Origin of the sequence: Leuconostoc aquikimchii, assembly GCF_040838325.1 — a bacterium.
Lineage (GTDB): Bacteria > Bacillota > Bacilli > Lactobacillales > Lactobacillaceae > Leuconostoc > Leuconostoc aquikimchii.
The window spans coordinates 1,153,429-1,384,114 of sequence record NZ_JBFPER010000001.1; the positions used below are offsets into that span (position 1 = coordinate 1,153,429).

The 230,686-nt window shown below is 37.6% G+C and carries 223 protein-coding genes, 3 tRNA genes, 2 pseudogenes, 2 riboswitches and 1 other annotated feature (2 of these 231 running past the window's edge); of the genes and pseudogenes, 39 read left to right on the forward strand and 189 right to left on the reverse strand.

Annotated elements, in window-relative coordinates; translation table 11 throughout:
• Both AB3K24_RS05675 and AB3K24_RS05680 read right to left on the reverse strand, forming a co-directional pair.
• Positions 1-118, reverse strand: partial view of a glycerophosphodiester phosphodiesterase family protein gene (locus AB3K24_RS05675; protein WP_367974226.1) — the start only. Its footprint begins 599 nt before the window's first position; only the first 118 of its 717 coding nucleotides appear in the window; its start codon is at positions 116-118; the stop codon falls past the left edge of the window.
• Between the two features lie 35 nt (positions 119-153).
• The gene (locus tag AB3K24_RS05680; protein ID WP_367974227.1) at positions 154-1,095 is read right to left on the reverse strand and encodes an NAD(P)-dependent oxidoreductase; all 942 of its coding nucleotides are present in this window, start codon (positions 1,093-1,095) and stop codon (positions 154-156) included.
• A gap of 449 nt (positions 1,096-1,544) precedes the next feature.
• Between AB3K24_RS05680 and AB3K24_RS05685 the strand changes: the two genes are divergently transcribed.
• The 3 genes from AB3K24_RS05685 to AB3K24_RS05695 all read left to right on the forward strand — a co-directional run bounded on the left by AB3K24_RS05685 (position 1,545) and on the right by AB3K24_RS05695 (position 3,905).
• Positions 1,545-2,633, forward strand: coding sequence for a PTS transporter subunit IIC (locus AB3K24_RS05685; protein ID WP_409201756.1), 1,089 nt, complete (start codon positions 1,545-1,547; stop codon positions 2,631-2,633).
• 57 nt (positions 2,634-2,690) lie between these two features.
• Complete coding sequence (locus tag AB3K24_RS05690; RefSeq protein ID WP_367974229.1) at positions 2,691-3,731, forward strand: branched-chain amino acid aminotransferase; 1,041 nt, start codon at positions 2,691-2,693, stop codon at positions 3,729-3,731.
• A 102-nt stretch (positions 3,732-3,833) separates the two neighbouring features.
• A tRNA-Glu gene (locus tag AB3K24_RS05695) sits at positions 3,834-3,905 on the forward strand.
• A 124-nt stretch (positions 3,906-4,029) separates the two neighbouring features.
• On the opposite strand, the gene AB3K24_RS05700 is transcribed toward AB3K24_RS05695, so the two are convergent.
• The 8 genes from AB3K24_RS05700 to AB3K24_RS05735 form a co-directional block, all read right to left on the reverse strand.
• Positions 4,030-4,560, reverse strand: a complete 531-nt coding sequence (locus AB3K24_RS05700; protein WP_367974230.1) for a YutD family protein — start codon at positions 4,558-4,560, stop codon at positions 4,030-4,032.
• A gap of 26 nt (positions 4,561-4,586) precedes the next feature.
• Positions 4,587-5,939 (reverse strand): bifunctional metallophosphatase/5'-nucleotidase, encoded by a 1,353-nt coding sequence (locus tag AB3K24_RS05705; RefSeq protein WP_367974231.1) that lies wholly within the window; start codon positions 5,937-5,939, stop codon positions 4,587-4,589.
• Positions 5,940-6,079: 140 nt separating this feature from the next.
• Entirely contained in the window at positions 6,080-6,526 is a 447-nt protein-coding gene (locus tag AB3K24_RS05710; RefSeq protein WP_367974232.1) for a hypothetical protein, read from the reverse strand.
• Between the two features lies 1 nt (position 6,527).
• On the reverse strand, positions 6,528-7,622 hold the full coding sequence (locus AB3K24_RS05715) for an aminopeptidase P family protein (protein ID WP_367974233.1): 1,095 nt from the start codon (positions 7,620-7,622) through the stop codon (positions 6,528-6,530).
• A 152-nt stretch (positions 7,623-7,774) separates the two neighbouring features.
• Positions 7,775-8,092 (reverse strand): 50S ribosomal protein L27, encoded by a 318-nt coding sequence (rpmA, locus tag AB3K24_RS05720; protein ID WP_010391368.1) that lies wholly within the window; start codon positions 8,090-8,092, stop codon positions 7,775-7,777.
• A gap of 28 nt (positions 8,093-8,120) precedes the next feature.
• A complete protein-coding gene (gene rplU / locus AB3K24_RS05725) occupies positions 8,121-8,420 on the reverse strand; it encodes a 50S ribosomal protein L21 (RefSeq protein WP_367974234.1) in 300 nt (99 codons plus the stop codon).
• Positions 8,421-8,431: 11 nt separating this feature from the next.
• Positions 8,432-8,515 (reverse strand) — a sequence feature (ribosomal protein L21 leader region).
• A gap of 51 nt (positions 8,516-8,566) precedes the next feature.
• The gene (locus AB3K24_RS05730; protein WP_367974235.1) at positions 8,567-9,142 is read right to left on the reverse strand and encodes a TetR/AcrR family transcriptional regulator; all 576 of its coding nucleotides are present in this window, start codon (positions 9,140-9,142) and stop codon (positions 8,567-8,569) included.
• Between the two features lie 31 nt (positions 9,143-9,173).
• The gene (locus AB3K24_RS05735; RefSeq protein WP_367974236.1) at positions 9,174-9,692 is read right to left on the reverse strand and encodes a molecular chaperone; all 519 of its coding nucleotides are present in this window, start codon (positions 9,690-9,692) and stop codon (positions 9,174-9,176) included.
• A 117-nt stretch (positions 9,693-9,809) separates the two neighbouring features.
• Here AB3K24_RS05735 and AB3K24_RS05740 point away from each other — a divergent pair.
• Positions 9,810-9,883: transfer RNA gene (locus tag AB3K24_RS05740), tRNA-Arg, on the forward strand.
• 495 nt (positions 9,884-10,378) lie between these two features.
• Here AB3K24_RS05740 and AB3K24_RS05745 read toward each other — a convergent pair.
• The 5 genes from AB3K24_RS05745 to AB3K24_RS05765 form a co-directional block, all read right to left on the reverse strand.
• The gene (locus AB3K24_RS05745; protein WP_367974237.1) at positions 10,379-10,699 is read right to left on the reverse strand and encodes a DMT family transporter; all 321 of its coding nucleotides are present in this window, start codon (positions 10,697-10,699) and stop codon (positions 10,379-10,381) included.
• Positions 10,700-10,796: 97 nt separating this feature from the next.
• Positions 10,797-11,288 carry a MepB family protein gene (locus AB3K24_RS05750; RefSeq protein WP_367974238.1) on the reverse strand — a complete coding sequence of 164 codons (492 nt, stop codon included), beginning with the start codon at positions 11,286-11,288 and terminating at the stop codon, positions 10,797-10,799.
• Between the two features lie 45 nt (positions 11,289-11,333).
• Complete coding sequence (trmB, locus tag AB3K24_RS05755; RefSeq protein ID WP_367975583.1) at positions 11,334-11,993, reverse strand: tRNA (guanosine(46)-N7)-methyltransferase TrmB; 660 nt, start codon at positions 11,991-11,993, stop codon at positions 11,334-11,336.
• 51 nt (positions 11,994-12,044) lie between these two features.
• Complete coding sequence (locus AB3K24_RS05760) at positions 12,045-13,304, reverse strand: ABC transporter permease (protein WP_367974240.1); 1,260 nt, start codon at positions 13,302-13,304, stop codon at positions 12,045-12,047.
• Positions 13,294-14,031 (reverse strand): ABC transporter ATP-binding protein, encoded by a 738-nt coding sequence (locus AB3K24_RS05765; RefSeq protein WP_367974241.1) that lies wholly within the window; start codon positions 14,029-14,031, stop codon positions 13,294-13,296. Before AB3K24_RS05765 ends, AB3K24_RS05760 begins: the two co-directional genes overlap by 11 nt.
• 71 nt (positions 14,032-14,102) lie before the next feature.
• On the opposite strand from AB3K24_RS05765, the gene AB3K24_RS05770 reads away from it, so the two are divergent.
• Genes AB3K24_RS05770 through AB3K24_RS05780 form a run of 3 tightly spaced genes read left to right on the forward strand, consistent with a single transcriptional unit; the run spans position 14,103 to position 15,738 of the window.
• Positions 14,103-14,534 carry an HIT family protein gene (locus AB3K24_RS05770; protein ID WP_367974243.1) on the forward strand — a complete coding sequence of 144 codons (432 nt, stop codon included), beginning with the start codon at positions 14,103-14,105 and terminating at the stop codon, positions 14,532-14,534.
• 1 nt (position 14,535) lies between these two features.
• Entirely contained in the window at positions 14,536-14,775 is a 240-nt protein-coding gene (locus AB3K24_RS05775; RefSeq protein ID WP_367974245.1) for a hypothetical protein, read from the forward strand.
• A gap of 54 nt (positions 14,776-14,829) precedes the next feature.
• On the forward strand, positions 14,830-15,738 hold the full coding sequence (locus AB3K24_RS05780) for a peptidyl-prolyl cis-trans isomerase (RefSeq protein ID WP_367974247.1): 909 nt from the start codon (positions 14,830-14,832) through the stop codon (positions 15,736-15,738).
• 50 nt (positions 15,739-15,788) lie between these two features.
• Here AB3K24_RS05780 and AB3K24_RS05785 read toward each other — a convergent pair whose 3' ends face one another.
• Genes AB3K24_RS05785 through AB3K24_RS05795 form a run of 3 tightly spaced genes read right to left on the reverse strand, consistent with a single transcriptional unit; the run spans position 15,789 to position 20,284 of the window.
• Positions 15,789-16,733: a 3'-5' exoribonuclease YhaM family protein gene (locus AB3K24_RS05785; RefSeq protein ID WP_367974248.1), complete on the reverse strand. Its 945-nt coding sequence runs from the start codon at positions 16,731-16,733 to the stop codon at positions 15,789-15,791.
• Between the two features lie 14 nt (positions 16,734-16,747).
• Positions 16,748-19,114 (reverse strand): ATP-binding protein, encoded by a 2,367-nt coding sequence (locus AB3K24_RS05790; RefSeq protein WP_367974250.1) that lies wholly within the window; start codon positions 19,112-19,114, stop codon positions 16,748-16,750.
• 6 nt (positions 19,115-19,120) lie between these two features.
• A complete protein-coding gene (locus AB3K24_RS05795; protein ID WP_367974251.1) occupies positions 19,121-20,284 on the reverse strand; it encodes a metallophosphoesterase family protein in 1,164 nt (387 codons plus the stop codon).
• 122 nt (positions 20,285-20,406) lie between these two features.
• Between AB3K24_RS05795 and AB3K24_RS05800 the strand changes: the two genes are divergently transcribed.
• The gene (locus AB3K24_RS05800; protein WP_367974253.1) at positions 20,407-21,438 is read left to right on the forward strand and encodes a lactonase family protein; all 1,032 of its coding nucleotides are present in this window, start codon (positions 20,407-20,409) and stop codon (positions 21,436-21,438) included.
• 62 nt (positions 21,439-21,500) lie between these two features.
• Here AB3K24_RS05800 and AB3K24_RS05805 read toward each other — a convergent pair whose 3' ends face one another.
• The 3 genes from AB3K24_RS05805 to AB3K24_RS05815 all read right to left on the reverse strand — a co-directional run bounded on the left by AB3K24_RS05805 (position 21,501) and on the right by AB3K24_RS05815 (position 23,757).
• Positions 21,501-22,214, reverse strand: a complete 714-nt coding sequence (locus AB3K24_RS05805) for an SGNH/GDSL hydrolase family protein (RefSeq protein WP_367974255.1) — start codon at positions 22,212-22,214, stop codon at positions 21,501-21,503.
• Between the two features lie 279 nt (positions 22,215-22,493).
• Positions 22,494-23,072 carry a hypothetical protein gene (locus AB3K24_RS05810; RefSeq protein ID WP_367974256.1) on the reverse strand — a complete coding sequence of 193 codons (579 nt, stop codon included), beginning with the start codon at positions 23,070-23,072 and terminating at the stop codon, positions 22,494-22,496.
• 436 nt (positions 23,073-23,508) lie between these two features.
• Entirely contained in the window at positions 23,509-23,757 is a 249-nt protein-coding gene (locus AB3K24_RS05815; protein ID WP_367974257.1) for a hypothetical protein, read from the reverse strand.
• 889 nt (positions 23,758-24,646) lie between these two features.
• Here AB3K24_RS05815 and AB3K24_RS05820 point away from each other — a divergent pair.
• The 3 genes from AB3K24_RS05820 to AB3K24_RS05830 all read left to right on the forward strand — a co-directional run bounded on the left by AB3K24_RS05820 (position 24,647) and on the right by AB3K24_RS05830 (position 27,598).
• Positions 24,647-25,762, forward strand: coding sequence for a DNA/RNA non-specific endonuclease (locus tag AB3K24_RS05820; protein ID WP_367974259.1), 1,116 nt, complete (start codon positions 24,647-24,649; stop codon positions 25,760-25,762).
• Between the two features lie 81 nt (positions 25,763-25,843).
• Positions 25,844-26,545 (forward strand): ion transporter, encoded by a 702-nt coding sequence (locus AB3K24_RS05825; RefSeq protein WP_367974260.1) that lies wholly within the window; start codon positions 25,844-25,846, stop codon positions 26,543-26,545.
• A gap of 33 nt (positions 26,546-26,578) precedes the next feature.
• Positions 26,579-27,598, forward strand: coding sequence for a site-specific integrase (locus tag AB3K24_RS05830; protein WP_367975585.1), 1,020 nt, complete (start codon positions 26,579-26,581; stop codon positions 27,596-27,598).
• 222 nt (positions 27,599-27,820) lie between these two features.
• Here AB3K24_RS05830 and AB3K24_RS05835 read toward each other — a convergent pair whose 3' ends face one another.
• The 11 genes from AB3K24_RS05835 to AB3K24_RS05885 all read right to left on the reverse strand — a co-directional run bounded on the left by AB3K24_RS05835 (position 27,821) and on the right by AB3K24_RS05885 (position 34,056).
• A complete protein-coding gene (locus AB3K24_RS05835; protein WP_367974262.1) occupies positions 27,821-28,942 on the reverse strand; it encodes a tyrosine-type recombinase/integrase in 1,122 nt (373 codons plus the stop codon).
• Between the two features lie 142 nt (positions 28,943-29,084).
• Positions 29,085-29,285 carry a MerR family transcriptional regulator gene (locus AB3K24_RS05840; RefSeq protein ID WP_294976741.1) on the reverse strand — a complete coding sequence of 67 codons (201 nt, stop codon included), beginning with the start codon at positions 29,283-29,285 and terminating at the stop codon, positions 29,085-29,087.
• 43 nt (positions 29,286-29,328) lie between these two features.
• On the reverse strand, positions 29,329-29,652 hold the full coding sequence (locus AB3K24_RS05845; protein WP_367974263.1) for a hypothetical protein: 324 nt from the start codon (positions 29,650-29,652) through the stop codon (positions 29,329-29,331).
• A 290-nt stretch (positions 29,653-29,942) separates the two neighbouring features.
• A complete protein-coding gene (locus AB3K24_RS05850) occupies positions 29,943-31,364 on the reverse strand; it encodes a phage/plasmid primase, P4 family (protein WP_367974264.1) in 1,422 nt (473 codons plus the stop codon).
• On the reverse strand, positions 31,354-32,175 hold the full coding sequence (locus AB3K24_RS05855) for a bifunctional DNA primase/polymerase (protein WP_367974266.1): 822 nt from the start codon (positions 32,173-32,175) through the stop codon (positions 31,354-31,356). The genes AB3K24_RS05850 and AB3K24_RS05855 overlap by 11 nt, the downstream gene beginning before the upstream one ends.
• Positions 32,175-32,492, reverse strand: a complete 318-nt coding sequence (locus AB3K24_RS05860; protein WP_367974268.1) for a MarR family transcriptional regulator — start codon at positions 32,490-32,492, stop codon at positions 32,175-32,177. The genes AB3K24_RS05855 and AB3K24_RS05860 overlap by 1 nt, the downstream gene beginning before the upstream one ends.
• Positions 32,489-32,761: a hypothetical protein gene (locus tag AB3K24_RS05865; protein ID WP_367974270.1), complete on the reverse strand. Its 273-nt coding sequence runs from the start codon at positions 32,759-32,761 to the stop codon at positions 32,489-32,491. The genes AB3K24_RS05860 and AB3K24_RS05865 overlap by 4 nt, the downstream gene beginning before the upstream one ends.
• Before the next feature lie 16 nt (positions 32,762-32,777).
• Complete coding sequence (locus AB3K24_RS05870; protein WP_367974272.1) at positions 32,778-33,011, reverse strand: hypothetical protein; 234 nt, start codon at positions 33,009-33,011, stop codon at positions 32,778-32,780.
• Positions 33,008-33,214 (reverse strand): hypothetical protein, encoded by a 207-nt coding sequence (locus AB3K24_RS05875; protein WP_367974274.1) that lies wholly within the window; start codon positions 33,212-33,214, stop codon positions 33,008-33,010. The genes AB3K24_RS05870 and AB3K24_RS05875 overlap by 4 nt, the downstream gene beginning before the upstream one ends.
• Entirely contained in the window at positions 33,214-33,375 is a 162-nt protein-coding gene (locus AB3K24_RS05880) for a serine/threonine protein kinase (RefSeq protein WP_367974276.1), read from the reverse strand. The genes AB3K24_RS05875 and AB3K24_RS05880 overlap by 1 nt, the downstream gene beginning before the upstream one ends.
• Before the next feature lie 135 nt (positions 33,376-33,510).
• A complete protein-coding gene (locus AB3K24_RS05885; protein ID WP_367974277.1) occupies positions 33,511-34,056 on the reverse strand; it encodes a BRO-N domain-containing protein in 546 nt (181 codons plus the stop codon).
• Positions 34,057-34,320: 264 nt separating this feature from the next.
• Here AB3K24_RS05885 and AB3K24_RS05890 point away from each other — a divergent pair.
• A pseudogene (locus AB3K24_RS05890) lies at positions 34,321-34,524 on the forward strand (helix-turn-helix domain-containing protein); the annotation flags it as partial.
• A 316-nt stretch (positions 34,525-34,840) separates the two neighbouring features.
• Here the strand turns inward: AB3K24_RS05890 and AB3K24_RS05895 are convergent.
• On the reverse strand, positions 34,841-35,461 hold the full coding sequence (locus tag AB3K24_RS05895; protein ID WP_367974279.1) for a Rha family transcriptional regulator: 621 nt from the start codon (positions 35,459-35,461) through the stop codon (positions 34,841-34,843).
• Between the two features lie 195 nt (positions 35,462-35,656).
• On the opposite strand from AB3K24_RS05895, the gene AB3K24_RS05900 reads away from it, so the two are divergent.
• The 5 genes from AB3K24_RS05900 to AB3K24_RS05920 all read left to right on the forward strand — a co-directional run bounded on the left by AB3K24_RS05900 (position 35,657) and on the right by AB3K24_RS05920 (position 38,216).
• Positions 35,657-36,028: a helix-turn-helix domain-containing protein gene (locus tag AB3K24_RS05900; RefSeq protein WP_367974281.1), complete on the forward strand. Its 372-nt coding sequence runs from the start codon at positions 35,657-35,659 to the stop codon at positions 36,026-36,028.
• Positions 36,029-36,460 (forward strand): M78 family metallopeptidase domain-containing protein, encoded by a 432-nt coding sequence (locus AB3K24_RS05905; RefSeq protein WP_367974282.1) that lies wholly within the window; start codon positions 36,029-36,031, stop codon positions 36,458-36,460. It abuts the gene before it with no gap.
• A gap of 84 nt (positions 36,461-36,544) precedes the next feature.
• Entirely contained in the window at positions 36,545-36,952 is a 408-nt protein-coding gene (locus AB3K24_RS05910; RefSeq protein ID WP_367974283.1) for a hypothetical protein, read from the forward strand.
• On the forward strand, positions 36,945-37,328 hold the full coding sequence (locus AB3K24_RS05915) for a hypothetical protein (protein ID WP_367974285.1): 384 nt from the start codon (positions 36,945-36,947) through the stop codon (positions 37,326-37,328). Before AB3K24_RS05910 ends, AB3K24_RS05915 begins: the two co-directional genes overlap by 8 nt.
• Positions 37,329-37,643: 315 nt before the next feature.
• Positions 37,644-38,216, forward strand: coding sequence for a hypothetical protein (locus tag AB3K24_RS05920; RefSeq protein WP_367974287.1), 573 nt, complete (start codon positions 37,644-37,646; stop codon positions 38,214-38,216).
• Between the two features lie 111 nt (positions 38,217-38,327).
• On the opposite strand, the gene AB3K24_RS05925 is transcribed toward AB3K24_RS05920, so the two are convergent.
• The 8 genes from AB3K24_RS05925 to AB3K24_RS05960 all read right to left on the reverse strand — a co-directional run bounded on the left by AB3K24_RS05925 (position 38,328) and on the right by AB3K24_RS05960 (position 43,553).
• A complete protein-coding gene (locus tag AB3K24_RS05925) occupies positions 38,328-38,615 on the reverse strand; it encodes a hypothetical protein (protein ID WP_367974289.1) in 288 nt (95 codons plus the stop codon).
• Positions 38,616-38,617: 2 nt separating this feature from the next.
• Positions 38,618-39,028 (reverse strand): hypothetical protein, encoded by a 411-nt coding sequence (locus AB3K24_RS05930; protein WP_367974290.1) that lies wholly within the window; start codon positions 39,026-39,028, stop codon positions 38,618-38,620.
• A 306-nt stretch (positions 39,029-39,334) separates the two neighbouring features.
• Complete coding sequence (locus AB3K24_RS05935) at positions 39,335-39,652, reverse strand: hypothetical protein (protein ID WP_367974291.1); 318 nt, start codon at positions 39,650-39,652, stop codon at positions 39,335-39,337.
• Between the two features lie 150 nt (positions 39,653-39,802).
• Positions 39,803-40,198: an RNA polymerase sigma factor gene (locus AB3K24_RS05940; RefSeq protein ID WP_367974292.1), complete on the reverse strand. Its 396-nt coding sequence runs from the start codon at positions 40,196-40,198 to the stop codon at positions 39,803-39,805.
• A 267-nt stretch (positions 40,199-40,465) separates the two neighbouring features.
• A tRNA-Ser gene (locus AB3K24_RS05945) sits at positions 40,466-40,554 on the reverse strand.
• Positions 40,555-40,592: 38 nt separating this feature from the next.
• Entirely contained in the window at positions 40,593-42,434 is a 1,842-nt protein-coding gene (gene typA, locus AB3K24_RS05950) for a translational GTPase TypA (protein ID WP_367974293.1), read from the reverse strand.
• Between the two features lie 64 nt (positions 42,435-42,498).
• Entirely contained in the window at positions 42,499-43,284 is a 786-nt protein-coding gene (locus AB3K24_RS05955) for an inositol monophosphatase family protein (RefSeq protein WP_367974294.1), read from the reverse strand.
• Positions 43,281-43,553 carry a UPF0223 family protein gene (locus tag AB3K24_RS05960; RefSeq protein ID WP_367974296.1) on the reverse strand — a complete coding sequence of 91 codons (273 nt, stop codon included), beginning with the start codon at positions 43,551-43,553 and terminating at the stop codon, positions 43,281-43,283. The genes AB3K24_RS05955 and AB3K24_RS05960 overlap by 4 nt, the downstream gene beginning before the upstream one ends.
• A 54-nt stretch (positions 43,554-43,607) precedes the next feature.
• Here AB3K24_RS05960 and def point away from each other — a divergent pair, with 54 nt between their 5' ends.
• Positions 43,608-44,186 (forward strand): peptide deformylase, encoded by a 579-nt coding sequence (def, locus tag AB3K24_RS05965; RefSeq protein WP_367974298.1) that lies wholly within the window; start codon positions 43,608-43,610, stop codon positions 44,184-44,186.
• 197 nt (positions 44,187-44,383) lie between these two features.
• Here def and AB3K24_RS05970 read toward each other — a convergent pair whose 3' ends face one another.
• The 19 genes from AB3K24_RS05970 to parE all read right to left on the reverse strand — a co-directional run bounded on the left by AB3K24_RS05970 (position 44,384) and on the right by parE (position 64,537).
• The gene (locus tag AB3K24_RS05970; RefSeq protein WP_367974300.1) at positions 44,384-45,286 is read right to left on the reverse strand and encodes a DnaJ C-terminal domain-containing protein; all 903 of its coding nucleotides are present in this window, start codon (positions 45,284-45,286) and stop codon (positions 44,384-44,386) included.
• Between the two features lie 82 nt (positions 45,287-45,368).
• Positions 45,369-47,213 carry a molecular chaperone DnaK gene (dnaK, locus tag AB3K24_RS05975; RefSeq protein WP_367974302.1) on the reverse strand — a complete coding sequence of 615 codons (1,845 nt, stop codon included), beginning with the start codon at positions 47,211-47,213 and terminating at the stop codon, positions 45,369-45,371.
• A 102-nt stretch (positions 47,214-47,315) separates the two neighbouring features.
• Positions 47,316-47,876, reverse strand: a complete 561-nt coding sequence (gene grpE, locus AB3K24_RS05980) for a nucleotide exchange factor GrpE (RefSeq protein ID WP_367974304.1) — start codon at positions 47,874-47,876, stop codon at positions 47,316-47,318.
• A gap of 17 nt (positions 47,877-47,893) precedes the next feature.
• The gene (hrcA, locus tag AB3K24_RS05985; RefSeq protein ID WP_367974306.1) at positions 47,894-48,922 is read right to left on the reverse strand and encodes a heat-inducible transcriptional repressor HrcA; all 1,029 of its coding nucleotides are present in this window, start codon (positions 48,920-48,922) and stop codon (positions 47,894-47,896) included.
• Positions 48,923-49,052: 130 nt separating this feature from the next.
• Positions 49,053-50,003, reverse strand: a complete 951-nt coding sequence (ribF, locus tag AB3K24_RS05990; protein WP_367974308.1) for a riboflavin biosynthesis protein RibF — start codon at positions 50,001-50,003, stop codon at positions 49,053-49,055.
• A gap of 2 nt (positions 50,004-50,005) precedes the next feature.
• Complete coding sequence (gene truB, locus AB3K24_RS05995; protein WP_367974310.1) at positions 50,006-50,917, reverse strand: tRNA pseudouridine(55) synthase TruB; 912 nt, start codon at positions 50,915-50,917, stop codon at positions 50,006-50,008.
• Complete coding sequence (locus AB3K24_RS06000; RefSeq protein ID WP_367974312.1) at positions 50,904-51,425, reverse strand: PTS sugar transporter subunit IIA; 522 nt, start codon at positions 51,423-51,425, stop codon at positions 50,904-50,906. The genes truB and AB3K24_RS06000 overlap by 14 nt, the downstream gene beginning before the upstream one ends.
• Before the next feature lie 14 nt (positions 51,426-51,439).
• Positions 51,440-52,618: an aminotransferase class I/II-fold pyridoxal phosphate-dependent enzyme gene (locus tag AB3K24_RS06005; protein WP_367974314.1), complete on the reverse strand. Its 1,179-nt coding sequence runs from the start codon at positions 52,616-52,618 to the stop codon at positions 51,440-51,442.
• Between the two features lie 97 nt (positions 52,619-52,715).
• Positions 52,716-53,069 (reverse strand): 30S ribosome-binding factor RbfA, encoded by a 354-nt coding sequence (gene rbfA, locus AB3K24_RS06010; RefSeq protein WP_367974315.1) that lies wholly within the window; start codon positions 53,067-53,069, stop codon positions 52,716-52,718.
• Between the two features lie 69 nt (positions 53,070-53,138).
• Positions 53,139-55,643 carry a translation initiation factor IF-2 gene (gene infB / locus AB3K24_RS06015; RefSeq protein WP_367974316.1) on the reverse strand — a complete coding sequence of 835 codons (2,505 nt, stop codon included), beginning with the start codon at positions 55,641-55,643 and terminating at the stop codon, positions 53,139-53,141.
• Positions 55,644-55,967 carry a L7Ae/L30e/S12e/Gadd45 family ribosomal protein gene (locus tag AB3K24_RS06020; protein WP_367974318.1) on the reverse strand — a complete coding sequence of 108 codons (324 nt, stop codon included), beginning with the start codon at positions 55,965-55,967 and terminating at the stop codon, positions 55,644-55,646.
• Entirely contained in the window at positions 55,954-56,256 is a 303-nt protein-coding gene (gene rnpM / locus AB3K24_RS06025; protein WP_367974320.1) for an RNase P modulator RnpM, read from the reverse strand. The genes AB3K24_RS06020 and rnpM overlap by 14 nt, the downstream gene beginning before the upstream one ends.
• Before the next feature lie 72 nt (positions 56,257-56,328).
• A complete protein-coding gene (gene nusA, locus AB3K24_RS06030; protein ID WP_367974322.1) occupies positions 56,329-57,420 on the reverse strand; it encodes a transcription termination factor NusA in 1,092 nt (363 codons plus the stop codon).
• Between the two features lie 120 nt (positions 57,421-57,540).
• A complete protein-coding gene (locus tag AB3K24_RS06035) occupies positions 57,541-58,017 on the reverse strand; it encodes a ribosome maturation factor RimP (RefSeq protein ID WP_367974324.1) in 477 nt (158 codons plus the stop codon).
• 343 nt (positions 58,018-58,360) lie between these two features.
• Positions 58,361-58,630 carry a 30S ribosomal protein S14 gene (rpsN, locus tag AB3K24_RS06040; protein ID WP_010384563.1) on the reverse strand — a complete coding sequence of 90 codons (270 nt, stop codon included), beginning with the start codon at positions 58,628-58,630 and terminating at the stop codon, positions 58,361-58,363.
• Between the two features lies 1 nt (position 58,631).
• The gene (gene rpmG, locus AB3K24_RS06045) at positions 58,632-58,781 is read right to left on the reverse strand and encodes a 50S ribosomal protein L33 (RefSeq protein WP_367974327.1); all 150 of its coding nucleotides are present in this window, start codon (positions 58,779-58,781) and stop codon (positions 58,632-58,634) included.
• A gap of 172 nt (positions 58,782-58,953) precedes the next feature.
• A complete protein-coding gene (locus AB3K24_RS06050; RefSeq protein ID WP_367974329.1) occupies positions 58,954-59,859 on the reverse strand; it encodes a manganese-dependent inorganic pyrophosphatase in 906 nt (301 codons plus the stop codon).
• A gap of 48 nt (positions 59,860-59,907) precedes the next feature.
• Positions 59,908-62,346, reverse strand: coding sequence for a DNA topoisomerase IV subunit A (parC, locus tag AB3K24_RS06055; protein WP_367974331.1), 2,439 nt, complete (start codon positions 62,344-62,346; stop codon positions 59,908-59,910).
• A 118-nt stretch (positions 62,347-62,464) separates the two neighbouring features.
• The gene (parE, locus tag AB3K24_RS06060; protein ID WP_367974333.1) at positions 62,465-64,537 is read right to left on the reverse strand and encodes a DNA topoisomerase IV subunit B; all 2,073 of its coding nucleotides are present in this window, start codon (positions 64,535-64,537) and stop codon (positions 62,465-62,467) included.
• A 203-nt stretch (positions 64,538-64,740) separates the two neighbouring features.
• Here parE and plsY point away from each other — a divergent pair, with 203 nt between their 5' ends.
• Positions 64,741-65,358, forward strand: a complete 618-nt coding sequence (plsY, locus tag AB3K24_RS06065) for a glycerol-3-phosphate 1-O-acyltransferase PlsY (protein WP_367974335.1) — start codon at positions 64,741-64,743, stop codon at positions 65,356-65,358.
• A 31-nt stretch (positions 65,359-65,389) separates the two neighbouring features.
• On the opposite strand, the gene dtd is transcribed toward plsY, so the two are convergent.
• Complete coding sequence (dtd, locus tag AB3K24_RS06070; RefSeq protein WP_367974337.1) at positions 65,390-65,836, reverse strand: D-aminoacyl-tRNA deacylase; 447 nt, start codon at positions 65,834-65,836, stop codon at positions 65,390-65,392.
• A 101-nt stretch (positions 65,837-65,937) separates the two neighbouring features.
• Positions 65,938-68,175 carry a RelA/SpoT family protein gene (locus tag AB3K24_RS06075; protein ID WP_367974339.1) on the reverse strand — a complete coding sequence of 746 codons (2,238 nt, stop codon included), beginning with the start codon at positions 68,173-68,175 and terminating at the stop codon, positions 65,938-65,940.
• A 236-nt stretch (positions 68,176-68,411) separates the two neighbouring features.
• Between AB3K24_RS06075 and AB3K24_RS06080 the strand changes: the two genes are divergently transcribed.
• The gene (locus tag AB3K24_RS06080; RefSeq protein ID WP_367974340.1) at positions 68,412-69,656 is read left to right on the forward strand and encodes an MFS transporter; all 1,245 of its coding nucleotides are present in this window, start codon (positions 68,412-68,414) and stop codon (positions 69,654-69,656) included.
• Between the two features lie 78 nt (positions 69,657-69,734).
• On the opposite strand, the gene AB3K24_RS06085 is transcribed toward AB3K24_RS06080, so the two are convergent.
• Genes AB3K24_RS06085 through AB3K24_RS06110 form a run of 6 tightly spaced genes read right to left on the reverse strand, consistent with a single transcriptional unit; the run spans position 69,735 to position 75,539 of the window.
• On the reverse strand, positions 69,735-70,028 hold the full coding sequence (locus AB3K24_RS06085; RefSeq protein ID WP_367974342.1) for a DUF7671 family protein: 294 nt from the start codon (positions 70,026-70,028) through the stop codon (positions 69,735-69,737).
• Positions 70,021-72,534 (reverse strand): carbamoyl phosphate synthase preATP-grasp domain-containing protein, encoded by a 2,514-nt coding sequence (locus tag AB3K24_RS06090; RefSeq protein WP_367974344.1) that lies wholly within the window; start codon positions 72,532-72,534, stop codon positions 70,021-70,023. The genes AB3K24_RS06085 and AB3K24_RS06090 overlap by 8 nt, the downstream gene beginning before the upstream one ends.
• Positions 72,512-73,594 carry a carbamoyl phosphate synthase small subunit gene (locus AB3K24_RS06095; protein WP_367975587.1) on the reverse strand — a complete coding sequence of 361 codons (1,083 nt, stop codon included), beginning with the start codon at positions 73,592-73,594 and terminating at the stop codon, positions 72,512-72,514. Before AB3K24_RS06095 ends, AB3K24_RS06090 begins: the two co-directional genes overlap by 23 nt.
• 59 nt (positions 73,595-73,653) lie before the next feature.
• Complete coding sequence (pyrR, locus tag AB3K24_RS06100) at positions 73,654-74,181, reverse strand: bifunctional pyr operon transcriptional regulator/uracil phosphoribosyltransferase PyrR (RefSeq protein ID WP_367974346.1); 528 nt, start codon at positions 74,179-74,181, stop codon at positions 73,654-73,656.
• 52 nt (positions 74,182-74,233) lie between these two features.
• Positions 74,234-75,160, reverse strand: a complete 927-nt coding sequence (locus AB3K24_RS06105; RefSeq protein ID WP_367974348.1) for an RluA family pseudouridine synthase — start codon at positions 75,158-75,160, stop codon at positions 74,234-74,236.
• Complete coding sequence (locus AB3K24_RS06110; protein ID WP_367974350.1) at positions 75,138-75,539, reverse strand: EbsA family protein; 402 nt, start codon at positions 75,537-75,539, stop codon at positions 75,138-75,140. The genes AB3K24_RS06105 and AB3K24_RS06110 overlap by 23 nt, the downstream gene beginning before the upstream one ends.
• Positions 75,540-75,744: 205 nt before the next feature.
• On the opposite strand from AB3K24_RS06110, the gene AB3K24_RS06115 reads away from it, so the two are divergent.
• Complete coding sequence (locus AB3K24_RS06115; RefSeq protein WP_367975589.1) at positions 75,745-76,137, forward strand: ribonuclease HI family protein; 393 nt, start codon at positions 75,745-75,747, stop codon at positions 76,135-76,137.
• Positions 76,138-76,170: 33 nt separating this feature from the next.
• Here the strand turns inward: AB3K24_RS06115 and AB3K24_RS06120 are convergent, their stop codons facing one another.
• Both AB3K24_RS06120 and AB3K24_RS06125 read right to left on the reverse strand, forming a co-directional pair.
• A complete protein-coding gene (locus AB3K24_RS06120; RefSeq protein WP_367974351.1) occupies positions 76,171-77,436 on the reverse strand; it encodes a glycoside hydrolase family 32 protein in 1,266 nt (421 codons plus the stop codon).
• A 17-nt stretch (positions 77,437-77,453) separates the two neighbouring features.
• A complete protein-coding gene (locus tag AB3K24_RS06125; RefSeq protein WP_367974353.1) occupies positions 77,454-79,397 on the reverse strand; it encodes a sucrose-specific PTS transporter subunit IIBC in 1,944 nt (647 codons plus the stop codon).
• A 172-nt stretch (positions 79,398-79,569) separates the two neighbouring features.
• Between AB3K24_RS06125 and AB3K24_RS06130 the strand changes: the two genes are divergently transcribed.
• Positions 79,570-80,538 carry a LacI family DNA-binding transcriptional regulator gene (locus AB3K24_RS06130; RefSeq protein ID WP_367974355.1) on the forward strand — a complete coding sequence of 323 codons (969 nt, stop codon included), beginning with the start codon at positions 79,570-79,572 and terminating at the stop codon, positions 80,536-80,538.
• A 112-nt stretch (positions 80,539-80,650) separates the two neighbouring features.
• On the opposite strand, the gene AB3K24_RS06135 is transcribed toward AB3K24_RS06130, so the two are convergent.
• The 39 genes from AB3K24_RS06135 to AB3K24_RS06325 form a co-directional block, all read right to left on the reverse strand.
• Positions 80,651-80,857 carry a 2-hydroxymuconate tautomerase gene (locus AB3K24_RS06135; protein WP_367975591.1) on the reverse strand — a complete coding sequence of 69 codons (207 nt, stop codon included), beginning with the start codon at positions 80,855-80,857 and terminating at the stop codon, positions 80,651-80,653.
• 2 nt (positions 80,858-80,859) lie between these two features.
• Positions 80,860-81,843, reverse strand: a complete 984-nt coding sequence (locus tag AB3K24_RS06140; RefSeq protein ID WP_367974357.1) for a YitT family protein — start codon at positions 81,841-81,843, stop codon at positions 80,860-80,862.
• Between the two features lie 98 nt (positions 81,844-81,941).
• Complete coding sequence (glnA, locus tag AB3K24_RS06145) at positions 81,942-83,288, reverse strand: type I glutamate--ammonia ligase (RefSeq protein WP_367974359.1); 1,347 nt, start codon at positions 83,286-83,288, stop codon at positions 81,942-81,944.
• Positions 83,289-83,336: 48 nt separating this feature from the next.
• Entirely contained in the window at positions 83,337-83,672 is a 336-nt protein-coding gene (locus tag AB3K24_RS06150; protein ID WP_367974361.1) for a MerR family transcriptional regulator, read from the reverse strand.
• A gap of 94 nt (positions 83,673-83,766) precedes the next feature.
• Positions 83,767-86,448, reverse strand: a complete 2,682-nt coding sequence (gene polA / locus AB3K24_RS06155; RefSeq protein ID WP_367974362.1) for a DNA polymerase I — start codon at positions 86,446-86,448, stop codon at positions 83,767-83,769.
• A gap of 87 nt (positions 86,449-86,535) precedes the next feature.
• Positions 86,536-87,255, reverse strand: coding sequence for a Bax inhibitor-1/YccA family protein (locus tag AB3K24_RS06160; protein WP_367974364.1), 720 nt, complete (start codon positions 87,253-87,255; stop codon positions 86,536-86,538).
• A 142-nt stretch (positions 87,256-87,397) separates the two neighbouring features.
• The gene (murC, locus tag AB3K24_RS06165; protein ID WP_367974366.1) at positions 87,398-88,732 is read right to left on the reverse strand and encodes a UDP-N-acetylmuramate--L-alanine ligase; all 1,335 of its coding nucleotides are present in this window, start codon (positions 88,730-88,732) and stop codon (positions 87,398-87,400) included.
• Positions 88,732-88,875: a UDP-N-acetylmuramate--alanine ligase gene (locus AB3K24_RS06170; protein ID WP_367974368.1), complete on the reverse strand. Its 144-nt coding sequence runs from the start codon at positions 88,873-88,875 to the stop codon at positions 88,732-88,734. The genes murC and AB3K24_RS06170 overlap by 1 nt, the downstream gene beginning before the upstream one ends.
• A 1-nt stretch (position 88,876) precedes the next feature.
• Positions 88,877-89,533 (reverse strand): YtpR family tRNA-binding protein, encoded by a 657-nt coding sequence (ytpR, locus tag AB3K24_RS06175; protein WP_367974370.1) that lies wholly within the window; start codon positions 89,531-89,533, stop codon positions 88,877-88,879.
• 80 nt (positions 89,534-89,613) lie between these two features.
• Positions 89,614-90,288 carry a 5'-methylthioadenosine/adenosylhomocysteine nucleosidase gene (locus tag AB3K24_RS06180; RefSeq protein WP_367974372.1) on the reverse strand — a complete coding sequence of 225 codons (675 nt, stop codon included), beginning with the start codon at positions 90,286-90,288 and terminating at the stop codon, positions 89,614-89,616.
• A 129-nt stretch (positions 90,289-90,417) separates the two neighbouring features.
• Positions 90,418-90,714, reverse strand: coding sequence for a hypothetical protein (locus tag AB3K24_RS06185; RefSeq protein WP_367974374.1), 297 nt, complete (start codon positions 90,712-90,714; stop codon positions 90,418-90,420).
• Between the two features lies 1 nt (position 90,715).
• Positions 90,716-91,267 carry an NUDIX hydrolase gene (locus AB3K24_RS06190; RefSeq protein WP_367974375.1) on the reverse strand — a complete coding sequence of 184 codons (552 nt, stop codon included), beginning with the start codon at positions 91,265-91,267 and terminating at the stop codon, positions 90,716-90,718.
• Positions 91,267-91,491 (reverse strand): cold-shock protein, encoded by a 225-nt coding sequence (locus AB3K24_RS06195; protein ID WP_367974377.1) that lies wholly within the window; start codon positions 91,489-91,491, stop codon positions 91,267-91,269. The genes AB3K24_RS06190 and AB3K24_RS06195 overlap by 1 nt, the downstream gene beginning before the upstream one ends.
• Before the next feature lie 118 nt (positions 91,492-91,609).
• Positions 91,610-92,521: a glycosyltransferase family 2 protein gene (locus tag AB3K24_RS06200; RefSeq protein WP_367975593.1), complete on the reverse strand. Its 912-nt coding sequence runs from the start codon at positions 92,519-92,521 to the stop codon at positions 91,610-91,612.
• 82 nt (positions 92,522-92,603) lie between these two features.
• A complete protein-coding gene (tagD, locus tag AB3K24_RS06205) occupies positions 92,604-93,035 on the reverse strand; it encodes a glycerol-3-phosphate cytidylyltransferase (RefSeq protein ID WP_367974378.1) in 432 nt (143 codons plus the stop codon).
• A 19-nt stretch (positions 93,036-93,054) separates the two neighbouring features.
• Positions 93,055-94,014 (reverse strand): glycosyltransferase family 2 protein, encoded by a 960-nt coding sequence (locus AB3K24_RS06210; protein ID WP_367974380.1) that lies wholly within the window; start codon positions 94,012-94,014, stop codon positions 93,055-93,057.
• A gap of 39 nt (positions 94,015-94,053) precedes the next feature.
• Positions 94,054-95,247, reverse strand: a complete 1,194-nt coding sequence (gene glf / locus AB3K24_RS06215) for a UDP-galactopyranose mutase (protein ID WP_367974381.1) — start codon at positions 95,245-95,247, stop codon at positions 94,054-94,056.
• 225 nt (positions 95,248-95,472) lie between these two features.
• Positions 95,473-96,249: a DUF4422 domain-containing protein gene (locus tag AB3K24_RS06220; RefSeq protein WP_367974383.1), complete on the reverse strand. Its 777-nt coding sequence runs from the start codon at positions 96,247-96,249 to the stop codon at positions 95,473-95,475.
• A gap of 52 nt (positions 96,250-96,301) precedes the next feature.
• Positions 96,302-96,937, reverse strand: coding sequence for a sugar transferase (locus AB3K24_RS06225; protein ID WP_367974384.1), 636 nt, complete (start codon positions 96,935-96,937; stop codon positions 96,302-96,304).
• A gap of 15 nt (positions 96,938-96,952) precedes the next feature.
• Positions 96,953-97,741, reverse strand: a complete 789-nt coding sequence (gene map / locus AB3K24_RS06230) for a type I methionyl aminopeptidase (RefSeq protein ID WP_367974386.1) — start codon at positions 97,739-97,741, stop codon at positions 96,953-96,955.
• Between the two features lie 150 nt (positions 97,742-97,891).
• The gene (locus tag AB3K24_RS06235) at positions 97,892-98,860 is read right to left on the reverse strand and encodes an ROK family glucokinase (protein WP_367974388.1); all 969 of its coding nucleotides are present in this window, start codon (positions 98,858-98,860) and stop codon (positions 97,892-97,894) included.
• Between the two features lie 162 nt (positions 98,861-99,022).
• Complete coding sequence (locus AB3K24_RS06240; protein WP_367974389.1) at positions 99,023-99,229, reverse strand: YqgQ family protein; 207 nt, start codon at positions 99,227-99,229, stop codon at positions 99,023-99,025.
• Positions 99,226-99,915 carry a rhomboid family intramembrane serine protease gene (locus AB3K24_RS06245; RefSeq protein WP_367974391.1) on the reverse strand — a complete coding sequence of 230 codons (690 nt, stop codon included), beginning with the start codon at positions 99,913-99,915 and terminating at the stop codon, positions 99,226-99,228. Before AB3K24_RS06245 ends, AB3K24_RS06240 begins: the two co-directional genes overlap by 4 nt.
• Positions 99,916-99,972: 57 nt before the next feature.
• Positions 99,973-103,701 (reverse strand): helicase-exonuclease AddAB subunit AddA, encoded by a 3,729-nt coding sequence (addA, locus tag AB3K24_RS06250; protein WP_367974393.1) that lies wholly within the window; start codon positions 103,699-103,701, stop codon positions 99,973-99,975.
• On the reverse strand, positions 103,679-107,215 hold the full coding sequence (locus tag AB3K24_RS06255) for a PD-(D/E)XK nuclease family protein (RefSeq protein WP_367974394.1): 3,537 nt from the start codon (positions 107,213-107,215) through the stop codon (positions 103,679-103,681). The genes addA and AB3K24_RS06255 overlap by 23 nt, the downstream gene beginning before the upstream one ends.
• A gap of 112 nt (positions 107,216-107,327) precedes the next feature.
• Positions 107,328-107,897 carry a nucleoside tri-diphosphate phosphatase gene (gene ntdP / locus AB3K24_RS06260; RefSeq protein WP_010016797.1) on the reverse strand — a complete coding sequence of 190 codons (570 nt, stop codon included), beginning with the start codon at positions 107,895-107,897 and terminating at the stop codon, positions 107,328-107,330.
• 68 nt (positions 107,898-107,965) lie between these two features.
• On the reverse strand, positions 107,966-108,238 hold the full coding sequence (locus tag AB3K24_RS06265) for a hypothetical protein (RefSeq protein WP_367974396.1): 273 nt from the start codon (positions 108,236-108,238) through the stop codon (positions 107,966-107,968).
• Positions 108,239-108,240: 2 nt separating this feature from the next.
• Positions 108,241-109,038: a recombination regulator RecX gene (recX, locus tag AB3K24_RS06270; RefSeq protein WP_367974398.1), complete on the reverse strand. Its 798-nt coding sequence runs from the start codon at positions 109,036-109,038 to the stop codon at positions 108,241-108,243.
• A gap of 99 nt (positions 109,039-109,137) precedes the next feature.
• The gene (locus tag AB3K24_RS06275) at positions 109,138-109,713 is read right to left on the reverse strand and encodes an NADPH-dependent F420 reductase (RefSeq protein WP_367974399.1); all 576 of its coding nucleotides are present in this window, start codon (positions 109,711-109,713) and stop codon (positions 109,138-109,140) included.
• 259 nt (positions 109,714-109,972) lie between these two features.
• Positions 109,973-118,333 (reverse strand): MucBP domain-containing protein, encoded by an 8,361-nt coding sequence (locus AB3K24_RS06280; RefSeq protein WP_367974401.1) that lies wholly within the window; start codon positions 118,331-118,333, stop codon positions 109,973-109,975.
• Between the two features lie 265 nt (positions 118,334-118,598).
• Positions 118,599-119,324: a 4-hydroxy-tetrahydrodipicolinate reductase gene (dapB, locus tag AB3K24_RS06285; protein WP_367974402.1), complete on the reverse strand. Its 726-nt coding sequence runs from the start codon at positions 119,322-119,324 to the stop codon at positions 118,599-118,601.
• On the reverse strand, positions 119,321-120,199 hold the full coding sequence (gene dapA, locus AB3K24_RS06290; RefSeq protein ID WP_367974404.1) for a 4-hydroxy-tetrahydrodipicolinate synthase: 879 nt from the start codon (positions 120,197-120,199) through the stop codon (positions 119,321-119,323). Before dapA ends, dapB begins: the two co-directional genes overlap by 4 nt.
• A gap of 55 nt (positions 120,200-120,254) precedes the next feature.
• Entirely contained in the window at positions 120,255-121,406 is a 1,152-nt protein-coding gene (locus AB3K24_RS06295; protein ID WP_367974406.1) for an N-acetyldiaminopimelate deacetylase, read from the reverse strand.
• Positions 121,406-122,113 (reverse strand): 2,3,4,5-tetrahydropyridine-2,6-dicarboxylate N-acetyltransferase, encoded by a 708-nt coding sequence (dapD, locus tag AB3K24_RS06300; RefSeq protein ID WP_367974408.1) that lies wholly within the window; start codon positions 122,111-122,113, stop codon positions 121,406-121,408. Before dapD ends, AB3K24_RS06295 begins: the two co-directional genes overlap by 1 nt.
• Before the next feature lie 55 nt (positions 122,114-122,168).
• Entirely contained in the window at positions 122,169-123,470 is a 1,302-nt protein-coding gene (gene lysA / locus AB3K24_RS06305) for a diaminopimelate decarboxylase (protein WP_367974410.1), read from the reverse strand.
• Positions 123,471-123,601: 131 nt separating this feature from the next.
• Positions 123,602-123,775: riboswitch (Lysine riboswitch) on the reverse strand.
• 58 nt (positions 123,776-123,833) lie between these two features.
• Entirely contained in the window at positions 123,834-124,169 is a 336-nt protein-coding gene (locus AB3K24_RS06310; protein WP_367974412.1) for a hypothetical protein, read from the reverse strand.
• Positions 124,170-124,178: 9 nt separating this feature from the next.
• Positions 124,179-125,555: a nicotinate phosphoribosyltransferase gene (locus AB3K24_RS06315; protein WP_367974414.1), complete on the reverse strand. Its 1,377-nt coding sequence runs from the start codon at positions 125,553-125,555 to the stop codon at positions 124,179-124,181.
• Entirely contained in the window at positions 125,555-126,100 is a 546-nt protein-coding gene (locus AB3K24_RS06320) for a helix-turn-helix domain-containing protein (protein ID WP_367974415.1), read from the reverse strand. The genes AB3K24_RS06315 and AB3K24_RS06320 overlap by 1 nt, the downstream gene beginning before the upstream one ends.
• A 38-nt stretch (positions 126,101-126,138) precedes the next feature.
• The gene (locus AB3K24_RS06325) at positions 126,139-126,816 is read right to left on the reverse strand and encodes a VTT domain-containing protein (RefSeq protein ID WP_367974417.1); all 678 of its coding nucleotides are present in this window, start codon (positions 126,814-126,816) and stop codon (positions 126,139-126,141) included.
• A gap of 244 nt (positions 126,817-127,060) precedes the next feature.
• Here AB3K24_RS06325 and AB3K24_RS06330 point away from each other — a divergent pair, with 244 nt between their 5' ends.
• From AB3K24_RS06330 to AB3K24_RS06350, 5 genes are all read left to right on the forward strand, one after another.
• Positions 127,061-127,597, forward strand: a complete 537-nt coding sequence (locus AB3K24_RS06330; RefSeq protein ID WP_367974419.1) for a nucleoside 2-deoxyribosyltransferase — start codon at positions 127,061-127,063, stop codon at positions 127,595-127,597.
• Between the two features lie 105 nt (positions 127,598-127,702).
• Positions 127,703-128,518 carry a nicotinamide riboside transporter PnuC gene (gene pnuC / locus AB3K24_RS06335; protein WP_367974420.1) on the forward strand — a complete coding sequence of 272 codons (816 nt, stop codon included), beginning with the start codon at positions 127,703-127,705 and terminating at the stop codon, positions 128,516-128,518.
• Positions 128,519-128,616: 98 nt separating this feature from the next.
• A complete protein-coding gene (rpmF, locus tag AB3K24_RS06340; protein WP_367974422.1) occupies positions 128,617-128,790 on the forward strand; it encodes a 50S ribosomal protein L32 in 174 nt (57 codons plus the stop codon).
• 68 nt (positions 128,791-128,858) lie between these two features.
• On the forward strand, positions 128,859-129,494 hold the full coding sequence (locus tag AB3K24_RS06345; protein ID WP_367974424.1) for a copper homeostasis protein CutC: 636 nt from the start codon (positions 128,859-128,861) through the stop codon (positions 129,492-129,494).
• A gap of 114 nt (positions 129,495-129,608) precedes the next feature.
• Positions 129,609-131,309 (forward strand): NFACT RNA binding domain-containing protein, encoded by a 1,701-nt coding sequence (locus tag AB3K24_RS06350; protein ID WP_367974426.1) that lies wholly within the window; start codon positions 129,609-129,611, stop codon positions 131,307-131,309.
• 47 nt (positions 131,310-131,356) lie between these two features.
• Here the strand turns inward: AB3K24_RS06350 and AB3K24_RS06355 are convergent, their stop codons facing one another.
• Genes AB3K24_RS06355 through AB3K24_RS06365 form a run of 3 tightly spaced genes read right to left on the reverse strand, consistent with a single transcriptional unit; the run spans position 131,357 to position 133,562 of the window.
• Positions 131,357-132,109 (reverse strand): class I SAM-dependent methyltransferase, encoded by a 753-nt coding sequence (locus AB3K24_RS06355; protein ID WP_367974427.1) that lies wholly within the window; start codon positions 132,107-132,109, stop codon positions 131,357-131,359.
• Entirely contained in the window at positions 132,102-133,100 is a 999-nt protein-coding gene (locus AB3K24_RS06360) for a thymidylate synthase (RefSeq protein WP_367974429.1), read from the reverse strand. Before AB3K24_RS06360 ends, AB3K24_RS06355 begins: the two co-directional genes overlap by 8 nt.
• 3 nt (positions 133,101-133,103) lie before the next feature.
• Positions 133,104-133,562: a nucleoside 2-deoxyribosyltransferase gene (locus AB3K24_RS06365; RefSeq protein ID WP_367974431.1), complete on the reverse strand. Its 459-nt coding sequence runs from the start codon at positions 133,560-133,562 to the stop codon at positions 133,104-133,106.
• Positions 133,563-133,669: 107 nt separating this feature from the next.
• Positions 133,670-133,777, reverse strand: a riboswitch (TPP riboswitch).
• A gap of 373 nt (positions 133,778-134,150) precedes the next feature.
• Between AB3K24_RS06365 and AB3K24_RS06370 the strand changes: the two genes are divergently transcribed.
• Both AB3K24_RS06370 and AB3K24_RS06375 read left to right on the forward strand, forming a co-directional pair.
• Positions 134,151-136,517: a phosphoketolase family protein gene (locus AB3K24_RS06370; protein ID WP_367974432.1), complete on the forward strand. Its 2,367-nt coding sequence runs from the start codon at positions 134,151-134,153 to the stop codon at positions 136,515-136,517.
• Positions 136,518-136,689: 172 nt separating this feature from the next.
• Positions 136,690-138,027 (forward strand): DHA2 family efflux MFS transporter permease subunit, encoded by a 1,338-nt coding sequence (locus AB3K24_RS06375; protein ID WP_367974434.1) that lies wholly within the window; start codon positions 136,690-136,692, stop codon positions 138,025-138,027.
• 44 nt (positions 138,028-138,071) lie between these two features.
• On the opposite strand, the gene argF is transcribed toward AB3K24_RS06375, so the two are convergent.
• The 8 genes from argF to AB3K24_RS06415 all read right to left on the reverse strand — a co-directional run bounded on the left by argF (position 138,072) and on the right by AB3K24_RS06415 (position 146,753).
• On the reverse strand, positions 138,072-139,085 hold the full coding sequence (argF, locus tag AB3K24_RS06380; RefSeq protein ID WP_367974435.1) for an ornithine carbamoyltransferase: 1,014 nt from the start codon (positions 139,083-139,085) through the stop codon (positions 138,072-138,074).
• Positions 139,082-140,470, reverse strand: coding sequence for an argininosuccinate lyase (gene argH / locus AB3K24_RS06385; protein WP_367974436.1), 1,389 nt, complete (start codon positions 140,468-140,470; stop codon positions 139,082-139,084). Before argH ends, argF begins: the two co-directional genes overlap by 4 nt.
• Positions 140,471-140,508: 38 nt before the next feature.
• Entirely contained in the window at positions 140,509-141,735 is a 1,227-nt protein-coding gene (locus AB3K24_RS06390; protein WP_367974438.1) for an argininosuccinate synthase, read from the reverse strand.
• Between the two features lie 157 nt (positions 141,736-141,892).
• Positions 141,893-142,882: an LCP family protein gene (locus tag AB3K24_RS06395; protein WP_367974439.1), complete on the reverse strand. Its 990-nt coding sequence runs from the start codon at positions 142,880-142,882 to the stop codon at positions 141,893-141,895.
• Positions 142,883-142,951: 69 nt separating this feature from the next.
• The gene (gene mgtE / locus AB3K24_RS06400) at positions 142,952-144,316 is read right to left on the reverse strand and encodes a magnesium transporter (protein WP_367974441.1); all 1,365 of its coding nucleotides are present in this window, start codon (positions 144,314-144,316) and stop codon (positions 142,952-142,954) included.
• 81 nt (positions 144,317-144,397) lie between these two features.
• Positions 144,398-145,300, reverse strand: a complete 903-nt coding sequence (locus AB3K24_RS06405; protein WP_367974443.1) for an RluA family pseudouridine synthase — start codon at positions 145,298-145,300, stop codon at positions 144,398-144,400.
• A gap of 83 nt (positions 145,301-145,383) precedes the next feature.
• Entirely contained in the window at positions 145,384-146,178 is a 795-nt protein-coding gene (locus tag AB3K24_RS06410) for an NAD kinase (RefSeq protein ID WP_367974445.1), read from the reverse strand.
• Positions 146,175-146,753 (reverse strand): GTP pyrophosphokinase, encoded by a 579-nt coding sequence (locus AB3K24_RS06415; protein ID WP_367974447.1) that lies wholly within the window; start codon positions 146,751-146,753, stop codon positions 146,175-146,177. Before AB3K24_RS06415 ends, AB3K24_RS06410 begins: the two co-directional genes overlap by 4 nt.
• A 227-nt stretch (positions 146,754-146,980) precedes the next feature.
• Between AB3K24_RS06415 and AB3K24_RS06420 the strand changes: the two genes are divergently transcribed.
• Together AB3K24_RS06420 and AB3K24_RS06425 are read left to right on the forward strand one after the other, a co-directional pair.
• Positions 146,981-147,589 (forward strand): DsbA family protein, encoded by a 609-nt coding sequence (locus AB3K24_RS06420; protein ID WP_367974449.1) that lies wholly within the window; start codon positions 146,981-146,983, stop codon positions 147,587-147,589.
• A gap of 41 nt (positions 147,590-147,630) precedes the next feature.
• Positions 147,631-148,332, forward strand: a complete 702-nt coding sequence (locus tag AB3K24_RS06425) for an SAM-dependent methyltransferase (RefSeq protein ID WP_367975595.1) — start codon at positions 147,631-147,633, stop codon at positions 148,330-148,332.
• Between the two features lie 82 nt (positions 148,333-148,414).
• Here the strand turns inward: AB3K24_RS06425 and AB3K24_RS06430 are convergent, their stop codons facing one another.
• From AB3K24_RS06430 to AB3K24_RS06450, 5 genes are all read right to left on the reverse strand, one after another.
• Positions 148,415-148,945: an adenine phosphoribosyltransferase gene (locus AB3K24_RS06430; RefSeq protein WP_367974451.1), complete on the reverse strand. Its 531-nt coding sequence runs from the start codon at positions 148,943-148,945 to the stop codon at positions 148,415-148,417.
• A 74-nt stretch (positions 148,946-149,019) separates the two neighbouring features.
• Positions 149,020-150,984: a single-stranded-DNA-specific exonuclease RecJ gene (gene recJ / locus AB3K24_RS06435; RefSeq protein ID WP_367974453.1), complete on the reverse strand. Its 1,965-nt coding sequence runs from the start codon at positions 150,982-150,984 to the stop codon at positions 149,020-149,022.
• A 30-nt stretch (positions 150,985-151,014) separates the two neighbouring features.
• On the reverse strand, positions 151,015-151,959 hold the full coding sequence (gene rnz / locus AB3K24_RS06440) for a ribonuclease Z (protein WP_367974455.1): 945 nt from the start codon (positions 151,957-151,959) through the stop codon (positions 151,015-151,017).
• A 165-nt stretch (positions 151,960-152,124) separates the two neighbouring features.
• Positions 152,125-152,652, reverse strand: coding sequence for a peptide-methionine (S)-S-oxide reductase MsrA (msrA, locus tag AB3K24_RS06445; protein WP_367974457.1), 528 nt, complete (start codon positions 152,650-152,652; stop codon positions 152,125-152,127).
• 75 nt (positions 152,653-152,727) lie between these two features.
• The gene (locus AB3K24_RS06450) at positions 152,728-153,681 is read right to left on the reverse strand and encodes a ketopantoate reductase family protein (protein WP_367974458.1); all 954 of its coding nucleotides are present in this window, start codon (positions 153,679-153,681) and stop codon (positions 152,728-152,730) included.
• 306 nt (positions 153,682-153,987) lie between these two features.
• Here AB3K24_RS06450 and AB3K24_RS06455 point away from each other — a divergent pair, with 306 nt between their 5' ends.
• Entirely contained in the window at positions 153,988-154,116 is a 129-nt protein-coding gene (locus tag AB3K24_RS06455) for a hypothetical protein (protein ID WP_367974460.1), read from the forward strand.
• Positions 154,117-154,173: 57 nt separating this feature from the next.
• Positions 154,174-155,868 (forward strand): oleate hydratase, encoded by a 1,695-nt coding sequence (locus AB3K24_RS06460; RefSeq protein WP_367974462.1) that lies wholly within the window; start codon positions 154,174-154,176, stop codon positions 155,866-155,868.
• An 87-nt stretch (positions 155,869-155,955) separates the two neighbouring features.
• On the opposite strand, the gene AB3K24_RS06465 is transcribed toward AB3K24_RS06460, so the two are convergent.
• The 5 genes from AB3K24_RS06465 to AB3K24_RS06485 all read right to left on the reverse strand — a co-directional run bounded on the left by AB3K24_RS06465 (position 155,956) and on the right by AB3K24_RS06485 (position 161,106).
• Entirely contained in the window at positions 155,956-156,999 is a 1,044-nt protein-coding gene (locus AB3K24_RS06465) for a DUF916 and DUF3324 domain-containing protein (RefSeq protein WP_367974464.1), read from the reverse strand.
• A 13-nt stretch (positions 157,000-157,012) separates the two neighbouring features.
• Positions 157,013-158,713: a hypothetical protein gene (locus tag AB3K24_RS06470; protein ID WP_367974466.1), complete on the reverse strand. Its 1,701-nt coding sequence runs from the start codon at positions 158,711-158,713 to the stop codon at positions 157,013-157,015.
• Positions 158,714-158,909: 196 nt separating this feature from the next.
• Positions 158,910-159,998, reverse strand: coding sequence for a DUF916 and DUF3324 domain-containing protein (locus tag AB3K24_RS06475; protein WP_367974468.1), 1,089 nt, complete (start codon positions 159,996-159,998; stop codon positions 158,910-158,912).
• A gap of 8 nt (positions 159,999-160,006) precedes the next feature.
• On the reverse strand, positions 160,007-160,795 hold the full coding sequence (locus AB3K24_RS06480; protein ID WP_367974470.1) for a WxL domain-containing protein: 789 nt from the start codon (positions 160,793-160,795) through the stop codon (positions 160,007-160,009).
• A gap of 8 nt (positions 160,796-160,803) precedes the next feature.
• Positions 160,804-161,106 (reverse strand): hypothetical protein, encoded by a 303-nt coding sequence (locus tag AB3K24_RS06485; RefSeq protein WP_367974472.1) that lies wholly within the window; start codon positions 161,104-161,106, stop codon positions 160,804-160,806.
• Between the two features lie 346 nt (positions 161,107-161,452).
• Here AB3K24_RS06485 and AB3K24_RS06490 point away from each other — a divergent pair, with 346 nt between their 5' ends.
• Positions 161,453-162,796: a threonine/serine exporter family protein gene (locus AB3K24_RS06490; protein WP_367974473.1), complete on the forward strand. Its 1,344-nt coding sequence runs from the start codon at positions 161,453-161,455 to the stop codon at positions 162,794-162,796.
• A 72-nt stretch (positions 162,797-162,868) separates the two neighbouring features.
• On the opposite strand, the gene AB3K24_RS06495 is transcribed toward AB3K24_RS06490, so the two are convergent.
• From AB3K24_RS06495 to AB3K24_RS06530, 9 genes are all read right to left on the reverse strand, one after another.
• Positions 162,869-163,054, reverse strand: coding sequence for a Panacea domain-containing protein (locus AB3K24_RS06495; RefSeq protein ID WP_367974475.1), 186 nt, complete (start codon positions 163,052-163,054; stop codon positions 162,869-162,871).
• Positions 163,055-163,421: 367 nt separating this feature from the next.
• The gene (locus AB3K24_RS06500) at positions 163,422-164,339 is read right to left on the reverse strand and encodes an IS3 family transposase (RefSeq protein WP_409339990.1); all 918 of its coding nucleotides are present in this window, start codon (positions 164,337-164,339) and stop codon (positions 163,422-163,424) included.
• Positions 164,282-164,542 (reverse strand): transposase, encoded by a 261-nt coding sequence (locus tag AB3K24_RS10350; protein WP_409201746.1) that lies wholly within the window; start codon positions 164,540-164,542, stop codon positions 164,282-164,284. The genes AB3K24_RS06500 and AB3K24_RS10350 overlap by 58 nt, the downstream gene beginning before the upstream one ends.
• The gene (locus AB3K24_RS06505; RefSeq protein ID WP_367974478.1) at positions 164,499-164,993 is read right to left on the reverse strand and encodes an N-6 DNA methylase; all 495 of its coding nucleotides are present in this window, start codon (positions 164,991-164,993) and stop codon (positions 164,499-164,501) included. The genes AB3K24_RS10350 and AB3K24_RS06505 overlap by 44 nt, the downstream gene beginning before the upstream one ends.
• Positions 164,983-166,173 (reverse strand): AAA family ATPase, encoded by a 1,191-nt coding sequence (locus AB3K24_RS06510; RefSeq protein WP_367974480.1) that lies wholly within the window; start codon positions 166,171-166,173, stop codon positions 164,983-164,985. Before AB3K24_RS06510 ends, AB3K24_RS06505 begins: the two co-directional genes overlap by 11 nt.
• A 501-nt stretch (positions 166,174-166,674) precedes the next feature.
• Entirely contained in the window at positions 166,675-167,043 is a 369-nt protein-coding gene (locus tag AB3K24_RS06515) for a type II toxin-antitoxin system death-on-curing family toxin (RefSeq protein ID WP_367975596.1), read from the reverse strand.
• A 440-nt stretch (positions 167,044-167,483) separates the two neighbouring features.
• Positions 167,484-168,368 (reverse strand): phytoene/squalene synthase family protein, encoded by an 885-nt coding sequence (locus AB3K24_RS06520; protein ID WP_367974481.1) that lies wholly within the window; start codon positions 168,366-168,368, stop codon positions 167,484-167,486.
• Positions 168,368-169,852, reverse strand: a complete 1,485-nt coding sequence (locus AB3K24_RS06525) for a phytoene desaturase family protein (RefSeq protein ID WP_367974483.1) — start codon at positions 169,850-169,852, stop codon at positions 168,368-168,370. The genes AB3K24_RS06520 and AB3K24_RS06525 overlap by 1 nt, the downstream gene beginning before the upstream one ends.
• A gap of 235 nt (positions 169,853-170,087) precedes the next feature.
• The gene (locus tag AB3K24_RS06530; RefSeq protein WP_367974484.1) at positions 170,088-177,578 is read right to left on the reverse strand and encodes a bacterial Ig-like domain-containing protein; all 7,491 of its coding nucleotides are present in this window, start codon (positions 177,576-177,578) and stop codon (positions 170,088-170,090) included.
• Between the two features lie 201 nt (positions 177,579-177,779).
• Here AB3K24_RS06530 and AB3K24_RS06535 point away from each other — a divergent pair, with 201 nt between their 5' ends.
• Entirely contained in the window at positions 177,780-178,877 is a 1,098-nt protein-coding gene (locus AB3K24_RS06535; RefSeq protein ID WP_367974486.1) for a helix-turn-helix transcriptional regulator, read from the forward strand.
• A gap of 47 nt (positions 178,878-178,924) precedes the next feature.
• On the opposite strand, the gene AB3K24_RS06540 is transcribed toward AB3K24_RS06535, so the two are convergent.
• The 22 genes and pseudogenes from AB3K24_RS06540 to AB3K24_RS06645 all read right to left on the reverse strand — a co-directional run bounded on the left by AB3K24_RS06540 (position 178,925) and on the right by AB3K24_RS06645 (position 201,185).
• Positions 178,925-179,596, reverse strand: coding sequence for a hypothetical protein (locus AB3K24_RS06540; protein WP_367974487.1), 672 nt, complete (start codon positions 179,594-179,596; stop codon positions 178,925-178,927).
• 729 nt (positions 179,597-180,325) lie between these two features.
• Positions 180,326-180,500 (reverse strand): annotated as a pseudogene (locus AB3K24_RS06545) (Txe/YoeB family addiction module toxin).
• Positions 180,501-180,596: 96 nt separating this feature from the next.
• A complete protein-coding gene (locus tag AB3K24_RS06550) occupies positions 180,597-180,722 on the reverse strand; it encodes a type II toxin-antitoxin system Phd/YefM family antitoxin (RefSeq protein WP_367974489.1) in 126 nt (41 codons plus the stop codon).
• Complete coding sequence (locus AB3K24_RS06555; RefSeq protein WP_367974491.1) at positions 180,722-180,889, reverse strand: AbrB family transcriptional regulator; 168 nt, start codon at positions 180,887-180,889, stop codon at positions 180,722-180,724. Before AB3K24_RS06555 ends, AB3K24_RS06550 begins: the two co-directional genes overlap by 1 nt.
• A 108-nt stretch (positions 180,890-180,997) precedes the next feature.
• Positions 180,998-181,189, reverse strand: a complete 192-nt coding sequence (locus AB3K24_RS06560; protein WP_367974492.1) for a hypothetical protein — start codon at positions 181,187-181,189, stop codon at positions 180,998-181,000.
• A gap of 6 nt (positions 181,190-181,195) precedes the next feature.
• Positions 181,196-182,044 (reverse strand): dTDP-4-dehydrorhamnose reductase, encoded by an 849-nt coding sequence (gene rfbD, locus AB3K24_RS06565; RefSeq protein ID WP_367974493.1) that lies wholly within the window; start codon positions 182,042-182,044, stop codon positions 181,196-181,198.
• A gap of 56 nt (positions 182,045-182,100) precedes the next feature.
• Entirely contained in the window at positions 182,101-183,138 is a 1,038-nt protein-coding gene (gene rfbB, locus AB3K24_RS06570; RefSeq protein WP_367974495.1) for a dTDP-glucose 4,6-dehydratase, read from the reverse strand.
• A gap of 10 nt (positions 183,139-183,148) precedes the next feature.
• Positions 183,149-183,745 (reverse strand): dTDP-4-dehydrorhamnose 3,5-epimerase family protein, encoded by a 597-nt coding sequence (locus AB3K24_RS06575; protein ID WP_367974497.1) that lies wholly within the window; start codon positions 183,743-183,745, stop codon positions 183,149-183,151.
• Between the two features lies 1 nt (position 183,746).
• Positions 183,747-184,622, reverse strand: a complete 876-nt coding sequence (rfbA, locus tag AB3K24_RS06580) for a glucose-1-phosphate thymidylyltransferase RfbA (protein WP_367974499.1) — start codon at positions 184,620-184,622, stop codon at positions 183,747-183,749.
• Positions 184,623-184,700: 78 nt separating this feature from the next.
• Complete coding sequence (locus AB3K24_RS06585; protein ID WP_367974501.1) at positions 184,701-185,828, reverse strand: EpsG family protein; 1,128 nt, start codon at positions 185,826-185,828, stop codon at positions 184,701-184,703.
• Positions 185,829-185,833: 5 nt separating this feature from the next.
• Positions 185,834-187,405 carry a lipopolysaccharide biosynthesis protein gene (locus tag AB3K24_RS06590; protein WP_367974503.1) on the reverse strand — a complete coding sequence of 524 codons (1,572 nt, stop codon included), beginning with the start codon at positions 187,403-187,405 and terminating at the stop codon, positions 185,834-185,836.
• Entirely contained in the window at positions 187,377-188,318 is a 942-nt protein-coding gene (locus AB3K24_RS06595; protein WP_367974505.1) for a glycosyltransferase, read from the reverse strand. Before AB3K24_RS06595 ends, AB3K24_RS06590 begins: the two co-directional genes overlap by 29 nt.
• Before the next feature lie 38 nt (positions 188,319-188,356).
• Positions 188,357-189,304 (reverse strand): glycosyltransferase, encoded by a 948-nt coding sequence (locus AB3K24_RS06600; RefSeq protein WP_367974507.1) that lies wholly within the window; start codon positions 189,302-189,304, stop codon positions 188,357-188,359.
• 33 nt (positions 189,305-189,337) lie between these two features.
• The gene (locus tag AB3K24_RS06605) at positions 189,338-190,390 is read right to left on the reverse strand and encodes a glycosyltransferase family 4 protein (protein ID WP_367974508.1); all 1,053 of its coding nucleotides are present in this window, start codon (positions 190,388-190,390) and stop codon (positions 189,338-189,340) included.
• Between the two features lie 50 nt (positions 190,391-190,440).
• Positions 190,441-191,046 carry a hypothetical protein gene (locus AB3K24_RS06610; protein WP_367974510.1) on the reverse strand — a complete coding sequence of 202 codons (606 nt, stop codon included), beginning with the start codon at positions 191,044-191,046 and terminating at the stop codon, positions 190,441-190,443.
• On the reverse strand, positions 191,046-191,912 hold the full coding sequence (locus AB3K24_RS06615) for a glycosyltransferase (RefSeq protein WP_367974512.1): 867 nt from the start codon (positions 191,910-191,912) through the stop codon (positions 191,046-191,048). The genes AB3K24_RS06610 and AB3K24_RS06615 overlap by 1 nt, the downstream gene beginning before the upstream one ends.
• Positions 191,909-193,063, reverse strand: a complete 1,155-nt coding sequence (locus AB3K24_RS06620; RefSeq protein ID WP_367974513.1) for a glycosyltransferase — start codon at positions 193,061-193,063, stop codon at positions 191,909-191,911. Before AB3K24_RS06620 ends, AB3K24_RS06615 begins: the two co-directional genes overlap by 4 nt.
• A complete protein-coding gene (locus AB3K24_RS06625; protein ID WP_367974515.1) occupies positions 193,056-193,682 on the reverse strand; it encodes a sugar transferase in 627 nt (208 codons plus the stop codon). Before AB3K24_RS06625 ends, AB3K24_RS06620 begins: the two co-directional genes overlap by 8 nt.
• 31 nt (positions 193,683-193,713) lie before the next feature.
• Positions 193,714-194,478: a CpsD/CapB family tyrosine-protein kinase gene (locus AB3K24_RS06630; RefSeq protein ID WP_367974517.1), complete on the reverse strand. Its 765-nt coding sequence runs from the start codon at positions 194,476-194,478 to the stop codon at positions 193,714-193,716.
• A gap of 5 nt (positions 194,479-194,483) precedes the next feature.
• Entirely contained in the window at positions 194,484-195,368 is an 885-nt protein-coding gene (locus tag AB3K24_RS06635; protein ID WP_367974519.1) for a YveK family protein, read from the reverse strand.
• A 30-nt stretch (positions 195,369-195,398) separates the two neighbouring features.
• Positions 195,399-196,166 (reverse strand): tyrosine-protein phosphatase, encoded by a 768-nt coding sequence (locus AB3K24_RS06640; RefSeq protein ID WP_367974521.1) that lies wholly within the window; start codon positions 196,164-196,166, stop codon positions 195,399-195,401.
• Positions 196,167-196,667: 501 nt separating this feature from the next.
• Positions 196,668-201,185 carry a glycoside hydrolase family 70 protein gene (locus tag AB3K24_RS06645; RefSeq protein WP_367974522.1) on the reverse strand — a complete coding sequence of 1,506 codons (4,518 nt, stop codon included), beginning with the start codon at positions 201,183-201,185 and terminating at the stop codon, positions 196,668-196,670.
• Positions 201,186-201,411: 226 nt separating this feature from the next.
• Here AB3K24_RS06645 and AB3K24_RS06650 point away from each other — a divergent pair, with 226 nt between their 5' ends.
• Positions 201,412-202,239 carry a helix-turn-helix domain-containing protein gene (locus tag AB3K24_RS06650; protein ID WP_367974524.1) on the forward strand — a complete coding sequence of 276 codons (828 nt, stop codon included), beginning with the start codon at positions 201,412-201,414 and terminating at the stop codon, positions 202,237-202,239.
• A gap of 322 nt (positions 202,240-202,561) precedes the next feature.
• Here the strand turns inward: AB3K24_RS06650 and trmD are convergent, their stop codons facing one another.
• The 18 genes from trmD to AB3K24_RS06740 form a co-directional block, all read right to left on the reverse strand.
• Positions 202,562-203,287 (reverse strand): tRNA (guanosine(37)-N1)-methyltransferase TrmD, encoded by a 726-nt coding sequence (trmD, locus tag AB3K24_RS06655; protein WP_367974526.1) that lies wholly within the window; start codon positions 203,285-203,287, stop codon positions 202,562-202,564.
• Positions 203,287-203,808 carry a ribosome maturation factor RimM gene (gene rimM, locus AB3K24_RS06660; protein WP_367974528.1) on the reverse strand — a complete coding sequence of 174 codons (522 nt, stop codon included), beginning with the start codon at positions 203,806-203,808 and terminating at the stop codon, positions 203,287-203,289. The genes trmD and rimM overlap by 1 nt, the downstream gene beginning before the upstream one ends.
• A gap of 26 nt (positions 203,809-203,834) precedes the next feature.
• Positions 203,835-204,329 (reverse strand): methylated-DNA--[protein]-cysteine S-methyltransferase, encoded by a 495-nt coding sequence (locus tag AB3K24_RS06665; protein ID WP_367974530.1) that lies wholly within the window; start codon positions 204,327-204,329, stop codon positions 203,835-203,837.
• A 20-nt stretch (positions 204,330-204,349) separates the two neighbouring features.
• Positions 204,350-205,417 carry an ATP-binding protein gene (locus AB3K24_RS06670; RefSeq protein ID WP_367974532.1) on the reverse strand — a complete coding sequence of 356 codons (1,068 nt, stop codon included), beginning with the start codon at positions 205,415-205,417 and terminating at the stop codon, positions 204,350-204,352.
• Positions 205,418-205,551: 134 nt separating this feature from the next.
• Positions 205,552-207,330, reverse strand: a complete 1,779-nt coding sequence (locus tag AB3K24_RS06675) for a DNA-binding protein (RefSeq protein ID WP_367974533.1) — start codon at positions 207,328-207,330, stop codon at positions 205,552-205,554.
• A 179-nt stretch (positions 207,331-207,509) separates the two neighbouring features.
• A complete protein-coding gene (locus AB3K24_RS06680; protein ID WP_367974534.1) occupies positions 207,510-207,797 on the reverse strand; it encodes a PTS sugar transporter subunit IIB in 288 nt (95 codons plus the stop codon).
• Positions 207,798-207,810: 13 nt separating this feature from the next.
• Entirely contained in the window at positions 207,811-209,136 is a 1,326-nt protein-coding gene (locus AB3K24_RS06685; RefSeq protein WP_367974536.1) for a PTS galactitol transporter subunit IIC, read from the reverse strand.
• A 14-nt stretch (positions 209,137-209,150) separates the two neighbouring features.
• Complete coding sequence (locus AB3K24_RS06690; protein WP_367974538.1) at positions 209,151-209,600, reverse strand: PTS sugar transporter subunit IIA; 450 nt, start codon at positions 209,598-209,600, stop codon at positions 209,151-209,153.
• Positions 209,593-209,967, reverse strand: coding sequence for a hypothetical protein (locus AB3K24_RS06695; protein ID WP_367974540.1), 375 nt, complete (start codon positions 209,965-209,967; stop codon positions 209,593-209,595). The genes AB3K24_RS06690 and AB3K24_RS06695 overlap by 8 nt, the downstream gene beginning before the upstream one ends.
• The gene (locus tag AB3K24_RS06700; RefSeq protein ID WP_367974541.1) at positions 209,960-211,348 is read right to left on the reverse strand and encodes a BglG family transcription antiterminator; all 1,389 of its coding nucleotides are present in this window, start codon (positions 211,346-211,348) and stop codon (positions 209,960-209,962) included. The genes AB3K24_RS06695 and AB3K24_RS06700 overlap by 8 nt, the downstream gene beginning before the upstream one ends.
• Before the next feature lie 147 nt (positions 211,349-211,495).
• Positions 211,496-213,415: a PTS fructose transporter subunit IIABC gene (locus tag AB3K24_RS06705; RefSeq protein WP_367974542.1), complete on the reverse strand. Its 1,920-nt coding sequence runs from the start codon at positions 213,413-213,415 to the stop codon at positions 211,496-211,498.
• A gap of 18 nt (positions 213,416-213,433) precedes the next feature.
• Positions 213,434-214,345: a 1-phosphofructokinase gene (gene pfkB, locus AB3K24_RS06710; RefSeq protein ID WP_367974543.1), complete on the reverse strand. Its 912-nt coding sequence runs from the start codon at positions 214,343-214,345 to the stop codon at positions 213,434-213,436.
• A 12-nt stretch (positions 214,346-214,357) separates the two neighbouring features.
• Positions 214,358-215,110 carry a DeoR/GlpR family DNA-binding transcription regulator gene (locus AB3K24_RS06715; protein ID WP_367974544.1) on the reverse strand — a complete coding sequence of 251 codons (753 nt, stop codon included), beginning with the start codon at positions 215,108-215,110 and terminating at the stop codon, positions 214,358-214,360.
• 140 nt (positions 215,111-215,250) lie between these two features.
• Complete coding sequence (locus tag AB3K24_RS06720) at positions 215,251-215,847, reverse strand: 5' nucleotidase, NT5C type (RefSeq protein WP_367974545.1); 597 nt, start codon at positions 215,845-215,847, stop codon at positions 215,251-215,253.
• A 184-nt stretch (positions 215,848-216,031) separates the two neighbouring features.
• On the reverse strand, positions 216,032-216,445 hold the full coding sequence (gene rpsP, locus AB3K24_RS06725) for a 30S ribosomal protein S16 (RefSeq protein WP_367974546.1): 414 nt from the start codon (positions 216,443-216,445) through the stop codon (positions 216,032-216,034).
• 87 nt (positions 216,446-216,532) lie between these two features.
• A complete protein-coding gene (locus AB3K24_RS06730; protein ID WP_367974548.1) occupies positions 216,533-217,999 on the reverse strand; it encodes a PH domain-containing protein in 1,467 nt (488 codons plus the stop codon).
• The gene (locus tag AB3K24_RS06735; protein ID WP_367974549.1) at positions 217,992-218,483 is read right to left on the reverse strand and encodes a PH domain-containing protein; all 492 of its coding nucleotides are present in this window, start codon (positions 218,481-218,483) and stop codon (positions 217,992-217,994) included. Before AB3K24_RS06735 ends, AB3K24_RS06730 begins: the two co-directional genes overlap by 8 nt.
• A gap of 13 nt (positions 218,484-218,496) precedes the next feature.
• A complete protein-coding gene (locus AB3K24_RS06740; protein ID WP_367974551.1) occupies positions 218,497-218,688 on the reverse strand; it encodes a hypothetical protein in 192 nt (63 codons plus the stop codon).
• A gap of 260 nt (positions 218,689-218,948) precedes the next feature.
• On the opposite strand from AB3K24_RS06740, the gene mscL reads away from it, so the two are divergent.
• Both mscL and AB3K24_RS06750 read left to right on the forward strand, forming a co-directional pair.
• Complete coding sequence (gene mscL / locus AB3K24_RS06745; protein ID WP_367974553.1) at positions 218,949-219,329, forward strand: large-conductance mechanosensitive channel protein MscL; 381 nt, start codon at positions 218,949-218,951, stop codon at positions 219,327-219,329.
• Positions 219,330-219,426: 97 nt separating this feature from the next.
• Positions 219,427-220,059, forward strand: coding sequence for a deoxynucleoside kinase (locus AB3K24_RS06750; protein WP_367974555.1), 633 nt, complete (start codon positions 219,427-219,429; stop codon positions 220,057-220,059).
• Between the two features lie 35 nt (positions 220,060-220,094).
• On the opposite strand, the gene ruvA is transcribed toward AB3K24_RS06750, so the two are convergent.
• The 6 genes from ruvA to murI all read right to left on the reverse strand — a co-directional run bounded on the left by ruvA (position 220,095) and on the right by murI (position 225,859).
• Positions 220,095-220,685 (reverse strand): Holliday junction branch migration protein RuvA, encoded by a 591-nt coding sequence (gene ruvA / locus AB3K24_RS06755; protein WP_367974557.1) that lies wholly within the window; start codon positions 220,683-220,685, stop codon positions 220,095-220,097.
• 114 nt (positions 220,686-220,799) lie between these two features.
• Positions 220,800-221,861, reverse strand: a complete 1,062-nt coding sequence (gene queA, locus AB3K24_RS06760; protein ID WP_367974558.1) for a tRNA preQ1(34) S-adenosylmethionine ribosyltransferase-isomerase QueA — start codon at positions 221,859-221,861, stop codon at positions 220,800-220,802.
• On the reverse strand, positions 221,854-222,714 hold the full coding sequence (locus AB3K24_RS06765; protein WP_367974560.1) for a phosphoesterase: 861 nt from the start codon (positions 222,712-222,714) through the stop codon (positions 221,854-221,856). Before AB3K24_RS06765 ends, queA begins: the two co-directional genes overlap by 8 nt.
• On the reverse strand, positions 222,714-223,772 hold the full coding sequence (ruvB, locus tag AB3K24_RS06770; RefSeq protein ID WP_367974562.1) for a Holliday junction branch migration DNA helicase RuvB: 1,059 nt from the start codon (positions 223,770-223,772) through the stop codon (positions 222,714-222,716). Before ruvB ends, AB3K24_RS06765 begins: the two co-directional genes overlap by 1 nt.
• A 55-nt stretch (positions 223,773-223,827) precedes the next feature.
• A complete protein-coding gene (locus AB3K24_RS06775) occupies positions 223,828-224,364 on the reverse strand; it encodes a YfcE family phosphodiesterase (protein WP_367974564.1) in 537 nt (178 codons plus the stop codon).
• A gap of 37 nt (positions 224,365-224,401) precedes the next feature.
• On the reverse strand, positions 224,402-225,859 hold the full coding sequence (gene murI / locus AB3K24_RS06780) for a glutamate racemase (RefSeq protein ID WP_367974566.1): 1,458 nt from the start codon (positions 225,857-225,859) through the stop codon (positions 224,402-224,404).
• Between the two features lie 90 nt (positions 225,860-225,949).
• On the opposite strand from murI, the gene AB3K24_RS06785 reads away from it, so the two are divergent.
• Positions 225,950-226,669 (forward strand): DUF2507 domain-containing protein, encoded by a 720-nt coding sequence (locus tag AB3K24_RS06785; protein ID WP_367974568.1) that lies wholly within the window; start codon positions 225,950-225,952, stop codon positions 226,667-226,669.
• 27 nt (positions 226,670-226,696) lie between these two features.
• Here AB3K24_RS06785 and dltD read toward each other — a convergent pair whose 3' ends face one another.
• The 4 genes in view from dltD to dltA are tightly spaced (at most 28 nt apart) and all read right to left on the reverse strand, a layout consistent with a single transcriptional unit that may run on beyond the window.
• Positions 226,697-227,980 carry a D-alanyl-lipoteichoic acid biosynthesis protein DltD gene (gene dltD / locus AB3K24_RS06790; RefSeq protein WP_367974570.1) on the reverse strand — a complete coding sequence of 428 codons (1,284 nt, stop codon included), beginning with the start codon at positions 227,978-227,980 and terminating at the stop codon, positions 226,697-226,699.
• A gap of 5 nt (positions 227,981-227,985) precedes the next feature.
• Positions 227,986-228,222, reverse strand: a complete 237-nt coding sequence (dltC, locus tag AB3K24_RS06795) for a D-alanine--poly(phosphoribitol) ligase subunit DltC (RefSeq protein WP_367974572.1) — start codon at positions 228,220-228,222, stop codon at positions 227,986-227,988.
• A gap of 28 nt (positions 228,223-228,250) precedes the next feature.
• A complete protein-coding gene (dltB, locus tag AB3K24_RS06800) occupies positions 228,251-229,456 on the reverse strand; it encodes a D-alanyl-lipoteichoic acid biosynthesis protein DltB (RefSeq protein WP_367974574.1) in 1,206 nt (401 codons plus the stop codon).
• Positions 229,449-230,686, reverse strand: the 3' portion of a protein-coding gene (gene dltA / locus AB3K24_RS06805; RefSeq protein ID WP_367974576.1) for a D-alanine--poly(phosphoribitol) ligase subunit DltA. Its footprint extends 295 nt past the window's final position; 1,238 of the gene's 1,533 nt are visible here — the last part of the coding sequence; its start codon lies off the right edge, out of view — the gene reads right to left on this strand; the stop codon is at positions 229,449-229,451. Before dltA ends, dltB begins: the two co-directional genes overlap by 8 nt.

Genomic DNA, 230,686 nt, shown 5'->3' on the forward strand with positions numbered 1-230,686 from the left:
ACGTTATATCAATATCCGTTTCTAACCAATCGACACTCAAGGTAATCATTTTTTCAAATGCCGAACGCGTATTTTCCGGTGCTTGGGCGGAAATACCGCGATGTGCTATTTTTTTCATAAAACCGCTCATGCCTTCCTTTTTTATAGCTACAATTAGTATCCTTTATCGAGGTTTACCACATTTTGTTTAACCGTGCCATCTGTCACAAAAGTAGGAATATTTTTTTCTAGTAGTCGAAATAAGCCACCAGTTCGCCCAGCATTAACAGACTCTCCCCAACTTGTATGCTGGGTTAATAGTACCTGTGGTCGTTCAAATAACGGATGATTCCTGGGCAACGGTTCAGGTGTTGTCACATCGAGTGCCGCGTATTTAACGCGCGAATCATCAATGGCCGCCAGTAAGTCGTCTTGATTTAGGGTCGTACCACGACCAATATTAATAAATAAAAACAACTGATTAACCTGTTCAAAAAAGCGACTATCAAAAAAATTATCAGTCTCAACAGTACCGGGTAAGCCATCAACAATAACACGAGATTTGGCCAACGCTTCTTGATAATTATACATACTATAGACTTCATCAAAACCGGCAACTGCATGACCAGTTGTATTCACACCATAAACGGTCCCACCAAATGTCTTAATGTGACTTGCAATTTGCTGTCCAATACGTCCCGTTCCAAATACCAGCACCGGCAATTCCGTAATTAAGTATTGATTTGTATACGGTTCCCAATGCGTTCGTGACGCATAAATATTTAAGCCACGAGCAAAATATAAAATATAACTTAGCACCGTTTGTGCAATCGGAATAGCCTTCAATCCGCTGGCATTAGTAACCACAACGCCAAAATCTTTCAGCTCTTTTAATGGCAAATAATCTACACCAGCTGATTGTGTTTGGATCCATTTCAATTTTGCGTTTGGATTAGCTAATATTTTTTTACCAATCACACTATCCCATGCATAACTAATGACAACTTCTGGGACCTGGTCCTCAGTAATTGTATCAGGTGTCACCACATCAATACCATATTGGCTCAAAAATGCATGATTTTCTTCATTAATGCCTTTCACTGCCAAAAGTAACATAATTGCTCTCCAATCTATTTTCTATCATTATAACAAACCTCAATACTATTGGCACAAAACGGATTTTAAATTAACTTATTGACATTTACTCATTTTTTTGCCATAATAAGCTATATTAACTTAAAGGAAATTATTACAATGCAAAAGAAGTCTTCAAACAATTTCACAAATAGCATTAAGGTCAACGTGGTGGTCATTATTATCTGATTTCTCGGTGGTCTGTTTTGTTTACCAGTCGAGAAATAATTTCTTGACTGGCGTGAACATGTTGACTCTTTCAGCATTTTCAAGAGGCGCTAGTATAAACTAGTGCCTCTTTTTCTTTTTAGTTTTTAATGCCTGTTTTACCTCACAGATGCGTTCATTATCCTGCTACCACATTAATAACGCATACCGACAGAAAGGATCACTACATGACGCAACCCACGCATAACACAACTGACGGTAACATGATGCTGTCAAATAAAAAAATGCCCCCACGGACAATTCGTGAAATTGTTTTTGATGTTTCAACTGGCATTTCTAATGCCATTCTCGCTGTACTTGGTATAGGCCTGCTAATCTCCTCAATAGGCACGTTATTAGACTATACGCCGCTCATTCAGGCTGGTCTTATCGGACAAAAAATGTTAGCCCCAGCACTAGGTGTTGGTATCGCTATCATGATGCGTTCAAATATTTTAACGACTGGTGCAGCACTAATTGCCTCAACCGTCGGTTCAAACGCAGTCTATTTCACAGCCACAATTTCACCAGCTGCTCAAACACCTACCGGTTGGGTCTCTGATCAAGCAGCCGGATCACTTGTGCTAACCTCTGGTCAACCAATATCTGCAGTTTTTGCAGCAATTGTGGCCGTACTAGTTGGTAACTGGTTAACTGGCAAAACACCCTTAGACATGATACTTGTTCCGCTTGGCGCAACACTTGCCGGTACATTTTTTGGATTAGGTGCAGCTGCAGTGACAACCCCATTTTTGAATTGGGTATCCGAGGCACTTGCTTCTACAATGTCTGTCAATCCTTATCTTGGCGCTTTTGTTGTTTCCTTTTTCTGGTTTTTCTTTCTGATGACGCCTGCTTCTTCTGCCGCACTTGCCATTGCTGTCATGTTGGATCCTTTATCAAGTGGTGCCGCCTTAATTGGCACAACTGCAGGATTTGTAGTTTATACAGCTATGGGTTGGCAACAAAATGACCTTGGCACTAACATTGCTCAAACAATTGTCACGCCTAAAATACAATTTCCCAACTTACTTAAAAGCCCCTTATTACTGATCGGCCCTGCAATAATTGCTGGGTTGTCAGCAACTATTGCAGTCGGTGTCTTCGGCTTAAAAGTGCCATTTGCTATTGCTGGACTTGGTTTAAACGGCTTTATTGCGCCAATTATGCTCGCTTCAACCAACCCCCGTGCCTTATTACTAGTCATCATATTTGGTATTGTTGTGCCCGTAATCAGTACGCTAATCATGTATTACATTTTGAAAAAATCAGGTAAAACAAAAGTAAACGATTTACATTTAGACGTTGTTTAATTTTACGTTAAGCGTTATAGTAGAATTATTATATTTTTATTAGAAAGCAGGATAAATATGTCACAGAAAAAAGCAGAATCCTCAGATTTCAATTGGTCAGAATTAGGTTTTGAATATTACGATCTACCCTACCGTTTTCGCGCCTACTATAAAAATGGCCAATGGAGCACAGGTGGACTTGAAACCGATTCAAATATACCAGTAAATGAAGCAGCAACCGGTCTTCACTATGGCCAAAATATTTTTGAAGGGTTGAAAGTTTATCGCCGCAAAGACAACGGTGCTAACCTTTTCAGACCTGATCGTAATGCAAAACGTTTACAAAATTCTGCTGAGCGCTTAATGATGGCACCCGTGCCTGAAGAACTGTTCTTGCGCGCCTTAAAAGAAGTGACTAAAGCCAATCAGGACTTCATCCCACCATATGGTACTGGTGCAACATTGTATCTTCGCCCCTTTGAATTTGGTGGCGGCCCAGTTGTCGGTGTGCATCCTGCTGACAATTATGTCTTTGAAGTTTATGCCACGCCCGTTGGTGCTTATTATAAAGGCGGCCTGACACCAACAGCCTATGTTACCAATCAATATGATCGTGCAGCGCACGGTGGTACTGGTGCTGCCAAGGCGGGTGGTAATTACGGTGCGTCAATGCTTGCTGGCGATGAAGCACACAGAGCAGGGTACTCTGATGTTGTTTACTTGGATCCTCGTCTTCATGAAAATATTGAAGAACTCGGTTCAGCCAACTTTTTTGGCATCACCAAGGATGGGCGCTTCTTAACACCAAAATCTCCTTCCATTTTGCCGTCAGTCACAAAGTACTCATTGCTTGAAGTAGCAAAAGAGTTAGGACTTGAAGCTGAGGAAACTACCATTTCAATCAATGATTTGGACCAGTTTGCTGAAGCAGGTGCCATGGGAACTGCAGCGGTAATTTCTCCTGTAGGTTCGATCACACATCATGGTAATAAACATGTCTTTTATTCAGAAACTGCAGTTGGTCCTTGGACGCAAAAGCTGTACGATCGCTTAATAGCTATTCAATATGGTGACGAAAAAGGTCCTGAAGGTTGGGCAGTTGATGTCCCACTAAATTAAACACACATAAATTGTACAATTCTCACGATAAGTGTTGACGCCTATACTATTTCTTGCTATACTAGTATAGTTGTCTGGTAGATATCAGACATCACTGACCATGGCTCGTTGGTCAAGCGGCTAAGACGCTGCCCTTTCACGGCGGAATCGAGAGTTCGATTCTCTCACGAGCTATAAAAAGTCGCAACTTCGGTTGCGGCTTTTTATGTTATAGCATGAAATAAAAAATAACAACTTTATTTTGACATCAATCCGATAATTTATACGTAAAATTATCAAGCTAATGCCACTTAAGTTGTTATTTTTGTTTAATTGTAAATGCCCGTTTATTCGGCTTTTTTTTATTTATCTGTTCTTTTTGATGCGGTGTCGTACTCGTGTTGCCCTTATTTTGGTCTTTTTCAGGCGTACGCTTATGATTATTTCTGTGTGATCGTTTATTATTTTTAGGACGATCTTCTTGTTCTAATTGGCGTGGCGTTGTATTTTCTAAGACAAAATAGGGTGCACCAAAATTAACATATTCATACAAATAGTCCTGCAATGTCTCTATTTTGTCTTGATTTGGTACATGCTTGTCATTGTGATAAAAACCTTTTAACCTTAGTTGTTCAGCCGAAATGTCCCCAACGATATAATCATACTGTGCTAATAGCGGTGTATAACGTATGGCCAATTTTTCAGTGGTAAAGGCATCTTTAAAGTCTTCGACTAGCTCTAACGTTAACTTATCAATGTCTATTTTGTTACCTTGCCGCATAACACGATACGCCATTTTACGTTCTTCTTGTTGCAATAATGTTTGTGTTTTTAACGATTCTCGATCCATCAAATTACCTCTCTTTTAACAGTAAATTAAGTGTTACTGTATTTTTTCTTGTAGTATTGCGCCATCAATTCTCTTAATAGTATATGCAATTGAATTGTCACTGGTGCTTTTTGTATCACAGGGAAAAATGGTACCCATTTATAATGATCAAGTGTCGCAATTTGATAATCTTGATGACGTTGAATCATTTTACCTTGATAAAAAATTTGGCCATTTTGATGTCGATCAATACCATCAAAACGCATATATCCAAAAATCTTACCACGGAAACCACTACCTTTCATAGCTAACGTAGACAACCATTCTTGTTGTCTATCAAGTTCTTCAAATAAATCAACAATATCCTGGCCTTTAAGCGTCATGACCATCGGATTAATCGCATGCGGCATACTTTCAAGTAATTCATACTGATTTAACTCGCCTTTTGGTAACTCCTCAACAAACATGCCAGTTGACAGCATAGCTGCAGGGACATCGAAATATTGTTTTAATGCTCGCAATGCATCATAACTTTGTTCATCGCTTGTTATATCTCGTGGTAATCGCGTAACAAGTCGTGATTCTAACAATGTCTGTCCACTTTTTAACAGACCATGAATTAAATTATAATCCTCGTCATTTTCTGCCATTTCATATGTTGGTGTTGTTATGGCTTCTTTACTAAGTACGCGACCGTCATCTGAAATTACTAATGAAATGTCACCGACATGTTCACCATAACGCCCTGCAGCAGCCAACAATGTCCCCTCAACCATTTTACCATGCTCTAGCAAATGATGCGTATGTGCACCAATAATAATGTCAATATCATACTTTTTTCCCAGATGCTCATCTGTTGGTAATCCTAAATGTGATAGCAGGACAACAACATCTGCCTTTTGACGCAGCACTGGCAATAATTTATCAAGCGTGTCATCCACATCATATGGTTCCCACCCAAGTGCTGGATAGGTTAATTTATAGGGTGCAGTTAGTCCCAGAACAGCAATTTTATGCCCTAAATGAGTTGTTATAATTTTATATTTTTTAGCCCAATTCGGCTGCGTTTTATCAGGAAATTCTTTTAAATTACTCAACAAAACATCAAAATTAGCCGCATCATACAAATGATTCATGGCTTCATGAGACAACACTAATCCTTCATTATTCCCAATTGTAACACCATCATAGTGCCCTTCATTCATCAATTGTACGTTACCCTGCCCCATTGTTGCATCGGTGTACGGGTTCAAACGATCAATCGCATCCCCAATATCAAATGTATAACTTTGTGTATATGTTTTTTGCTTTTCCAATAAAAATCGTCGTATGCGTGGCCAATTTTCAAAATGTGAGTGCATATCATTCGTATGCAGCAAATGTATGGTCTCAGTTCCCATCTAATCTCTTTCCAATATCATAATACAGCATGGTACGTTAAACTGCTATATCATTTACTTTTTTCATTTTTTGACATCTATTTGTTACCTACTACTATTCTACACCAACTATACAAAAAAGCGCTGCGAGATGCAGCGCTTTATTGACCGAATTTGTACAAAAATTCTGTGAAATCCTGTAAATTAGCCGGATAGGCATTCAGACCCCAAATCATGCGCTCGCGCTCACCAGGCGCCTTAAAACGTACGCCCCATTCGTCATTCAAGCTTGGTTCAGTTTGAGAAGGACCGGGATATTCCGTCATCCAAGTATTAATATAAGTCATGGCTTTACTGGTAAATTCATTCCATGATGTCGTCATGTCAGTCCACTGTTCACGATAACGCCAATTGAAAGGTTCCCCCGTTTGATTAAAATGAGGATTGTAAAAATCAAAGTCTACATCTGCAATGTTTTTTGCCTCTTGATGCTTATCTTTACTTTGCCAAAAAGCATGCCCCTCATGTCGTTTGATATAAACATAATCAAAACCAGTCACTAAATTACCACGATAAAACACTAAAAAATCTAATCGTGTCTGTGCCATATTAACCCGCGATCACAATTAATTCTTTAGTCAGGTCATTTGTCAGATTTTCATACCCGCCGGTAGTAACAATGATATCATCTTCAATACGGACGCCGCCTTTTCCAGCTAAATAGACACCAGGTTCAATAGTCAAAAGGTGTCCAGCCTGCAATTCATCACTTGATTGCGCGCTTAGCGCCGGACCTTCATGAATAGCCAGTCCAACACCATGGCCTGTCGCATGGTTATATTCTTGACCGTAACCATGAGCAGTGATGTAATCACGGGCAACACGATCAACTTCACTCCCAGAAATGCCTGGCTTTACAATCGCAATGGCGTTTTCATTTGCTTGTTTAACAATGGCATAAATTTCTTTTAGCTCATCACTTATGTTGCCAATTGCAATTGTTCGGGTGATATCAGAAGTATAGCCATTGACATAATAACCAAAATCAATTGTAACAAGCTCACCATTTTCAATGACTTTATCTGTTGCCTCACCGTGAGGCAATGCTGCACGGTAACCCGAAGCGACAATTGTATCAAAAGATGCCTTTTCAGCCCCATATTTTTTTTGTAAACGATCCAACTCATTTGCAACTTGTCTTTCAGTCATTCCCTGCTTAATTGATGGAATTAAGTCATTAAATGCTTTTATAGATGCAACTGCTGCTTGACGTAAGGCAGTGAGTTCAGCTTCATCTTTCACTTCACGTAATGTTTCAATAGCAAACGGCAATGCATCAAACGACATATCAGCTGGAAGCAATTCATCAATATAGTCATAAATATTATATGGTAAATCTGCTTCAAAAGCCAAATTTTTAATATTAAATGCAACTGCTATTTCTACTGCCTCTTCATAATAAGCCCGGGTTATTTTCAAATCAACGCCTTTTGGTAAGCGCGTTTTATAGTCTGCCTCATAGCGCGCATCAGTTATCAAACTTGCTGTATCAGGACCGATAACGACTACACCATCACCTGTACCACCAGAAAATCCTGTCAAATATTTCAAGTTATCACCTTGGTACACAATCATACCATCAAGGTTTAGTTTTTTAAGTAATTTTTGCAATTTGGCAATACGCACTTCAAAATATTTTGTCATGTATGACACTTTCCTTTTCATTTAATCATTACTTTTAATTATATCACAAGCTTATATTGCTAATTCGTACTTCAATCATCTTTTAGTATGAATAATTCTAGCACCTGTAGCGTACAAAAAAAAGAACAGCAAGCTGTCCTTTTTAATTTTGCTTACTTTGCAGCAGCCAAAATTTCGTTGTATTGTTCACGTGAGTAAACAGATACTTGGCGCTTTTCGCGACCCTTACGTTCGAATCTAACAACACCATTTGTTAATGCAAATAATGTGTCATCTCCGCCCTTTTTAACGTTAACACCTGGATAAATGTGTGTACCACGTTGGCGATAAATAATTGAACCAGCTGTCAAATCTTGTCCATCAGCAACCTTAGTTCCTAAACGACGACCAGCTGAGTCACGCCCGTTGGCTGAAGATCCGCCACCTTTGTGGTGAGCGAACATTTGTAAGTTTTCTTGATTCATCAACATAAGTCTATTTCTCCTTTACAAGTAATAATTACGCGATTGAATCAATCTTCACGCGTGTATATGGTTGGCGGTGGCCTTGCTTAGAATGCATGTTCTTCTTGGCCTTGTACTTGAAAGTAATAACTTTCTTTTGCTTACCCTGCTTTTCAACAGTACCAGCAACTTTAGCACCTTCAACAAAAGGTGTACCAACCTTGCCATCAATCAAAACAACTTGGTCAAAAGTTACCTTTTCACCTTCAGTTGCATCCAACTTTTCGACGAAGATTGTGTCGCCTTCAGCGACTTTATATTGTTTGCCGCCTGTTACAATAACTGCATATGCCATTATTGAATTCTCCTTATACTTAGACTCACCATTCCAGGCGGGTCAGCTCTAGTCTGACACGTACTTCAACCTGTTCCGAGTGGTTGTAGCTCTGCTAACAACCTATCAATTATAACAAAAACCAACAAGGCCGTCAATATATTTTTTTATTTAATACTGTCAAAATCAAATAAACTCAATCCTGTTTGTGTCCAACCAGTTGTATCGATACGTAATACTTCTACAAATTCTTGTAACAATTTAGTTTGTGCCACGTTCATATTTTCCGACAACCATTTTGAAATCAATGCCCAATAACCGCCCACGATAATCTCCCATTGAAACATTTGACGACGATATAAATCATCATCTTCAATAATTCCTAATTGCGCCTGCATCTGCATTCTCATTCGGGAAATGAGTGTTTTAATGTAACGCGAATCACGACGTAAATTAAGTTCCACGTTATAAAAGGCTGCCTGATCACTGACAGCTTGAATCATTTTAGCAACATGAAATTTGCCTTGTGTGTGTTGGATAAAATCCATTATTAATGTATGATGTACTTCGGAAATAAGGTGTTCTTTATTTTGATAATACTTATAAAAAGTACCCCGAGTCACATTTGCACGATGCAATAATAAGGTAATTGAAAAATTGGGTTGCGTCGTCAATAACATAATTGCCGTTTCTTCAATATTTTTTTTCGTCCGTAAAACACGTGCATCTTCTTTCTTAACCATAACACCTTCCCAAAAAGTATACTAATAGGCTTTATTCCTCGTTTTTTGCACCTATTCTATACGTTGCCGCTTCAATGTTTAGATCTACTTTCATTTGTGTGACAATCTCAGCACGCTGCGCAGAACTTTTGTTCATTGCATTTACTGCCATCGTGATAATCGTGTCAAATTTATCATGAAAACGCGAAGCCACACTACTATCAATATTATAATGGCCTTTTTTGGCGGCTTGAACAATTGTGATAATACCAGTTTTCCCATAAAGTGCATCACGTAAAGCCTGAGAATCGGTATTACTCAAGTTACTACTATTGTGCTTAATGATTTGATTTCCTGACTTTTCAACAACAGTCATTGTTTTAGCATCTTTATAATCAAACTTATCTAATGCCGAAATAAATGTTTTAATACTGTGCCGAGATTGCTCTAAATGCCGATAATCTGTCCTTGGCATTGAAACACCCGCATATTTTGGTTGTTGATTAACTGTTGTAAACGCCACTATCAGCGCTACAAAGACCACGCCTAAGGCGATAAATGCTTTTCTCATATGTTAAATCCCTCGTGTTTTAATTAACTATAGTATACTATAATTCATTAAATTAAAAAAATAGATAAATTAAATCTTTGATAATGACTGTTTATATGCTAATATATATAATGTACTGCGCTGGTAGCTCAGCTGGATAGAGCAGCCGGTTTCTACCCGGCAGGTCGTGGGTTCGACTCCCTCCCAGCGCATTTTAACCGTTTTATCAGGATGACTGGTAAAACGGTTTTTTTATTTAAAATCTTTGGTACGACTGAGTTTTTGTCGTGTTTAAAACATGTATGAACAGGTACTAACAATGATGAATAAGTACAAAAAATAGCACTGAGTGCTACAAAAGTGCTACATATTTATTCCTAATATATACTAGGTAAAATTACTACAAATAAAAAACCAAGCAGGTATGATAAAAAGAATTCACATTGGGAGAATGTGAGTTCTAGGAGGAGAACCTGCTAAAGTTCTATGCTTAATTATGCCTTATTTAGATTATTTAAATGTTAAAATGCACCTTGATTTTCATTTTATATTTTTCTGTCATACTGTGTAGACACGCCACCTCTCATCAGGTGGTTTGTCTATGTCAGGTGGTTTGTCTATGTCAATCAAAAAAACGCTCCCAACAAAGCATGATCTAACGTGGTACATTTTTTGAGTTGTGATCAATCTTTAAAAAGTAACTGCCATTACTCTCCAGCAGTTACTTTAATACCAATAATTGCAACGACTAATAAAATAATAAAAAACCAAGTAATTGGTGGGAATTTATCGTGAAATAGCATGACACCAATGACCACTGAACCAACCGCACCAATACCTGTCCAAATTGGATAGGCCAAACTAAATGGTAAATATTTAACTGCTTGTAACAAAAATACCATACTCGCAACCAAGCCAATAACAGTTAAGGTTGCCCAACCAACTTTTGTAAAACCGTTACTTAACTTCATAGTTGTTGACCAAAGTACTTCTGAAAAACCTGCAAGTAACAAATAAATCCAAGGCATATAATAATTCTCCTATCACACGTTTTTTACTTCAAAATATACACATCATACAATAAACAGCATGTGGTGATGCACAATTTGAACGGACATTTTTTATTCAACTTGTATACAATTGTTGTATTTTAGCGTAATCAATCAAATCCTTTGATAAATCAATAAAATAAGGCTTTTGCCATTGTTGCGTTTTTAAAGCTGTTTTGTTTAGCTCTTTAATCCAATCAGGATAAATTCTTAATGCCATTTTTCCTTTTGAGTTCGTAGATACTAATATTTTTTCTTGCGCCAATATCGCTTTGGGAAATACAAACTGCCCTTTATTGTCGGAATCAATCATATTAATGATTAAAAAATTCGGACTACTGTCATAATCAAACGGTTTATTTTTGCCCTGACTATCTTTTTCCCAAAAAGCAACAAAATAACCTTTTTTTGTCGGCGTCTTTTTTGCTAAACGACTGCGATACGTTTTACTTTTAAGACGAAACCTGAACCCTTCATATACGCTATTTTGCGATTCTTCACTGATTTGCTCAATATTATCAGTTAGTTTATCTGTGGCACTATTTATTAGCTGAATTGACTGATTCATAATGGCTACCAATTTCCTTTTAATCTTACTGACATAAAAATATTTCTAAAAGTGCGCCTTAATCTTATAAATAGGTTGACCTTTAGCCATAAACTTCTGTTCGTACTCAGTTTCTATATTGCCTAAAACTTTTACATCATCTTGATGTAAATCTAGCGTATAGTCATCCTTTGTCCAACGCATACCATAATTCATGAAGCTCACCATTGAATACTCAAATAAATGACGATTGTCTGTTTTAAATTCTACTTCGCCATGTTCAGGTAAAATAGCTTCATATGATTTCAAAAAAGATTGATAGGTTAAGCGGCGCGATTCATGGCGTGTTTTGGGCCATGGATCGGAAAAATTAAGATACAATTTAGCAACTTCATTTTTTTCAAAGTAAGTTTCTACACCATTACCATTGCCGTATATATAGCGTAAGTTAGGTAGTTTGCCACCTTGCTCAAAACTTTTACGCGCAGCAATAGCGATTGCTGTTTCTTGAATTTCCATGCCAATATAATTTATTTCGGGATGCGCGAGTGCCATACCAAGAATAAACTGTCCTTTTCCAGAACCAATTTCAATATGAATAGGCTGATTTTCGTCAAATAGCATTTGCCATTTGCCAATTTGTTCCGTCGCTTGTTTTTGACTAATAACGATATCAGAGTGCGCTGTTAACCAAGCAGACGCCCACGGTTTTGCTCGAAGATGCATATTATTTCTCGGCGTGCTTGAACTCATGCAAACACGCTTACTTTCTTTTATTTATTTTATCTTTTTTGGTACATAAACACGGTCCAATAAAAATCCGATAATAAACATGACAACTGCTACAGCAATTGCTGTTAGCCAACCATGTCGCCAGCTAACAACTACAAACAAAATTGTTGTCATATACATCATCTGCTTAGTCAATTGCCTAAAAGCTTTTTGTTTCGTTTTTTCATCTGTTGGTAATAAACGTGTCCACAAATTTTGTTTGGTGTTTGCATAAATTGGCACCATCTGAAAAATTATGAGATACATTGTTAATGCTGCAATGGTTGCAATCAGCCAAGTTGGCACGCCCACTAACGCATATATGACAATAGCGCCAACTACTTCTAATCTCAGCAATAGTGGTAACATTTCAGCATCACGCACCAATCGTACCAGATATAAACGATACATGATTGGTTGGTGGTTTGTCAAAGCTTTAATCATAAAATCTAGATATCGCCGCCGTTTAATTGTCCTAGGTTGGTTAGGTACTTCAGCAAATGTTGCATAGAAATGTAACACGCGCTGTTCATGTGATATGGCTTGCGGTATGATTTTCAGCCAATTAAGTGATAATTTTTCAGCCTGTTTGTCATTAATATAAAAAAAATAACCAATTAGCAGCATCAAAATGCCACATAAAAAAGTAGCTATCCAAGTAAGATTTGATGGCAGCTGCAAAATAAGTGCTAATATTATGCCAGGCACAACGCCATTCAACATGGCATACTTAATCTGGCTATGATTTGCAAACATTGTCATACGTGGCTTTATAAATAAGCTATCGCGTATTAACAGTAACAATAACCACTTATAACTTAACGTAAACAATAATAATGTCCCTATACGCCAGAATGAGAAAATATGTGTTTGCCACAATACAGGAACCAATATAGCAGCAAAAGCAATCTGCCACAACGACGCATACAACGTACTAAGCACGATACTGCGCTTCATATAATTTTTGGCAATTGCTAGATCGTTACTTAATAAATAAAGGCGATCAGCAGGTTTAAAGTAAGTTACTAATGTACCCATTTGTAGCCCGATAAGTAACCATAAAACGTCAAAAAATTGCCACCATGGTGACTGCCACATTGCTATAAACTGTGGTGAAACAACTAATTGTCGATAACCCAGAACACTAGCGCCAAAAGTAATCAGAAGAAATACGACAAAATGATCGTTAAAGAGTAATTTTAAATACTTAATATTGGTATTTTGTGCACGAGCAAAGCGTTGCCTAAATAAATCGTTAAGTTTCATCAGTGGCCTCTTGCATTAAATCAAAAAAATCATCCAAGCTATCTAATGTCAAACCATGTGCATCTGCCAACGCTGTCGGTGTGCCAGAAAATGATACTTTCCCGTCACGTAATACAACGAATCTATCAACAAATTTTGCAGCAGATGCCAATAGATGCGTTGTCATCAGCACACTATTACCTTTTTCTGACTGCTCTCGAATCAGACGGACAACATCTTTTTGTGCTAATGTATCTAACCCTAAAAAAGGCTCATCAACAATTAATAGCGGCGCATTTAACATGAATGCAGAGACTAACATCACTTTTTGACGCATACCCTTTGAAAAATGGGTAGGTAACCACTGTAATTTATCTTCTAAACGAAATATTTTCAATAGTTCAAGTACCCGTGACCAGGTTAAGGTGTTATCTATCATATGCGCTGACAACATCAAATGTAAATGCTCGCCCAACGTCAACTCGTCGTACAAAATTGGTTGTTCCGGAATGTAAGCAATTTGCGACTTAAAAGCAGTGGGTTGCTGTGATAAAGAGACATCATTTAACACCAGTGTCCCCTGTTGCGGCTGTAACTCACCAATGATATGATTAATAGTCGTTGACTTGCCAGCACCATTTAAACCAATCAAAGCGACAATTTCACCATTAGCAACTTCAAATGACACATCTTTCAAAACTGTATTACCGACATAACCGCCGGATATTTTTTTTATTTTTAATCCCATACAATCTATTATAACAGGCATAATGTGTTATTTGGTATAATGAAAGTATCAAAACGAAATGAGGTTAACACATGACTATTTTTGATAAGATTGTTGCTGGCGACATACCAAGCTACAAAGTTTATGAAGATGCTGACGTACTAGCATTTTTGGATATTTCACAGGTCACACCGGGCCACACCCTTGTTGTACCAAAAAAACATGTTGCTGACATTTTTGACTACGACGACGTTCTTGCTCAAAAGGTTTTATTAAAACTGCCTATGATTGCTCGGGCCATTAAAGCCAGTAATGATCAAATCACTGGTATCAATATCCAATCTAATAACGGTCTCTCAGCGGGACAAACAGTATTGTACTCTCATTGGCACCTTATACCGCGTTACGATGATGATGGGCTCACTTCTAAGTTGGCACCAACAATTGATCATAGTGCTGATTTTTCTGCAGATAAATATCAGGCAATTGCTCATGCCATCTCGGCACAATTCAGGAAGGATTGATATGAAATTATTTGATAACATCAAGCACTTAGCAGCACAGCTTAAAACAATTGCTGCCTTAATAAAAAAACTACAATCACAACAACAAATTTTGTCTGATCAACTCGTAAAAGCTCAGCATGTTCGCGATGATATTCAAATCGACATCGAGAAGATGAATTTGAAAAACGAGCCACACTTGAAACACATTCAAGAAACAACTGATCATCTCAATGCTGAACTAGCAAAGTTTAAAGCGTAATAGTTGTTTTTATGGTAAACTATTCAAATACTAATCAGAAAAGGGAAACAGAACATGCGTAAATTTATTTGGGGGCTGCTAGTTATTATATTTATCGGTGGCCTTGTCTTTTTGAGTTTAAATTCATCAAAAACATTGATGACATCGAATTCAGGAAAAATTACAGAAAAACAATTTATTAACGACATCAAAAAATCTTCAGCTGGTCAACAAGAATTTGCTAACATGACTATTAACAAGGTACTTGATGATCAATACGGTAGCAACATATCAAAGACAGACGTTCAAGATGCTTTTGATACACAAAAAGCGCAATATGGTGCCTCATTTAAAAGTGTACTAGCCTCAAACAATGCGACCGAAGAGCAATTCAAAACGAATATCAAAAATAATTTGGTTATGAATGCCGCTGTTAAAGCTAATTACAAGGTAACAGACAAGCAAATTGATCAAGCCTATAAAGATTATCATCAAGACACAACCATCTCAATGATCACTGCGAAAGATGAAAATGCTGCGAAAGAAGCCATTGAGGCGTTGAAGTCAGGTGATAGCTGGAACACTGTTTATAAAAAGTATACAACTGAAAAGACATATACTAGTAAAAATGGGCAACTACCAGCATTTGACTCAACAAGTACAAGTATCGATGCAGCTGTTCAAAATGCTGCCTTTAAACTAAGTAAAACAGGCGACTATTCAAGTTCTCCTGTAACCGGTTCAAATGGTGGTTTCTATGTCATTCAATTAGACAAGACAACTAGCAAACCAAGTTTAAACAGTGTCCGTAGTAAACTATCAGACAGAGTTGTATCAACTTTCTTGAATGATCAAAAAAATACAACAAAGATTCAAACAATCATTGGTAAAATTTTACGTAAAGAAAACGTGAATGTTAAAGATTCTCAATTAAAAAATGCTTTAAATGCTTACATGACAGCAGGTATTTCATCATCTAAGTAACCAAAAAAGATACGCCTATAAAAAGGCGCATCTTTTTTTATAACCATAATTTATTCTGACGTTTTATAAAACCTTCTATTATCAAGACCAAAAATACGATCTGAAAATGTATTTTTATCTGTTTTATCAAGCGCTGCCGTCATCATTTGAATACCTGCATCTATTTCGTCTAACTGATGTAAGACTTCTGCCTCCATAACAGCAGGTCGCACTGGCGAGCCATATTCTAATAGACCGTGATGTGCTAAGACAACATGACGTATTAAAACCATTTCTTCTGATTGCAAATCAAAGTGCAACTCATGAGCTGCTAAAACAATTTGCTCATCGATTAATGTGATGTGTCCTATTAAATTACCGGAAATAGTATATTGTGTCGCTATTGGACCAGATAGTTCAATCGTTTTACCTAAATCATGTAATAAAGCCCCTGCTATCAATAATTCAGAATTTAATTGGGGATATTGATTTGCAAGATTTCTGCTTAACTTGGCAATGGACAATGAGTGAAACGCTAGCCCACCTGCAAAGGCGTGATGATTTGACTTTGCTGCAGGATAACGTAAAAATTGATCATGATATATTGAAAAGAGCTTCCGTACTAGCCGATTCCAAGTTGGATTTGTTATCATCAGAATGAAATCACTCAATTCATCATTCATTTCCTCTTCTTTAATGGGGGCATGAATCATAAAATCAGCTGGATTATCTGGTTCACCAGCTTCTGATAAACGCACATTTGTAATTTGAACCTGTGGTTTATCCTGATAGGCGCCACGTACACCTTGTAATTTGACAATTTTTCCTGGTACTAACGACTTTGTCTGCTCGTCTGTTGCATCCCACAAATTACCAGGCAAATCACCTGAGCGATCAGAAAAAATTAAGTTCAAATATGTTTTTCCAGTTTTTGTTAAACGAATATCAGCACTTTTGATCAATGAAAAGGAATCAATATGCTCTGTATCCTTATATTCCGTCAATAATTTAGCCATTAGGTTCCCTCTTTTTACAAGTTTATCACATTAATTTTCGCCAAATGTGAAAATGACGTTGTAAAATAAAAAATTTGTTGTTGCCCAGCAATTTCTTGTAATATATCAATCATTGTTTGTCGTCGTGTTGCATCAAAATTAACAAAACCATCATCGATCAACATCGGCACAGCTATAATATCTGCTACAACAAGGCTTAAAGCCAAACGTAGCGCTATATATAATTGTTCTTGTGTCCCTGTTGATAATTCAATCACACGATATTTTTGACCTGTTTCACTAATAAGACTCAGATCGTCTTTAACAAATTGAATAGCAACATACTTACCACCAGTAAGACGCTTAAAATAATTCGTTGCTGTGCTTTTCATTTTTGGAAAACGATTCTGCGTTGCCAATTGCAATGCGTGATCAATCCACTTGACCACCATTTTTTCTGCTATATAATCGCCAAATTGGTCAATTAAAATTGTTTGTTCATCAGCTAAATTTTGTTGTAAAGTTAAAAATTGATCATCACTTGTTCGTTGATGTTGTTGCGCCTGCATATCGGATAATTGTGCTTGCAATATTAAGCTCTGTTGTTGTGTTTGTTCTAATTTTTTTTGTAACAATACTAATTGCTGATTTAACGCTGTTTCATTATCTACCTCATGCAATTTTTTAATCGCTTCAGGATTGAATTGTTGCATGATATCAGCATGCCGCTGTTTTTTTTGACTTTGATCAACATATTTCTGCTTTAAATCTAACAATTCTTGTTCCGTCAATACATGATATTTTTTTAGAATCTCTTGCTGGTTAGAAACTTGCTGTACTAAGTTATCTTGGTGTTGTTTGATCTCTGTTAAAATCTGTTGTTGTTTTTGCGCGACTAGTAACGCATTGTTTTGTGTCTGCATATGTTGCTGATCATTATTGTGTATCAGTGCAACAATCACAGTTTCAAATTCATCATCGTTTAATTGCACTTTAAAATGGTCAGCAATGGGTTGTAGTTGGCGCATGATTTGATATTTTTGATCAAAAATATCTGCCTCAATCACTACAAGTTGACGCTGCCACTCGGATAATTGCTTCATATCTGATTGAACCAACTGTATCTCTGAAAAAGACATCATATGATAACGGTTTTGTAGCTTATTGAGAATTTTATGGTGTGCCTGAAAAATATAATAACCATATATAATTATTAACAACGCTACGACAACAAGTGGTTTAAACGTGAAAAAAGCTACGATACCAATAATAATGCCAACTAATATTACCGGTATACTGTTATTTTTATTGGTTACTGTTTTTTGTTCTGTGTCAGTTAGTAATTCTGGTACTTTTTTATTTGGAAACCGTTCACGAAGGCGATTTTCATTGGCTTTAATAGCCGATTTTTGGTGAACTAATTCCTGTAAATGATGTTCCGCAACTTGAATTTTTGCTAACGTTGCTGTTGCATCGTATTCTGCAACGGAATCCGCAGTTAATCGTGAATCAGCGGCTAGTTCATTCAGTTCACTTACCTTTTTTTGATGCATCTCAATCACAACTTTTAAACGCTGTAATGATAATATATCTTCATCTGCGACAGGCAGCACCGATGACATAATTTTGGTTTGTAATACTTGTGCTGATTGATAAAGTTGGTATTGCTGAACCATATTTTTTAGTTCTTGAACATCACGTGTTAGCTTTCGGACTTCTTCGTGATTTTGAGATAAAGTTTGCTGCAGTGTTGCAATATTTTCTTCAGCAGAGATATATGTCGTCACCTCAGCATCCTTAGATAACAATATATCAGTATGTTCTTGGTATTGTTTAGCAGCAATATTTAGCGGACGCTTCCCCGTTGCTCGCTGTGCAAATTGTTTATTCGCATCTTTTTCAAGGTCATTGATAACTTCAAGCCACCCAGTACTGCCAACAGCACCAATATTTAACAATAGTTTTTGTAAATCAACTGCTTTCAACTGTGACATCTTTGCTAAATCTTGCTGACTAAAATTAAAAATGTTATCAAATATGTCTCTATTTAATGGTGCCAATTGATCAGCTAACCACTTTTCTGGATCCGCAACAGTCAATTGATTAGATAAATACGTTATCGTTAGTTCTGATTTTGTTCGCCCAAGACGTGTGATTTTAACAACAGTGTTATCAAAATCAGCGATGAGACTGCCACCATAATGACTGCCATCTTTTGGGTCATAAACATTTGTATTACCTTTTTTTGACGGAAAACCAAATAGTATACCGACAATAAATGCACGTAAAGTCGATTTACCAGATTCATTTTTACCAGCGATCACCTGTAGGTCATCGGAAAAATTAATTTTTTTTTGTGACCAGCGTCCGAAACCACTAATTTCTACTTGCTTTATTCTCATTATTTATCAGGCCTTTCTGGACTGTATCAGTTGTTGCATTTTATCTCGCAACACACTTTTCCCTTCGTCACCCATAAAATATTCTCGAACAAAGGTTGGCGCTTCATTAGACACGTAGTCTGAGATAACAAAGTCAGAAAAAACTGTTTCCAACGATTCAGACCAATATTTTTGATCAATGTTATCCGCAGCCAGTAATGTAGACATGTCATGAGTCGTTGTTAAATTTATTAGCCATAAATTTTCTGGCGATTTTTCTCGTACTTTCTCCAACGTTGTCCCACTCGCTAACTGCTGACTCAGTATTTCATCTATTTTTGAGGTGATTTTAATCGATAAAAAAGTTGTTTTCTTAGGAATATCGTGCAATATTTGGTTCGTTAAATCAAGTTCATCTTTAACTGCTGGCAAAATTAATTCTTCCCAGATAATCGGCGAAACTTCATGAAATGTTGGTATTAATAGGTGATTACTGCTTTTTACCAAGTAATACCCTTTCGCTCCAGTTTCCTTACGATTAAGGCCTTGTAAAACACCCGAATAACCAATAAATGGCTGATTATTCAAAGTTTGGCGTATATGAATATGTCCCAAAGCCCAATAGTCATAATTTTTTTTCAACATGTCACTGACACTAAATGGTGCATATGGCTCACCATCAATACCCGGTGACCCATGGTATAAACCAATGTGATAATCTGCTAACTGAGATTTTATCGGAAAATCGTCAATTACTTTTTTTGGCTGACGTTGCGTTTGATAGCTAAACCCAGTCAGAGCAATTTTTTCACCTGTGTCAAGCGTCAAATATTTTGTTTCAACCTTTTGGCCAAAAACATGCACATTTTTTGGCCAAGGTAAATGACTTTGCTTATCAGCTTCAAAATCATGATTCCCAAAGCTTAAATATACTGGTATACCAACAACATTCAAACGTTCAAATTGATGACTAACAATATTTTGAATTTGAGGGCTATTTTTAGTGGCACTATATAAATCACCAGGAAGTACCAAAAAATCAACTTCTTCGGTAATTGCTGAGCTAATAAGATCTGTAAACGCCGTTATTGTTGACTGATGAACGATTTTTTTTAGTCGATTAGGCAATGTTTGATCTAATCCAATAAATGGATTTCCTAAATGAATATCTGCTGCATGGATAAATTTCATAACAACCTCTCTTGAACATATGTTCGTTTATTATATTATACTTAATTTAAGCTTGATTCTCAACTTGTGAAAACCCTTACATTTATGGTATGATATAATGAGTTAATTGAGGAGACAAAAAAATGGCGATATATAAAATTTTATTTGGTACATACACAAAACGTATTTCACAAGGACTGTATGAGGCTGAGTTAGATACAGACGCTCAGCAACTACAAAACGCTACCTTCATTGGTGAGTTGACAAATCCAACTTATCTAGCAATCTCTAAAGCTAATAAAGTCTATGCTGTTGAAAATCGGGATGGTCAAGGTGGCATTGTCACATTAGATAATTCAGTACGCCCCCTCGCTGAAATTGATTCACAGTTAAGTGAAGGATCTGCACCAGCCTATATCGGTGTTGATGAAGCCCGACAATTAATTTTTGCCGGCTACTATCACCGTGGCACCGTTGAATCATATAGCATTCAGCCTGATGGTAATTTAACACTCGTTGACACTTGGCAAAATACCGGTTCAGGTCCTCGCCCTGAACAGAGTACATCACATATTCATTTTGCTAACCTCACACCTGACAATCGCCTCGTTGCTATTGATCTTGGAACAGATGAAGTTATTACCTTTGATATTCAGGATAATGGTACCTTCAGTGAAACTTCTCGCTTCCGTACAGAGGCAGGTTTTGGTCCACGTCACATAAGATTCTCACCAGATGGGCAATATGCTTACTTGCTCGGTGAATTATCTAGCTTACTCAGCGTTTTAAAATATAATACCGAAGATGGTTCATTTGAACACGTTATGACTGCGTCGACTATTCCAAACGATTGGACAGAACATAATGGTTCAGCTGCCTTACGGTTAAGTGATGATGGCCAATTTGTTTATGCTTCAAATCGCGGTCATAATTCAATTGCTGTCTTTAAGATCAGTAATGAAGGATCTGAAATTGAACGTATTCAATTAATCAGTACTGAGGGCGAATTTCCCCGTGATATGAATTGGGATATTAATCAAAAATTCTTGGTTGTAGCTAACCAAGATACTGATAATGTATCATTATACGCACGTGATAATGTATCTGGTGAATTGTCACTACTACAAAAAGATTTCACAATTCCCGAAGGCGTTCGCGTTGTATTTGAATACTAAACAAAATAAACACTTAGTTTAATTAAGAGATGAACTTTTTCTCCATTAATCTAAGTGTTTTTTTATTGTTTAAAATTATTTTTATACACTATGGCAATTTCACGAGCAATAATTTGGTGCCCTTTTTCATTTGGATGCAAGCCATCTGGCATATATTTTTCGCGAAATAATTGTTTATTAGGGTCAAATAATACCCGACGCATCAAGTTAACATACGGTAATTTTAAATCTTCACATGCTTTCACTTGTGCCGTCATATAGTCATGTAAAGAATGTCCTAAGGTATTTTTTGTGCTATCTGTACGCCTCACAATACTACCCCACATAGGTGTTTGGTAAGTTGTTGTGACAATAATGATTTTGGCCATTGGATTGCGTTGTTGTAACTGAAATACCGTTTGATAAAAAGCCCCGATATAGGACTTTTTTTCATTATCCTCTTTATTGCCTATTGGTACATTAGCCAACCAATCATCATCCGTGCCTTGTAAAATATATAAATCAGATTGATTCAAACGCTGTGATTGTTGAAAAATACTTTTCTGACCATTATCAGATAAATGGGCACCCGACCGGGCTAAATTTTGAACTGTGCCCCCCGTTGCCTTCTGCAAATATTGGCCGTAATTAACTTTTGCTTTCAAACCAAAAGAGACACTATCGCCAATAATACCTATTGTTTGTACTTTTTCTAGCCCGCTATTCTGAAAATAATAGTTGTTCTTTACTTTCAATGGTGACTTTTTTATAAAATCAAAAAATTTCTTTATAAACATTTTTATGTGCTTCCATTTAAAATTTATTTATCACTAACTTTTGACTATTTTTTGTTGCAAAAAAAAGAGTCTTGTCATGTGACCAACCAAAATTGGCATATGAACACCGAAGCTAAGCACATCCCTAATCCTAATTGATCCTATCAATACAATAATTACAACACGTTTATTTATACCTGTCAATGAATGAAGTGAATTTTATGTACAAAAAAAACGAGCACTTTTTGGGGGTTCACTTCATGGCTCGGTTTTAAATTATGCTAAATATTAGCTTCTTAATTATTGATGTTGATTTAGAACATTTTGTGCATGTGATTCTGTATTTTTAGCATCTTGCAATGCATTATCTAATTGCTTTTGCAGATCAGAATTCTTGTTTGCTGAATCATTTGATTGCTTTTGCAAATCATTTAATTGTTGCTGCAAATTTGAAGCTTTTGAATTAGCAGCAAGTAATTGTGATTGCACGCCATCTAATTCTTTTTGCTTATCCGCAACCTTTTGATTACCTTCAGCTATTTTTTGATTAATTTCATCAATCTTCTGTTGCAATTGTGTCTGGAAAGAGGCATTGGCGTTCGTTAATTGATTCTGCAAATCAGCTACTTGATTCTGCAATGACATCAAATTACCTTTTGCGTCTGTCAACTGGCTCTGATAAGTGCTGCTTTGCTGGCTCAATGTAGAAATCGTATGAGATTGCGACGTCAGCTTGTCGCCTAATTGGTCGATAATACTGCGTGTATGGGCTAGGTTGGGCGTGCCAATCCATGCACCACTATCAGCAAGGACTGCACCTGCGCCAAATGATATGGTAGCTGCTGCCGCAATTGTAATGATTGTCTTTTTGTACTTCATAATATCCTTCTGTTTTCACTTACTTTTTGTAAGCTTTTTATATAACTATAAAATTATATAATTTATATATACACTTGTCAACACATTTCATACAATTATGTTGTATAGACAGGACAACTAAAATAACAACAATTAGTTATGGCTTGACTAATAATATGTCCGTTGTTTGTTCTAATGTGTACATCACATTAAGTATGTCTGTTCACTTGCTTAAAAAAACGTCATATTGAAACATCGACAAGGACTTCTTCATGTCATTTATGACACCTTCTTTCAGTATTTGCTAAGCAATTTTACATCTATTGTACCCACACGTCTCATGTCTGGTAGCTTGTATCTTGGATGTCCCTGCTGCATATCATTCTCCTTAAACATTAGATATACAAAAAGCCCAACCGTTTTTAATAGGCTGAGCTTGTTAGTCCCGTATTTATTTTTAATTAGCTTTACGCAAAAATGCAAAATACTCATAGAGAGCCAATGCAACTAACATGGCCACTCCGATATAAATCGAACTAGATATTGCTATAACGGCAATTACCGTCAACCCAATAGCTGATGTTGTGAACACCAAAGAAAACTTTTGCAAGTTTGTCAACTTGTCAGTGTCACCTTGAAAAGATACTGCAGTCATAATGACACCAATTAATATCATTATGCCAAAGAAAACATGTAATGCAATCATAATATATTACCTCCGAACTACATTATACGATAAAGACATTATAAATGCACAATTGTTTGCTGATTGCTTATAGTCTGCTTCTGAATTTTAGTACAATATAAAAACCATAACTGAAAATAATAGGCTATTTTTTTAATTGATACTGTATTTTTCAGTGTACATTTTCTTGGTAAATAGGGTCAACAACATCAAACGGTGCGCTGAATGTTTTCACATTCCTGTCAACTTCATATCGGCTAAATCTGTTAACCCAGATAAACATAATTATAGTTGTACTTTCTGATTGGATTACCCACGATTTTTGGCACAACGATTGCCACATTGTCTTAAAAAATAGTACTTTACAATATGATAGTTTCATACTAAAATTACATAGTAAAGAAGCATAAATAAAGTAAGTTCCTCTTAATCAATCCGCTCAAAATGATAGTGTACAACTGCCTTTTGCTTGTTTAAAATATATAACTAACTTACAAGAATTAATCTGTATGAAAGTTTCGTACTTGTTAAATACATGTTAGCTTTCGATGGTAGACCAATATCTGACAAATACCAACGCATCATACTTGAATTATTGAGCGCATAAGATTAATCGTATTCAAAACTATCCATCATTCACGTATCCTAATAAAAACATTTTAGAATCAATGCGGCCTCTGGCTAAGCAGGTAGAAGAGCAGAATGTGCACTTATTTGCTATACGTTTATTCTTTGAAAGTATTGACGAAGACTATATACCAAATTACATAGCCGTTACGTTCACGCTAGGCTGGTCACTGTCTATGGCCCATTTAGTGCGGCAAGTTTGGTTAGACTATTCAAAATCTATCTCCTTTTAGTCAATCACGTGCCAAACGTTCACGTTAAAAAGTTTGGGAGAATAAAATATATGTTCAAATTATTGAAAAAAGTGTTGTTAGTATCTATTGTATCAGGTGCCGTCGGCATTTTAAGTACTGATAGTATTTCTGCAGCTAAAAGCTATCGTGATACTAGCCTAACAAATATAGCACAGCATCCAATTGATTTTAGTAAATCTAAACAATTGCTATTGAAAGACAATGATGAACATCATCGTGCAACTGATGTTCATATTCAACTTTCATACGCTGAAAAACCAACTGCAAAACGTGCACAGCGTTTAGACTATGACCCTGCCGGTTGGCATAACTATCGCTTCAAATACGAAAAAAGTAACGGTAAAATTAGTAAAGAATGGTTGTTCAATCGTGGTCATCTTGTAGGTTATCAATTTAGCGGCTTGAACGATGAAGCAAAAAACTTAGTGCCTGAAACAGCCTATTTAAACGCTGGTGCGCTAAAAAGTACGAATGCTTCAAATAAGAAAAGCATGCTTTATTATGAAAACCATCTTGCAAGTTGGTTGAAGAAAAACAAAAGCTATCGGCTCGATTACCAAGTAACACCAATGTATCGCAATAATGAACTGTTACCTCGACAAGTTCGTTTAGCCTATGTTGGGTACAAAGACAATGGCGAAAAGGTCAAAATCAATCTAAACTCATACCGTGAAGAAAAAGGAAACGGCGATGCGACAGTTGTTTATATAAATAACGATAGTCCTAATGCAATTATTGATTATTCAAACGGTACAGCCAGAAATACATTAAACAAAGCAAAGACACTGCAAGAAGATAAGGCAGCAGCTAAACAAGCAAGTTCAGAGGCAATAGTAAAAGCCTCATCTGAAAGTGCCGCTCGTGAATCAAGCGAATCGGCTGCCAGTGAATCATCGCTTTCCGAATCATCACTTGCTGAATCACGCGCAAAAGATGTTGCTAATGCAACCGCGCAACAGCAGCAAAACCAATCCAATGTGGTGCCAAATCCCACGCTATCAGCTCCAGATGGCAGTGTTAATAGTACAGGTGCATACAAGTGGGCTATTCAAGATGGCTTTGACTGGCAAACGAGAAAAGGTCATTCAACACGAATTGCTTCAGGCGGTTCACTACCTGCTGGTTACCATTGGCAAGTTCAATAAATACTAAAGGCCCTTTTTGAGGGGCGTACATATACGTGCTAGTATCCACGCTTAAACTACTTCAGCGAAATAATAATAATAATGAACAAATTATACTATGCGTCAATTCTGATTTTATCTGTTTCATCCATCATTTTAGCACTGCTTGATATATCTAATGTCATCAGTATTAACAGCTCGCCATACAATTATGCAGATAAAGGAATATTAGCATTTTTCTGGATAGATTACATTGTGCGACTTGTTAGAACTAAAAATAAAAAACGTTTTTTCAAAGAAAATATATTCGATCTGTTGGCAATTATTCCATTCGACTCTATATTTTATTTTTTCAGAGCGTTCAGAGTACTACGCATGATAAAATTGTTACGTTTAATTAGAATCGTTGGTTTCACCGGAAAAATACAAAAAAGTATCAAGCGTTTCTTTGAGACAAACGGATTCATTTATTTAATCATAACAACCGTCGTTCTGATATTAATAGCCGCTGAAATATATTCAGTTGCTGAAAGCGTTAACTATATGAACTCGTTATGGTGGGCTATCTCTACTACCACAACCGTTGGATATGGGGATATTTCACCACACACAGAAGTTGGCAGGCTCATAGCGGTTGTGTTAATGATATTAGGTATTGGATTAATTGGTAGCGTGACAAGCACCGTAACGGCGTTCTTTGTTGACGAAAAGTCGAATAAAGAAAATAACGAGTTACAACATGAATTAAAAGATATTAAATTAGAGTTGAAATTGTTGCATGAAGAAATAAAGAAAAGTCGTTGAAATGTTTTTAATAGGCATTGGTGGCAGTTTTCTATTCCCTATCAAGGCGAATACAGAAAGAAAACAAAATCCGGTTTCAAAACAAAAACAGAGGCTAATATTTGGGCTACCGAAGCAGAAAGCAAAAAGATAAGTAATACACTATCACAAAGTAATGGATTAATTATCGATATGTTTGAAGAATGGTACTTAATATTTAAAGAGCCACATTTAGAAACCAGAAGTAAAACATGGTACATCACTACCCTAACTGTCATGCGCCATTATTGGCCAAATGTAAAACTAGCAGAAATAACATCCATGATGTTTCAACAGCTCATTAACGACTATGGAAAAGATCATGTTCTTTCTTCCGTATCACATGTCAAAAACATGATTAGTGCCTTCGTTAAATATGCTGTAGATGAAGATTACATAGTTAAAGATTTTTCAAGAAATATTAAAACCCATTCCGCCAAAGCAAGCAAAGATAAAAGCTTGAAATTTTTAGAAAACAATGAATTAGAATACCTGATAAAAACGTTGGCAGATAATGAAGCGACAACAAGCCACATGATTCTAACAGCTATTTATTCTGGTGCAAGATATTCAGAAGTGGCTGGATTAACTAAAGATGACTTTGATTTCATCAATAACACCATCTCAATTAATAAGGCTTGGCAAGCTGATGATCGTGCGTTTAAAGTCACAAAAACTAAATCATCAAATCGTGTGGTTGATATGCCCCTAGAATTTATGAATAAGGCTGTTACTTGGTCATTTGGGTCACGATATGCGTTTGAGGGCAATAATGACATACCACCAACCAACGAGGGCGCAAACAAGCAACTAGCGCGCTATTTAGACAAAGGTGACTGTAAAATAATTACCTTTCATGGACTTCGCCACACTCACGCAAGTTACCTACTTGCTAATGATATTGCCATTCAATATGTTAGTGAACGCTTGGGGCATTCTGATGTCAATATTACATTAAGCGTGTACGCTCACTTGCTTCAAAAGAAGCGTCATATTGAAACAAATAAAACGATTAAACTGTTGAGCAATTTGTAGCAAATTTGTAGCACTGAGTGCTATTTTTTTTACCTATTCATCATGGTTAGTACCTGTTCATACTTGTTTTAAACACGACAAAAACCCAGTCATACCAGCGATTGCAAACAAAAAGGCTGTCCCACCAACATTGTTGATAGAACAGCCAATAAGGAGCTAGCGGGACTCGCAACAGCTCACTTATATCAAGGTTCACAGCGTTTTGTACTATATTTAGTACCATTAATCAATTAAATTAGATAATACACTACCAGTTTCATCACTGGCACGTTTGGTTATATCACTATAAATATTAAGTGTCATAGATACATCTGCATGGCCTAAGTAAGTTTGTACTTGTTTAATATTTGCGCCTTGGTCAATCGCTAAAGTTGCCCATGTGTGACGTAATTTGTGCATAGATAGCCCAACCGCGACACCATATTTTTCACTCACGCCACGTAACCATTTATTAGGTCTGATCGTTTGTAAAGTATGCCCCTCGTTTTGAAAGACATAATCACTTGTTTTGTTGTACGTTGTGACCTGATACCATTCAGACAATACTGCCAACATCTTGTTATCTATTTTAAGCGTACGCCTGCTTGTACGGCTTTTAGGCGCTTTGATGTAGGTACTGCCATTTAAACCACGTCCCAATGCCTGAACAATATTAATATACCCATTATCAAAGTCCACATGTTGCCATTCCAACGCTAGCAGTTCTTCAGTTCGCATCCCCGTGAATGCACCTAATCTAAGCAACGTATACGCTTGCTGGTTGATGTATTTATACTGACTATCCAAAACATCAACAAAGGCTTTAAACTCGTCAACATCCATGAATTGCTTAAGTTTATTGAGCTGTCTGCGTTCCTTTGGCATTTCTATTTTAGTAAATGGATCTATTGGTATCATGTCCATCCGCACTGCAAGATTTAACAAGCGCCTAAAATATCCCGCTACTTTTCTGTATCGTAATAACTTACCCTGCAATGTGTTAAGATATCTTTGTAATTTAATTGGCGTAATATCAGTTACCAGTGTGTCGCCCCATTGAGAGATAATGTGTGTTTTGAACACAATCATTGTCCTGTTCAATGTGCTTTCTTCCACAGTATGCTGATACGTTTCAAGCCACATATCATACAACTCTTTAACGGTCATCACGTTTGGGGTTGTTTTTTTGTTGTATCTACTTTCGCCATTGTCAAATAACACACTCTCGTTATTAAACCATTGTTGCGCACTACGTTTACTCTCAAAACCACGCTTTTTAACTCTTACTTTCTGATCATGATTAATCAAGTACCCGTTTATTTCCCAAAATTTACCTTTGGCTGTATTTACTTGTTGCAAGTTCATGATGTCATACCCCTTTGTATTTAAGCGAGTAGGCTATGTACAGGGATAAATAAAAAAGCATGGTCTTTTACAAGTTCACACGCTTTCATTATTTCACACTGTTATAGCTAACTTGCTATGCTTAACGCTTTCTTAAACTCTCCTAGTCATAATAATGCCTCACGGCTTCATCTATTTCATCACGATCATATCGTAGGCCGTGCTCGGTTGGATAAGCTTTTACCTTGCCCGTCTCAACATATCTTTTAATAAACGTATTGTCTGCCACACTGACATATTGATGTGCTTGGCTACGCTTTAGCCACTTTGGCCATAACTGGGGATGCGTATTATTTGCTGTCATGTATTGCTCCTTTCTATGTAAATGTGTCTGCTGCACCTCTCAATTAATTAATCGTATTGTCACTCCAATCAAGCATGACGATTATGCCATTTTCTGATTTATCCAATCGTCTGCGTGTATCTTCCGTGGCCATACTGTTATTGATATTAGTGTAGTGATGCTTAACTTGAAAACCATGGCTTTTAAGTAACTGTTCGGCAAATTCTTGACTGATATACGCTGGTTCATTATTCATTCTTAGTAATGCTTCAAAATCGTGTTTGATATTGTAAGCGTGTCTTGCATTATTCGTTATCTTGCGTTGTGGTTTTAAGCCACTAACAAAACCGTCAATAAGTCCACGTTGATAATCTGTTAATTCGGTCATAAATTGCTCCTTTTTTGTTGTTTTTGATAACTGTACCAAAAAGTGCCCCTTGAATGTGCCACTATTTTTACGCTTTCATCGTCTGTAACCCTTGATATGACTGACTTTTATTTTTTGTGCCAAATGTGCCAACTTTTTTTCACACTACATACCTTATATAGCTCTTTTACTTTTTTTTATGAAAAGTATTGGAACAAATGGAACAAGGGGTTAAAGCCTTGCGCCCCAACGGTTACAAGATTTATTTATTGGCACATTCAAGGCACATTCTTGGTACATTATTTTTTGTATTATTCAAAGTAAGTCTGTAAATCTAAACCATCCCAACTCCATACAGGGTTATCTGTCATCTTGGCTGATTGGTGGCTTCGTGTCTTAATCTTGGTATATCCTAGTTGCTCAATTTTGCTATTAAACTGCTTACGTTGTAACTTACTGTGTATGCCATTATCGGTTAACCATAATTGAAAGACATCCCATGTTTGCGCAAGACTAGCGCCACCACTATATACATCATCCACATCACGGCTGACGTCTTTCAAAAATGTCGTTACTAAGTCTTGGCGCTCTAACCATTCTCTAGTTGCTTCTTCAACTTCTTCATTGATTGAAAACATCCCCCGTTGCTTGGCTTGTTGATAGGCGTCTAATACCTTATAAGCAAACGCCCCAATTTCCTTAACAGCTTCTTTTTCATCCCATAGCATAGCGCGTTTGGCTTGCTCCTGTGGCCGTTCACGTACTCTGGGTGCTGTGACTGGAATAATCTTAATCCGCTGTGACAACGCCACATTAACCGCAATATTAGGTGTTTGATTTGCACCAAATAACAGTAGGGCATAAAACGTTAAGCTCATACTATCTGCATTCTTAGCTTCAACGTCTATCTTGTCGCCACCTGATAAACTTCGTAATGTGTCTGGTACTTCAATACGCGTATCTGGTAAATCAAGATGGATATTACTCAACTTTTCAAACAAACCAGACAGGCCAAATCTCGCACTCTTACCGTTACTGCCTGCTATGGTATCCATGTCTTTTGAAACAATATTTTTGGCGCCTAATAACACATTAACTATCGTGGCAAAAAAGTAACTTTTACCTGTCCCACCCATCTCATCAACAATCACAGCAATGGTATTGAATGTCTTGTATTCGGGGATGAAAGCATAACCTAACAGCTCTTTAACAAATTGCCATGAATTTTCAAACAAATAACTACCCCATGCTTCAATATTTGGTGCTTTACCATCGGTATCTAGTGAAATGTGATGACCATTTACCAGGTAATTATTCGGTTGATTAGGCATGATATGGCCTGTGTCAATGTCATACGTCCCATTTCCAAAAGCTAGAATGCCTGTGTGCTGATTTTCAAATGGGTTGCGGTCACTGATTGTTTGAATAAGCGTTGTTTTACTCACATCCTGCATCCGTTTAACGTTATATGCGCCATAACGCTTGAGCTTTTCCAATGCTTCACGCTCAATATAAGCTCTTGCTGACTTTTCAGTCACGTTTTCCCATGCAACTTTGTTGTATTTGTAGTATCTAATCGCACTGTTAAAGGGCACGCCAACCACTGGCGTATCTTTAATAATCACTTCACTTAATTTCAAAACATCAATGCCCTTAACGTTGCCATTTTCATCAATATTTAGCCAATCAGGTGTACTTTGTCGTGGTGGTAGTTGTTTCATATCATCTGCCATACTGGTTCATCCTCACTCTTTTGTTATATTCTCGTTTATAGGCACTCTTATACGTGCGGTGTAATTCTTCATGGCTCAAAGGCACGATACTTTTATCATTAGCCATTTCTAAGATGTCTAGTGTACTTTGTGGGTCCATATCGATTGTTAACAAGTAACCCGCCAAACTCATAGCCTGATCATTACGTTGTCCCTCATCAAAGCCATTTTTAACCATTAACCAGCGCGCTACATTGCTGTATCTGCTCGTACGTTGGTTACTTGGTGTGCTTTTATTTTGATACTCAGATAGCTTGTACACCCACTCTGGGGCTTGCTGTATCGTTTCAAATGCTGTCACTGCTCGGTAGGCTTCATTATCAATCACAGTCGGTGCTACCGTGATTGCTGTTTCTGATAACACATCCACACCATTGATCACATTAATGACATTCTTAGGCTTACTTTGGCCATTGGGAATGAGATAAAAGGCGTGTAGCCCTCCTGTGGCTGTCCGTTCAACATAAGTATCTTGGATAGTCTCTGGGTTAATGTCATGCGCCTTAAACCATGCCCCAATACTTTTCAAGCCATTGTGTTTGTGCTTATCAATATCAACAATCACAAGATTACTTTTTGATAAATCAATACCCACATTGCCATTTCGATACTCTGGATGTTGTGTGAGCCATGCTTGTAGCTCATCCCCGTTGTTAAAACTGTTGTGATAGCCACCCGCCACGCCATTATGCTTCTGATTGGGTAACGCCATGAAAACATAGGCGCCTGCTTGTTGGTATTGTATGATATGGTTCCACTTATTCACTATCATCACATCCTCGCAAACCGTTCTTCATGCTGTAACAAGGCATTAATAATTTCTTGCTGACTATTCACACTCTTTTGTAACGTGTTGACTGTTTCCCAAAACTCATTACTGGTCACAATGAGATACATGCCACCGTGTGTTTGTCGATTACTACCAATCAAATACCCACGTTTACGCAAGTTGGCCACAATCGTGCTCACGCGCTTTTTATTGATACGCAATAAGTAAGCTAACTTTTCCAATGTAATGGCTTGTGCGCGTCCTGCTGGCAATGTGTTAAGTATTTGTTGCTCAATGCTTGATAATACTTCCTCAGTCATTTTTTTGCCTCACGTTCATTAAGAAAATCTCTGAATATTGGTGTAATTTGTGCTGTGTTGGTCTGCCTATCTAAAATTAAAAATGGTTTATCTGGTGTTGATAACGAATTAATATAAGCTATGTTTTCGTTATTGATCATAAATTCTGCATGATGTTGGTTGTTCATGGTAAAATGTGTATAGCAAAAGCCATAATATGGGTGTTTGTGGTCGGTTATCACTGTTTCCTTGGTCGGGGATGTGATAGCTTTTTTTATGCCCTTTTTCATGCTTTGCTGTCCTTTCTTAGTTTTGTACTTGAAATACATCTCGTTCAATGGCTGTTAGGTCATAAATAACCGTATTCTGATGCTTGTATGGTGTGATTAGTCCTTGCTGCTTCCAACTTTTGACTGTGCCTAAACTCACATCAAAATGTTTGGCCACGTGTTCCGCTCGTTTCCAGACATGATGTTGATTGCTTAACTGAGTTTTAACGGCTTGTACTTCTGCCATGAGTTCATCATTAGTAACTGTCATTTTTTGCCTTCTCTCTGTATTACTTGTGCCTTACCTAAAATGCGCCGTCGTTCGTTTGCCTTATCGACAATATCAATCACAAGATGTTCACTTGTTCGTATGCCATTGTGATACTGCCACGCTCTCAATAGATAAATACCAACACCTGTATAGCCTGACTTCTCAATACGATAGGTCCGCCCTGTTTGCGTTGTAATGACCATTAGGCACGCTCAACAACTAAACGGGTTACTGCTCTGTCTAAATGCTCATAGGCTGTCATAATATCCGCCTGTGCTTGCTGATGTTGTAACATCCCCTCACTGTCTGCAATGGCTGGCAGTGTTTCAAAAAGTTGTTGTAATGTTTTGATATAAATATTCATCTTACTTTCCTCTCATGTTTGCATTTACTGTTATCTTGGCCAAACGCTAGCCCTGTGATGAATGCGCCACCTAGCAATAACATAAGCGTTATAACTTCGCCTATCCACATCATTAAATTCATCTCATTTCTCCTCTTACTGCCAACCATTAATTTGTTGAAATGCTTTAAATTCTTCAAATTGTTTTAACTGTTCTGATAATGACGGTTGTTCGTTGTTTGGACTGCGTTTGAATGTTTTAGCTTGATATTTCATAATGCTAGCTGTCTCATCATTTGCACTAAAAGCGTTATTTAACAAGTCTTGTACATTGCTTTTACTTGTTTCATATTGTCCTGTCCGCATGATTGCTGGTAATACCTCACTAGTAACCCAATTTTTAAATAGTCGTGCATTAGGTTTGTGACTGCCAATAATTAACTCATACAAACCAGCTTCATTAACAGCCAACATGTCACGTTTGAATTGATTTCTTCCTGTATTTTTGACAGATAGGAACGTGAATGTATTGATATTACGGCTTTCAACATGCATGTCCAACGCTTGCGCTGTATTATAATAATTCAATGCTCCTGTAACATCTTTTGCGTTTAACCATAGTTCACCACTCTCAATCAACGTTCGCACTGGATATCTTTTATTGGTACTTGGTTCAAATGTCCATACATTTTGATTATTCATCTTATTTCTCCTGTATCGTTGCTTTTAACGTGACTCACTCTTGCACGCATTAACTCTGTTTGCCTTTCATTACCTTGTATTGTCTGATATGATATGTGTATATACTAATCATCAATGTTTCTATTTGTTTACTTAATAAACATTCAATATTTAAACTATAAACAATGATTAGTTAATAAACAATATGATTTAGACTTTCTTAACGTAGTTTTATTTTTAATTAAGGTCTTTAAAAAATATTAATATTTAAGCGAGGTATTTATTATGTCCATAACCGCAGACCGTATAAAAGAGTTACGCAAACAAAAACAACTAACACAAAGTGATTTAGCTAAAATAATAAATGCTTCCCGCATGGCAATCGCTAACTATGAGACTGATAGAAATAAGCCGTCTTTTGCCATGCTCTCATTGATTGCTGATGTTTTAGATACCACCGTAGACTATTTAGAAGGTAAAACAGATGAAGAGCCTGCATATTTAGCGATTGATAACAAAATAACCTATATAAATAATAAAAAAGATTTGGGCTTTAATTCGAAATATTTGAGTGAAAGTGAATTTCAATTTATTACTGATCTTTCTGAAGACATAATACTTAATGGTCCGAAAGAACCAAAACTATTCAATACTAATATGATTATTTATGGCGTAACCCCTGATGAATTTACAGAAATTAAAAAATTTGTATCTTATATCAAATCACAACGTAAGAACACCGACACATCCTCTAACTAGGGGATGTGTTTTATTGTATTAAGGGTGTCATTTTTAGTGACACCCTTTAAATATCAGCAAATAGCTTAGTTTTAATGTCCTCATAGTCATAGCCGTCTTGAATGAACAATGATATTTGTTGTTTAGCACGTTCTAACCTTGCGCTCTCGTCTGATGTGAGCGCACTCTGCGGGTCCTCTGTGTGCCGTTGGTCTTTAATCTGCTTAGGTGTGACACCCAGAGCGTATTTATAAGCCAATCTGTGAAAGTTGCTGTAGGCGTGTTTGCTGTCTGGATAATGCGCTTTGATCACATCCCCAAAACCAATGTTCATGACCTTGTTCACTTGTCGGTGTATCTTGCGTTCGTCAAGTTCTGATTTAATTTGATAAAAACTCTTAACTAACAACTTCTTAAATTCTTTAACCTTTAACGTGTTATCAAGCAACGTGATTAAAAATGTCGCTTGCTGTTCGTTTAAGTGATATATCTTTTTAGGTCGTCCACCATTGCTCCCTTGACTAGGTTTCGTCATTTCAAATGACAAAACCCCTAAATCTGATAAGTCCTTTTTGTAACGATTAATCAAAACCATAACCGCGTGTCTTGTAACATCTGTAAAATCACAGATAACATCTACTGTTGTGTATGGCTCATCTTGCAAACCTTTGTAATATACTAATTCCATGTTTTAATGCCCTTTCTTGTCTTTAAATGTCTTTGCTTGTCTGGTATGATATGTATATATAAGGAACTTATTTTTATATTTGTTCCTTAAATGAACATTCAATATCTAAAGTATATCTATTGTTCCTTTAGTGAACAACTGCATTTAGATTTCCTTAACTATTTTTAAAGTTCCTTAATATCTCGGAGAAAAATTATGTCCCTAACATCTGAAAGAATTAAATCAGCTAGACAACAAAAAAAGCTAACCCAAAGTGGATTAGCTGACTTAATTAATTCTTCCCGTGGAAGCATAGCTAAAATTGAAACAGACGTCTTTACGCCTTCTTTTGCTATGCTTTCTCTGATTGCTGACGCTTTGGATACCACAGTGGACTATTTACAGGGTAAAACAGACAACGCGCTGAAAACGGCTCACAATGTGTCTGATAGCGGGGATGAAAGTAAGAAACAAGTTGACTTGTCAGATGATGAGCTAATCATGTCTTTTGAGGGTAAAGAGTTGTCAGACGACTACAAACAAGCTATTATCGCCATGCTTCGAACTATGCGTGAGGATAAACAATAAATGTATGAGTACCTAGACTATAGTTCCCCACTCGAATATTTTGATGACGTTGTCGCTAAATATAACACCACGCGAACACCTGACAAGCAAATACAAGTTATTGAGGTTTCTGGCCACGACCATGATCCAGACGTCGCATCCCCGTTTGACAACATTATAATCATCAACCCAAACTTTAAAACCAAGTTCTCACTGCCTTTGCGCAAGTTTCATGAGCTACAGCATGTTTTAAATGGCGAACAACACAAAACTTATGCGTTCTCGCCTTTGGCCAAAAGTGATGCAGAGATAAGCGCCAATGCTTACGCATTTAAAATGCTGGCAGACTTTTACTTTGACGAGAACACAGACAGATACAGCAAGCTCTATGACTTCATGGCGTACTTTGGTATCCCCATGTCGCTTGAGAGTGGTGTGTTGAAGAATATATAACAAATCAAGAGTAGACATAATTTTTAATTTTTGAAAACCATTTAAAAAACAATTATTCGTCGTGAAAGGTATCATTTTAATACTATGCTAAAATATATTAGAGAATTAAGCATATGGATTCTAAGCTGGATTGTAGGTAAATTTTTCAAACTATCTTCGGTCGATGCGCTGTCTTTGGCTACTGTAATAACTGCTGTTGTCTATTTGGCTTTCATGGTAGCACAATACATTAATAATTTAGAATCATGGCAAAATTCAGTAAATCAACATATCAATTCTCAGGGTGATAAAATTACGCCGACTGCTCGTACTCAACTTAATAACACAAATAGTAATAACAGTAATATCAACATTTCTGTTGCTCCAAGTGTTTTTACCGGAAACAAAACAGTGACTCCCGATGACGAAACAAGTATTGATCCAAAAGTAAAAGATAACGCCTATACGGGTAACCACCCTAATAAAATAGAAAAGGAAACAAATAATGATTGATACCGTTGAAATAAACTATTTTTACGCCTCAATGCCTAATACAGCTACTCCTATTCAAAATATAAATTTTGACACAAATTCAACCACATCCGTTAACATACAATTAAACGCCGGAATAGTTTATGAAAAGGATAAAAAACTTACTATTCAATTTTTACTTAACGGTGTAATAAATGTTGCTGGTAACGTCCCTACGCAAGATTCATATATTGTGGAAAATGAGGACTATCGTGGTGTCTCAGTAAGTGCTGGTCTAAATATAGCAACTCCACAAAATGGAAGTACAAAAACACCTCTAAAAGTAATCGTTATTGATTTAGATACTGGACATCAACTCGCTACATCAGAAAGTAATTTACACTTCACATCAGCTTAGTATTTAATTTTTTTAATTGTTGTGTCGTAATTTATTTGTTATAAATACATAATCTGTGATGTTTTTTCATGTAGTATTTTGTAGTAATTCTCCACTTATGGCGAAAATAAAAAGCTGCAACAAAACGCAACGTTTTTGCAACGCTAAATGTGATTTTTTTGTAACTTTGTGACCATTAAAATGTAACTTTTTTTGTAACGAAAGTTACACGCTGTTACAACGTTTGTAACGCTCGCCATATCAAGTATAATAAACATATACAATCAATTAAGGTTGCAAAAGGTCACAAAATTTGCTTAATGATTTAGACAGTATATGCGTACAATTAAAGATTATAAACAACTGAATATAAAAGATTTTGTATTTCTTATTAGCAGTGCTAAGGATATTATTAGGTACAATGGCCATAAAATACAATTCACCACAACATCCCCTAATTATGGCGGTGTACGTTATTGGTTTGTGTGCCCTGTCTGTGATAAGCGCAAAGGCACACTATATGTTGTGAGGTCGGTTATGGCTTGCCGTGAGTGTGCAAAGTTACAGTACTCATTACAAGACAACAAAGTTAATCGTGACCCTTTTTATAAGCTGATGCACTATGATAGGATAGTGATGAAAGCAAAGCGAGAATTAAATCCACAACAAGAATTATTAGTATGCAGTGTACTGCTTTGTGGCGAACTCGGTGGTTTCATGCCTGACAAACCTAAGGGGATGCACTGGAACACCTATGTTCATAAAGCAGCATATATCGATAGCTTAACGAATAAGATGTATAACCTCGTTAAAGTAATGATCATTGGCAGACAAAAACAAGCTTACGAGATGGACCAACATTATGCCACTGTTCTCAGTGAGCAAGGAAATAAAAAATTTATAGGATAAAAAACCACGCTCTATTTAAAGGACGTGGTTTTTATTGTGGTTATTGAGCGTCATTAATAACATTTTAATTTTTATATATGCAATAAAAAACATCACTTAATTCTAAAAAAATTAATGGTGGTTTAAGATATTAATAGCCAACGCAACAATCGCTATAATCGTTGTAATAGACCATTTACCAAGATCTTGAACCGCAGCTAATTTTTGCTTTAAAGTTTTATTGTCATTCTCTAACTGACTCGTTTTTAAATTGTTTTCTAATTTTTGAACAGTCATCTCCAAATTATGAAAGTCATCTTTAGAAATAAATTTTTCGTCAACTAATTCTCTTGGATATCCCTGACCAATCTGATTGCCTTGACCTATATTTGTGAAACCATTACTCGGACCAGCAGCCATGATTATTCAGACTCCTGACTGAGGTTTATAGGGAGAGAATTATTAAAGAAAACACCCTCTTTTACTTCAATGAACCCCTCAGGACTATTTTTTATATCTTTTGTGTTAGATGCTTCGAAAGATAAATTTTTTAATTTGAGAACTTGCTCATCAACAACAACTTCAAATTCATAATCTGCTTGACCTGAAAGATTGGGATCTTGCGGTTTTCCTAATGTATAAGTAACGTGATATTCTTCTCTTCTCGTTAAATTAACACCCGACACAACCAAAAAGTGGACTATTGAATTGAAAGTAGATACTGGGAAGTTAATAGATAATTTAACGTTAAATTTATATTGCTGATTTTCAATCCTTTCATTTTCAAAACTTGATTTTAAAACTGATGGACGTTCGCCTATAATTGTACCCATTTTTTATTCCTCACTATGTATCAATATTAACACACAAAAATAAACATTCAGCTTGACAACAGCTTGCTTAAACTTTTTATAACAATAATCTTCACATGTATAATTCTTGTTGATTAATAACACATTTTTTAACTCTCTGAAATCTCTTTTAAGCTTTGTTAGCTATTCATGGTATAAATACACTACTTTGCATTTAACACGCAAATTCAACCACATTACAGGCTATTCTTGCTGTATGCTTGCCCTTCTTATGTATTGTCTAATTCTTGATGTTAGAGAGTATTTATTATGACAAACAAAAGAGCACTACACTTGTAATGCTTCATGTCTCAATCTGATAAACTCATCCCCGTGTTGTGAGAGCATGACTAGTAGCTTTTTAAAGTCGTTACGCCATGTTCTTAAAGATGTGTTACTCATCCCCACTTCATTGCATAGTTCATCCCATGTCAAGAACTTATCACTATAATAACGTTTGATCACTTGCTGATGTTCTGGTTTAAGCACTGACAAACAAAATGTAATATCAGCAATATCTCGCTTGTATCGTGTATCAATCTCAGCCATGAGTTTCAACCTACCTGAAAAATAATTTCTTAACAATTTATCTGTACTATCTGCCACGCTATAACCTCATTTTTTCATCATCATAATAAGTATTGTTCTGGTCTTTTTGGCCACAATTATTGACCTGGGACCGCACAACCACGTTTTTATTTAAATCATGGGGGTATGTGATTTTAATCCACTACCTTTATGATTTAAATCATGTCCCTATTCGAACATGCCATAGGCAAGCGCAAACTCGTTTAATGCGTTAATTTTGATCCTTTTACGTATGCCTGATTCAGAAAGTGCCAACCGTTCACTTATTTCTTTGTAGGTTAGGCAAAATAAATATTTAAGCTTAATAATGTCACGATTGATGGTGTCATTCATAAAGTTCAAGGCCTGATAAACTTTGGCCACAATTTCGCGTGCCTCCATAACCCTATCCACTGCATCAAGCGCGCTATTTTTATTTGATTGGTTCATTGGCATATCTGATAAAGCACGACCGGATAATTGTTGATTGGCTAGATTGACATGCGCAACCGTTGCAATATTTTGTAGTTGCGTTAAAAACGTTTTTACTTGTTGTTCATCTATGTTGTAAGTCACAATTTCCATATCACACCTCATTATTTTGATATCATTATTATATCAAAAGATAAAACAATATGTACCACGTTGTTACTTATGTGCTATTTTGTACCTTTTATGCAAATAAAAAACGGCTTAAACGCCGTTACACTGCCTACTCGCTTGGTTGTAAAAAGTACCTAAAAAAGTACCATTTTGTGTGAAATGCTATGAAACACAGTGCAACGTTTTTCATAAGAAAAGGCGCTACATCAAGGTTTTTGCAACCTTATGCAACGCCATGAAACATGATAAAGGAGCTAGCGGGATTCGAACCCGCACACCGCCAAAAGCGGCTCGACGGATTTCGAGTCCGTTGCAGTACCGGATTGTGCCATAGCTCCGTAATAGAAAATCTTGTAAGATTTTCTGTCACTATTAATTAATTTGTTGATGCCTTACGACGTTTAGCAGACTTTTCACGTTCTGCTGTATTCAATACCGCTTTACGAATACGAACATTTTCAGGTGTTACTTCAACATATTCATCATCATTCAAGAATTCCAAAGATGCTTCAAGGTTCATAAGACGTGGTGTCTTAATAGATGAAGTCTGATCTTTGTTTGATGAACGAACGTTTGATTGTGGCTTTAACTTTGTAACGTTAACAGAAATATCATTGTCACGTGCATTCATACCAACAATCATACCCTCATAAACTTCAACACCAGCACCAATGAACATTTGTCCACGGTCTTCAACACCCATGATAGCATAGTTAGTTGTTGTTCCTTGAGTAATTGAAACTAAGGCACCATTACGACGTCCCGGTTCCCAATTACGTACTACTGGACGATATTCAGCATATGTGTGGTTAAAGATACCGTAACCACGTGTTGCTGACATAAATTCAGTTGAGTAACCAATTAATCCACGAGAAGGTGCCATATAAGTCAAACGTGTTTGACCATTTCCGACAGATTCCATGTTAATCATCTCACCCTTACGTTGGTTCAAAGAATCAATAACAGTTGATGAATATTCATCTGGCGTATCAATTTGAACTGATTCGTATGGTTCTGATTGTGCACCATCTACTTCACGATAGATAACTTGAGGACGAGAGGCTTGTAATTCAAATCCTTCACGACGCATTGTTTCGATCAAAATAGACAAATGTAATTCACCACGTCCAGATACTAACCAAGCACCAGCTTGGCCTGTATCTTCAACACGCAACGATACATCAGTATGCAATTCACGGCGCAAACGATCTTCAATTTGACGTGCAGTAACAAATTTACCTTCTTGACCAGCAAATGGACTGTCATTTTGACGGAAAGTCATTTGCAAAGTTGGTTCATCGATACGCAAAATTGGTAAAGGATCCGGATGAGCAGGATCAGCGACTGTTTCACCAACAGAAATATCTTCCATACCAGAAACAGCAATCAAGTCACCAGCTTTGGCTTCTTGAATATCAACCTGGTCCAAACCAATGAACCCTGCCAACTTTGTCACACGGAAAGTTTGTGTAGCACCATCAAGCTTTAACACTTCAACAGTATCACCAATCTTGATTGTACCACGCTTCACACGGCCAATACCAATACGACCAACGAAGTCATTATAGTCTAACATCGCTACTTGGAATTGCAAAGGTTCATCTGAATTGTCAACTGGTGCTGGAATTGTATCGAAAACAGCATCGAAAATTGGCTTCATCGAATGCGCTTGATCAGCAATAACAGGTGATAACGATGCTGTACCATTCATAGCTGAAGCAAAAATAACTGGGAAATCTAGTCCCTCATCATCAGCGCCTAATTCAATAAACAAATCCAAAACTTCATCAACAACTTCTTCAGGACGTGCGCCCGGACGATCAACTTTGTTAACAATAACGATTGGTGTCAAATGTTGTTCAAACGCCTTTTTCAACACGAAACGTGTTTGAGGCATTGTGCCTTCGAAAGCATCAACCACTAATAATACGCCATCAACCATACCCATGATACGTTCAACTTCACCACCGAAGTCAGCGTGTCCAGGTGTATCTAGTATGTTAATTTGCTTGTCTCCAACCTTAACAGCTGTGTTTTTTGACAAGATAGTGATACCACGTTCTTTTTCAATATCATTTGTATCCATTGCACGATCACCCAATTCCTTGCGTGAGTCCAATGTATCTGATTGCTTCAGTAGTTCATTAACCAACGTCGTCTTTCCGTGATCGACGTGGGCAATGATAGCGATGTTACGAATATCTTCGCGATTTGCCAATTTCCTAGTGCTCCTTTAATTTAATGCTACTTATCTCACAGCAAAAGCTAGGGTCTGTTGTGCCCTAGCTTTGATGCAACGTTAAAATATCACGATGCGCGCGATTTGTAGCCACTAATACTATGTTAGATGATAACATATCTAGTGGTCTGCCGTCAATATCTGAAACAGATAAACCTAAAGTTTTTGCTAAAACCTGTCCCGCCGCAAAATCCCACGGCATCATTTTAGAGGAATAACCCACAGCTTGACCAGAAATCACACGTAAAAATGATGGTCCTGCAGCACCAATAACGCGATAACCTAAAGCAGCTTTCGCAATTTTATCATAGCCAAACATGCCATATAGTAATCGTGCCCCACTTAACAATACAATCCCATCACTTAATGCATCATTGTTTGGCTGTTCTAATCGTAATTGATTAGCAAAGACACCAATTTGTGGGCCGCCATGATAAACCACGTTATTAACAATATCTAAAATCCATCCCAAAATCGGCTCGTTATCAATATACAGTGCGACCATTACTGCAAAATCTGCCTGTTCTTTAACAAAATTCATTGTGCCATCGATGGGATCTACAAACCACACATTGCCTATCATATCACTTTGGTGATCACCAAAACCTTCTTCGCTAACAATACTTGCCGTTGAATCATACGATCTAATTTTAGCATTCAGAAATTTTTCGTTATCTCGATCAACATTTGTCACTAAATCTCTTGCATCGTGTTTTATCGCAACATCCACATGTTGTTGCATGGCAATTAACGTCCTTTTTCGGACGTCATCTAACCACAATAAAACGGTTTGATTAATATCTTGTATTTCAAATTGACTTAAAGTCATCCCCGCACCTTATCTTTTGTTGTGCTCTGTGCCAATTTCAAAGTTTTATAAATGCTACGCCCAGTTTGACGTTCAAAATCTTTGTCAAATCTTTTTTGCTCGCTTTTAGCTGGTAACACGTCACGAAACTCATTGTATCTTGCTAATAACTTTGATTTTGGCACACCTGCTTCATAAACTTCTAAAACACTATCTACAAGGTTGGATATTTTCACAATATCATCTACTGTCCAATTGCCATCAATTGGTAATATGTAATTTTCACTCATAATTCTATTTTAACATGTTGTACAGTTTGATATACTAATAAAGAGGTAAAAAACATGACAATTCGATTTACAATGGATAAAATTACACGAGATGGTGCACCCGTTTTACGAAAAACTGCTGCCACTGTTCCTTTTCCTTTAAGTGACGAACACGCACAATTGGCTAAAGATATGATGACCTACTTGGTTGTCTCACAGGATGAAACACAAAATGAAACATATGGCCTGCGACCAGGCGTAGGTCTAGCTGCACCACAAGTTGATCAGTCATTGCGTATGGCTGCCATACTCGTGCCTTCACTAGATCCGCACGAGTCTGATGATACGCCTTATTTCAAGGGCACAATATTTAATCCTCTCATTATTTCTGAATCAGTTAAACGTGGCGCATTAGATGTCGGTGAGGGTTGCTTATCAGTTGATGAGGATGTTCCTGGATTCGTTCCTCGCGCTGATCGTATCACAGTGCGATATCAAAATGAAAATGGTGACACAAAGGTTATTAAACTGCGAGATTATCCAGCGATTGTCTTTCAGCACGAAATTGATCATTTACATGGCCACTTATACTATGATCATATTGATTTAAATGCACCTTGGGAAGTTGATGACGAAACAAAATATATTGACTAAATATCAGTCTTTCGTAACAATAATTCATGAGTTAAAAAGATCCCGTACTAATAATTGAACTTTTAAAGATCGCTTTACGCCAACTCTAAAAGTCCAATTACATCATATGGGGTCTTTTAATTTACAAAAAAAATCTGAAAGTTAAAAACAGCCAACTTTCAGATTTTTGTCATACACATTAAGCATACGAGTATTTCTTATAATTTATCAAAAAAACTTTTCTTCTTTGTACCGTCAGTTGCTTCTTGATATGCTTCCAACGCCTTCTTTTGCTCTCTATTCAGCTTTGTTGGTACAGCCAATTTAACAATAACGTATTGATCACCATGACCCGTTCCTTGCAATCGTGGTGCCCCTTTGCCGCGTAGACGGAAACGTGTACCAGTCTGTGTACCAGCTGGAATTTTAAGATTAACATCGCCATGAACTGATTTCACTTGCATTTCAGTACCTAAAGCAGCTTGAACAAAATCAATCGCCTGTTCAAGGTAAATATCTGCGCCTTCACGCTCAAAACCGTCCTTAGATGGTGCAACTTGGAATACAACAAACAAATCGCCTCGTGGTCCACCATTGGCGCCTGACTCACCTTGTTCAGACAAACGCATCTGCTGCCCAGTTTCAACACCAGCTGGCACCGTCACTTTAATTTCATGTGGTCCATCGCCACGATTAAACTTGATAGTTTCTTCCTTACCAAACACGGCCTCTTCAAAGCTCAAACGCATACGGTACTGTAAATCTTGCCCTTTTCGTGGCCGATTTGGATCAAAACCACCACCAAACATTTGGCTGAAAATATCACCCAAATCAGAAAAATCACCAAACCCACCTTGTTGCTGGTAGCCACCAGGCCCACCTTGACCACCAAAGCCACCATTAGCTCCTGCTGGTCCAAATTGATCATACTGTGCCCGTTTTTGTTCAGTACCCAAAGTTTCAAAAGCTTCTTGTACTTCTTTGTACTTCTCTTCAGCACCAGCATCATGATTTAAATCTGGATGGTATTTTTTTGATAGTTTACGGTATGCTTTTTTAATATCATCTTGACTGGCACCTTTATCCACACCAAGACGGTCGTAGAATTCTGTATTATTCACTTACCCGCTCCTTTTAATATTATGTACACGAACCGCACTCAATTGAATGCGGTTCGCTTGATATTTATTAGTAAAGATCAAATTAGTCTTTTTTGTTATCTGGATCAACTTCTTCGAAATCACCATCTACAGTGTTATCATCGGCTGGCTTTGCTTCCCCTTCAGCACCTTCTTGTGGCGCTGCTTGTTGATACAATTTCATAGCCAATTCTTGTGCTGCTTTACCTAATTCTTCAGACTTAGCCTTCAACTCTGTCAAGTCAGCATCATCAGCTGCTGCATCTTCTTTAGACTTTTTCAAAGCTTCTAATGCCTCTTGTGTGGCTTTCTTATCGTCATCACCCAACTTATCGCCAACTTCTTCCAAAGTCTTTTCTGTTGAGAAAATCAATTGATCAGCTTCGTTACGTGTATCAACTGATTCTTTCTTTTTTGCATCAGCTTCTTCGTTAGCCTTAGCATCATTCATCATTTGCTCAATTTCATCATCCGACAAACCGCCTGCGGCCTGGATAGTGATTTTTTGTTCTTTTTGTGTCCCTAAATCTTTAGCAGAAACAGATACAATACCATTACGGTCAATATCAAATGTTACTTCAATTTGTGGTACGCCACGTTGTGCCGCAGGAATGTCTGACAATTGGAAACGACCAAGTGTCTTATTATCCGTAGCCATTGAACGTTCACCTTGTAACACGTGAATATCCACAGCTGGCTGATTATCAGCAGCTGTTGAGAATACTTGAGACTTTGATGTTGGAATTGTTGTGTTACGGTCGATTAACTTTGTGAACACACCACCCATTGTTTCGATACCAAGTGACAATGGTGTCACATCTAACAAGACAACATCCTTAACATCACCAGTAATCACACCACCTTGAACAGCAGCACCTAAAGCAACTGCCTCATCGGGGTTAATTGAATGGTTAGGTTCTTTACCAGTTAACTTTTTAACAGAATCTTGAACAGCTGGAATACGTGTTGACCCACCATTTAAAATAACTTCATCGATATCTGAAAATGACAAACCTGCATCTTTTAATGCGTTCAAAACTGGTTGTTCAGCCTTCTTTACCAAACTAGCTGTAATTTCATTAAACTTAGCACGTGACAATGACGTTTGCAAGTGCAAAGGACCTTGATCACCTGATGCGATAAATGGCAAATCAATTTGTGCTTCAGTCGCTGAAGATAATGTCTTCTTGGCTGATTCAGCAGCATCCTTCAAACGTTGCAATGCTAACTTATCTGACTTCAAATCAACACCATTATCAGATTTGAACTGTGCTGCAAGATAATCAATAACTGCATTATCAAAGTCATCACCACCAAGATGAGTATCACCATTGGTTGACAAAACTTCAAACACACCGTCACCTAATTCAAGGATAGACACATCAAATGTACCACCACCTAAATCATAAACCAAAATCTTTTCATTCTTGTCCAACTTGTCTAAGCCGTATGCCAAAGCTGCTGCAGTTGGTTCGTTAATAATACGTTCAACTTCCAATCCAGCGATCTTACCAGCGTCTTTTGTTGCTTGACGTTGTGCATCATTAAAGTAGGCCGGTACGGTGATAACAGCTTTGTCAACTTTTTCACCTAAATAATCTTCAGCATAACCTTTAATGTATTGCAAAATCATTGCTGAAATTTCTTGTGGTGTATAGTCTTTACCGTCAGCACTAACTTTGTAACCAGCTTCTCCCATATGCGACTTAATTGAGATAACTGTGTCTGGATTTGTAATAGCCTGTCGCTTAGCAACATCTCCAACTTGGCTCTCGCCATTCTTAAATGAAACAACTGATGGTGTTGTACGACCACCGTCTGGGTTTGTGATGATTTTTGGTTCGCCACCCTCAAGGACAGCAACTGCTGAGTTTGTCGTACCTAAATCAATACCGATTATCTTTGACATGAATTTATTCTTCCTTTGCTTTTTAAGTTAAATTTGTCTTTTTTAGGTGTAGTGCGCGTTTCGCTGAATCACCGTAACATCTTTAATTTCGTACTAATAAAATCATTTTGCCACTGCGACCATTGCTGGACGTAGTACGCGATCTTGCAGTATATAGCCTTTTTGCAAAACAGATGCAATTTGATCTGAATCAACTTTATCTGAAGAAACACTTTGAATCGCTTGATGTTTTGTTGGATCAAAATTTTCACCAACTTCACCTGTTGCGGAAATACCATTGTCAGTTAAAGCTTGTACCAACGTTTTTAATGTCATTTCAACACCAGTTTTGATTTGTTGCGCGACCGCATCTTTCGATTCAACCAGTAACGCGCGTTCTAAATTATCAACTGCCGGTAACACTGCACTAGCCAACTTTTGGCCATCATACTTACGTACATTTTGAATTTCACGTGCTTGACGTTGTTGCATGTTTCGAATTTCAGCTTGTGATCGCAGTAATTGATCTTCTAAATCTGATACGCGTTTCAAGGCTTCATCAAGCGCTACTTGCTGAGAATCGGCCGCTTCTTCTACGACAGCATCAACTTTTTCAGTTGCTAAGCCATCATCATTTTCTACTATCTCTTCATTATTTAATTCGTTTTTAGTTTCATCTGTCACGTGAGTGACCTCCTCGTTTATGTATACTCAATCATTTTCTGACTTAATGCCTCACCAAATGCATCCATTAATAATACATTGCGTGCATATGTCATGCGAATTGGTCCTAGTAAGGCAATTACGCCTTCTCCTTGGTTTGGTACGGTAAATGCTCTTGTAATTAAGCTAAAAGGCTTCAACAAGGGTTCGTCAATTTCTTTAGCAATCTTAATAGTCACATGATGCGCCGTGGTCGTTGCAACGCGACGCACATCAGAAGCAGAAATCAAAAACTCTAAGAGACGTTTAACTTCTTTTGTGTCTTGATCATTATCACTAAAGCCTAACACATTTAAACGACCACCAATATGAACTGTATCGCCAATAGACCTGGCTAGCACATCACCAAATAGTTGTAAAAATGCCGCTGGTGTTTTAATCATACGACTCATTTGTGTTGGCAATTCATCAGACTGCATCATCTTCAAAACTTCTAACACCGGTCGGCCATTCATCCGATCATTGATATATTTAATCATACTATCTAATGATGAAACTGCTAATTCACGTGGTAACTTAAAAGTTTGACTCGTTACCTTACCGTCATTAGTTACTAGAACAGCAATTAATAGCTGGTTTTCTAATGGCACTAAACGAAAACCTGATACAACAATATTCAAACGTTCAGGTTTTAAAATAAGTGCCGTTGCACCAGTGAGTTCGGATAACGTCCGTGCCGATTCATCTAACAAATCATCCATTTCATGAAAGTTGCCACGAAACGACTGCATAACCAAAGCGATGTCTTGTTGCGTTGCTGCACGTGCCAACATTAAATTATCAAGATAATACCGGTAACCTGCACGAGATGGGATGCGACCAGCAGATGTGTGCAACTTTTTTATCAATGCTTCTGATTCCAAAGTTGCCATTTCATTACGTATCGTAGCAGAACTCACTTTAATATCAAGTTGCTGTTGAAGACTCTTTGATCCAACTGCACGAGCCGTCTGTGTGTATTCATAAATGATGGCGCTTAGAATTAATTTTTGTCTTTCTGTCAGCATGCCATCACCTCCGTTTTAGCACTCAACGTTTCTTACTGCTAACATTTATAATGATACACTATTTTCAAAAAAACGCAAGCTTTTTAGCACTCTTTTATTTGAGTGCTAAAATAAAAAAATACACATAACGTTAGTCAAGTGCATCAAAGTATTGTCTTGTAGCAATTTCATCTTTTTTTAGTTGACTTATTAATGCTGTCACAGTCTTAAACTTGACCTCGCCTCGAAGATAATTATGCCAATTTATTGTCACATTTTCACCGTATATTTCTTGACTAAAATCTAATATATTGATTTCGACCGTAATTGGACGCGCATCACCAAATGTGACATTACGCCCAATACTTGCCATGCCCAAATACCAGTAATCACCTACCATTATTTTAACAGCATAAATGCCAATAGTCGGCAGCCACTCTAATTCTGGTGTTTTAATATTGACTGTTGGGAATCCCAGTTCACGGCCACGTGCCTCACCATGCATGACTAAACCAGTCGTCTGATGAACACGTCCAAGTTGACGATTAACAATATCCATATCACCTATTTCTAACGCCTTACGAATCAATGACGAACCAATTTTTTGGTTATTATCATCAAGTTCTGGCACCGAAACAACATCAAAACGATTTTTAGCATACTGAGGTAAATGAATCATATCTGCAGTTGTGACATTGCCGCCATATATATGATCAAATCCACCCACAACTGTTATTGGATTTAAACGCATAATAACTTGATCTACAAATTCCTGTGGTTGTAGTTTCGCCAGCTGCGATGTGAATTGCATGACATATATTGTATTGACACCAAGATCAGCCAATAATGCTGCTTTTTGATCAGTTGGTGTTAGGTAACGTAACGGATTGACTAACGTCTTAAATACAACAATAGGATGTGGATCATATGTCAACACAGCCAGTGGGACACCAAGTTTATCCGCTTCGTATTTAGCTTGTTTGATCACTTTTTGATGTCCTAAGTGTACGCCATCAAAAAAACCCATGGCAACGACTTGTTGCGTTGGTGCAGGTTGTATTTTTTTTAAAATTGGATAATGCAATTTAATTATATCAGTCATTATTATTCATTCGTAAACACATAACGTGATTGCCAGACATTGTCTTCCTTATTATAGGCATACACTGCCTTTAAGTCATCATGATAAGTAAGTTGTAAATAGGTATCACTCGCAGGCCATAGGGTCATTTTTTGCCCATTTTTAACCGCAAACCATTCACTATCTGAAAGCACTTTTGTCGGCCACGTCAGTATATCCTTTATCGGTATGATTAGTTTTAGTAATTCTGCTCGCTCACTCGTCACAATTTTATCTAGATCTGTCGCCTGCGCAATTGTTATCCCACTACCCATTGTACGCGTTAAACTTGTCATTGTAGCCGGCACACCAAGCTGGCGCCCAGTATCCACTGCTAAAGTACGAATGTAAGTTCCCTTCGATACCGTTGCTTCAAAATTAAATTTCTGCTGTTGATTGTCATAAATAACATCAGAAGTACGTTTGTAGTTATAAATCACAGCATCTCGAACGGGTCGTTCGACTATTTCTCCTGCTCTAGCATATTCATACAAGCGTTTACCACCAACTTTGACTGCCGAAAACATGGGCGGTACTTGTTTTATAGCACCATTTAAATGAGCAATTGCAGCATCAATTGCAGCGTCATCAAATGGCTCATCAATGTTGATTTTTGATATCACAGCACCATCTAAATCTTCTGTTTCAGTTGCAAATCCAAAAGTAATACTACCTATGTACCGTTTAGGACGAGCTTGTAGTTCATCGACCAATTTTGTTGCTTTTCCAAGTGCGATGACTAGCACCCCATCAACATTTGGATCTAAAGTACCAGCATGCCCCACTCGCTTTTGACCAATTGCACGACGAACCTTAGCCACAACATCAAAAGAAGTCATACCACGTGGTTTATTAACGACTATCAGACCATCAACACTATCATTATTCTGTTGCATTTGCGTTCTCTTGGTATTGCCAAATACTTTGACCAGCGTACACAGCACCATAATTTACACGCGGCATCACGTTGCCTTCAAATAACACATAGACGCGGATATTGTGATCCACTGCGTGTGTATTCCCAATTAAATCACCAGCGTGTAATTGTTGCCCTTTACCATACATCGCCAACCGTGCGCCCTTAATGTCCTCACTACGCATTTGTAACTGAACCTTCACTACGCCATGCTGTACACTTTGAATCGTAACAGCATATTCATCAGAAGTTATAACAATGCCTGCTACTGGTGACATAATGCTATTACCATCAGGCAACATCACAAAGCCATTTTTACTATGAATTTGCTCACTATCACCATCAATTTTTTGCAGTTGTCCTGTCACAGGCGCAACAACGACAGGAAACTCTGACTGACGTGCAACGTGAATTGCATTCAGTTGTCCTGTTGTCCTAACACGATTATACTTATTTCTTTGATTAAATAAATTTTGCCACCAACTCATAAATTGCCTCTTAATTATTTTCCGCGCAGTTGATTGACATACGCTGTCAATCGTCGCATGCCTTCATCTAAATCAGCATCAGATGCCGCATACGAGATCCGAATATATGCCTTTGCCACTTCACTAAATCCTGATCCTGGGATAACTGCTACTTTCCCCTCCTGAGCCAATTTCAATGCAAATTCATCACCATCATCACCTATATCAGCAGGTAATTTGGCAAATAAATAAAATGCACCTTCAGGTGATACGACATCGAATCCCAACGACTGTAATTGTGGTAACATACGATCACGACGTGCCTTGTATGCATCACGCATGATAATCGGTGTGTCACTCACATCGCGCAAAGCAACGAGAGCAGCGTCTTGAATAAAAGTAGGAATAGCAAATGTTAATGCACCATGCACTTTTTGCATTTCAGCTATCACATCAGCAGCGCCTAAAATAAACCCAACACGATATCCTGTCATAGCATGAGACTTGGATAAACCGTTAATGTAAACTGTTTGTTCCGGAATGATTTCTGCAAAAGATACATGCGCTTGATCATATGTTAATAACGAATAAATTTCATCAGAGATGACCCAAATTTTATGCTTTTTAAATGTTTCTGCCAGTGCAATTACTTCTTGACGTGAATATGTCACACCAGTTGGATTTGCTGGATAATTCATTAAAATAGCACGTACTGGAACCGTTGCGCGAGCTATCGCTTCGTCAACCATTTCTGGTGTCAATTTAAACCGATTAGGCGTTGTATCAATTGCTATTTTTGTGCCATGTGCCAAATCTAGTGATGTGAAATAAGGCCCATAAGTTGGTTCAGGCATTAATAACCCTTCATTTGTGCCAATTAGTGTATTTAAAACAACATTAATTGCCTCACTTACGCCTAGTGTCGCAATGACATTTTCTTCACCTTGATAGTTTAAATGGTAAAGTTTATTAAAATATTTAACTGCTTCTAACCGTAGTTTTTGTTCACCTTGACTCTCAGCGTAATGAGAGCGATCATTGGTAATTGCTTCAATAGCGGCTTTTTTGATGCGTTCATCTACTGCAAAACCTGGTTCACCCAGCGTTAGTTTTAAGATGCCTGGAATATCGCGCACAGTCTTTTGAAATCCCAGTAACTTATCCGGTGCCATTTCAGTAATTATTGGATTTAACGATTGTATAAAGTTGGTCATTTTTTTAAGTTCCTTATTTTAATCAAATTATTGTAATTCTATTTTAACACAAAAAACGCTACCCTTTAGAGGTAGCGTTAAAATTGTGAATAATTTATTAATTTTCAGAATGCAACTTGCGAATTAAATCTTCAATATGATTGCCATATTGAACCGATTGATCACGAACAAACTTTAATTCCGGTGTCTTGTAAACGGTTAAGCGCGCGCCGAGTTCTTTACGAATCAACCCACTTGCCGCTTCTAAACCAGCTTGGGCTTTTTGCCCATCACTTGCTAAGTCAGACAAAATCGAATAATAAATTGTTGCAATTTGCAAATCACCAGATAGTTCAACGCTAGTTACTGTAAGATCTTGCACACGTGGATCATTAATACGCTTAAGCAATAAATCTGTTACATCGCGTTGTACTTCTTGTGCGAGGCGACCTGCACGTTGTGGATTAGCCATAACTTGTGCCTCTTTTCTATATAGAACATTAAAACGTCGTAGTCACTCATCAGCAACCTATGCGCAACGTTATTTTGCTTTAACTTCTGCCATCACGTAAGCTTCAACAATATCGCCAACTCTGACATCATTATACTTAGCAACTGTAAATCCGAATTCAAATCCCATTTTAACTTCATTAACTGAGTCTTTACCGCGCTGTAATGAAGCAATTTGACCATCAAAGACAACAACGCCATCACGAATAACACGGACTTTAGCTTCTTTGGTAATTTTTCCTTCTTCAACCATCGCACCGGCAATAATACCGACCTTAGAGAATTTGAACAATTCTTTAACAGTCACGGTTCCGATAACTTGTTCTTCATAAACTGGTTCGAGTTGACCCTTCATAGCTGCTTCAACGTCATCAATCGCATTATAAATCACGTTATAATAACGAATATCAACTTTCTCAGAATCAGCTTGAGATTTTGCCAAAGGTGTTGGGCGAACATTAAAGCCAATAATAATTGCCCCTGAAGCTGATGCCAAAGTAACATCCGATTCATTAATCGCGCCAGCTGCCGTATGAATAATATCGACACGTACACCATCTACTTCAATCTTCTTCAAAGAACCTGACAGCGCCTCAACAGAACCTTGAACATCAGCCTTAACAATAACTGGTACAGTCTTCATTGCTTTTTCAGACATTGTACTAAACAAGGTGTCCAAAGTCACAACTGATCCTGAGTTACGAATAACTTCTTGTGCCCGTTTAGCTCGTTCTTCACCGGCTGCACGTGCTGTCTTTTCATCTGCCATAACAATGAAACGGTCACCCGCCTGTGGCACATCATTTAAGCCAGTAACTTGTACAGGTGTTGCTGGTGAAGCTTCTTCAAGTTCTACACCACGTTCGTTAGTCATTGTACGTACACGACCATAAGTATTCCCCACAACAATTGGGTCTCCCACACGCATTGTACCCTGTTGTACTAATACAGTCGCTACTGGGCCACGTCCTCTATCCAAGCGTGCTTCAACAACTGAACCACGCGCTGGCATATTAGGGTTAGCCTTTAATTCAAGCACTTCTGCTTGCAATAATATCATTTCAAGCAATTCGTCAACGTTTTGTCCGAATTTGGCTGATATTTTAACGAATATTGTGTCGCCACCATATTCTTCCGGTATCAAGTCATAAGCCATCAATTGGTTCATCACATCATCCGGCTTTGCACCTGGCTTATCAATTTTGTTAACCGCCACGATAATAGGTGTTTTAGCAGCCTTCGCATGATTAATCGCTTCAATTGTTTGTGGCATCACACCATCGTCTGCCGCCACAACCAATATTGTCAAATCTGTAACATTGGCCCCACGAGCACGCATTTCTGTAAAGGCAGCGTGTCCAGGTGTGTCTAAGAAGGTAATTGTTTTGCCATTTAACTGTGTTTGATAAGCGCCAATATGCTGTGTAATACCACCAGCTTCGCCTTCAGTCACATGTGAGTTACGCAAGTAATCCAACAAAGTTGTCTTACCATGATCAACGTGCCCCATGATTGTAACGACTGGTGGGCGTGATACTAGCGTCCCTTCATCGATGTTTTCATCATCAAAGAACCGATCAATATCAGCAACGTCTTCAGCTGCTTTGACTTGTGCTTCAATACCATAATCCGCAGCTAAAATTTCAATAGTATCTGTATCAAGCGATTGATTTTGGTTTGTCATAATACCAAGTAAGAACAACTTCTTGATAATTTCAGCTGTATCACGATGCAGTAACTTAGACAAATCCTGAACGTTCATACCAACACGGTATTCCAGAATTTCAGGTAATGGTTGCTTTTTACGTTCCGTAACTGGTACAACAGGACCTCTTTTAGCTGCAATGCGTCGAGACTTCTTTGAACCTCGTGGCTTATCATTACGTCGTGGTGTCTGTTGACCTGTTCCAGCTGTATTACGTTTACGAGAGTTATTACGTGCAGAATTGTTTCCAGAAGCTAATGCGCCACCAAATTTACCAGCACCAGTTGTGGTTGCTGCAGTTGCCGGTTTTGCTACCTTAGTTTCTGGCTTTTTGTTTTCAACAGGTTTTGCCGTTGGCGCTGATTTTTTAGGCTCTTTTGCAGCAGCTACAGCTTGCTTGCGCTTTTCATTCTCGCTCACATATTGCTTTAAACTGTTATCTTTTTGCTTTGAATAGTCTACTTGACCTTCACGTGGTTTTGTTGACCAATTCTTTGTTTCACGCATTGCCGGACGGCCTTCTGCGGCTTTAACACGAGAGCCAGGTCGACCATTACGATTTTGACCGCCAGTACTTGAACGGTTACCAGTACCTACAGATGCACCATTTGTACGACTTTGAGTTGATGATGCGCGGTTCTGTTGTCCTTGAGTATTTCCTGAACGTGCGGGTTTACTTGGACGAGATGCTGTGTTGTTAGGTGTTGCCGCGGTCCCATCTGTCAATTTCGCCGCATGGCGACGTTGTGAGGCGGGTAATTCTTTACGTTCTGGAACTGCCTGTTTTCTTGCAGGACGGTTTGACCCTGAGAATTTCTTTTCTTCTGTCATTTAGTTCCGCTCCTTTTCTGAAATTAATTGTTTAATTTTCCGACTAAATCCACGATCAGCAATTGCAAATACACTGCGGTTGACACCGATGGCATCAGTTAATTGTGTCTTGGTAAAGTCTTGAATCAATGTTACACTGTAAAATTTAGATTTATCAGCAAATTTTTTACTTTGGCTTTGGCCCCCATCACTGGGGAAAAAGGCCATTTGAACTTTATTGCCACGGATAGCTGTTAGTGTTGGATCGGAACCTAAAACCAATTTACCAGCACGCATTGCTAGCCCGATCAAATTTAAAATTTGCTCATCTTTACTTATCGTCATCAGCAAACAACTCCTTACGCGCTTGCTGATGGTCAATATACGCAATGAGTTCATCATAGAATTCAGCTGGTATTTTCATCTCAAACGCTTGATCAAAAATATGCCTTTTTTTAGCCTCAGCTGCAATATCACGATTCAGACCAACGTATGCACCACGACCATTAGCTTTCGAAGTCGGATCTAAGCTAACATTTCCTTCTTTATCACGAACAACACGAACAAGTTCTTTTTTAGGAAACATCTCACCTGTAACAATATCTTTTCGCATTGGTATTTTTCTAGGTTTCATTATAATTTAAAGTGTCCTAGTAGCCATAAATAACGAAAATATACAGCCACATGCACGTTTCCTTTCTAAAGTTTAATTGCTCTGCTCATCCTTTACGGATGATTGGTTCGATAAATTATTCGCTGCTTCACTTTCAGACTTAATATCAATCTTAAATCCTGTTAAGCGTGCTGCCAAACGTGCATTTTGTCCCTTTTTACCAATTGCCAATGACAGTTGATTATCAGGTACAATGACGGTTACCGCACGTTCATTTTCAGGATTAAATATGACATCCGCTACTTCAGATGGATTCAACGCATTTGCAATATACTGCGCCTCATCTTCTACCCACTCAACAATATCCATATTTTCACCGCCAAGCTCGTTAACAACAGCTTGCACACGTGCACCTCGTTGTCCAACCATAGCACCAACAGGATCTAAATCTGTATCATGTGTGTAGACAGCAATCTTTGAGCGATCACCTGCTTCACGTGAAATGTTCATAATTTCAACCGTACCATCATAAACTTCAGGGACTTCTTGTTCAAATAAACGCTTCACCAAATCTGGTGCAGTCCGTGACACAAATATTTGTGGTCCCTTAGCGTTATTCTCAACTTTATTCACCAGAACTTTAATACGGTCACCCATACGATAGCGTTCATTTGGCATTTGATCATTTGGTGCCATGGCAGCCTCTTGGTTACCTGGCAACGTCATATACAAAAATCGGGCATCTTGACGGTCAACTTCACCAGTAATGACCTCATCTTGATAGTCAGCGAATTTATTATAAATCGCCTCACGACCTGCTTCACGCATTTTTTGCACAATAACTTGTTTAGCTGCTTGAGCCGCCATACGTCCAAAATCTTTTGGTGTCACATCGAAACGGATTTCATCACCCGCTTCATATGCCCGATTAATAGTTAGCGCATCTTTCAAAGCAATTTCTGTGTCTTCGTTTTCAAAATCGTCATCCAAAACAACATTTTTGACTTGCTTTATCGCGACATTACCTTTTTTTGTATCAAATACTGCCTCAACGTTCTGTTCAGCGTTATATTGTTTCTTGTAAGCCGCTCTTAAAGCGTCTTCAAGTGCTTCGACAACAATTGCGCGTTCTATACCACGCTCAGCTTCAAGGGCATCGAGCGCATCGACTAGTTCTTTACTCATTCGCCTATCCTCATTCAATTAGTAGAGTATGTACTGATACTTATTGCATTGTCATAGTAACACTGTTATCACAGCCTCTATCAAAATACATGTTTAAGATTATCAATGCACACGTTTATGTTAAAACTGGATGTCCAACACTGCTTTTGCAATTTCATCAAAATTAAGCATTAATTCACCATTTTCAGTTAACAAAACTAAACCTGTATCATCTAATGACTTGATCTTTCCTTGCCATTTTTTTTGGCCATTTTTTGCTACGAAAAGCGATACTAAAATATTTTCGTTGCTTTCCTGTGCCCATTGAAAGTGCCAAGGTCGCTTTAACGGTCGATCAGCACCCGGTGATGAAATGTCTAATAAGTACGCCTCCGGAATAGGGTCAGGGTCAGATGTGTCCAAGAATTCGTTAACTTCCTGAGTAAAAGCCGTTAAATCAGCCATTGTTATAAATTCATGGTTCGGCTTATCTAATAGAATGCGTAAAATCTTTTGTCCACCTTCTTTAGTGTACGTCAAATCCCATAACAATTCATTTCGTCTTTCAACAATCGGTGTAATCAGTTCTGCAATTCTTTGTTCAACTTTATTCGCCATTTATCTGCCCTTCCTTGATGGATTTTATTATATATTGCAAGCAAGTGCCAATCCCATAAAAAATGAGCCGGCCGCATCAGATGTGACCCGCTCATTTACAATATCTATGTAAATTAACAATTTTAATTATAACGCGGATTTTAACAAATTGCAAATAAGTATTTCTATGCAAACAACAAAAAAATCACATCACTGTGATTTTTGCTAGTTTGTGAACCTTTATGACCCCATTCGCTTTGCTCATTGAGGCAGTCACTGTATTTAGCTGATGCTATAATAATTGACTTTTAACGTGCCCACGTAATGCTTACGGTGTAAGTTACGCTAATAACGAAACTTTAGTTTACCAAGAAGCTTTACGAACACCAGGAATTTGACCCTTGTGTGCCAATTGGCGGAAGTTCAAACGTGACATACCAAACTCACGCATATAAGCATGAGGACGACCATCAATCCAGTCGCGGTTGTGTACACGGACAGGAGATGAATCTTTTGGCAAAGCAGCCAAACCGATAAAATCACCTGCTGCCTTTAATTCGGCACGCTTGTCAGCATATTTTGCAACCAAAGCTTCGCGCTTTTGCGCCTTAGCGATCTTTGACTTTTTTGCCATTTTACTTAATCTCCTTAAATGTTATAACTTTGCGAAGTTTTGGTGAGTACTTCTTTAACTCAAGACGATCTGGTGTATTACGACGGTTTTTAGACGTCAAGTAAATACGTTCGCCAGTTTCATCATTTCCTAGAACAACGTGAATACGCATATTCTTACTCCTTAGTGTGTGGTTTGTTAAAATTATTTGCTTGTCAATACAAATAATTATTATACATGAACATGGGGGCAGTGTAAAGCAATTTCAAGAATTCAAGCGAAAACTTGTTCGGTAGCTATTGTGTAAATTGCAGCTGAACCGAAATAACGCTTCAATATATCGTTTAAAATTGTTTTTCCAACGGTGGCACAACTTGCTTTTTACGTGACACAACCCCAGGTAAATCAATCACATTATGGTTTAACTTTGCATCAAAAGCTTTTTCGATCGCTGCAGTTGCATCCCCAAGATAAAGTGCTTTTGAATTTGAGTTCAAAATATCAGTAATTACAAACAAAAAATCTTCATATTCTTCGGCAAGCATGGCTGCCTCGATACCTGATTGACGTGCCAATACATCCGCGATGTCAACTGTATTCACTTGACCAATACGGAACTTGTGTCCACCCATTTCAAAGGACTTTGCATCCCCATCTATGAGTTCTTTGTCAGTACGTGATGATAAATCTGTGCCAGCTTTCAAAAGTGACAAACCATACTTTTCATAATCAGCGATGTCCGCAATAACAGCCAATGCTTCTAGTGCAGGCTGATCGTATGACGTTGTTGTTGGACTTTTCAATAATAATGTATCCGATATGATTGCTGAAGCCATCAAGCCAGCAATTTTTGAAGGAATTTCAATGTCTGCTTGTTTAAATTCATAATACAAAATTGTCGCAACAGAGCCCCATGGTTTAGCATTAATATACAATGGCGTACTATTTGTGAACGAAAATTTATGATGATCGTAAATGCCTTCAACAACAACCTCTGATAAATTATCAATAGATTGTGCCGCCTCATTGTGGTCAACTAAGACAACAGTTTCAGTATCAGCTGATGAAATAATTCTTGGTGCAGTGATTGCAAAAAAATCTAATGCAAACTGCGTTTCAGCATTTGGTGTACCTTGTGCGACTGCCTCTGTATCACCACCAAGTTTATTTAATAAATAACTTGCAGCAATTGCTGAAGCGATTGTGTCGGTGTCTGGGTTCTTGTGCCCGAAAACTAATGTCTTAGCCATTCGCTCGTATCTCCTAAAAGTTTATAACTCTATTTTAGCAAAGAAAACTTACTTTGTCGCATGGATTGCCATTGGCTTAATCAACCAAGGCGTACCATTTTTCTTAACATCGACAACATATTGTCCATTCCCGACGCGTTGTGATGGATGATAATCGCTTAATTGCAACTCTTGGGTTTGCCAACGTGTCGTCAAAATTTCAAGTGCCGTCTCATCTGTGTCAAAAATAGTCGCCGTAGCAACATGGTAAGCAACTGTCTTTTTTTGTGTGAAAATTAATAGCCCTTTATTTGCCCGTTTTGAACGACTAATTGCTGAAATCGGCATATATTTAAATGCCCCATTATCAGCTACAATCGCTACTTGTTGTGACTCATTTGTCACAAATAATGCTGACATAACGGTGTCGTCACCACGTAAATCCATTGCTTTAACACCCGCTGTACGCGGTCCAATTTCTGGTACATCTGTGACTTTAAAGCGTAAGCCTACCCCGTTATGTGACAACAACAAAACTTCTTGTTGTTTGACCTGGTTGAAGTAGTTGACATTAACGACATAACTAGTATCATTCTTGAGTTTAACTGCCATAGTTGTTTTTTTCTTGTAAGCCTTTGGCAACATGTCAATTAACACCGTCTGCTTAATGAAACCATCATTAGTTACAACGGTAAAAGCACCACCTTGCTCAAGATTATCAACAGCAATCGCTTTAATTACAAACTCATCTGCATGCCAATTTAATAGTTGTTGTGAAAAATGTTCGCCAGTATCTTTCCACTTTGAATCTGGTAATTCATGGACCGGTCGATAAATCATATTGCCTTTGTTAGTAAACATAAATAAATGCTGGGTTGTATTGAGTTGGCCTTCAAAGATAGCTAAATCATCCTCAGCCAATCCATTATCAGAATCTGATGCTTTGTAGGACCGTAATGATGCACGCTTGTAGTAACCATTGCGAGAGACCAATACTTGTACATCTTCTTCAGCAATAGTAACCGCTGTATCAATGACAAGATTTTCGACCTCAGCTTCAATTTCTGATCGGCGCGGTGAACGATATTTTGTTGTAATGTCAGCAATTTCATCGCGTATCACATCATTTAAAGCCGTTGATTCATTAATAATCAAATTCAAACGCGTAATTTTAGCCGCTAGCGTCGCAAATTCTTCCTCTAGCTGTGTCACATCTGTGTTTGTCAAACGATAGAGTTGCAGTGTGACAATTGCCTCTGCTTGTGGCTGTGTAAACTGATAACTAGACATCAAATTCTGCGTGGCATCTTTGCGATTTTTTGATGCGCGAATGGTTGCCACAACTTCATCCAATATGGATAACATCCGAATTAAGCCTTCAACAATATGTTGGCGCGTCTGAGCCTTAGCTAATTCATATGATGACCGTTTCAAAACAACTTCTTTACGAAAGTTCAAAAAGGCTTCAAGGCCCTGTTTCAAACTCACATGAACTGGTCTTTGATTATGAATAGCCACCATATTAAAATTGTAGGCAATTTGTAAATCCGTTTTTTTGAGCAAATAAGTCAATATACCGGCAGCATTTGCATCCTTATTTAGCTCAATAACAATGGACATGCCTTCTCGATCAGATTCATCACGCACTTCAGAGATACCAGCAACCTCTTTGTTTAATCGAATGCCGTCAATTTTTGATACTAAATTCGATTTCACGACTTCATAAGGTAATTCAGTGACTTCAATTTTTTTCTTGCCACCCTTAATTTCTGAAATGACTGTTTTAGCACGAACCACAATTTTACCACGACCTGTCTTATAGGCTTTTTTAATACCATCGAGGCCTTGTATAATGCCACCCGTTGGAAAATCCGGTCCTTTAACATAACGCATCAAGGCAGACAGAGGCGCTTCTGGGTGATCGAGCAAATAGATTAAAGCCCCATTTATTTCTTTTAAATTATGTGGGGGGATTTCTGTGGCATAACCTGCCGAAATACCAGTGGCACCATTAACAAAAAGACTCAAAATACGTGATGGCAATACAGTTGGCTCGTATGTGGTGTCATCGAAATTCAAAACCATATCGACCGTTTCTTGGCCTAAGTCTGTCATCATTTCACCAGCAATTTTTGACAATCTTGCCTCAGTATAACGCATGGCTGCTGCCGGATCATTATCAACGGAGCCATTGTTACCGTTCATATCAATTAATGGTTCACGTACTTTCCAGTTCTGTGACAATCGTACCATTGCCTCATAAATCGATGAATCGCCATGTGGATGAAAATTACCCATGACATTACCGACTGATTTTGCAGATTTACGATAAGGATGATCATAGGTGTTCCCATCTTGATCCATTGCAAATAAAATGCGTCGTTGCACCGGTTTTAAACCATCACGAATATCTGGTAACGCACGTTCTTGAATAATATATTTTGAATAGCGCCCAAAGCGCTCGCCCATCACTGCTTCGAGTGAAAGCTCAGTTATACGATCTGCCATATATAAGATTGCCTACTATCATTGCTAATAGACACATTTCCTTTCAAATAAAATTACTATGTAAATACCGTGTACAATTGTACACGGTATTTCAACGTCTAGTCACACTGCGAACTGATTATTCATCGCCATTCTGCCACGTTGTAATCACTGGTCCACTTGTTTTTGTGTCACTTTTTACAACTGAATCTGTTTTTTCATGGTTACGTACTTTTTCGAAAACATCGCTTGCACTACTATCATAACCGTCAACTGTGTCCAATATTGAACCTGCTTCATCTAACGTGAAATGAACATTTGCTTCAATCCACTCACGACGGGGTTCAACTTTATCTCCCATTAATGTTGTCACACGCTTTTCAGCAAGCACAGCATCATCAATTTTCACACGAATTAACGTACGTGATTCAGGATCCATTGTTGTTTCCCACAATAACGGTGCATTCATTTCACCTAACCCTTTAAAACGGGTTAATTCATAGCGGGCATCGTTTTGATTTGTAATAGCTTCTAGTTCGTCATTTGTCCAAGCAAACTTATCATCAAACTTCTTAGAGGCATATTTAACCCGATACAATGGTGGTAAGGCAATATACACCCGACCTGCTTCAATTAGTGGTCGCATATATTTATAAAAGAAAGTTAAAAGCAATGTTTGTATGTGCGCCCCATCATCATCAGCATCAGTCATAATAATGACCTTACTAAATGCTGTATCAGCCACTTTAAAATCCGCTCCAACACCACCACCTATAGCATAAATCAACGTTGAAATTTCTTCGTTTTTCAAAATATCTGCAAGCTTTGCCTTTTCTGTGTTTAAAACTTTACCACGTAAAGGCAATATTGCTTGGAACTTGCGATCACGCCCCTGCTTTGCTGAGCCACCGGCAGAATCACCCTCCACCAAAAACAACTCATTATGCTCAGCATTTTTTGACTGTGCTGGCGCTAATTTGCCTGAGAGTAGACGATCTTTTTGACCTTTTGTCTTGCCGACACGACTTTCATCACGCGCTTTACGTGCGGCTTCACGTGCCTCGCGTGCCCGAATTGCTTTTCGAATAAGATTTTGACCAAAATCACCATTTTCCATTAAGAAGCGACCTAATGTCTCACTCACAACAGTGTCAACAACGCCACGTGCTTCTGGTGTGCCTAACTTTCCTTTTGTCTGCCCTTCAAATTGCAAGAATTGTTCTGGTACTCGCAATGAAATAACAGCTGCCAAGCCCTCACGAACATCCGTGCCTTCAAGATTTCGATCTTTTTCTTTTAACAAATTAACTTTTCGAGCATATTCGTTAAACGCTTTAGTCCATGCTGTACGGAAGCCAACCTCATGTGTGCCACCGTCTTGCGTACGCACATTGTTAACAAATGATAACAATGTCTCTGAATAGCCGTCATTATATTGCGCAGCTACCTCAACAGCAATGCCATCTTGTTGGCCCTCAAACGTCATAATTGACCCAATGGTCTCTTTTTCATCATTCAAAAAACCAACAAAAGCCTCTAGACCTTTGTCATAATGATACGTTTCAACTCTTTTTGGCTTCACACGTTCATCAGTCAAGCTAAATTTCACACCCGACATTAAAAAGGCTGATTCACGTAAGCTTTCAGACAATGTATCATATTTATAAACCGTTGCACTAAAAATAGTTGGATCTGGTTTGAATGTTACTTTTGTACCAGTAGATTCCTTAGTCACGCCTAAATCACGTAAAGTACCAACCGGTTGGCCACCATTAACGAAGTCTTCTTGCCATTTATGACCATCGCGAACGATTGTCACTTGTAAGCTTTCAGACAAAGCGTTAACTACTGAAGAGCCAACACCGTGTAAGCCGCCAGAGGTGGCATAACCACCCTGGCCAAATTTACCACCAGCATGCAACACTGTCAAGATTACTTCAGGTGTTGGTTTACCAGACTCGTGCATCCCTACGGGCATACCACGACCAAAATCTTGCACCGTGATGGCATTGTTTGCGTGGATGGTTACCCGAATATCATCGCCATAACCACCTAATGCTTCATCAACTGCATTATCAACAATTTCATAAACGAGGTGATGCAAACCACGGCCATCTGTCGAGCCAATGTACATTCCTGGACGCTTACGAACAGCCTCAAGTCCTTCTAAAATTTTTATTGAATCTGAATCATAATGGTTTTTTTCTGCCATGAATACTCATATCTTTCTTAATTTCAAAAACATAGACAACGACACAATCGTTCATCATCATGCGTCAATCTATATTATCATAGATGAAAAAACACATTCTGACAAGTATAAATATTTTAATTTGATTAAGTTACCCCCTCTACTATCTATTTTTATGCTAAAATAAACTTTGTGTTAACGCATCATTATGAGGAGTTCAAAACATGTTTCCAACAATATTAATGTTCGTTTTTTCTTATTTACTCGGCTCTTTAATGCCTGGATTTTGGATTGGTAAATTATTTTATCATAAAGATATCCGAGATGAAGGGTCTGGTAATGTCGGTACAACCAACTCGTTTCGTGTTCTCGGCACCACAGCTGGCATTGTCACGTTACTACTTGATTTATTAAAAGGTACTGCAGCCGGCCTGTTACCACTATTATTCAACAGCAACATTAATCCAATGTTAGTTGGTGTTGCCGCCATTATTGGGCACACATTTTCAATCTGGATCAAATTTAAGGGTGGTAAAGCCGTTGCGACGTCAGCTGGTATCCTGTTAGCTTATAATCCCTATTTCTTCACTTTAGCGATCGCTGTATTTATTTTGGTACTACTGTTAACATCAATGGTTTCGATGAGCGCTATGGTTAGCTTCAGTTTCGCAGTTGTTGCTTCGCTGTTTTATCACGACCCCATATTAACCATAGTCACTATGATATTGACTATCTTTGTTTTTTATCGACACCGCACAAATATTTCTCGCATTAAAAACGGCACAGAAAGTACAGTCCCTTTTGGTTTATATCATCATGTCCGTAAAAATCGTTACAAATAAAAATGGTATTTGCTCACGCAAATCCATTTTTTTATTTGTGTGCTGTATCAAACAATATTGTAACTGGCCCATCATTCACCAAAGCGACCTGCATATTAGCACCAAACTCACCTGTTATGACCGATAAGCCAGTTGCACGTAGTGCGTCATTAAAGTGATCATACATAAGCGATGCCACTGCGGGTGACCCAGCATCCGTAAAACTGGGTCGATTACCTTTTTTGGTATTAGCAAACAACGTGAACTGCGAGATAGACAAAACGGCGCCACTTATGTCTTGTATACTTAAATTCATACGCGCGTTATCATCTTCAAAAACACGTAGTTGACTAATTTTTCGAACAAGATAATCAATTTCTAATTGGCTATCGTCATCTGCTATGCCAACAAATAAGACATAGCCACGACCAATTTCACCAATCTTACTGTCATCAATAGCCACACTTGCTAGTTTAACGCGTTGTAATACAATTCTCATTTTTTAATTTCCTTACATCGGAGCTTATGACATTAACTCAAACTCTGTCATCGCCAGAACATCTCAAATAACTGCTTTTAAAATATCAGACAATCACAAAGTCAATGGAACGCCCGCTCGACATCATAAACCGCAGGTAATGTGTTTAACGCATCCATAATATTGCTGAGTTGTATACTATTTTTGACACCAAGCGACAATGAAACCTGCGCCATGCCATTTTTAGTCACATGTCCGTTAACTGAATTAACAAACTTTGTGCGACCATTGACAGCGCGTAAAACATCATTGAGTAAGCCATTACGATTTTCACCGTGAACTGTCAAATCAGCGTCATAATTAGGTTTTAAACCTTCTTCATTTTCCCATTGTACCTCAACCAAACGTTGTCCCTGCGTTTCGGCAGCACGAATATTTGGACAACCAACGCGGTGAACAGAAATACCACGTCCTTTTGTAATATAGCCTATGACTTGATCCCCAGGAACTGGTGTACAACAACGTCCCAATCGAATTAAAAGATTATCAACACCAGCAATCACTATATCATCTGCTGTACCTTTTTGACGTTGCGTTAATGCTGTTTCACTACGCTTAATTTCATGTCCTTCTTCAAGTAACTCGCGCTGTAACTCAGCTGTTTCCGCTTCTTGTTTTGCTTCACGGATGCCCTCAGTCAATTTATTTGCCACACCAGGACCCGCAACATCCCCGTAGCCAACCGCTGCAAACATATCATCATACGAATGATAATGTAGCGCCTCAGCTGTCTTTACTATGTTCTCTGTCGATAAAAGATCTGCTGGATTAAAGCCAGTATCACGCAAGTTACGGGTTACCAATTCTCGACCAGCTTCAATATTATCATCACGGTCTAATTGCTTAAAATATTGTTTGATTTTATTACGTGCACGACGTGTAGAAACTAAATCTAACCAGTCTCGACTCGGTTTTGCAGTTGCACTTGTTATAATTTCAATAATGTCGCCAGTTTTAATTTTATAATCAAGCGGTACAATGCGGCCATTAATTTTCGCACCTGTGGTCTTAATGCCCACATTCGTATGAATTGAAAAAGCCATATCAAGCGGTCCAGCACCCTTAGACAACTCAAAAACATCACCCCGAGGTGTAAACGCATATACACGGTCACTAAATAAATCACCTTGGACACCATCCATGAAATCTTCCGCATTTTTCGCATCTTCTTGCAACTCTAAGATACCTTGGATTACGTTCAGTGCTTGTTGACTATGATCGTTAATTTTAGCTTCTTTATTGGCACCTTTATTTTGCTTATAAGCCCAATGCGCCGCCACACCAAATTCAGCCACTTCATGCATGGTATGTGTTCTAATTTGTACCTCTAGTGGTCGGCCACCAGGGCCAATCACTGTGGTATGTAAGCTTTGATAACCATTGGCTTTTGGTAAAGCGATATAATCTTTAAAACGCCCTGGTAATGGCATCCATTTTGAATGAATTGCACCAAGTACGGCATAAGTATCTGGTATTGTATCAGTCAATACACGTACAGCTGATAAATCATAAATTTCTTCAAAAGCCTTATGCTTGTCTGTCATTTTTCGGTAAATTGAATAAATATGTTTTGGCCGACCATAAACATCAACATGCTGTAATTCAAGATCTTGGATTGCTGACTCAATTTCAGCAACAGCCTCTTGTACATACCGGATACGTTCTTCACGTTTCATATTCATTCGTGAGGCAATACTATGATAATTTTCCTGATTCAAATAACTCAAAGATAAATCTTCAAGTTCCCACTTAATCGTACTAATGCCTAATCGATCAGCTAACGGTGCATAAATATCTAGTGTCTCACTCGCAATGCGACGTTGCTTATCTTCACGTAGTGCACCGAGTGTTCGCATATTATGCAACCGGTCAGCCAGCTTAACAATAATCACGCGAATATCTTTGGACATAGCTAATAGTAGTTTACGATGATTTTCTGCAAGCTGCTCTTGAGAATTCTTATACTGAATTTTACTAATTTTTGTCACACCGTCAATAATTTGACTGATTATCGGCCCAAATTTTGTTTCAACATCTATCAAAGTTGCTGGTGTGTCCTCAACAACATCGTGTAAATAGCCAGAAATCACAGTCGCTGTGTCCATCTTTAATTCAGCTAAAATACCAGCTACTTGAATGGGATGAATAATATAAGGCTCGCCAGATTTACGTAATTGCGCCTTATGTAAATCAGACGCCCATTCGTAAGCTGCCTTAACCTTTGCTGTATCTGCGTCAGACATGTACTGGCCGACTAAGGTGAGTACTTCTTCACCTGTATATTTTTTTGTTTTTGCCATATTTTCAAGCATACTACTCATACACTAACCGTCGTGTAAAAAGAAGTATATTTCCCTTCATATATTCCGGAAGACACGTCACTATTTAAAAAACCGCAATGTGCCTTGTTGCGCTTTTATGCGTAATTTAATTATAATAAAATTTTAATATATTCACAAGGCTATTCTTAGAGCGTGCATATTTTTATAAATAGGCATAGACTAGTAATATCATTTTTTAAAGAAGGGACATACCTATGTCTGAAAATTATAAGAACACATTAACTCAAAAGGAGCCATTGTGGCAACAAAATGTTTTTGTCCTTTGGTTCGGCGTGTTTATGACTGGTGTTGCACTAAGTGAAGTCATGCCGTTTTTGTCACTTTACATTGACACACTGGGCTCTTTTAGCAAAAATCAATTAAGTTTTTATTCAGGTGCTGTCTTTGCCATCTCATTTCTCGTGACGGCAATTGTGTCACCATTCTGGGGTAAACTTGCTGACAGAAAAGGCCGCAAATTAATGCTCTTACGTGCCGCACTTGGCATGTCAATTGTGCTATTTTTAATGGGTAATGTGACAAATGTTTGGCAACTACTTATTTTACGTGCATTACAAGGTGCCATGGGCGGTTTTATATCAAATGCTAATGCCCTTGTCGCTACACAAACCCCGAAACAACATGCTGGTAAAGCACTTGGTATCTTGGTAACGGGCATGACTGCAGGTAATTTGATTGGTCCGCTATTCGGAGGTATTCTGGCTACTTTTTTTAGTTATCGCATGTCATTTCATATTACTGGTGTTATCTTGTTTTTAGTGTTTTTACTGACATTATTTTTAGTCAAAGAAACACCTCATATCATTGCACCTAAAATTACCAATACTTCGACCAAAGATCTCTGGGCCCGCGTACCAAATAAGCAATTAATTGTTGGTTTGTTTGTAACAACCATGTTAGTTCAAACAGTCAATACGTCAATTAATCCTATTATTAGTTTATTTGTTCGTGAGCTGATGCATAATGCTTCAAACACAACCTTTATCGCAGGCATGGTTGCTGCCATGCCTGGCATTGCGACAGTTATAGCAGCACCAACATTTGGTCGCATTGGCGATCATTTAGGCACTGATCGGATGATTAAAATTGGCTTTATGATCGCTGTTATTGCCTTTCTGCCAACAGCATTTGTAACCAGTATCGGCTTGCTCATGTTTTTTCGTTTTTTGGTTGGTATTAGTGATGCCACAATGTTACCAGCAATTCAAACTTTATTAGCCAAAAACTCCCCCACTGAAATGACAAGTCGCATGTTTAGCTACAACCAAAGTTTCCAATCATTAGGATCTGTCATGGGACCAATGTCTGGTGCATTAGTGGCTAGTATTTTTGATTATCGCGGCATATTTGTATTCAGTACCATCATTATTGTCATCAATGCGATATTATTTAACTTAACAACACGTCATTTAGACCATAATTCAGCCGGCGTGAATTAAAAAGAAACACAAATAAACGTGTATACAGAAAGTTACATCGGGTTTTCTGTATACACGTTTATTATGACCAAAAAATTTTCATAACCACGTTTTTAGTAAGGCAAGATCAACTTGTTCATTAGTCCAACGCTGTAAAGCTGAATAATTATGTCGTTGACTAAAAGATAATTTTTCAATATGCAGTACAGCTACAGCCTGTCCTTTTTCCGTCAAAAATATCTGCCCTATTTGCTTAAATTGGCCCTTGGTATGCTTCCCTGTTCGCCAGACATTAGGCTGCACATCAGCTTTCGGTTGATATCGACCTGACGCATTTTGCTCAGCCATCACCCCTGTAAACAAGTGCGTATCATATTTTTTACTATCACCCATAATAGTTCACCCCGACACCCATTTCAAATCTTGTGCCATCAATTACTTCACTGGGTTGGAGATGTAACCGATAATTGACATCAGCCGCGACCATACTTAATGGCTGTCTATTTGGCCTCTGATTAACGGTTGCCAATATCTCACTATCTTGCGGTGTTAATTCATGCAATGCTGCTCTTATTGTTAACCGAATCCATTGTATCTGCATCACCTTCGTCATATAAGCAATTTGACCAAATGGCATTGGTCGCAACCAAGAATCACGACTGCTATCAGATAAATCAATATTATTTGTCCATTTTACCGTGTTTTGATACCAAATAATTTGATAAACACCTGGATTATCTAGTTTTTTTTGAGATATTTCAGGTGATAAATGCGCAATTTGAGGAATGACACGCACCTCGCCTGCCATATGTTGTGTAATATTAATAGGATACATATTTTGACCATCGTAAAATATATTTAATGCAAATTCTGATTGATTTTCATTAGGGCCACTTGGTGTATGCTTTTCTTTTGGCAAAATAATAACATGTTGCCCCAAATCTCGTAAAGCTGTAATTAATTTGCGTCGATTACCTGGAATCACAATTAACTTTGGTTTTTCTAGCTCGACTACACGCATCACATCAGAAATTTCAAGTGGTTCAAGATACTGTTTATCAGCTAAATGTGGCAACAAAGTCGCATCACTTGGATTATTATTCATAATAATAGTTGGATATTGTAATCGACGTAGCTCAGACATTGTAATTGTCGTGGCATACCCTCCTGACGCTGCGTCTCCCATTCGGAAAGCACCAGAACCGATAACCAACACTGAATTTTGATTAGTTTGTACAGATTCATTTTCTGCTTCATATGTCGCATAATACTGGCGCGCATTTTCAGGAAACTCACCGGCAGAAGGCTCGACTGCCTTATAAGTGACATCAATATGGTTTTCTTTTGCTAATGTCCGAATAATGTTAAAGTCGGTATGCCAAAAGCGCGCAATCAAACCATCTGACAAACCATATTTTTTACCACGTCGCAAAGATACAATGCTATCTATATCCGCTTCAACCGCTTCTTCCAACTTATGCAAGTGTTTCAACTGATAAAAATAAAATTCATCAATCGCCGTTAACTCTGCTAATTCATCAATTTCATACCCTCGTTTAATGGCCTCAATCAGTAGCAACACGCGATTATCTTGTGGATGAATAAGCTGCTGAATTAATTCATCATCATTAATATGTGCCATATTCGTTGGCGAAAAACTGGCGTTATTGAAATGCGCTGATCGAATCGCTTTTTCTAAAGCTTCAATAAATGTACGACCAAAACCAAGCGTTGTCCCAATAGATTTTTGCACACTATTCAGATTTCGCTTAACATGCACGCCCGCTTGCGCTAATTCACCAAAGGGAAACACAGGCAACTTTACCACCACATGATCCATCATAGGTTCCATCACAGCTGTATTTGTACCAAAGTTATGCGGCAAAATAATATCTTCTAACGCAACACCTAGTGCCAAATTAATAGTCACAAGCATTGTTGGATAACCTGTCGCCAATGACATCCGTGTAGCCATTTGATCTATATAAGGTGACACTTTGATAATATAAATTTTATTGGTATCATCATCAACAGCAAACTGCACATGCATAACACCTTGGAGTTGCAACATATCTGCTACTCTAAAGGCATAATCGCGCATTTTACTAATCAACTGGTCCTGAATTGTTAAAATTGGCGAAACACTCAGCGAATCCGCTGTATGAATACCAATAGGATCCATATCTTCACTCGCGCCAATTTGCATTTTATTGCCACGAAAATCTCGTAGTACCTCTAGACTAACTTCCTTTAATCCGTTAATTGCGCGAGAAATAATCACTTCTTGTGTGACAGATTGTAATTTTGCAAGATTAATAGCATCTTCAAAGTCATCTAAACGATCTACTACATGACGTGTGTTGGTTTGATTAGGATGTAATGCTCGGACCATCAACGGTAATTGTAACTCACGTAACAACTCATTAGCCTCATCTTGGGCCTTCAGGACATAGTTATTAATAACTGGTAGCCCATTTTCTGCCATATATGCCGTCAAAGCTGGAATATTATTCACCTTGAGTAGCATCTCGATACTCAGACCCAATGTGTTCGGTACTGGGCCATTCCCATGTCCCCAACTTTGGACAACTTCAGCCCATAAACGCAATGATGCTTCGCCACCAAACAAAGGTGCAACCGTATCAATATTATTTTCTTGCACGATTTTTTTGACATTTTCACCTGTTAGCGGTTGCCAAAAAGCCGTCGCTGCCAAACTTTCTAGCGACAGCGCGTAGGGATTTTCATCAATTACAAAGACTTCAATACCATGTCCTCGCAATTCAGGCATCACTTGATATATTGCCGCATCATGCTCTGATTCACGACCAAAATCATTGGCACCAGCGCCGATAAACAATATTTTTTTAATTTTATTATTGGTTGTAATGTTCGACATAATCTTCTACCGTTTCAAAGAAATCTGCAAATACAGTCGTTGCTTCCAGTGGACCTGGTGCAGCATCTGGGAAAAATTGGACACTAAAAGCTGGAAATTCACGATGCCTCAACCCTTGAACCGCACCGTCGACGAGATCTCGATATGTCACAAACAATTTTTTGCGATTAATGGATGCCGCATCTACTGCATAACCTTGACCCTGCATCGCATAAAATATTTGGCGTGAAATAATTTCTTGAATTGGGTGATTCATCCCATGATGTTCTGAGGGTAATGGCATGAGCTCCGCCCCATTGGCCAATGCGAATAATTCATGACCTAAACCGATGCCTAACATAGGCGCTTTGGATTGTAAAACACGAATCAAGGTCAAAACACTATCTGGCAACGCCCTAGGATCACCTGGTCCAGTTGACAGAATAATACCATCAGGGTCCAATGTCAAAACTTCTTCCACACTAACTGTGTAGGGTAAGACTGATACATTGGCGTCGTAATCACCCAACATACGCAAAATACCATGCTTTAATCCAAAATCAATCACAACAATATGCCGGCCACGCCCTGGGTTAGCATAAGGTTTTGGCGCCGCAGTATTTTGCACCTGTTTATTTGTCAAAACCGTTGCAACCAACTGATCAATTGCATGCTCATCTGCGTAGTCGACGATGCTTGCTTTTTGTGGCCCAGTTTCCCGTAGATGCCTCACCAATTGACGTGTATCAACTTGATATAATCCAGGAATATTGTGTTGCTTTAAAAAACGGTCTAAATTCATACGCCGTTGTCGATTCACAGATACTTCAGCTAAATCATGAACAATCATGCCACTAATAGTTGGCTTAACGGACTCATAGGCTTCAGCATGAATGCCCGCTGCCCCAACAACAGGCATCGCAAAAACAATCATTTGCCCATCGTATATTGGGTCAGTGATGATTTCTTGATAGCCTGTCATGGCTGTATGAAAAATAATTTCTCCAAAAGTGGTAGCCGGTGCCCCAAAGCCAAGACCTTGAAATATCGTGCCATCCTCGAGAATCAAATGACGTTGCATCATATATTTACTCTTATAGCTTCACATCATCAGTTAACTCTGTGTCGCTATAGCTCCTCTTAATGTACGATTTCGACGGCATCGCGCCCATCAATTTCTTGGACTAATACTTTAATTTTCTCATTTTGCGCCGTTGGAATATTTTTACCAACAAAATCTGCACGTATCGGTAATTCACGATGCCCACGATCCACCAAAACAGCCAGAGAAATACTATTTGGCCGTCCGATGTGAATCAACGCATCTAATGCAGCACGTATTGTACGCCCAGTAAACAAAACATCATCAATTAAAACAATGTTTTTATCAGCGATATTCGTTTTCTCTTCATCATTCAAACCTAAACTATCTTCGCGATTTAATACATCATCACGAAAATTAGTAATATCAATGGCCATGACTGGGATTTTGACACCTTCAAGTTGTTCTAAGCGACTTGCAATTCGATGTGCTAAAAATTCTCCGCGTGTTTTAATACCAACAAGGATTAAATCTTGACCACCTTTGTTACGTTCAATAATTTCATATGTAATACGTGTCAAGGCGCGTTGTAATGAGGCATTGTCAAGTACTTCTTTATTTGCCATAGTGCTGCTTAGGTATGTTGACTAGACAACATACTTCTCCTTTCAAAATAGGTTAATTATCGTTTTGAATAATTGGTGTTAGCGTCGCCAAAGCTGCTTCAAAATAAGCAGGTAGGTCACTGTTAAACACCAGCTCTTTACCAGTCGTTGGTTGTGTTAGTGATAATGTTTTGGCATGCAACATTTGGCCTTTAAGTGTCACCCCAGGTAAACTTTTCGCTGAGCCATAAACCGGATCACCTATCACTGGATGGCCAATATAAGTCATATGCACACGAATTTGATGTGTCCTGCCTGTTTCTAAACTTACTTTTAGCAATGTATAACCGACATATCGCGAAAGTACTTCAAAATGTGTTATCGCTTCACGCCCACCTTCTTGCACAGCTTGTTTTTTGCGATCAACTTTATGGCGACTAATCGGCGCATTAATGGTGCCGGAATTTTCAACAAATTCGCCACGTACCAACGCATAATAAATGCGATCATTTTTATGCGCTTTAAGTTGTGCAGAAAGCGCTTGATGCGCTTGATCATTTTTGGCTACCATCAATAACCCACTCGTATCGCGATCAATACGGTGAACAATACCTGGTCTGAATTCACCATTAATTGTTGACAGTGGTGCATGGAACAGCAAGGCATTAACAAGTGTCCCTGAACTGTGTCCTGCTGCTGGATGAACAACCATGCCTTGCGGTTTATTAACAATTAAAATATCGTCATCTTCATAAACAATGTCAAGTGGTATATCTTCTGCAACGATTTCAGTTGTCGCTATTTCAGGTGGTACAATGTTGATTGTATCACCTGTCGTGACTTTATAGGCTCTTTTCACCTGAACGCCATTTACTAGAATGTGCCCTGTTTGTAACCAGTCTGCTAGTGTTGTACGCGAATATGGTAAATTTTCTTTTGCTAAAATTGCATCAATGCGACCTGTTTGGTCCACAATGTTAATTGTTGTTGTTTTCGTCATGAGTCGTCATATATTCCTTAATTTGCTTGGTAATGTTTTGGCTTAACCAGTATTTACGTGACCGACCAGCCCGCGTAAACGATAAGACGCGGCCATTTAATTGCCAGTTGTTCATCGTTGTGAGAGAAATTTTTTCATAGTCTGATACAAAAATGCGGCCCAAAAATAATTGTGCCCCAGCGACATAAACACGTCGCCTTAAAATAATTGTGATGCCAAGTACTAACATGATTAAAAGATAAGTGATTGGTATTATTTCTAATTTAAACGCCGTTTCACTCCAAAAAATTATACCGGCCATGAGTAGTATACCCCACCAAAGCCAGCCTATTTGTCCTGTTGTATCTAATGGTTGAAAGAATCCTCTTTTAGGTATCATGTTTTTGCCTCAGTTTCACTACGTTAAAATACGGCTGATTCAATGACTGATTGTTTGTCTATTAAATCATGCCTCTATCTATTTTACCATGGATTTTGATTGTAATTTAATAACTTTTTTGCATAAACACGGTATAATTTACGCAAGAGAGCAACTCACGAATTTGAACACTGGCTTTAAATACTATGAAATTAAGGTAAACATGATGATCACAATTTACGTTGATGCAGCACGTGATATAAAAACTGGGCAGAGTGCCGCTGGCGCCGTCATTGTTATCAACAAACAGCAACGACAACTCAAAAGTTTGTTACCAGACACTAAAGATAACCAAGAGGCCGAGTTTCGTGCATTAATTTGGGTACTAAAAATGTGCGCCACATCAACTGATATGATACAACTGTACAGTGATTCACAACTATTGATTGACGCCATCAATAAAAATTACGCAAAACACTATCAAATTTATGTTGATGAAATCAGTGCACTACTCGAATCACATGCACTTTTATTAAGCCAATGGCTACCTGAAAAAGAAAATCTAGGTGCCCATAAACTGGCATTACAAGCATTGAAACAAAAAACAACTACCAAATAGAATTTCCATTCTATTTAATAGTTGTTTTATTATTCAAAACCATCGTGCAGTCATCACACTCAAACCATCATCAGTATAAACTTCTATCACATCAACATCTACGATTAGCAGCAAATTATTTAAATCACCTGATAGTTGACGGGTCTCAACTTGACCTGATTCCCATTGCTGTCGTTCAAATGTTAATGTCCTATTGTGTCGTTTCAGAGTTGCATGATGACTAAATTTTATTAGCCAATCATCTGTTGTCGGTATACGGTACTGACCAACACCCACTTGATCAAACGCTGTCAAAACAGTTGTATCCATAATTTCAGCAATTGGTTTTTGAACCAATTGTTGCTTGTCATTCACATGTAGCTCACGCGGTAAGCTGAGAACATGTACCCATTGCTTGGTCTGAATGGTGGGCGTAGCCGCCTCACGTTCAGGTGTCATCATACCTGCCCATCCCCACATAATACGACGGCCATTTGGTGCAACCATAGTTTGAGGTGCATAAAATTCAAACCCATGATCAACTTCTTTAAAATCAGTTGTTACATTAAAACGTGCATTTTTTTCATCAAAATGACCGATAACATAACCTGTATTATGAATATTTTCATAGCGCTTATTCACTGGATCCGGCGTTAAACCTTGCGGTGAAAACATTAAAATTTGTTTGCCATCAACTTCAATAAAACTTGGACATTCTAACATGTAACCACGCACATCTAAGAGTTGCTTCTCAATTAATGAGCCACGGTATACCCATTTTTTGAAATCATTTGATTCGTAGACAATAATGTCACCAACTTGATCATTATGTTGCGCACCTAGTATCAAAAAATAGTGCCCATTTTTTCCCTGCCAGACCATAGGATCACGCACGTCTTTTGTAAAGCCATTTGGATGCGGAAACAATTCTCCAAGCTTTTCAAAATGAATACCATCGTCACTAACCGCCCACATCTGTGATGATTTAACGCTATGACCCGAAGTATCCCGTACATTCCCTGTATAAAAAACGTATAATCGCTTATCGTGCACAAAAGCTGCCCCTGAATAGATACCTGCACTATCCAAGTTTTCAAGCGATGGCTTCAATGCTGTTTCAACACGTTGCCAATTTTTTAAATCATCGGAAATGAAATGCCCCCACTCCTTGTACGTATGATTACAGGCATGTGGGTTCCATTGATAAAACACATGATACTTTCCCTTAAAGAATACTAAACCATTGGGATCATTTAGCAATCCCTTGGTTGGATATAAATGAAATTTTTCAAAACTCACTTGATCGTTTGTAACTAACATTAATCGCCCCTTTATACTTAAATCGTGTTATTGCTTTGTGTTACATGTGGTACAGCCGTCATAATGACATCATTAGACTGTACTGTGTCACCATAAGCTGTGTCTAAAGCAACATTTGAAAAATCAGTCGTATTAGTCACAATAACCATTGTTGTCACTGGATAACCAGCTTTTGCAATAACCTGTTTATCAAAAGTTCCCAGTAAGTCCCCTCTACGAACTTGTTGTCCTTGTGTGACTTGACTCGTAAATCCTTTGCCATCCAGGTTCACGGTGTCAATACCAATATGAATAAGGACCTCAACACCATCAGTTGATTTCAAACCATAAGCATGTTTTGTTGCATAAGCGACCGTAATTTCACCATCAACTGGTGCAAATATTTTATCATCTTCTGGTTCAATTGCAACACCTTTCCCCATCATACCACTTGAGAAAACCGCATCTTTGACAGTCGCAATATCAACAAGTTCACCGGCAATTGGGGCATTAATTTCAAAACCATCAACCTGATCTGGATGCACATTTGTTACTGTTGCCGTATTTAATTCAGGCATGTGTGAACGCCCATAAATCAATGTCACGATGAACGATAGTCCAAAGCTAACAATAATTGCTAAGAAGAAACCAATCCATTTGTTTGTTGGGATTGCAATGAAACCGATAACGCCGGCAGGTCCCAATGATGAAGACATCACATGAAACAATCCCATAACCAAACTCGCCACACCTGATGAACCTAATGCAATAAAGAATGGAAAACGATACTTTAAGTTAACACCGAATAAAGCAGGTTCAGTAATACCTAACATAGCAGAAGCGCCTGCTGACGATGATAAAGCCCGTAATTTCGTGTTACCTTTAGCTAAGAAGTATATCGCAAATGTTGCGGCACCTTGCGCAACGTTTGCTGCTGTAGCGATTGGGAAAATAAAGTCACCACCTGTTTTAGCAATATTTGCCAGCAATTGTGTTTCAATAGCTGGGAAACTTTGATGTAATCCAGTAATAACAATTGCTGAATAAAATGAACCAAACACGCCATAACCGACGAAGCCAAATGTTGTTACCAACCAAACTAAGCCATCTGTAATACCATTTGACACCACACGTAATACCGGACCAACAACAATAAATGTGACGAATCCAGTAATCAAAAGTGCCAACATGGGCGTAAATGTGAAATCAATTGCGCCTTTTAAATGCTTATGGAAAAACTTTTCAAGTGTTGCCAATATAAACGCAACACCAATGATTGGCAATACTTGCCCTTGATACCCCGCTTGTGCAACTGATAGACCAAACAAGTCCCATGATGGCATCTTGCCAGTAGCAACTGCTTCAGCAACGCCATAGCCGTTAATCAAGCTTGGCATAACAAGCATCATACCAGCTGCGGCACCAAGAATTTCATTCCCACCAAATCGACGCGTTGCTGTGATACCAATTAAAATTGGTAAGAATGCAAATGGTGCCGATGCCATGAGATTGACCATTTCTGCTAATCCCTGAATATTGGGATACATCTCTACTAACGATTTAGTGCCAAAGGGCTGCGTTAAAATATTGTTTAACGCCATCAGCAGACCACCAGCAACTAAGGCCGGAATCAAGGGTACAAAGATATCTGATAACACTTTAATCAAATCCATTAATGGATTTTTCTTACCAGATTTTGCAGCAATCTCTTTTAAATCATCCGTTGATGCTTGTTTGACATCACTTAATTTGACAAATTCATCGTAGACACCGTTAACATCTCCAGGGCCAACAATAATTTGATATTGCCCACCAGCATTAAATGTTCCCTTAAGATCTGGATCATCATCTAATGCTGCTTGATCAATTTTTTTGACGTCCTTAACGACCAAACGTAATCGCGTGGCACAGTGAGCTGCAGCAACAATATTATCTTTTCCCACCGCATTCATAACGCGGCGCGCAACTTCATTATACTTCATAGTCTTTCCCTGCTCTCTATAAAAAATGAGTATATTCCGTTTGACAACCAATCAACGGAACCGGTTCTTTATTACACTTTTATTGTAACCGCTTACATTAATATTTGCAAGTACTTTATTTATTAAGTTTATATCATGACTTGTGCGCTCTTTTTCTGCTATTATTAGAGGTATGAATAAAAAAGTTACAATAAACGATATCGCTTTGATTGCTAACGTCGCAAAAAGTACCGTGTCCCGCTATCTAAATGGTGGCTCTGTTAGTGCGCACACACGCAACAAACTTGATGGTATTGTCAAAAAATACAATTATACACCAAATACTTTTGCACAAAGCCTAAAACAACAGACAAACCACACGATTGGGGTCATCGTTCCGCGACTAGATTCGATTGCGCAATCTGACATGTTGCGCGGTTTGGACGAGTTAAATATCGATGATACTTTTTTAATTATCAACGTTTATCAAGATGCTGCGCGTGAACTTGCTGCCATTGAAAAGTTACAATCACAAAATGTCAGTGGTCTGATTATCTTGACTGCTAACTTAACAGAAGAAATCCGCACCGTTCTACAAGCATCTAAATTACCCACTGTCATTCAAGGTCAAGATGAACAAGGTTTTAATCGTGTTATTATGAACGATATTCAAGCAGGAAACATTGTAGGTGATTATCTCAAAAAGTTAGCACCCAAAAACGTTTTGCTTTTGACTGTTGATCCAACCCTAGACTACGCTGTTGGTCACGACCGTTTTGTCGGTATTAAATCTGCACTTAATGACATTCCCTACAAGGAAGTCATTACTGATTTTAAACTCGATATCGCTAAGGCATCTGCTTATCAAGCCATGGCTGCTGAAAATTTTGATCTCGTCATAGGTGCGTCTGACCGTATTGTCGTTGGTGCCATGCAATCTGCTTTTTCATTGCATCAAAACCCACGTTATATAGGCTTTGGCCAATCGTATTTCAGCGAAACAGTTACGCCAAATCTGACCAGTTTTGAGTTTAGCTTTTTTGAAGCTGGCAAAGCACTTTACCGCTTATTTCGAAAAGTTAGAGACAACGAGTCACTACCCATTCAGCGTGTTGTGATTGCAGGAGAATTGACCATTCGTGATTCAACATCCATGCGATAAGTTCCTAAAAAATTAAAATACATCAAAAAACGACAAGTGCTTAACATGTCGTTTACAAGTCATACTGAATATTAAGTTAAAGATAGGTTAGTTCACTTCGCTGCCTATCTTTTTATTGATCGCTTTTCAAAACGCCGCCAACTGAGTAGTGATCTTTCGGCATTTCTCGCAATATAATATGCACAGCTTCACGTGATGCACCAATGTCTGTTACGATGACATCAGTCATATCTTTTACCATTTTGGCAAGTTGTTCATGGGTACGACCTTCTAATAATTCTACTTGTACAATTGGCATTTTATCTTCTCTTTTCTTAATGACTACTTAATATCATCATCTTCTAATTTATCAAGTTGTGATTCTAATTGTTGCTCAGCTTCTAATTGTGCAGTCATTGTTTCAAGCTTGGGCACGGCCACTGCATGTCGCATTTGTAATTGCCGATCAGCATCAAAGAATTCACCTGAAACACTTACCGTGCTCAACAAATTAATAAAGGCTTTGGGATCTGCTCGATGAACAATTTCTTGCATTTCAACCAATTCATAACGGGATAAAACCATCATCAAAGTCATTGAATCGCGTTTCGTATAGGCACCTTTGGAGGGGAGAATGGTAATACCTCTTATCAAATCACGGTGTAGTGCCTCGACGACTTCATCACCATTAGATGTGACAATCAATGCTGTCAGCTTTTGATATCCGGTATAAAGCGCATCAACAGCCCGACCAGTTGCATAAATGCCAATTAGAGTAAATAGGGCATTTTGCCAACCAATAAACGCGCCCGCAACAATAACAACCACAAAATTAATGCCGTTCATCAACACGCCGATTGATTTTCCTGTACGTTTTTGAACGACCATGGCTATGATATCCATACCACCTGTAGAAAAACCATATCGTAGCGCTAAACCAATCGACACACCAAGCAACAAACCACCAAATAACGAAGCCAACAACGGTTCTGTCGTTAAAGCTTGTGTCGGTGACACAATTTGTGCAACCGACACAACGATTGAATTCATAAAGCTCAAAGCGGTAAAACGACCACCAATTAATTTCCAACCAATAATCCCTACTGGAATGTTGAAAATCATGATAAAGGTTCCAGTTTGCATATTAATATGAAATACCTGTGCAAAAAAGATTGATAACAACTGGGCGATACCATTAAATCCACCAGAAAAAACTTTATTTGGAATTAAAAAGGCATTTAAGGCCAGCACTTGAATCGCAGCACTTGCTATAAAAACAATTGCAATCAATAATGCTTTACGCCAGTTAATTGTGAATTTTTTCATGTTGACGATACACTCCTAAAAACTAATAAAATACTTCTCTTCATCATAACAAAAAAGCTACAAAATGTCGTGGCTTTTAGATGATACATCTTATTTTATTAATAGTTTTCAAAGTAAGCGTCAATTTCCCATTGTGATACAAATTGACGATATGATGTGTATTCAATCTTTTTTGCTTCAATAAATTTGTCTGCAATGTGACTACCAATTGCTGTAGTGATGACACTATCACTCGTTAATTCACGAATTGCTGCAAGTAACGTATCTGGTAAGTCTGTAATACCAGCCTTTGTCCGTTCTGTTTCATCCATAAGATAAATATTCTTATCAACAGAGGCTAATGGTTCCAATTCATTTTTAATACCATCTAATCCAGCTGCCAACACCGCTGCCAATGTCGTATAGGGGTTAGCAGTTGGATCAACTGACCGTAGTTCTAAACGTGTTGATTTGCCACGTGAAGCCGGAACACGAACCATTGGTGAACGATTAGAAGCTGACCAAGCAACGTACACCGGTGCTTCAAAGCCAGGTGTCAGACGCTTATACGAGTTAACCGTTGGATTCGCTAAAGCTGTAAATGCTGTCGCATGTGCTAGTAAACCACCTAGGAAGTTGTAAGCTGTTTTTGACAAGCCCATGTCATCAGATGTATCCTCAAAAGCGTTTTCAGAACCGCGAAACAATGACATATTTGTATGCATACCAGAGCCATTAATACCAGCTACTGGTTTGGGCATAAACGTAGCGTAATAGCCATTTTTACGTGCGATTGTTTTAACAACTAATTTAAACGTTTGAATGTTGTCAGCAGCTTCCAAAGCAGATGCATATTTAAAGTCCACTTCATGTTGCCCTTCAGCAACTTCATGATGCGCTGCTTCAATTTCAAAGCCCATTTTTTCCAAAGTCAAAACAATTTCACGACGGACATTTTCGCCCATATCATGCGGTGCAAGATCGAAATAGCCACCTTTATCATTGAGTTCAGTTGTTGGTTTACCATTTGCATCTAATTTAAACAAGAAAAATTCAGGTTCAGTTCCCACATTGAAAGCTGAAAAGCCAGCTGCTTTGGCTTGCGTTAGTACCTGACGTAATGCCTGACGTGGATCACCAGCAAATGGCTCACGATCTGACGTATAAATATCAGCGATTAAACGGGCAACTTTACCACCATGGCTATCTGTTGCCCAAGGGAAAATCATAAAGGTTGATAGATCAGGATATAAGTACATATCTGATTCGTTAATACGCACAAAACCTTCAATTGACGAACCATCAAACATTAAATTGTTGTTTAACAGCTTGTCCAACTGTGACGTTGGGACTTCAACATTTTTAATTGCGCCAAGAACGTCTGTAAATGTCACGCGAATAAATTCGACGTTTTCATCTATAACAATTTGGTTGATTTCTTCTTTTGTAAATGACTTTCGTGCCATGAGTTCCCTTTCTACTAATAAAAAATTGTGAGACAGTTACTTGCATAATTAACGATCAAATCGCCCAATTTGCGCAAACTCTTTTTGCAAAGAACGCCGTAGCGCTGACTCTGAATCTTGTTGTCCAACTGCTTTCCGACGTTGTTTTGCGAAAATTTCCTGGATATCCTTTATTGAATCCCCTGCGTCTAAAAAGTCCTTAATTTCAAGTAAGCGATCAACATCATTTAATGAAAATCGGCGTTGACCACCTTTGCCACGTGTTGGACTAATGAGTTCGTTCTGCTCATAATAACGAATCTGACGATCTGTTAATAACGTGAGTTCACGCACTGTACCAATGGGTAAAATCGCTAAATTTCTTCTCAGTTCACGTTCGCTCATTTGACAACCTCCGGTAACATACTTTTATTCTAATGGATATTTAGCAGTTGTGCGAATATGTGTCAGGTTTTATAACATGTCATGTTTATGCATTTTATTTGGCATCATACCAAGTATTGCCAGAGTGACTTTCAACGCGCATAGGAACATCCAAGACAACAGCTGAATCCATAACACTTGTGACCAGCTCCGTTAATTCTGGCACCTCATCTACTGGTGCTTCAAAGATGAGTTCATCATGTACTTGTAATAACATCCGTGCCTGCATATTATTATCTCGCAAAGCGTCAGCTACTTTAATCATCGCAATTTTAATAATGTCAGCCGCTGACCCTTGAATTGGTGAGTTCATCGCTGTGCGTTCTGCAAAACTACGCAAATTAAAATTCTTTGAACTAATCTCTGGTAAATAACGACGGCGTTTAGCAATTGTTTCAACAAATCCTTGTTCGTGAGCTGTCTCTTTTATTTGTGACATCCACGCATGAATTTGGGGAAATTCTTTAAAATAAGTATCTATAAAACGTTTCGCTTCGTCGCGTGAAATACCTAAGTTATTAGCTAATCCAAAATCAGAAATACCATAGACAATCCCAAAATTGACTGCTTTTGCTGTACGCCGCATGAGCGCATCAACTGGTGCATCACTTGCCAAACCAAAAACAGCTCGTGCCGTTTCTGCATGAATATCCTCACCATTCAAAAACGCTTTTTGCATATTTTTATCGCCTGTCATATGCGCCAGCACACGTAATTCAATTTGCGAATAATCTGCACCAAAAATTTGCCAATTTGGGTGACTTGGTACAAACGCTGTTCGAATTTGTCTGCCTTCAGCCGTACGCATAGGAATATTTTGTAAATTAGGATCGACTGATGACAGTCTGCCAGTTTGCGTGAGTGTTTGTAAAAATCGCGTATGAATTTTACTATCTTGTTCATGAACAACCGCCAGTAATCCTGCAACATAAGTAGAATTTAATTTAGCCAGTTGACGATATTGTAAAATGTGCGCAACAATTGGTGCCTGTGGTGCTAATTTTTCTAACACGTCCACAGCCGTTGAATAGCCAGTTTTTGTTCGCTTAATTACTGGCAGGCCCATTTTTTCAAAAAGGAGTACACCGAGTTGCTTTGGTGAATTAATATTGAATTTTTCACCAGCCTCAAGATAGACAGCATCTTCTATGGCATGGATCCGGCTTTCAAGGTCATCGCCTATATCATGCAATCTCTCCTGATCAATTTTAATGCCCTGATACTCCATATCTGCCAGCACATGCGCTAATGGTAACTCTATTTCTGTATATAAATGTGTCTGCTCATGTGCTTGTAAGGCGTCAAATGCTAATTGTTCAACTTGCATTAAGACATCTGCTTTATGCGCTAAATGTGCTAAAACACGCGCATCATCTGCTGGCACTTCGAATTTAGCCCCCTTGCCATAAATATCTTCATCGGGTGCTACATACAAATCAAAGCGTTGTGCAAGTGTTGACAATTCATTATCGTTATCGGTTGTATCGAGCAAATAAGATATCAATAAGAAATCAAATTTGGCCCCTTTTAGTGCAACGCCGAGTCTTTTCAGCAGTATCAATTGCGCCTTAACATTAAAAACATTTTTGACAATAGCGGCGTTCTCAATCACTGACTTTAATTCTGGTTTTTGCAATAAAGTCACATCTCGACTACCATAATAACCTGTGCCTGGGCTGCCAATCACAAAGCCAATCATATCATCCGTATGATAATTTGGTCCCGCCATTTCGATATGCAACGCTAACTTGTCACCTAGCATAGCAACAGCCTGTAAGTTATCATCTTGAAGTGTCACAACATTAACATTTTTTTCAATCAGTGTTTGACTACCAGAAATTTGACCAGATTTTTGCAACGCTTTAATTTTACTAAGTTGCTTTTTAAAATCTAACACTTCGTACAATGTCACCAAGTTATCGTAATCAATGCCACGATATTCAATTTCTTCAAGTGGTAGCGCTAAAATGCTGTCTGTCATAATCGTTGCTAATTCTCTTGCACGAAAAGCTGACTCACGATCGTTAATTAAATTTTCTTTTAATTTAGATTGTTTCATATCATCGACATGTGTATACAAATTGTCAATATCATGAAACTCAGCTAATAATTTTAAAGCTGTTTTTTCACCAACTTTGGTTACACCTGGATAATTATCCGATGTATCTCCAGTCAGTGCTTTCTTATCGATAATTTGTAACGGTGTCAAATTAAATTTTTCCATGATATATTCTGGCGTGTAACGCTCAATTTCTGTTACGCCTTTTTTTGTCACATTAACGGTAATTTTATCTGTGGCTAATTGTATTAAATCCTGGTCCCCGGTCACAATAGTCACCGAATAGCCAGCCTGCTCACCCAAACGTGAAAAAGTGCCGATAATATCGTCTGCTTCGAGACCTGCTTGCTCATAATTTCGCAAACCATGTAACGCAACCATTTCACGTAAATATGGGAATTGTTCTTTGAATTCAGACGGTGTTTTTGATCGGCCATCTTTGTACTCTGGAAATAATTCACCGCGAAAAGTCTCTTTACCAGATGCTGCATCCCATGCGACAACCGCTAAATCTGGTTGCATCGGATCCACAATCTGATCCAAAAAATTATTGAAGGCGACCAATGCATTAGTGTGCAGGCCCTTATGCGAGATCATGCGATCAAGTTGGTTGTACATGGCATAAAAAGCGCGAAAAGCGAGTGAATTGCCATCAATTAAAAGTAGTTTTTTTGTCATTTTACATTCCTTTATCTATCTTCTAGTGTAACAAAAAAACAGCCCTAAGGCTGTTGAATTTAATCTTTAAACTGACTGATATTTTTACTAATCTCTTGATCCACCGGTAACACCGAAAATTCGGATAAGCGCAAAGAACAAGTTAACAAAATCAAGATACAGACGTAATGCCCCATTAACTGCTAATCCTGTTGTATCGGTCTGCCCAGCGAACTGACTATACATAACCTTTAAATTTTGGTTATCATAAGCTGTATAAAGCGAAAATACAATCACACTAACACCTGAAATTAATAATGACACAATGCCATTGTAAAATATTATATTAACAACTGATGCAACGACCAAACCAATCAACAAGCCGAATAGGACTGAACCCATACCAGTGAGATCACGTTTTGTGAATACACCATATGCTGCCATACCACCAAAAACTGCGGCAGCAGATACAAATGCCATAGTAACCGAAGCCCCTGTATAAATTGCTAGTAACAAGCCTAACGTCAAGCCTTCAACAACAGCAAATGCCATGAGTAAACCAAATGCACGTGCTGGATTTTTGAATGTCGCACGGCCAATCATCGTCATAATTAAAATTTGAATACCAAAGAGCGCTAAAGTGCCAACGATATTTCCCGCAATCAAAGCAACGACTTGTGCCAAGAAAAACTTCTGTACAATAAATCCTGTAACCGCCGTTACCATAACAGCAATTGCCATGAAACTATACGTTTGCTTGAAAAACGCACGCATACCTTCATCCATCCCTGTCACGTCACGACGTGTATTAATATTAAAATTATCCATTTGAGTCTCCTCACATTAATTACTTCGAGTAAAACAACACTAATTATCATATCTAGCTATATTAATTATAACAGAGAAGAGATTAAATTTATATTAAACGTCTCACATTAATACTTGACATCACTGTTTCCTAATTTTACTATCATTGTAAATCAGTCCGTGATTGTCCCAACAGTTTTTCGTAGGCAAATTCATATTTTTCAATATCGCCTGCGCCCATAAATACCATGACAGCATTTTCATAAGGCATCAAGAGACTCATATTATCTTCCGCGATAATGCCACCAAATTTACTAATTTCAGCGCCAATCTCAGCAGAAGTAACAGCGCCTACTTTTTCACGAGCCGAGCCAAATATATTAGCTAGATAAACTTTATCGGCCGCTTCCAAGCTTTTAGCAAATTCATCTTTATAGGCGATAACACGTGAATATGTATGCGGTTGGAAAATTGCAATAATTTGTTTATTAGGATACTTTTGACGTGCTGCATCTAGTGTCGCATCAATTTCTGTTGGATGATGCGCATAATCATCAATTACTGTAATATCAGCAATTTGCTTTTCACTAAAACGTCGCTTAACCCCTTGATAGGTCATCAAATAATCACGAATTAGATCTAAATCAACTTTTTCCATATAAGCAACTGCAATCACTGCCAAGGCGTTTAAAATACTATGTTGTCCATACAATGGTACCGAAAATTCACCCAAGTTTTCACCACGAAATGTCACATTAAAATGTGACCCTTGTGTTGACTTATGAATATTTTCAGCCACAAAATCATCGTTCTCAGGACTTGTGCCATAGTAATAAACCGTCGCTTTAGGCCGAAGTGCACGTAAATGTGCATCGTCCCCCCAAGCAAAAATAGCTTTTCTAACATGATCAGAAAAATCAGAAAAAGCATTTGTTACATCATCAATGTCTTTGTAATAATCAGGATGATCAAAGTCAATATTGGTTAAAATAGCATAATCTGGCGCATAATCCTTAAAATGCCGGCGATATTCATCAGCCTCCACGACAAAAAATTGCGAGTTTGGCACGCCGCGACCTGTTCCATCCCCAATCAAATAAGATGTTGGCGCGATATTTTTTAAAACATGCGCTAGTAATCCAGTCGTTGACGTTTTACCATGTGCACCAGCAACTGCGATCGAAGTTGTTTGCATGATTTGTTCTTGTACAGCATCAGGATAAGTCATCATCTTAACACCTAATGCTAAGGCTCTGGCTACTTCAACTTGTTCATCAGAAAACGCATTGCCACGCACAAAAATGGCTTCACGATATTTGTCAACATTTTCTGATTGAAATGGCAAAATTTTAATTCCAGCAGCTTCTAATGGTGCTTGTGTATAAGTATAGGCATCAATATCAGAACCGATCACAACATTTCCTTGATCATGCAAAATCTGAGCCAAAGGTCCCATTCCAGTCCCTTTAACGCCAATAAAATAATATGTCTTAGTCATTATTTCCCCTTATTTGGTAAAAATGTAAAGTACTGCAGTTCACCTTTACGTAACTCAAATATCAATTTTTTATACTGCGCATTTTCATCATTTAACGTACGATAAGTGCGCGGTGCATTTTGTAGTTTCGCTTGTGTCGTCATGTTAATACGCAGTATCCACTAATTCATCTGTGTATAATGATTTTGCTTTGTCGAAATCAAACGGTTCCCCGATTTCACCAAAATTTTCTGGTAAAACGAGTGCCCCTGGTTTGTCAGGTGCCCCAATTAAATGTAGTTCCCGCCCTGAGACAATCATACCACTGGAATTAACGCCTCGTAAGGCCCCATCCCAAATCAATGCGCCCGATGGCATCATTGTTCCTGGTTGCGCGACAACAACTTTGATACCACTCTGCATATTTGGTGAACCAGAGACAATCTGTAGCATTTTGCCGTCACCAACTTCGGTTGACGTGACAGATAAATGGTCAGAATCCGGATGTTGCGATAGACTTTTAACACGGCCAATAACTAACTTTGATGCTGTAGCTATCAAGGTATCACTGAATCCTGCTCCCAAAATAACCTGATTCACTAATTCAATTTGATCATGGTTTAGAAAAATTTGCCCATTTTGTGCCCCAATATGTAATTGTTGACCAAGACCCGCAATATTAAATCCTGTCGTTTCATTTGTATCAGTATTTTGAATGCGTGTCACTTGACCGTTTGTCTTAATTTGTTGATTATCAGCATTCGGTGCCAAAATAATCATCAAGATATCTCCACAGGCTTTTAAATTATAAGTTGTTATCATTTTTTCATTCCTTAAATCAGTCATTTTTTAGGTTGTCATACTTAGTTTAAAAACACAAAAAGCCGCTATTGCGGCCTGAATTATGCTTTGCTATCCAGATATGACAAGAGCAGTTTAGCTGACACTTTTCCAGCCTCTACAACATAATCATCAAAAACAATACCTGAGTCGCCATCAGCTAAATCGGATACGCCTCGTAAAACAATGAAAGGTGTATTAAATTGATAAGCCACTTGTGCCACAGCTGCAGCTTCCATTTCAGCAAGAATTGCCTCTGGGAAATGTGTCAAAATACGTTGTTTCGCATCATCTTGAACAAATTGATCACCTGAAACAATTAGGCCTTCTTTGACCGTAGCCAATTGTTCAAACGCTTCAACCACTTGTTTATCTGCTTCATAATATAGTGGCCGATTTGGTACTTGCCCAAATTCATACCCGAAGACAGTCACATCAACATCAGAATACGCAACACGTGTACCGATAACTTCATCGCCTATTTTCAATTCTGAATCTAGCGCACCAGCAGATCCAGTATTAACGATTAAATCAGGTTGAAAATTGTCAATCATCACAGTGGTTGCAGACGCTGCGGCAACTTTACCAATACCTGATTCAGTTAGCACAACCTCATGACCATTATACTGTCCAGTAGTAATTTCTGTCCCACCATGACGTTTCGTTTTTGTATTTTTTAATGCAGCAATTAAAGCAATTTTTTCTTCCGCCATCGGCGTAATAATTCCAATTTTCATAATTCAAATCACCAACAGTTTTATTTAGTGCCCATACTTGTTGTTTAACACTATAAAGTCGTCAGTAAATCCCCTTTCGTTTGTTAACATTTATCTCTATTTGATTACTCTGTCTTTTGTGAACTCAAACTAATTGACCAAGAAGAAAAACGCATACGTAGCCACGATTAAAAGTAATAGCATAATAATGGTCACATTATAGCGATGTGTCAACCGTTTTGACTTACCTACTGCTGTGAGTTTACCATCAGACCCGAGTTCATAACGCCCTTTTCTTGTCAGGCGCATTTCTTCTCGTGTTTCTGGTGACACAACCGTTATTTTTGTAGGATGTGCTTTAGCATAATTTTTTTCAACTTGGTTACGTTCTTTTTCACGTTCTTTTTGCGCCTTTTTGGCTGCCCTTCGTGATAATTCTTCAGACATTTTAACCTCTCAAATATGACCAGTACAAGAATGCTAATATTGTTTTTTGATCGTTCAATTTGCCTGATTCAAATAACGCCTTCATCTCATCAAATGATACTATGATTAAGTCTAATGATTCACCCAAGTCTCGTGGCAATTGTTTTTCTTCATTAACCGCGTGGAGATCTTGGGCAACATAAACATGCATATAGGCATCTGAAAAACCAACAGTTTCAAAAAATCCTGTGACACGCTTAATCACACCAGCTGTCATACGTAGTTCTTCATTAAGTTCACGTTCAACCGCATGTTCAGGTTGATCAAAATCACGATCATCAAGTTTGCCAGCAGGTATTTCTAAAATAAAATCACCAATAGCCGCACGATACTGTTTTTCTAATATCATATGATCTGCATCAGTAAAAGGTAAAATTGCTATTGCTGGCACATGTCTTACAATATCACGCTTAGATTGACGACCATTATATAAATCAACTAACTGAGTCTCTATGTTGAAAATAGGCCCTTTGTAGATGATTTCTGAGCTAATGACATGTTCACGTTCTGCCATTAGACATCAGCCGCATTTTTCATCATTGGGCTCACTTGAGCAGCCTGATAATTTTTATATCCTTGAACGAGCACATAAGTCACTTTTTCATCTTGAATAAGCGACTTAAAGCCCACCATATCAATCCCATTAAAATGGACAAAGACATCTTCGCCACCGTCATCGGGCGTAATGTAGCCATAGCCACGTTCTTTTTGCCATATTTTTACTATTCCTGTTTTCATATTATTATTATATCAAAAAAACACCTATCATGTCACGTAATACAAAACTTAAACAGATTTGTATTACGTAATATAATAGGCGCTTATTAGCATCAAAATATTATTTTTTATACTTGTATCATCGCAACTTTTCGATATTTGGGTTAAACTTAAAGCCATTAATTGTCCCTTGAACAATAATTTTTAGTTTTTGTCCGCGATATTGCACTCTAGGAAAAAATAATGTTTTCAGAAAATCAAGCATACTATGCCCTAGTGTTTTCATAAACTTCAAACTAGAATGCCGACGTCTAGCTGTTAATAGGCGATTACGATACTCAAATAAATAACGTGGTAAGCGTGATATCATGCCTTCTCCAACGATATCACCAGGATCCGAATTAAATTGACTGGCATGTATCACAATCGACTGACGCACAAGGTACCCGGACATTGCACGGGAAGCACGCTCTGTGTACTCAATATCATCGCCCCAAATAAAGTATTCTTTTTGAGGTAGCCCAATTTTTTTAATGAGTTCACGCTTAAAAATAGTAGACACAAAAGTTGCATGCCTGATTGGTAACCATTTTTCATCACCTTGATATAGCGCTAGCTTACTGCCATTTAACAAACCTGGTATATTCATTTTGGACCAATTGCCATCAGTCCATTCAACTTTACTTGCGGCCCAACCGGCCAATTGATTATTGTCAAACATATCTAATAATTGAGCCAACGCATTCACTGTTGGCATAGAATCATCATCCATTAACCATACTAAATCATCATGGGTTTGTTCAAAAAAATGACGAATACCGCTATTAAAGCCACCAGCACCACCAATGTTTTCAGCTAAGTGAACAACCATTACCCGTTGGTCCGACAAACCATCTAAATATTCACGTGTGCCATCAGTACTTGCACCGTCAATAATGATCAAATGTTGCAATGTATCGGTATCTTGATTTAAGATTTTTTGAATCGATTCTTTCAGTAAATTCAGCCGATTATACGTTACAAGTACTGCTGACACGGACAATTTTTTCATCATAATTCCTTATTTTTTATTTGACATCACAACCTATTATCTGTCCGAATAAAAAAGGCTTCTCGCCCTTTTTAAAAACGAATTAATCTGTTTTAGATTCATGATCAGTCGTCAAGTCTTTTGTATTTAAATCTTTTTTAATTTGGGTCGTTGATATCTCAGGTGTGCGCGCTAAATAGACAACCTCCGCATTTGTTTCATCTTGCAAAAAATCAAATTGGCCAGCCCAATCATCGCCCATCACAAACGTATCTACCTTATACAACTTAACATCCGATGTCTTTTGATCCCATGCTGTCTCTGGAATAACTAAATCAACATAGCGAATAGCCTCTAGTAACTGTTTGCGTTTTTCATACGAAAAATAAGTTTTCTTTTGTTTTGAACGCCAATTAAATTCATCAGTTGACAGTGCAACAATTAAATAGTCGCCCATTTCTTTTGCACGTTTTAATAAATTGATATGTCCATAATGTAACATATCAAAGGTACCGTATGTGATTACTCGTTTCATAGTCGCTAATCCTTTAAAATTATTTTTCTTCTCGTGTAATATAAATTGGCCGATGTTTTGATTCTAAAAAGATAGCGGCCACATACCGACCAATAACACCTAAACTTAAAAGTTGTATCCCGCCAATAAACAAAATAATTGTAACTAATGATGGCCAACCGGCCGCACTGTTATGATATGCTAAGGCACGAATAACAATAAAAACAGCACTTAACAATGAAATGCCAAAAGAGACAAAACCAAGACCAGTGATGACAGTTAGTGGGAACGTTGAAAATGAGACAATGCCTTCAATAGCATACTTTGATAACGACCAAAATGACCATGATGTATTCCCAGCAACACGTGCACGATTTTCGAATGGGATGTACTTTGTTTTGAAACCAACCCAACTAAAGATTCCCTTACTAAAGCGCTGATTTTCACTCATTGATAAAATTGCATTGACCATCTGCCGTGTCATCACGCGATAATCTCGTGCACCATCTACAAGATGTGTTTCACTAATTTTATTCATGCTAACATAAAACTGTGATGAAAACCATGACCGTATTTTGGCTTCACCTGCCCGATCAGCCCTTCTCGTGCCCACAGCATCATATTCACCACTCTGAACATCATGTAACATTTCTGGTAATAACTCTGGTGGATCCTGTAAGTCAACATCCATCACAGCAACATACTGCCCTGTTGTTTGTTGCAAGCCAGCATAGAGTCCGGCCTCCTTACCAAAGTTACGTGAAAAACTAATATAATGGACATTTTTATCATTATTAGATAATTCACGTAATATGCTAAGTGTGTTATCCGTCGACCCATCATCGATAAAATGATAGTGGATTGTGGCTGTCAATTTGTCCTTTAAGGCCGACAGTGTATCGTAAAAAATCTGAATTGTCTCTTCTTCGTTGTGCACAGGCACCACAAGGGATAATATTTCTGATTTTTCAATTGGATAATTGCGAATGTGTTCTGTCATTTTTACATCCTAATTCTTATGTACGCCCCATTGGGCATATTACTTTGTAACATCATCATGTGCAAAATTAAAATCTGCTGCAATGTCAAATTCTTCTTTTACTGTCTGGAAGGCATCATTAAACACCTGATCCATATCAAAATAACGATACTTACCTAGTCGACCACCAAAAATAATTTCTGTGTGTTTTTGGCGTGCTTCTTTCGCATATTGCTTGTAGATTTGCGTATTTTTGTCATTATTAACTGGATAATAAGCTTCTTTTGATCGATCCCATTCTTGTGGATATTCCTTGGTCACAATGGTCTTACCCGCATCGGCCAAGCCATCAAGATGTCGCCATTCCATCACACGCGTATAGGGTGTTTTGGCATCTGTATAATTAATCACTGCATTACCCTGATAATTATCAGAATCAATCACTTCATGTTCAAATCGTAATGATCGATACTCCAACTCACCAAATTTATAATCAAAGAATTGATCAATCATTCCTGTATACAAAACACGCGGAAATTCTGACAATAATGTTTCTTTATGATCGAAGAAGTCTGTATCAGTTAAGACGTCTACTAAACCTTCCGATTGCGCTAACATACGCTCAAATATTTGCGTATAGCCACCAACTGGGATACCTTGATAACGATGATTGAAATAGTTATTATCATAAATAAAACGAACCGGTAATCGCTTTATAATGAAAGCTGGCAACTCAGTTGCTGGACGTCCCCATTGCTTTTCAGTATAGCCTTTGATGAGCTTTTCATAAATATCAGTACCAATTAAGGAAATCGCTTGTTCTTCTAAATTACGTGGCTGCCGATCACCTAAATCTTTCAACGCCAATTCACGTTGTTCAGCGATTTTAGCCTGTGCTTCATCCGGTGTTTTAGTGCCCCACATTTGATAAAATGTGTTCATATTAAATGGCAAGTTATATAACGTTCCCTGATAATTGGCGACAACTTGGTTTTGATAACCATTAAAATCGGCAAATTGGCGGATATAATCCCACACTTCTTTATTATCCGTGTGAAAAATGTGCGCACCAAAATCATGAACTGTAATACCATGTTCAACATGTGTATGCGTATTACCAGCGATATAGGGCCGCTTTTCAACAATTAACGACTTTTTACCACGTTTAGCTGCTTCGTAAGCAAAAATCATGCCAAAGGGACCTGCCCCAACAATTAAATAATCATAATTTTTTGTATTAAATTTATTTACCATAATATCTCCATTATACCTGACTAACCGCAATGATAGTTTTTTATTGGCAACATTCACTTGCAAACTGATAATTTTACTGCAATTTAAAAAGTGCTTTTAATACTAAAAGCACTTTTTAAATTATATCATATAATCAAATTGTTCCCACAATTCATGAAGCTTTGGTTATTTTAAAAAAATAGTCAATTCACTTTTCTCGAGAAATAATGCTGCAATACATTTTTGTTAAACGCGTCCAAAACCAATTTTACGCGCTAAAAATCTACCACCCTTGCGTAACCAGTTTTGTTTATCCATAAATGTTACCGGCACTTCAGTATAGCTGACATGATTTTTTGCCAGCCACACATCAAGTAGACGTTCACTTAAAAATCCATATACTCTTTTTTCATACGTATTCCATTGTTCCACGTCATCTTGTAGTTTGACTTCAACTGCAAATAAAATTTCAAATAGCCAATCAATATAAGCATCATATTCAGCACGCCGCATGATAAACATATTAAACATATGTGCCCATGTGCGTGCCATATTACGATCATAGACTGCTAGATACGTAGGTTGTTTATCCGAAATTACCTCACGTAAAACATCCAACGCTAGACCATGATGTGCATGACGGTAGTGAGACTGACTACTTTCGATCCAATACCGTCTTTTTTTCGGCACAAGAACAGTTGTTTTTTTCAGCAAATCTCGTATATCTGTTTCAGATAAGATGGCATTTAAATCTTTTTTCTTTGAAAACGAAAAAAACCTGCGATAATGGACAAGTCCAATAATATCGGCATCTGAATTATATCTTGCCCAATATAGTGCCGTCAACTCATTAAAATAAGGATTTTTAGCCGAAATATTGGTACCAGTATCATCAGGTATATACCCAGGAAGTTTCATCGGCGCTATTGCTGAACCAACTTGAATTGGTATATAAATATTTTCATTTCTAGGCATAGCTGCTTTTTTATGCGCTGCGACTAAAATTTGGATTTTTGCTACCATGATTTTACTAACCCGGCATAGTTAGCATTACGTTGTCTACTAATTATCATGACTAATAGGCTCCTTTTGATTTAAAAATTGCAATGACATTTCTAAATACAATGCTAATATCATAAAAAAAGCCGGCATTTGCAACATATTCTAATTCTATTTGTGTTCGTTCTGGATACTCTATCAATGATCGGCCACTTGCTTGCCATAAGCCTAAAGCACCCGGCCTAACTGACAAGAAAACATCTTTTTGATTACCATACTCTTTTAACTCTTCAGCAACAATTGGGCGTGGTCCTACTAAACTCATATCACCAATCAACATATTCCAAAACTGCGGAATCTCATCAATTGTCGAACGCCGCAAAAAAGAGCCTAATTTTGTAATACGCGGGTCTTCTTTCGTTGGTAGTTTATAACCACTGGTTACGTACTTTTCGTATAACACCTGATCTGCTTTTAAAATTTCTTCAGCATTTGGTACCATTGAGCGGAATTTATAAATATTAAATGGTTTACCTTTTTTACCAATTCGTTGTTGTTCAAATAACGCTGGTGATTTTGGACTATCTATTTTTAAGATAACAAACACAATCAAAAATATTGGCGATAGTACAATTAATCCAAGTAACGCAAAAACCACATCAATGAGCCGTTTAGTAATTAAATATGATTTGTGTTTTGGCTTAATTTTCAAATTTCTAACCCACTTTTACAAATATTTTGCGTCAAATTCAGAATCTTGACTTGTTAATATTTTTGGTCCTTCTTTTGTAATTGCTAGCGTGTGCTCATACTGCGCTGACCATGAACCATCATGCGTTGAAACCGTCCACCCATCTTCATCGGTTTCGTCAGTGTCAACTTCCCAACCACCAATATTAATCATCGGTTCAATGGTAATAACCATACCTTCACGTAAACGAATACCATGCCCTGGTTTACCATAATGCGGTACTTGTGGTTCTTCATGCATCGTTGGCCCAACACCGTGACCAATATATTGGCGTACATCACCATAACTATTTTCAACTTCAGTGTATTGTTGAATTGCGTTACCAATGTCTCCAATGCGGTTACCAATAACAGCTTGGTCAATACCTAAATACATTGCTTTTTTAGTGACGGCCATTAGTTTTTCAATTTCAGGGGATACATCTCCCACGGCATACGACCATGCTGAATCTGATACAGCGCCTTTAAGTCCGACAACCGTATCGACCTTAACTAAATCACCGTTCTTCAAGTGCAAGCCTTTGCGCGGCAAACCATGGGCAACTTCATTATTAACACTAATTGTTGTTGCATATTTAAAGCCTTCAAAACCTACTTGTAAAGCCACAGCACCGTGGCTTTCAATGTAGTCACGTGATTTTGTTTCAATTTCCCATGTGTCAATACCTGGTTTGATTAAATCGCGTAACATATGGTGCATACCAGCAATAATTGCGCCAGATTGACGCATTGCTTCTATTTCTCTCGGTGATTTTAAAGTAATCATTTTGTATCTTCTTTCTGTAAAACAAGTCGCTTTTAGCTTATTAATTAATTAACAATACCATATATTATACCTTTTTTAGCCTATCAAGTGTTATTTATTAAAAAATGTGTTAAAAAAACAACCATCTGGTTGTTAGATAATCATACTTATTTAGTCCTTGTTACCACGTGCTAATGATGCAGCGCCTATCACACCAGCATCATTACCTAACTCGGCTAATTTCACTCGCGTTGTATCTCTGACCGTTGGAAATGCAAATGTCTGCCAGTTTTTTTCGACACGCGCCCGTAAGAACTCGCCCGCAGCTGCTACACCGCCACCAATAACGACGGCTGATGGATTTAATATATTTGACATAATTGCTGTCGCATAACCTAAGTAATACGCCACCTTATCAATAACTTTATTAGCCAAAAAATCGCCGTCTTTTGCTAAATCAAATACAATTTTTGAGGTCACTTCATCACCATTAGAAATCAATTGTTTCAACTTTGAAGACCCAACATACTCTTCAGCAAAATCTTGTGCCAAGTGTACAACGCCAGTTGCCGAAGTATACTGTTCCAGACACCCTTTGTTTCCACAAGTGCACAAGTAACCATTTGGCTCGACGACAACATGCCCAATCTCACCACCAGCACCAGCTGTGCCATGAATAAGTTGACCATTTGAGACTAAGCCCCCACCAACACCGGTACCCAGTGTTATAAACGATACTTCACCATCGTTATTACCGGCACCCCTCCACGCCTCACCTAATGCCGCAGCATTAGCATCATTGTCCAATGTTAATGGGAACCCAGTGCCAGATTCAATATCTGCTTTAACATTTTGTTCTGTCTTCCAATTTAAGTTATAAGCCCCTGTCACAGTACCAGTTGTTCGATTTACCGTTCCAGGTGTTCCCATGCCAATACCAATCACCCGTTTTGCATCCAATTGATATAAGTCAAGGTGGTGGTTAATTGATTCAATAATATCTGGCACAATATGCGCCCCATCGTCAAAAACATTGGTTTTAATTGACCATTTTTGTTGAATTTCGCCATTTTCAGTCAAAATAGCAAACTTAATTGTTGTGCCACCAAGGTCAACACCGATTAATTTATCTTTAGTCATGATTTTAAAGTGTCACATACCGCTAACAATTAGATTGAACCGCAAGCGCGCGATACAGTACACGTTTCCTCCTAATAAATTTATTACCCACTAATTCTAACAGAAAACGCTTGCAAATTGCAAGCGTTTTCATAGTTTTCAGTAAACAATTTGATACCAGAATTAATCACTGGGATTTTCTTCTTCTAACCGATGTTCATGCGCTAATATCAGCTTCATTGTGGCATATTTCTTGTTGTCAATAACATCTGCTTTTTTTAAATTATCAATCTCTAATGCAGCCATCTCAATATCCCACATCCGTTTACCAACATGAATATAAATACCAAACGTTTTTAAATAAGTTAATATATCATAAAAATTTTTCATGAAACGCCCCCTGTTGCGGTTAAAGTCAGTACGATAATCAAAACCGTTACCGCAGCCATTGTCAATCGCCAGGCCATTGGATATTTTCCAGAACGACCATAGAAACCAAACATAACAGCAAACATCATGCCACCGATTAGACCACCAATATGCCCCCACATGTCAATACCTGTTGAAAAAAACCCAGACATGAGATTGAGAGCAACAAAAAGTCCCATCATCGTGCCTTGCGATCGGATACGTGGATCATGCTTAAATTGAACAGCATATAATATCAATCCACCAAACATGCCAAAAAGTGCAGAAGACGCACCAACCGAAACAGTCAGTGGTGCAAATAGATATGACATGATATTGCCAACAATACCGCCAAACAAATACAAACCTAAAAACTTGCGACTACCAAATGTTTCTTCAGCAATTGGACCAATAAACCACAAAGTCAGCATATTAGTTAATATATGCATAAAACCAGCATGTAAAAATAAAGGCATTACCAAGCGCCAATACTGATCATACATTTTAATGTATGGTCCCCATTTTGCGCCAAAAGCTACCAATAAACTGCCATTATCTGTTTGTCCGCGTCCAATAATAAATTCGACGACAAACACCAGGACCGTTAAGACAAAAATACTAACTGTCACTGGTGTGTTTTTAAATTGTTGTTTTAAAGTTAATAACATAGTCCTTATTTTACACTATTATTAACAAGAAAGATAAGCCGAACGGTCTGTTTGCAACTAATCGTTCCCATGAGGTGATGTCACGCTGATCACTTGACCAACGCTTAAAACTATAATTTGTGGCTCATAAAAAGTATAAGTTGGAAATTCTTGCTGTAAAGCTTGCTGATACAGTCTTAATTGCCCTTGATAGCGTGTTTTAATTTTTTGTAAATCTTCTGTGACGCGGTCGTGTCTAACAAAATCTGTTTTATAATCGAAAATAGTCAGCGATCGTGTTGTTTCGTCAATAAAGTAACCATCAATAATCCCATGCACGAGTACTGGCGCATCATCAGTTAATGTTGGATAAATACGATTAGCTGGCATAATCATTGCAAAAGTTGCTTCTCGTTGCAGTGTATCGGCATGTTGCATCAATCGTTTGGCGAATGGTGTTTCCAAAAAATCTGTTAATTGGCTGATATTAATCAAAGCTGCAACTTGCGGTAAAATACGTTTACTAGCCACTAAATGATCACGTAATTTTTCTAATGTTTGCTGTGTTTGTATTTGCCCAAAATCAATCAGTTGTAATAATAAGTGTGTCGCTGTACCAACTGCCGCATGAGATGGTTTATGCGAGCCATCAGTCATAAATTCTGGTAGCGCTAAGCTTTGCTTAACTAACTCATTAGCAGGTTTGAAAGCGCCGTCTTCACTGATATCTAATGTTTTTAAATTAAGACGATCTGGGTCTTCAAACAAACGTTTCATCTCACTAACAGACTGATAAGCAGCCGTATTGCTAGCTGCTTTATTGGCATAATCATAAGCCAAAATTTTTTGGGCCTGCATATAATCTTTGGCATCATATGAACCGTCTATTGTTTTGTCATCAGTACTGTTTGTATCTGACGGTTGTGTTAAGACAATGTCATTTTCAGCCATAAAATGCACAGTTAATTGGGCATCCAATAACGTTTCTGGCCCGATTAAACGTGGTGCATCGCCATCACCTAACCAATTCTCAAGTGCCTCATTTTTAGCACGCGCTAAACTCATGATTAACCATGCTAAATAAGATTTAGCAGTCAACCGTAAATCTTCAGCCAAAAATTGTCCGGTCGTATTTTTAGCCCGTTGCCACAGTTCAGATAATTGTTTATTTTGACCGTCTTCATCAACTTTGACCGTCCCAATCACATACAATTGTTGTTCTGCACGTGTCAATGCCACATAAAGTAACCGCATCTCTTCCGACCAGCTTTGGCGTTTAATGGCTTGTTGCACCGTTAATTTTTGTAAGGTCGGCATGGACACCAACGCATCAGGCTGCAAATAATCAATACCAATGCCGGCATCTTTTTGAACTAATACCTTGCCTGTCAGATCTTTTGTATTAAATGCTTTATCAAATTCTGGTAAAAATACGATCGGAAATTCTAAGCCCTTCGAAGCATGAATCGTCATAATACGAACCGCCTGTACATCAGATTCCTGTGGCGCCTCACCTAGTTGCCCGTCGTTTTCTTGTAACTGTTCAATATAACGTACAAATCGAAATAACCCAGCATTCGTATTATTTTGATACGTGCGGGCATATTCGTACAAAGCGTGCAAATTAGCCTGCCGTTGTGTCCCACCAGGCATACCTGCAACATAATCTAACCAAGCTGTATCATCAAATATTGTCCAAATCAACGCCACTAAATCATTTTGGATAGCTAATAAATGCCACTTATCAAACAAATTTATAATTTTTTTGCTGCGTTCATCATGCTCAGAAAACTTCTGCAAGGCAGACCAATAATCGTGTTTTTGGTCTGCTAGTCGCACAGCTGCAAGGTCATTTTCTGTCAAATCAAACAGCGGTGAACGTAATATAGCAGCCAAAGGTATATCTTGATGCGGATTGTCAATCACACGCAAAACATCAAGGATCAAATAAACTTCCATGGTTTGAAAATAGTTACCCACAGTCTCTACTTGAACAGGAATACCTGCTTGTCTTAAAGTTGCCACTAAGTCTATATAACCCGCTTTTGATCGCGTTAAAATTGCAATATCTGCATAAGTAACTGGGCGCATCCCCGCTGGCGTAATTTTGCGATCAAATAGCGTTGTTTCTCGTAATTTTAAAATTTTATCAGCTAAATGTGCATACTGTGCTTGTCGCTTTTCAAATACTGCCGTGCTCTCTTCATCAGTCACTTCTTGATTTGAATCCTGTTTTGTTATGATATCAATATCAAACACTGCTGGTACTGCTGTTGGATATGATGCTTTCGGTACTAACTTTGCTTCACCTGTATAGGCAATGCCACCTAATTTTTCATCCATTAGTTGAGTAAATATCAAATTAGTCATCCGTGTCACGTTATTTTGTGATCGGAAATTATCAGCCAATTCAATGCGACTGTCATCAGTATTTGTCAAGGCAAACTGCTTATATTTATGTGTAAATAAGGTAGGATCTGCTTGACGAAAACCATAAATACTCTGTTTGACATCACCAACCATGTACATATTTTTCCCATTCGATACTTGAGATAACAATGTTTCTTGTAACTGGTTGATATCTTGATACTCATCAACTAATATTTCAATAAATTGGCCACTAACTGTTTTTTGTGTTGCCTCATCAGCTAATATTTGCAACGCCAACGCACCCAGATCTGGAAAATCAACTAATTTAGCCTCCCGCTTGGCTTGATTAAAAGCCACACGAAAACTTTGTGTCACGCCAATGAGTGTCCGTACTAACTCGTCCGTCGCACCTTGTATTTTTTGCCAATTCGTTTGATCAAATCTAAAAAATGAGTCTATTAACTGGTTTAAATCAGATTTAGAGCCAACAATTTTATTTTTAACCGCTGTCACTTCAGTTAAAATAGACAACATGTCTGGTTCGCCTTTTATCCCCTTACTTGCGCGAGTTTCAATACTCACCTTAGGCATTTGAATAACTTTATCACGTAAATTATCCCATGTCACACCCACCAAATCTGACTGAATGCGTTGCAAATAGTCAATAATAGTTATGAATCCTGCTTGTGCTTTTTTAAACTCAGGTATGCCCGCAACTAAAGATTGCGCTGCCGTTGCTGAATCTAAAAGGTGTTTAATCATATCAGACACGATGGGAAATATGTCCTGTTGATACATAGTTGACTGCGTGATATCAACATTTTTCGACAGGTCATTATCATTTAAATGTTGCAACCACGCGTCACCGTCTGGTCGTGCTTCTGCAAAATCTGCTAGTTTTAAAACAATGTTTTGCAATTGCGTATCATCACTTGGACTGCTAAAATTAGTGACCAATGCTAAAAATTCTGCATGATTTTCGTATGATTCTTCGTAAAATGACGCAAATAATTCGCCTAACACGTCTTGGCGCAATAGATCACGTTCCGCAGTATCTGACAGTAATCGAAATTGCGGATCTAAGCCAATCACATGATAATAATTTTCAATTAACCGTAATGCGTAAGCATCTATTGTTGAAATATTAGCCGCTGGCAGTAGCAGCAGTTGTTCTTGTAAAAAACGTTTCATCTGGCTATCAGCTGTTTGCAGGCGTTTTTCAAGCGCTGTTTCCAAACGTTCCCGCATTTCCTTAGCAGCTGCATGAGTAAAGGTCACAATTAAAAAATTTTCAACACTCGTCCCAGTTAATATTTTTTGAATGAGACGTTCAATTAAAACGGTTGTTTTACCAGAACCAGCTGAAGCTGCAACCAAAATATTATGTCCTGTCTCTTCAACTGCACGTTGCTGATTAACTGTAAATGTCGTCGCCATTATCATCTGCCTCCTGTAAAATTTTTAAAATATTAGCCTTGCCTTTAGGTGTCTCTGGTCGGTAATTATCACCTAATGACCGATCAAACCGTAAAATATCGACATACGGTGTGTACTGTAAGCTTGCTGCTGTTGGTTCCAAAGGAAAAAGCCCTGCCAAAATTTCCTCTCCCGCAAATATAATATTATCAGTATTACGTTTTAATAGTAATGCAAAATCTTGCGCAGCTACAAAATCACTATTGGCGTAAAGTTCCCCATCATTTTTCTTCTTGAGTTGATAAAATTGTGAGATATTACTATCAGATAAATAGTCTAAACTATCAATATAATCTTCTTCTGAAACAAATAGACCACGGTATTTAAAAATATCTGGTCTTATTTGCCCAGCTAAAAGTGCATTAACATCCCCTTTAAAATCCGATATTAATCGTTTTTGTGGGGCTATTTGTGCAAAAAAAGCACCACCAATGGCTTCGACTCCAAGTGCTTCAGCATTCATTTGTGCTGCCTGCCAATATGTTAATAATTGCATTTGTAGTCCATCAAATGCTTGACCCCAATCAAATTGCTTGCCACTAGATTTATAATCAACAATTGTACCAAACACTTGTGCGTTATCTTGAATATCAAAACGATCAATTTTACCACGTACTTGCATATTAACTTGTCCCCGAGAAAATTTTAAAGCTGGTAGTGCATTTTTATCCGGAAAGCCAAATAGTTTTTCGACGGCACCAGGTCGCGCAATATTAACACGAGCAGCACGCTGCAAATTGGTTAGCAATGTTTCACTCACTTTTTGCAAATAATCTCGTATCGCACGCATTTTACCATTTTCTTGTAACAAGTTGTATTCTGGTAACGTTAATTGTGATGCCATTTCTTGTTGCAACAAGGTCATCAAATCGTCGGTTTTTATATCTCGCAAACTCATATTTTCTTGAATTAATCGCTGCAACACACCTTCTAGCATTGCATGATAAAGTGTGCCTGTTTGAGCCACGTTCAACTCATTGGTCGCACGTTCCTTTAATTTCAACCCATATTGCAAAAAATAACCTAATGGATTATTATAATAACTTTCGAGCTGAGATATGGAAACATTTAATTTTTCACCAAATAGTGCCTGTACAAATGCCGGTTTTAAAGTCTGACTCGTATTACGATAGTTTGGCGCCTTTAAAACATGTGTCAAACGCGCATTTTGTTGCTGACTAATCGCATTTTGAACTGCTTTAAAAGCTGCTGTTGTTTGTTGTGTGGGTATAATTTTAACTAATTCGGACAACGTCGCTCGGGGTGTCCCAATATAATGCTTTAACAAATCAACACTGCTACGTGGCACATTGCTAATTTTTTCAATCGTAATATCAAAAGCATCGATTAATCTTTTGAAGAAAGGTGATATTTCCGATATTTTGCCACTCGCATCTAGAATAGGATATGAGAATGTGACCCCACTTGTTGTCGTAGCCAAAGCACCATAAAATAGTAGATTTTCTTCGGCCATTTGCTGCTGTGCTGTATTTTGCAAATATTTTGTTGTCCCTGATTCTTGCAAGGCTGGTTGCACAATTAATCTTTCAGCATCATTAATTAACGCAGTTGTTTTCATTTGTGCTGGCAAATTTGCACGTGTCCCACCGATAAAAAAAAGATGCTTATAATGATTGCTTTGAACAATACCCGCTTCAGAAATCGTCAATTGGTCTAAGTTATTGGGAATGCCAGAAAATTTTGCGCCTGAAAAACCTGCGGTCAATACTTCTTTAAAAATAGTTAGATCAAATGTTGCTTCACCATTAATCGTCACAATATCATCTAGTGTTTGAATGAATAATTGCCAGACTTCCTCGCCTTGCCGTGAACGTGTTAATTCACCAGCTGCAAGTAGCATGTCACGTTGCTCTAAAATAGCATCGACAACATGGTATTTTTCTAACCACAGGACCAAATTAGTTGCTGCTTGCCGCATTGTTTTTGCTTGGTCTAATTGTCGTTGTAGATCGTCAAATGCTGATAATATAAATCGTCGCATTGTTTCAATTCGGCGATTGACCATACTATCGTCTGAGGTAATTGTTGCATCATCCTCGTCCACTTGGCCAACAATTGTGAATAGTTCAAATGGTTTATCTAAATTACGCCAAGTTGTTTCATAGGGGCGATTTGCGTAAAGATAATTGTCAAAATAACCCATCACATCAAAAAATTCTTTTTCAGGTACTAATGCATCATCTAAGTAAGGACGTAATAAACTTGTTTTCAAAATAGCCATCACATTTTGATATTGAAATCTATCTTTTTGAGGTAATAACAAATTCAATAGTAATTCAACTAATGGATGATTAGCCATTGGTTGATCATTATCTAAAAAATAAGGCAAATCAAATTGTGTCATCACCTCCGGTATATGTGCCGTATAGGGTGTTAAATCGCGCGCCAAAATTAAAATATCACGTAAGCGCATTTCAGGTTCATTAACTAGTAGTCGTCGAATACGTCGTGCAACTTCTTGTATTTCAACAATTGTATTTTCAGCAGCAAATGTCTGTAAGTTAACATGATCTTTTTCACCATTAAAAGCGCGATATTCACCTAAACTTTCCCAAGCTGATAAAACTTGTTTTGTTGTTTGGCTTAGATGGCGTAACTGTTTTGGCGCGTTGATCTGCACTTTTTTATCAAAGGTTTTAGCAGTATGTATGAGTTGTTGCGCTGTATACATTGGTTTATTAAAGACATCGCCATCTTGTTGTTTCCCTAATTTATCAGCCTGCCCTAAAAATGCAATTGACACTGGATATTTTGCAATCAATTGCGTGATCACTTGCATCTCAGCACTCGTAAAGCCATTAAAACCATCAAAATAAAACGCTACATTTTTTAGTGAAGATGCCGCTAACTGCATAGCAAAGAAAGGCAAAACTTCCTGTGTAGTCATATATTCCTTTCCTATTTTGCTGTCTAAGACATCCGCAACAATTGCTAAATCACGTAACTTGCTGCCGAGCGTTTGGTGTAAAAAAGTAGCATCATGACTCGTATCATTCAAAATTTGTAATAAATCTTGTGGCGTAATATGACTGGCACGCAATTCTACTAGCTGTGTGACTAGTGCAGATATAAAGCCACTTTTAGATTGCATCCGCGCAAAAATGGGCAATTGTCCGGCATAGTCCCGCAATATGTCTGACACCATAATAAATAAACCCGTATTTTGTATAATATTTGGCTGTATATCAGGCATATCCTTTAACAGCGCCCACGCCAATCGTGACAACGAGTATACTTGTAAACGACTTTGTGCATATAATTCTTTTTTAGGATTTTGACCATTTATTAACGCAAATTGCCTTAAAACATCGACCTCACTATCAAACTTAACATGATTTGGTACGATATAATAAACTGTTAGCGTTTTATCTTGTTGTATTTTCGTCTGCACATCTTGTAGCAAGGCATGACGTAGATCAGTGCGTGCATGATTCATATAAATTGTTAGTGCCATTTGACCCTCTTTTCATAGGTGACCGAAAGTTAATACGTTGTCTCACACATCATTTATTCTTTCTATATTTTATCACACAAAAAGGCACACAAATATTTGTGTGCCTTTCCTATCAACGACGATCTTTAAGCCGCTGTTGCATCAAATGCTGATATCTTGCATACCACACATCAATATAACCTTGTGAAAAAGGTCCTGTGCCTTCATTAATCCAGTCCACTAAAATTTTGACATGTGCTTTCAAAATTTGATCGATTTCTGGTGGATAATGCCATTTCTTACTATGTGCAGCATATTCATCAGCATCAAGTAAGTGCTTTTCACCGTCTGGAAAAACTTTAACATCTAAATCGTAATCAATATATTTTAGCGCCTCTTTGTCTAAGACATAAGGTGATGCTAAATTACAATAGTACGACACCCCATTATCACGTATCATTGCAATAATATTAAACCAATACTTCTTATGAAAATAAACAATCGCTGGTTCTCTAGTCACCCAGCGACGTCCATCATCTTCCGTTACTAAAGTATGATCATTTAATCCAATAATAGCGTTTTCACTGGTTTTTAAAACCATGGTATCGCGCCAAGTTCGATGCAACGAGCCGTCATGCTTGTAACTTTTGATCGTGATGAAATCACCCTCGCGTGGCCCGCGATTCGACTTATCAAAGCTCATGATCTTACCTACTCTTCTGACACCGAATTTCTATTTAATTGTACCAAATTTCACGATTAAATGATAGGCTACAAGTCATTGCGATGCCTATTACCGCGTACAAAATGTTGCGTGTTTATTTTTTGGTTAGATTTTTTAGCCGATATCAATTGTTTTTGTAACTGTACAATAATTAATTTTAAATTAGTCAGCTGGTTTCCCAATGTCTTAATTTGTTGCTGATTATAATTATCAATGTTGACTGCTTTTTGGAAATGTCGTAGCTCTTGTGTTATCTTAGCAGCTTGTTGCTCTGCTACCGACAGTTTTGTTTGTATGACTTTTAAATCATAAATCTGCATGATTAAGACTCGCTTTCAAGTGCTAACATGATGATATCAATCACTTCACGATGATAACCCTTGGTATAAAGATGGCTTTTTGTCTTATACTGTCGCTGACTCAGTGGCTCATTTCGATAACGATGCCAGAGTTTTTCGGCTTGCCTTTTAACATTGTCTAACTCAGTTGTATCATCATTACTTACATCAAGTTCAGCTACCACTAATTGGGCAATATCGAACGAAAAACCTTTATTCGCTAATGCCTGAATAATTTTTTGTTGCTTGGCACGTGTCGATTCACGTTTATAAGTATTAGAAAATTTGATAGCCATTTTTTGGGCAATTTCAAGTTGCTCTTCATGTGTATAAGATGCCAGTGCCAGTTCAATATCCTCATCTATTATGCCAGCTTGCTTCAAATCCATTTTAATCACATTTGGTCCTTTTGGACTAATTAATTTTTTTGTTGTCACATAATGCATTGCATAATTAGTGTCATCCAAGTATCCCAGACTCTTTAATTGTGTAATCGCCTGATCTTGTATTTCTTCAGACACTTCTTTTTCCGTTAATTTTTGTTTAACCTGTTTAATTGTACGTAAGGCATGTCCTAAATAATTGATGGCTGTATTGAACGCTTTGGCGATTTCTTCATCATGCATGATTTGTTCAATTAATGCGTCATCGAGCTCACGTCCTTTGGCCAAACCATATTTAATCAACACACTTTCAGATACACCAAACGCAAACTGTTTATCTAAATCAACGCTGTAACGCCCGGCTTTTTTTTGTGTTGCAATTTTCGTGATAGTTTTCATACTTCTATTGTACGAAAAAAAGCACCGAAGTGCTTATTTATTTAAAACCATTTGCGTGTTTTAATTGTCGTGTGGCTAAATTAACACCAAAATGACTATTTAATTTACCAATCCAAAGCCGCCAGTCCATCCAATAATTTCCTTAGCAGCCAACGTCATTTGCAAAAATCCTAGTGCTTCAAGTTCACGCGCACGTTGTAGAGATCCGGCATCAATAACAGGTAACCCACTGCCAACCAATGCTGATATAATAGTCTGTTTAGCTAATTGATCGTCTGAAGCCAATTGAACAGTTGTTTGCAGCGTCTTGCCAACTGTTTTAGTAGCTAACGTACCAGCAAAATTTGTATTAAATCCTTTAACAATTTTAGCTTCAGGTGCAATCGCTGCAAATTCTGCAGCAGCTGAGCTATCAGCAGGTACAACCAATCCATCCCAAGTTTCAAAATTTACAGGATTAGTAATATCAATAACAATTTTACCCGTTAAATCAGCCTTATGATTTTCAACAATCAATTTTGCTGCGTCATAAGGCACAGCAAGAACAATAATGTCGCCGAAATCAGTTACCTCATCATGCGGTCCAACAAAATTAACCGAATTATTCGCTTCTGAAAAGTTCTGCCCAATAGCGGTCCCCATATTTCCTTTTCCAAAAATAGTAACTGTGCTCATAACATTCTCCTTACTTTTAATAAGTCAATTGTATAGTTATCATTATCAATTGTCAAGTATTTTTAACCTGCATTTGAGTTTGAACTTTAATCGATTAAAGTTCAAACAGACATACCACATACAAACTACTGATCTCATTTAACACTGTAACAACACGGCTTTTTTATGACATTTGCCATGCTTTATATTGTATGAAAAAAAGCATGGATTTCTCCACGCCATAAAAGTCTAACTTTTTGAGAACACGACATAATTAACATTACTTATTTTTACGTTTTTTGCCCAACATAGTTAATCCTATTGTAGACAATGTTAATCCAAGAATCATCGAGATTTTATTATGAGATTGTATCTCTTCGCCTGTCTTAGGCAACTGTTTAACAGACTTTTCTGATGTCTCTTTTTTAATCAAGTTGTTGCTTTGTTTTGATTGTGCCTTATCTTGAGCCACTTGGCTACTTTTCAAAACGAATTTATGGTCATCATATTTTTGTTTTGGATTTTTTTCAACCAGTTTTTCTTCAGATTTTGGCCCTTGATTCTTGGCATAGACATAAGTTGTGTCTGTGTTCTTGCCAGTGTCGTAGGTTCCTGTTTCATCACCTGTTGTCTTAGCTGGGACAAGATGGTACCCAGGTACTTCGGCTGGTGTCGTTGTGTAATTTGTATCTTTTGGACCCTTAGTTGTATCTGTTGGTACAAGTGGTTGACCATCTTCATCCACATAGTTGGTTGTGTGTTGACCTTGTTTGCCATAGACATAGGTTACTTCTTTAGTCTCGCCGTCCTTTGGATATTTACCTGTAACGTCGCCAGTTGTCTTACTTGGGATAAGATCGTAACCGTCAATTGACTTGGGTCCTGTTGTGTAATCTGCACCACTGTCTTTACTTGATGAGTCGGCTGGTGATAACACTGAACCACTTTCATCAATGTAGTTGACAACCAAGTTACCTTGATCTTTGGCGTAGACATACGTTGTATCTGTTGTCTTACCTGTATCATACTTGCCTGTTTCACCACCAGTCGTCTTTTCTGGTACTAAGTGATAACCAGGTACTTCAGCTGGTGTTGTGTTAAATGTTGTGTCCTTTGGTCCTTGCTTTTGTTCAGATGGAACTAGTTCATTGCCAGCTTCATCCACATAGTTAGTTGTATGTTGACCTTGTTTTCCGTAAACATACGTTACTTCTATGGTCTCGCCGTCATTTGGATACTGACCCGCAACGTCACCGGTTGTCTTGCTTGGTACGAGATCATAACCATCAATTGCCTTTGGTGCTGTTGTGTAATGTTCACCACTAGCTTTGGTTGATGAATCTTTTCCAGCAATTACTTGACCACTTTCATCAACGTAATTCACAACCAAGTTACCTTGATCTTTGGCGTAGACATACGTTGTATCTGTCGTCTTACCTGTATCGTACTTGCCTGTTTCATCGCCAGTTGTCTTTTCTGGCACTAAGTGATAGCCAGGGATTTCTGCTGGCGCCGTTGTGTATTCAGTATCTTTTGGTCCCTTAGTTGTGTCTGTTGGTACAAGAGTTTTACCATTTTCATCCACATAGTTTGTCGTATGTTGACCTTGTTTGCCGTAGACATAAGTGACAGTTTTAGTTTCACCATCATTTGGATAATCGCCAGTAACCTCACCGGTCGTCTTGCTTGGTACAAGATCGTAGCCATCAACATTTTTTGGTGTTGTTGTATAAGCTTCACCACTATCTTTGGTTGATGAATCAGCCGGTGCTAAGACCGTGCCGTCTTCATCCACATAATTCACAACCAAGTTACCTTGATCTTTGGCATAGACATACGTTGTATCCGTTGTCTTACCTGTATCATACTTACCAGTTTCGTCACCGGTTGTCTTTTCTGGTACTAAGTGATAACCAGGGACTTCTGCTGGTGTCGTTGTATAATCAGTGTCCTTTGGACCTTGATTTTGTTCAGTTGGAACAAGTGTTTTTCCGTCTTCATCGACATAGTTTGTCGTATGTTGGCCTTGTTTGCCATAGACATAAGTGACAGCTTTTGTTTCGCCATCGTTTGGATACTGACCAGTAACGTTACCGGTTGTCTTGCTTGGGACTAAGTCATAACCAGCAACAGTTTTTGGTGTTGTCGTGTAGGCTTCGCCACTAGCTTTGGTTGATGAATCGGCTGGTGCTAAGACCGTACCGTTTTCATCCACATAATTCACAACCAAGCTACCTTGATCCTTGGCGTAGACATACGTTGTATCTGTTGTCTTACCAGTATCATATTTACCAGTTTCATCGCCGGTTGTCTTTTCTGGTACTAAATGGTAACCAGGTATTTCGGTCGGTGTTGTCTTGTATTCTGTATCCTTTGGTCCATTAGTCGTGTCTGTTGGTATAAGAGTCTTACCCTCTTCATCGACATAGTTTGTCGTATGTTGACCTTGTTGGCCATAGACATAGGTTACTTCTTTGGTTTCGCCATTTTCTGGATATTGACCTGCAACGTCACCGGTTGTCTTTGTTGATACGAGATCATAACCATCAATTGCCTTTGGTGCTGTTGTGTAATCTTCACCACTATCCTTAGTTGATGAGTCAGCGACAACAAATACGTTACCAGCTTCATCCACATAGTTGACAACTAAGCTACCTTGATCCTTGGCGTAGACATATGTTGTGTCTGTGTTCTTGCCGGTATCATACTTACCAGTTTCGTCGCCGGTTGTCTTTTCTGGTACTAAGTGATAACCAGGCACTTCTGCTGGCGTTGTATTAAATGTCGTGTCCTTTGGCCCTTGAGTTTGTTCAGTTGGAACAAGTGTCTTACCAGCTTCATCGACATAGTTTGTCGTATGTTGACCTTGTTTGCCGTAGACATAGGTTACTTCAGCTGTTTGACTATCGACTGGATATTTACCATTTATGTCACCAGTAGTTTTTGTTGGAATTAAGTCGTAACCGTCAATTGCTTTTGGTGTTGTTGTATAAGCTTCACCGCTGTCTTTGCTTGATGAATCGGCTGGTGATAACACTGAACCATTTTCATCGACATAGTTAACAACTAAGCTACCTTGATCCTTGGCGTAGACATACGTTGTGTCTGTGGTCTTGCCAGTGTCGTAGGTTCCTGTTTCGTCGCCGGTTGTCTTTTCTGGTACTAAATGATAACCAGGTACTTCTGCTGGTGTTGTATTAAATGTCGTGTCCTTTGGCCCTTGAGTTTGTTCAGTTGGAACAAGTGTCTTACCATCTTCGTCCACATAATTAGTGGTATGTTGACCTTGTTTGCCGTAGACATAGGTTACTTCAGCTGTTTGACTATCGTCTGGATATTGACCATTTATGTCACCAGTAGTTTTTGTTGGAATTAAGTCGTAACCATCAATTGCTTTTGGTGTTGTTGCATAAGCTTCACCGCTGTCTTTGCTTGATGAATCGGCTGGTGATAACACTGAACCATTTTCATCGACATAGTTAACAACTAAGCTACCTTGATCCTTGGCGTAGACATACGTTGTATCTGTTGTCTTACCTGTGTCATACTTACCAGTTTCGTCACCAGTTGTTTTTGCTGGTACTAAGTGATAACCAGGGACTTCTGCTGGCATTGTCTTGTATTCTGTATCTTTTGGTCCATTAGTCGTGTCTGTCGGTACAAGAGTTTTACCATCTTCATCCACATAGTTTGTCGTATGTTGACCTTGTTTACTATAGACATAGGTTACTTCTTTAGTTTCGCCATCATTTGGATAGTTACCAGTAACTTCACCGGTTGTTTTGTTTGGCACCAAATCATAACCAACTATTGCCTTTGGTACTGTTGTATAAGCTTCACCACTATTTTGCGTTGATGAGTCGGCTGGTGCTAAGACCGTGCCGTTTTCATCGACATAATTGACAACTAAGCTACCTTGATCCTTGGCGTAGACATACGTTGTGTCTGTTGTCTTACCTGTATCATACTTGCCAGTTTCGTCGCCAGTTGTCTTTTCTGGTACTAAGTGATAGCCAGGTACTTCGACTGGTGTCGTTGTATAATCAGTGTCCTTTGGACCTTGAGTTTGTTCGGTTGGAACAAGTGTCTTACCGTCTTCATCAACATAGTTTGTCGTATGTTGACCTTGTTTGCCGTAGACATAGGTTACTTCTTTGGTCTCGCCGTCATTTGGATATTGACCTGTTACGTCACCGGTTGTCTTTGTTGGTATGAGATCATAACCGTCAATTGACTTTGGTGTCGTTGTGTAATCTTCACCGCTGTTCTTAGTTGATGACTCTTTTCCAGCAATTACTTGACCACTTTCATCAACGTAGTTGACAACAAGATTTCCTTGATCCTTGGCGTAGACATACGTTGTATCTGTTGTCTTACCAGTATCATATTTACCAGTTTCATCGCCGGTTGTCTTTTCTGGTACTAAATGGTAACCAGGTATTTCGGTCGGTGTTGTCTTGTATTCTGTATCCTTTGGTCCATTAGTCGTGTCTGTTGATATAAGAGTCTTACCCTCTTCATCGACATAGTTTGTCGTATGTTGACCTTGTTGGCCATAGACATAGGTTACTTCTTTGGTTTCGCCATTTTCTGGATATTGACCTGCAACGTCACCGGTTGTCTTTGTTGATACGAGATCATAACCATCAATTGCCTTTGGTGCTGTTGTGTAATCTTCACCACTATCCTTAGTTGATGAGTCAGCGACAACAAATACGTTACCAGCTTCATCCACATAGTTGACAACTAAGCTACCTTGATCCTTGGCGTAGACATATGTTGTGTCTGTGTTCTTGCCGGTATCATACTTACCAGTTTCGTCGCCGGTTGTCTTTTCTGGTACTAAGTGATAACCAGGCACTTCTGCTGGCGTTGTATTAAATGTCGTGTCCTTTGGCCCTTGAGTTTGTTCAGTTGGAACAAGTGTCTTACCAGCTTCATCGACATAGTTTGTCGTGTGTTGACCTTGTTGACCATAGACATAAGTTACTTCTTTGGTCTCGCCATCTGCTGGATACTGACTTGCAACGTCACCGGTTGTCTTTGTTGGTATGAGATCATAACCATCAATTGACTTGGGTCCTGTTGTGTAATCTTCACCACTGTCCTTAGTTGATGAATCTTTTCCAGCAATTACTTGACCACTTTCATCAACGTAGTTGACAACAAGATTTCCTTGATCCTTGGCGTAGACATACGTTGTATCCGTTGTCTTGCCAGTATCATACTTGCCTGTTTCATCACCCGTTGTTTTTTCTGGTACTAAGTGATATCCAGGCACTTCTGCTGGCGTCGTTGTGTATTCAGTATCTTTTGGTCCCTTAGTTGTGTCTGTTGGTACAAGTGTCTTACCGTCTTCATCAACGTAATTTGTTGTGTGTTGACCTTGTTTGCCATAGACATACGTTACTTCTTTGGTTTCGCCATCATTTGGATATTGACCCGCAACGTCACCAGTTGTCTTGCTTGGGATAAGATCGTAACCGTCAATTGACTTTGGTGTCGTTGTGTAATCTTGATTAGTATCAGCTGTTGACTTGTCAGCTACTGTCAACGCATTGCCATCTTCATCCACATAGTTGACAACAAGATTTCCTTGATCCTTGGCGTAGACATATGTTGTATCCGTTGTCTTGCCAGTATCATACTTACCGGTTTCGTCGCCAGTTGTCTTTTCTGGTACTAAATGATAACCAGGCACTTCTGCTGGGGTCGTTTTATAATCGGTATCCTTTGGTCCCTTAGTTGTATCTGTTGGTACAAGGATCTTACCGTCTTCATCAACGTAATTAGTCGTATGTTGACCTTGTTGACCGTAAACATACGTTACTTCAGCTGTTTGACCATCTGCTGGATACTGACCTGCAACGTCACCAGTTGTCTTTGTTGGGATAAGATCGTAGCCATCAATTGACTTTGGTGCTGTTGTGTAATCTTGATTAGTATCAGCTGTTGTCTTGTCGGCTGTTGTTAAAGCATTGCCAGCTTCATCGACATAATTCACAATCAAGTTACCTTGATCCTTGGCATAGACATATGTTGTATCCGTTGTCTTGCCAGTATCATACTTACCAGTTTCGTCGCCAGTTGTCTTTTCTGGCACTAAGTGATAGCCAGGAATTTCAGTTGGTGTGGTTGTATAATCTGTGTCTTTTGGTCCCTTAGTCGTATCTGTTGGAATTAGTTCTTTGCCATTTTCATCTACATAATTAGTAGTATGTTGACCTTGTTGACCGTAGACATACGTTACTTCAGCTGTTTGACCATCTGCTGGATACTGACCTGCAACGTCACCGGTTGTCTTTGTTGGGATAAGATCGTACCCATCAATTGACTTTGGTTCTGTTGTGTAATTTTCACCACTGTCTTTACTTGATGAATCGGCTGGTGATAACACTGCGCCACTTTCATCAACGTAATTTGTTGTGTGTTGTCCTTGTTGACCATAAACATACGTCACTTCTTTGGTTTGACCATCTGCTGGATACTGACCAGCAACGTCACCAGTTGTTTTTGTTGGTACGAGATCATAACCGTCAATTAACTTTGGTGTTGTTGTATAATCTTCACCACTGTCTTTAGTTGATGAATCAGCGACAACCAATACGTTTCCAGCTTCATCGACATAGTTGACAACAAGATTACCTTGATCTTTGGCGTAAAACACCGTAATATCAATATTTTGACTATCTTTATTAACAATTTTTTCAGTAGTTTTTGAAAGGTCATTATCAGTATCTGTCGTTGAAACAACATGATATCCCTGAACTACTGGATTAATAACTTCCTTGAATTGATTGTTCTCTACTTTTGACCAACCGCTAGTTGAAATATTACCAGTTTCGCCATCTATTGTAGGAACATCAACGCTACCCTTTGCTGTCCAAACAATGTCTTTTCCATTATTATCTGTTGTTGTCACAAATTGAATATTTTCCGCGTTGTAGTCTAATGATTGTCCATTATTATTCTTTACAGGCGTATTATCTGATTGATAAACATATTTAATAATTTCATTAACTTGCTTAACAGATGCTTGTTTATAAGAAATTGTATTTAAATGATAATCAGCACTCACATTTTGAGCTTTAACTGGTGACTGCACAAATGCTAGTTCATCAGAGTTCATATTATGATTACTATGCCACCAACGTGCAGTTGGATTTGTTGGAACCGATCCCAAAAATAGTGTTGGTTTATCCGTTGTAAAGTCAGTAAATGAAACACCTTCTTTTAAAGCATAAACATCTGGGTCATCATCATTTGCATCATGATAACTATTACTATTATTCACGTATGCTTGATTATTAGGCGCATTATTGACAACATTCTGACTATTTGATATATTGCCCAAACTGATTGTAGAATTTGCTGCAACAACTACAGTTTTAGCATCATTGGTTTGGACATATTCTTTCTCGTTAGTCTGCCAACTATCCCACTGACCTGGATTATCAGGACCAGTATAGTTAGACGCACTTAATGAAGCACTTAAAAAGTAGACTTTAGGATCACCAGCAGTGCCAGTCATTTTTGAGATAGGCACAATTTCATTATTGTCACTATAGGTAAACCAAAATGTCGTTTGCCAATTAAGGTTCCACATTTCTACATTATCAATCGCATTACTACTAATAGTTACCTTTGGAATTCCTTGATCATGGTAATCATTGGTCTCTGACCAATTACCATTTTGTAGTTGAAAATCATGAAATGATTCATTTAAATCAACAGCGCGCTCTACAAGTGCACCAGTATTATCTCTAACAATAATTGTGCCCGATTTAACCCATGTTTTATTAATAACCGTATTTTTATTTAATAATTGATTGCCAGAATACTCCCATATTTTAGAACTATCCTTTAAATTACTATTCTTACCTGCATCAGAGTCACCAGAGTAAACTTTTGTTGGGGTCATTGTTCCTGTTGGCGCAGTTTCATCAGCTGGTTTACTTTTATCTAAAGCTAAAGCTTGTGGTGCTGAAGAAGTCGCAATTTGTGTTTTACCGTCAGAATTAGTTTGTTTTCCGGCAGCTAGGGCCGCTTCATAACTTGCCTTATCATCAGCATACTTTTGATCTTGCGCTTTTTGCTGTTCTTTAGCAGCATTTAAGCGATCAATTTGATTTTGATAATCAGCTTTATCAGTGTCTTGTTGTCCTATTACTTGTTCATTTTTATCTGAATCTTCAACACCTTGTATATTTGTGCTTTTTGCAGGTGTTTCTGTTACTTCAACACTTGCATCTTGTGCATCGTTTACTGCTTTGTCAATTTCACTTGCATCGACAGATTTATCTTCATTTTCCGTAGTATTTGAGCGACTTGAATTCACTGTTGTTGCCACATGCTCGTTTACAGTTTGATTTTCATCTGTTAATGTTGTTGTTGCACTATTTGTTTTTACCTGATCATTTGCTGACAACTTCGTTGACTCATCGGCCACTTTTGTTTGATCAGCTACTGACAATTTTTGCGCAGTTATATTTTGCTGCGTTGAACTATTGACATTAGTCGATTCGCCGCCGGTAGCTGCTGACACTGAAGTACTGACTATCATACCGCCGACAACTATGGCCGCCGTTACCCACAGCTTGCCCGACTTATACAGTTTAATAACTTTTTTCTGTTGCTTCATTAAATTTATTCTCCCAATATTTAAAATATAATTGATTATCGGTGCGTAATTGCACAGATTTATTGTATCACATAAGTTATCAAAATCTCAATTATCCATTAAAAATGTATTATTAAAGCAAACAAAAAAATAAGCGTCAAAAAATTTAAACTTGTCAATAAATCATAAATTGACGCACAAAAAAAGTGGATTTCTCCACTTTTAATTAATATTCTAAACATATTGAAATAGTTATTATCAAAAAATAAATCAAATTTTGTATCTATTATAAAACACTATCAAGTCCAACCTTTAAGTCAGTTATTTTTTTAACCCCAGCTAACGCCATTAAAACACCTGGAACAAACGCCGAGCGACTGGTTGTACTTTGCGTTAATGTTAGTTGTTCATCAATGCCACCAAAATAAACACTTTGTTGTGCAATATATCCGGGTAAGCGCATCGCATGAACGGGAATATCTGACACGCGTTGCCCACGTGCTTCACCATCACGCGTTTTTTGTGCTGCATTAATCCGTTCATTGGCAATCAACTTAGCAGTTTGTACAGCAGTCCCTGAGGGCGAATCAACTTTTTTAGGATTATGTGTCTCAACAATTTCCACGTCAGGAAAATATCGTGCAGCTTGTTGCGCAAATTGCATTAATAATACAGCTGAAAGGCTAAAATTCGGTACAATTAAAATACCATGTTTTGATTGCCCACGTAATTGTGTCACTTGCGCTTCAGTCAAACCAGTGGCACCAATAACTACCGCCATGTCATGATTGACTGCCCACTGCGCATTTTCAAACACAGTAGCTGGCGTACTAACATCTAAAAATATATCCGCTGCTTCAGTGATTTGATCGTGTGTTGTCCAGACAGGATACTGACTTTCATGGCTGTGACCACTTAAAATACCAACAATGTCATAATCAGTTCCTGCTAAACCAGCTTGAATAGCTAAACCTAATTTACCAAAACCACCAGCTAGAATTATTTTTGTCATGAATTAGTCTCCAAAAGGCCATCTAATGTCTGTTGTTCTTGTTTTGTTAAGGGCAAGATTGGTAAGCGTGCCAAGTTTTTAACCAGCCCCTTTTCATGCAATTTTGCTTTAACAGGTGCTGGTGATGGAAATGCAAACAAAGCGTTCATCCGCGGTGTTAGGTAGCGTTGTATGCGACCGGCCTCACGCCAATCATTAGCATTCATCGCAGCAAATAATGCGGTCATTTCATCCCCATATAAATGTGATGCCACCGAAATTGTTCCGGCCCCACCTTGCGCATATGCAGCCAATGTTTGTGCATCTTCACCTGTATAAACAGCAAAATCTGCCGCCTGCGTACGTTCAATTTCAGCACCTATAAACTCTGCTGAAGTTGTCTCTTTGACTGCATTAATATTAGTGTGTTGTGCCAATGTCACAACACTATCAACAGTCAAGCCAACTGCTGAACGGCCTGGAATATTATACAACATCACTGGCTTAGTTGCTGCATCTGCTATTGCTGTAAAGTGTGCAATCATGCCACTTTGACTTGGCTTATTGTAGTATGGCGTCACTGCTAAAATGCCATCAACGTGCGCAATAGCACTCAATTCACGGGCATTTTTGATAGATTCTGCTGTATTGTTTGTGCCAGCATTAGCTATTAACAACACCTTGTCCCCAACATAATCGGCAATATATTGCGTCAAAGCTAACTTTTCGTCATGTGTCAATGTTGGTGATTCACCAGTTGTGCCAGCAATTACAAGTCCCTGAGTGCCATGCGTTAGCAAGTAATCAATTACCTGTTTGAGCGCTGAATAGTCGATCTCATTTGCTTCATCAAAAGGCGTAATAATAGCCGTAATTAAATTAATATTTTCATACATCGCTTTTTCCCCTGAACTCTACTTCATTTGTTTCACTGCAACAATTGCATTTACTCTACTGATCCATTCGCCATGCCATAAAATTCTTCAATGCTGTAAAACCAGGCAATAAGGCGCCCTCGTCTATCGTTAATTTAGGACTGTGTAATGCGTGTTCATCATTGACGCCTAACCACAACATGACCCCTGGAATTTGTTGTAACAAGTACCCAAAATCTTCCCCAGTCATCGCTGGTTGTGCAATTTCAAAAGCAATATCATCACGTGATTTCATAAATTCAATTAACTGTCTTGCTAACTCTGGATTATTTTCAACTGGTAAATAACTGCCACTTTCTAGCACAACATCAATTGTTATATCATTAGCCAATGCAACGCCTGCAGCAATCTGACGAATACGGGTTAACATAATTTCCAAATCAGCGCGTGTCATACTACGTACTGTACCTTCCAAATGGACATTATCAGGAATCACATTGTTAGCTTGTCCACCATTAATGACCCCAATACTCACCACGCCACCTTTAATTGGATCAACTGCACGCGAAACGACCGTCTGCAACTGCATAATTAATTCTGCTGCCGCCACAATAGGATCCTTAACTAAATGTGGATAAGCTGCGTGCCCACCTTGACCATGAATATCAATTACTAATTCAGCCGTGCCCGCAAATAAAGTGCCAACTAGTGTACTTAAAGTCCCTGCTGGTAAATCTGGTTGATCATGAATGCCATAAAACTCATCTGGTCGCCATTCACCTTCAAAAATCCCTAAATCATACGCCAGTTTACCACCGCTTTTAGCTTCTTCGGCCGGCTGAAAGAACACAATAAAATTATCCTTAGGTTGATGTTGACTAAAGTATTGCACCATTCCCAATGCCAAACTCATATGTACATCATGTCCACAAGCGTGCATAATACCAGCATGGGTTGACTGAAATGATAAACCAGTTTGCTCTACAATTGGTAATGCATCAATATCTGATCGATAACCAATTGTTCGCTTTGGGTCACTCCCTTGAAAACGGACCAAAATAGCCGTTGGTAGTTCTGCAACTGTACGAATAGTCATCGTATCGTTTTGCCAATTGGTTATTTTGTTCATTAAGTAATCATGTGTTTGAAACTCAGCCAACGCAAGTTCTGGAATTAAATGCAAATCCCGCCGATACTGTTGTAAATTTTCAAAAGTTACTTCAGCCATTATAATTCTCGTAAGGCGTCAATTAAGGCAGTCTTTTGTTGTGTTTGTGAATCAATTTTCTTAATTACCTTGGCCGGTACCCCCGCCACGACAGTATTAGCTGGTACATCTTTCGTCACAATGGCACCAGCTGCAACGACTGCGCCATCGCCAACTTGAACACCCTCTATGACCACAGCATTGGCCCCAACCAAAACATTATTGCCAATACGGACTGGTTGCGCAGAAGCTGGTTCGATAACCCCTGCCAAAACAGCGCCCGCACCAATATGTGAATTCGTGCCAACAATCGCACGACCACCAAGTATTGCACCCATATCAACCATCGTGCCCGCACCAATTTCAGCACCAATATTAATGACTGCGCCAAGCATAATAACAGCATTATCGCCAATTTCAACTTGTTCACGAATAATAGCACCAGGCTCAATGCGGGCATTAATGTGCAACTTATCCAGCAGAGGTACAGCTGAGTTGCGTGCCTCATTTTCAATATAAACACTTTCACTAGGTAAATTAGCAATCAATGGTTGCACGTCAGACCAGTCACCAATTAATTGACCAAATGAGACACCACCAAATTGTTGCACATTAGCTGGAATTTCACCATCTAAAACACCTTTATAAGTGACTTTTACAGGTGTCACTTTTTTAGCATTGGCAATAAAGTTAATTAGTCGTTGTGCGTCACTTTGTATTTCTGTCATGAGTATTTAGTTCCCTTTTGTTTGTTTTAGTTTTGTTGTCCTATAAGCGTATAGCTTATGATTTATCACTTTTTTCTAACATGTAATCTTGATCCAAGGCTGTTAAGTTCGCATACGTTTCACGCGCAACAACTAATTGATGTTTGCCGTTTTCAACAAATACAACAGCCGGTCTTGGATTGCGATTGTAATTTGATGCCATAGCATATCCGTAAGCCCCAGTTGCCAAAACAGATAAAATATCGCCCGGTTGTGTTTTGGGTAGCGCTTGTTGCCAAACTAAAACATCCCCTGATTCACAATATTTACCTGCCACACGCACAACTTCTTGAGTTGCTGCGTTCGGATTATTAGCCAAAACAGCCTCGTAATTTGCCTGATACAACGCTGGTCGAATATTGTCTCCCATACCACCGTCAACTGCTAAATAGTGACGCAAATCAGGAATATCTTTCCGCGAACCAATCGTATAAAGCGTTTGCCCTGCTGAGCCAACAATTGAACGCCCAGGTTCAATCCAAATTTCCGGCATTTTCCAATCGTACTCGGCTGCTTTACCCTTCAAAGTACGAATAATGGCATCTGCATATTCACTTTCAGGTAAGGGTTGATCTTCTGCCGTATAACGAATACCAAACCCACCGCCAACATTGATAACAGCTGGTTGAAATCCCCAACTTTGTGCTGTTTCTGCTAGTAGTGCCGCATTTTTTTCAAAGCCAGTCACATCAAAAATTTGTGAGCCAATATGTGCATGGAGTCCACGTAAATTAAAATTTTCATCCTGTTTAGCAATATCATAAGCTGCTTTAGCTTGCCCAGTTAGCAAATCAAACCCAAATTTAGAATCTTGTTGCCCAGTACTGATAAACTCGTGTGTGTGGGCTGATATGCCTGGTGAAATTCGCAGTAGTATGTCTTGTTTCACCTTATTTTCAGCAGCAATTTCTGACAATAATTGTAATTCTAAGAAATTATCGACAATAATTGTCCCTACACCCTGGGTAACCGCCATCGTGAGCTCATCCCAACTTTTATTGTTACCATTAAAGCTTAAATGTTTAGGATCAAATCCAGCTGCTAATGCCGTAGAAAGTTCACCACCAGAGACAATATCAGCATGAATGCCTTCTTGCTGTGCCACTTGATAAATGGCTTTGGTAGCAAACGCTTTAGAGGCATAACTCACAACATAAGGCACATTTTCTTTTTCAAAAATCGCCTTAAAATCACGCATAGTTTGACGAATTTTAGTGACATCGTATACATATAATGGCGTCCCATAAGTTTGTGCTAAATCAATCGTGTCAACAGTGTCAATTGTTAAATGTTGCGCTGTATTTGTTGGATAACTCATATACTCTCCTAAGTCCTATTTGTGCCATTTAACTGTACACAAACTAACTACTTCCCCTTGATTTCACATAAAAAAGCCTTTTGTTCGAGACTAGGTCACGGACAAAAGGCTTTTGTGTTTAGCAATTTTGACTGTTCCATAGCTCACCGTTATGACTAACGACAGTCTAATAGTTATTAGCTATTAGCCCAACAACCGTTCATTTATTGTGAACGCTCATTTCGGCGATATCCCCTTTGACTTATTTAACCTGTTAAAACAGCTCAGATAAGCGACTTATGTCAACCGCAACCTCTATGTGAAATTAAATTTTTATGTTGTAGTAATCATAACTTACTGACTAAAAAATGTCAAACTTTTAATCTAGTATTCTGTATCAATAAAAGTTAGACCAAGTTCTTTACCATACCGCCGAATCGTTGACTCTGCCAAGTTCATTTCAAACGACAAATCAATGTAGCTTGTCATGCCAGCATTAAACAAGGCAGCTACTTGAACTTTACGCTCATCTTTACCAATGGCCGACTCGGTTCCAAGCGCCCGAACACCATGCCCCACAATATCATTTGCAAGTTCACTGTCTGGTTTTTTATCCCGTTTTTCACGATCACGATAAGCCTGTGCAGCAGACTTGACATCAAGCATCGTCACTTTGATGTCGTCAGTTAATTCAGATTTTTTTCTAAACTGATAATTCATATCACTACCTCAAAAAAGTGTGCGATTGATAATCTCATTGCCATTAACAGGCAATGTCACACCATTCTCATATACTGTTTCTAGTAAGTCTTGCCCAGTCTCATGTTGAGAAACTGTTACTATCTTATTATCACGTAAAATAACTTTTAGTAGACCCGCTTTTGATGTTTTAGTCACATCAGTTTTAGGCTTTTTTTGAATATTAATTTTATCACCAGCGGCATTTTCAGCATAAGCTGCTTTAATTGCAAAGCGTTCAGTGTCACGTGTGAAGCCTTCTTGTAACAAACCACCGCCAGAGCCAACCACTAAGTTGTCTGTAGACCAACCAGCTTGCATGATTACTTCGTAGAGCGACACAATCGTATCTGCTTTCATGCCATCTCCCTGAATAACCCCGACGTTATGTTGCAACACCTGATAGCCTTTATCATTGGTCGTTGTCCCAAAAATATCTGCTAATAAAGCTAATACTTGTAAATCAATCGTTTCTGGATCACCAGAATCAGGACGTAAAACAATGCGTCCTGTACGTTTGATAATACGATCTTTAATTTCTGGTGAACCAATAACTTTTTCAATAAAATGCAACGCATCATATGAGTCAATCACAAGCGACAAAATAGCATTATCTGGGGCACGATCTAGTTGCGCATTGACATAATCAAGCTCGCCTTGACCAGCACCATAAGCAGTTGCTACTGAATGCTCAGTCGCCCAAACTGACAAAGCACGGCCAGCAACACCATAGATGTCGTTAAAATACTGTGATGCTGCCATGTTATCAGATCCCTGAAAGTGTAATAAATGCGCAGCGCCGCCACGTTTACCAGTTTCAAGTGATGTCGCACCACGCAAACCAAAATCGTTAACAGCTAGTGTAATTCCAGCTGGTGTGCCTGATTTTTCAAACAATGGTACCAAGCGTTTTTTAATATATAAGGAATTAGTTGCAATTGTCGTTGGGTACCAAACGTGCATGAGCACAACCTCCAACGCATTCAAACTCGTTGCAAACCAATCAGCTGTTGACTCAATTGTGAATAAAGCATTACCGGTTGGCACTTCAAGTCCTTCAGGCAATGCTTTAATTTTAACTGGAAAATAGCCTAAATCGCGCACCTTTTCCCAAACTGTACGATTAAAATAAGTTGACGTGTTAAATGTCATTTTAGACACTTGCTCGGCTTCATCAATCATAGCATCTGTAATCGGGCTATGAAAATAGTCATGTAAAATCATAGACAATCCAAACCAACTGACTGTATCAAAACGACCACCCACACGTGCTTCGCCATAAGAATAGAGTTTCGTAATGTTTGTTGGATACTGTAAATGGTGCGTTAACTTGTAAGCATCTGTTGCTAGAATCAAATTCTCCGTCATTAACTTATCTCCGGCAAGTCCGTTGTAATCATTGTTTGTGTGACATCTGTGAAGCGAGTGCCATTCGTTCGTAACAAGCGCCAATCATATTCTTTATCGTCATCAAATTCATCAATGTAAGGCTCAAACTCACCTTCTGTTTGCAGGATTAAATAACCTGCAAAGGCAGTGACAAAATCCGTACTAGATGTCACAACTCGTGTTAATTTACCTTGATCAAAGAAACCGACAGCTAACTTATCACCTTGCCATTGCCCTTCAAACGCCCATTTGAGCGTAATCCAGTCAGAAGTTGTGATACCAAGATTCATTAAATAATCCAATGACAAACGAATATGTATTGGATGTTTTTCTGACTGTGTTGCCATGCCTTGTGCGTCAAACTGGCTTGAGAAAATACCAACCAACGCTTCTAATTCACCAATGGTTGGCATATTTTCTTCGTTTTCAAACGATTTGACTAACGCCACATCGATGTCCAGAGCATCGCTAATTTCTTCGGCAGATATGCCAGTTAATTGTTGTAGTTTTTTTAAATTATTCATAACTTTATTATACTAAAAAAAGCCACCGCAAGGCAGCTTTATTTTTTTGATTTTGTTATTTTTTTGGTGCGTTGACTAATCACCACCGAGCGAACAATCCCAATAATTGTTGGTAACAGTGTTATCAGAGCAATCCCTAAAATAATCACTGAAAAATGTGCGCTGACAAAAGGAATATTGCCAAATAAATAGCCGGCCCCTGTTGCAATCAGACTCCATGAAAAAGCGGCGATCACATTATTTCTTAAAAAATGACCATATGGAAACTGACTAATACCAGCCACAAAAGGAATAAAGGTCCGCACGATGGGCATGTACCGCCCAATAATAATCGCTGCTGCCCCACGTTTTTCAAAGAAAGCCTCTGCTTCATGAATATGAGTTTCCTTGATAAAACGACCAACGACTGGATGTCTAATGAGCTTGTACCCACCCGTACGGCCAATCCAAAAATTCAAGGAGTCCCCTGCTACTGCAGCAACGAAGAACAAGACCATGAATACCCAATGATTTAAACCGGCATGCAAGCCAGCTGGTGTTGCCGCAACAGCGCCAGCGGCAAAAAGTAATGAGTCGCCAGGCAAGAAGGGCATGATAACGACCCCTGTCTCTATAAAAATAATGGCAAATAAAATGAGGTAAGTCCATGGTCCAAATTGTGTCACTAAAGTAGCGATGTGCGCATCAATATGGAGGATGAAGTCGATTAAAAACATGTGATTGATGTATTTCGTCAAACCATACAAGGCTTGCGTGAAACACGTTCCCCTAACTTAATTTTTTCAATAAGATTAGTGTACCACAATTTTTATGTCAAACATAATATACAAACAACACAATGTTTTTTTAATACATGATAAAATAGGTTTTGGACAAATTTTGTCCGTCTACTAGATATTGCAACACTTACAAAATAATCTGTTGTAAAGTTATATTAGTGTCAAAAAAAGGAGAAAACATATGAACGAAACAAAACTTATTGCCGACCTCGAAGAAATCAATCGTCATGTTGACAATGATAAGAAGCTACCTGGAGCTAAAAATATTTATTTAGCAGCTGGTTGGTTTTCAGATACACAAGAAGTATTATTGAAGGATGCTTTTATTCAACTCAGTGCTAACCCAACAATTGCACACATTCACGTGCCATTGTTGCATCAATATGGTGGTATGGCACTAGGTGATGCCAATAGCGAACCAGATTTTGAATGGGGTGCTATGACCTACAAAGCAGACATCAAAGCAATTGATAATTCTGATTTAACCGTTGCGATTTTTGAAGCGGAAGATGCCGACACAGGTACGGCGATGGAATTAGGCTACTCTGTTGCTTCAAACACACCAGTTGTGTCAGTATTTTCTGGTAATATAGACGAACATCCAATCAATCTTATGTTGTCATTTGGCACAGATGCCCACGTGACATCAACTGCTGAATTAGCAAACTATGACTTCTTTGACATCACACCAAATAAATACATGGGAAAACTCATTTAATTTACTCACTCACTTATAAAAAGAAAGGTGCCAAGCCGCTCTCTCAAAGTACTGTCGTATGGCAGAAACCATCCAGAGTGCCTTAATTTTGGCAAAAATAAAATCATGCAAAACGCCTCATCTCAACAAATTTCACATTGGCAATTGATCAACCCACTTTGGTATGCTGAACAATTCAAGGGTTGGACACGCTTATCTTACACACTATTAATTATTGGCCTACTCATTATTGCTTACACCAGTTTTGGCATGGGTGCACCAATTAGTGGTATGACTTTTGCAACATTCTTTGCGGCAGCGTTTGGTTGGACAACTGTCCTTGGCTTAAAAGAAGCAAAACCTATGAACGGCCTTTTTGGGCTATTATCGGCTGCTATTTACATTTATGTTGCCTGGTTACACAGTAATCCAGCTGACGCAGTATTACAGCTTACCTACGTTATTTTGCTAGATATACCTGTCTTGGTCATGCCCTCATGGGTTAAAGATACCGACAAACATGTTCGTTTTATTCACGAAACAGATATTCGTGGTGAAAAACATGGTAAGGTCTTCTGGTATACTGTTATCGCCATCGTTGCTATTGTGGCCTTTGTTGCGGCTTACTTATTTGAAACACAAGTATTGCACACACCACGTCCAATATCAGATTCATTAGTATTAGGTACTGGCTTAGTCGGTGCGGTCTTAACAACTTTTCGCTTTTCTGAAAGCTGGTTTGCTTGGCTTTTACAAGGCATTATGCAAATTGCCTTGTGGGGATTGACCGTTGCTGCTGGTGGCGCACTGGGCGCCTCCGCCTTGGTTATCTTAGTCACTTATCTCATGTATTTTGCAAATGATGTTCTAGCCATTGTCCAATCATCATGGTTTCATCATAAAGAAATCACGGCACAACTCGCACAAAGCCATGTCAAGTAAAATGCCTTGACATTGTTTTTAACAAACCTATTGACAAAAGTGTTAAATTTCGGTAAACTTGACTAGTTGATAAATTGAAACGAAAGGAGGTGCCATTTATGGCTACCCCATCAAACAAGAACTCAAAGTCTCACAAGCGTAACCGCCGCGGACACATTGGTTTGAATGTTCCTAACATTATGTTGGATCAAACAACTGGTGAGTACCGTGTAGCTCACCGTGTCTCACCTTCTGGTGTTTACAACGGCAAGCAAGTTACAGAAAAGAAGTAATCACACATGATAACCTGTACCAATGTGGCACAGGTTTTTTGTTTGCAATTTTATGGTAAAATGGTGACATGACAATTACAATTAGAGAAGCAGCGGTTGATTCTGTCGAAACTGCCAAACAAATGCGCCAAAAAGGCGCTAATCGTATTGAACTAAATAGTCGGTTAGACTTAGGCGGACTAACACCTGACACACGCACCATCATTGATACATTGATTGCTATTGATGATGTGCCGATCATTGTTATGGTACGCCCTCGTGGTGGTGATTTCGCCTATTCTGACATTGAACTGCAACAAATGCAAGACAGTTTACAACAAATTGCTGATCTTGGTGGTCAATTTGTGACATTTGGTGTTGTTCGTGACGGTCTTTTAGACAAAGAAGCGATGTCTGAATTAATTATGCGTGCCACTGAATTAAATCTACAAGTTATTATGCACATGGCATTTGATGTCATTGATTCCGATCAACAACAACAAGCAATGTATTGGTTATCTGAGCAAGGTGTCAGCCGCATTTTAACACATGGTGGCGATCTTACTAAACCTATTATGGATTTAATACCACAATTACAAGTGCTTGTGAACGCCGCGCCAGCGAACTTAACAATCTTACCTGGTGGTGGTATTACAATGGCCAATTCACAAGCGATTGCTGATACGCTTGGTGTAACTGAAGTGCACGGATCTAAAATTATTTAGTTTTGAAATGGTCTCTTTAACGATATAGTTAAAGGCTTTTTTAATAGACAGATTGAATTATATGTTATTGATTCCGCGTTACGATACAATAGAATAATAAGCGAGGTATTATATATGCCATTAGATGGCCTTTTCACACATGCACTGGTGCATGAACTTAATGAACTCATTGTTGGTGGTCGTATCACAAAAGTCCACCAACCTTACCCAAACGAAATTGTATTAGTTGTCCGCAATAACAGCGTGAACTATCCAGTACTTTTAAGTGCCCATCCAACCTATGCACGTGCGCAAATCACACATATTCCGTACGAAAATCCACAAACCGCACCGAATTTCGTCATGTTTTTACGACGCTACTTAGAAGGTGCTAAACTACAAAAAATTGAACAAGTAGAAAACGATCGGATCATCAACTTCTATGTCAATGCACGTAATGAATTAGGCGACATACAACAAATTCATTTAACCTTGGAAATGATGGGTCGTCATTCTAATTTATTTTTAGTTCGTGAAGATGATTCGCGTATTTTAGAATTGATTAAGCACGTACCAGCAGACCAAAATCGTGTGCGCTCATTAATGCCTGGTGCGACCTACGTGTTGCCGCCGGCTCAAAACCTCAAGGATCCGTTCATCCCCGGCGCGTTAGAAGCGTTAGCCCCAATGATTTTGGATACACCTGTTGATGATTGGGCCAAATTCATTCAATCGACCTATCAAGGGTTTGGCCGAGACTCTGCCTTAGTTTTGGCTCAAACTATTAATCAAGCTGGTGATCATTTAGCGCACGCTAAAAATTGGTTAGCCCGCTTTAACGATTTAAAACCAACCCTTTTCACTGCTGAAAAAGGTGCCTTAAGCTATGCTGCTTTTGACTGGTTGCAAGACTATGCAACCAGTGAACATTTTCAAACACTTGGTGACATGTTAGATGCTTACTATATTGGTAAAGCAGAACGTGAACGTGTGAACCAACAAGCTGGCTCGTTAGTCCGTGTTGTCAAAAACGAACTCAAAAAAAACAACACCAAACGCAAAAAATTATTGGCAACACTTAATGATGCAAAAAATGCTAATGATCTCAAAGTCATGGGTGACTTGTTAATTACTTATCCTCATCTTGTTCAAAAAGGCATGACGACAGTTGATATTGAAAACTACTATGATAATAATCAGTTACTGACAATTACATTAGATCCTAAATTAAATGGCTTAAAAAATGCAGAAAGATACTTCACTAAGTATCGTAAATTGCGCACAGCTGTGGCCTATGTGAACGAACAAATGACATTGACAGATGCAGAAATTGACTATTTTAATAATATTGTCGCACAACTCGATGTTGCTTCGCCAAAAGATGTTGAAGACATCCGTTTAGAATTAACCAACGGTGGTTATATCCGTGCTAGTAAAAAGAGTAAACAAAAACCGAAAGTCTCGAAACCAGATAAATTTGAAAGTTCCGACGGGACACTAATTGAAGTCGGTAAAAATAATTTACAAAACGAACGTCTGTCTTTAAAACAAGCTGACCGCCGTGATATTTGGCTCCACGTCCAAAAAATTCCAGGTTCTCATGTCATTATTCATTCAGCAAACCCATCAGATGAAACATTAGTTGAAGCCGCAAAGCTTGCTGCCTACTTTAGTAAGGCACGTGACTCTGCTAACATTCCAGTTGATTATCTGCCTGCCGGTAAACTCCGTAAACCAAACGGTTCAAAACCTGGGTTCGTCATTTTTGAAGGACATCAAACGCTGTATGTAACGCCTGATGCGAATTTAGTATCTCAGTTAAAAATTAAAAAATAATCGTAAAAATAGCCGATAGACACCTTAAAAAGTGTCTATCGGCTATTTTATTTAATGGCTTCATATAAAATAAAAGGTGCTTGGGTGCGTTCGTTTTCCCAGTTAATTACCCCGTATTGTGCTGTAATAGCAGCCATTTGTTCAGCGCTAAAATCATTGAGGGTTGGATATTTTACTGTCACATGCGTAAATCCTGCATATTTTAGATTATCGTCATACATACGATTTGGCCAATTAAAATCATATAGAATTAAATCTTCTTGCTGATTCACGTGCAGCTTTTCAACGCGTTGTTCCCCATAATCGTATACTTTGTCTTTGATACCATTTTGAAATGTTGAAAATGGCACACCGGTTGTATTGGGATTTGTATCCAAAATAATGAACCGACTTTTTGGGCGTAAAACACGATAAATTTCTGTCATCATGCGCCGTATACGATCTTCTGAGCCATTATTTATAAATACGTAACAAGCAATTGCCCCGTCAATTGTATCATTTGGTACAAAACTCAAACGATCATTTTTAACGACTTGATAAACAATGCGATCATGCGCACGTTGCTTGTTTGCAATATCGATCATACTTTCAGATTCATCAACAGCAACGATTTGCGATGCTGTCTGCTCAGCTAATCGCAAAGCCACCTTACCTGGCCCACAACCATAATCTAATATTGTTGCGGCCTGATGTTTTGAAAAAAAAGACAAGATATAATTATAACCCAATACTTGTTCTAATACATCATTGTAGGCATTAAATTGATTAGCTACTTTATCACTCTCAAAAAGATTAGTCATTTTTATTTACTCCTGAATTATTTATATTATTTGGCCACTTATTCAGCAAAAAATACTGATAAATTGGCATCAAATGACAAAATATAGTCTGATCAATTTTTTTATGATAGTAAATCATTTGATATATGCTAAATAAAGCCAATATTTGTTGCCAATATGGCGTCAAATTACTTGCTTGGATTGCTTGCCAATGCAATGTTATCTCGTTTTTTCGCAATTTTTCCTCATAATCCATCAATTGATGAATCATTTCCCAATTATTTTCCAATGGCATTTCTGGAAAGGTAAAACGTGCATCACTTGGCGTTTCTAATACATGCGTTACCCATACATTATCCGGTTCATAGATGTGCATGGTACCCACACTGTGATAGTATTTCCCAACTGGCACATGCAATTCTCGTGCCATCAATTCTTGAATAAAGGTGAATGAAAATACATCACTCACGATACCTCGAAAAGCATCATTAGCACGCATATAAGCAATCATATCCAGTTGCTTATCTCGAATAAAAAACTGCAGCCCTAATGTGCATGACACATCTAAATTGTTCGGAATTGCCAACTCACTACCATCAAAAATTTGTAAGACGGCACGCTTAGAATCAGGATCTTTGATTAATAATGCTTTTACATTTTGCCATTGATTTAACTGTTGATCTCCCAAATTAAATAGCTTTGAGCCATACGCTGTACCTGTTAAAATGTGGCCATCCATCGAATAATCTGGCATTTTTTTATTATAATAACTGATATAATCTAAACTATTATTACCCGTTAAGTACCATAATGCTTCGGCAAAATTAAACACAATATTACATTTTCTTTTTTGATTATAACTGACTCTCTGTACTGGTTGCTGAATACTAAAATGATACGCAATTTTTTCTCGACTTTGAAATCCTCGCGGCTGATTAAAAAAATCGGCATGGTTATAGATGTCATTTAGCACAGCCCTATAGGCACTATCAAAGGTTTCATATGTTGACATTTTTCATTCCCCCTCGCATCGTTTTTGAGTTAAAAATTGTTTAATTTTTAATAAACAATCTGCGTCATCTTTATAATACACATAATTAACACAACTGACAGTCCGCAAACCGCTCACTAAATAAGCATAGGTCGTATTTTCTTGTAAAAGCAGTACGATTGGTTTATCAAATGCAGAGGCCCAACCAATTTCAATATGCGTCCCCGGTGATGCTGGACTGCCTGGGAATGCCATCAACATCTGGCATTTTTTAATGGCGTCAAAATCTGCCGCTGTGCATTCATCTGGCGTCATCATATGCTGGCCCCAACTTTCTCGCTGATGTGCATTATCCACTGCATAGTGTGCATCAACGAGTAATTGAATCACCTGCTTAATCAAGTTCATATTTTGTGAGTCAATGACTTTATCTTGCGTCAGTAATTGCTTAAATGGTGCTGCTAAAAATACATGGTTATTCAAAAAACGCCTCCTAAGAAATTCAAAACATAGAAAAAGAGCATTCGCAATCATTATATACTGCAAACGCTCTAGATATAGTATGTCTATTTATAAGGATACACATTGGCCCCCTACATTTCACACTTTCCTACGCTGCTTGCAACAGATCAGGTTCAAAGGGTTCGAAGACTAGCACTTCTCTCTCAGCTTTTTGTAAAGCACCCCTAGTATGTTAATTAATCGATTAATAACAAATTGATTCTATCACACACCATTCTAAAGATGCAACTCATTTCTGGTTATAAACTCGCCTATTTTCTTCTAACAAGCTGTCCCACCTTGCTTTACACCTTATAAACAAAATCCAATATTTAAATTGGTACGAACCAATTTAAATATTGGTGTTGACTTTTTTAAAAATAACCTATACGATAAGAATGTAAAAACGATGACGCAACAATAGCACACCAACAGTTTTATTTAAGATTTAAATAAGCTGTTAGATTTTCCAGAATACTTTGCAAAGTAGTTTTTTTATGTGTCTTGCTGTCATTTTTACACAATTACCCTGTGCATTTGACTATGAGATACTAAATCGGAGGAATCAACATGAATATTGACTCACAAAAATATCTTGATCATCTAGACGCTTATTGGCGAGCTGCTAATTACTTGTCAGTTGGTCAACTATATTTATTAGATAATCCACTACTAAAAGAAAAATTAACAGCTGATCAGGTTAAAATTCACCCGATCGGCCACTGGGGAACTATTCCTAGCCAAAACTTTATTTACGCCCATCTCAATCGTGCCATCAATAAATTTGACTTGAACATGTTCTATGTTGAAGGCCCAGGTCATGGCGGTCAAGTCATGATTTCTAATGCCTATTTAGATGGCAGCTACACTGAGGCCTTTCCAGAAATTACACAAGATACAACTGGTATGCAAAAAATGTTTAAGCGTTTTTCATTTCCAGGTGGTGTTGCCTCACACGCTGATCCAAAAGTTCCTGGTTCAATTCATGAAGGTGGCGCATTAGGCTATTCTATTCTTCACGGCGCCGGTGCCGTTCTTGATAACCCAGATCTCATTGCTGCAGTTGTCGTCGGCGATGGCGAAGCAGAAACAGCCCCATTAGCTACGTCATGGCACGTTAATAAGTTTTTGAATCCTAAAAATGATGGGACTGTTCTACCAATTTTAAATCTTAATGGTTTCAAAATTGCTAACCCAACTGTTTTGTCTCGTGAATCTGATGACACATTAACTAAATATTTCACAAGTCTCGGTTGGCATCCCTACTTTGTTAGTTCATTTGATAAGCCTATCATGCAAGTGCACCAAGAAATGGCACAAACAATGGATACTGTTTTTGAAGAAATTAAACAAATTCGTGCCACTGCTGCAAAACAAACCAGTGCAGGTGTTACACGACCAATTTGGCCTATGATTGTTTTACGTTCGCCTAAGGGATGGACGGGTCCTAAAACTTGGGATGGTCAGCCAATCGAAAATTCATTCCGTGCGCACCAAATTCCAATTCCAGCAGATCAAAACCATCCTGAATATATACCAGATTTGGTTAGTTGGTTGAAATCATATCAACCAGAAGAATTATTTGATGAATCTGGGCATTTAACAGCAGCTATTCAAGAGGTTTTGCCTAAAAAATCATTACGCATGGCTAATAATTCAGTCACAAATGCCGGTATCATTAAGCCACTCAATATCCCAGATATTAATGATTATCTTGTTGATCACAAATTACCTGGTAACGATTTAGCACAAGATGCTATTTTGCTAGGCGGTTATATTCGAGATCTTATCAAGCTTAATCCGACCAATTTCCGTGGCTTTGGACCCGATGAAACAGCCTCTAATCGTTTTCAAGATATCTTTGAAACCACCAATCGACAATGGTTACTACCAATTAAAGAACCAAACGATCAATTTATGGCACCTGAAGGTCGCATTATCGATTCGATGCTATCTGAACACTTTGATGAAGGTATGTTAGAAGCCTACACGCTTACCGGTCGTCATGGGTTCTTTGCAAGTTATGAAGTCTTTATTCGTGAAGTTGATGATATGATCGTACAACACTTCAAGTGGTTAAATCATTCGCACGGGGTATCTTGGCGTAAAGATGTACCCGCTTTAAATATTATTGCTGACTCAACTGTATTCCAACAAGATCATAATGGTTACTCACACCAAGATCCTGGTGTCACAACCATGCTTTACGAAAAACAGCCTAATTTTGTTCGTGAATTTTTCCCAGCTGATGCTAACAGTTTAGTGGCAACATTTGAACATGCTGTACAAACCAAACAACAAATTAATTATATTGTTGCCAGTAAACATCCCCGTTTACAGTGGTTCTCTCCTCTTGAAGCTAAGCAACTTGTGACGCAAGGATTACGCGTTGTTGACTGGGCAAGTACAGATCACGGTGAGAAGCCTGATCTTATTATTGCCTCTGCTGGTTCAGAACCAACAATCGAAAGTTTGGCTGCTATCCAAATTTTGCATGAACAAATACCAACTTTGAAGATTCGTTATATCAACGTATTAGATTTGTTTAAATTACGTGCAGATGCTAGTTACGGTTTAAGTGATGCTGAATTTGATGCTTACTTTACAACCGATGTCCCTGTTTTGTTCGCATTTCATGGCTATGCACCAATGATTGAGTCCATTTTCTTTAAACGTCACAATCATCATTTAGCTGTTCATGGTTATCGTGAAGAAGGTGATATCACCACACCATTTGATATGCGTGTTTTGAATAAAATTGATCGTTTCAACCTAGTGAAGGCAGCCATTGAAATGTTACCAAACGACACAGCAGTTAAACACGCTGATCTCGTGCAAAAGATGACTGACAAATTAGATGAACATGTATCATTCACAAGATCTCAAGGTACTGACTTGCCAGAAGTAGAAGATTGGCACTGGCATTCTCTCAATTAATTTAAATAATATTAACAACCCTATTGACAAAGCAGGTTAAAATCTGTTAAGTTTATCTCAGTTGTTTCGTACAGATAGCACGGATTTATTTCGTGCCGACAAAAGAGGCGTGACGTTATCATTTTTTTGATAATGTCACACCTCTTTTTATTTATTTAAGGAGAAAATTGCAATGAAAACAAAAAATTGGCGGGTCATTCCAGCAGTTATTGCAGCAGGTATTTTAAGTTTTAGTGGTGTCTTAATTGAAACCTCAATGAATGTCACCTTTCCCAAGTTAATGTCAGAGTTTGGTACTAACGCTAACGGTGTCCAATGGGTAACCACTGGTTATTTATTAGCGATTGCCATCATTGTGCCGATTTCAGCATTTTTAATTCGCAATTTTTCAACGCGCCAATTATTTATTTTATCAAATTTTTTGTTCCTAATTGGCATTATTTTGGATAGCTTTTCACCTTCCCTCACCTTGCTACTAGTTGGTCGTATTTTGCAAGGTGTGGGTACCGGTATTGCCTTGCCCTTGATGTTTCATATCATATTGACTAAATCACCAATTAAAAGTCGCGGCATGATGATGGGCATTGGTAGTATGATTACATCACTCGCACCAGCAGTCGGACCAACCTATGGTGGTGTTTTGCTCAATACCTTAGGCTGGCGTTCAATATTTTGGTTCTTAATTATTTTAGTGCTTATTTCTTTGGTAATTGGACTCATCAGTATCCCAGCAGAAAATATAAAGCGCACGGAAAAATTCCCGGCAAAGACTTTTATTTTTTTAGCGCTAGGGTTAAGTTTAGTGCTATTAGCAATTGAAAAAATGTCACTCTTAATGGCCATTATTGGTATTTTCTCGCTGGTTATTTTTTATACTCTCAACAAAAAACAACAATTATTACAGCTCACTTTATTTAAAAATAAACGCTTTAATTTTTATATGTATGGCTTTTTAGCTTACCAGGCAATTTTATTAGGCTTATCATTTATTTTGCCAAACTATTTACAATTAAATTTGCATGTGAGTGCGGCTGCTGCAGGTGCCTTTATGTTCCCGGGTGCTCTTATAAGTGCCATTTTAGCCCCTGTGTCTGGCTCACTGCTGGATAAAATTGGTCAGTATCGCCCAATTTTATTTGGTTTAATCATATCAACCATTGCCTTAACCATCATGTTTCTTTATTTTCCCAGTCTTAACTTCTGGACATTGATGTTAACTCACATGTTATTAATGGTTGGTATTGGTTTTTCATATGCTAACTTTATGACAGTCACCTTGGCAACATTACCAACAAATGAAACGACTGATGGCAATGGTATTTTAAATACGGCGCAGCAATTTGTTGGTGCAACCGCAACTGCAGTTGTTGCCCAAATAATCACAACTGCCATGCATAAAAATCAAGCAACTGGTATGGTCATCGGGTCTAAACAAGGTATTGGTGTTTTGACTGTCTTAATTATACTGTCTCTCATTCTTTTTATTGGTGTTAATAGACGTCAAAAATAACAATCTGTTCGACAAAAAAAGTTGGCTCAAAGCCAACTTTTTTGTTACATTTCTGGTATAAATAGGTTACCTAAGGTAGCTGCCATCACTGCCTTGATTGTATGCAAACGATTTTCCGCTTGATCAAATTGATAGGCATATGGTGCATGGAACACCTCATCAGTAATTTCCATTTCCGAAATACCAAATTTGTCGTATATCTCTTGTGACATCGTGGTGTTTAAATCGTGAAACGCTGGTAAATCATGTAATACAATCACGTTGTCATTATGTGTCAATGCCACTAATTGCGCGTTAATTTGGTAAGGCGTCAATAGCTTAATGCGCGCTTCAAACGTCTCTTCTTCACCCATAGAAGCCCAAACATCTGTATAAAGCACATCAACACCAGCAACACCTTGCGCAACATCATCAGTTACCAAAAGGCTTGCGCCAGACACGGCTGCTTTTTGTGCTGCCAATGACTGGATTTCTGCTGTTGGCTGCAAACTTTTAGGCGCAACAATATGCACATTAACACCCAAAATAGCACCGGTAACTAATAACGAGTTGGCCACATTATTCCGACCGTCCCCCATATAAGCCAGGGTAACACCCTCTAACTGTTTAAATTGTTCCTTAATTGTTAGAAAATCTGCTAACATTTGCGTTGGATGCCACTCATCTGTTAAGCCATTCCATACTGGCACACCAGAATATTTTGCCAAGCCTTCAACGATATTTTGTGAAAAGCCACGATATTCAATGCCATCATACATCCGACCAAATACCTTTGCAGTATCTTCTAAGGATTCTTTTTTGCCAAATTGAATATCATTTTTACCTAGAAATTCAGCATGTGCCCCTAAATCATTCGCGGCTACAGTAAAACTCGACCGTGTTCGCGTTGATGTTTTTTCAAAAAGTAAGGCAATATTTTTACCTTGCAAATAGTGATGTGGTATATTATTTTGCTTCAAATATTTAAAGTGTGCCGCCAGATCAATCAGTGTTTCTAATTCTTTTTTTGTAAAATCACTTTCCTTCAAAAATGACTTTCCCTGAAAATGTGAATTCATGAACGTGCCTCCAAGTTTTTTTGATGTCGTGCAATTTCTTTTTTGACATTCACAACAGCTGTCCCACCAATCGATGTGCGTCGATTAACTGCCGTTTCTGATTGTAAGACCTCATAAATATCAGCTTCAATTTGCGGTGCCGCAGCTTGTAAAGTAGCCAATGGTGTCTTTTGTAAAGGTGTGTGTGTCTGCAAACCTTGTAATACAAGCTGGCCGACAATGGCATGTGCTTCACGAAATGGTACGCCCTTAGTTGCTAAATAATCAGCTAACTCTGTCGCATTAGAAAAATCATCTTGTGTGCTAGCCAGCATTCGTTCTTCATGTACTTTTAAGCCATTTAACATCCCTGTGAATATCTTGACTGATGCAATCACTGTATCCATCACATCAAAAACTTGCTCTTTATCTTCTTGCATATCTTTATTATAGGCAAGCGGTAACGACTTCATTGTAGTCAATAAGGCCATTAAAGCGCCATAAGTACGTCCCGTTTTACCACGTACGAGTTCTGCAAAATCAGCATTTTTCTTTTGTGGCATAATCGATGAACCTGTTGAAAAGTCATCTGATAACTCGATATAATTGAATTCATACGTCGACCAAAGTATCAACTCTTCAGCCATTCGTGACAAATGCATCATCAAAATTGCCGCGTTCGATAAAAATTCTAAGGCAAAATCACGGTCTGAAACAGCATCCAGTGAGTTATGGTAAATGTCGCCAAATCCCAGTTCATTTGCTACAAATTCGCGATCAATCGGGAAAGTTGTCCCAGCAAGAGCTGCTGCACCTAACGGTAAAATATCGGTGTGTAATTGATTAAATTCAAACCGATCATAGTCCCTTTGGAACATATCGAAATAAGCTAATAAGTAATGCCCATATGTTATTGGCTGGGCGTGTTGTAAATGTGTATACCCAGACATAATCGTCCCTGCGTGCGTCGTTGCTAACGTCAATAATTCTTGTTGCAAGTCAGTGACTGCATCAAGGACGTGTGGTAAACGGTGTTTAACCCACAAATGAAAGTCTGTCGCTACTTGATCGTTACGTGAACGAGCTGTATGCAATTTCCCGGCGACCGCCCCAATTTTTTCAGTCAATAAAGCTTCCATATTCATATGGATATCTTCATTTTTAACATCAAATGTTAACTTGCCGTCGCTCAAATCTTGTTGCAAGCTCGTTAAACCAGCAACAATTTGCGTTGAATCAACAGCAGAAATGATCTGCTGCTGCCCCAACATTTTTGCGTGAGCAATTGAGCCTTCCAAATCTTCAGCTGCCATTTGTTGATCAAAATGAATTGATGCCCCGAATTCATCTACCCATTCAGCTGCCTTAGCAGTGAAACGACCACCCCAAAGTTTCGTTGTTGCCATAGTTACTCTCCCTTATGTACGGCGAAAACGCCTTAAACTTACTTAATTGTACTTTTCTTGTCTATTGAATGGACATGGTTAACCTGTTCATACACTGTGTTGCTTAATGTCCATAACTTGATAAAGCCAACCGCTGCTTCTTGGTCAAATGATGAGGCACTCGTGTAAGTTGCCAAATCTTCGTCATATAATGAATTGTGTTCTGATTGACGGGCAACAGCAACAGCATTACCCTTAAACAACTTCATTTTAACAACGCCATTAACATTTTTTTGTGTTTCATCAATAAATGCCATCAAGCCATCAAATAATGGTGATACCCATTTTGCTTCATATACTAAATTCGCTAATTGTTGTTCAATCATTGGCTTGAAATGTGCCACATCGCGTTCTAGTGTTAAATCTTCTAAATCTTTATGTGCTGTCATCAATACGGCAGCAGCTGGTGCTTCATAAATTTCACGTGATTTGATACCGACTAAACGGTTTTCAATATGATCAATTCGACCAATACCATGTGCGCCAGCCATTGTATTTAACTTAATGATTAAGTCAGCCAAAGGCATCTCAACGCCATCGAGTGCAACTGGTATCCCAGCAGCAAACGTCACATCAACAAATTCAGCTGTATCTGGTGTCTTTTCAATAGGTGTCGTTAACGCATAGGCACCTTCAGGTGCTTGATTCCAAGGGTTTTCCAAGATACCAGCTTCATTAGCACGTCCCCAAAGATTTTCATCAATAGAATATGGTGAGTCCAAACCAACTGGCACAGGTACATTGTGTTCAGCGGCATAGGCAATTTCTTCTTCACGAGACCATTGAAATTCACGAATCGGTGCTTCAATTTTCATATCTGGATCCAACGCATGAATTGCCGCTTCAAAACGTACTTGGTCATTACCATGACCTGTTGATCCATGGGCAATAGCAACAGCGTCATTTTCATGCGCAATATCAACAAGTTTTTTAATAATCAATGGCCGTGATAGTGCTGATACCATTGGATATTCACCTTCATACAACATGTTAGCTTTAATCACTGGTGCAACATATTGATCAGCAAACTCTGCCTGTGCATCAATTACAATAGATTGACTAGCACCGACTTGTAACGCCTTTGCTTGAATCATATCCATATCTTTGCCATGTTGCCCAACGTTCAAAACAACTGCTATAATCTCATAACCTTTTCCTTTTAGCCAAGGAATTGCCACTGATGTATCTAAACCACCTGAATATGCTAATACTAATTTCTCTGTCATTGTTGTGTCCTCCGTATTTATGCTATGAATTAATATTACCGCTTAATGTTTATTTATTCAACACTTTACTGACTATATACATCAAAACAGTGTATATAGTCTATTTTATTGTATATTTTTGCAATAAAAAACAAGTATCGCTACTTGTTTTTGAATCTTATTCTGCCATTTGCTCGGCAATAGCATCATGTACACGATCTATTTCTGTCTGACTCATGACTTCCACTGATCCCAGAGCACCCATATCTTGTGTAGTGCCGCGCATCTGGTCTTGCTTAATGTTGCCAAGCGCAGAACGATAACTCAACGCCAAATTCTTCATCGAAGTGGTTGATACATCAGTTTGAATATTATTTGATACGGTATTTAATAATGAATCATTAAACAGACTACCAACACTTGCTGAATTTTTCAAGACACCTCGTAAAATAAGCTGTTGTCGCATCTGACGGCCATAATCACCATTTGGATCTTCATGTCTCATCCGTGAAAAGGCAAGTGCTTCACTGCCATCCATATGATATGTTTGACCTGCTGTAAATGAATATTGACTCTTAGAATCAGCTTGCGTGTCATCACCTGCTGTTGTGAAGGTTAATGGCGACGTGACATCAACACCACCCACTGCATCAACCATTTTGATCAAACCACCCATGTTAACTAAAATATAGCCACCATTGATTTTAATATCTAACAAATTTTCAACTGCTGCCATGGCTGAATCAGCTGTGCCATAAGCAAAGGCGGCATTGATTTTCATTTGTTGCCCATTAACAGTAACCAATGTATCACGTGCAATAGAAGTCATTGTGGTGACATTGGTTTTTGGATTGACCGTCATAACCATCATCGTATCTGTACGACCTTTATAGTCACGACCTAATTCGCCTGTATCTGTTCCTAATAATAGATAGGATACTGGTTTTTTATTCGCGGTTACTTTATCGGCTTTTTTGGTTGTTTGTGACGGATTTTGCATTTTCGTGATTGTTCGGTTCATTTTATAATAAGCATAACCACCTGTGCCTACCCCAATTAACACAATTAAACCAATAATCACCAAAATTGTATTACGAATTCTGTGCTTTTTTTTCGGTCTATTTTGTTTCCCATTATTACCCGATCGCATTTGCTCACGTGTTGGCATATTCATTCACTCCTACAATAGTTTTATCATTTATTTTAACACAAAAAAGTTTAATTTCTGATTAAAAAACTAATTACCAACAAAATGCGTCATAAATAACTGTGCGACATTAAAATAAATCAGTACAGAAGTTAAATCAGATAATGTTGTAATAAATGGCCCGCTGGCAACAGCTGGATCAAATCCAAGCCGATCAATCAAAACTGGAATGAGGTAGCCAGCTAAATTAGCGACTATAATGGCCATGGTCATCGCTAGTCCGACCGCTAAACCAAGTACAGCATTATGCTTCCAAATCGCAACAATAGCAAAAACAGCGCCTCCTGTGGCTATACCAACAATAATACCCGCAATAATTTCACTGACAAAATTTTTCCAACCACTATTTTCGCTACCAACTGCAATACGACGAACGGCCAGGGCCAGAGCTTGTGTGCCCGCATTACCGGCCGTACCAGTAATCAGCGATATGAAGGCTGCTAAAATAGAAGCACGCCGCACTAAATCATCATATGAGCTAATAAGCGTCGCCGTTGCCATACCTAGTATTAACAAGGCAATTAGCCATGGGATACGCTTAATAGCTGAATGCCATGGCGTATCATTAATTTGACTGACGTTAACGGCAGCCAAACCAGAGTAATCCTCAACAGCCTCTTCGTCAATGACATCGACAATATCATCAACTGTAATGACCCCTAACAACCGGTTGTTATCATCAGTTACTGGGATAGAAAGAAAATTATAGTCAGCCACAATTTGGGCAACATCTTCTTGATCATCTCCTGCTTTAACAGTAATAATACGGTCATTTGTAATTTCAGAAACGGCCAAATTATCTGGGTGTGTCAACAAATCACGCAATGAAATCACACCTGTTAATTGATCTTGTAAATCTAACACGTAAACATAACTAATGGATTCTGCTTCTAATGCCTGTTTTTTAACCAAACGCATGACTTCATCAACATGCAAATCCTCTTCTACCGCCAAATACTCAGTAGACATCAGGGATCCCGCTGTTTGTTCATCATAATCGATCAATTTACGAACAGTATCAGCTTCAGATTTTGACATAAGACTCAAATATGTCGCAACAAGTCTTGCTGGCATTTCTTGCAACAAATCAGCCTCATTATCAGCATACATTTCCTGCAAAACAAGCGCACCCCGTTGTGGTGGTAATTCTTTTAGTAATGTCACAATATCGACCGTATCACTATCTAAATTATCAAAAACAGTGGCTAAAATTTCAATTGACAATAATCGCCAGGCGACCGATCGAAATTGTTCTGGCAACTCAGCATAAACTTGTGCCATTTCAAAATCATGTAATGATTCGAAGCTTTCAATAAATTCGCTGTCTTGACCAGAATGAAGTAAATCAGATAAAAATTGGATTGTTTGATATAGTTGTTCACTTTGATCTGCCATAGTTACCCCATCATCTTAACGTAGCAAGCAATCACAAACGAATTGCCTTTTATCCATCTGCACCTTAAACCTGTGCATGAATTACGTCAAATCGTGTAAACCTTTTAAATCTTCTGGTAATTTTGTGTTAAATTCTCGATACGCTTCAATAAAAGGATCATAAAATTTCATATGGTAAGCATGTAATGCTTGCCGCTTTAACCCATACCATAATGGTCCGCCATATAAATCATCCCCAACTAATGGGTGGCCTAAGTTTTGAAAATGAACCCGTATTTGGTGTGTCCGGCCAGTATGTAATTGCACTTTGACACGTGTCATTGGTTGCGCACCGCCTTCATCATAACGACGTTCAACCCAATACTCTGTACGTGATGGTTTCCCATCGTCACGCACTTCGCGTTTAATAAAATCACCATCAACACGACCAATTGGTGCATGAATGTCGCCGTGATCTTCTGACAAAATGCCACTTGGATAAGCGACATAAAACTTCTCAACTGTATGTTCTTGTAGCTGTTGATCCATCACCGCATGCGCAAAACGGTGCTTAGCAAGTAACACGATACCAGATGTATCGCGATCTAATCGGGTCACAACATGTGGTACTAAGTCCTCAGCATTAATTTCTTCTAAATGCCCCTTCACCCGATTAACTAACGTATGCAATCTGTCAGCATGACCAGGCACAGTTGTCATACCATAAGGTTTGTCCACTACCAACCAATGTTCATTTTCAAAAATAATATCCAATGGCTTATAATCTGCCGCAACCAGATCATTACTCTTTTCTGTTGGCATAATGATGGTAACTTGGTCGCCATTATCTAAATAATCAGAGGTATAAACCTGCTTATCATTTTTTAAAATGGCCCCACCGTTATGTTTCATTTGACTAAACATACGATGTGAGACACCATGTGCCTGTAAAAATGTTCGTACTTTACGTTGTTCACTGCCGGAATATGTCCATGTAAATTGCATGACTATGTCGTGCGTTTAACGATAAAACATTAAACGCTTCCCTTCATTATTTTAAAACAGACAATATCAAAAATGCCCGTATATTATTCAATATCACTAATAAACGCACGATGCACGCGCTGCCAAAAATCAACATGTCGATAACCCGCAAAATGTACTTGTTGCTCGGCAACACGAAAACGTAACTCCGTAATACTTTTAACTTTGATATCGCTTTGATCATACATCACCAAAAAATGATCACTTTTTGGTTTCATGATAATTTCTTGACCCCGTGGCACAATCAAAGGTGACCCCAAAGTTCGGAATACGCGATTATTAATCGAGGCAATTTCCGACATTTGTATGGCTGATAAACTTGGGTGTAATACTGCCCCACCATTCGCCTTATTATAAGCAGTTGACCCCGTTGGTGTTGCAACAGAAATACCATCCCCACGAAAACGCTCAAAAAGTTGACCACCTAAATAGATATCAGCGACTAATGTACCAGTCGGTTGCTTGATGGCTGCTTCATTCAAAGCCAAAAAATGATACTGTTCACCACTATCGTAAACAACAGTCATATCTAATAATGGATAACTCACACTTTGACTGTTATCATTAACGAGACTATTAACAAGTTCATCAAGTTCCGTGCGCAACCAATCTGTATAAAACCCCAGATGTCCAGTATGTAAACCCACAAATCGAATGTGATCAATTTGATCAATGTAATGCTGGAATGCACCTAAAAGCGTGCCATCACCACCAACAGAAACAACGATATCTGGCTCATGATTATCAATTTCAACACCATTTTTTTGCAAAGCTAATTGCAATTTTTTTGTAATTGCTTGAGAACTGCTGTCATCATTGTTAAAAATTGCTATTTTCATTCTGCCGCCCGAATCTCACTGACCCTTTGATCCCATTCGAAATTTTTATCTGCTAAAATTGTCAATTGCTCGGCTATAGGCGCTGGTAACTCATCGCCATGCTTATAACGCAAATCATGTTCGATTGTTGCCCAAACATTCATGGCAATTGTGCGTACTTGAATTTCTGCAAGGACTTTACGCTCGCCACTATACATTTGAACAGGATATTCAATGACAATATGATATGAGCGATAACCCGATGGTTTAGCATTCATAACATAATCACGTTCTTCTAATATTTGAAAATCAGTTCGATCACGTAATAATTCAACGACTGTATAAACATCTTCGACATATTTTGTCATAATACGTACGCCAGCGATATCTTGCAAATCTAAGGATAGCCGCGTTTCATCCAAATGACGGCGGACAATTTTTTCTTCAATTGATTCTTGCGTCTTTACGCGACCTGTCACAAATTCAATGGGTGAATCTTTACCATCTTTTTCGAATTGATCACGTAACCCGCGTAATTTAATTTTTAACTCTGTTACCGTCTGCTTGTACGGAACAAAAAACCTATTCCAATCCATGCCGACACCTCTTTCTAAATATGATTGCAGCGCCAGTTAAACCATCACTACAGTATTAAGCATGCACACAGTGCACATCATGATTTAATATCACACGTTTCATTTTAACACATATTTGGTGCTGTTTTGAGCATATCAGTCGACAAGTCGTGATTTTACGGGTAAAATCTCAATTTAGATATTAAAGACACTTTATGTCGCACAAACAAACTTACCGGAGACTACCCATGATTGATATTTATCATTTTTCAAACCCACTTTCAACGCAATGTTTGACAACAGAACAATGTTTAACAAGTATAACGCGTGACATTGCACAGCGCACGCATTTACATTTTGTGCCAATCATCAGTACAGACGTCATCACCAAACTAGAAAATCATGCGTTGCCTTTCCCAATGACACATGCTGTGACCGATACTGCAGAAATACTTTTCAATGTGATTTTAGATTTCAAAGCAGCACAACTTGAGGGCAATAAAAAGGCCCGTCATTTTTTGATTCAACTACAACATGAATTACTCATTAATCAACAAACTTACACGCTAACGCTAATTGAAAACATTCTTGACAAGGTTGGTATTAACCGTTCTGATTTTTTTGATAATCGTGCCAATAAAGAAGTTATTTCGGCTATAATTAAAGATCAAAAATTCGCACAAAAAATAATGTATAAGCAGTCTGCTACGCTTGCCATGACATTTTCCAAAGATACTGAAACACAAGTACTCACTGATTTCTCTGTCAATGATTTAGTACTGGCGTTTGCGCCACATTTGACGCCCACTGTTGATACTGATAGTTTACGCCATCATTTGAAATCTTACGCCTATTAAACTGACTTGTTTATACCCTGGAGGTCAACATAATGTCACAAATGATGACCGATGACTTAATCTATTATGCGACGCAATTTCCGGTGCAAACTAGCGCTTATCAAAAAATAACGGCCGCCTTATCAACATTACACGCACTCAAAAACAAACAACTCCCGCAAACACCTTTGCCGCCACTAAGTTTTAGTGAATCGGAAATTCTCACAGATCTTGGGTTGATGCCGATTGACGATTTGCTTGCTGAATTTAGACAAACCCTGATTACTGATTTTGGTATTTGGCATTTACCTAACCAAGCATGGCTATTAGATTTACATCAATTTATTGCCGGCCGACAGGTGCTTGAAATCATGTGTGGTAATGCAATTATCACACATGCGCTTCGTGCACTCGGAGATAGCGTCATCGCAACCGACAACTTCGCTTGGCAAGGTCAAGATATTCAAGTGCCTAATCCTTGGACAAAAGTCACAAAAATGACAGGCCTGACAGCGATTCAAACCTTACCATTTGACGTTGTTATTATGAGTTGGGCGCCAGATACAGATACCAGTGATGCCGATATTTTAATGGCACTGCGTCAACAGCATTTCACTGGCGATTTTATTGTAATTGGTGAAAAGAATCAAGCGACAAATTCGAAAAAATTCTGGCATCTGGCAAACTTAACTGTCCCACCTCGCCTGAATCATCATCACAAACCGTTTGATTTTATTCATGATCAAGTTTTTATCGTAAAATAAGGTAAGAACCACGAAAGGCTGCCAGTGTGTTAGAAAAAATCTAACACACTGGCAGCCTTTTATTATGGCAACTAGTTTATTTTTAGTAGGTCATTAAAGATAGAAATGGTACATCGCCTGCTTGCATGATTTTTTCACGGCCTTGCAAATCTTTTAATTCAATAATAAAAGCAACGCCGGCAACAACACCACCAAGCTCTGCGATAAGTTCACGTGTGGCATTAATTGTGCCACCAGTGGCTAGTAGATCATCAACAATTAATACACGCTGGCCCGGCTTAATAGCGTCTTTATGGATTTCGAGCACATTTTCACCACCATATTCCAATGAATATGAGGCGCTTACTGCTGCGCGTGGTAATTTACCACCCTTACGCGCCGGCACAAAGCCAATATTAAGCGCATAAGCCAATGGCGACCCAACAATAAAGCCACGTGATTCAGGCCCGGCAATTAAGTCAATATTTAGATCTTTAGCAAAATCAGCAATTGCATCAATCGTTTGCTTATAGGCCACGCCATTTCCCATCAATGGTGATAAATCACGAAAGCTCACACCGTCTTCTGGAAAATTCTCAACTGTTGCAACATAATTGTGTAAATCTACTGTCATTTTTTCTCTCAGAGTGCTACGCAACGCTCATAAACGTGTTGCCATGTCTAGCACTCATGCTTTCTATTTAATCATTAACGGTTGGCTAAAAACTTATGGTAAGTTTTGGACGTCGTTAATGCCTTTTGGGGGGCATTTGGAATAATTTTTACAAACCCACCATCAATAACTTGTACAAAACCTAATTCAATAAAGACTTGTACCATAACATTCAGGTCATGTTTAGTGATATGTAGTTGCTTTGCTATTTTATCCAAGTTCTGTGCAAAATTCAAGTCCTGATGCGCATAAATAAATTTATAAACTTGACCAAAGAATTTTTTATGGGCAGTATTTTCAACAACTTGTGGCATAGAAACGTCTGCTAATAGTAGTTGTAAACTTTTTTTGCCACGGAAGTAGTTCAATCCCATTGTTGCGACAAACGACACATTTGTTGGATGCGCCACAATTGCTGTCCAATCTGGATGATTAAACCCAACTGCTTCGACATGATTAGTAAGCGTTAACTTAAGATGTTGTTTTGTCGATCCCATCGTGACAGCTTTTTCGATTGTTGGTTCTGTCACACCAAATGTTGGTTGTGCATTGTCTGTCCCAAATGGTTCTAATAATGTCAACCCATCATAAACTGATATTGCCATCTGAGAGACGGGTAACATCATATTAACAACCAACGATGATTCAGGCACTTCAAGTGTTGGTAGAACTGATAATTGTTCACGTAATGCTGTCAAATTTTTCGGAGATATTGCTAATCCTAATGCACTAGCATGCCCACCAAACGTTTCATACAAGTCACGATATTGACCCATTAACGCGTACAAATCAAACTGATTGTATGTGCGACCCGAACCTTTATAACTGCCATCTATCAGACTCAAAACAATCACTGGTTTATGCAATAATTCAACTAACCGACTAGCAACAATACCGAGAATGCCTTGATGCCAGTTGTCGCCCGCCACAACCAACACTTGATCGTTAGCATGCTTATCCGATAACGCAATTTGCTTGGCAGCACCAAATACTTCTTTGACAATTTCTTGACGCTCTGCGTTAATCGCCTCAACTTGCGATGCCATAGCAACGCCTTCATCAGGATCTTGGCTTAATAATAAATCAAGCGCCAGCTGGGCATCACCCAAACGACCAACAGCATTCAAACGTGGTGCGATTTTGAATGACACTGTTTCTGAAATAATGGGTTGATTAGCGACCTGCCCAGCATTTTTAAGTAGTGCGGCTAATCCTGGACGTGGACTATCATTTATTTGTTTCAAACCCCATGACACCATTGTCCGATTTTCATCAGTCAAAGAGACCATATCAGCAATTTCACCTAAGGCAACCAAGTCCAACATTTCTGTTGGCAACTCACTTTTATCAGTAATTGGTTGCCCCTCAGTTAATAGTGCCTGAGCGACTTTAAATGCTACCCCGACACCAGATAAATCACCAAAGGGATAGTGCCCGTCTGGATGTCTTGGGTGAACAATCGCAAAGGCATCAGGTAAAACTGGTGGCATTTCGTGGTGGTCTGTAATAATAACGTCAACACCTTGATTCATCGCGTAGGCAACAGCTTCATTCCCACTAACACCATTATCAACTGTCACAATAATTTGTGCACCTTCAGCAATCAAACGCTTGTAAACAGCAATGTTTGGGCCGTAACCGTCGTTAAAACGATTAGGGAGATAGGCCGTCACGTCAGCACCCAAAACCTCAAGTGCTTCAACCATGACTGCCGTACTGGTCATCCCGTCCAAATCATAATCGCCATAAACGACTATTTTTTCACCACCAAATGCAGCTTCAGTGAGCCGGTCATATACTTTATCCATGTCATGTAACAACATGGGATCATGTAATTGATCAATACTTGGTTGCAAGTATTTAAAAGCCGTTTCTGGCGTTATAAAACCTTTTTGGGCCACAACTGTTGCAGTGAGTTGATCAATATTTAATTTTGTCGTCAGTTGACGGACTGTCTTTTCTGATGGTTGTGGTAATACGCGCCAATTATTTTGACTCATTGTAACCTTCTTTAATGTGTAAGGTCAGCCTTACACCTCTTTTTTAAATGGGATATCGATCACATCAAAATCTCTAGCAACGATCGTATTTGGATAAATTCGGCGCACATCAGTGATCAATGCTTTGACCATTGGACCAACATACCGTGCTGATAAATGGGTCAATACCAACTGACCAACATGTGCTTGTTGCGCTGTCACAGCGGCGCTGACACTTGTTGAATGTGCATGTGATTTGGCCAATTTTGCCTCCTCATCCCCAGCGCCATAAGTACTTTCATGTACGAGTACGTCTGCATGATGCGCTAGCATGCCAATATTATCATTGGGCCGTGTATCTAAGATGAAAGTCACCACACGCCCTTTTTGTGCCGCACCTATATAATCATGACCATCGAGCACACGACCATCTGATAAGGTCACCTTTTTACCAGCTTTAAGTTGCCCAAATATTGGCCCTGAAGGAATCCCTTCATTTCTTAGCTTATCAACAAGTAGTTCGCCTGGATGATCTTTTTCTTCAACACGGTAACCCCAAGTTTCAATACGGTGACGCATCTTTGCAGCGATGACACGAAATGTTTTATCTTCAAAGATTACACCCTCAGCGATTTCAGCATAGACCACAGGATATGATAACCGTGTTTCTGAAATGCGTAGCGCTGTTTGTACAAAGTCTTTCACCCCTTTAGGGCCATAAATTGTCAGTGGCTCATTTTTATCGGCCCCTTGGAATGAACGTGAACTCAAAAAGCCAGGTAATCCAAAAATATGGTCACCATGTAAATGTGATATAAATATTTTTTCAACTTTACGTGGCCGTATAGTTGTTTTTAAAATTTGATGTTGTGTGGCTTCACCAACATCAAAAAGCCATACTGCGTTACGTTCATCGAGCAAACGCAAGGCAATACTAGTAACATTTCTAAATTTTGATGGTTGGCCTGAGCCAGTCCCTAGGAATTCAAGTTGCATTGTATTTTAGTCATTGGACCCGACAAAAAATAACACTTCGGATGCAACGTATTCTCCTAATCAATTAGATGTATGTGAATCATCTATAACTTATCTATTTTACCATATAACAGCCTATAATGACGTACACAATCCAAATACAAAATAAAAAACAGCTCCCGCTGCTTAATTTTTATCCCAATTTTTTTGTTGAAAGGCCAAGCGTTGCGACATTTCCAATGCCTCACGTGTCGGCTCCTTTTTGTAAAAATCCTGATGATATTCTTCAGCTTCATAAAAAGGTTTAGCCGCTTCAATAGCCGTTAAAATTGGTTTATCAAATCGACCTGACGCAGCAAGCGCTGCTTTTGACTTTTCCGCAATTTCACGTTGTGTCTCATTTGCCACAAAAATAACTGGGCGGTAGCTGTCACCACGATCTTGAAATTGACCCATAGCATCTGTGGGATCAGTTTGTTCCCAATAAATCGACACTAATTCATCATAGGTTAACTTTTGTGGATCAAACACTATTTTAACAGCTTCTGTATGACCTGTCGTATGTGAACTGACTTCTTCATATGTCGGATTCACCGTATGGCCACCAGTATATCCTGATCGTACTTTTTCTATTCCTGGTAACGAATCAAAAGGCTGCACCATACACCAAAAACAACCACCAGCAAAAATTGCTGACTCAAAATTTTGTGTCATATTTATCCTCCATTTAAGAATATTTGCTAAATAAAAAAGAAACATTTAGTTTCTCTCATCATACTATAATCTAAATTAAATTTCAAAGGTTTCTTGTTGTTTCGCCAATTTAATGCGTTCAATATCTTCTTTAGCGTGAATAAGATCCGTCACTAAAGCATTAAATGGGGTAGCAACATTTTCACGTCGGCCAATTTTAGCAAAGTAGCCATTCAAAAAATCAATTTCTGTATACTTACCATTTTTAATATCCTGATACATCGAGGGATAATGATTGCCAGCATTTTCTGGTTTCAAGAGATTAGTCAAATCGTTCATGATACTGACAATATCAACTTTAACACCTTGTGTCGCACCAACTTTTTGAATTTCATCCAGTATATGTAATGCCAAATCCATACCGTTGCCTGCTGTGCCAAATTCTGCAATGTTCGCATCTAATAACACAGATAATGGGTTCAAAACTGAGTTAATCCCTGCTTTATGCCAAATAGCGGTTAAGACATCTTGCGTGATTTCAACATTTAAGCCAGCTTCGTTTAAAGCTGCAGCTACCGGAGCAGCATCAGCGTGTCCAATCGCTTGTAATTTAATTGAGCCCGTGCCGGTTGTACGTATTTCACCAGGCTTAACCAGCGTTGAGGTCCAAAGTGTTACGCCAGCCAAAATTTGATCTCGTGCGACGTGCTTTTCAATCACCTCAATGTTACCCAAGCCATTAGATAAAACTAATAGTTGTGTTTTCTGAGTAATAATTGGCGCAATGTCCGTCAACATGCGGTCTAATTGTGGTGTTTTTGTCAATAAAATAATTAAATCAAATTCGCCAGTTACTTCTTTAGGTGTTACCACGGGTACAAAGTATTTTTTGGGTGGTAAATCATCATGCACAACTGTTAAGCCAGTCGTATTGATTGCCGCAATATGTGCCGGCCATCCATCAATACCAGTGACTTCGTGCCCCGCTGTTTGTAATTTTACGCCTAGTCGAGAACCTAGTGCCCCAAATCCTGCAATTGCAATTTTCATACTTAATTATACCGCGCACTTGATTGCGTACGCTTCCTCCATTTCGTTTAGGTCAGCTTTGTCTCAGTTAACTCATTGAAACAGCGACAATATCATTAATATTACATCTCTAGCTTATCATATTTTCAACAAGCATGTTTAGCTTAGTCATCATTTTTTCAAGTAACAAACGCCTTTTTATCTGTACGACTTGTTACAATCACGTATCAGGTATTATGACATGAAAGCGTTATAATAGATGTTAAGAAGACTTGATCAATTCCGATCAATCATCAAATACTTGCTTTTGAAAGGCGGTTTTAGTTTATGCATAAATCTTTGGGTGCACTGTTACTTGTTACTGGTTCATTAGTCATCATCGGTGGCTATTTGGCAAAAAAATTGTCACTTTTTGATTGTGACGATTCAGATGATTATAAAAAATTCGAAAGTTAATGTCACGACATTTTTAGTTTGTTGCCTCAGAATTATTTTATGAATAGGAGATTTCTAATGCGCAAAAAGAAAGCTGTAATGATCGGTGCTGGTATCGCTAATATGGCAGCTGCCGTTTACTTAATTCAAGAAGGTCATTGGTCAGGTGAAGATATCACGTTTTATTCACTTGATCAGCATGGCTCTAATGATGGTGACACAACAGCGTCTGCCACTGACGAGTACTGGAATCAGAACCACCCATTGGAAAACAACAAAGGTTACGTTGCCCGTGGTGGTCGTATGTTAAATTACCGGACCTATGTCGACTTGATGGATTTACTCGATCGTATCCCTTCAACAACCGAAGCTGGTATGACAGCTGCAGAAGATACGCGTGATTTTGATGCCAAGCACCCGACTTTTGATAAAGCACGTCTTTTGCAACCTGGTCATGGTATTCTCAATGCCAGTAAATTAGGTTTCAATCATTTGGATCGTCAATTGTTAACACAATTGATTTTAATGCCTGATAAAGATGAGACAAAACTAGATAATCTGACGATTGCACAATATTTTGAAAATGATCCACACTTTTTCGAAACAAATTTTTGGTTCATGTGGGAAACGACTTTTGCCTTTCGTACACAAAGTTCAGCACAAGAACTACGCCGTTATATGCACCAAATGATCTATGAATTTTCACAAATCGAACATCTAGTTGGTGTTAATCGCACACGTTATAACCAATACGAAAGCATCATGCTGCCTTTGATTAATTATTTAAAAGCACAAGGTTGCCAAATTATTTTAGATCGTCGCGTGATAGCATTCGAGTTTAAAGAAACGTCGATGACAGACGAAATTACCGTAACTGGTTTAAAAATGATTAATACAGCCACAAGCGAAACAGAACATGTATCAATTGATAATGATACTGGCGTTTTATTTACAAACGGTTCTATTACAGATTCTGCAACGCTTGGCGATTACAACTCACCTGCACCAGAAAATATGGATTATGGTGCGGCATCTAGTTTGTGGAAACAAGCAACTAAACACTTCTATAATCTCGGAAACCCTGATAAATTTTTCGCAGATCGCGATGCGAGTGAGTGGGTTAGCTTTACACTGACAACAAAAAATCATTTATTATTAAACGAAATCACACGTATCACAACGCAGTTACCAGGTAACGCACTGAATTCATTCTTATCTACGACACCCATAACGCCATTGGGACAAATTGACGTTGATATGTCAATTGTCGCCCACCATCAACCCCATTTTACGAGCCAAAAGCCAAATGAAACGGTTATTTGGGGATACTTCCTGTATCCTAGAAGAGACAGCTCGCTTTTTGGAAAACCTTACTTAGAATTAACTGGGAAAGAAATGGTATTAGAATTAATTGCGCACTTATCTCAGGTCGACTCTGGGCCAATCAATATTAAAGATCGTGAACCAGAAATTTTAGATAGCGTTGTCAATAACATCCCTGTTTATATGCCATATGCTTCAGCACTATTCAATAATCGTGCTAAAATAGATCGCCCGGAAGTTATTCCAGATCATTCAACTAATTTAGCCTTTACTGGCGAATTTGTTGAACAACCCTATCAAATGGTATTTACAGAACAAAGTGCTGTTCGTTCTGGTGAAATTGCAGCCTATCATTTCGCAGGTGTCCCTATGAGCAAACTGGTTAAAACGCCTAAATATGATCATGATATTAAAACGTTACTTAGAGCAACAAAAAAGATGTTTTCTTAACTGATAAACATTGATAATTTAGATGGTGTAACATTAAAAGGTTCGATGCCACATTTATATGTAGCCATCGAACCTTTTAAAAATAATCTATTTCTTAGATTTTTTATTTTGTCTAATCAAAACGATTATTAATAATATAACGATCAATAATAACAAAACACCTATAAGAATATAACGCCAATTGTTATTGTTCGTATTTGCTTTCAAATCAACACCAGATTGATTAAGTGTTTTTGCTTCTGTTGATTTTATTTTGAAGTCTCTGGTAAAATGCCACGTTTTCGGCTTGTCGTAAGCAGTACCAGTAACAGCTAATTTCAACGTGTAATTGCCCGGCTTCATCTCTGTACCTTTTAATGCAACTGGATACTGAAAATTACTATTTGGTGCCATTTGCATATCATTAGTCAACGATGAATATACCGGTGATTTACCACCCTTAGCATATATTTTAGCGTCTACCTTAACCTTTGATAGCAGAATCGCTTGCTCATTTTGAATATTAGCATTAATAACGTTGCGTGCATTGTTCTGACCAGGCTTAACTGTTAATAGATTTAAGTTAGGTGCCACTTGGTCATCGATTTCCTTTAAGCTAAGTGCCACAGCATAAGCATAGTGGTTTTGAACACTAGTACCTTTAGTTGCGGCACTACTTGTCACTTCGCTTTCTTTTTGTTGAAAAACAATACCACCTAAAATAATACCACTATATTTTTCTTTAGGCATTGTCACATCAAAAGGGACGTCTGTTGTGCCATTGGCAGGAACGCTGACACTTTTGGGATATTTCACTAAGTCTGTGATGGGGTATTTTAATGATTTGTCGGCTTGTATCGCTGTTTTGCCATATTCAACGACACCATTAAAATTAGTTTTAGCACTATTAACGCCAACGTTGACCGTAATAGCCTTTGACGTCGTGTTGGTTAACTTGACAGTAAGTCGTTGTTGTTGCTTAGGTGCTACTTTTAAATTAAAAAAAGTTTTACTTTTATCAATTTGATTATCAGGAATGTTTGTATTAACTGTAAATGGCATTTCATCCGCATGAACTGTGGGCTGTAAAATGATCAATATCACAAAAAAGGAAAGTATAACTAAAAAAAATTTAACGAAGGGGTTTTTCATAGTTGTTTCCTCACTATGGTGTATCTTTTATAGTCCATGTCATGTCTGCTGTGTATGGCCCCACCTGCTGAACATTCCTTAAATTAGCAATTTGAAATTCATAGTATGGATTACTTTGATGTGATTTGTTCCAAGACCAATCTTTAAACGGATACCACGCAGGTTCTGTATTACCACTCCAACGCCAGTAATTAATTTCTCCTACGGATCGGCTGATATCTGTCGTTTTATTATTTGCTAGATTCATTGGATCTGTGTATATCAAGTTCCAAGTTAGTGCCTGTTGTGCATCCAATACAGCACCATTCAATTTTTGATTAGATACTGTTAACCCAATCTTCATGCTACTGTCTTTGGGCCCGGCAACAACTATACCTGTTTGTTCATCGGCTGTCCATTCTTTGGTAAGCATGTTAGTTGAATTGATAGGTACTGTTCCAAAGTTAATTGTTTTTGGGACAACTAATGTTTCCTTGGGTGTATTGTTGTTGCTTGATGGCACATCAATATCTGGAAAATTATTGAGTGGATCCTGGCTCCATGGCGTGTAATTAACCGCATCAGCCACTATACTTCCTTCATACCCAGGTAGATCAACTGTTGCCGCAGGAGCAAACACCATCCCTAAATTATAATTTATATATGAAGCACTAATTTTCTTATCAAATTGTTTATTATTGCTATTGTCATAGAAATTAATCATAACTTTTTTATCTGACAAAGTTGTATTTTGGTTCTGAGACTCGATATTCACATCTGTTGTTGCATTTAGATTAGCTACAACCGTTTTTACATCCGCCGGCATATTCGATGATGTTGAATTGAAGAAGGCTTTCAGGTCAATCAAATTCTTAAAATTGACGTACAATACGCCATTGACCGGTTTTAAATTAGCAAGATCAACATTTTGATTCCAATTACCCGCATTTGTAATTATTGGGTTGTTTTCTTGTGCAATTTCAGAAATTATTTTTGAATTTTCTTTTAAACGATTGAACTCATTATTAAAATTTACTTGTGCATTGGTTTCACGAGACAACCCATCAATTGGTATCATTAATGTGTCTGTCCCATTTGTTAGTTGGTTGAGACCGTTGTTATAACTAAACTTGTTTCCAAATATTAACTTATTGCCATTGTTTGGAATATTACTATTTGGCGCACTGCCCTTAAATTCAGATTGAATATATGAAGGTCGCATATTATCTCCAATAGCGCCATTCCAGCTATTAGTATTGGATAAACTTTGTGTCGCAAAACTACCTTTTATACCACCTGACGTAGTAATATGATTAGCAAAAACATTAAAATTTGCAGCAATTCCAAATATACCAGTCGGATTGATTGATAAGTTTTGTGACCAACTACCCGCATCAGGTAACCCCGAGTCAACAGCCGTAGCTCTAGTAGTAATTTTTGCACTGGGTTCAGTTGAACTGGCAGCGGCACTGGTTGTCGAACTACTACTACTACTACTACTACTACTACTACTACTACTACTACTACTACTACTACTACTACCCATTATGTCGTCATCAGAGGTACTAAAGGTACTAGATGATGATTCGTTAGCTAAAGGTTTTATTTCATACTGACTGGGCAATCCTGAACGTGTATACGTTTGGGGCTTGTCGTTTGTATACTGAAAATAGATTGCGCCACTGAAAAATATCATAGCAGTTACCACAATCATGATCCTTCTCTTATGCACCATACAATACCGCCCCTTCTCATTGCGTTCAATTATACTTGTAAAATATTTTTAAAATAATTGCTTTGATCCCACTATTTTATTCACTATCTGCACCTACAAGCACTTTGTAATTTTTTTCAAAAAAAAGCAAAATCTCTTTTGCTTTTAAATAAATTCACATACAATTCAATCATCTAAACATAGTTAATTTATGAACTTACGTTGAACTACTATCTTTTGAATTTGACTTTTTTCGCTTTAGAATAAACAATATAAACAACATAATAGCAATAATAATTAATATAACTACAATAATAATTATAATGAGGCTCATGTGCCCATTTGTATTAGCAGAAACATTAACATCTGATTGATTAAAATTCGCAGCTTCTTGACGTTTTATTGTAAATTGCTTTGTAAAGTGCCAAGTTTTTGGATCTTTATAAGCTGTACCCGTCACTGCTAACTCTAATCGATACTTCCCAGGCTCCATCTGTGTCCCTTGCAATGATACAGGATACTTGAACTGACTATTAGGTGCAATCTGCATATCAGATTTAATAGCAGTATATACTGGTTTTTTACCCTTTTCAGAGTATATTTTAGCATCAACCTTAACATTTGACATTAATAACGATTGGTCATTTTGCAAATTAATGTTAATAGCATTATGACCATTATTTTGGCCTGCTTTTATTGACTTTAAATTAATGTTAGGTTTTACTTGTTCATCAGATTCTTTCAACATCATAGCCACAGCATAAGCATATTTATTTTTAATGTTAGCATTATCACTTGATGATTCTGATTGATCACTGTTTGCTTGATTAAATGTAATACCACCTAATAAAATCCCTTGATAAGCATCTTTTGGCATTGAAATCACAAAAGAAATATTTTGTGACTTGCCTGCTGGTATAGTGACACTTTTTGGATAAGAAATAAAATCACTTAATTTGTGTTGCAATGATGTATCCCAATTTGTCAATGATTTAGAATAATCAACTGTTCCATTCATCGTTGTCGATGCCGTTTGAACATTAATATTCACTGTGGTTGCCTTTTGAGTGACATTATATACTGTTGCAGTAACTGTTTGTTTTTGTCCTGGTAACATTTTCAATTGATAAAATTCATTGTTCTTATCAATCTGATTATCTGGCAAATTTGTTTTAACAGTGAAAGATATCCCCGAACCGGTTGTTGACGTATCAGCTTGCGCAATGACCGGAAATACTGACAAAACAAATAAAACAATCAATAAAGACCACATATATTGAAACTTTGCTAACCACTTAACAATCATGGTCCTAATTAGTTCCCTGACTTTGGATTAACAGATAGTGTCCAGGTAATATCTGAGCTATATGTTGCCTCAGATTGCGTATTCTTTGGCACATACAAACCAACGCTGACGGCAGAAGTGCTCTGATCACCAGCTGTTAATAAATGTGTTCCTGTACTACCCTTTAACAAAGTGTTTGAAGAACCATCAGCCTGCATATTAAATGACGTTTCAGTTGCAGTCGCGTTTGCTGCTGAATTCTGTGCATTCATCAAAGCAGAAAATGTATCTCCAAGCGCACTTGGTCCTGCAACAAGTGAATTAGTCCCAGCAGTAACATCTTGGTCCTTCACATTACGTAAAATAAGTGCTGCACCATCGAGCTTATCATTTGAATCCTTTGTATTTGTAAACGAACCAACACTAGCATTCAGATCCCATGTACTACTATTCTTTGAGCGTAAGTCAGATACTTGAATAAAGTTTGGACGACCTTCTGCTTGTGCATTAGCAAAAAATACTTTATCACGAATTTGGTTCACTTTGTGCGTATTAAAATTGAAATTAGGTACATAGGCTAGATAAAGTCCATTATCAACGTTATTTAGCACGTCAACTGTTCCATCACTCGTACCTGGTGTGAATTCTTTTGAATTATCATTTGGATCTAATACTTTAATACCATCTGTATTTTTTTCAAAGACAACAGTCCCTGTTGAATGACTACTAATCTCATCTGCTGAAACTTGACTCGTAGTTACTAATGCTGTTGCGGCTGCAGATCCCAATAGAAGTGCAGTAAATTTATAATTAATCATAATTCTCCCTATTTCTTTTGACCAACCATTTTGTGATGGCAGTGATGTAATGTGTACAAAAACCCTATTACTATAATAATGCTAAACGCCGTTACATACAAACTATTAGCTCCTGATAAAACACCAGTACTTGGTAAAACACTTTTTTCTACTCGATCACTGATATGACTGACAAATGTGTTGCTTTTCAAACCATTATTTTGAGGGCCCAACACATAATACTCGTCGGTATTCAGATTATCTACTGAAATACCGATATCGCTTGAAAAACTAATGGTTGCATAACTATTAGAATTGACATTCTTAATCATTCTAATTCCTTCCGAAAAAAATCATTCTGCTTGAGCGAATATATTACCGCTACTTCCGCTTAAAACAAAAATTCTAAAAGAAGATTCACATTGTTATTTATTTTTTCACACTAATAGAAGTAATTATACTATTATTTTATGCATTTGTAAAGTGTTGTTTTTCAATTACAAAACAACATTAAAACATAACGCTAATTATATGGTAAACATATTGTTTACCACAATGCATACACCTAGAAAGTAGCATTAAACCTGTGCAAGGTTTAAAATGAAATTAAAGTCATCCTGATGCAATCATGTCACCCGCAAGTACTTAATATTTAATGTCATATATTTGGAAGAAATGATGAACAAATCTAACAAACGACAAATAGCGCTATCACAATCTCACCATATGCCAATTCCTTGGCAAAGCCTCATTCAAAGTGACAAACTACCAGCAAAAGAAGCCAGCCTGCCAGAGCGTGCTTCAATCGTTGGCCGCATTGGTATTTTGATGCTGTCATGTGGCACTGGTGCCTGGCGCGTTCGTGACGCCATGGATAAAATAGCCAGAAAATTAGACATCAGTTGTTCAGCTGATATTGGTTTGATTACGCTGGCATTCACTTGTTTTAGTGACGGTGACAGTTACACGCAAGTATTGTCATTGCCAAATACTGGTGTGAACACTGATAAACTCAATGCATTAGAAAATTTTGTCAAAAATATTAATGATACTTTTGCAACGCTAACTGTGCGACAGATTCACAAAGCAATCAACAATATTCAAACTAGACCGACACAATACTCACCTCTAATTGCTGGCTTAGCAGCAGCCCTTGCATGTAGCGCCTTTATTTTTTTACTCGGTGGCGGTATACCAGAAATGATCTGTTCGTTCCTTGGTGCAGGCATTGGCAATTTTATTCGTGCAACCTTGGGAAAACATACTATCACAACACTTATTGGTGTTGCTATCAGTGTCGCTGTCGCCTGTCTGGTTTATATGCTTGCATTCAAAGTATTTGAAACTTATTTTCATGTTTTAGTCCAACATGAGGCAGGTTATATCGGCGCCATGTTGTTTGTCATTCCTGGATTTCCATTTATTACGAGTATGTTAGACCTGTCAAAATTAGATATGCGTTCAGGTTTAGAAAGATTAACCTATGCGTTGATGATCACACTAGTTGCAACATTGGTTGGCTGGTTGGTCGCTTTGTTTTTTGATTTTCGACCTGAAAACTTTCTGCCACTTGGCCTTTCACCTGTTGTTATTGGTTTACTAAGATTGCCAGCCAGTTTTTGTGGGGTATATGGCTTCTCAATTATGTTTAATAGCTCGCAAAAAATGGCTATTGTCGCTGGCTTTATTGGTGCCCTTGCCAATACATTACGTTTAGAATTGGTTGATTTAACAACGATTCCGCCAGCAGCTGCGGCTTTTGCTGGTGCATTACTTGCCGGATTAATTGCATCAATTGTCACGCGATATAATGGCTATCCGAGAATTTCTCTAACCGTGCCATCAATTGTCATTATGGTTCCTGGTCTATATATTTATCGCGCAATTTACAACATTGGCACGAATCAAATAGCCGTTGGTGCCCTTTGGATGACCAAAGCTGCTTTAATTATGATGTTTTTGCCACTTGGCCTCTTTGTTGCACGTGCGCTGTTAGACAAAAATTGGCGTCACTTTGATTGATATTATGAGATGCAAAGAAAAGAACATGAACAACTTTTGTTGTTCATGTTCTTTTCAGTAACCCAATAATGATCAATGTTGCTTGATCAGTTGTTTAAAATATAATTTTGTATCATCATTGTTGATAATCTCGTTCACGGTGGTTGACGCCCAAGGGCTTCCCGGTGCATGTGTTATCGTCACCAATTGGCTAGCTTCTTTACTACCATAACGGTTCCATACTTCCTCTAGCAACGATGCAATATCAGGATTTGCCATTAATTCAGAATAATCAGTTAACACTTCTTGTGTGATAAATTCTTTTTTTGTTAAATCACGTTGTGCCTATATTCTTGAAAAACAGCATTCACTACGGGACCATATTTCCAAGCTAAAGAATCATCAGAATAGAGCGGGCTATCTTAGGCGTAATACCCGATTTTTTAAAATTCAGTCTTTTAATAAACTAGCGATTGTCTGATCGACACGATGTACTGATAAACGCACATACTCTTTTAATACAATAACTAATTGATCTGGTTGGGCATTCCAAAAATCATAAACATCTTGATGATTTTTAACATGTTGTACATCGCTATACTTGGATCTACGTCAATAAATCGGACACGCATTCTACTTTGAAGGGTCATTTTTGTTCAAAGGCCACTGGCGTTAAATACCCAATTGACCCGTGAATACGTTTACGATTATACCAACCTTCAATGTATTGGAATAATCGCATTTTGGCTTGTTTCGCTGTTTGATAACTGCTAACATAAACTTCTTCTTTCTTGAGCGTGGCATGAAATGACTCAATCCCAGCATTGTCATAGGGTGTCCCTTTACGACTGTACGAATGAATCAGACCTAGCTCATGTAATTTATTTTCAAAAGCAAAACCAGTATATTGACTGCCTAAGTCGGTATGCACAATAAGCCGTTGCCCTTTAACCTGGCGATTCAATGTCGCGTTATCTAGCGCTTTGATTACCAGATTAGCGTCCATTTTAGTGGCATACGCGTAACCAATAATGCGCCGACTCCAAAGGTCCATGACACTGGCTAAGTAAGTCCAACCTTCTTTTATCGTGTAGACATAAGTCATATCAGCTAACCATTTTTGATTCATGTTTGTTGTCCTAAAGTCTTGATTTAACACATTTACGCGGTCAAAAATAGCCTCATGATTGGTTGCCGGACGATATTTTTTCACAGTGATTGATCGCCAACCATGTGCGGCCATAATCCGCTGCACCCGTTTAATACCGACAGCTAAATGATAGTCTTGTTTAAGTAAAAATCGAATTTTAGGTGCACCATAAATGCCGTTAGCGTCATGATAAAGTTGATCAATTGCTTGCGTAATGGCTCGTGTTTCAAGCATGCGTTGCGAAGGGGTATCACTGACTAAACTGTAGAAAGTCGACCGTGCAATACCCAACAAAGTTGTCGCTAATTTCACTTCAAAACCGCCATCTTGAATGAATTGGACTAAATCGGACGTTTTTATTTGTCGATTCTTCCGAAGATGGCTAAGGCTTTTTTTAAGATATCCACCTCTGATTCAGCTTTCAAGGCACGTTTCTCAAGCCTTTTGATATCGTCGTCTGTATAGGATTTTGACGGGGCGGTGTGACTTTTATTTGTCCATTTGTAAATTGTTGCAACGGACACGCCATAATCTTTGGCTAATTGGTTAGCTGACGTGCCAGAATGATAAAGATCAATGATTGATTGTTGGAATTCTGGGGTAAATTTTTGCGTCATGGGTTATTCTCCTACGTCTATTATATCGTAGTAGAAACCGTGTCCATGTTTTTAGACTAACACCATACTTTTGTTTGACATATACGCTAGGCTTTAGTTTTGATTTCTGTTTGTTCGTATAATTATCGTAATCATGGTGTAAAATAACAAACAAAATTTCAATCTCAGGTGTCGTGTATAAATTAGTAACATCTGAAATCTTTTGTTGGTAAGCCTTACCTAACTTAAATTGTTCTCCTTTTGAATCTAGTATGCGATAAATTTTTATTTTTTTTGAAAAACCCAATCCAAGATAACGTCTTTGAAAACGTGTAGCTGATCGTTCGCGTAGTATCTCTTCATTTAAAAGTTCTTCACGCCTATAAATTAACTTATCATTATCTAATAACACATCTAAAATAGCTTGTTCTGCTGCGCCTTCAGCAAGCAATGCAATGAGTTCATTGGCCATTAATCGCCTCCCTAGTAGCTTTTCTCAGAGCAATGAATGTGTCATAATCCGGAGATGTTCCTCCTAAGTTATTAGAATAAAATACTTCTGTTTTGCTAATATCTGAACGCGCTATTGTATCAGAATAACGTGTTAAAGATATACGATTTTCTCGGCGTGCAATATAAATTTGATCCCCACGGCTAATATCATCTAATAATTCTGAATAATGTGTGCTGAATATTAAAGTAGCTCGTTTGATATTAATACGTGAGTTTGTAAAATACTCAATGAAACTACGTACAATTGCTTGATTAAAATGATTTTCTAACTCATCAATAAAAATAATACCACCTGTTTTTAAGGCGCCTAATACGTGTTGGTACAATGTAATACCTTTAGCTGTACCAGAGGATAAATATAATTCAATTGTCGCAAAATTATTATCTGTTATTTCTGTCGTACTATTTTTAAATTTCAATCGATAAAACGATTGCCCTGTATCAGTCTTATCAATTTTTAAATATTCGATTGTCGGATCTAAATAAGCTAAAATTTCTCCCGGTACTTGAGCTTTATCATAAATCAACGCATTCACATTTGTAAAAAATAGTGTATCAAAAATATGTTGTGCTTGATATCTATATTTTTGTCCCTGAACTAATACCGTTCTAAATAAAGAATCATCCGGTGCCAATACTGACTTTGTCAAATCATCTAATTGTGAGCGATCACGAAATACATCAGCATTTGTAAAATCAAATAATTTTTTTTTCGTATCATTCACATAAGCTTTTTTGACATGAATAATTTCTGATTCAACTGACCATATACCTTGAAGTGGCACTAATACAACTTCATCAAGATAAACTCTGCCATCTGATCCATAGAAATACGTTTCTAACGTTATCGGATTTTTACCAAATAATGTCCCAGACAAACGTGTTTGATCAATAGACCGATTATTGAGTAAAAAAGACAACGTCCCTAACAGTAACTTCATGATTGTAGTTTTACCCGTTGCATTACGACCAACAATCGTCATAATATTGTTGACCCATATATGGCCGTACAAGTGTGTTAATTGATCAGAATCATCTTGACTCACACGTTGGTCAGCTACTAATGAAAAAGATACTTCATCTGTTAATAAGGGATGATTTTTAACAACTAATTTTAGAAAACTTAGTTTTTCTACCATGATTATCTCCTTGTAGTTAAGTTCATATTTTTATATTTTGATCATCACTTTCGTCTAGCATACCACATATTAATTTCATTTAAAACATTTCATACGCAAATTCCGTGTGAAATGTTTTAAATAATGTTTTTTATTTGAAAGATATCTTTTTGATACCATACGCCTTAATTAAACCAACAAAATGAGACTTCTTGGCGATTGGCGTCTATAAGAACATACCAGACTACTTTCTAAAATCTCATCTAATACAAAAAAGAACCTGGGCAGAATGCCCAAGTTTTCCATTTAATCATCTATATTATGCCACAAAATAAGTTGATAGATACTTTTGTACGCTTTATTTTGATAAATTCGTATCTTTCTAATATGTAAACCCCACGCTAGTAGCTAACGCTTCAGTATCTCAAAAGAAGCCTTGATTATGGCACTTTTACAAATTGCAACTGTTTGTCGGTATCGTATTTTAATGACATTTGTACAGAAAATGTTGATTATTTTCTGTCATTTTTTAATCGCGTGTTCATGTAACCAATTAGCGACAATCATCATCATTTCTTCACTATCTACTGATATTTTGACCATTAAAATAAAATTTTCTGCTTCAATATCAGTATGAACCAACCGATAATCATTCAAATTCAAAAAAACCGCCGTACTTATTAATGCAGTTCTTTTATTGCCATCAAAGAAAATATGTTTTTTAGTTATTTTTTGAAGAATAAACACTGCTTTCAACCAAATAGTTGGATATAACTTTCGTCCGAAAATAACTTGTTGCGGCTGATTTACTATCAAATTAAGCCCTTGACGATATTGTACCCCCATCGCTCTCTCACCAGCTTTTTTAATAATAAACTCGTTAATTGCAATTAATTAATTCTCAGTGACATACTTCATATATCCATTAACCGATCCATTAATTTCTGATGCTCTTCAAAGTATTGTTTTGCATAGTTCATCACTTCTGGTCGTACTTACTCTTTTTTACGACATGCAATTTCATTACCATCAGGCGACACAATTTTTTCAAAATCAGTTTTGTCATCAACTTCTAGAAATCCTTTATCTTTTTTTGATAATCTAAAAACCTAAGAATTACCTGACTTAAAAATAGATGTTGTTGTCTTTAAATCGTTTGGGTTAATCATGGTTTTTACCTCCGTAATGACATTATAACTACAAAAAATAGTGAATGGCAACACGCTTGATTGTAAGTTATCAATCAAGTAAACTATTTTTTTAAAAATATATCAATATCAAATATTTTATAAACTAAGCCATTTAAACTAAATTGCACAATGTTTTTTAAATCAAAAACGAATCAAATTTTTGATATAGATCTTAGCCAAAATGTTGATCTTTTCTAGTTTTGTCACACAAACGCGTTGTTGTATATTTTCAAAATTTTTATGAATCAATTTTAATAATATTTTTTGATACACGTCGATAGATACTGCTAAAGACAATTTACTTTTTTTCTCGCTCACACGGTCAATAATAACCTGACTTTCTTTGCACTTTGCTAACGCTCCGTCAGATAACGATTTAAGTAATTTCCTCAATTGCTTATTTGTTGGCAACAATAATAAGTCACTTTTATCAATGCCATAACTTGCAAGCAGTTCAGTCGGTATAAAACACTTATCTTCTAACGCATCCTCGTACACATCTCTTATAATATTAGTCAATTGCAGGGCAACGCCCACATCAATAATGTTTTGCCTGATTTCAGTAATTTTTGTTGTAGATAATATATCATAAATCATACACCCGACTGTACCAGCAACTTGATAACAATAATATTCTAATTGCGCTAAAGTATGAATAACTTCTTGATCAAGATCTTGACGTTGGCCTCTTATCATATCATGCATATCATTTAGGTCAATTGCAAATGCTTGAAATATATAAACGAGTTTTTCAGCTATAGTCGACCTATCATTCAGTGTGATATTAGAATTTTTTGAGGCGGTTTCCCAATCTAAAACTAACGCATTAAATTTAATATGATTTTTGGTATCGGCTGCATCATCAAGTTGTCTTAAAAAATCGTATAAGACAAAGATACTGTATGCTTGATAGTCCGGCAATCTTGAAAATGCAAAGTAAAAGGAAGAAGATTTAGCTTGAATCACTCGCTTGCTACTGTGAAAGTATGCTAGCACTGGCTCAATTCTTGCTTGTTCTGGGCCCATTAAAAGTCCCTCATTACTTCTTTAGCTGCTAGTTCGCCGCTTGTCACGACAATTGGCACACCAGCACCTGGATGCACGCTAGCTCCAGAGAAATACAAATTATCAATTTTTGCATGTTTATTATGTGGTCTGAAATAATTGCTTTGCATGAGTGTTGGTTTCAATCCGAAAGTTGAACCATAAGCACTATTATAGCGATTTTTAAATGTTTCAGGCGTGAATATATTTTTATAAACAATATGCTCACTAAGTCTCTCTAATGATAATTCTTTTTCTACTCTACTGATGATTTTATCAGAAAAAATATCAATAATTTCTGTCGACCATTGATCGTTTTCTTTCAAATTTGAAACAGGTACTAAAACATACAACGCAGATTGTCCCTGAGGTGCAAACGACTCGTCAAGTGATCCCGGATTATAAACATAAAACGATGGGTCTTCAGGTAATACACCAGTGTCAATATCTTCAACGTTTTTCTTAAAATCAGTTGCCATCTTGATGGTATGCAAATTCAAATCAGCATATTTCTTATCGACACCTAAGTACAACAAAAAACAAGACATTGAATAATCCATATTTTGCACCTTTTTTGCAGTATATTTACCTTTTTTAGCATCGTCTATGCCTAATAAATCCGTCATCGTATAAGGAAAATCTGCGTTGGCAATTACTGCATCAGATTCTTCAACGACACCATTAATCGAGAGACCTGTGACATGCTTGTTGCCAGAAACGACAATTTTATCAACTTCTGACTCATAAACCATCTCACCACCAAGTTCTAAAAAGCGTTTTTCTAGCGCGCGTGCATACTCATGCATGCCACCTTTAATAAACCAAACACCATAGACTAACTCAATCATGGGAATGATATTATAAATAGAGGGGCCACTAAAAGGTGAAATGCCAATATATAAGGTTTGAAAAGACATGAGATCTTGTAAAGCTTTAGTCGAAATATTTTTTGAAATTGCTTCATATGAGGATGAAAAGGTTTTTAATTGATAAGCATGCCAAAGTGTTTTCACATTGAAAAAATCTTTTGGGCCTCTAAAACTTTTATAAATAAAATTGTTTTTTGCATTGATATATTTGCCATAAATATCTGTTAAATATTTCAAAAAACCTAGCATTTCTGCATCACCAAATGCTTCAAAATCTTTAGCGATATCTGTTAAATCGGAAGATAACGCCATTTTTTCATGATTAGTGATGACATTCATAAAAGGATTCACGCGCTGAAAAGTAAAATAATCTTCGTAGTTAACGCCACTGTCTAAGAAAGGTTTTTTGTACGTGTCAGGCATCATTACAATCGTTGGTCCTGTATCAAATTTAAAGCCTTTTTCTTGAATAATATCCATTTTTCCGCCAGGATGATTATTCTTTTCATATATTTTTACATCGTAACCATTATTTTGTAAGTAAATGCCTGAAGTCAAGCCACCAACACCAGCCCCAATTATTGAAATTGTAGTCATTATTATATTCTCGTTTCTTTATTTTAGTAAACCTTACTTTTAACAGCAATAGCATACTGTAAAGTATAAAAAATGCGATCAATAGCGTACTCTAATCTCTGTAACTCACCATAAATATAATCAATTTTCGCCTAAAAAGATACCCAGAAAATTAATATAATTTTCTGGGTATCAATTAGTAGTATATGTAACCTGCTAAACAAAAAGTACTATCGACAATTTGATGTACACTAAATTACTTATCTTCACTGCGTCGCTTCTTATTGGCCACTAAGCCAATAAGAGAAACGAGAAGTCCTACCATACCAATATTTTTAAAACTAGTTGTTTTAACATCAGTAGCTGGTAATACACCTTGTTGCCTTACCAAACTATTATTAGCATTCAACTGATTTTTGCCTGTCAATTTACCATTTCGATCAATAGTTATAGGCGCAACTATCGTTTTCGATTTATTTTCTAGGCCTACTTCATTTGAAACCACCGTAATGATTGCGTCTTTTGTGGTTATGTTACCATCTTTATCCGTGGTCGTATACGTTACCGTATACTCACCGGGCTTGTCATTTGGTATTTCTGAAATAACATTACCTGTTGGATCGACAATCTTTGATACTGTAACGGTTGTTGTGCCATCTTCTGTATCTGTGCCTTTGACGTTGGCCAATGGATCGATTTGGTCACCAACTTTATAAGTCGCATCGGGTGCTTCAATCACTGGCTTATCGTTTGAAACCACCGTTATGATCACATTTTTTGTCGTCGTGTTGCCATCTTTATCCGTTGTCGTATACGTGACCGTATACTCACCGGGCTTGTCATTTGGTATTTCTGTGACAACATTACCTGCTGGATCGACGATCTTAGCGACAGTCACATCAGTTGTTTTGTCTTCTGTATCTGTGCCTTTGACGTTGGCCAATGGATCGATCTGGTCGCCAACTTTATAAGTTGCATCGGGTGCTGTGATTTCTGGCTTGTCGTTTGAGACAACTGTAATCGTCGCATCTTTTGTCGTCGTGTTGCCATCTTTATCCGTGGTCGTATACGTGACCGTATACTCACCGGGCTTGTCATTTGGTATTTCTGTGACAACATTACCTGCTGGATCGACGATCTTAGCGACAGTCACATCAGTTGTTTTGTCTTCTGTATCTGTCCCAGTGACGTTAGCCAATGGATCAATTTGGTCACCAACTTTATAAGTCGTATCAGGTGCTGCAATCACTGGTTTGTCGTTTGAGACAACTGTAATCGTGGCATCTTTTGTCGTCGTGTTGCCATCTTTATCCGTGGTCGTATACGTGACCGTATACTCACCGGGCTTGTCATTTGGTATTTCTGTGACAACATTACCTGCTGGATCGACGATCTTAGCGACAGTCACATCAGTTGTTTTGTCTTCTGTATCTGTCCCAGTGACGTTAGCCAATGGATCGATCTTATCGCCAACCTTATAAGTCGCATCAGGTGCTGTAATCACTGGTTTGTCGTTTGAGACAACTGTAATCGTGGCATCTTTTGTCGTCGTGTTGCCATCTTTATCCGTTGTCGTATACGTGACCGTATATTCACCGGGCTTGTCATTTGGTATTTCTGTAACAACATTGCCTGCTGGATCGACAATCTTTGATACTGTGACATCAGTTGTTTTGTCTTCTGTATCTGTCCCACTGACGTTAGCCAATGGATCAATTTGGTCACCAACTTTATAAGTCGCATCGGGTGCTTCAATCACTGGTTTGTCATTTGAGACAACCGTAATCGTCGCATCTTTTGTCGTCGTGTTGCCATCTTTATCGGTGGTCGTATACGTTACTGTATACTCACCAGGCTTGTCATTTGGTATTTCTGTAACAACATTGCCTGCTGGATCGACAATCTTTGATACTGTGACATCAGTTGTTTTGTCTTCTGTATCTGTGCCTTTGACGTTGGCCAATGGATCGATCTGGTCACCAACTTTATAAGTCGTATCAGGTGCTGCAATCACTGGCTTGTCGTTTGAGACAACCGTAATTGTGGCATCCTTTGTCGTTGTGTTACCATCTTTATCCGTGGTTGTATACGTGACTGTATACTCACCAGGCTTGTCATTTGGTATTTCTGTGACAACATTGCCTGCTGGATCGACGATCTTTGATACTGTAACGGTTGTTGTGCCATCTTCTGTATCTGTGCTTTTGACGTTAGCCAATGGGTCAATCTGATCGCCAACTTTATAAGTCGCATCGGGTGCTGCAATCACTGGTTTGTCATTTGAAACCACCGTAATGGTGGCATCTTTTGTCGTTGTGTTGCCATCTTTATCCGTGGTTGTATACGTTACTGTATACTCACCAGGCTTGTCATTTGGTATTTCTGTGACAACATTGCCTGCTGGATCGACAATCTTTGCGACTGTGACATCAGTTTTACCATCTTCTGTATCTGTGCCAGCCACATTGGCCAATGGGTCGATCTGATCACCAACTTTATAAGTCGCATCGGGTGCTGCAATCACTGGTTTGTCATTTGAGACAACCGTAATCGTCGCATCCTTTGTCGTCGTGTTACCATCTTTATCGGTGGTTGTATACGTGACTGTATACTCACCAGGCTTGTCATTTGGTATTTCGGTGACAACGTTTCCCTCTGGATCGACAATCTTTGATACTGTGACATCAGTTGTTTTGTCTTCTGTATCTGTCCCACTGACGTTAGCCAATGGATCAATCTGGTCACCAACTTTATAAGTCGCATCGGGTGCTGCAATCACTGGCTTATCATTTGAGACAACTGTAATCGTCGCATCTTTTGTCGTCGTGTTGCCATCTTTATCCGTGGTTGTATACGTTACCGTATACTCACCAGGCTTGTCATTTGGTATTTCTGTGACAACATTGCCCGCTGGATCGACAATCTTAGCGACTGTGACATCAGTTTTACCATCTTCTGTATCTGTCCCAGTGACGTTTGCTAATGGGTCAATCTGGTCGCCAACTTTATAAGTCGCATCGGGTGCTGCAATCACTGGCTTGTCGTTTGAGACAACCGTGATGGTCGCATCTTTTGTCGTCGTGTTGCCATCTTTATCCGTGGTTGTATACGTGACTGTATACTCACCAGGCTTGTCATTTGGTATTTCTGTGACAACATTGCCTGCTGGATCGACAATCTTTGATACTGTGACATCAGTTGTTTTGTCTTCTGTATCTGTCCCACTGACGTTAGCCAATGGATCGATCTGGTCGCCAACCTTATAAGTCGCATCGGGTGCTGCAATCACTGGTTTGTCATTTGAAACCACCGTAATGGTGGCATCTTTTGTCGTTGTGTTGCCATCTTTATCCGTGGTTGTATACGTGACCGTATACTCACCAGGCTTGTCATTTGGTATTTCGATGACAACGTTTCCCTCTGGATCGACAATCTTTGATACTGTGACATCAGTTTTACCATCTTCTGTATCTGTCCCAGTCACGTTAGCCAATGGGTCAATCTGGTCACCAACTTTATAAGTCGCATCGGGTGCTGCAATCACTGGTTTGTCATTTGAGACAACCGTAATAGTCGCATCCTTTGTCGTCGTGTTACCATCTTTATCCGTGGTCGTATAAGTTACCGTATATTCACCGGGCTTGTCATTTGGTATTTCTGTAACAACATTACCCTCTGGATCAACAATCTTTGATACTGTGACATCAGTTTTACCATCTTCTGTATCTGTCCCACTGACGTTAGCCAATGGATCAATCTGGTCACCAACTTTATAAGTCGCATCGGGTGCTGCAATCACTGGCTTGTCGTTTGAGACAACCGTGATGGTCGCATCTTTTGTCGTCGTGTTGCCATCTTTATCCGTGGTTGTATACGTTACCGTATACTCACCAGGCTTGTCATTTGGTATTTCTGTGACAACATTGCCCGCTGGATCGACAATCTTAGCGACTGTGACATCAGTTTTACCATCTTCTGTATCTGTCCCAGTGACGTTTGCTAATGGGTCAATCTGGTCGCCAACTTTATAAGTCGCATCGGGTGCTGCAATCACTGGCTTGTCGTTTGAGACAACCGTGATGGTCGCATCTTTTGTCGTCGTGTTGCCATCTTTATCCGTGGTTGTATACGTGACTGTATACTCACCAGGCTTGTCATTTGGTATTTCTGTGACAACATTGCCTGCTGGATCGACAATCTTTGATACTGTGACATCAGTTGTTTTGTCTTCTGTATCTGTCCCACTGACGTTAGCCAATGGATCGATCTGGTCGCCAACCTTATAAGTCGCATCGGGTGCTGCAATCACTGGTTTGTCATTTGAAACCACCGTAATGGTGGCATCTTTTGTCGTTGTGTTGCCATCTTTATCCGTGGTTGTATACGTGACCGTATACTCACCAGGCTTGTCATTTGGTATTTCGATGACAACGTTTCCCTCTGGATCGACAATCTTTGATACTGTGACATCAGTTTTACCATCTTCTGTATCTGTCCCAGTCACGTTAGCCAATGGGTCAATCTGGTCACCAACTTTATAAGTCGCATCGGGTGCTGCAATCACTGGTTTGTCATTTGAGACAACCGTAATAGTCGCATCCTTTGTCGTCGTGTTACCATCTTTATCCGTGGTCGTATAAGTTACCGTATATTCACCGGGCTTGTCATTTGGTATTTCTGTAACAACATTACCCTCTGGATCAACAATCTTTGATACTGTGACATCAGTTTTACCATCTTCTGTATCTGTGCTAGTGACGTTAGCCAATGGATCAATTTGGTCACCAACTTTATAAGTCGCATCGGGTGCTGCAATCACTGGTTTGTCATTTGAGACAACCGTAATCGTCGCATCCTTTGTCGTCGTGTTACCATCTTTATCGGTGGTTGTATAAGTTACTGTATACTCACCGGGCTTGTCATTTGGTATTTCTGTAACAACATTACCTGCTGGATCAACAATCTTAGCCACAGCCACATCAGTTGTCTTGTCTTCTGTATCTGTGCCAGTGACATTAGCCAATGGATCAATTTGGTCACCAACCTTGTATGATACTGTTTCTGGTGCTGTAATTTCTGGTTTGTCATTTGTACGTACGCGAGTTAATTTGACAATTGCGGTTTGAGTTGTAGTATCATCCCGATCAAATACCAGTCCAGTTGAAGGGTATGTATTTGAGTCTACGACATATCCAGCATCTTTAAAGGCTTGTATACTGCTGTCAGTACGATAAGGCGATGTACTATCAAAAGGCCCTGTAATATTATCAACTTTTAAAATTTCACCAGTAGCACTATCAATATATGATACTGTTGCTTTTTGCATATTGTTAATATAGTGGATGGTTGTATCCTTACCTATATCCGTAGGATTATACACAGAGCCTGGCGTTAATTGATTGTTATCTTTGTCAAACGCTGTATATCCAGGTACATTAGGTACAATTTGGTCTTGAATTGTTGTGGGATCAGTTGGATTATTAGTATATTGTTGTGGTTTTGTATCAGGAAATGCGGGATCCTCTGAAGTCAGAATAAACGACCCTAATTTATCATACGTATAAACAACATTTTTTGTTTGCGGTATATAAATACTACGCAATATGTAGCTTGCGTTATTTTTTACATAGACTGGCTTATCAATTTGTTGTTCAGGTGCTAAAGAGTCTATGTGGTATACAACTTTATTTGTATCTGTATCTATCACATCAACTGCCATATTACCGGTATTATCAGTTTCTGTAAAAACATATTTTACGCCATTATGAAAGTCTTTATAGTATGTTTTACTTGTCTCGCCATCTGACAAACCATAAGGAGACATCGTACCAGAGGCGTTCATAGGTATCGTTGCATAATATCCAGGTATAACAGCCTCAGTACTATTGGCTGTTGTATATTTCTGTCCACTCAAACCCGTCTGTACATAACTCGGTTGGAGCTCTTTACCATTCAGGTCGACATATGACGTTTTTTGAGAAATCAATTCAGGCACAATAAATGAGGTAGCTTTTGCTTTACCGTCTGTACGCCCAGTGTTTGATAAATTAAATCTTTCTGTCCATAGTGTTGACGTTGTGGATCGCGCAATACCAGAATACTCATCATTAAAATAAGTCATACCGAAATTAGGAGATGTATAAGATGAATTTTTAGGCACGGTATAAGTTGCCAATACTTGATTATTGTTGTCTAACTCATTGACATATAAAGTTCCCTTACCCTGTCTATCAGTCGAAAGCACAATGTTTTTTGGTATAGGACTATTCGCCGTTGATTGTCGCCAACTAAAGGTGTAATGATCTGGATTAGGATCAACCCACATATCCGCAGGATAAACTGGATCAGTTACTGAAAAACCGTCTGGATCAACAATATTTCTAAATGCTTTTGTTAATCCCTGGGATTCAATAGCACTTAATGATTGATTATAAGTAGCACTATTATCGGCGTAAATAATTAAATCGCCATAAGCTGATAAAGTTGCATTAGCTCCTTTAGGTAATACAATTTTATTGATAGCTTCATTGGCTTGATTAAGTTGCGCAGCGTTAATTCCTTTTTTATCATCATTAACTATTGCACCAGCTAATTCAACCTCTTTACTCATATTCAAAACAATATTATTAGTCGCTGTGATAAGATTTTCACTAATTGTTTTTGATTGTATTGTCTGATTGGCAATTTGCTCAGTATTACTTTTTACAGTTGCTAATTCTTGTGTTTGGTGGTTGCTAAGTGCTAAAACAGCCGTATTTCTAACAATTGTATCTGCATTGTTCGCATCCGCTGCTTGATTAGACTGGTCTAAAATGTCATCAATATCATCTTTATGCGTTTGTGCTTGACTCTGTGTTGTAGTAACCCATAATTTCAAATTAGCTTTGTCTTTATCATTCGGATTACTTGTTATATTTTTACTTGCTTTATCAGTGCTGATTGTTTTGTCGCTACTTATACTTTTTGAATCTGATGCTTTATCGCTACTTGTACTTTCTGAATCTGATGCTTTATCGCTACTTGTACTTTCTGAATCTGATGCTTTATCGCTACTTGTACTTTCTGAATCTGGTGCTTTATCGCTACTTATACTTTCTGAATCTGATGTCTTGTCGCTACTTGTACTTTCTGAATCTGGTGCTTTATCGCTACTTGTACTTTCTGAATCTGGTGCTTTATCGCTACTTATACTTTCTGAATCTGATGTCTTGTCGCTACTTGTATTTTCTGAAATACTTGCGTCACTTGTATTTGATTCAGCAACAGTTGATTTTACAACAACTGTTGTGTTTTTAGTTGTTGACTGCCCTTCTAAATTAGTGACCGTGTATGTGACGGTGTACGTCGCTGCTTTATCAGTTGGAATTGTTGTAACTTTTTGACCTGATTCATCAACAATATTAGTAACAGTCACATTATTTTTCGTGCCATCTGCATTATCACTTGCAGTGACATTATCCAAAAGATTAATCTGATCACCGACATTATAAGTCACATTTTCGGGAGCTGATAGTGTTATTGGTTCACTGCTAGTGATTTCCTTTTTATTGACGTCGTTTTTTTGAAGCGTATTTCCGTCCGATGATACCGTACTTTTATCAACGACACTTATTGCCGCACCATCAGTTTTCGAGGCGCTTGCTATGATAGGTGATGCACTTATTGTGATCATTCCTGTTGCAATCATTGCTGAAACCCATAGTTTTCCAGACTTATATAACTTGTAATGACTTTGTTGTTTGATCATGTTTTCTCCCTTTTTTATGTTAAAATGATTCTAAACTGAGTTTATCACGACGCTTTGTTAAACGCATTTCAAAAACTAACTTGTTTTATCAAAAATTGACTACATTTTAAACATGAGCATATTTTCCAATTTATAAATCAAATGATTTTTTATAATTAGTATGCTAAAATGACAACAATTACATTTTTAGGGGGGTTGTGTATGGATAATTTAATACTTTTAGCGCAATTATCAGAGGGAACAGTTTTTTTATTAGAATCATCTAACCATACTTGTTACTATAACGACAATGTAAATAACATTCAGAAAATAACTATCAACACAATTATCAACCAAATCACTTCATTGCCAATCAAAAATCTTTATGAAATGTTTACTTTTGATTCTGGTTTTGTATTACGGATTCAAGCACCAAACCAAAAAACTATTTTATTTATCGTTTTTCAACAACAAAATTTAAACTCATATAATTTAGTGACAACTTTAACTAATATTTTGAGCGATAAACTTATTTTGTGTCAATCACTTTATGCTATTTATACGCAAAAATGTGCGCCAAAAAAAGAAATACTTCTACGTGAATTAGACACTGATTTTGAAACTAACCAAAACAAAGTTAATGAATCTGAGGAATTAAACAACATATCAAAAATTAGCACCCATTTAATGTCAGCCATTAATAGTTCAAATGAAGCGACATTCAAAATAATGCTAAAACGTTTTATCAATTTACCAACATGTTGCAGTCGTTTTTCAACTATTAGCAAAACACGCAGTGAAAAAGATATACTCATTAGCTATATTGCCATTCTTCATCGTAATATTATCACGCACGATTACCCCACTCAATTAGCTTTAGAATTACAAAGCAAACTTGTTAAAAAAATTGAATTGACATCACATTTCACTCATTTTAACAAGATAATTGCAGACATAGCATGGTTATATTTTACAGAAGTCAAAATTTATAATCTAAAACATAATCTGTCAGCTGCAGACAAAATAAAAAATTATATTGATAAGCATCTAAAAGAAAAATTAACCCTCAGAAAAATAGCTTTTTCATTAGTTATTCCTGTCAATAATTTAAATCCCGCATTCAAAGAAAAATATCATGAATCAATTAAATCATATATTATCAATCAAAAAATAGAAACTGCCACACAGTTACTGTTACATACAGATTTATCAATTAGTGAAATTGCAGAGGAATTATCATTTGCCAGTGTGAGTCATTTCACCTCATCATTTAAGCATATTAAAAATATCACGCCAAATCATTATCGACTGGAGCATTAATCTGTCAAAAAATAAGACCCCTTGCGGGATCTTATTTTTTGACGTACTTAGTCACTATATTCTCTTAATATAAAGCCGTCTAACAGTTTGTTAACGTTCTTACTTGCTATATTTAAAGCATCTGATACTTGTCCTAAAAATGACCAAAGTTTGGATTGACTTTCTGTGTCTTGCTTTTCTGTGAACGTATTAAATGCGTTAATTGCGTCATCTAATTCAGATTCTACTGACCTCAAAGTCGTTTTAGAAACGCCATAAATATTAAGTAGATCAATAGACGTTGAACATGACGATCTGAAGACATTGACTTTATCCATGCGTTCGTCTAAATCATACCGTTCACTTAATAAGTCGTTTTCTTGTAATGACGATTCTGATTGATCGTCAACATAGTCATCGACATACGCATTAAAGTAAATGAGCTCTAAATTAATGCCATGTATATTAGTCAGAATGTTTTTTATTTCATCTAATTTACGGGCATTTAATTGATCACGATCATTTAGTTTTTTTGTTTCAGCAATTTGATTTTTTGTATTAATTGCTGCAATAATTGTTGACACTAATATGCCGACAATTGCACCATATGTATTGCCCCAAAAACTGAGCCAGTCGCCTTGACCACTATGTGGCCATTGCCACCAATATTCAATAGACAACGGTATACCAAATGATACAATTGTACAAAAAACAGCAATTAAAACGTTATACTTTTTCAAAGACTTACTCCTATTATTGTTATGGTCAACATTGACTATTTTACACGTTTCAATTAAGATTTTTCATTTATTTTCATAAAAAAACACGACATACCAAAATACATGTCGGGCGTTTATTTTTCTTTATAAATTGATAGATACTTTAACAAAGTCGCATCTGTTTAATATATAGGCACGAGTTTAAACCCCACGCTAGTGGTCAGCGCTTAAATCTCTCACTACGTTACCTCAAAAGAGGCCTTGATTATGGTACTTTCCCAAATTGCAACTGCAAGACTTATTGCCATTGCTACACAACCACTCATCGGTAGGCGTTTATCCATCAAGCATCTCAGCAACGTCTATACTATTATAGTAGTAAATAACATTGCTGTTGTCAAATTATCAGATATTTCTGTTAGGACTTTCCAATCAGAAATATCTGGGGTACCCATGGACAGTAGTAAATTCTTTATCAAAATATTATTTTGTGGTTGATTCGGTAAATATGGTGATTTTTCAATGCTTAAAAACATATTTTGCAAACTAGAAATATCTACAGACTGTTTTAATAATCTTAACATATCAAAAATCGAGATACCAGATGAAAACCGTGAAAAATCTAATGAATATATCGTGACCCTAAGTCAGTAGTCGAACCAATTTTAGGATGTCATAAATATTATTACTATTTGTTGCTATACCTAACTCAGTTTTACCAAACAAGCCAATCATCAAAAAAACAACATATCAATAATTGTATCGTGTTTGAATAATCTGCAACTGCGTTTCAGTGACAATATACACTAAGCGATTTTCTTTGTCTATTATTCGAGTCCAAGCACATTAGTTCATATTTTAAAGGCTCTGGTTTTCCTGTTCCTGTGAAAGGTGTTGATAATATTTCTTTTATTAATCTATTAATTTTTTTACTATTTTAGCATCTTTTGTATACCACGCTTCATACTCTTCCCATGCTTGTGTCGAAAAATGAACATCTACCTTACTCATTAATTTGATCTCATTCATCGGGCGTTAATACTTTACCTTCTCCACGATTCACACTAGCAATACTATTTACTAATGCCTGTCGATTAGCTTCAGTTTTCATTAGGTAATCTGTCTCTTGCCAATAATTATCAGACATTAGCCGTTAATCAACCAGTCATGAAAATCTGGAGACTTTTCTTGATTATACTGCCTTTTTTCATCAAGTGCTACTACCTCAGTTGGTATCTTGCTATATAGTGATGCCCACTCATCGATTATAGGCATTGTCTCTTCTGTTATTTTATTGTCTGAATCGCTTATCATGAGTACGTCTCCTTTATCAATTGATAAATCCTGTCAATTTTCTAAGGCATTATCCAGTAAAAAAAGAACCTGAGCAGAATGCCCAAGTTCTCAAGTTAATCATTAATACTATGCCACAAAATAAGTTGCCTTGATTTTAGGTAAAATATCCAACGCGCGTTGACGGATACTTTTGTGGACTTCATATTGGTTAGAAAAATCAATCGACTGACTGACGCTTTCAGCAATGTTACGAGCGACTTCTTCATTCAACTTATAGTCGCTTTCTTTCTGCAAAGCTTCTAAAAATTTTTCTTTCACTCACTATCATTTAGCGTTTTTCAGCCCCGTCAAAAACACCTCCAAAGCTTCTCGCCAATTCAAAATTTCAAATCCTGTTGCTTCAGATTTTTCAAGACTCATCACAGAATGTCTTGGTCGATAGGCTTTTTGTGGAAATTCTGCACTAGTAACCGGTGCAACTTCAACATCGGTGTCCTTCAAAATCTCACGAGCAAAATCGAACCAAGTTGTCGTACCCGCATTAGACAAATGATAAACGCCATAAGTCGCCTTAACATCAACTAAATGTAATATGAATTCAGCCAGCGTTCGCGTCCAAGTTGGTCGGCCTAATTGATCATTGACAACTGTTAACTTAGAATGCGTTGCGGCTAATCGTTGCATCGTATAGACAAAGTTATTACCGAACTCACCAAATACCCAGCTGGTACGCACAATATAAGCATCAGCGCCACTTTCTGTGACTGCCAATTCGCCGGCCAACTTGGCACGGCCATAAGCGTTTTGTGGATTCACAGCATCTGTTTCTACATAGTCACTATTTTTCGTGCCATCAAACACATAGTCTGTCGATACAGCGACTAACTTAGCTCCATATGTTTTTGAGGCATCAGCAACATTTTTCGTGCCATTAACGTTCACTTGCCAATTAAGTTCACGCCCTGCATCTTCTGCTACATCAACTTTTGTATAGGCGGCGGCATGCAAAACAACATCTGGTTGTACCTGTTCAAAAGTCGCAAAAACTGCGACACGATTCGTAATATCCAATTGCTTAGAATCAAAAGCCATGAAATCTAATCCACGTTCGCGCAATAACTTTTGTAACTCTTGACCCAATTGCCCGTTAGCACCTGTTACTAAAAACTTCATTTTGACTTTCTCCCTTATAGACAAAAAACTCACATGGTGTGAGTTTTAAATCATTTTTACTGGTTGTTTTCTGCGTACTTGGCTTCAACTTCAGCTTTTTCTGCTTGCCACCAGGCTTCGTTATCTTGATACCACTTGATTGTGTCCGCTAAGCCAGTCTCAAAGTTAGTATACTTTGGTTCCCAGCCCAATTCTTCACGAATCTTTGTGGCATCAATGGCATAACGCAAATCATGACCTGAACGATCCTGCACAAAGTCGAAATCATCTTCAGCTTTGCCCATATCTGTCAAAATAGCACGCAAAACAGTGATATTATCCTTTTCACCGTCCGCACCTACCAGATAGGTTTCACCAATCTTACCTTTGGTTAAAATAGCCCAAACAGCAGTTGCGTGATCATACGTATGAATCCAATCACGAACATTTTTACCGGCACCGTATAATTTTGGCTTGATGCCTGAAATGATATTCGTTACCTGACGTGGAATAAATTTTTCAATATGTTGGTAAGGGCCATAGTTGTTAGAGGTATTAGAAATTGTGGCTTGCAAACCAAACGAACGTACCCAAGCACGTACCAACAAGTCAGAACCAGCCTTAGTTGATGAGTAAGGACTTGATGGTCGGTATTGTGATTCCGGTGTAAATTTCTCGCCGGCACCTTCACCGTGTCCTGGCAGATCTTCACGCAATGGTAAATCACCATAGACTTCATCAGTTGATACATGATGGAAACGCTTATTGTACTTACGAGCTGCTTCAATTAATGTATATGTGCCAATAATATTAGTCTGCACAAATGGTGACGGATCTTTTAATGAGTTATCATTGTGACTCTCGGCTGCATAATGAATGACAGCATCAGTTTCAGACACGAGCTTGTCCACCAATGGTGCGTCAGCAATGTCGCCAACAACGAGCTTGACACGATCTTCAGGTAAGCCAGCCAAGTTAGCCTTATTTCCCGCATAAGTGAGTTTGTCTAATACTGTGACAAAAACGTCAGGGTGTTCAGCAACAAGATAATGGACGAAGTTAGCACCGATGAATCCAGCGCCACCAGTAACTAAAATATTTTTATATTCGGTCATGACTTTTCTCCTATCGCAATTGTTCTGTATTTAGTGGCACAACATCTTTGAGTAATGGATGTTTTTTATCAGCTTCACTCACTTCAGCATTAGTGACATCATCCCAAGTGATTCCTAAAGCAGGATCAGCGTAATTTACAAAAGCATACTTTGACTTTAATTCAAGTGCCCAATAATCGTTGACTAAGTATGAATACGACACCGTCTCACTCAAGACCTGAAAACCATTAGCTACACCGCGTGGCACGTAAATTCCCTTACTTGCATCAATGACTGTCTGGTAAACATGCCCAAATGAGTCGCCTTCACGTAGATCAACCCAAGACCCGAGTACACGACCATTATCAGCTACGGAAATATACTTGTCCCATGGTTCAGCATGCAAACCGCGTAATACACCTTGGCGAGATAATGATACGTTGTTTTGTAGCTTCCCATCTTTAAAAAATGTTTCAGGAAAACCCAATGGCAACATTTTTTCTTTTTGAAAGTTTTCTTTAAACCAACCACGATTATCACCGTGAACCGGAATATCAAATTCAATCATGCCAGGAATTGCAGTAATTGGTCGTGCAATTAATTTTTTTTCAAAAAAATCTTCAGTCATGTTATTTCCCTTCTTCAGCAACAATGCGTAGTAAGTACTGACCGTAATCATTTTTCTTTAATGGTTGTGCCAACTTTTCTAATTGCGTGATACCAATATAACCCATACGATAAGCAATTTCTTCAAGTGAAGCCACTTTTAAGTTCTGTTGCTTTTGAATCGTTGCAATGAAGGATGAGGCTTCAAGTAGTGAATCATGTGTCCCAGTATCTAACCAAGCAAAACCGCGACCCATGACTTGAACATCTAAATCACCGCGATCAAGATAGGCTTGGTTAATATCAGAAATTTCAATTTCACCACGATCTGATGGCTTAACATTAGCCGCAATTTCAACCACATCATTGTCATAAAAATATAAACCAGTTACTGCATAGTTTGACTTTGGGTGCTCTGGCTTCTCTACAATTGATAACGCCTTACCCTGTTCGTCAAACTCAACAACACCAAAACGTTCTGGATCTTTGACTTGATAACCAAATACAGTTGCACCAGTTGTTTTTATGGCCGCTTGCTGTAACTGTTCTGACAAACCAGCACCATAGAAGATATTATCACCTAGGACAAGCGCAACCGTATCGGTACCAATAAAGTCAGCGCCAACAATAAAGGCATCAGCTAGTCCGCGAGGCTCTTTTTGAATTGCATATTCAATATTCAAGCCGATATCATGACCATTGCCAAACAATTCTTCAAATTGTTCAACATATTCTGGTGTTGAGATGAGTAAAATATCTTTAATCCCAGCCAACATCAAAACAGACAAGGGATAATAAATCATAGGCTTGTCATAAATTGGCACCAATTGTTTACTAGTTGCCTTTGTAATGGGATAAAGTCTTGTGCCGGAACCTCCGGCTAGGATAATACCTTTCATTGTTTTCTCTCTTTTCTTATTTAAGTTAAAATCAAATATTAATTGTTAAATCAACATATACTAAAAAATTATATTCCACTATTGTTTATAAAAATATGGATTTTTTAATTTAGCTGTGTATGATATTGAATTCAAGAAAGTTGGCCCCCATATTGTATCATGAACATAGATGAATGGTATTAGAAAAATAATCATCATAATTACAACTTTGTTTTTACTTATTGATAAATTATTTTTAATATTTGATTTCTCAAAATAAAGTGATACTAGAATAAATAAAAATAATGTAGCATTTCTTGCGATTCTCGAATAGTCTGGTGCCATGATCACTAGTGGCATTGCAATTATAGCAGTGCTCATTCCAAAAAATAATAATCGAGCATTCTCATTGGTCTTTTTAAGTTCGACGTTGTTTATTAACCTAAATAAAACAAATGAAATCCCAATAGAAACTAATACAGTTATCCATATCAATAATATTGTATAACTATTAGTACCATTAGTATAACTATGCAATTTAGTCAGAAAATTCACCCTCTGAACTGTGCTTCCAAATATTTTTACTAAAACGTTAAATAAAGTGCTAAATCCAAATATTTTTAATGTCAGACTAAAAACAAAAGTAGCAGCTATTGTGAATAACGAAATATTTTTTAGATTTTTTCGCGGTAATAAACGCGCAATCAAAATTATGTAAAACGCGTAACCACTACTATGCAATTGAGTTGCACAATAGAGAAGTACTACAAAAATACTTATATTAACAAATGATAATTTTTTCAAAAAACTAGTAGCAAGTATAATGATAGCAATCATCATTAAATTTCTAATTTGTGTTCCATCGGCAAAAAAAGTTGATATTGCAAACAAAAAAACGAATAGTGAAATATTTTTAGTAAAACGAACCACACCAATATACAAGATTAGTACGGCTACAATCGCAAACCAGAAACGAAATTCTTCGTAAGTTAAACCTCGATTGTACGAAATTAATTCTAACCACGTATACCCATTTTCAAATGGCGTATTTCCCGAACTAACTGTATTATAAGCTGATAAGTAATTAGCATAATCACCATTAGTTTCTATATAATCAGTCGCAATTAACCAACCCAATCCCATTAAACCTAAAAAGCCAACTATTCTATTAGACGATGTACTCAATCCAAATACTAAGCTTATAATAACGATTGCCATATATAACATCTGAGTTATGCTCTCCTTAACAACTTATTAAAAAATAACTGTCTTAGTTCTTGGTTTTTATACAAATGTACGCTTATCACTAGAATACTCATAATCATAAAAATCATCAAATCAAGTATCCATGTTATCCAGTAATTAAAACTGGCATTAATGACATGAGAAATATAAGACAAACTAAATAATATAATAGCAGAACCTAGCGTATATAAATACATTTTGACAGTTTGTTTTTTAGTACTAGCATGCAGTGCATCAGACATGACAATTTTAGATTCCCAATAATAATTAATCACTATATTACTTAATAACGTCCCGATTAGTACACCCATAATACCTAATTTAAAAACGACAACTAGTAGTAGCGACACAATTAAATTAGTCCCTGCTTCAATGATGGATTTGATTTTCAAACTACCAAACAGTTCATATGCGACAATATATGAGATACCTATTTGACGTAATTGATTAGTAAAAAATGTCATAACAATTAATCCGCTAGTTACCCAAGACAATATATAATCAGGTCCTGCCCAAATTTTGATGAAAGGTATAAGAAAAATAGTTAACCCCATACTAATAATTGAAATTAATAATGCATTTAAATCAAAAAAATTATTAAAATATTGTGTTTCAATTATTTTATTCTTTTCCGACTTTAAATTCCCGATTGTAGCTGTGATACCACCTAATATTGCACTCAATACTAATACACATCCGTTAATAATTAACATGTAGTTACTGTACTGTCCAACAATAGTGAGTCCAATAAATGATGATAAGATAATATTATCAGTTCCTGTTAAGATTATTCCACCAAATTTAGCTGACACCATACCTAATACATTGCTTTTTAATTTAGAAAGTACCTTAGGTGATATTTTTTCAGAAATATTATAGTTTAAAAAGGGGTAGTTTTTTCTAACAATAATAGATATCCAAATATTTGATATTAATGTGCACATAATTTGAATTGCTAAATACAATAAAAAGTTATGTAAATATATTAATATCAACACCTGTATAATTTGCTGAACCATAGAAAAAGCAAACTGGTTTAATACATTGATATACTGTTTTTGATCAGCTGCAAGTAATGTTCTGTTAGTCACTAGCAAGTAAGAAACGACAGAATTCATAAAGAACAATATAAAGCCTATTCTAGCAAACGGTGGTATGGTACCATTGATAAAATATGGTAATGCTACTGTCAAAATTATCCCACCTACAAACACGATACCAGCAATAATACGATATATTTTTCTAAAAAATATCATTAACGCATTAATAGCTTTTATATTGCGTGCTGCAATTGGTTCATATAATGCTGCCGAAATTGCGATTCCTATACCTAGTTCTGCAAAGGATAAAAAGCTTAAAAGATTAGTATATAAACCATTCAATCCAAGATACTCTTCTCCAAGTGTTTTGATGAAAACCGTTCTCACACCAAATGTTAATATTAATAACAAAGGTTGTGCCAAAACGGAGACCATAATATTCTTCTTGGCTGATTGATATCTAGAGCTAGAATTCAACCAGCCATATTCACTACTTATTTGCTTCTCTGTTTCTACCATATGTTATCGCACGCTCTTTCAATTCTTGGAAATCACTGTCTTTTTCAGGGTCATAATACCAAGCATCTTTAATTCCTTTCCAAGACGCAAACAATTTTTTTAATTTATGATTTTTGAACAATAAAATATGGCGACTACCAGTGATAGACTCTCTTACAAAGTGTTCATTTCTTCTCACTTCTGGATAACGTCGCCAGTATATAATCCTATTTCTAAAGATATAATATTGACGCATAGCTGAATGGTCGGAAAAAATACTTGTTTTACTAAACCCGAGTAATTTTTGAAATATTGGTCGATCAATTACTTCGCCAATTTCATGCGCCATTTCAATCGTATTAACTTGAAAAATGTTAAAACCAGCTAACTTTAATCTCTTGTCAAAATCTAAATCAACTTGATCAATAAACAACCACTCATCATATCCACCAATAGCTTGCCACGCATTTACAGATACTAAATTACCAGATGCAATAACAGTGTCCATATCTTGTACTAAGCCGTTTAAATTATTATCTTCATGTTGCCTTTGCTCATCCGTCCAGTTAACATCAACATATCTTGGTGTTAAAATAGCTGTAGTCTCTTTTTTAGCCTCCGGCACTTCTAACAACTTATCTATTGTTTTTGGTGCTAAAAGTGAATCTTGATCCATAGTTAAGACCCAATTAACATCATATTCTTTTGCCGTTATAAAGCCAATATTTTGTGCTTTAGCAATGCCGACATTTTTCTGTAATGGAACAACTATAATATTTTGATTACTAAACAATGTGTGCCATTCACTTAAATTTTTTGAACCATTATCTACAATTATAACTTTATTCGTTTGAACTAACATTTGCTCAATATTTTTTTGTAATTGTACAACGTCTGGATTATATGTAATGACAACTGCTACTACATTATGCATAATTATATTCTTTCTATTATATTACCGTATTTTGAAAATCACAAATTGCCAATAACTACTTTGATAACGTACCTAACAGTATAGTAAGGTGTTTTTCCTCTAAATAGGGGATTTACTAGAACTTTTATTCTAGAAAACACTGAATGTCTTACTTCTTTAAGATTTGTAATTAAACTAATTTGTTGATGAGTAAGATTTTTAGTTAACCTCATTTCATCAATTAATCGTGCGCGTTCTGAAAAAAAGGTATCTGTCTTAAATAATAATGCTATTTTGTCAAAAGGGTGTGCAAATATTTTGTTGATTTTCCCCAATAAAGTAGTAGGTTTAATTAATTCACTACTGCTTACACCAATTTGTTGCTTATCATGCACACGATAATATACTAAGGGCTTGTTAACATATACAATATCCCCAGATAAATGTGCTACAATAGGAATCCAATTATCATGTGCAATGGAGTTAACTGGTCGATCACTTTTTATAATTGTCATTAATTCTTTGTTAATAGCCATAGCCATACCATAAATATTACCGTACATAAACAAACTTTGAAAACTTTTCCAAATATCATAATTTTCTTCATATAAAAATTGATTGCTTAGTTGTGAATTAATCATCAATTCAGCATTAGAAAAAACTAATCTAGGGCTTAAACAATTAAATTCATGTTGAAACACTGCAATTTTATCCTTGTGCCAAATGTCATCTTGGTCAGCAAAGTAATATATATCATAATCTAAACTAACTATGTCATACACTAATTTTTCAAAACTTTTTTTATAACCCATATTATTGCCTACAGTTAAATCAATATGAAAATTTTTACTCATTTCATTTAACATAGCACAGGTATTATCAGTTGAACCATCATCTCGAACATACAAAGTTATATCATCACTCAGCTTATTATCAAAAATACTCTTGATTTGATCTTCTATGTATTTTTGGCCATTATATGTTGACATTATTACAGCAATTTTCAAATTAATATACCTCATGTATTTTTTCGAATATGATTAGTATTTAGCAAACTCTTTTTCTAGTGCATGTCCTGAATTAGTTAGTGTAAAGTCTTGTATTTTTTTTGTGGCATTATTTTTTAATTGGGCACGTTTATCGTCATCATTAATAAGAGTGACTATTGCATGAGACATCTCCGATAAATCATTAATGGGAATAATAAAGGCAGTATCATCATTAGCAAAATTTCTGATTCCGCCATTCTCAGTAGAAATTACTGGAATATTAACAGCCATGGCTTCCATAGCCGTTAGTCCCCAACCCTCAAAATCACTAGTCATCAGATAAAGTGTTGATTGTCCATATATCTTTTCTCGGAGTTGAGTGATTGTAGCATTTTGATAATAAGTAATCCAATTTGGAAAATCAGCTGGCGCTTTGCCTTTTCCAAAAAAAATTGCTTTTAAATTCGGTATTTGTTTTTTTGCCAACTTGATAGCCTCCAAACCGAGAATGGATTTTTTACGAGGATTTTCATGCCATAGCATTGACACTATTGGATTTTCGTTTAATAATTGAACAGGGTAAAATTCAGCATCATCTATAAAATTAGGTACTAATTCTGCTGAGACTCCCAACTCTTCTGACTTTTTTAATAACCATTCTGATATCACAATTTTTTTTAAATCATATCGCCAAGTGGTATCAACATCCTTTTGAGAACCAGCAAATATTTCATAATCTTGTATCAAATAATACTTATCATTCTTTAAAACATTGGCGTTCAGAATATTCTTAGCTGTTTTAAAAAAAGTTGCCACTAATATACCATCACTAATCGACTCAATAACTCTATGCGAAACATTATAATGCATTGTAACTTTTTCTGATAACTTATACCATGTTAACGTATTGTTTATCGTACTTTGTCCCAATAATTTTCGCTTAATTTGCCTCACCAAACTGATAACAATTGGTTCATCAAGTAACATAAAATAAATATGCACATCATGTCCTCTGTCACTAAGCCAATTAGCATATTGAAATACAATTTTATATCCACCAACAGCTTGATTATAATTTGGAGGTAAAACGAACTGAATTTTCATATTGCTTATCTCCTACTATCTGTATGTATTGTATATGTAGTACATATTTTCTAGTCTACCTTTATGTACAGTGTGCTAACTATATCTATTATTATTGTTTCAACAGACATTGAACGATTAATCATCTGATTATTTTCATAATATGTTTTTAAGTAACCATATCTTTGTGTTTCACGGCTGAGGTTATTTTCCATAATGTCTGATATGATAGTTATTTCTTTTGGCAAAAAATTTGGGTTTTGTTCCAGAAATACTGTTAATTTTTGTTCTACATCAGAAATTGAATTATGACTATACACACCAATTGACCACAAAGATTGAAAAAGGCCTTGATCCGAAATACCATTATTTATCTTGATATGGCCTTCATTGACTACTCTTAATAGATTAACTAATAATCTTAGTTTATCTTTTAAATTCATGTCAAACGATTTTAAAAAAATAATACTACGTATGAAATATTTAGGGTTTAAAATAGCTATTCTAACAACAGATACTATTTTCTGACTATATCTAATCAAAAAATTGTGATTTGATCGCTCATTAATATTTATTAATTGAGGTTGATTAGCTATGAAGGTAGTCTTGCCGACTGCTGGCAAACCAAACAATTCAGGTAATCCCGTATATTTACTTTTAAATTTAAAAATTTCCACTATTTTTTATTCCATTTATCTATAAATACTTGCGGACGTAATAATTTAATATACAAAATTAATGCCGTCAACTGAGATTTAGCAACTAACCTTTGCTTCTTACTTTTTTTGTTACCGAAAGAAAATTTTGAAGATTGATCTTCTATATGTTTCATTTTTACATTAGCATTCAAAAAATAATTCAAATGAAACTTATTGGACAATATTTTTAATATTTGTGCTTCATAATATAAAAATGTTTTAGGGTATAATTCTGGCAGCACATTAAAATAATGATGTGTCAATATATATGCTGCTCCATGTACAAAAAATTCATTTTCCGAATTACTCAACATTGACTTAATATTCTTATCTACTAAATTATTTGTTTTTCTTTTAACATTTTCTTTGAGAAACATGGGCATGATGTTTCTCAGTGAATTATAACTAAATCGTATCAATGTATCCTTAAAACCAACTGGTATTCGTATCGGGTTTGCTGGTGCATTGTTATTTCCAATTATATTTGGTCCAATCACGCCTACATTGTTAGGAATATCTAAAAATAATTGTTCTAACCCGTTAGCTTCGGAGAAACTAATATCACTATTCATAACTAAAACATTATCAATATTACGTTTTCTCAAATGATTAATACCCACATTATTTCCTTGCGCGTATCCTAAATTAGAAATCGCTTCTAATACTGTTATATTTTGATACATGCTAAAGTTTTGACTCAAATATTCAATTGAGCCATTCTTTGAGCCATTATCAACTATAACAATTTGAAAACTGTCAATATTATTTTGAGTTAATAAATTTTTTACTGTCTCAAACGTTACTGACATATTAAGATAATTCAAAATAACTATGCCATTTTTCATAAAAGCTCCTTATATAATTGTGTCATTTTTTGATCGACCTTTGATATACCAAACTCGACTAAATCATTATGTGGAAATAATTCATCTTGACAACTTATGTTGTCTAATATAGCCGTTTTTAACTTTACTGCATCACTTGGATCAATAATACTACCATTAATACCTTGTTTAATATAATCTGAAATGCCTCGTCTATTAGAACCAATTAAATAGGTGCCATCTATTGTTGCATCAAGCCCTGCTATTCCTAACCCCTCTTGAAAAGATGGAAATACTGATACATCACTAGCATAATTAATTTCATGAATATCTCTACGATAGCCTAAAAGCTTAAACTGCTTCCCAAAATCAAAACTATTAGCCAATGTCGTCAACATTTCACTATTAGACCCAGTACCGGCAATGATATAATAGATATTTTGGCGTGCTGCTAATGGAATCATTTTAAGTGCTTCGAGGACAATTTTGTGGTTTTTACGATCACTTAATTCACCTACTGAAGACATTAAAAACGCATCATCTGGAATATTAAGTTCATGACGAATACGTTGACGCGCTGCTTTTTTACAATCATTTGTCACTAACAACGCTCGTTCAACATCGACACCAATACCATTAATTTTAAGTATTCGCTTGGCATGCATATGCTTGTTCGCTAATGCATAATCTTCATCATTAATCGTAATTAATGTATCTGTTATAAATGAAAATGCCCATTCTAATGGGTAGAATACAAGCCATGCTAGTTTAGAGGCACCTTTAAAAAAATGAAAACCATGCGCGGTATAAATAACTGGTACTTTAAATTGTTTAGCGACCAATCGCCCTAAAATACTGCCCAATGGTGAATGAACATGAATAAACGAAAAATTATCCTGCTTAAACAATGTTCGTAATTGCTTAATAGATTGTATATTCCCCTTCAAAGAACCCATACGTCGTTCAAAATCAATTTGATGCGCAATAACTTGATTATCACTCATCCATTGCTTAAACCGCTCATTTTCTGTTGCCGACATCGAACCAAAATCAATCATATTGGTCGCAACATGAACTTCATACCCTAAGTCTTGCAATATATTAATATTGCGATGATTAAATTGTTGAATCATGTTAGCTTTTGCCGCTAACATTAGTACTTTTTTACTCATGGCCTACCATATCTTTTTTTGAATCATCATCAATCATAGTTTCTTTAAAGACACCATCACGTTTCAACACAGACACAAACGTTTCAACTATCAATAACATATCTACTCTAAAACTAATACGTGCCGCATACTTTGCATCATAAGCTGCCTTATCTTCATCTGAAAGATTATTACGTCCGTTCACTTGTGCTAACCCCGAAATACCAGGTAATACTTGGTCAGCACCATTCTTTTTACGAAGCGTTAATACCTTAGCATCAGTCTTGGCTAAAGGCCTTGGTCCAATAAAACTCATATTGCCCTTAATGATGTTCCATAATTGAGGTAATTCATCAACTGATGTTTTACGAATGATCATGCCAAAACGTGTCACGTAACTTGCAATATCATTAAATTCCGAATTAGCCTTGACAGGTGCTGTACTCGTCATTGAACGAAACTTATACAGAATAAATGGCTTTGAATTTTTACCAAAGCGTTCTTGTTTAAATAAAATCGGCCCTTTAGAAGTCAACTTAATAATAAGTCCCACTATAAGTAGCGGTAATATTAGTATGATGAGCATTGGCACCGACAGTAATAAATCTAGTAGGCGCTTAACAATTTTTTTATAAACCATTCATCTCTCCAATCTCCCATTAAAAGAGCGACTACTTAGACTTGGTCTCCCCATAACCGTATCCATAGCCATACCCATAACCACTACTTGAACTTTTCTTCTGATTTTGGTCATTATAGACAAAGCCAAGTACCGGTGCTTCAGAAATCTTTAAAATTTCTGACGTGCGTTGCAGAGCGCCCTTTGTGGTTTTACCACCGCTCACAACAACCGCAACACCGTCCATTTTACTCATTAACACTTGTGCATCAGTCACCATCAAGAATGGTGGCACGTCGAATATCACAATGTCATATTTATTTCTCAACGCACTAATTAATGCAGTCATACGTCCTGAACCTAATAACTCAGCTGGATTAGGTGGCACTGGTCCCGAAGTAATGACATCCAGTGTTGCCATATTTGTTGTATGAATAATGGCTTGTGCATCACTATTAGCATCTGCCAAATAATTAGTCAAACCATGATTATCATTAATGCCAAAAGTCACGGCCACTGTTGGTCGACGCAAATCAGCATCTACAAGGAGTACTTTTTTACCTTGTTGTGCATAGACAACGGCAAGATTAGAAGTAATCGTTGACTTACCCTCTGAAGGTAATGCTGATGAGATCAATAATGTCTTGACATCACCCTTTGCTACTGAAGCAAAATCAATATTTGTCCGTAATGTTCGGAATTGTTCAGACACTGGATTTTTAGGCTGCGCTGCAGCAATTAGCCGTGCCCCTTTGGTCATTGTTTCAGCTGATAAACCATCACGACCAATTTTTGATTGTTTTTTAAATAATGCCATAAACCTTAACCCTCCTCTCGATTCAAGCGACTCACGCGCGATCGTGTGCTATGTGATCCTGTTTCGGCTTTGCGAGATATATCAAAATGTTTCATTGACTTAATATGTCCAACCACACCCAAGTTCGTCATACCAAACAGTTCTGTCACGTCATCTGGTGACTTAATCGTTGTATCAGATAACTCACGGACTAAGACAATTAAGAACGTCAAGCCACCTAATATAACAAGGCCTGCTAAGGTAAATAACTTTTTATTTGGTGCCACAGGATTCTCAGGTGTTTTCGCTGAATCAATAATTGACACGTTATTGATTTTCATGAAGTTACCAATTTTGTCTTTAAATGAATCAGCAACTGTGTTAGCAATTTGAGCTGCTTGCTTTGGATCATTTGACTTAACGTTAATAGCAAACACTTGTGAATTTTGTTGGTTACTAATAGAGACCATTGCTTTAAGTTCATCAACCGTTAAGTTATATTTTTTTTGTGATGATGCGCGGGTCACTTCTTTTTGTTCTGGTGTGACAAGTCGACGTGTGCCATCTGCAAGGGTATCGAACACAGCCGGCTCATATTTTTGTACAACAATACGATCAGGCTTCTTCAATGTATTAGCAACATCCCCCAAAACATTGCTTGATGTAACCAAGTTTTTATAGGTATTGATAATCTGCACATCAGCTTGTTGATCAGATAAATTCGCTGTTGTTTGTGCATTATCTGTTGTCCGGTTGACTAACATGCTAGTTGAAGCGCTGTAAGTAGGTGCTATCACAAATCTAGCGATACCAAAGCCAATAGCCCCACCAATAATCGCCATTAAAACGAGCATGAGGAAATGCTTACGGATAATATCCCATAATTGGCGTAGTTCAAGTACATTATTCATTATTTAGTTAATCCTTTATTATTATATGTTCTAGAAACCATTAAAAAAACGGCGTTTCACAATTGATTCTGGCACTAATTTTTCAACGTCATTACCATCCAAAATTGCCTCAGCATTCTTTTCAAATAGTTGCTGATAATCCTGTCCTAAATGACTGCTCAGCTTATCAAGTGCTTGACGCATTTCATAATCACGATTCGGTAAATCATGCGCATCAGAGACGAAAACATGCGCTAAGTTATGCGCTATGATTGATTCAGCAAATTTCTGCACTTTTTTACCAAAACTGCCCACGTAAGAACTAGCAGTTACCTGAGCAATTGCGCCTTTTTCAATCAAACTATACAGTATGTCTGGGTCAGACATGATTTTTGTATTACGTTCTGGATGGGCAATTTGAATACTAATCCCCCGTTGCATAATCTTAAAGATCATGTCTTCGCTGTATGTGGGGACATCATCATCCGGGAATTCCAACAATAAATAGCGATTACTGTCATCAGCAAACAAAATATCATCATTATCTAAAGCTTCAATCAAGCCACCATTAATACGTACTTCTTGCGACGGAAAAACTTGTAAAGGTATATTTTCTTTATCCAGATGTTCTTGAAATTGACTCGTCAACTGGATAATATCTGCCTTATGATTCACATAGTGGCCGTTCATGTGATGTGGTGTCATAAGTGCTGCTTCGATACCATTTTCAACAGCTTCGTTTGCCATACGTAATGACGCACGTAATGACTTTGAACCATCATCAATATTAGGTAAAAGATGACTGTGTAAATCGATCATATTTTCTCCTCACTGTACTAGGGTGTTTAATATTAATTTAATCTGTACTTATTAAGTATACAGATTAGTATTCAACAATTCTATTACATGAATATTACAAAACATCAAAAAACAACTTTTTTTGTCATAAACTATAAATTATACACCACTTAACGTATCAGAACGCAATAAGTCCGCTTCCTGAATGAAACTTACATACCGTTATATTGTTCAAAACGAGGATAATTACGTTCGTATCCTCCCTATCATTATAAAGCATGATAGCAACTGATACTTTAAATACGTCTTTGTTCATGCTTCTTATCTAATTTGTTACTAGCATACGTTATCAATTGGTTTATGTTTGATATTTAATCTAATTTTAATGCCCTTATTATTAGTATAGCGATTCCGTAGCAACTTAGCCATTACGTCAATATTACAAAAAAAGAAGCACATATTTGTGCTTCTCATCGTATCAGATGATAACAATATTAAATTGTTTGTCGAACTGATGACAGATCAATCAACAGCATTACCGTCATTATTGAAGTAAACCTGCTTACCGTCAATTTGTACAAACTGATTTGTAATCATGTCACCAGAATCAGCATCATAGTAGTGCATGTGACCTGTTTCATCAACATGCGTATCGCCCTTAAGTTGCACGCCGTCATCATTGAAGTAAAGAGCCTGACCATTGATTGTTTGTTCACCTGTTACGGCATGTCCTTGATTATCCAAATATAACCAAGAACCATCTGGCAATTCGCCAAAGTCATTTGTTAGTTTTTCACCATTAATACCTGCATAGTAACTAATTGTGCCATCACTATTTTCGACTTGGTCATTTTTGACTTGTTCGCCGTTCTGCTTAAAGTATACCTGGCGCCCATTAATTGTCTGTTCGCCTGTCACAGCATCCCCTTGATCATTCAAATATAACCATGCGCCATTATCCAAACGTTTGAAATCATTTTTGACTTGTGTACCGTCATAATTGAAATACACGATTTGACCATCGATATTTTGTTCACCTGTCACAGCAATCCCCTGTTCATTCAGATAAATCCATGATTGGTTTGCTAATTCTTGCCAAGTATTCGTCAATAGATTGCCTGTTTGACTGTCGAAATAACGCAAATCACCCGCAGTATCTCTAATGGCAGTCCCTTTAACCTGAACACCATTCTGATCAAAATACTGCTCAGACGTTGTGCCATTATCTGAAGTAATTGTTGTTAGTCCAAGCGCCATGTGGCCATCATCAAAGAAATAGCGCCAATTATTATCAGGTCCTAGATAGTATTGATTTGACACTTCTTTACCAGTTTTACTGTAATAGTAATGATTTTGTCCATCAGATAAGTAAGCATCTTGTAATTCAACACCATTAGGCAAGAAATAATACTTTTTACCGTTAATTTCTTGGGTACCAACGACCATGTAGCCATCCTTATCGAAATAATACCAATTGGTATTATCTTGAATAAAGGTATTTTTAGCTTGATAGCCACTCGTTGAGTAAAACGCTGTCTTGCCATTCTCATCAGTTGTAAAGCCAGTGCTTGTCTTTTCGCCTAGCAATTGTTTAGGTAAGAAATCATTATTACTCGACACATTAAAGTATTGATTGGTTGCCCAATCCTTTAAGACATACCAAGCACCACGACCTTGAATGTTTGAGCCGTTAAAGTACTTCGCTGACCATTCTGTAATTTTAACATCTGGATTCATAGGTTTACCTGTAGATATTTGCTTCGTTTCAAACAAACTTGGATAGGCTGCCTTCATGTCATCTAAGAATGCCCCACCATACTGTGCTTGGTACTGACCACCACCGATTGTTGATGAATCATATAAGGTATGGTTGATCACTGAATCAGCATCGTCTTTTCCAGAACTGTTTGTGCGCGTAGCTGTCACAATTTGTTCACCTGGTAAATTATATATTTGATCAGGTACCCAATCATTAATGGCTTGAATACCTTGAGCATGTAACGCTCTCAAACTATTCACTAATTGATCAGCTGTCCCATATTTCGTGGGGGTATTGTAACCAATGTCATATCGATCTGTAAAAGCATAACCGTTTTGAACAATCGCATCTAAGAAACTCGTGTCCGTACTTGAGCGATATTGCGGTGCTAATTCAAACGTTGTGATACCTAAATCTTTGAACAAGCTTGCATTTTCTGCAATTTTGACGTTGGTGTACTCGTCAGCGTTGGTTGGCATAGCTTGGAAATTAGAAAAGCCTTCATAGATGACTTGAGAATCTAACGCCGCATTAGAGTGGTAAGTCGCACCATCTGTTGATGTTGCTGTACTACTTGCTGTTCTCACGTCTTGACTATCACTAGCACCAACAGGTACCCAGGCAGCAAGATAACCAGAAACTTGTGGATCATTGATACCATATACCATATCTGATTTGAAAATCAATTGTCCTAAATCATTTGTGCGGGCAACTGGTGCCCCAGCATCGTCATTATAAATTTTCAAACCATCTTGCGTACTTAACATCAAGGCACGATAATCTTGATTCTTATGTGCAGCACCCATGTTCAATACAACTTGTTCATCATTATTTAAGTTCAAGTCAGTCTTATTACTGATAACTAAGCCAACACCTTCTGTCCGTGTTTCAGCATTACCAACGTCTGTGGCAGTCATAGAACCGGTTCCATAACGGACCGAAGTTAATACCCCTTGATTGTCATGTAAATAAGACATGCCCATACTTTGACCACCAGAAACATATTTCACACGTGATTGCAACAATGACGTGATGGCATCATAATATGGCGATTGCTTCGCCATATATTGCCCGTCATCGGTATACAAATCACCATAATAAACACGTGGAATTGTATCCTTATTCGTTAATAACAGTGCATAAGATGCTGGTATATTATAAGCCGTGTATACTTTATCCGCTTTTAATTCATCTGCATTATATATTGCAAAGGCTTTTTCAATTTCATCAGGTGTGACAGTTAGACCGTCTGAAGCTGGATTGATTTTATCTTTGACAATTTGTGCAATAACGGTTTGCACTTCACTATCATGTGCGCGAATAAATGAATAGTTTGGTTGTGCTGTATTTTCAGTTGCATCTGCTGTGCGATCCACCAAACTATTCGTAATTGTTGATTCCAAACCACTACGTTGGTCGACAGGCACGTTCAAGGCATATTTCAAGCCGAGATGAATTGGAAAGTCCATTGTCAATTGATTCGTCCCATGTGCTTTGATATAAGCGGCATCTTTCGATTCCCAATCTTCTAAAATTGAGAGATGTGCATTCGCTTGACTATCACTTTGATCTATTTTATAAGCTGCTTTGAAGTAATCACTGGCAATTTGTAACAAATCAGCATCCACATTATCGACAGCATCCACGCGATAACCATCAAAGTTAGCGGTTGGATCATTTTGTGTGATGCTACCAATGTTCATCATGTAATACAACCAGTTTAATTGTTCCGCTTGCACAGTGGGATTTGAGTTGTCCACATCGTTCGCTAACAACATCTCATAACCACCCTGTTGTCCAGAATCAGTAATTTGACCCTTTTGATTAATTGGTGTGCGATTTAATAATCGGTCATCTGAATTTGCATCTGGGGTCTTGTCACTGTTAACATATAACAACGCACCACCTTGAAGATGATCATTTGATTTAGACTCACTCGTAATATTCCAGTTTGGTTGCGTCTTAATCCATTGACTCATATCTGTTTTTAGCCAATCAGTACTACCAGACAAACTAATTTTCTGTTCAATATTTTTTTGAACTGACATCGTATTATTTGTTAAATCAGCTGTTTGCGTATTGTTTGAAACGGCCACGTCATCTTCTAGAAGTCCTAGGGATTGCATGTATTTAAGATAAGCAACTTGGGTATCTTTATCAGGCCACCATGACATTAACAATGGTCGAAAATCATTTGCTGTCGATGGTGTCCAGGTCGTACCTGATTTTAGAATGTCTTTAGGTCGGTACCAGCTACTAGCTGTCAGGTAGCCATCAACATTTGTGAAGCTATCAGCTGTTAATGAGTAAGCAGCGTTGTGCGCGTTATCGATATTTGTCAGACCATCGGTGTATTGACGATCATTCGATGTCAATTCACCAGTTGTTTTATCAAAATAAAGCACTTGACCGTCAATGACAGCGGTGAAATTCTTTTTAACCTGCCCGTCATCACCAACAAAATAGGTTTTACCATCAATCTGTTTGATATTTGGTGATGCGCTTTCTGCTTGATCAAGTTTTTGCGCATCATTGATTTCTTTTTTATCTGTTGTTTGCGTTGCTGGGGTTGTTTCAACAGTTTTATCTGTTTTTGTTGTGGCAGCTGTATTGTAAACCGTTGCTGACGTTGGTTGATTAGTTGCCGTCGGCGTCGTTGTATCAGCTGATTTGTCAGTTGTTGCTGGTGTTGGTGTTTTATTTGTTGTTGGTTCTACTGCTGGTGTTTCTGGTGCTTTATTTGCTGTTGGTTCTGGTGCTTTATTTGTTGTCTGTTCTACTGCTGGTGTTTCTGGTGCTTTATTTGCTGCTGGTTCTAGTGTTGGTGTTTCTGGTGCTTTATTTGTTGTTTGTTCTGGTGTTGGTGTTTCTGGTGCTTTATTTGTTGTTTGTTCTGGTGTTGGTGTTTCTGGTGCTTTATTTGTTGCTTGTTCTACTGCTGGTGTTTCTGGTGCTTTATTTGTTGTTTGTTCTGGTGTTGGTGTTTCTGGTGCTTTATTTGCTGCTGGTTCTAGTGTTGGTGTTTCTGGTGCTTTATTTGCTGCTGGCGTAGTTTCTGTTTCCGCTGGTACCACTCCAACTACTTTATCTGTTGTTACTGCTGATTTATCCTCTTGTACTGGATTTGCTTTTACTGCTTGGTTCCCTATATTTGTTGTATCAGCACTACTATCCGATATAGTTGCACCAAAGATTGCCAAAGAAAAAATACCAGCCGTCACTAAAGCCTTTCCGGACTTATACAACTTTTTTCGATCACATACCGCTCTTTCATTCCTCATAATATTCTCCTTTTCTTAATGCTGTTATTTAAAATTTCAATTTATTTCTTGAAATTTTATCTACATGTAAAAGTAATTAACCTTTACGCTGTTATTCTATACCGCAAAGTATCAAGTTTTTTATTATATTCAATATTGATTATTCAATATTGAATATGTAAAAAATATACTAATATGCTGGATAATAATTAATTGTTATATTTTTTACAAACAGAAAGGAAACGATATGCAAAAAGATAACAATTTCAACTTAATAAAGGAACGGCGTAAGATTAAAAATGTTTCTCAAAGTGAACTAGGTGCAATAATTGGTTCACAGGCAATGGTGTCACGAATAGAAAATAATCAGATATTACCAAATATTCAGACTATTTATCTTATTTGCAAAACATTAGATCTCACTATTGAGGAATATTTTTACACTTATTATAAAAAAGGGACAAATATTACTAAGTTTCGCAATGAGTTAAATGAAAAATATATGTCAAATGATCTTTCAATTTTAAATCAAGGTTATTTAGATATCAAAACAAACCATTCACTCACACTAAAAAGTAAACATCAACTACTCATGTTACAAGCTACCATCTATCACTTTACATTTAAATTAGCCTCACAATCTGATCAAAATTTACTTTTAAACTATTTTGATCAGATTGTTAGGTGGCAACTTTACGATATTTATTTATTAGAATGTACCTTAAATATGATTCATTCGGAAAAAATAAAACCATATATTTCTGATATTTTAGTTCAATACATGAAAACAGAAAGTAGAGCTTATGCAATTGATATAATTATGAGTCTCATGATTAAATACTTAGAATGTAGCATTATCCAAAGAAACAATATCATCACTGACTGGATACTTTTAAAATTAAACGATATGCCTATTAAAGAAAATTCAAATGTTAAAATATGGGTTTTGTTCTTATCTGCACTGTATATTCAGGATACAAAAAAAATTGACCAAGTTTACACTGTTACTAATTACTTAAATCTCCCTAATCTTAAAAAAAATTTTATCCGGATTCAATCAGCTTATTCAAAATAATTGCTTTGAAATTAGAGATATGTCTCTCTAATTATCATTTTAATAGATATAAAAAAGCTCCCCATTGTTGTTAAACATTTGGGAGCTTTTATAGTAATTTACAACTCATAACCGTAAATTATAACATTACAATTTAACGCCAAAAAAGACAGTCATTATTTGATTATCTTTACAAAGCGTTTAGTTGAAAAAATTTTCAACTAACGCTTACTCGTGCTTTACCACCACTTCGCTGAGATAAGTCACGGTACCGCGCTCATGCGCTTACTCGTGCTTTACCACCACTTCCGCTGAGATAAGTCACGGTACCGCGCTCATGCGCTTACTCGTGCTTTACATCATCTAGTAAATCGCGTTCTTGGTTGGTGAGTTGACGTTTTTCTAGTAAGTCTGGGCGACGTTGCCATGTTCTGCGTAATGACTCTTTCAATCGCCATTCAGCAATTTTTGCATGATTACCACTTATTAACACATCAGGTACTTTGCGACCGCGAAATTCTGCTGGTCGTGTATACTGTGGGAACTCTAACAAATTATCCTGGAACGAATCTTCCTCAGCACTGACATTGTTACCCAATACGTCAGGTAAGAAGCGCGCTGTGGCATCAATAATAACCATTGCCCCAAGTTCACCGCCAGTCAAAACATAATCTCCCAATGATATTTCATCATCAACTAGCTCACGAATACGCTCATCATACCCTTCATAATGTCCCGCAATAAATGTCAGATGTTCCTTTTGGGCTAACTCTTCCGCCACATGATGGTCGAATTTACGACCTGCTGGGTCTAGTAACACAACATGGCCTTTGTTGCCAGCCTGTTTTTCAACAGCCGCCATGGCATCAAAAATCGGTTGCGCCATAAGCAGCATGCCCGCACCACCACCAAACGGATAGTCGTCAACGTTGTTATGCTTGTTTTCAGTATAATCACGAAAATCTGTCACATGAAAATCTAAAGCACCTTTATCAATTGCTTTACCTAAAATAGATTGTTTTAATGGTGTAAACATATCAGGAAATAAACTTAAAACATCAATCCGCATTAATCTAATAGTCCTTCCAGTGCGTCAATAGTTACTAATTTACCAGCAACATCAACGTGCTTCACAACATCATCAATCATCGGAATCAGCGCGTCTGACTGGCCATCACGTGCGACAACCCAGACATCATTTGCCCCAGTTTCCATGATTTCTGAAATAACACCGATGTCATTACCGTCCAAATCAACTACTCGGCAACCAATGATTTCATTATAATAATACTCATCATCGCCTAATTCTTCACGTGCGCCACCAATAACATAGATATCATGTGTCTTATATTTTTCAATTTCATTGATGTTTGTCACACCTTCAAATAAGACTAACCACATGTTTTTATGGAGACGAGATGCCTGCACCTTAACCGGTACAAAGCCTTGTTTCGTATCAATTTGCAACGCTGCACCTTTTTTAAAACGATCAGCTGCAAAATCCGTAATCGACATGATTTTCACTTCACCACGAATACCGTGTGTGTTAACAATTGTACCAACTTTAAAATAATTTTCTGTATTTGTCATAGTGTTATTATATCAGATTTTTCAGTCTACTTACTAGCTATCATGGCCTGATCCAATTGTCTTAACCTTTGTTTCATCTCTGGTCCATAACGGTATTTGCCGATGCCACCACTTTTAGGGAGAATGCGGTGACAGGCATTAATGATCGTCAAGGGGTTCTTCCCAACTGCCGATGCTACAGCACGGATAGCTGTTGGATGATTGGCACGAACAGCCAGTTGCGCATACGTTAACGTTTCATTCGGCAACATCTCATGCATAGCGCGCCAGATATCACGTTGAAACGACGTGCCTGTCAAATAATTAATCTTCAATTGTGACAAATCAACTATTTCACCAGCCGCATAACGCTGAAAATCAATTATTTCAGGTAACGTCGCCCGCGTGACCTGTTCATTTGGGTAAAACAAATGAAATTCTTTCACCCCATCAGTCGCTAGACTTATAAAAACAAGCGCCTCGTTTTGTTTAAAAATTGTTAAGTGCCTGTCCAAAAATGGCATTGTGTCATACATTATCATATTTTATTTACTCCTATTGTTTAATCATAGTAGTCATCTAAAAATTGTGAAAAATAGGGTAAAGCTAAACTAATTAATCCTCTTTGTGGTTTTTGCGTCACACGCCACTTGTTTAACTTTGCTTTGTATGTTGACAAAACATTGATGTTCCAACCTAGAATATCCTTTAATGCTTGCGTAGAGACATCAAAATCACCTGCTTCATGGATGGCAATAATTAATTCACGATCTTTTGGTTCTAAATCCGCTAACACTTTTTCGTAAACGTTAGAAAATAATAATCTTTGAGATATAATAAATGCATCTTTAATATCTTGACTTGTCACAACCTCGTCAACGTGGCGCCAGACATAATCTCCCATCAATTGGTACATATAAGGGTAGCCACCTGTCGCCTTTGCCATTTGTTCTGCATCAGCTAATGATAATTGGTTTGCTTTAAACTTTTCAAGATAAGAATCACGGACAACATCAACATCTAGCGGCATTAATTCAACACGATTGGCACGTAATAAGTAGGTTGAAGCTTTCCCATTCATTATTGTGTCAATTGCTGAAGGCAGCCCTGCAGCAATTAAAATTGCTGGTAGCTGACGATAACTTTTAAACGCATCCAACAACTTATCAAGGTGCGGTGTGTTATTTTGTACTTCATCAAGGAGCACGACCAATGCCATGTTTTGACTATTTAGATAATCTAATATTTTTTCCAAATCATATTTAAATGTTTTAGCAATCGCTTGGGGTGCAACATCAATGTCAGCACTAAGCAACGGTAACTTAATGCTTAACCCTTTTATTTTAGGTGATTGTTTCACACGGTCTTGAACGCCTAGCAACACGTCATTTAGTAAATCAGGTGTAGACGTTACTGAAACTGTTACAATATGTGGTTGCTTTTTCAACTCCAAACTAACATGTGTTAATAAAGAGGTTTTACCTGCACCACGCATGCCAGTTATTAAAGTCGTATGCCACTTACTTGATATATTTCTGGTAGCTGTAATGATTTCTTGAGAAATATAGTCATCATTAATAAAACTATCACGATTATAGTCAAATGTTGGATTGAAGGGATTGTTTAACATCAATTAATTTCCTTTCTGATTAATTTAATTATACTACACTTTTTTACTACACACTACACTTTTTTACTACACACTACACTTTTTTACTACACTTTATTATAACAAAAAGACGACTGCATCAGTCGTCCTAAATTTTATTTTAAACCTTTAATTGTCATGTCATCAATTGTTGCGATTTTCGCATTATCTAATAGGTTAGCTTTAAAACTAACGTCGTCGCCTACCTTCAAGAAAACAACTGTGGGACTACTGTCTGAATCGATTTTGAAGACTGTAGTTTGATTTTCAAGCATGAAATTCACAATCGTTGTTTTGCCATCATTAGTTACCGCTACGCGCGATACTTTGCCAGTAATTTCTTTTTCTGTTTTAGGATCTGTTGAGCGATTATTAGAAGTAGACTCTGCCAAATCTTTACGATAATCATCCAACGCTTCTTGTGCATTATCACCATCAATGACAATATCATTATCTATAGCATTAATATACACATATTTTTTAAAGATACCTTTTGTATCCAATAATGACACAACCCAAGTTGGCGTGCCATCAATGTTATACAAAATCGGCATATGAGCTTGCCACTTCTTTTCTGGATATATTTTATCAGCAATGCTAATAGCACCGTCTGAATCCATTAACCCTGAACGGGTATCACGATAATAGGTTAGCTTGCCTGTTTTTGCATCAACGAGCGAGTAACCTAAAGCTGAATCTTGATCATTATTTCCTGACGTAAAGTCAGTAAAATAGACTAAATGGCCTTTGGAATCAATCAACGGTGTAATTTGTCCACCAGAGTAAACACCATTATCCGTCGGTATTTTAACATTGCGTTTGGCACCCAAAGATGTTTGGTTCCACCAACCCTTTTGGTAACGGCCGTAGAACTCATTCATTTGATTAGCCGCAGCACTTGTAATTGGCGCATCAATGAACTTGGGCGCGCGATTGGCATCATAAATTTCAACATCCCCATTTTGTGCGTTAAGGACGGCAGTCTTGAATTCATTGAACTTCATGCGCCCTGACACACCATATTCACGATACAGTGTTTGCACATAGTAAGGTTTACCCTTATCATCAATTTCTAAATTCATACGCCCAGTACTAGCATAAGTTGGTGCCTTAGCATAGATTTTACGTGCGGCATCATCGTTCAAATAAGCAGATGTTGTATATTTCAAACGTTCTTTCACGAACTTGGGTTGTGCATTAACATCTGTCGCACTAATGATGAAATAACCAGGAACAGATTTATTCTTGAGCCATTTGAAGAAACCATTAAATTCGACCGTGGCCACATACACATACTCACCATTAACCATTTGTGCTGTCATACCGTCTAACTCATACATATTTGAATTTGGAATGACGCTAAACTTTTGTTGCATTTTGCGCTTAGCTGTATCAGGCGCTAACGCAATCGGCATATCTTTAGCGGAGGTCAATAATTCAGCGGAACGCTTTGTTTGCGTCGGAATTGAATCATATACGTTGTTAATACTCGTCAGCCGTGTGACAAACGCAGTGGCACCGACAATTAACCACAATACAATTGGCGCCAATAATACCAACAAATAACGACGCAAAAAATGCGCTTGTTTGTCAGTTACTTTAACATGTCGTTCAGGCTGCCCAAATGCGCGCACCTTATCCACAGCAGATAACCCAGCATTGCCAATAAAATTAATAATTGCTGCAACCACAGCTAAAAATATATTGACATTTAAAAGCGTTGTCAAATTTTTCGGTGGTAATTGAATATAAAGTATCAAGTAAACAAATAACAGTTCGATCACAGTCGTTATAATAAACCACAACCAACGGCGATTTAAAATAACAGCAGCAATATTAACTAGTAGTATCCCAATACTAAAAACTAACATCACATTGATAAAATTTAGTAACATAAAAACGCTCCTTCAAAGTGTGTAAAATAGCATACCTATCATTATTAATTATAAAGTAATAATGGTTACAAAGATAGGACCTTGCTCCCATTTAGGAAGATAATCAAAAAAATCTCATCAACCTAAGTCGATGAGGTTTTTGATTATACTGCTTTTTTGAAGAAGATGTAAATTACAAACTACAATGCTGCGTTAATTTGATCAAAAACTTTCTGAGTGCCCACTCCTGTTAACAATGCAACACCATTAATAACCTTATCTTGAATTTCATGTGGCACCATTGTTGTTGAAACTACGATGTCATAATCACCATTGCGAATAGCACTCACTTCATCAGAAATTTTGGATTGCAAAAATTTAACTTCATTATCTTTACCTTCTGAACTTAGAAATGCTTTAATTTTTCCTGTGGCAATTGTTGATGTTGCGATGCCTGTTCCACATACTACCATTAATGACTTTACCATTTTTATTTCTCCTTTATATACGCTTTGTATGAAATTTGTTCAACCAAATCATCAAAGCAAGAACAATCACACCAGTAATCGCGATACCGCCCCAGCTTAATACTTTGCCTAGACCAACAATTAGAAGCGTTGTCCAAGCACCACCATCAGACAAAACAGAGATGGAAGAAGCACCGTTCATTGAAAAATGAGCTGATTTTGCAGCAATTGTTAATAACGGTGCAATCCAAGACGCAATCCATAATGAAATAGCAATATCTATTATGCCGCCAATCACAATTCTAAATACGTTTCCGCCAAATACTGCAGCCATGACTGCAAGCATGAATGGTATGGTTGCCAAGTCGCCAAACGGTAACACTGTGTTTCCTGGCAAAATAACGGCAATCAATAACGATACAGGTACTAAAATTAATGAAGCAGACAAAACAGCTTCTTGTCCAACAGCCAAGGCAGAATCCATACCGATATACAAGTCACGTCCTGGAAATTTCTTTTGTACTAATTGATTAGCTGCTTCAGAAATTGGTGATAACCCTTCCATTAGTAAAGCCACCATACGTGGCATTAAAATCAAAACAGCTGATGTTGTAATACCTAAATTCAAAATTTTAGTGATATCATACTGAGCTAACGACCCGATAATTAATCCAATAATAAGACCCATGACTGCTGAATCACCAAAAATGCCTAAACGTTTTTGTATTGTTTCTGGTGTCCAATGAATATTTTTAACACCTGGAATTCGGTCTAAAATCCAATTAATTGGTAATGCAATCACAAATCCAGGTGCAGAAGCGCCTTGAGGAAAGGAAATGCCATCTAAGCCATAATGTTTTTGAATCGTAGGTGCGGCCAAATCAGCTAAGAAATAAATCCACATCGCATGAACTACCATTGTTGCCAATCCCAAACCAAAATTATTTGTCGCTGCATATACTAACGACCCAGTAAATGCAATATGCCAATAATTCCATAGATCGACGTTTAAGGTTTTAGTTAACCCCACAACTAATAAAATAACATTTAAAACCACACCAATTGGAATTGCTAAGCTGCCTAACGTCGTACCATATGAAATGGCCGACGCTGCTGGCCATCCAACATCAATCGAACTAAGTGATAACCCAAAATTACGAACCATGGCCTGAGCAGCAGGACCTAAATTATCAGTCAATAATCCAATAATTAAATTTAAACCTGTAAACCCAATACCCACCATTAATGCTGCTTTAAATGCTTTCCCCACTTTAATTCGTAAAAATAATCCAAATACGAACAATAACATTGGTAAAAACACAGTTGGACCTGCGTTCAATAACCATCTAATAATTCCCATTATAATATCCTTTCTTAGGCAATACCTGCTATTTTCAAGATTGAAATAACTTTTTCTGAACTATCAGCATTTAAAATTTCAGTTAAAAGTGTGTCATTTTGAATGAGACCAATTAGTTTTTGTAACATTTCTAACTGTTCATGTGGCTGAGTTAAAGCTAGCATAAATATTATTTTAACTGGCACGTCTTTTCCATCACCCATTTGAAAAAAATTCACAGGCGACTTTAATCTCATGACACCAATTTGCGATCGTATAACATGTTGCACATCAGTATGTGGTATTGCGACACCGATAGTTTCAGTTGCTAACCCAGTTGGAAATTTTTCCTCTCGTTTTAACACCGCGTTTTTAAAGGATATTTGAACGATTTTCTGATCAACAAATTTTTGGGCCAATGCCTCGAGTGCTTCTGTCCTATTCTGAGCTTCAAAATCTAGTACGATTACTTTATCATCAAGCATGTTTTAATACCTCTTTTATCATATGAGTTAGTTCCTGTTGGTTTCGAATTGTTCTCAATTTTTTTAAACCGATACCGCTAAGAAAAAAATCAAGTACAGTTATAATGTTTTCCGATGGATATTGTTCATCGATGACCATGATTAATTGTAAATTTCGCTGCCCACGTAATAACAAAATGCCTTGGCAAGATAGATTTGGCAACACGACATGTGGCAATTCAATATCATCAGCAATCTGCACACTTCCTATTTGATTACGTTGCGTTATAGCCTGCTCAACCACACATGGCATTAAATTAAAATTTTTCGCCACTAACTGTGATCTAGATACCTGCTCGTTCATTGTTTCAAAAATATATTTATCCATATGCCATCTCCGCCACACGCCTTTTATCCCCTTCATTAAATAATGCACTAACTTGAATAATCGGCGATACAGTATGATAAGACACTTGCACAGTAGAAATTACTAAATCAATATCTTGATACTTTTTTGAATTATTTTGATACGTTTTCGATGATATCACGGCTACAATATCAAAATCAGGAAAGGCATGCTTCACTTTTGTCTGCAATAGCTGTGCTGTCCCAACTCCGGTTGAACACATAATCAATACACGTTTATAGTTGGTCGCATCTTCTATAGCACGAACAACATACAATGTTAGAAATCCCACTTCATCATCAGAAATGGTATAGGATGATTTCTGTATAATTTTTTTAATGTCAGTAAAAACATCTTCATAATTAAATTTAATATCATTTAATAGTGGATTGATGATTGACATATTAGCTGTAATGCGATGAATCATAGGTCTCACGTGACCTAATAATCCTCTTTTTAAATTGTTACGATTCACATATTTACTAAGTGACATGTTTTGAACAATAAAACCTACTAATTGATGCGCTTCATCATCTTTACTCTCATCTAGATTTCTGTCATATCGTAATCCCACAAGGTAAACTAATAAATTTTCAACTTCTTGTGGATGAATAAAATCATTGAGATATTGTCCTAAATTGTCAATTATTTTTCTTGCAACATGCGTTAGTTTTTCGTCATATTGGGCCAAATTAGTTGAACTGAATTGTTCCTCATATCGTTTTTGACGGACACGTTGAATTAAAATATACAGATGTGAAAAAATATTAATCGTATATGGATCCAAAATTTGAACCGCTAATTCTGTCTCAATAAGTACCATTTGTGCGCTAATAAACTGACGATCATGATCAGAAACGTTTGGAAAAATATCACTGATATTATCTAAAGCCTTTTTTGTTCTTGTCTCTTCTAATAAAAAGTAATTCAGCGCTTTTCGTAATTGTACCTCTGTACCAACAGCTCGCACTTGTCCATCTGATCGTTGTAGCTGTATTTTAAACTGCATTAATTTAGTACTTAAACGCGATAAATATCGCGACAAGGTAGAATCAGACATATACAGTTTGTCAGTTAATTGCCAACGTTTCACCGCTCTTGGAAATTGTGTCAAAATGATAATTGCCAAATCTAATGACCTTTGCACTTCTTGTTGCTCCTCCGTTAGAGGCGCTACTTTTTTAACTAAACGATAGCCTCGTCCCCGTTGAGATGCAATTACTTTCTCAGTTGCATTTAATTTATTAATCGACCGATAAACTGTTTTTGTTGAAGAGCCTAACGTTTCCGAAATTTCTTGTGCAGTTACAAAATCAACTTGTTGTCCCAAAAACATTAACACACGATTTTCCAACATGCTCATTTTTTCACCTCCATCTCTATAACTATAGTATACGTCACTATTGTTACCGCTTACACCGGCATATGTCCGTTGCTTTAGACATTTATTTGAAAAATAAAAAGTGAACATCAAAAAAACCTCATCAATCGAAGTCGATGAGGTTTTTGATTATACTGCTTTTTTGAAGGTACCGTAGACTAAGCCAGAAACAACAGCACCAATTGCTATAAAGAGTAGATATAGCAATGGCGAACTCGTCAAGGCAATCACGAAGATACCACCATGTGGTGCGAGTAATTTAATACCAGCCCAACCAACCAAACCACCAGACAGAACTGATCCGACCATGAAACTTGGAATGGCACGTACTGGATCTGCTGCAGCAAATGGAATTGCCCCTTCTGTAATAAAGGATAGTCCCATAACAATGTTAGTTAATCCTGCTTGTCGTTCCTGCTGATCAAACTTATGTTTAAACAATAGTGTTGCCACAAAGACCGCCAACGGTGGGACCATGCCACCAGCCATGACAGCCGCCATAATCACTGAACCACCAGTTGCAACTGTTGCTGCTAAAGTGCCTGTCCCAAAGACATATGCCGCTTTGTTGATTGGACCACCCATATCAATTGACATCATACCGCCAAGTATCGCACCTAAGAGGACTGCATTGGTGCCGTCCAAACTAGATAAGAAATTATTCAGACCAGTATTAATTGCTGACATTGGAATATTAATGAGTAACATCGCAAAACCAGTTAATAGGACACCTAATACTGGATAAAACAAAATTGATTTAATGCCATCTAATGACTTGGGTAATTTTTGAAATGCTTTTTTTAGTAAAAGCATGATACCACCGGCTAGGAAACCACCGACCAAAGCCCCTAAAAATCCTGAAGGAATTGGCGCATTGTTAGCATTTAAGCCAACATTGTAAAGATTGTAACCATTCGCAGCTAAAGCACCGGCAACGAATCCGGCTACTAACCCTGGCTTTTCAGCAATTGAATAAGCAATATATCCTGCCAAAACTGGTAACATAAAGCCAAATGCTGCCCCACCAATTTGTTTAAAAAACGCAGCGATTGGATGATAGGTTCCCAAACTGGACAACGCACTGTTTGGCACACCTAAACTTTGATCAATTAAGAAAGCAAACGCTATGGCAATACCACCACCAATAACGAATGGTAGCATACTCGAGACACCACCCATTAAGTGACGATAAAACGCTTTACCGATTGATTGTGGTCCTTCCGTTGACTGTTGCTTAGGTTGATCGCTATGGTAGACAGGGGCTGTTTGACGAAGTGCCAAGTCGATTAACTCATCTGGCTTACGAATGCCATCAGCTACCGGTCGATTGATTAACGGCTTGCCATCAAAACGTGCCATGTCAACTTTTTTATCGGCAGCTATAATAACACCCTGAGCGTGTGCAATATCTGCATCTGTGAGCTTGTTACCAACACCACCGGCACCATTTGTTTCTACTTTAATGCGAATACCAAGCTTTTCAGCATGCTTTTTCAACGCTTCTTCAGCCATATAAGTATGCGCAATGCCCGTCGTACATGCTGTTACCGCAACAAGATACGGCGCATCATCATCAACAATTACCTCAGTTGATTCAGCTTCTTGTGATGTAAACAAACTAACCACTTTAGCTGGTGTCTCTGCCTGCTTTAATTTGTCCATGAAGCCATCTTGTAACAAATAGCGAGATAGACTGGCTAATGCTTCCAAATGCGTGTTATTAGCATTGGCCGGTACTGCAATCATAAACAGCAAATGAACAGGTTGCCCATCCATGGCATCGTAATCAACACCATTTTTTGATCGTGCAAAGGCCACAGTAGGTTGTTTAACCGCATTATTTTTAGCATGCGGCATCGCAATACCATCACCTAAACCAGTTGTTGTCTGTGCTTCACGCGCCAAAATGCCATTTAAAAATTCTTGCTTATCCGTAATACGATCGGCGGCATAAAGTTGATCGATCATTTCATCAAAAGCTGCTTGCTTGGTTGTTGCTTTTAAATCTAAAAGCATCACGTCTGGTAATAACAATTCACTTATCTTCATGACATTTCCTCATATTTATCAAACAGTTGTGATACTAACCTGATGATAGATTTCCTCAATTTTTTGTTTTGTTGCTATATCGTTGCTAAAGGCTGTGGCCGTGCCACTAGCTACAGCAATCTTAAAACTTTCTAATACATCTTCTGATTGTAACCACGTGCCAATAAAGCCACCAATCATTGAATCCCCAGCACCCGCTGAATTTTGAACTTGCCCTTTAACCGGCTTTGCAAAATACTGTGTATTTTTAGTGAAAAGTAACGCCCCATCACCCGCAAGCGACACAATAGCATGTTGCGCGCCATCTATAATTAATTGTCTACCCCATTGCAGAAGATCAGCTTGTGTAGTTAACTCCGTTTGATAAAGTTGCGCTAATTCACTGCGATTTGGTTTCACTAGTAATGGTTGGTAGGCTAAGGCTGTTTTCAACTGTTGACCAGTTGTATCAATGACAAAGCGTGCACCACATAACTGGATTTTTTGTAACATTTGTTGATAAACATGACTATTCAAGCTTTTAGGCACACTGCCTGAAAGAATAACGACATCATGATTCGTCAGTCGATCGAATTTTTGAAAGAATACTGCCAATTCTTGCTCAGTAATCGCCGGTCCGGTGGCATTAATTTCCGTTTCGTTAGCAGCTTTTATTTTTAAATTGATCCGAGTATTGCCAGCTATTGGTGTAAAATCTTGCACTAAATGTTGGCCACTCAAGGTTGTTTTTAAATGTTGTCCGGTGAAACCGCCTAAAAATCCCCAAGCGGTATTATCAATAGCCAACTGACCTAGTAGTCGACTGACATTAATCCCCTTACCACCCGGAAAAATAGCTTCTGAATCGGCACGATTTGTTTCACCTAAGGTCAACGTTTTCAAACGTGTTACAAAATCTAATGATGGATTCAAAGTGACTGTATAAATCATAATTTCTCCCCTCTATACTGCTAACACGGTCATGACTTGGTTGAGTTCATCACGCTGCTTGGACGTTAAATGCGTTGTGACCAAGACAACCTCTTTCAACGCCACTGCCTTAGCAAATGCTGCAATGCCAATTTTACTGGCATCAGCCAACACATAACTCACATGAGAACGTTCAACAACTGCGCGTTTCACAGCAGCTTCTTCCAAATCTGGTGTTGTTAATCCAAACACAACAGATATGCCATCTGCACCAACAAAGCTAACATCAAATACCATATTTTTGATTTGTTCAACTGCGGCTGCGCCAATCACAGCGTCCGTGGTTTGTTTAACTTGTCCACCAATGATTAATACTGGTATCATCAAATCTGACAGACTTGCTGCATGATGTACTGAATTTGTGACCACTGTAATTTCTGGCTTCTTATCTGCTAAATAGGCAATGACTTCGCCAGTTGTTGAGCCAGCATCCAAGAAAACTGTCTCGCCACCATGCAACTGCTGCGCTGCGCGCTGCGCAATTATTTGTTTGTCAGCTTGATAAATTGGTCGGCGTTCATTAACTGTCGACGATTTTTTATTTTGAGCAATAAATTCAACGCCACCATGCACGCGTTTGACAAACCCCTGATTGGTCAAGGCTGCCAAGTCACGCCGTATGGTCGAAATAGACGTTTGCGTGACCCCTTTTAGTTCCTGAAGAGAAATAAAATGATGTTTTTGAATCACTGCTAGTAATTTTTTTTGTCGTTCTGCTACAATCATTGTCTGCCTCACTTCAATGTAAGCGCTTTCTTTATAATTTTATGATAACCTTTTTTAAATTAATTTGCAACATTTTTACACCACATTTGTTCAAAATGCGTCAAAAAAAACAGTAGTCATTGTTTTGACTACTGTTTTCGTTATTCCCAATGTGCTTTTTCAAACCGATCATTTTTCCCAAAAAGTTGATAGCCCTTTTTTATTGCCACCGTTTCTGCACTTACGCGTAATGTACCAGACGTCTTATAAGCTTGCGCCACTGCATCTAAATAGGTCACTAATTGCTCCGACCACACCAGGCGATTATCATATCCATACTGAAGCCACAAACTGTCTGTTGCCTCATCATTCCATTGACTTGCGCCATGATAAGGCCGATCGTCAATTAAAATGCCACCAACACCATGTGCTAAACTTTTATCATGCGTCAACGTCACCCGCTTATAAAATGGGCTTTTCTTGTCATCCCCAAAATATTGTGCAAGCCAAAGTAATTTATCTTGCCAAGCACTGGCATTTTTCCATGGTGCAGTTGATAAAATGTGTAGTTCATAGTTTTCTGCCAAGGATTGCACAGCCTCAACAGCGCCAACCATTGGTGGTAAGTCACGAAAAATACCTGGTATTTGATCAGGCTTAGCTACTTTTTCGGCCTGCATATCAATAACATTTAAAATTGATAGTGTATCAACTAATACATTATCCATATCTAAAAACAATTTAGGTTTTACGACCATTTATCTTCTCCATTTACTATCAAGATTAAAGAAAGCGTTTCCATCTTCGGATAATTTCATTATAGCCGATGTGAGATTAATTGGCAAAGTTGTTTTATCCCAGTCACCAAAACTACCCCCAACAACAGTAAAAAAGGTAACTATCATAACAGTTATGATAGTTACCTTGACATATTAATTATTTTTATACTAATGCTAACAAATCAGCTTTTTTAGCTGATGAGGCAAATTCAATGCTCTTAGCATTCAAATAAGCTTTGATTTCAGCAACAGTATTCTTTTCTGTTGGCTTAGCTGCTGATGCAGCAGGCTTAGCAGAAGCTGGCTTCTTGCCTGACTTTGATTCATTATGCTTTGTCAAGATACCTGCATTGCTCAACAAGTTGCGAACAGTTTCTGATGGTTGTGCACCATTGCTCAACCATGACAAAATCTTTTCTTCATCTAACTTGATTTCTGCAGGTTGTGTAATTGGGTTGTATGTACCAACTGTTTCGATGAAACGACCATCACGAGGTGAACGTGAATCAGCGATAACAACACGGTAGAACGGACGCTTCTTGGCACCCATACGCTTCAAACGGATTTTAACTGACATATTATGTCCTCCAAATTTCTTTTGTGCTTTTTGCACATTAATTTACTTATTTAGTATCTCATTAATTGGTGATGATGTCAAGTGTTTTTACTTGACACGTACTATCCATTTTTCAATTTCCTGTGTCGCTGACTGCTTAAGATAACGCAATGTCACGCGTTGTGCCGTATCACTATCCCGTACAAAAATAGCCAGATGCTGTGCTTTTTTATTGACCATAAAATAACTTTGTGACGTTGCGAAACCTTGAATTTTTTCACGCGGTATAAAATACGTATGTTTTGTAAAATTCAATGATGTTTGTATGATTAAATAGTCATCGACCATCCGAACGGCTTGGTCTGACATTTTCACATAACTTGCCATTAAAACATAAAAAAAGACACTGACAATAATTACACTGACTATTACGACGTCGTTTGGTAAACGCAGACCTGTCATATGCATTAACGTCAAATAACAAGTCAGCAGGCCGCCGACAACGACACAACTTATGCAAAAAATATAACGTAATTGATAACGCAATGCGCGTGAAATCGTTGGTGCTTTGTCTGGTTTTAAAAAAGGATACTTGGGTAAAAACTGCTGTAAGACATGGGTTGTTTCTTTTACTTGTACCACTGGCATAATAGGTGTTTGTTTCACTTCTTCTGTTTTATCTGCTCCTGATGATGCGAGTAAAACACTAACCGATACAAGATGAACTAATCGTCGTAACAAAGATTGTTCATAATGAACCGCCTGAATGCGCGACGTCCGTAACTGCATATTTTGCGTCGTTAACAAGCCTCGTGAGATCGTTAGATGGGATCCAGTACGTGAAATTGTAAATTTAAAAAAGCGATTATATAATCGTATAAAAACACCTATCACACTAATGATCACAACAATGACGAGCAATATAGCATATATTTCAAGTGTTTGATGATTTATCCAACTATTAAAATGGTCCTGTGCACGCTTTGGTAGGTAATCATTTAGGGCTGCCATAATAGCAAATAACACACCAAAAATTCTCAAACTGCCAAGTGATGTCAATGCGTAGACACATAAATCACGGTTATTAATCTGATACGTTGCACCAACTTTTGGTGACACAGTTGCCGAAATAACTTCATCTGACTGTTTCGTCTGCGCTTCTTTACGCAACGTTTCAATCACTTCAATTTGTGGTAAAAACAATGCATGAAAAATTAATTTATCATCACTTTTCCCCGAAGTTTCAATAGTAACCTTAAACAATTTAAAAGGCTGAAAATAAATAGGTTGCGTTCGTGTGATTGTTTGAATACGTTCAAATGATAGATGTGTACGCTTTTTGACAAAAATACCTTGTGTCAAAGAAATTTCATGGGGCGTGATCTCATAAGTAAAAAATAACCAATTCAATAGACCAAATATCAGTGATATGCCCAAGCAACCTGCAATGACCAGCAACCGTATACGCCAATTATTATTGCTATTTAAAAATATAATAAATGCTGGCCAAACAATCATCCTAACAACAGCGACTGATTCAGAAAGAATCGCGATTTTTGGTTGATGTTTAATCATCTATAGCCACCTCACGTGCTTGTCGTGCGGCCATAATTAACTGATCTCTTAAATATTGTGCGACATCTTCGTTAATTGTTTCAATTTTAAATTCATGTGCGGCTGTAACAATCACAACGTTTTGCAGATGAAATATTTTTAAAATCGGTCCTTGTGATGTATCCACATTCTGAATTCGATTTAATGGAATTGTTTTTGTCCGACGTAAGAAAAAGCCTTTATAAATCGACACCGCATTTTGATGTAACAGGTACTTGTAAAAACGGTAACGATAAGGAATAAGCATCACATAACCCAATGTCATGGCTAACGCTACCCCAAATAAACCATTAATCCAACTTAATAGTGTACTATGCCAATCAAATTTTAAAAAAATATTAATCGCTACAACAATTATCAAAAGGACTAAGAAAGAAATGGCATCTTCTATTAGCCATACTTTTTTAGCCGCTTTTGGTAAACTTTGTGCATTTTTCGGTATCATTACTATTTGATCTCTATTCTTCACGTTTGGCATTGATTTCTTCACTTAATATAATCAAGTTATCTAATGCACGTCGTGCTAATCGTGAGTCATGGGCACGATTAGCGTCATTGGTAATGCCACCTAATGTATGTGGTGTATTAATATCGTTGATGATACTAATAAGCTGTTCATGCCATGTGGTTAACTGTTCTTTTTCATTCATAAGTTTTCTCCTTCAAACAATTACATTTATTTTATCATGACTACGGTTTTATGTCATGATTAACAATCATTTAAATTGTTTCAGCCACAAAATTAAGTATTTTATGGCTGAAAGCGCGTAATTATTTTAAAATTAAATTAATTTCTTTGAAAACATATTGTAATCCTTGTATTTTCAAGTAAACTATTGATATAGAATGTAGAAATGAAAGGAATGTGTATATTGTCAATAATGTACTATATACACGAACAAAAAGAAATATGCTCTCAGAATTTAAAACATTTATCATGCGCGGTAACGTGCTGGATTTAGCAGTTGGTGTGATTATTGGTGGTGCCTTTACTGGCTTAGTTAAGTCTCTGACTAACAATTTAATTGGCCCCATTCTAACATTTTTCACTGGTGGTACGTCAGATTTGGCCAGTTTAAAGCTTGTCATTACTAAAGAACTAACATTCAAGTATGGTGCCTTCTTGAACGACTTGATTAACTTTATCATTACAGCCTTTGTTGTCTTTCTTCTAATCAAAGTAATCAACCGCCTCTTCCGTACGAACAAGGAAAAGGCAATCGAAGTCAATCCTGAATTAGAAATCTTAACTGACATTCGCGATTTATTGGAAGCTGAAAAGAAAGCCTAATGTTCGTATTTTGAAGTCAATCCGCCCAAAAACTGACCTTGTTATTTGGACGGATTTTTTGTATAGTTATTAAGTTACTAAATTATTGGAGGTCGTCATGGTGATTATTACCGCAGGCATGATTGGCGTTGGAAAAACAACATTAACTGGCTTAATTGCTGAACATTTTGGCACGCAAGCCTTTTATGAACCAGTGGGTGACAATCCTGTCCTCCCACTTTATTATTCTGACCCAAAACAGTATGGCTTTTTATTACAAATTTACTTTCTTAATCGTCGCTTTGATATGATTAAGCAAGCGCTAGCAGACGACAACAATGTCTTAGATCGCTCTATTTATGAAGATGCGCTGTTTACCTCTGAAAATCATAAAGATGGTAATATTACAGACTCAGAAATGGCAGTTTACACACAGCTACTTGACAATATGATGGCTGAACTACAAAAATTGCCTAAAAAGGCACCAGATCTACTGGTTTATGCAGAAACTGATTTTGAAACTATCCTCTATCGCATTAAAAAGCGGGGTCGTGATTACGAACAGTTTGATGATAATGATGCTTTACGTCAATATTATTTCCGCATGTGGTCTGCTTATCGTGACTGGTTTGAAGCATATGATGCGTCACCAAAAATAAAAATTGATTTACAAACATTTGATCTTGAACAAGACAAAAATCAAAAAATCATCTTGCAACAAATTGATCATGCATTAGAAAAAATACATTAAAAACTACCCTCACTAGTGACGTGAGGGTAGTTTTTTTAACTGACCAATAACTTTAATCCAGCACGGATATAACCATCTGTGGTATCGTGTTTTACTGCTAAAGTTTTTTCCAACTTAGCAACTTCTTTAGCACTATAACCTAATGATTCTAAAGCCTCTAAGGCATCAGACAATGCTTGGTTTGAATTTGACTGTGACACTGGTGTTGTCATGCCAACGGAGGCAGCCAAATCATCCAATTTTCCTTTCAAATCCAAAACAATTTGTTGCGCTGTTTTTTTACCAACACCTGGAAACTGTGTGAGGTAAGTTGCATCATCATTTGCAACAGCATGAACTAAGCCAGCTGCATCATCACTAGCTAAAATGGCCAAAGCACTTTTAGGGCCGATACCGGAAACATTTAATAACTTATTGAACAATATTTTTTCATTTTCATCAATAAAACCATACATCGCGATTTCATTTTCACGTACGATCTGTTCCACGTAAACATGAGATTCCACATTTTGCTCAAAACGATATGGATTAGCTACAAACAGTTTGTACCCCACACCACTGCGATCACAAATGACCAAATAAGCTGGGTAAATATTCGTAATTAAACCATTAATATACTCGTACACTTTTATTTCTCCTTTAAATCGAATATTTTCAGTTTATCATAAAAATTAAGTTATGATATACTTTCTGAAAACCATTATTTGTTAGTGAGCATATGCCATAAAAATAAGCTACCTCTAACGCTTGATAAACATTGCATCCCCAAAACTAAAGAAACGATATTTGTCATCCACCGCGTGCTGATAAGCATTCAAAATATTTTCACGGCCGGTAAAAGCCGCGACTAACATAACCAACGTTGACTTAGGAAGATGAAAGTTTGTGATAAAGGCATCAACCGTCGTCCACTGATAACCTGGTTTAATAAATATATCAGTCCAACCTGAATCAGCTTGCAATTGCCCATCAAATTTTGAACCAATTGTTTCCAGTGTACGAATAGACGTCGTACCAGTCGCGATAATGCGACCACCAGTAGCATGCACATCATTCAACGCATCAGCAGCTGCTTGACTTAACTGATAGAATTCACTGTGCATTTTGTGATCTTCAATATTTTCTTCTTCAACTGGGCGAAATGTGCCTAAACCAACATGTAACGTCAATTCAACAGTTTTGACACCCTTTGCGCGCACCTTATCTAACAATTCTGGTGTCCAATGTAACCCCGCTGTTGGCGCAGCAGCAGACCCGTCAACTTTAGAGTACACGGTTTGATAACGCTCTTGATCTGCCAGTTTTTCTTTGATATAGGGTGGTAGTGGCATTTCGCCTAATTTTTCTAATAATTCCATGAAAATGCCATCATAATGAAATTCAATATAGCGCCCACCATGTTCTAATTCACCAACAACTGTGGCAGTCATGACTGGCTTGTCAATGTCGTCACCAAAAATAATCGTTGAGCCAACAGGTGATTTTTTAGCGGGCTTAACCAATGTTTCCCAAACATCCCCATGATCTTGACGTAAGAGTAATACTTCTGCATGTCCGCCTGTTTCAGGACGTACACCATGTAACCGTGCTGGCAACACACGCGAGTTGTTCATCACAATGGCGTCCCCTGGGTTCACATAATCTAAGATGTCATAAAAATGCTTATCTTCATACATGCCAGTATCCGCATCTAACACTAACAAACGTGATGAATCACGCTGCTTTAAGGGCGTTTGGGCAATGAGTGCTTCTGGTAAGTCATAATCAAAATCTGCTAATTGGTAATGTTGTTCTTCAGTCATTTTTTTCACCTATATTGCCTTGTAGAGTAGTTGTTTTTTCAAATTCAAATCCAGTTAAGGCGACCTTTTCTTTTACCTGATCCGATAATACTTTATCTTCATTAGGAATGTTAAACGTTTTTAAAACATCTGTATATGTCAAATCATTGGTATTGAGATAGTCTACCAACAGTGCTAGCTCATGTCGCTGAGTAGCAGTTGGCTTATTAATTGTAATTGTTTCATCAAACGCCCGTTCTATCAAACGATCATAACGTTTGTTTTCTGATTCTATTTGATACAGTTGCGCAATCTGTTTTTGTCGTGCAACCAAAAGTGGCGTCAATTCATCAAAACTGATTGGTGCACCGAATTTTCTGGTTTGCATATAATCTGAATCTAACGATAAGTTAATCATACCGGCAGACTGATATTCAGCTTCATGAATATGGCCATGAACAGACAAAATAGGATAAGGTAAATCAATGGCGTAATGACTCAACCAAACCTGTACCCCATTAATTTTGATTGCTTTAGCAGTCTCAACAACTTCTACTATAGCTGTTTCTGGGGCCTTTAAGGCGGCTTTTATTTGATCAGAATGGTCATGGTTTCCTTTAAAAAACACAATATGACCATTTAATCGTGTTAATTGTGCAACAAAATCTTGCTTTTTTCGAAACATACCAAGATCACCCAAAAAATACACGGTATCTTCAGCTTTAACAACATCATTCCACGTTGTTTCAAGGTAAATATCCATGTTTTCAATGGTTGGTTCAATACCAAGTGCATTTAATGAATCTGCACGTGATTTATCAAAATATAAAATTTTTTCATGATTAAAATGCGTATCCGACATAATATATTGCATTATTGTTCCCTTTGATACGGCATTTTAAGGTGTTCATAGGCACTTTCAGTGACAACACGACCACGTGGTGTGCGTTGTAAAAAACCAATCTGTAATAGATAAGGTTCAACCATAGATTCTAGCGTTTCAGCCTCTTCACCAATATTTGCCGCAATGGTATTCAAGCCGACGGGGCCACCATTATAGTATGCAATCATCGTTCCTAAGAACTTATGATCTGTTTCATCCAGACCACGATTATCAACACGCAACTTATCCAAAGCAATATCAACAATTGCCTTGTCGATTGCCGATTTACCTTCTACTTGCGCAAAATCACGGACACGTTTCAATAACCGATTAGCAATACGCGGTGTGCCTCGTGATCGCAAAGCGACTTCATAAGCACCGGCCGATTTAATTGGGGCGTTAAAAATATCTGATGAACGCACAACGATCTCTTGTAATTCTTCTGGTGTGTAATATGCCATGGCGTTAATGATCCCAAAACGATCACGTAAAGGTTTTGATAACATACCTGGTCGTGTTGTCGCACCGATAAGCGTAAAAGGTGGCAACGGAAAATGAACAGCACGCGCTGTTGGCCCTTGACCAACCATAATATCGACAAAATAATCTTCCATCGCCGAATACATAATTTCTTCAATATTCGTTGGTAAACGATGGATTTCATCAATAAATAAAATATCGCCTGGCTCAAGTTCATTAAGCAAGGCTACTAAATCCCCTGGTTTCTCAATTGCAGGACCAGAAGTTGTTTTAATATGCACAGCCATTTCATTTGCAATAATCATGGCTAATGTGGTTTTTCCTAACCCTGGTGGCCCAAATAATAAGACATGATCTAAGGCCTCTTCACGTTGCTTGGCCGCAGAAATGTAAACATTGAGCTCTTCTTTTAAGGCAGCTTGTCCAATATATTCACGCAAAAATTGCGGACGTAACGATAACTCATTACGCTGTTCCGCTTCATTTGCTGCAGCGTCATGTATTAACTGATCGGCTACAGTGTGTTCATCATACCATTGGTTAAATTGTGGTTCTTGTTGATCTACCATATTTATTATTTTACCATGTTTGTTGCGTCTTTATATAAAAGTCTGTCCAGCAAAATCAACGTGCCATTTCTACTGTGAGGTTATCTAACAATTCGTGTGACCGATTATAAAAGTGAACAACAAACTTATCAGTCTCAGCGATAAGCACAGCATACGTGCCACCAATTATTGCCCGTGGTCCCTTTGGCACACTGGTTGAACCTGGATTAATAAACAACTTGCCATGATAGGCCAGCGCCCCATCAATATGTGTATGCCCAAATAAGACCACCTGGGCGCCACTCTCAAGAGCTGCTTTATCCAATAATTCTAAGTTGGCCCAAGCATTAAAGGTTGTCACATCATATAAATGACCATGCGTTTGAAAAAAAGTCACATGATCAATGGTTGTCGCGCGTGCTTCAACAAAATCAGCATCATAATCCATATTACCAATCACTGTCGAAACGCCATCAAAAACAACATCTTGTGCTGCCAGTTCTGAATCACCATTAAAGAAAATACCATCAACTTGTGGCCGCCATTTGGCAATAATATCTGACAATATCGCCCGATCACCATGATTATCTGAAACAATTAAAAATTTTGACATATTATATCATTCATAAAGTAACACTTATCAGTGTTACTTAAACCCCTTTCAACCATGCTGGTAGTTGCTTACCTAATTCTTGTAAAGCTAAGCCACGATGGCTAATTTGATTTTTTTCATCTGCAGTTAATTCGGCAAACGTCTTATCAAATTGTGGTACTAAAAAAATTGGATCATAGCCAAAACCATTATCGCCATGACGTTGCTGGGTAATTAATCCATGAACCTTACCCGTAGCTACTAGCTTAGGTTTATTTGGACCGATGAGCACAAGCACACTGTTGAACTGCGCCTCACGTGATACGACGTCTGCAAGTTTCCGTAACACTTTATCATTATTAGCCTGATCATCATGATCACCTGCATATCGTGCAGAATACACGCCTGGTTCACCATGCAAAGCATCAATCGACAAACCAGAGTCATCTGCTAAAATATAATCATTTGGTGCAATTTTAGCAATTGTCATGACCTTTTTAGTCGCATTTTCCTCAAACGTTGTCCCGTCTTCAATAATTTCAGGTACCTTATCACCCAAATCACGTAACGGTACCACTGGTAAGTCGATACCAAGATCATTCAAAATAGCTTCTATTTCTGTTATTTTATGTTGATTATTACTAGCTAAAATAAGTCTAGGCATACTAATTTCCTCTAAATGTTGTGATATCCCATTTTCGACGATTTTTAAATGACGCACATCAAGTTCATGGCTGCGCGCTAACCAATTGGTAGCAATGACTTGAAATGTCTCATCATCACTATCACTCGTTGTATAATAAACATCGTCATCATGATCGTGCCTCGTATCAGTGTTCAAAGCCAGTTTATCCAAGCATTGTTTAATGGCATAAACAGTTTCACGTCCTGAATCAATCAAAGTAACTTCTTGCCCAACCGCCGCTTTAATAAAAGATTCAAGCAATGGAAAATGGGTACAACCTAATATTAACGTATCAATTCCCACTGCTTTAAATGGTGCTAAATGATTCATAACAAGTTCCCGTGTGGCCTGATCTTGATACTTGTTGGCTTCAACTAATTGTACAAATTCCGGTTCACCTTGTGAGACAACCACTGTATCAGTGTCATATTGATGTATTTGCGCTTCATAAGCCTTCGAATTGACGGTGCCTTCAGTTGCAATAATACCAACTATTTTATTTTTGGTTGCCAATTGTGCGGCTTGCGCCCCTGGTTGAATCACACCAATGACTGGTATGGTTAATTTTTTTTGTAGTACGGTTAGTGCACGTGCTGTTGCCGTATTACAAGCAATAACAAGCATTTTAATTTGTTTTTTTGCCACCAAATAATTTGCCATTTGCAATGTGTAGGCAATCACTTCATCCGTCGTCCGTGGCCCATAAGGCATACGCGCTGTATCGCCAATAAAGATAAATTGTTCGTTAGGTAGTTGTTTTTGAGCTTCTTTGATGACTGTTAAGCCACCAACGCCAGAATCAACCATCCCGATTGGATTATTTTTATTCATATCTATAATTATGAACGGAAAATCCAAGAATGCAAGTTTTCCACACCAAAAGTTTGGTATAATAAAGGTCTGAAAGGTTTATATAAACTCATGAATAGTAATGATTACGACAAAATTTTACAAACGAACTTTCAAGTCAATAGTTTTGCCTTGACACTTCTCCGTGATGGCCTTTTAAAAAACCTATTACAAGAAGATTACCCTCATATTTTATATTGGGCTGGTAAAGAAATAGCACGCCAATTTCCAACTGACGCCCTGGATTCTGTGGCAACGTTCTTTGATAACGCTGGTTTTGGTAACATAGAAATTGCCTCTCAGGATAGTAAAAATCAACGTTGGTACTTGACTGGTGATTTAGTTAAACAACGTTTAGGGCTTGATAAATCAGCTGATTTCAGTTTAGAAGCTGGTTATTTAGCCCAACAACTTGAAACGCAAACTGGTGCCATTGCCGAAGCAACGTTCAAACTCATGAAAAAAAATGAGGGCGTGAGCTTTGAAGTCGTAACAGATCTCAATGAAACAGTTGATGTCTCTGATATTCGGCAACGTGTCGCTGCAAGAGAGTCATTTCTAAGACAAACTCATGAAAATATTGAACATGCTAAAATCATCAATATTCGTGATGACGGTGATATTTCAAATGAACAATCCATAACAGACTCACTATTGGCCTTTAAATTTGATGACCTAGATTTGCCAAAAGAGGCCCCAACTAGTTTAAGTGCTATGTCTGGTGACGACACAATTGACCCTTTTAATTTTCCTACATCAATGGACACCAACTCACAATCACCATTTTCATAAACAAAAAAACCGCCGTATGGCGGTTTTTTATTTGAATTGTTTCAAATTATCAGATGTCGGCCTAAGGTTTTGCCAATCATGTGATAAATAATTATTGTTAATATGATAATTTGTTGATTGATACCCATTTGTTAAGAATGGCTTGATATACCTATCTGCGGCTACCCAACCATTCCACCCCATATGGATTGTATCTTGCATAAAGTAATTCGTATTACCTTCATGTGAAAAGTCAGCTATATTGTTAAACCCTTGGGATGTCAATTGTTGCTTAATTTTGTCAACACTTTGATAATACATGTCTTGATTTAAGCCTGTATAACTCGCCCAACGTTGATTAACTGGTTGAATGACAAATAATACATCTGTATGTTGTTTTGCAAATTCTGCTAACACTGCTTGAAAATCAGCATACTCATCAGATTGACGATAATCAAAAGTTTTCTGCGAGTCAGCTAACTGTTTTAAACGCATTTTAACACGGTAACTGTAAAATGAGTTTTTAATCTGAAATTGATTGTTTGTTGTCTCATGCTCACCAATTTTAGTAGCTTCTCGTAATAAGACTGATGAATTATCTTGACTTGGTAATTTTTTAAGTGCAGGTGTCACACGTTTAGACCAATTTGTCGATCGCGAGAAACTTGAAAACAATTGATCTTCACGCAATAATGTCCGATGTCGTAAGTTCAATAAGTTTCTATCAGTGCGCGACAAAGACTGATTATCATTAATTTTAGTAATCAGTCGTGCATAAAACCGATTATCTTTAACCTGACTCTGTTCCAACAAACGCCCTGCGATGAAGCGATCTGTTGGCGTAATATCATTGATATTACGTAACCAATCTACCGTTTGTAACGGTGAATAAAATTCAGGAAAGAATAACTTTGTATCCTTTTTAGTAAACCATTGCTGTGAAATAACAAAAACTGCTTGCTTTTTATGCAATGCAGGCGTCATCTCCTGCATACCTAAGTAATGCGTCAACGATTCTGTTCCAGCTTGCCCTAATAAAAATGGCTGATAATTTCGATGGTACTTCGCAGCTAACATCGAAGGATGCATCGTATCCAAACGCAAAAGCTCACTTGAACCAAAAAAAGGGACATAGCGTTTCGAATGGTCACTAAACGCCGCTGTTTTTACGGCTTCCCCCTTAAAGGTATTCTTGGAAAAAGAAACCGATGCTTCACGTACATCTTTATGTGTGATGTGATTTAAGGAAAAAGGCGCTAAAAATAATGCAAAAACCAACACAAAAGCGACCACTACTGGCCCAAAAACCCACCATAACCCCCGTTTTTTCATGGTGACTACCCAATCAAAGATTCAACTTTGGCAATCACTTTATTAGGCGTATTCCATTCGTCACGGTTAAATTCTGATACTGGTGCTTGAATGCTAAACTTGCTTTCCAAGTCGAGTAACAATTCAACGGTTGCCATTGAATCAAGTAACCCACTATCAAAAAAATCATCATCCATTTGATCAGTGATATCTTCACCAATGATTGTGTTTAAAATATCGATTACTTCTTCTTTTACTGCCATTATTATTTCCTCTTTCTTTTAAATGCTATTATTTAAACCATAATGTATCCAAAAATCCACTAAACAACAAGAAACTAACCATCACCACATTGAACGTTATCACAATTGCAATTGCATCTGTGAATTTATTTTGTGGGACTTTATGTTTTTTCTTATAGCGTAGCCATACATCCGTAATAACTAAACCAACACCATGGAATAGACCATATGCGATATAATACCAATGCAATCCGTGCCAAAAACCCATAATTAGCATATTAACAATGTATGCGATATTTGAAACTGTCACACGATTCTTGAACCACTTCTTTTTCATAATCAAAAAAACAAGTCTCATGAAGATATAGTCTCGGAACCAAAATGATAATGACATATGCCAGCGATTCCAAAAGTCTTTCAAATTTTTTGATAAGAAAGGCTTGTTAAAGTTCATTGGTAACTCAATGCCCATCACATAACTTGTCGCGACAGCAAACAATGAATAACCAGCAAAATCAAAGAACAAATCTAAGCCATAAGTATACATCACTGGTATTAACCACCATGACCAACCATGATGTGTGGCTGCTGATAACATAGCTAAATTCTCAACTTGCGGTAAGAGCAAGGTACCTAAAATATATGACAAGACAAATTTGTACAGAAATCCTAGAAAGAAATACCATACTGCTTTTTCAAGCATGCTGATATACTTCGCACGATCTGGTACAGTTGTGATATCTTTAATAAAACGACGATAACGATCAATTGGTCCTGATGATATTGTCGGCATAAAGAGCATAAAACGCAAGAACAGCCAAGGATTAAAATCTTTAATTGAGCCATCTCGCGTTTCCATAATCATAGCTACCGAACGAAAAGTTAAATATGAAATACCCATAAATCCAAGTAATGATGTCACATGTGTCCAATGTGCACCTGGCGCTATCTTGACCAAAACCAAAGGCAGTATAGCTAATACAACAGCACCATAAAAAATCATTGCTTGATTACTTTTCTTACGGTACAGCGTATACGCCCATACTAACAACCATTGCCAAATCATGTAACTAATTAATGCAAAGCCTTCATGATATTTATGACCATCAAACATTAAAAAGATAAACACGATGGAGACAATAACTTCATACCAATTTAATCGTCTACCAAAATATAAACCAATTGCGACTGGTAATAACGCGAGTAACAAAATAATAAAATACTTTGGGTCAGCATAAGGTTGTATATTAAGCATTGCCGTTCACCTCAGTAATCAACCCCTTGAGATCAATTTTACCATTCGGCGTCAGTGGTAATACGTCACGATACATAAATCGGCCGGGTACCATGTATGGCATCATAATATTTTCAAGCTCTAATTTAATCGCGTTGGTTAGCAATATAGGTTTCTCAAAATCATTATTTTTAGCTACGATAATGGCTAATAATTGTTTCACTTTACCGTCAGCATCATATCTAGGTACAGCAACTGCTTGCTCTACCCATTGACTTTGTTGTAACTGCTGTGCAACTTCTTCTAACTCAATTCGGAAGCCGTGTAACTTGATTTGAAAGTCACTACGTCCTTTATAATGCAGTAACCCATTCGCATCACGTGTTGCTAAATCACCAGTTTTATAGGCTCGTTGCCCATTAATAATGGTAAATGATGCTGCCGTTTTTTCAGGGTTATTTAAGTATCCTTTCGACACTGAAGGGCCAGCGATAACAATTTCACCTGCTTGGTCATCAGTTATTGCAATCCCGTCGCTATCTTGAATAATAATCTTTGTATCAGATTTAACATAGCCAATCGGCATTTTATCATGACTTGCAATAATTTCTTTTGTAATTGGTAATCCTGTGACCGCAACCGTTGCTTCAGTAGGCCCATAAGTATTATAAACCTGCGCTTCTGGAAAACGTTCAAGTAACTTTTGTGCCGTTGTTGTTGTCAAAACTTCGCCACAGAAGAAGAAAGCATCAAGATTTGGATGATTTGTTTGTGTAAATTCCGGATCAAGCAATGCCACATCCGCAAAAGACGGCGTTGATACCCACTTATGTAACTCAAGTCCTGGCAATGTCTTAAACAATGTTTTAAAATCATCAGCTGCTTCTTTTGGCAAAGCCTTTAAAGTACCTTTTGCTAATAAAGTTGGTATCCAATCCATCACCGACAAGTCAAATGAATACGGTGGCTGGGATAACATATTGCTTCCAGCTTGCCAATTAAAGTCATCCCCTAGTATCCAACTGGCAAAACTCACAAGATTATCATGTGAGATTTGCACACCTTTTGGTTTACCAGTTGTGCCTGATGTAAAGATAATGTAGAAATTTTCATCACCAACAACAGGCTTTGTCATGTTGAAATTGCTTACTGTATTAAAAATGTTGGCCAATTGTGCCTGTTTAATTACTAGTACACCAGTGATTTCTATTGGTAAATCATCAACGGCAATAACTAACGCTGGTTTACCTA

Coding starts and splice junctions, on each gene's coding strand:
- AB3K24_RS05845 (WP_367974263.1), bottom strand. CDS start 29,652: ATGACCGAATTAACAGATTATCAACGTGGACTTATTGACGGTTTTGTT.
- AB3K24_RS06240 (WP_367974389.1), bottom strand. CDS start 99,229: ATGAAAAATTTTTATGATATATTAACTTATTTAAAAACGTTTGGTATT.
- ntdP (WP_010016797.1), bottom strand. CDS start 107,897: ATGAGCTTTGATAAGTCGAATCGCGGGCCACGCGAGGGTGATTTCATC.
- AB3K24_RS06605 (WP_367974508.1), bottom strand. CDS start 190,390: ATGAAAATTCAGTTCGTTTTACCTCCAAATTATAATCAAGCTGTTGGT.
- AB3K24_RS06120 (WP_367974351.1), bottom strand. CDS start 77,436: ATGTTAGTTACAAACGATCAAGTGAGTTTTGAAAAATTTCATTTATAT.
- AB3K24_RS06210 (WP_367974380.1), bottom strand. CDS start 94,014: ATGACAGAACACATTCGCAATTATCCAATTGAAAAATCAGAAATATTA.
- AB3K24_RS06765 (WP_367974560.1), bottom strand. CDS start 222,714: ATGCAATATATTATGTCGGATACGCATTTTAATCATGAAAAAATTTTA.
- AB3K24_RS06505 (WP_367974478.1), bottom strand. CDS start 164,993: ATGGCCAATGAACTCATTGCATTGCTTGCTGAAGGCGCAGCAGAACAA.
- AB3K24_RS05850 (WP_367974264.1), bottom strand. CDS start 31,364: ATGGCAGATGATATGAAACAACTACCACCACGACAAAGTACACCTGAT.
- AB3K24_RS06130 (WP_367974355.1), top strand. CDS start 79,570: ATGAATAAAAAAGTTACAATAAACGATATCGCTTTGATTGCTAACGTC.
- AB3K24_RS06615 (WP_367974512.1), bottom strand. CDS start 191,912: ATGAAAAATGGCATAGTTATTTTGAATTATCTTAATATGTCAGTAACG.
- AB3K24_RS05710 (WP_367974232.1), bottom strand. CDS start 6,526: ATGGCACAGACACGATTAGATTTTTTAGTGTTTTATCGTGGTAATTTA.
- AB3K24_RS05730 (WP_367974235.1), bottom strand. CDS start 9,142: ATGGTTAAGAAAGAAGATGCACGTGTTTTACGGACGAAAAAAAATATT.
- AB3K24_RS05760 (WP_367974240.1), bottom strand. CDS start 13,304: ATGAAACTTAACGATTTATTTAGGCAACGCTTTGCTCGTGCACAAAAT.
- AB3K24_RS06715 (WP_367974544.1), bottom strand. CDS start 215,110: ATGATTGTAGCAGAACGACAAAAAAAATTACTAGCAGTGATTCAAAAA.
- infB (WP_367974316.1), bottom strand. CDS start 55,643: ATGACAGAAGAAAAGAAATTCTCAGGGTCAAACCGTCCTGCAAGAAAA.
- AB3K24_RS06635 (WP_367974519.1), bottom strand. CDS start 195,368: ATGAATAATGTACTTGAACTACGCCAATTATGGGATATTATCCGTAAG.
- AB3K24_RS05855 (WP_367974266.1), bottom strand. CDS start 32,175: ATGATAGTGAATAAGTGGAACCATATCATACAATACCAACAAGCAGGC.
- ruvB (WP_367974562.1), bottom strand. CDS start 223,772: ATGGTAGATCAACAAGAACCACAATTTAACCAATGGTATGATGAACAC.
- AB3K24_RS05825 (WP_367974260.1), top strand. CDS start 25,844: ATGAACAAATTATACTATGCGTCAATTCTGATTTTATCTGTTTCATCC.
- trmD (WP_367974526.1), bottom strand. CDS start 203,287: ATGCGGATTGATGTTTTAAGTTTATTTCCTGATATGTTTACACCATTA.
- dnaK (WP_367974302.1), bottom strand. CDS start 47,213: ATGTCAAAGATAATCGGTATTGATTTAGGTACGACAAACTCAGCAGTT.
- murC (WP_367974366.1), bottom strand. CDS start 88,732: ATGACTAAGACATATTATTTTATTGGCGTTAAAGGGACTGGAATGGGA.
- AB3K24_RS06220 (WP_367974383.1), bottom strand. CDS start 96,249: ATGGTAGCAAAAATCCAAATTTTAGTCGCAGCGCATAAAAAAGCAGCT.
- AB3K24_RS06110 (WP_367974350.1), bottom strand. CDS start 75,539: ATGATACCTAAAAGAGGATTCTTTCAACCATTAGATACAACAGGACAA.
- AB3K24_RS06700 (WP_367974541.1), bottom strand. CDS start 211,348: ATGAGCATGTTGGAAAATCGTGTGTTAATGTTTTTGGGACAACAAGTT.
- AB3K24_RS05795 (WP_367974251.1), bottom strand. CDS start 20,284: ATGAAATTTATCCATGCAGCAGATATTCATTTAGGAAATCCATTTATT.
- AB3K24_RS05750 (WP_367974238.1), bottom strand. CDS start 11,288: ATGAATCAGTCAATTCAGCTAATAAATAGTGCCACAGATAAACTAACT.
- AB3K24_RS05820 (WP_367974259.1), top strand. CDS start 24,647: ATGTTCAAATTATTGAAAAAAGTGTTGTTAGTATCTATTGTATCAGGT.
- AB3K24_RS06465 (WP_367974464.1), bottom strand. CDS start 156,999: ATGAAAAACCCCTTCGTTAAATTTTTTTTAGTTATACTTTCCTTTTTT.
- AB3K24_RS06330 (WP_367974419.1), top strand. CDS start 127,061: ATGAACGAAACAAAACTTATTGCCGACCTCGAAGAAATCAATCGTCAT.
- parC (WP_367974331.1), bottom strand. CDS start 62,346: ATGGCAGATCGTATAACTGAGCTTTCACTCGAAGCAGTGATGGGCGAG.
- rbfA (WP_367974315.1), bottom strand. CDS start 53,069: ATGGCTAATCCACAACGTGCAGGTCGCCTCGCACAAGAAGTACAACGC.
- AB3K24_RS06490 (WP_367974473.1), top strand. CDS start 161,453: ATGAACAAATCTAACAAACGACAAATAGCGCTATCACAATCTCACCAT.
- AB3K24_RS05685 (WP_409201756.1), top strand. CDS start 1,545: ATGATGCTGTCAAATAAAAAAATGCCCCCACGGACAATTCGTGAAATT.
- polA (WP_367974362.1), bottom strand. CDS start 86,448: ATGACAAAAAAACTACTTTTAATTGATGGCAATTCACTCGCTTTTCGC.
- AB3K24_RS06265 (WP_367974396.1), bottom strand. CDS start 108,238: ATGCAGATTTATGATTTAAAAGTCATACAAACAAAACTGTCGGTAGCA.
- AB3K24_RS05800 (WP_367974253.1), top strand. CDS start 20,407: ATGGCGATATATAAAATTTTATTTGGTACATACACAAAACGTATTTCA.
- AB3K24_RS05775 (WP_367974245.1), top strand. CDS start 14,536: ATGAAATTATTTGATAACATCAAGCACTTAGCAGCACAGCTTAAAACA.
- AB3K24_RS06280 (WP_367974401.1), bottom strand. CDS start 118,333: ATGAAGCAACAGAAAAAAGTTATTAAACTGTATAAGTCGGGCAAGCTG.
- AB3K24_RS05910 (WP_367974283.1), top strand. CDS start 36,545: ATGCTAAAATATATTAGAGAATTAAGCATATGGATTCTAAGCTGGATT.
- AB3K24_RS06140 (WP_367974357.1), bottom strand. CDS start 81,843: ATGAAAAAATTCACAATTAACTGGCGTAAAGCATTATTGATTGCAATT.
- AB3K24_RS06555 (WP_367974491.1), bottom strand. CDS start 180,889: ATGATAAGCGATTCAGACAATAAAATAACAGAAGAGACAATGCCTATA.
- AB3K24_RS06520 (WP_367974481.1), bottom strand. CDS start 168,368: ATGGGCCCAGAACAAGCAAGAATTGAGCCAGTGCTAGCATACTTTCAC.
- AB3K24_RS05880 (WP_367974276.1), bottom strand. CDS start 33,375: ATGAATATTTATATCAAAACATTACAACAACTTTTTGAAACACTGCCA.
- AB3K24_RS06485 (WP_367974472.1), bottom strand. CDS start 161,106: ATGATTAAGAATGTCAATTCTAATAGTTATGCAACCATTAGTTTTTCA.
- AB3K24_RS06475 (WP_367974468.1), bottom strand. CDS start 159,998: ATGATTGTTAAGTGGTTAGCAAAGTTTCAATATATGTGGTCTTTATTG.
- AB3K24_RS06590 (WP_367974503.1), bottom strand. CDS start 187,405: ATGGTAGAAACAGAGAAGCAAATAAGTAGTGAATATGGCTGGTTGAAT.
- AB3K24_RS06410 (WP_367974445.1), bottom strand. CDS start 146,178: ATGAAAATAGCAATTTTTAACAATGATGACAGCAGTTCTCAAGCAATT.
- parE (WP_367974333.1), bottom strand. CDS start 64,537: ATGGCAGAAAAAAACCATTATGATTCAGATTCAATAAAAATTTTAGAA.
- AB3K24_RS05875 (WP_367974274.1), bottom strand. CDS start 33,214: ATGGTCATTACAACGCAAACAGGGCGGACCTATCGTATTGAGAAGTCA.
- AB3K24_RS05715 (WP_367974233.1), bottom strand. CDS start 7,622: ATGACAAAATATTTTGAAGTGCGTATTGCCAAATTGCAAAAATTACTT.
- AB3K24_RS06090 (WP_367974344.1), bottom strand. CDS start 72,534: ATGTCGAACATTACAACCAATAATAAAATTAAAAAAATATTGTTTATC.
- rpsN (WP_010384563.1), bottom strand. CDS start 58,630: ATGGCAAAAAAGTCAAAGATCGCTAAGGCGCAAAAGCGCGAAGCTTTG.
- trmB (WP_367975583.1), bottom strand. CDS start 11,993: ATGCATCTTCGAGCAAAACCGTGGGCGTCTGCTTGGTTAACAGCGCAC.
- AB3K24_RS06650 (WP_367974524.1), top strand. CDS start 201,412: ATGCAAAAAGATAACAATTTCAACTTAATAAAGGAACGGCGTAAGATT.
- AB3K24_RS06405 (WP_367974443.1), bottom strand. CDS start 145,300: ATGCAATTTACATGGACATATTCCGGCAGTGAACAACGTAAAGTACGA.
- AB3K24_RS06185 (WP_367974374.1), bottom strand. CDS start 90,714: ATGTCTGAAGAATTATCACGAAGGGCAGCCAAAAAGGCGCAAAAAGAA.
- AB3K24_RS06470 (WP_367974466.1), bottom strand. CDS start 158,713: ATGGTGCATAAGAGAAGGATCATGATTGTGGTAACTGCTATGATATTT.
- AB3K24_RS05940 (WP_367974292.1), bottom strand. CDS start 40,198: ATGGAAATTGTGACTTACAACATAGATGAACAACAAGTAAAAACGTTT.
- AB3K24_RS06050 (WP_367974329.1), bottom strand. CDS start 59,859: ATGGCTAAGACATTAGTTTTCGGGCACAAGAACCCAGACACCGACACA.
- pnuC (WP_367974420.1), top strand. CDS start 127,703: ATGCAAAACGCCTCATCTCAACAAATTTCACATTGGCAATTGATCAAC.
- AB3K24_RS06080 (WP_367974340.1), top strand. CDS start 68,412: ATGTCTGAAAATTATAAGAACACATTAACTCAAAAGGAGCCATTGTGG.
- dapD (WP_367974408.1), bottom strand. CDS start 122,113: ATGACAGAAATACAAAGTGACGCACAACGACTAATTAACTTTATTGCC.
- dltC (WP_367974572.1), bottom strand. CDS start 228,222: ATGGCAGTAAAAGAAGAAGTAATCGATATTTTAAACACAATCATTGGT.
- lysA (WP_367974410.1), bottom strand. CDS start 123,470: ATGAGTTATCCAACAAATACAGCGCAACATTTAACAATTGACACTGTT.
- AB3K24_RS06150 (WP_367974361.1), bottom strand. CDS start 83,672: ATGAGCGAACGTGAACTGAGAAGAAATTTAGCGATTTTACCCATTGGT.
- recX (WP_367974398.1), bottom strand. CDS start 109,038: ATGAAAACTATCACGAAAATTGCAACACAAAAAAAAGCCGGGCGTTAC.
- AB3K24_RS06020 (WP_367974318.1), bottom strand. CDS start 55,967: ATGACGATAAGTAAAGATGAGCAAATTTTAAATTTGATCGGGCTAGCA.
- AB3K24_RS05765 (WP_367974241.1), bottom strand. CDS start 14,031: ATGGGATTAAAAATAAAAAAAATATCCGGCGGTTATGTCGGTAATACA.
- ytpR (WP_367974370.1), bottom strand. CDS start 89,533: ATGATAACAACTTATAATTTAAAAGCCTGTGGAGATATCTTGATGATT.
- AB3K24_RS05835 (WP_367974262.1), bottom strand. CDS start 28,942: ATGAACTTGCAACAAGTAAATACAGCCAAAGGTAAATTTTGGGAAATA.
- AB3K24_RS05805 (WP_367974255.1), bottom strand. CDS start 22,214: ATGTTTATAAAGAAATTTTTTGATTTTATAAAAAAGTCACCATTGAAA.
- AB3K24_RS06665 (WP_367974530.1), bottom strand. CDS start 204,329: ATGATAATGTATGACACAATGCCATTTTTGGACAGGCACTTAACAATT.
- AB3K24_RS06480 (WP_367974470.1), bottom strand. CDS start 160,795: ATGATTAATTATAAATTTACTGCACTTCTATTGGGATCTGCAGCCGCA.
- AB3K24_RS06530 (WP_367974484.1), bottom strand. CDS start 177,578: ATGATCAAACAACAAAGTCATTACAAGTTATATAAGTCTGGAAAACTA.
- AB3K24_RS06360 (WP_367974429.1), bottom strand. CDS start 133,100: ATGTCAACATATGAAACCTTTGATAGTGCCTATAGGGCTGTGCTAAAT.
- AB3K24_RS06535 (WP_367974486.1), top strand. CDS start 177,780: ATGGATAATTTAATACTTTTAGCGCAATTATCAGAGGGAACAGTTTTT.
- AB3K24_RS06705 (WP_367974542.1), bottom strand. CDS start 213,415: ATGAAGATAAGTGAATTGTTATTACCAGACGTGATGCTTTTAGATTTA.
- AB3K24_RS05915 (WP_367974285.1), top strand. CDS start 36,945: ATGATTGATACCGTTGAAATAAACTATTTTTACGCCTCAATGCCTAAT.
- AB3K24_RS06630 (WP_367974517.1), bottom strand. CDS start 194,478: ATGGCATTATTTAAAAAACAATCAAAAATTGGTCGTGATGGTTTATCA.
- AB3K24_RS06450 (WP_367974458.1), bottom strand. CDS start 153,681: ATGAAAATTGCAATTGCAGGATTTGGGGCACTAGGTTCTCGACTAGGC.
- AB3K24_RS05790 (WP_367974250.1), bottom strand. CDS start 19,114: ATGAGAATAAAGCAAGTAGAAATTAGTGGTTTCGGACGCTGGTCACAA.
- rfbB (WP_367974495.1), bottom strand. CDS start 183,138: ATGACCGAATATAAAAATATTTTAGTTACTGGTGGCGCTGGATTCATC.
- rimM (WP_367974528.1), bottom strand. CDS start 203,808: ATGACAAATACAGAAAATTATTTTAAAGTTGGTACAATTGTTAACACA.
- AB3K24_RS06775 (WP_367974564.1), bottom strand. CDS start 224,364: ATGTCAAAATTTTTAATTGTTTCAGATAATCATGGTGATCGGGCGATA.
- rfbD (WP_367974493.1), bottom strand. CDS start 182,044: ATGAAGTTTTTAGTAACAGGTGCTAACGGGCAATTGGGTCAAGAGTTA.
- AB3K24_RS06495 (WP_367974475.1), bottom strand. CDS start 163,054: ATGGCAAATCCTGATATTGCATCGTTGCTAGAGGAAGTATGGAACCGT.
- AB3K24_RS05860 (WP_367974268.1), bottom strand. CDS start 32,492: ATGACTGAGGAAGTATTATCAAGCATTGAGCAACAAATACTTAACACA.
- AB3K24_RS06415 (WP_367974447.1), bottom strand. CDS start 146,753: ATGGATTGGAATAGGTTTTTTGTTCCGTACAAGCAGACGGTAACAGAG.
- rnpM (WP_367974320.1), bottom strand. CDS start 56,256: ATGAAACCTAGAAAAATACCAATGCGAAAAGATATTGTTACAGGTGAG.
- AB3K24_RS06200 (WP_367975593.1), bottom strand. CDS start 92,521: ATGAAAAAATTGTCCGTGTCAGCAGTACTTGTAACGTATAATCGGCTG.
- AB3K24_RS05870 (WP_367974272.1), bottom strand. CDS start 33,011: ATGACAGTTACTAATGATGAACTCATGGCAGAAGTACAAGCCGTTAAA.
- AB3K24_RS05810 (WP_367974256.1), bottom strand. CDS start 23,072: ATGAAGTACAAAAAGACAATCATTACAATTGCGGCAGCAGCTACCATA.
- AB3K24_RS05705 (WP_367974231.1), bottom strand. CDS start 5,939: ATGGGAACTGAGACCATACATTTGCTGCATACGAATGATATGCACTCA.
- AB3K24_RS05690 (WP_367974229.1), top strand. CDS start 2,691: ATGTCACAGAAAAAAGCAGAATCCTCAGATTTCAATTGGTCAGAATTA.
- AB3K24_RS05745 (WP_367974237.1), bottom strand. CDS start 10,699: ATGCCTTGGATTTATTTGTTACTTGCAGGTTTTTCAGAAGTACTTTGG.
- AB3K24_RS06325 (WP_367974417.1), bottom strand. CDS start 126,816: ATGTTTTTAATCGACTTCATCCTCCATATTGATGCGCACATCGCTACT.
- AB3K24_RS05885 (WP_367974277.1), bottom strand. CDS start 34,056: ATGAATAATCAAAATGTATGGACATTTGAACCAAGTACCAATAAAAGA.
- dapA (WP_367974404.1), bottom strand. CDS start 120,199: ATGTATGAAAATATTAATTTAATTACGGCTATTATTACGCCTTTTGAT.
- AB3K24_RS06310 (WP_367974412.1), bottom strand. CDS start 124,169: ATGAATTATCAGTTTAGAAAAAAATCTGAATTAACTGACGACATCAAA.
- AB3K24_RS06355 (WP_367974427.1), bottom strand. CDS start 132,109: ATGACTAATCTTTTTGAGAGTGATAAAGTAGCTAATCAATTTAATGCC.
- AB3K24_RS06295 (WP_367974406.1), bottom strand. CDS start 121,406: ATGGCTGAAGTAACTTTTGAAAATTTACAACAGTATCGGCGGGATTTG.
- AB3K24_RS06685 (WP_367974536.1), bottom strand. CDS start 209,136: ATGGGAATTATTAGATGGTTATTGAACGCAGGTCCAACTGTGTTTTTA.
- map (WP_367974386.1), bottom strand. CDS start 97,741: ATGATTACTTTAAAATCACCGAGAGAAATAGAAGCAATGCGTCAATCT.
- AB3K24_RS06670 (WP_367974532.1), bottom strand. CDS start 205,417: ATGTTAAACAATCCCTTCAATCCAACATTTGACTATAATCGTGATAGT.
- AB3K24_RS06595 (WP_367974505.1), bottom strand. CDS start 188,318: ATGCATAATGTAGTAGCAGTTGTCATTACATATAATCCAGACGTTGTA.
- AB3K24_RS05840 (WP_294976741.1), bottom strand. CDS start 29,285: ATGACAGCAAATAATACGCATCCCCAGTTATGGCCAAAGTGGCTAAAG.
- AB3K24_RS06455 (WP_367974460.1), top strand. CDS start 153,988: ATGCATAAATCTTTGGGTGCACTGTTACTTGTTACTGGTTCATTAGTC.
- tagD (WP_367974378.1), bottom strand. CDS start 93,035: ATGAAACGAGTAATCACATACGGTACCTTTGATATGTTACATTATGGA.
- def (WP_367974298.1), top strand. CDS start 43,608: ATGACAATTCGATTTACAATGGATAAAATTACACGAGATGGTGCACCC.
- AB3K24_RS06430 (WP_367974451.1), bottom strand. CDS start 148,945: ATGACAGTAGATTTACACAATTATGTTGCAACAGTTGAGAATTTTCCA.
- AB3K24_RS06720 (WP_367974545.1), bottom strand. CDS start 215,847: ATGGTCGTAAAACCTAAATTGTTTTTAGATATGGATAATGTATTAGTT.
- AB3K24_RS06370 (WP_367974432.1), top strand. CDS start 134,151: ATGAATATTGACTCACAAAAATATCTTGATCATCTAGACGCTTATTGG.
- dapB (WP_367974402.1), bottom strand. CDS start 119,324: ATGACAAAAATAATTCTAGCTGGTGGTTTTGGTAAATTAGGTTTAGCT.
- AB3K24_RS06680 (WP_367974534.1), bottom strand. CDS start 207,797: ATGGTAAAGTCATTAATGGTAGTATGTGGAACAGGCATCGCAACATCA.
- AB3K24_RS06085 (WP_367974342.1), bottom strand. CDS start 70,028: ATGGGTGATAGTAAAAAATATGATACGCACTTGTTTACAGGGGTGATG.
- ribF (WP_367974308.1), bottom strand. CDS start 50,003: ATGACTGATATAATTAAATTGCATTATCCAATTTTAAAAAAAATACAA.
- AB3K24_RS06075 (WP_367974339.1), bottom strand. CDS start 68,175: ATGGCAAAAACAAAAAAATATACAGGTGAAGAAGTACTCACCTTAGTC.
- AB3K24_RS06640 (WP_367974521.1), bottom strand. CDS start 196,166: ATGATCGATTTACACAGTCATCTTTTACCTAATATTGATGATGGTTCA.
- murI (WP_367974566.1), bottom strand. CDS start 225,859: ATGAATAAAAATAATCCAATCGGGATGGTTGATTCTGGCGTTGGTGGC.
- AB3K24_RS05770 (WP_367974243.1), top strand. CDS start 14,103: ATGACTATTTTTGATAAGATTGTTGCTGGCGACATACCAAGCTACAAA.
- rnz (WP_367974455.1), bottom strand. CDS start 151,959: ATGCAACTTGAATTCCTAGGGACTGGCTCAGGCCAACCATCAAAATTT.
- dltD (WP_367974570.1), bottom strand. CDS start 227,980: ATGAAAAAACGGGGGTTATGGTGGGTTTTTGGGCCAGTAGTGGTCGCT.
- AB3K24_RS06170 (WP_367974368.1), bottom strand. CDS start 88,875: ATGACGACACAAGCGAAACTACAAAATGCACCGCGCACTTATCGTACG.
- nusA (WP_367974322.1), bottom strand. CDS start 57,420: ATGAGTAAAGAACTAGTCGATGCGCTCGATGCCCTTGAAGCTGAGCGT.
- AB3K24_RS06235 (WP_367974388.1), bottom strand. CDS start 98,860: ATGACTAAAGATAAATTAATCGGTGTTGACCTTGGTGGCACAACAATT.
- rpsP (WP_367974546.1), bottom strand. CDS start 216,445: ATGTCAGTTAAAATCCGTTTGAAGCGTATGGGTGCCAAGAAGCGTCCG.
- AB3K24_RS10350 (WP_409201746.1), bottom strand. CDS start 164,542: ATGACGCAAAAATTTACCCCAGAATTCCAACAATCAATCATTGATCTT.
- AB3K24_RS06690 (WP_367974538.1), bottom strand. CDS start 209,600: ATGCTTGATGATAAAGTAATCGTACTAGATTTTGAAGCTCAGAATAGG.
- dtd (WP_367974337.1), bottom strand. CDS start 65,836: ATGAGAATTGTATTACAACGCGTTAAACTAGCAAGTGTGGCTATTGAT.
- AB3K24_RS05780 (WP_367974247.1), top strand. CDS start 14,830: ATGCGTAAATTTATTTGGGGGCTGCTAGTTATTATATTTATCGGTGGC.
- hrcA (WP_367974306.1), bottom strand. CDS start 48,922: ATGCTGACAGAAAGACAAAAATTAATTCTAAGCGCCATCATTTATGAA.
- plsY (WP_367974335.1), top strand. CDS start 64,741: ATGTTTCCAACAATATTAATGTTCGTTTTTTCTTATTTACTCGGCTCT.
- rpmF (WP_367974422.1), top strand. CDS start 128,617: ATGGCTACCCCATCAAACAAGAACTCAAAGTCTCACAAGCGTAACCGC.
- queA (WP_367974558.1), bottom strand. CDS start 221,861: ATGACTGAAGAACAACATTACCAATTAGCAGATTTTGATTATGACTTA.
- AB3K24_RS06645 (WP_367974522.1), bottom strand. CDS start 201,185: ATGAGGAATGAAAGAGCGGTATGTGATCGAAAAAAGTTGTATAAGTCC.
- AB3K24_RS05735 (WP_367974236.1), bottom strand. CDS start 9,692: ATGAGAAAAGCATTTATCGCCTTAGGCGTGGTCTTTGTAGCGCTGATA.
- glnA (WP_367974359.1), bottom strand. CDS start 83,288: ATGGCACGAAAGTCATTTACAAAAGAAGAAATCAACCAAATTGTTATA.
- rplU (WP_367974234.1), bottom strand. CDS start 8,420: ATGGCATATGCAGTTATTGTAACAGGCGGCAAACAATATAAAGTCGCT.
- AB3K24_RS06390 (WP_367974438.1), bottom strand. CDS start 141,735: ATGACAGAGAAATTAGTATTAGCATATTCAGGTGGTTTAGATACATCA.
- AB3K24_RS05920 (WP_367974287.1), top strand. CDS start 37,644: ATGCGTACAATTAAAGATTATAAACAACTGAATATAAAAGATTTTGTA.
- AB3K24_RS06275 (WP_367974399.1), bottom strand. CDS start 109,713: ATGAGCACAGTTACTATTTTTGGAAAAGGAAATATGGGGACCGCTATT.
- AB3K24_RS06125 (WP_367974353.1), bottom strand. CDS start 79,397: ATGAAGTATAATGAAGTTGCGCGCCGCGTTATGAATGCGGTGGGAAAA.
- rpmG (WP_367974327.1), bottom strand. CDS start 58,781: ATGCGTATTCACGTTGTTCTAGGAAATGATGAAACTGGCGAACGTATT.
- AB3K24_RS06345 (WP_367974424.1), top strand. CDS start 128,859: ATGACAATTACAATTAGAGAAGCAGCGGTTGATTCTGTCGAAACTGCC.
- AB3K24_RS05925 (WP_367974289.1), bottom strand. CDS start 38,615: ATGGCTGCTGGTCCGAGTAATGGTTTCACAAATATAGGTCAAGGCAAT.
- AB3K24_RS06115 (WP_367975589.1), top strand. CDS start 75,745: ATGATCACAATTTACGTTGATGCAGCACGTGATATAAAAACTGGGCAG.
- AB3K24_RS05680 (WP_367974227.1), bottom strand. CDS start 1,095: ATGTTACTTTTGGCAGTGAAAGGCATTAATGAAGAAAATCATGCATTT.
- AB3K24_RS06035 (WP_367974324.1), bottom strand. CDS start 58,017: ATGGCGAATAAAGTTGAACAAAGAATTGCAGAACTGATTACACCGATT.
- AB3K24_RS05955 (WP_367974294.1), bottom strand. CDS start 43,284: ATGACTTTAAGTCAATTTGAAATACAAGATATTAATCAAACCGTTTTA.
- AB3K24_RS06255 (WP_367974394.1), bottom strand. CDS start 107,215: ATGGCACTAACAATTTATATGAATCATGCACGCACTGATCTACGTCAT.
- AB3K24_RS06105 (WP_367974348.1), bottom strand. CDS start 75,160: ATGACGAAAACAACAACAATTAACATTGTGGACCAAACAGGTCGCATT.
- AB3K24_RS06625 (WP_367974515.1), bottom strand. CDS start 193,682: ATGGTTTATAAAAAAATTGTTAAGCGCCTACTAGATTTATTACTGTCG.
- AB3K24_RS06095 (WP_367975587.1), bottom strand. CDS start 73,594: ATGCAACGTCATTTGATTCTCGAGGATGGCACGATATTTCAAGGTCTT.
- AB3K24_RS06190 (WP_367974375.1), bottom strand. CDS start 91,267: ATGGCAGAACGTGAACATGTCATTAGCTCAGAAATCATCTACAAAGGG.
- AB3K24_RS06675 (WP_367974533.1), bottom strand. CDS start 207,330: ATGTTACTAAATTTTATCAATGTGATGTTAGTTTTTAGTATTGGGATA.
- AB3K24_RS06315 (WP_367974414.1), bottom strand. CDS start 125,555: ATGACGGAGAATTTGATTCTAGCAACAGATGCTTACAAGTTAACGCAC.
- pfkB (WP_367974543.1), bottom strand. CDS start 214,345: ATGATTTATACAGTCACTTTGAATCCATCATTAGATTTTGTAACACGT.
- AB3K24_RS06510 (WP_367974480.1), bottom strand. CDS start 166,173: ATGGTAGAAAAACTAAGTTTTCTAAAATTAGTTGTTAAAAATCATCCC.
- AB3K24_RS06195 (WP_367974377.1), bottom strand. CDS start 91,491: ATGAAAACAGGAATAGTAAAAATATGGCAAAAAGAACGTGGCTATGGC.
- AB3K24_RS05700 (WP_367974230.1), bottom strand. CDS start 4,560: ATGGATCGAGAATCGTTAAAAACACAAACATTATTGCAACAAGAAGAA.
- AB3K24_RS06000 (WP_367974312.1), bottom strand. CDS start 51,425: ATGAGTTGGTGGCAAAATTTATTTAATCAAAGAAATAAGTATAATCGT.
- argF (WP_367974435.1), bottom strand. CDS start 139,085: ATGAATTCACATTTTCAGGGAAAGTCATTTTTGAAGGAAAGTGATTTT.
- AB3K24_RS06735 (WP_367974549.1), bottom strand. CDS start 218,483: ATGATACCGAAAAATGCACAAAGTTTACCAAAAGCGGCTAAAAAAGTA.
- AB3K24_RS06750 (WP_367974555.1), top strand. CDS start 219,427: ATGGTGATTATTACCGCAGGCATGATTGGCGTTGGAAAAACAACATTA.
- AB3K24_RS05785 (WP_367974248.1), bottom strand. CDS start 16,733: ATGGCTAAATTATTGACGGAATATAAGGATACAGAGCATATTGATTCC.
- dltB (WP_367974574.1), bottom strand. CDS start 229,456: ATGCTTAATATACAACCTTATGCTGACCCAAAGTATTTTATTATTTTG.
- recJ (WP_367974453.1), bottom strand. CDS start 150,984: ATGAGTCAAAATAATTGGCGCGTATTACCACAACCATCAGAAAAGACA.
- rfbA (WP_367974499.1), bottom strand. CDS start 184,622: ATGAAAGGTATTATCCTAGCCGGAGGTTCCGGCACAAGACTTTATCCC.
- AB3K24_RS06785 (WP_367974568.1), top strand. CDS start 225,950: ATGAATAGTAATGATTACGACAAAATTTTACAAACGAACTTTCAAGTC.
- rpmA (WP_010391368.1), bottom strand. CDS start 8,092: ATGTTGATGAATCAAGAAAACTTACAAATGTTCGCTCACCACAAAGGT.
- AB3K24_RS06730 (WP_367974548.1), bottom strand. CDS start 217,999: ATGATTAAACATCAACCAAAAATCGCGATTCTTTCTGAATCAGTCGCT.
- AB3K24_RS06180 (WP_367974372.1), bottom strand. CDS start 90,288: ATGAAAATTGGAATTATTACGCCGATGGCGGAAGAAAAAATTGCTTTA.
- AB3K24_RS06425 (WP_367975595.1), top strand. CDS start 147,631: ATGATGACCGATGACTTAATCTATTATGCGACGCAATTTCCGGTGCAA.
- AB3K24_RS06740 (WP_367974551.1), bottom strand. CDS start 218,688: ATGAATGAAAAAGAACAGTTAACCACATGGCATGAACAGCTTATTAGT.
- AB3K24_RS05960 (WP_367974296.1), bottom strand. CDS start 43,553: ATGAGTGAAAATTACATATTACCAATTGATGGCAATTGGACAGTAGAT.
- msrA (WP_367974457.1), bottom strand. CDS start 152,652: ATGACACAAAATTTTGAGTCAGCAATTTTTGCTGGTGGTTGTTTTTGG.
- AB3K24_RS06350 (WP_367974426.1), top strand. CDS start 129,609: ATGCCATTAGATGGCCTTTTCACACATGCACTGGTGCATGAACTTAAT.
- AB3K24_RS06695 (WP_367974540.1), bottom strand. CDS start 209,967: ATGGATAAATATATTTTTGAAACAATGAACGAGCAGGTATCTAGATCA.
- AB3K24_RS06005 (WP_367974314.1), bottom strand. CDS start 52,618: ATGACCAACTTTATACAATCGTTAAATCCAATAATTACTGAAATGGCA.
- AB3K24_RS06375 (WP_367974434.1), top strand. CDS start 136,690: ATGAAAACAAAAAATTGGCGGGTCATTCCAGCAGTTATTGCAGCAGGT.
- AB3K24_RS06395 (WP_367974439.1), bottom strand. CDS start 142,882: ATGCCAACACGTGAGCAAATGCGATCGGGTAATAATGGGAAACAAAAT.
- AB3K24_RS05930 (WP_367974290.1), bottom strand. CDS start 39,028: ATGGGTACAATTATAGGCGAACGTCCATCAGTTTTAAAATCAAGTTTT.
- AB3K24_RS06160 (WP_367974364.1), bottom strand. CDS start 87,255: ATGGATAATTTTAATATTAATACACGTCGTGACGTGACAGGGATGGAT.
- AB3K24_RS05900 (WP_367974281.1), top strand. CDS start 35,657: ATGTCCCTAACATCTGAAAGAATTAAATCAGCTAGACAACAAAAAAAG.
- mgtE (WP_367974441.1), bottom strand. CDS start 144,316: ATGGCAGATCAAAGTGAACAACTATATCAAACAATCCAATTTTTATCT.
- AB3K24_RS06245 (WP_367974391.1), bottom strand. CDS start 99,915: ATGTTATTAACTTTAAAACAACAATTTAAAAACACACCAGTGACAGTT.
- AB3K24_RS06550 (WP_367974489.1), bottom strand. CDS start 180,722: ATGTCTGATAATTATTGGCAAGAGACAGATTACCTAATGAAAACTGAA.
- glf (WP_367974381.1), bottom strand. CDS start 95,247: ATGGTAAATAAATTTAATACAAAAAATTATGATTATTTAATTGTTGGG.
- AB3K24_RS06320 (WP_367974415.1), bottom strand. CDS start 126,100: ATGAATAATTTAAAAAAACTACAACAATTAACTGGCATATCTGCCGAA.
- AB3K24_RS06420 (WP_367974449.1), top strand. CDS start 146,981: ATGATTGATATTTATCATTTTTCAAACCCACTTTCAACGCAATGTTTG.
- addA (WP_367974393.1), bottom strand. CDS start 103,701: ATGGCGACGACATTTACAGTTAATCAGCAACGTGCAGTTGAAGAGACA.
- AB3K24_RS06585 (WP_367974501.1), bottom strand. CDS start 185,828: ATGTTATATATGGCAATCGTTATTATAAGCTTAGTATTTGGATTGAGT.
- pyrR (WP_367974346.1), bottom strand. CDS start 74,181: ATGGCAAATAAAGAAGTACTTGACAATGCCTCATTACAACGCGCCTTG.
- AB3K24_RS06525 (WP_367974483.1), bottom strand. CDS start 169,852: ATGACTACAATTTCAATAATTGGGGCTGGTGTTGGTGGCTTGACTTCA.
- AB3K24_RS06575 (WP_367974497.1), bottom strand. CDS start 183,745: ATGACTGAAGATTTTTTTGAAAAAAAATTAATTGCACGACCAATTACT.
- AB3K24_RS06460 (WP_367974462.1), top strand. CDS start 154,174: ATGCGCAAAAAGAAAGCTGTAATGATCGGTGCTGGTATCGCTAATATG.
- AB3K24_RS05895 (WP_367974279.1), bottom strand. CDS start 35,461: ATGGAATTAGTATATTACAAAGGTTTGCAAGATGAGCCATACACAACA.
- truB (WP_367974310.1), bottom strand. CDS start 50,917: ATGCAACAGAATAATGATAGTGTTGATGGTCTGATAGTCGTTAATAAA.
- AB3K24_RS05815 (WP_367974257.1), bottom strand. CDS start 23,757: ATGATTGCATTACATGTTTTCTTTGGCATAATGATATTAATTGGTGTC.
- mscL (WP_367974553.1), top strand. CDS start 218,949: ATGCTCTCAGAATTTAAAACATTTATCATGCGCGGTAACGTGCTGGAT.
- AB3K24_RS06620 (WP_367974513.1), bottom strand. CDS start 193,063: ATGAGTAAAAAAGTACTAATGTTAGCGGCAAAAGCTAACATGATTCAA.
- AB3K24_RS05905 (WP_367974282.1), top strand. CDS start 36,029: ATGTATGAGTACCTAGACTATAGTTCCCCACTCGAATATTTTGATGAC.
- argH (WP_367974436.1), bottom strand. CDS start 140,470: ATGGCAACAACGAAACTTTGGGGTGGTCGTTTCACTGCTAAGGCAGCT.
- AB3K24_RS05865 (WP_367974270.1), bottom strand. CDS start 32,761: ATGAAAAAGGGCATAAAAAAAGCTATCACATCCCCGACCAAGGAAACA.